Source organism: Sphingomonas qomolangmaensis, from assembly GCF_024496245.1.
In the GTDB taxonomy this organism is placed as follows: domain Bacteria; phylum Pseudomonadota; class Alphaproteobacteria; order Sphingomonadales; family Sphingomonadaceae; genus Sphingomonas; species Sphingomonas qomolangmaensis.
The window spans coordinates 2646586-2871985 of record NZ_CP101740.1 but is presented as its reverse complement, the minus strand read 5'-3'; the positions used below and the strand labels follow the sequence as shown (position 1 = coordinate 2871985).

General features: G+C 67.1%; 214 protein-coding genes, 3 tRNA genes and 1 other RNA gene (2 of these 218 running past the window's edge). 88 read left to right on the top strand and 130 right to left on the bottom strand.

All coding sequences use genetic code 11. The annotated features are described in order from the left end of the window. From NMP03_RS13725 to NMP03_RS13710, 4 genes are all read right to left on the bottom strand, one after another. On the bottom strand, positions 1-1208 hold the 5' portion of the coding sequence (locus tag NMP03_RS13725) for an AAA family ATPase (RefSeq protein WP_256506022.1). Its footprint begins 79 nt before the window's first position; only the first 1208 of its 1287 coding nucleotides appear in the window; it begins with the start codon at positions 1206-1208; its stop codon lies beyond the left edge, outside the window. Between the two features lie 209 nt (positions 1209-1417). Continuing rightward, complete coding sequence (locus NMP03_RS13720) at positions 1418-1645, bottom strand: hypothetical protein (RefSeq protein WP_256506021.1); 228 nt, start codon at positions 1643-1645, stop codon at positions 1418-1420. Then, positions 1632-1889 carry a hypothetical protein gene (locus NMP03_RS13715; protein WP_256506020.1) on the bottom strand — a complete coding sequence of 86 codons (258 nt, stop codon included), beginning with the start codon at positions 1887-1889 and terminating at the stop codon, positions 1632-1634. The genes NMP03_RS13720 and NMP03_RS13715 overlap by 14 nt, the downstream gene beginning before the upstream one ends. Before the next feature lie 121 nt (positions 1890-2010). Further along, positions 2011-2109 (bottom strand): hypothetical protein, encoded by a 99-nt coding sequence (locus NMP03_RS13710; protein ID WP_256508134.1) that lies wholly within the window; start codon positions 2107-2109, stop codon positions 2011-2013. A 192-nt stretch (positions 2110-2301) separates the two neighbouring features. Here NMP03_RS13710 and NMP03_RS13705 point away from each other — a divergent pair, with 192 nt between their 5' ends. Both NMP03_RS13705 and NMP03_RS13700 read left to right on the top strand, forming a co-directional pair. Next, positions 2302-2961, top strand: coding sequence for a hypothetical protein (locus NMP03_RS13705; protein ID WP_256506019.1), 660 nt, complete (start codon positions 2302-2304; stop codon positions 2959-2961). Next, positions 2945-4099 carry a tyrosine-type recombinase/integrase gene (locus tag NMP03_RS13700; RefSeq protein ID WP_256506018.1) on the top strand — a complete coding sequence of 385 codons (1155 nt, stop codon included), beginning with the start codon at positions 2945-2947 and terminating at the stop codon, positions 4097-4099. The genes NMP03_RS13705 and NMP03_RS13700 overlap by 17 nt, the downstream gene beginning before the upstream one ends. A gap of 862 nt (positions 4100-4961) precedes the next feature. On the opposite strand, the gene NMP03_RS13695 is transcribed toward NMP03_RS13700, so the two are convergent. The 3 genes from NMP03_RS13695 to NMP03_RS13685 form a co-directional block, all read right to left on the bottom strand. Continuing rightward, positions 4962-5633, bottom strand: a complete 672-nt coding sequence (locus NMP03_RS13695) for an SOS response-associated peptidase (RefSeq protein ID WP_256506017.1) — start codon at positions 5631-5633, stop codon at positions 4962-4964. 137 nt (positions 5634-5770) lie between these two features. Beyond that, the gene (locus NMP03_RS13690; protein WP_256506015.1) at positions 5771-6319 is read right to left on the bottom strand and encodes a hypothetical protein; all 549 of its coding nucleotides are present in this window, start codon (positions 6317-6319) and stop codon (positions 5771-5773) included. 303 nt (positions 6320-6622) lie between these two features. Next, a tRNA-Leu gene (locus tag NMP03_RS13685) sits at positions 6623-6708 on the bottom strand. A 130-nt stretch (positions 6709-6838) separates the two neighbouring features. Here NMP03_RS13685 and NMP03_RS13680 point away from each other — a divergent pair. Beyond that, the gene (locus NMP03_RS13680) at positions 6839-8227 is read left to right on the top strand and encodes an MATE family efflux transporter (RefSeq protein ID WP_406697821.1); all 1389 of its coding nucleotides are present in this window, start codon (positions 6839-6841) and stop codon (positions 8225-8227) included. Here the strand turns inward: NMP03_RS13680 and NMP03_RS13675 are convergent. Beyond that, complete coding sequence (locus NMP03_RS13675) at positions 8199-8978, bottom strand: MJ0042-type zinc finger domain-containing protein (RefSeq protein WP_256506014.1); 780 nt, start codon at positions 8976-8978, stop codon at positions 8199-8201. The genes NMP03_RS13680 and NMP03_RS13675 overlap by 29 nt on opposite strands. 187 nt (positions 8979-9165) lie before the next feature. On the opposite strand from NMP03_RS13675, the gene ftsE reads away from it, so the two are divergent. Genes ftsE through NMP03_RS13655 form a run of 4 tightly spaced genes read left to right on the top strand, consistent with a single transcriptional unit; the run spans position 9166 to position 12024 of the window. Then, positions 9166-9885: a cell division ATP-binding protein FtsE gene (gene ftsE / locus NMP03_RS13670; protein WP_256506013.1), complete on the top strand. Its 720-nt coding sequence runs from the start codon at positions 9166-9168 to the stop codon at positions 9883-9885. Further along, a complete protein-coding gene (locus NMP03_RS13665; protein WP_256506012.1) occupies positions 9882-10766 on the top strand; it encodes a cell division protein FtsX in 885 nt (294 codons plus the stop codon). The genes ftsE and NMP03_RS13665 overlap by 4 nt, the downstream gene beginning before the upstream one ends. After that, a complete protein-coding gene (locus NMP03_RS13660; RefSeq protein WP_256506011.1) occupies positions 10763-11299 on the top strand; it encodes a YdcF family protein in 537 nt (178 codons plus the stop codon). The genes NMP03_RS13665 and NMP03_RS13660 overlap by 4 nt, the downstream gene beginning before the upstream one ends. Beyond that, a complete protein-coding gene (locus NMP03_RS13655) occupies positions 11296-12024 on the top strand; it encodes a lysophospholipid acyltransferase family protein (RefSeq protein WP_256506010.1) in 729 nt (242 codons plus the stop codon). Before NMP03_RS13660 ends, NMP03_RS13655 begins: the two co-directional genes overlap by 4 nt. Before the next feature lie 236 nt (positions 12025-12260). Here NMP03_RS13655 and NMP03_RS13650 read toward each other — a convergent pair whose 3' ends face one another. The 4 genes from NMP03_RS13650 to hisC form a co-directional block, all read right to left on the bottom strand. After that, positions 12261-12884, bottom strand: coding sequence for a transglycosylase domain-containing protein (locus NMP03_RS13650; protein WP_256506008.1), 624 nt, complete (start codon positions 12882-12884; stop codon positions 12261-12263). A gap of 376 nt (positions 12885-13260) precedes the next feature. Beyond that, complete coding sequence (locus NMP03_RS13645; RefSeq protein ID WP_256506007.1) at positions 13261-15027, bottom strand: tetratricopeptide repeat protein; 1767 nt, start codon at positions 15025-15027, stop codon at positions 13261-13263. Between the two features lie 115 nt (positions 15028-15142). Continuing rightward, positions 15143-16051, bottom strand: coding sequence for a prephenate/arogenate dehydrogenase family protein (locus tag NMP03_RS13640; RefSeq protein ID WP_256506006.1), 909 nt, complete (start codon positions 16049-16051; stop codon positions 15143-15145). Further along, on the bottom strand, positions 16051-17145 hold the full coding sequence (gene hisC, locus NMP03_RS13635; protein ID WP_256506004.1) for a histidinol-phosphate transaminase: 1095 nt from the start codon (positions 17143-17145) through the stop codon (positions 16051-16053). Before hisC ends, NMP03_RS13640 begins: the two co-directional genes overlap by 1 nt. Positions 17146-17235: 90 nt before the next feature. Between hisC and metX the strand changes: the two genes are divergently transcribed. Next, positions 17236-18357 carry a homoserine O-acetyltransferase MetX gene (gene metX, locus NMP03_RS13630; protein WP_256506003.1) on the top strand — a complete coding sequence of 374 codons (1122 nt, stop codon included), beginning with the start codon at positions 17236-17238 and terminating at the stop codon, positions 18355-18357. A gap of 50 nt (positions 18358-18407) precedes the next feature. Further along, a complete protein-coding gene (metW, locus tag NMP03_RS13625) occupies positions 18408-19040 on the top strand; it encodes a methionine biosynthesis protein MetW (protein WP_256506002.1) in 633 nt (210 codons plus the stop codon). A gap of 137 nt (positions 19041-19177) precedes the next feature. Here the strand turns inward: metW and ssb are convergent, their stop codons facing one another. Beyond that, complete coding sequence (gene ssb, locus NMP03_RS13620) at positions 19178-19732, bottom strand: single-stranded DNA-binding protein (RefSeq protein WP_256506000.1); 555 nt, start codon at positions 19730-19732, stop codon at positions 19178-19180. Positions 19733-19796: 64 nt separating this feature from the next. Here ssb and NMP03_RS13615 point away from each other — a divergent pair, with 64 nt between their 5' ends. Next, the gene (locus NMP03_RS13615; RefSeq protein WP_256505999.1) at positions 19797-19973 is read left to right on the top strand and encodes a DUF4169 family protein; all 177 of its coding nucleotides are present in this window, start codon (positions 19797-19799) and stop codon (positions 19971-19973) included. 16 nt (positions 19974-19989) lie between these two features. On the opposite strand, the gene NMP03_RS13610 is transcribed toward NMP03_RS13615, so the two are convergent. After that, positions 19990-20307, bottom strand: a complete 318-nt coding sequence (locus tag NMP03_RS13610; protein WP_256505997.1) for a 2Fe-2S iron-sulfur cluster-binding protein — start codon at positions 20305-20307, stop codon at positions 19990-19992. A 66-nt stretch (positions 20308-20373) separates the two neighbouring features. Here NMP03_RS13610 and NMP03_RS13605 point away from each other — a divergent pair, with 66 nt between their 5' ends. Continuing rightward, positions 20374-21000, top strand: coding sequence for a DNA-3-methyladenine glycosylase family protein (locus tag NMP03_RS13605; protein WP_256505996.1), 627 nt, complete (start codon positions 20374-20376; stop codon positions 20998-21000). 172 nt (positions 21001-21172) lie between these two features. Here NMP03_RS13605 and NMP03_RS13600 read toward each other — a convergent pair whose 3' ends face one another. The 3 genes from NMP03_RS13600 to NMP03_RS13590 all read right to left on the bottom strand — a co-directional run bounded on the left by NMP03_RS13600 (position 21173) and on the right by NMP03_RS13590 (position 23703). Beyond that, complete coding sequence (locus NMP03_RS13600) at positions 21173-22522, bottom strand: DUF5935 domain-containing protein (protein WP_256505995.1); 1350 nt, start codon at positions 22520-22522, stop codon at positions 21173-21175. Between the two features lie 92 nt (positions 22523-22614). Further along, positions 22615-23583, bottom strand: a complete 969-nt coding sequence (gene corA, locus NMP03_RS13595) for a magnesium/cobalt transporter CorA (protein ID WP_256505993.1) — start codon at positions 23581-23583, stop codon at positions 22615-22617. A gap of 44 nt (positions 23584-23627) precedes the next feature. Then, positions 23628-23703 (bottom strand) — tRNA-Thr (locus NMP03_RS13590). 183 nt (positions 23704-23886) lie between these two features. Between NMP03_RS13590 and NMP03_RS13585 the strand changes: the two genes are divergently transcribed. Beyond that, positions 23887-25179, top strand: coding sequence for a PAS domain-containing protein (locus NMP03_RS13585; protein WP_406698466.1), 1293 nt, complete (start codon positions 23887-23889; stop codon positions 25177-25179). A gap of 75 nt (positions 25180-25254) precedes the next feature. Next, on the top strand, positions 25255-29880 hold the full coding sequence (locus NMP03_RS13580; RefSeq protein ID WP_256505991.1) for an NAD-glutamate dehydrogenase: 4626 nt from the start codon (positions 25255-25257) through the stop codon (positions 29878-29880). Between the two features lie 40 nt (positions 29881-29920). On the opposite strand, the gene NMP03_RS13575 is transcribed toward NMP03_RS13580, so the two are convergent. Both NMP03_RS13575 and NMP03_RS13570 read right to left on the bottom strand, forming a co-directional pair. After that, positions 29921-30604 (bottom strand): Fe2+-dependent dioxygenase, encoded by a 684-nt coding sequence (locus tag NMP03_RS13575; protein ID WP_256505990.1) that lies wholly within the window; start codon positions 30602-30604, stop codon positions 29921-29923. A gap of 165 nt (positions 30605-30769) precedes the next feature. After that, a complete protein-coding gene (locus NMP03_RS13570) occupies positions 30770-33112 on the bottom strand; it encodes a TonB-dependent receptor (RefSeq protein ID WP_256505989.1) in 2343 nt (780 codons plus the stop codon). 182 nt (positions 33113-33294) lie between these two features. Between NMP03_RS13570 and NMP03_RS13565 the strand changes: the two genes are divergently transcribed. Beyond that, positions 33295-34818, top strand: a complete 1524-nt coding sequence (locus NMP03_RS13565; protein ID WP_256505988.1) for a fumarate hydratase — start codon at positions 33295-33297, stop codon at positions 34816-34818. A gap of 177 nt (positions 34819-34995) precedes the next feature. Further along, positions 34996-36183 carry an MBL fold metallo-hydrolase gene (locus NMP03_RS13560; RefSeq protein WP_256505987.1) on the top strand — a complete coding sequence of 396 codons (1188 nt, stop codon included), beginning with the start codon at positions 34996-34998 and terminating at the stop codon, positions 36181-36183. Positions 36184-36341: 158 nt separating this feature from the next. Here NMP03_RS13560 and NMP03_RS13555 read toward each other — a convergent pair whose 3' ends face one another. From NMP03_RS13555 to NMP03_RS13545, 3 genes are all read right to left on the bottom strand, one after another. Beyond that, entirely contained in the window at positions 36342-37667 is a 1326-nt protein-coding gene (locus NMP03_RS13555) for an amidohydrolase (RefSeq protein ID WP_256505986.1), read from the bottom strand. 245 nt (positions 37668-37912) lie between these two features. Then, positions 37913-38236: a type II toxin-antitoxin system PemK/MazF family toxin gene (locus NMP03_RS13550; RefSeq protein ID WP_256505985.1), complete on the bottom strand. Its 324-nt coding sequence runs from the start codon at positions 38234-38236 to the stop codon at positions 37913-37915. Continuing rightward, positions 38233-38433, bottom strand: coding sequence for an antitoxin MazE family protein (locus NMP03_RS13545; RefSeq protein ID WP_256505984.1), 201 nt, complete (start codon positions 38431-38433; stop codon positions 38233-38235). Before NMP03_RS13545 ends, NMP03_RS13550 begins: the two co-directional genes overlap by 4 nt. A 411-nt stretch (positions 38434-38844) precedes the next feature. Here NMP03_RS13545 and uvrB point away from each other — a divergent pair, with 411 nt between their 5' ends. Together uvrB and NMP03_RS13535 are read left to right on the top strand one after the other, a co-directional pair. Next, entirely contained in the window at positions 38845-41046 is a 2202-nt protein-coding gene (gene uvrB / locus NMP03_RS13540; protein ID WP_256505983.1) for an excinuclease ABC subunit UvrB, read from the top strand. A gap of 80 nt (positions 41047-41126) precedes the next feature. After that, positions 41127-42611 carry a GAF domain-containing protein gene (locus NMP03_RS13535; RefSeq protein ID WP_256505982.1) on the top strand — a complete coding sequence of 495 codons (1485 nt, stop codon included), beginning with the start codon at positions 41127-41129 and terminating at the stop codon, positions 42609-42611. A gap of 4 nt (positions 42612-42615) precedes the next feature. Here NMP03_RS13535 and metK read toward each other — a convergent pair whose 3' ends face one another. From metK to NMP03_RS13520, 3 genes are all read right to left on the bottom strand, one after another. After that, positions 42616-43824 carry a methionine adenosyltransferase gene (gene metK / locus NMP03_RS13530; RefSeq protein ID WP_256505981.1) on the bottom strand — a complete coding sequence of 403 codons (1209 nt, stop codon included), beginning with the start codon at positions 43822-43824 and terminating at the stop codon, positions 42616-42618. 71 nt (positions 43825-43895) lie between these two features. After that, positions 43896-45467: an apolipoprotein N-acyltransferase gene (gene lnt / locus NMP03_RS13525; protein ID WP_256508132.1), complete on the bottom strand. Its 1572-nt coding sequence runs from the start codon at positions 45465-45467 to the stop codon at positions 43896-43898. A gap of 150 nt (positions 45468-45617) precedes the next feature. After that, positions 45618-47678: a S9 family peptidase gene (locus NMP03_RS13520; protein ID WP_256505980.1), complete on the bottom strand. Its 2061-nt coding sequence runs from the start codon at positions 47676-47678 to the stop codon at positions 45618-45620. A 131-nt stretch (positions 47679-47809) separates the two neighbouring features. Here NMP03_RS13520 and NMP03_RS13515 point away from each other — a divergent pair, with 131 nt between their 5' ends. Both NMP03_RS13515 and NMP03_RS13510 read left to right on the top strand, forming a co-directional pair. Next, positions 47810-48199: an endonuclease domain-containing protein gene (locus NMP03_RS13515; RefSeq protein ID WP_319937599.1), complete on the top strand. Its 390-nt coding sequence runs from the start codon at positions 47810-47812 to the stop codon at positions 48197-48199. A gap of 43 nt (positions 48200-48242) precedes the next feature. Continuing rightward, complete coding sequence (locus NMP03_RS13510; protein ID WP_256505979.1) at positions 48243-50039, top strand: aminopeptidase P family protein; 1797 nt, start codon at positions 48243-48245, stop codon at positions 50037-50039. A gap of 1 nt (position 50040) precedes the next feature. On the opposite strand, the gene NMP03_RS13505 is transcribed toward NMP03_RS13510, so the two are convergent. Continuing rightward, complete coding sequence (locus NMP03_RS13505; RefSeq protein WP_256505978.1) at positions 50041-50175, bottom strand: hypothetical protein; 135 nt, start codon at positions 50173-50175, stop codon at positions 50041-50043. Between the two features lie 91 nt (positions 50176-50266). Between NMP03_RS13505 and NMP03_RS13500 the strand changes: the two genes are divergently transcribed. Next, a tRNA-Thr gene (locus NMP03_RS13500) sits at positions 50267-50341 on the top strand. 478 nt (positions 50342-50819) lie between these two features. Here NMP03_RS13500 and NMP03_RS13495 read toward each other — a convergent pair. Next, positions 50820-52157 (bottom strand): right-handed parallel beta-helix repeat-containing protein, encoded by a 1338-nt coding sequence (locus tag NMP03_RS13495; RefSeq protein ID WP_256505976.1) that lies wholly within the window; start codon positions 52155-52157, stop codon positions 50820-50822. A 258-nt stretch (positions 52158-52415) separates the two neighbouring features. Further along, on the bottom strand, positions 52416-53780 hold the full coding sequence (locus NMP03_RS13490) for a sugar transferase (RefSeq protein ID WP_256505975.1): 1365 nt from the start codon (positions 53778-53780) through the stop codon (positions 52416-52418). A 269-nt stretch (positions 53781-54049) separates the two neighbouring features. Here NMP03_RS13490 and rfbC point away from each other — a divergent pair, with 269 nt between their 5' ends. Genes rfbC through rfbA form a run of 4 tightly spaced genes read left to right on the top strand, consistent with a single transcriptional unit; the run spans position 54050 to position 57434 of the window. After that, positions 54050-54622 carry a dTDP-4-dehydrorhamnose 3,5-epimerase gene (gene rfbC / locus NMP03_RS13485; RefSeq protein ID WP_256505974.1) on the top strand — a complete coding sequence of 191 codons (573 nt, stop codon included), beginning with the start codon at positions 54050-54052 and terminating at the stop codon, positions 54620-54622. Positions 54623-54634: 12 nt separating this feature from the next. Next, positions 54635-55690: a dTDP-glucose 4,6-dehydratase gene (gene rfbB / locus NMP03_RS13480; protein ID WP_256505973.1), complete on the top strand. Its 1056-nt coding sequence runs from the start codon at positions 54635-54637 to the stop codon at positions 55688-55690. Next, a complete protein-coding gene (rfbD, locus tag NMP03_RS13475; protein WP_256505972.1) occupies positions 55687-56574 on the top strand; it encodes a dTDP-4-dehydrorhamnose reductase in 888 nt (295 codons plus the stop codon). Before rfbB ends, rfbD begins: the two co-directional genes overlap by 4 nt. Then, positions 56571-57434, top strand: coding sequence for a glucose-1-phosphate thymidylyltransferase RfbA (gene rfbA, locus NMP03_RS13470; protein WP_256505971.1), 864 nt, complete (start codon positions 56571-56573; stop codon positions 57432-57434). The genes rfbD and rfbA overlap by 4 nt, the downstream gene beginning before the upstream one ends. On the opposite strand, the gene NMP03_RS13465 is transcribed toward rfbA, so the two are convergent. The 3 genes from NMP03_RS13465 to gmd are packed head-to-tail and all read right to left on the bottom strand — an operon-like array spanning position 57431 to position 60438. Beyond that, positions 57431-58519, bottom strand: a complete 1089-nt coding sequence (locus tag NMP03_RS13465; protein ID WP_256505970.1) for a glycosyltransferase family 4 protein — start codon at positions 58517-58519, stop codon at positions 57431-57433. The genes rfbA and NMP03_RS13465 overlap by 4 nt on opposite strands. A 39-nt stretch (positions 58520-58558) precedes the next feature. Further along, a complete protein-coding gene (locus NMP03_RS13460) occupies positions 58559-59389 on the bottom strand; it encodes a GDP-mannose 4,6-dehydratase (protein WP_256505969.1) in 831 nt (276 codons plus the stop codon). Positions 59390-59400: 11 nt separating this feature from the next. Next, positions 59401-60438: a GDP-mannose 4,6-dehydratase gene (gene gmd / locus NMP03_RS13455; RefSeq protein WP_256505968.1), complete on the bottom strand. Its 1038-nt coding sequence runs from the start codon at positions 60436-60438 to the stop codon at positions 59401-59403. A 350-nt stretch (positions 60439-60788) separates the two neighbouring features. Here gmd and NMP03_RS13450 point away from each other — a divergent pair, with 350 nt between their 5' ends. Continuing rightward, positions 60789-62015, top strand: coding sequence for an O-antigen ligase family protein (locus NMP03_RS13450; protein WP_256505967.1), 1227 nt, complete (start codon positions 60789-60791; stop codon positions 62013-62015). A gap of 73 nt (positions 62016-62088) precedes the next feature. On the opposite strand, the gene NMP03_RS13445 is transcribed toward NMP03_RS13450, so the two are convergent. From NMP03_RS13445 to NMP03_RS13430, 4 genes are all read right to left on the bottom strand, one after another. Then, on the bottom strand, positions 62089-63195 hold the full coding sequence (locus tag NMP03_RS13445; protein WP_256505966.1) for a DUF1972 domain-containing protein: 1107 nt from the start codon (positions 63193-63195) through the stop codon (positions 62089-62091). Positions 63196-63289: 94 nt separating this feature from the next. After that, positions 63290-64621, bottom strand: a complete 1332-nt coding sequence (locus NMP03_RS13440) for a hypothetical protein (protein WP_256505965.1) — start codon at positions 64619-64621, stop codon at positions 63290-63292. A 115-nt stretch (positions 64622-64736) separates the two neighbouring features. After that, on the bottom strand, positions 64737-65960 hold the full coding sequence (locus NMP03_RS13435) for a hypothetical protein (RefSeq protein ID WP_256505964.1): 1224 nt from the start codon (positions 65958-65960) through the stop codon (positions 64737-64739). After that, positions 65950-67245, bottom strand: coding sequence for an O-antigen ligase family protein (locus tag NMP03_RS13430; protein WP_256505963.1), 1296 nt, complete (start codon positions 67243-67245; stop codon positions 65950-65952). Before NMP03_RS13430 ends, NMP03_RS13435 begins: the two co-directional genes overlap by 11 nt. A 326-nt stretch (positions 67246-67571) precedes the next feature. On the opposite strand from NMP03_RS13430, the gene NMP03_RS13425 reads away from it, so the two are divergent. From NMP03_RS13425 to NMP03_RS13415, 3 genes are read left to right on the top strand one after another with little or no spacing between them, the layout of a single operon-like run. After that, positions 67572-68327, top strand: coding sequence for a polysaccharide biosynthesis/export family protein (locus NMP03_RS13425; protein WP_256505962.1), 756 nt, complete (start codon positions 67572-67574; stop codon positions 68325-68327). A gap of 11 nt (positions 68328-68338) precedes the next feature. Then, entirely contained in the window at positions 68339-70513 is a 2175-nt protein-coding gene (locus NMP03_RS13420) for a GumC family protein (RefSeq protein ID WP_256505961.1), read from the top strand. A 40-nt stretch (positions 70514-70553) separates the two neighbouring features. Then, positions 70554-71837 carry a glycosyltransferase family 4 protein gene (locus tag NMP03_RS13415; protein ID WP_256505959.1) on the top strand — a complete coding sequence of 428 codons (1284 nt, stop codon included), beginning with the start codon at positions 70554-70556 and terminating at the stop codon, positions 71835-71837. Positions 71838-72014: 177 nt separating this feature from the next. Here the strand turns inward: NMP03_RS13415 and NMP03_RS13410 are convergent, their stop codons facing one another. The 9 genes from NMP03_RS13410 to NMP03_RS13370 all read right to left on the bottom strand — a co-directional run bounded on the left by NMP03_RS13410 (position 72015) and on the right by NMP03_RS13370 (position 81547). Beyond that, entirely contained in the window at positions 72015-72875 is an 861-nt protein-coding gene (locus tag NMP03_RS13410; RefSeq protein ID WP_256505958.1) for an FkbM family methyltransferase, read from the bottom strand. Positions 72876-72939: 64 nt separating this feature from the next. Continuing rightward, positions 72940-74016 (bottom strand): glycosyltransferase family 2 protein, encoded by a 1077-nt coding sequence (locus NMP03_RS13405; protein WP_256505957.1) that lies wholly within the window; start codon positions 74014-74016, stop codon positions 72940-72942. Further along, a complete protein-coding gene (locus tag NMP03_RS13400) occupies positions 74013-75308 on the bottom strand; it encodes a lipopolysaccharide biosynthesis protein (RefSeq protein WP_256505956.1) in 1296 nt (431 codons plus the stop codon). Before NMP03_RS13400 ends, NMP03_RS13405 begins: the two co-directional genes overlap by 4 nt. Before the next feature lie 79 nt (positions 75309-75387). After that, a complete protein-coding gene (locus NMP03_RS13395) occupies positions 75388-76419 on the bottom strand; it encodes a GDP-mannose 4,6-dehydratase (RefSeq protein ID WP_256505955.1) in 1032 nt (343 codons plus the stop codon). Beyond that, positions 76416-77351: an NAD-dependent epimerase/dehydratase family protein gene (locus tag NMP03_RS13390; protein WP_256505954.1), complete on the bottom strand. Its 936-nt coding sequence runs from the start codon at positions 77349-77351 to the stop codon at positions 76416-76418. Before NMP03_RS13390 ends, NMP03_RS13395 begins: the two co-directional genes overlap by 4 nt. 12 nt (positions 77352-77363) lie before the next feature. Further along, the gene (gene rfbH, locus NMP03_RS13385; protein WP_256505953.1) at positions 77364-78692 is read right to left on the bottom strand and encodes a lipopolysaccharide biosynthesis protein RfbH; all 1329 of its coding nucleotides are present in this window, start codon (positions 78690-78692) and stop codon (positions 77364-77366) included. A gap of 13 nt (positions 78693-78705) precedes the next feature. Beyond that, positions 78706-79803 (bottom strand): CDP-glucose 4,6-dehydratase, encoded by a 1098-nt coding sequence (rfbG, locus tag NMP03_RS13380; RefSeq protein ID WP_256505952.1) that lies wholly within the window; start codon positions 79801-79803, stop codon positions 78706-78708. Continuing rightward, positions 79788-80558, bottom strand: a complete 771-nt coding sequence (gene rfbF / locus NMP03_RS13375) for a glucose-1-phosphate cytidylyltransferase (protein WP_256505951.1) — start codon at positions 80556-80558, stop codon at positions 79788-79790. The genes rfbG and rfbF overlap by 16 nt, the downstream gene beginning before the upstream one ends. Beyond that, entirely contained in the window at positions 80555-81547 is a 993-nt protein-coding gene (locus NMP03_RS13370) for an FAD-binding oxidoreductase (protein ID WP_256505950.1), read from the bottom strand. Before NMP03_RS13370 ends, rfbF begins: the two co-directional genes overlap by 4 nt. A 370-nt stretch (positions 81548-81917) precedes the next feature. Between NMP03_RS13370 and NMP03_RS13365 the strand changes: the two genes are divergently transcribed. Continuing rightward, positions 81918-82595, top strand: coding sequence for an extensin family protein (locus NMP03_RS13365; protein ID WP_256505949.1), 678 nt, complete (start codon positions 81918-81920; stop codon positions 82593-82595). A gap of 10 nt (positions 82596-82605) precedes the next feature. Here NMP03_RS13365 and NMP03_RS13360 read toward each other — a convergent pair whose 3' ends face one another. Beyond that, positions 82606-82950 carry a hypothetical protein gene (locus NMP03_RS13360; RefSeq protein WP_256505948.1) on the bottom strand — a complete coding sequence of 115 codons (345 nt, stop codon included), beginning with the start codon at positions 82948-82950 and terminating at the stop codon, positions 82606-82608. 80 nt (positions 82951-83030) lie between these two features. Between NMP03_RS13360 and NMP03_RS13355 the strand changes: the two genes are divergently transcribed. Together NMP03_RS13355 and NMP03_RS13350 are read left to right on the top strand one after the other, a co-directional pair. Further along, positions 83031-83423: a hypothetical protein gene (locus NMP03_RS13355; RefSeq protein ID WP_256505947.1), complete on the top strand. Its 393-nt coding sequence runs from the start codon at positions 83031-83033 to the stop codon at positions 83421-83423. Between the two features lie 119 nt (positions 83424-83542). Next, complete coding sequence (locus NMP03_RS13350; protein WP_256505946.1) at positions 83543-84817, top strand: PepSY-associated TM helix domain-containing protein; 1275 nt, start codon at positions 83543-83545, stop codon at positions 84815-84817. A gap of 125 nt (positions 84818-84942) precedes the next feature. Here NMP03_RS13350 and NMP03_RS13345 read toward each other — a convergent pair whose 3' ends face one another. Further along, positions 84943-85239 (bottom strand): hypothetical protein, encoded by a 297-nt coding sequence (locus NMP03_RS13345; protein WP_256505944.1) that lies wholly within the window; start codon positions 85237-85239, stop codon positions 84943-84945. A gap of 26 nt (positions 85240-85265) precedes the next feature. After that, positions 85266-88166, bottom strand: a complete 2901-nt coding sequence (locus NMP03_RS13340; protein ID WP_256505943.1) for a M16 family metallopeptidase — start codon at positions 88164-88166, stop codon at positions 85266-85268. Between the two features lie 160 nt (positions 88167-88326). Between NMP03_RS13340 and NMP03_RS13335 the strand changes: the two genes are divergently transcribed. Next, positions 88327-89931, top strand: a complete 1605-nt coding sequence (locus tag NMP03_RS13335; RefSeq protein ID WP_256505940.1) for a M20/M25/M40 family metallo-hydrolase — start codon at positions 88327-88329, stop codon at positions 89929-89931. 167 nt (positions 89932-90098) lie between these two features. Here the strand turns inward: NMP03_RS13335 and topA are convergent, their stop codons facing one another. The 3 genes from topA to plsY form a co-directional block, all read right to left on the bottom strand. Beyond that, entirely contained in the window at positions 90099-92714 is a 2616-nt protein-coding gene (gene topA, locus NMP03_RS13330) for a type I DNA topoisomerase (RefSeq protein ID WP_256505938.1), read from the bottom strand. Between the two features lie 96 nt (positions 92715-92810). Next, positions 92811-93908 carry a DNA-processing protein DprA gene (gene dprA / locus NMP03_RS13325; RefSeq protein WP_256505936.1) on the bottom strand — a complete coding sequence of 366 codons (1098 nt, stop codon included), beginning with the start codon at positions 93906-93908 and terminating at the stop codon, positions 92811-92813. Further along, entirely contained in the window at positions 93901-94509 is a 609-nt protein-coding gene (plsY, locus tag NMP03_RS13320) for a glycerol-3-phosphate 1-O-acyltransferase PlsY (protein ID WP_256505935.1), read from the bottom strand. The genes dprA and plsY overlap by 8 nt, the downstream gene beginning before the upstream one ends. 117 nt (positions 94510-94626) lie before the next feature. Here plsY and murI point away from each other — a divergent pair, with 117 nt between their 5' ends. Continuing rightward, positions 94627-95424 carry a glutamate racemase gene (gene murI / locus NMP03_RS13315; protein WP_256508130.1) on the top strand — a complete coding sequence of 266 codons (798 nt, stop codon included), beginning with the start codon at positions 94627-94629 and terminating at the stop codon, positions 95422-95424. Here the strand turns inward: murI and NMP03_RS13310 are convergent. Then, positions 95421-95594, bottom strand: a complete 174-nt coding sequence (locus NMP03_RS13310) for a hypothetical protein (protein ID WP_256505934.1) — start codon at positions 95592-95594, stop codon at positions 95421-95423. The genes murI and NMP03_RS13310 overlap by 4 nt on opposite strands. Positions 95595-95817: 223 nt before the next feature. Here NMP03_RS13310 and hemA point away from each other — a divergent pair, with 223 nt between their 5' ends. Next, positions 95818-97056, top strand: coding sequence for a 5-aminolevulinate synthase (hemA, locus tag NMP03_RS13305; protein ID WP_406697797.1), 1239 nt, complete (start codon positions 95818-95820; stop codon positions 97054-97056). Between the two features lie 78 nt (positions 97057-97134). Next, positions 97135-98967, top strand: a complete 1833-nt coding sequence (locus tag NMP03_RS13300; RefSeq protein WP_256505932.1) for a PDZ domain-containing protein — start codon at positions 97135-97137, stop codon at positions 98965-98967. 2 nt (positions 98968-98969) lie between these two features. On the opposite strand, the gene NMP03_RS13295 is transcribed toward NMP03_RS13300, so the two are convergent. The 3 genes from NMP03_RS13295 to NMP03_RS13285 all read right to left on the bottom strand — a co-directional run bounded on the left by NMP03_RS13295 (position 98970) and on the right by NMP03_RS13285 (position 101425). Next, on the bottom strand, positions 98970-99623 hold the full coding sequence (locus NMP03_RS13295) for a class I SAM-dependent methyltransferase (RefSeq protein ID WP_256505931.1): 654 nt from the start codon (positions 99621-99623) through the stop codon (positions 98970-98972). Beyond that, positions 99620-100855 carry a DUF3419 family protein gene (locus NMP03_RS13290; RefSeq protein WP_256505930.1) on the bottom strand — a complete coding sequence of 412 codons (1236 nt, stop codon included), beginning with the start codon at positions 100853-100855 and terminating at the stop codon, positions 99620-99622. Before NMP03_RS13290 ends, NMP03_RS13295 begins: the two co-directional genes overlap by 4 nt. Before the next feature lie 93 nt (positions 100856-100948). Then, positions 100949-101425 (bottom strand): hypothetical protein, encoded by a 477-nt coding sequence (locus NMP03_RS13285; RefSeq protein WP_256505929.1) that lies wholly within the window; start codon positions 101423-101425, stop codon positions 100949-100951. Between the two features lie 86 nt (positions 101426-101511). Between NMP03_RS13285 and rpiB the strand changes: the two genes are divergently transcribed. Further along, complete coding sequence (gene rpiB, locus NMP03_RS13280; protein WP_256505928.1) at positions 101512-101958, top strand: ribose 5-phosphate isomerase B; 447 nt, start codon at positions 101512-101514, stop codon at positions 101956-101958. A 130-nt stretch (positions 101959-102088) separates the two neighbouring features. Here the strand turns inward: rpiB and NMP03_RS13275 are convergent, their stop codons facing one another. Continuing rightward, the gene (locus NMP03_RS13275) at positions 102089-102556 is read right to left on the bottom strand and encodes a DUF3429 domain-containing protein (RefSeq protein ID WP_256505927.1); all 468 of its coding nucleotides are present in this window, start codon (positions 102554-102556) and stop codon (positions 102089-102091) included. A gap of 103 nt (positions 102557-102659) precedes the next feature. Here NMP03_RS13275 and glyA point away from each other — a divergent pair, with 103 nt between their 5' ends. The 4 genes from glyA to NMP03_RS13255 all read left to right on the top strand — a co-directional run bounded on the left by glyA (position 102660) and on the right by NMP03_RS13255 (position 105895). After that, positions 102660-103973: a serine hydroxymethyltransferase gene (glyA, locus tag NMP03_RS13270; protein WP_256505926.1), complete on the top strand. Its 1314-nt coding sequence runs from the start codon at positions 102660-102662 to the stop codon at positions 103971-103973. 2 nt (positions 103974-103975) lie between these two features. Next, positions 103976-104140 carry a hypothetical protein gene (locus tag NMP03_RS13265; RefSeq protein ID WP_197054203.1) on the top strand — a complete coding sequence of 55 codons (165 nt, stop codon included), beginning with the start codon at positions 103976-103978 and terminating at the stop codon, positions 104138-104140. Continuing rightward, entirely contained in the window at positions 104141-104602 is a 462-nt protein-coding gene (nrdR, locus tag NMP03_RS13260) for a transcriptional regulator NrdR (RefSeq protein WP_256505925.1), read from the top strand. 210 nt (positions 104603-104812) lie between these two features. Next, entirely contained in the window at positions 104813-105895 is a 1083-nt protein-coding gene (locus tag NMP03_RS13255) for a TrmH family RNA methyltransferase (RefSeq protein ID WP_256505924.1), read from the top strand. Here the strand turns inward: NMP03_RS13255 and NMP03_RS13250 are convergent. Beyond that, on the bottom strand, positions 105864-106196 hold the full coding sequence (locus tag NMP03_RS13250; protein WP_256505923.1) for a chorismate mutase: 333 nt from the start codon (positions 106194-106196) through the stop codon (positions 105864-105866). The two genes, NMP03_RS13255 and NMP03_RS13250, sit on opposite strands and share 32 nt — an antisense overlap. 218 nt (positions 106197-106414) lie before the next feature. Between NMP03_RS13250 and rpsD the strand changes: the two genes are divergently transcribed. From rpsD to clpS, 9 genes are all read left to right on the top strand, one after another. Beyond that, positions 106415-107029, top strand: coding sequence for a 30S ribosomal protein S4 (gene rpsD / locus NMP03_RS13245; RefSeq protein WP_256505922.1), 615 nt, complete (start codon positions 106415-106417; stop codon positions 107027-107029). A 327-nt stretch (positions 107030-107356) separates the two neighbouring features. Beyond that, positions 107357-108982: a M28 family metallopeptidase gene (locus NMP03_RS13240; protein WP_256505921.1), complete on the top strand. Its 1626-nt coding sequence runs from the start codon at positions 107357-107359 to the stop codon at positions 108980-108982. A 174-nt stretch (positions 108983-109156) separates the two neighbouring features. Continuing rightward, positions 109157-110128, top strand: coding sequence for an agmatine deiminase family protein (locus NMP03_RS13235; protein ID WP_256505920.1), 972 nt, complete (start codon positions 109157-109159; stop codon positions 110126-110128). A 111-nt stretch (positions 110129-110239) separates the two neighbouring features. Continuing rightward, positions 110240-111088 (top strand): N-carbamoylputrescine amidase, encoded by an 849-nt coding sequence (gene aguB, locus NMP03_RS13230; protein WP_256505919.1) that lies wholly within the window; start codon positions 110240-110242, stop codon positions 111086-111088. Between the two features lie 133 nt (positions 111089-111221). Beyond that, entirely contained in the window at positions 111222-112220 is a 999-nt protein-coding gene (locus tag NMP03_RS13225; protein WP_256505918.1) for a sensor histidine kinase, read from the top strand. A gap of 77 nt (positions 112221-112297) precedes the next feature. Continuing rightward, positions 112298-112600, top strand: coding sequence for an EthD family reductase (locus NMP03_RS13220; RefSeq protein WP_256505917.1), 303 nt, complete (start codon positions 112298-112300; stop codon positions 112598-112600). Next, positions 112593-113132, top strand: a complete 540-nt coding sequence (locus NMP03_RS13215; RefSeq protein ID WP_256505916.1) for a cytochrome b — start codon at positions 112593-112595, stop codon at positions 113130-113132. The genes NMP03_RS13220 and NMP03_RS13215 overlap by 8 nt, the downstream gene beginning before the upstream one ends. 344 nt (positions 113133-113476) lie before the next feature. Beyond that, a complete protein-coding gene (locus NMP03_RS13210) occupies positions 113477-115555 on the top strand; it encodes a TonB-dependent receptor (protein ID WP_256505915.1) in 2079 nt (692 codons plus the stop codon). Positions 115556-115668: 113 nt separating this feature from the next. After that, entirely contained in the window at positions 115669-116004 is a 336-nt protein-coding gene (clpS, locus tag NMP03_RS13205) for an ATP-dependent Clp protease adapter ClpS (RefSeq protein ID WP_256508128.1), read from the top strand. A 15-nt stretch (positions 116005-116019) separates the two neighbouring features. On the opposite strand, the gene NMP03_RS13200 is transcribed toward clpS, so the two are convergent. After that, positions 116020-116727, bottom strand: coding sequence for a Crp/Fnr family transcriptional regulator (locus tag NMP03_RS13200; protein ID WP_256505914.1), 708 nt, complete (start codon positions 116725-116727; stop codon positions 116020-116022). A gap of 148 nt (positions 116728-116875) precedes the next feature. Between NMP03_RS13200 and murA the strand changes: the two genes are divergently transcribed. Further along, entirely contained in the window at positions 116876-118159 is a 1284-nt protein-coding gene (gene murA, locus NMP03_RS13195) for a UDP-N-acetylglucosamine 1-carboxyvinyltransferase (protein ID WP_256505913.1), read from the top strand. A 4-nt stretch (positions 118160-118163) separates the two neighbouring features. Here murA and NMP03_RS13190 read toward each other — a convergent pair whose 3' ends face one another. Then, on the bottom strand, positions 118164-119432 hold the full coding sequence (locus NMP03_RS13190) for an acyltransferase family protein (RefSeq protein WP_256505912.1): 1269 nt from the start codon (positions 119430-119432) through the stop codon (positions 118164-118166). 99 nt (positions 119433-119531) lie between these two features. Here NMP03_RS13190 and ispG point away from each other — a divergent pair, with 99 nt between their 5' ends. Continuing rightward, a complete protein-coding gene (ispG, locus tag NMP03_RS13185) occupies positions 119532-120656 on the top strand; it encodes a flavodoxin-dependent (E)-4-hydroxy-3-methylbut-2-enyl-diphosphate synthase (protein WP_256505911.1) in 1125 nt (374 codons plus the stop codon). 70 nt (positions 120657-120726) lie between these two features. Here ispG and NMP03_RS13180 read toward each other — a convergent pair whose 3' ends face one another. Continuing rightward, the gene (locus NMP03_RS13180) at positions 120727-122010 is read right to left on the bottom strand and encodes a DUF2254 domain-containing protein (RefSeq protein ID WP_256505910.1); all 1284 of its coding nucleotides are present in this window, start codon (positions 122008-122010) and stop codon (positions 120727-120729) included. Positions 122011-122134: 124 nt separating this feature from the next. On the opposite strand from NMP03_RS13180, the gene NMP03_RS13175 reads away from it, so the two are divergent. Then, complete coding sequence (locus tag NMP03_RS13175) at positions 122135-123037, top strand: DMT family transporter (protein WP_256505909.1); 903 nt, start codon at positions 122135-122137, stop codon at positions 123035-123037. Between the two features lie 70 nt (positions 123038-123107). Here NMP03_RS13175 and ppa read toward each other — a convergent pair whose 3' ends face one another. Together ppa and NMP03_RS13165 are read right to left on the bottom strand one after the other, a co-directional pair. After that, complete coding sequence (gene ppa / locus NMP03_RS13170; RefSeq protein WP_256505908.1) at positions 123108-123689, bottom strand: inorganic diphosphatase; 582 nt, start codon at positions 123687-123689, stop codon at positions 123108-123110. Positions 123690-123800: 111 nt separating this feature from the next. Continuing rightward, a complete protein-coding gene (locus NMP03_RS13165) occupies positions 123801-125708 on the bottom strand; it encodes a M61 family metallopeptidase (protein WP_256505907.1) in 1908 nt (635 codons plus the stop codon). A 334-nt stretch (positions 125709-126042) separates the two neighbouring features. Between NMP03_RS13165 and NMP03_RS13160 the strand changes: the two genes are divergently transcribed. Beyond that, on the top strand, positions 126043-127335 hold the full coding sequence (locus tag NMP03_RS13160) for a methyltransferase family protein (protein WP_256505906.1): 1293 nt from the start codon (positions 126043-126045) through the stop codon (positions 127333-127335). A 132-nt stretch (positions 127336-127467) separates the two neighbouring features. On the opposite strand, the gene NMP03_RS13155 is transcribed toward NMP03_RS13160, so the two are convergent. The 20 genes from NMP03_RS13155 to NMP03_RS13060 form a co-directional block, all read right to left on the bottom strand. Continuing rightward, on the bottom strand, positions 127468-128841 hold the full coding sequence (locus NMP03_RS13155) for a glutamate--cysteine ligase (protein ID WP_256505905.1): 1374 nt from the start codon (positions 128839-128841) through the stop codon (positions 127468-127470). Positions 128842-128998: 157 nt separating this feature from the next. Then, positions 128999-130102, bottom strand: a complete 1104-nt coding sequence (locus NMP03_RS13150) for an OmpA family protein (protein WP_256505904.1) — start codon at positions 130100-130102, stop codon at positions 128999-129001. A 109-nt stretch (positions 130103-130211) separates the two neighbouring features. Beyond that, complete coding sequence (locus tag NMP03_RS13145) at positions 130212-130718, bottom strand: DUF2793 domain-containing protein (RefSeq protein ID WP_256505903.1); 507 nt, start codon at positions 130716-130718, stop codon at positions 130212-130214. Further along, complete coding sequence (locus NMP03_RS13140; RefSeq protein WP_256505902.1) at positions 130715-132835, bottom strand: phage tail protein; 2121 nt, start codon at positions 132833-132835, stop codon at positions 130715-130717. Before NMP03_RS13140 ends, NMP03_RS13145 begins: the two co-directional genes overlap by 4 nt. 72 nt (positions 132836-132907) lie before the next feature. Continuing rightward, positions 132908-133339 carry an NlpC/P60 family protein gene (locus NMP03_RS13135; protein WP_256505901.1) on the bottom strand — a complete coding sequence of 144 codons (432 nt, stop codon included), beginning with the start codon at positions 133337-133339 and terminating at the stop codon, positions 132908-132910. Further along, positions 133336-134136: a DUF2163 domain-containing protein gene (locus NMP03_RS13130; protein WP_256505900.1), complete on the bottom strand. Its 801-nt coding sequence runs from the start codon at positions 134134-134136 to the stop codon at positions 133336-133338. The genes NMP03_RS13135 and NMP03_RS13130 overlap by 4 nt, the downstream gene beginning before the upstream one ends. Next, positions 134133-136406, bottom strand: a complete 2274-nt coding sequence (locus NMP03_RS13125; protein WP_256505899.1) for a DUF2460 domain-containing protein — start codon at positions 136404-136406, stop codon at positions 134133-134135. Before NMP03_RS13125 ends, NMP03_RS13130 begins: the two co-directional genes overlap by 4 nt. A 239-nt stretch (positions 136407-136645) precedes the next feature. Continuing rightward, positions 136646-137212, bottom strand: a complete 567-nt coding sequence (locus tag NMP03_RS13120; RefSeq protein ID WP_256505898.1) for a lysozyme family protein — start codon at positions 137210-137212, stop codon at positions 136646-136648. Further along, a complete protein-coding gene (locus NMP03_RS13115) occupies positions 137205-137348 on the bottom strand; it encodes a phage tail assembly chaperone (protein WP_406697785.1) in 144 nt (47 codons plus the stop codon). Before NMP03_RS13115 ends, NMP03_RS13120 begins: the two co-directional genes overlap by 8 nt. Positions 137349-137470: 122 nt before the next feature. Continuing rightward, positions 137471-137650, bottom strand: coding sequence for a hypothetical protein (locus tag NMP03_RS13110; protein ID WP_256505896.1), 180 nt, complete (start codon positions 137648-137650; stop codon positions 137471-137473). A 119-nt stretch (positions 137651-137769) separates the two neighbouring features. Further along, positions 137770-138177 carry a phage major tail protein, TP901-1 family gene (locus NMP03_RS13105; RefSeq protein WP_256505895.1) on the bottom strand — a complete coding sequence of 136 codons (408 nt, stop codon included), beginning with the start codon at positions 138175-138177 and terminating at the stop codon, positions 137770-137772. A 111-nt stretch (positions 138178-138288) separates the two neighbouring features. Then, the gene (gp17, locus tag NMP03_RS13100) at positions 138289-138681 is read right to left on the bottom strand and encodes a tail completion protein gp17 (protein ID WP_256505894.1); all 393 of its coding nucleotides are present in this window, start codon (positions 138679-138681) and stop codon (positions 138289-138291) included. Then, a complete protein-coding gene (locus NMP03_RS13095) occupies positions 138678-138884 on the bottom strand; it encodes a hypothetical protein (protein WP_256505893.1) in 207 nt (68 codons plus the stop codon). The genes gp17 and NMP03_RS13095 overlap by 4 nt, the downstream gene beginning before the upstream one ends. Then, positions 138881-139441: a head-tail connector protein gene (locus NMP03_RS13090; RefSeq protein ID WP_256505892.1), complete on the bottom strand. Its 561-nt coding sequence runs from the start codon at positions 139439-139441 to the stop codon at positions 138881-138883. The genes NMP03_RS13095 and NMP03_RS13090 overlap by 4 nt, the downstream gene beginning before the upstream one ends. Positions 139442-139506: 65 nt before the next feature. Further along, entirely contained in the window at positions 139507-140526 is a 1020-nt protein-coding gene (locus NMP03_RS13085; protein WP_256505890.1) for a phage major capsid protein, read from the bottom strand. Positions 140527-140703: 177 nt separating this feature from the next. Beyond that, positions 140704-141042, bottom strand: coding sequence for an HK97 family phage prohead protease (locus NMP03_RS13080; RefSeq protein WP_406697781.1), 339 nt, complete (start codon positions 141040-141042; stop codon positions 140704-140706). An 83-nt stretch (positions 141043-141125) separates the two neighbouring features. After that, positions 141126-141419, bottom strand: coding sequence for a DUF6127 family protein (locus NMP03_RS13075; protein ID WP_406698463.1), 294 nt, complete (start codon positions 141417-141419; stop codon positions 141126-141128). A 5-nt stretch (positions 141420-141424) separates the two neighbouring features. Continuing rightward, on the bottom strand, positions 141425-142528 hold the full coding sequence (locus tag NMP03_RS13070; RefSeq protein WP_256505888.1) for a phage portal protein: 1104 nt from the start codon (positions 142526-142528) through the stop codon (positions 141425-141427). A gap of 79 nt (positions 142529-142607) precedes the next feature. Beyond that, positions 142608-143843, bottom strand: a complete 1236-nt coding sequence (locus NMP03_RS13065) for a DNA-packaging protein (RefSeq protein ID WP_256508126.1) — start codon at positions 143841-143843, stop codon at positions 142608-142610. Positions 143844-143947: 104 nt separating this feature from the next. Further along, positions 143948-144478, bottom strand: a complete 531-nt coding sequence (locus NMP03_RS13060) for a hypothetical protein (RefSeq protein WP_256505887.1) — start codon at positions 144476-144478, stop codon at positions 143948-143950. A 325-nt stretch (positions 144479-144803) separates the two neighbouring features. Here NMP03_RS13060 and NMP03_RS13055 point away from each other — a divergent pair, with 325 nt between their 5' ends. Next, a complete protein-coding gene (locus NMP03_RS13055; RefSeq protein WP_256505886.1) occupies positions 144804-145478 on the top strand; it encodes a PDDEXK family nuclease in 675 nt (224 codons plus the stop codon). Here NMP03_RS13055 and NMP03_RS13050 read toward each other — a convergent pair. Continuing rightward, positions 145450-146634, bottom strand: coding sequence for a DNA cytosine methyltransferase (locus tag NMP03_RS13050; RefSeq protein WP_256505885.1), 1185 nt, complete (start codon positions 146632-146634; stop codon positions 145450-145452). The two genes, NMP03_RS13055 and NMP03_RS13050, sit on opposite strands and share 29 nt — an antisense overlap. 190 nt (positions 146635-146824) lie before the next feature. Here NMP03_RS13050 and NMP03_RS13045 point away from each other — a divergent pair, with 190 nt between their 5' ends. Then, complete coding sequence (locus tag NMP03_RS13045; protein ID WP_256505884.1) at positions 146825-147232, top strand: DUF805 domain-containing protein; 408 nt, start codon at positions 146825-146827, stop codon at positions 147230-147232. A 7-nt stretch (positions 147233-147239) separates the two neighbouring features. Here the strand turns inward: NMP03_RS13045 and NMP03_RS13040 are convergent, their stop codons facing one another. The 4 genes from NMP03_RS13040 to NMP03_RS13025 form a co-directional block, all read right to left on the bottom strand. Further along, positions 147240-148253: an aldo/keto reductase gene (locus NMP03_RS13040; protein ID WP_256505883.1), complete on the bottom strand. Its 1014-nt coding sequence runs from the start codon at positions 148251-148253 to the stop codon at positions 147240-147242. A 32-nt stretch (positions 148254-148285) separates the two neighbouring features. Then, positions 148286-149290, bottom strand: coding sequence for a zinc-dependent alcohol dehydrogenase family protein (locus NMP03_RS13035; RefSeq protein WP_256505882.1), 1005 nt, complete (start codon positions 149288-149290; stop codon positions 148286-148288). Positions 149291-149400: 110 nt separating this feature from the next. Further along, a complete protein-coding gene (locus NMP03_RS13030) occupies positions 149401-150210 on the bottom strand; it encodes a hypothetical protein (protein ID WP_256505881.1) in 810 nt (269 codons plus the stop codon). Positions 150211-150313: 103 nt separating this feature from the next. Further along, the gene (locus NMP03_RS13025; RefSeq protein ID WP_256505880.1) at positions 150314-150670 is read right to left on the bottom strand and encodes a DUF1428 domain-containing protein; all 357 of its coding nucleotides are present in this window, start codon (positions 150668-150670) and stop codon (positions 150314-150316) included. 204 nt (positions 150671-150874) lie between these two features. Between NMP03_RS13025 and NMP03_RS13020 the strand changes: the two genes are divergently transcribed. After that, complete coding sequence (locus tag NMP03_RS13020) at positions 150875-151555, top strand: winged helix-turn-helix transcriptional regulator (protein ID WP_256505879.1); 681 nt, start codon at positions 150875-150877, stop codon at positions 151553-151555. A 43-nt stretch (positions 151556-151598) separates the two neighbouring features. Here the strand turns inward: NMP03_RS13020 and NMP03_RS13015 are convergent, their stop codons facing one another. Continuing rightward, on the bottom strand, positions 151599-151976 hold the full coding sequence (locus NMP03_RS13015; RefSeq protein ID WP_256505878.1) for a PaaI family thioesterase: 378 nt from the start codon (positions 151974-151976) through the stop codon (positions 151599-151601). After that, positions 151973-152449, bottom strand: a complete 477-nt coding sequence (locus NMP03_RS13010; RefSeq protein ID WP_256505877.1) for a PaaI family thioesterase — start codon at positions 152447-152449, stop codon at positions 151973-151975. Before NMP03_RS13010 ends, NMP03_RS13015 begins: the two co-directional genes overlap by 4 nt. Positions 152450-152585: 136 nt before the next feature. Between NMP03_RS13010 and NMP03_RS13005 the strand changes: the two genes are divergently transcribed. Further along, positions 152586-153371, top strand: coding sequence for a crotonase/enoyl-CoA hydratase family protein (locus tag NMP03_RS13005; RefSeq protein ID WP_256505876.1), 786 nt, complete (start codon positions 152586-152588; stop codon positions 153369-153371). 20 nt (positions 153372-153391) lie between these two features. Further along, entirely contained in the window at positions 153392-154585 is a 1194-nt protein-coding gene (locus NMP03_RS13000; RefSeq protein ID WP_256505875.1) for an acetyl-CoA C-acyltransferase, read from the top strand. Between the two features lie 113 nt (positions 154586-154698). Here NMP03_RS13000 and NMP03_RS12995 read toward each other — a convergent pair whose 3' ends face one another. The 4 genes from NMP03_RS12995 to NMP03_RS12980 are packed head-to-tail and all read right to left on the bottom strand — an operon-like array spanning position 154699 to position 158707. Continuing rightward, complete coding sequence (locus NMP03_RS12995) at positions 154699-155706, bottom strand: glycosyltransferase family 4 protein (RefSeq protein ID WP_256505874.1); 1008 nt, start codon at positions 155704-155706, stop codon at positions 154699-154701. Then, positions 155703-157259, bottom strand: a complete 1557-nt coding sequence (locus NMP03_RS12990) for an alpha-amylase family glycosyl hydrolase (RefSeq protein ID WP_256505873.1) — start codon at positions 157257-157259, stop codon at positions 155703-155705. Before NMP03_RS12990 ends, NMP03_RS12995 begins: the two co-directional genes overlap by 4 nt. After that, complete coding sequence (locus NMP03_RS12985) at positions 157256-158368, bottom strand: glycoside hydrolase family 130 protein (RefSeq protein ID WP_256505872.1); 1113 nt, start codon at positions 158366-158368, stop codon at positions 157256-157258. Before NMP03_RS12985 ends, NMP03_RS12990 begins: the two co-directional genes overlap by 4 nt. A gap of 60 nt (positions 158369-158428) precedes the next feature. Then, positions 158429-158707 (bottom strand): chorismate mutase, encoded by a 279-nt coding sequence (locus tag NMP03_RS12980; RefSeq protein ID WP_256505871.1) that lies wholly within the window; start codon positions 158705-158707, stop codon positions 158429-158431. Positions 158708-158805: 98 nt separating this feature from the next. Here NMP03_RS12980 and NMP03_RS12975 point away from each other — a divergent pair, with 98 nt between their 5' ends. Together NMP03_RS12975 and NMP03_RS12970 are read left to right on the top strand one after the other, a co-directional pair. Next, a complete protein-coding gene (locus NMP03_RS12975) occupies positions 158806-159819 on the top strand; it encodes a polyprenyl synthetase family protein (protein WP_256505870.1) in 1014 nt (337 codons plus the stop codon). A 577-nt stretch (positions 159820-160396) separates the two neighbouring features. Continuing rightward, positions 160397-160780 (top strand): hypothetical protein, encoded by a 384-nt coding sequence (locus NMP03_RS12970; RefSeq protein WP_256505869.1) that lies wholly within the window; start codon positions 160397-160399, stop codon positions 160778-160780. Between the two features lie 55 nt (positions 160781-160835). On the opposite strand, the gene NMP03_RS12965 is transcribed toward NMP03_RS12970, so the two are convergent. Next, complete coding sequence (locus NMP03_RS12965; protein ID WP_256505868.1) at positions 160836-161027, bottom strand: hypothetical protein; 192 nt, start codon at positions 161025-161027, stop codon at positions 160836-160838. A 96-nt stretch (positions 161028-161123) separates the two neighbouring features. Between NMP03_RS12965 and hrpB the strand changes: the two genes are divergently transcribed. Together hrpB and NMP03_RS12955 are read left to right on the top strand one after the other, a co-directional pair. Beyond that, positions 161124-163652: an ATP-dependent helicase HrpB gene (hrpB, locus tag NMP03_RS12960; protein WP_256505867.1), complete on the top strand. Its 2529-nt coding sequence runs from the start codon at positions 161124-161126 to the stop codon at positions 163650-163652. A gap of 8 nt (positions 163653-163660) precedes the next feature. Then, positions 163661-163942, top strand: a complete 282-nt coding sequence (locus NMP03_RS12955) for an ETC complex I subunit (protein WP_256505866.1) — start codon at positions 163661-163663, stop codon at positions 163940-163942. Here NMP03_RS12955 and NMP03_RS12950 read toward each other — a convergent pair. Next, on the bottom strand, positions 163935-164474 hold the full coding sequence (locus NMP03_RS12950; RefSeq protein ID WP_256505865.1) for an NUDIX hydrolase: 540 nt from the start codon (positions 164472-164474) through the stop codon (positions 163935-163937). The two genes, NMP03_RS12955 and NMP03_RS12950, sit on opposite strands and share 8 nt — an antisense overlap. A gap of 81 nt (positions 164475-164555) precedes the next feature. Between NMP03_RS12950 and mscL the strand changes: the two genes are divergently transcribed. Next, entirely contained in the window at positions 164556-165011 is a 456-nt protein-coding gene (gene mscL / locus NMP03_RS12945) for a large conductance mechanosensitive channel protein MscL (protein ID WP_256505864.1), read from the top strand. 193 nt (positions 165012-165204) lie between these two features. Here the strand turns inward: mscL and NMP03_RS12940 are convergent, their stop codons facing one another. Next, positions 165205-165633 (bottom strand): RrF2 family transcriptional regulator, encoded by a 429-nt coding sequence (locus NMP03_RS12940; RefSeq protein WP_256505863.1) that lies wholly within the window; start codon positions 165631-165633, stop codon positions 165205-165207. An 87-nt stretch (positions 165634-165720) separates the two neighbouring features. Between NMP03_RS12940 and ssrA the strand changes: the two genes are divergently transcribed. Next, positions 165721-166069, top strand: a transfer-messenger RNA (tmRNA) gene (gene ssrA / locus NMP03_RS12935). Positions 166070-166174: 105 nt separating this feature from the next. Here the strand turns inward: ssrA and NMP03_RS12930 are convergent. The 5 genes from NMP03_RS12930 to truB all read right to left on the bottom strand — a co-directional run bounded on the left by NMP03_RS12930 (position 166175) and on the right by truB (position 171571). Continuing rightward, the gene (locus tag NMP03_RS12930; RefSeq protein WP_256505862.1) at positions 166175-166543 is read right to left on the bottom strand and encodes a DUF4440 domain-containing protein; all 369 of its coding nucleotides are present in this window, start codon (positions 166541-166543) and stop codon (positions 166175-166177) included. A 71-nt stretch (positions 166544-166614) separates the two neighbouring features. After that, positions 166615-167628, bottom strand: a complete 1014-nt coding sequence (locus NMP03_RS12925; protein ID WP_256505861.1) for a sensor histidine kinase — start codon at positions 167626-167628, stop codon at positions 166615-166617. Between the two features lie 144 nt (positions 167629-167772). Then, on the bottom strand, positions 167773-170139 hold the full coding sequence (gene pnp, locus NMP03_RS12920; protein ID WP_256505860.1) for a polyribonucleotide nucleotidyltransferase: 2367 nt from the start codon (positions 170137-170139) through the stop codon (positions 167773-167775). Positions 170140-170297: 158 nt separating this feature from the next. After that, positions 170298-170567: a 30S ribosomal protein S15 gene (rpsO, locus tag NMP03_RS12915; RefSeq protein ID WP_033919583.1), complete on the bottom strand. Its 270-nt coding sequence runs from the start codon at positions 170565-170567 to the stop codon at positions 170298-170300. A gap of 14 nt (positions 170568-170581) precedes the next feature. Beyond that, complete coding sequence (gene truB / locus NMP03_RS12910; RefSeq protein WP_256505859.1) at positions 170582-171571, bottom strand: tRNA pseudouridine(55) synthase TruB; 990 nt, start codon at positions 171569-171571, stop codon at positions 170582-170584. Between the two features lie 98 nt (positions 171572-171669). Between truB and NMP03_RS12905 the strand changes: the two genes are divergently transcribed. Then, positions 171670-172005 (top strand): hypothetical protein, encoded by a 336-nt coding sequence (locus NMP03_RS12905; protein ID WP_256505858.1) that lies wholly within the window; start codon positions 171670-171672, stop codon positions 172003-172005. A 19-nt stretch (positions 172006-172024) separates the two neighbouring features. Here NMP03_RS12905 and NMP03_RS12900 read toward each other — a convergent pair whose 3' ends face one another. The 6 genes from NMP03_RS12900 to rimP form a co-directional block, all read right to left on the bottom strand. Continuing rightward, positions 172025-172594 (bottom strand): thymidine kinase, encoded by a 570-nt coding sequence (locus NMP03_RS12900; RefSeq protein WP_256505857.1) that lies wholly within the window; start codon positions 172592-172594, stop codon positions 172025-172027. 25 nt (positions 172595-172619) lie between these two features. Next, on the bottom strand, positions 172620-173048 hold the full coding sequence (rbfA, locus tag NMP03_RS12895; RefSeq protein WP_256505856.1) for a 30S ribosome-binding factor RbfA: 429 nt from the start codon (positions 173046-173048) through the stop codon (positions 172620-172622). A 144-nt stretch (positions 173049-173192) separates the two neighbouring features. Further along, positions 173193-175985 carry a translation initiation factor IF-2 gene (gene infB, locus NMP03_RS12890; RefSeq protein ID WP_256505855.1) on the bottom strand — a complete coding sequence of 931 codons (2793 nt, stop codon included), beginning with the start codon at positions 175983-175985 and terminating at the stop codon, positions 173193-173195. An 8-nt stretch (positions 175986-175993) separates the two neighbouring features. Beyond that, on the bottom strand, positions 175994-176701 hold the full coding sequence (locus NMP03_RS12885) for a DUF448 domain-containing protein (protein ID WP_256505854.1): 708 nt from the start codon (positions 176699-176701) through the stop codon (positions 175994-175996). Between the two features lie 135 nt (positions 176702-176836). Continuing rightward, a complete protein-coding gene (nusA, locus tag NMP03_RS12880) occupies positions 176837-178516 on the bottom strand; it encodes a transcription termination factor NusA (RefSeq protein WP_256505853.1) in 1680 nt (559 codons plus the stop codon). Further along, positions 178516-179094 (bottom strand): ribosome maturation protein RimP, encoded by a 579-nt coding sequence (gene rimP / locus NMP03_RS12875; protein WP_256505852.1) that lies wholly within the window; start codon positions 179092-179094, stop codon positions 178516-178518. Before rimP ends, nusA begins: the two co-directional genes overlap by 1 nt. A 207-nt stretch (positions 179095-179301) precedes the next feature. Here rimP and NMP03_RS12870 point away from each other — a divergent pair, with 207 nt between their 5' ends. Together NMP03_RS12870 and NMP03_RS12865 are read left to right on the top strand one after the other, a co-directional pair. After that, a complete protein-coding gene (locus tag NMP03_RS12870; protein ID WP_256505851.1) occupies positions 179302-180471 on the top strand; it encodes a PQQ-dependent sugar dehydrogenase in 1170 nt (389 codons plus the stop codon). Continuing rightward, a complete protein-coding gene (locus NMP03_RS12865) occupies positions 180468-181652 on the top strand; it encodes a PQQ-dependent sugar dehydrogenase (protein WP_256505849.1) in 1185 nt (394 codons plus the stop codon). Before NMP03_RS12870 ends, NMP03_RS12865 begins: the two co-directional genes overlap by 4 nt. A gap of 11 nt (positions 181653-181663) precedes the next feature. Here NMP03_RS12865 and NMP03_RS12860 read toward each other — a convergent pair whose 3' ends face one another. Next, positions 181664-182086 (bottom strand): Dabb family protein, encoded by a 423-nt coding sequence (locus NMP03_RS12860; protein ID WP_256505847.1) that lies wholly within the window; start codon positions 182084-182086, stop codon positions 181664-181666. Then, a complete protein-coding gene (locus NMP03_RS12855) occupies positions 182083-183285 on the bottom strand; it encodes a Gfo/Idh/MocA family protein (protein WP_256505845.1) in 1203 nt (400 codons plus the stop codon). Before NMP03_RS12855 ends, NMP03_RS12860 begins: the two co-directional genes overlap by 4 nt. A gap of 193 nt (positions 183286-183478) precedes the next feature. Here NMP03_RS12855 and NMP03_RS12850 point away from each other — a divergent pair, with 193 nt between their 5' ends. The 9 genes from NMP03_RS12850 to NMP03_RS12810 all read left to right on the top strand — a co-directional run bounded on the left by NMP03_RS12850 (position 183479) and on the right by NMP03_RS12810 (position 191831). Then, on the top strand, positions 183479-183856 hold the full coding sequence (locus tag NMP03_RS12850) for a c-type cytochrome (protein WP_256505843.1): 378 nt from the start codon (positions 183479-183481) through the stop codon (positions 183854-183856). Positions 183857-183878: 22 nt separating this feature from the next. Beyond that, the gene (locus NMP03_RS12845) at positions 183879-184922 is read left to right on the top strand and encodes a sugar phosphate isomerase/epimerase family protein (protein ID WP_256505842.1); all 1044 of its coding nucleotides are present in this window, start codon (positions 183879-183881) and stop codon (positions 184920-184922) included. A 53-nt stretch (positions 184923-184975) separates the two neighbouring features. Continuing rightward, entirely contained in the window at positions 184976-186307 is a 1332-nt protein-coding gene (locus NMP03_RS12840; protein WP_256505840.1) for an MFS transporter, read from the top strand. Further along, entirely contained in the window at positions 186304-187242 is a 939-nt protein-coding gene (locus tag NMP03_RS12835) for a hydroxypyruvate isomerase family protein (RefSeq protein ID WP_256505835.1), read from the top strand. Before NMP03_RS12840 ends, NMP03_RS12835 begins: the two co-directional genes overlap by 4 nt. Before the next feature lie 11 nt (positions 187243-187253). Next, positions 187254-188084 carry a 3-keto-disaccharide hydrolase gene (locus tag NMP03_RS12830; RefSeq protein ID WP_256505834.1) on the top strand — a complete coding sequence of 277 codons (831 nt, stop codon included), beginning with the start codon at positions 187254-187256 and terminating at the stop codon, positions 188082-188084. Beyond that, positions 188081-188638, top strand: coding sequence for a gluconate 2-dehydrogenase subunit 3 family protein (locus NMP03_RS12825; protein ID WP_256505833.1), 558 nt, complete (start codon positions 188081-188083; stop codon positions 188636-188638). The genes NMP03_RS12830 and NMP03_RS12825 overlap by 4 nt, the downstream gene beginning before the upstream one ends. Next, entirely contained in the window at positions 188635-189471 is an 837-nt protein-coding gene (locus tag NMP03_RS12820) for a sugar phosphate isomerase/epimerase family protein (RefSeq protein ID WP_256505832.1), read from the top strand. Before NMP03_RS12825 ends, NMP03_RS12820 begins: the two co-directional genes overlap by 4 nt. A 22-nt stretch (positions 189472-189493) precedes the next feature. After that, the gene (locus tag NMP03_RS12815; protein ID WP_256505830.1) at positions 189494-191176 is read left to right on the top strand and encodes a GMC family oxidoreductase; all 1683 of its coding nucleotides are present in this window, start codon (positions 189494-189496) and stop codon (positions 191174-191176) included. Between the two features lie 67 nt (positions 191177-191243). Next, positions 191244-191831 carry a DUF6624 domain-containing protein gene (locus NMP03_RS12810; protein WP_256505828.1) on the top strand — a complete coding sequence of 196 codons (588 nt, stop codon included), beginning with the start codon at positions 191244-191246 and terminating at the stop codon, positions 191829-191831. Between the two features lie 15 nt (positions 191832-191846). Here the strand turns inward: NMP03_RS12810 and NMP03_RS12805 are convergent, their stop codons facing one another. Beyond that, complete coding sequence (locus NMP03_RS12805; protein ID WP_256505827.1) at positions 191847-193121, bottom strand: MFS transporter; 1275 nt, start codon at positions 193119-193121, stop codon at positions 191847-191849. 433 nt (positions 193122-193554) lie between these two features. Between NMP03_RS12805 and NMP03_RS12800 the strand changes: the two genes are divergently transcribed. The 5 genes from NMP03_RS12800 (at position 193555) to NMP03_RS12780 (ending at position 198674) form a co-directional block, all read left to right on the top strand. Beyond that, positions 193555-195456 carry a ribonucleoside-diphosphate reductase subunit alpha gene (locus NMP03_RS12800; protein WP_256505826.1) on the top strand — a complete coding sequence of 634 codons (1902 nt, stop codon included), beginning with the start codon at positions 193555-193557 and terminating at the stop codon, positions 195454-195456. A gap of 245 nt (positions 195457-195701) precedes the next feature. Then, the gene (locus NMP03_RS12795) at positions 195702-196343 is read left to right on the top strand and encodes a PepSY-associated TM helix domain-containing protein (RefSeq protein ID WP_256505825.1); all 642 of its coding nucleotides are present in this window, start codon (positions 195702-195704) and stop codon (positions 196341-196343) included. A gap of 11 nt (positions 196344-196354) precedes the next feature. Further along, positions 196355-196861, top strand: a complete 507-nt coding sequence (locus NMP03_RS12790) for a DUF2271 domain-containing protein (RefSeq protein ID WP_256505824.1) — start codon at positions 196355-196357, stop codon at positions 196859-196861. Between the two features lie 32 nt (positions 196862-196893). Further along, positions 196894-197703, top strand: coding sequence for a DUF4198 domain-containing protein (locus tag NMP03_RS12785; protein ID WP_256505823.1), 810 nt, complete (start codon positions 196894-196896; stop codon positions 197701-197703). A gap of 2 nt (positions 197704-197705) precedes the next feature. After that, entirely contained in the window at positions 197706-198674 is a 969-nt protein-coding gene (locus NMP03_RS12780; RefSeq protein ID WP_256505822.1) for an FAD:protein FMN transferase, read from the top strand. 138 nt (positions 198675-198812) lie between these two features. Here the strand turns inward: NMP03_RS12780 and NMP03_RS12775 are convergent, their stop codons facing one another. Together NMP03_RS12775 and NMP03_RS12770 are read right to left on the bottom strand one after the other, a co-directional pair. Beyond that, positions 198813-199625: a ferredoxin--NADP reductase gene (locus tag NMP03_RS12775; protein ID WP_256505821.1), complete on the bottom strand. Its 813-nt coding sequence runs from the start codon at positions 199623-199625 to the stop codon at positions 198813-198815. Between the two features lie 190 nt (positions 199626-199815). Continuing rightward, on the bottom strand, positions 199816-200334 hold the full coding sequence (locus NMP03_RS12770; RefSeq protein WP_256505820.1) for a TetR family transcriptional regulator: 519 nt from the start codon (positions 200332-200334) through the stop codon (positions 199816-199818). Positions 200335-200700: 366 nt separating this feature from the next. Here NMP03_RS12770 and NMP03_RS12765 point away from each other — a divergent pair, with 366 nt between their 5' ends. Then, positions 200701-202455: an asparagine synthetase B family protein gene (locus NMP03_RS12765; protein ID WP_256505819.1), complete on the top strand. Its 1755-nt coding sequence runs from the start codon at positions 200701-200703 to the stop codon at positions 202453-202455. A 195-nt stretch (positions 202456-202650) separates the two neighbouring features. Here NMP03_RS12765 and NMP03_RS12760 read toward each other — a convergent pair whose 3' ends face one another. Then, on the bottom strand, positions 202651-203580 hold the full coding sequence (locus NMP03_RS12760) for a right-handed parallel beta-helix repeat-containing protein (protein ID WP_256505818.1): 930 nt from the start codon (positions 203578-203580) through the stop codon (positions 202651-202653). A gap of 99 nt (positions 203581-203679) precedes the next feature. Here NMP03_RS12760 and NMP03_RS12755 point away from each other — a divergent pair, with 99 nt between their 5' ends. Continuing rightward, positions 203680-204747, top strand: a complete 1068-nt coding sequence (locus tag NMP03_RS12755; protein WP_256505817.1) for a serine hydrolase domain-containing protein — start codon at positions 203680-203682, stop codon at positions 204745-204747. Here the strand turns inward: NMP03_RS12755 and NMP03_RS12750 are convergent. The 3 genes from NMP03_RS12750 to NMP03_RS12740 all read right to left on the bottom strand — a co-directional run bounded on the left by NMP03_RS12750 (position 204744) and on the right by NMP03_RS12740 (position 206321). Continuing rightward, entirely contained in the window at positions 204744-205421 is a 678-nt protein-coding gene (locus tag NMP03_RS12750; protein WP_256505816.1) for a spermine/spermidine synthase domain-containing protein, read from the bottom strand. The two genes, NMP03_RS12755 and NMP03_RS12750, sit on opposite strands and share 4 nt — an antisense overlap. 81 nt (positions 205422-205502) lie before the next feature. Continuing rightward, complete coding sequence (locus tag NMP03_RS12745) at positions 205503-205679, bottom strand: hypothetical protein (protein ID WP_256505815.1); 177 nt, start codon at positions 205677-205679, stop codon at positions 205503-205505. Positions 205680-205694: 15 nt separating this feature from the next. Next, entirely contained in the window at positions 205695-206321 is a 627-nt protein-coding gene (locus tag NMP03_RS12740; RefSeq protein WP_256505814.1) for a LuxR C-terminal-related transcriptional regulator, read from the bottom strand. A gap of 136 nt (positions 206322-206457) precedes the next feature. Between NMP03_RS12740 and NMP03_RS12735 the strand changes: the two genes are divergently transcribed. After that, positions 206458-207687 (top strand): SAM-dependent methyltransferase, encoded by a 1230-nt coding sequence (locus NMP03_RS12735; protein WP_256505813.1) that lies wholly within the window; start codon positions 206458-206460, stop codon positions 207685-207687. Here the strand turns inward: NMP03_RS12735 and NMP03_RS12730 are convergent. Then, positions 207684-208079, bottom strand: coding sequence for a DUF1801 domain-containing protein (locus NMP03_RS12730; protein WP_256505812.1), 396 nt, complete (start codon positions 208077-208079; stop codon positions 207684-207686). The two genes, NMP03_RS12735 and NMP03_RS12730, sit on opposite strands and share 4 nt — an antisense overlap. Positions 208080-208182: 103 nt before the next feature. On the opposite strand from NMP03_RS12730, the gene purE reads away from it, so the two are divergent. Together purE and NMP03_RS12720 are read left to right on the top strand one after the other, a co-directional pair. Beyond that, positions 208183-208668, top strand: coding sequence for a 5-(carboxyamino)imidazole ribonucleotide mutase (purE, locus tag NMP03_RS12725; RefSeq protein WP_256505811.1), 486 nt, complete (start codon positions 208183-208185; stop codon positions 208666-208668). Beyond that, a complete protein-coding gene (locus tag NMP03_RS12720) occupies positions 208665-209744 on the top strand; it encodes a 5-(carboxyamino)imidazole ribonucleotide synthase (RefSeq protein ID WP_256505809.1) in 1080 nt (359 codons plus the stop codon). The genes purE and NMP03_RS12720 overlap by 4 nt, the downstream gene beginning before the upstream one ends. A gap of 10 nt (positions 209745-209754) precedes the next feature. Here NMP03_RS12720 and NMP03_RS12715 read toward each other — a convergent pair whose 3' ends face one another. The 6 genes from NMP03_RS12715 to NMP03_RS12690 form a co-directional block, all read right to left on the bottom strand. Next, positions 209755-210522 carry an exonuclease domain-containing protein gene (locus NMP03_RS12715; protein ID WP_256505808.1) on the bottom strand — a complete coding sequence of 256 codons (768 nt, stop codon included), beginning with the start codon at positions 210520-210522 and terminating at the stop codon, positions 209755-209757. A 55-nt stretch (positions 210523-210577) separates the two neighbouring features. Continuing rightward, positions 210578-213253 (bottom strand): phosphoenolpyruvate carboxylase, encoded by a 2676-nt coding sequence (ppc, locus tag NMP03_RS12710; protein ID WP_256508125.1) that lies wholly within the window; start codon positions 213251-213253, stop codon positions 210578-210580. Between the two features lie 88 nt (positions 213254-213341). Further along, complete coding sequence (gene feoB, locus NMP03_RS12705) at positions 213342-215189, bottom strand: ferrous iron transporter B (RefSeq protein WP_256505806.1); 1848 nt, start codon at positions 215187-215189, stop codon at positions 213342-213344. 29 nt (positions 215190-215218) lie between these two features. Continuing rightward, entirely contained in the window at positions 215219-215458 is a 240-nt protein-coding gene (locus NMP03_RS12700; RefSeq protein ID WP_256505805.1) for a FeoA family protein, read from the bottom strand. Positions 215459-215538: 80 nt separating this feature from the next. After that, positions 215539-216207 (bottom strand): COQ9 family protein, encoded by a 669-nt coding sequence (locus NMP03_RS12695; protein ID WP_256505804.1) that lies wholly within the window; start codon positions 216205-216207, stop codon positions 215539-215541. A gap of 12 nt (positions 216208-216219) precedes the next feature. Then, entirely contained in the window at positions 216220-217089 is an 870-nt protein-coding gene (locus NMP03_RS12690; RefSeq protein WP_256505803.1) for a DMT family transporter, read from the bottom strand. A 138-nt stretch (positions 217090-217227) separates the two neighbouring features. Between NMP03_RS12690 and NMP03_RS12685 the strand changes: the two genes are divergently transcribed. Next, positions 217228-218325 (top strand): alkene reductase, encoded by a 1098-nt coding sequence (locus NMP03_RS12685; protein ID WP_256505802.1) that lies wholly within the window; start codon positions 217228-217230, stop codon positions 218323-218325. Between the two features lie 50 nt (positions 218326-218375). On the opposite strand, the gene NMP03_RS12680 is transcribed toward NMP03_RS12685, so the two are convergent. The 8 genes from NMP03_RS12680 to NMP03_RS12645 all read right to left on the bottom strand — a co-directional run bounded on the left by NMP03_RS12680 (position 218376) and on the right by NMP03_RS12645 (position 224441). Then, positions 218376-218729: a YbaN family protein gene (locus NMP03_RS12680; RefSeq protein WP_256508124.1), complete on the bottom strand. Its 354-nt coding sequence runs from the start codon at positions 218727-218729 to the stop codon at positions 218376-218378. A gap of 58 nt (positions 218730-218787) precedes the next feature. After that, positions 218788-219207, bottom strand: coding sequence for a 6,7-dimethyl-8-ribityllumazine synthase (gene ribH / locus NMP03_RS12675; protein ID WP_256505801.1), 420 nt, complete (start codon positions 219205-219207; stop codon positions 218788-218790). Then, on the bottom strand, positions 219207-220349 hold the full coding sequence (gene ribB / locus NMP03_RS12670; protein ID WP_256505800.1) for a 3,4-dihydroxy-2-butanone-4-phosphate synthase: 1143 nt from the start codon (positions 220347-220349) through the stop codon (positions 219207-219209). The genes ribH and ribB overlap by 1 nt, the downstream gene beginning before the upstream one ends. After that, on the bottom strand, positions 220336-220959 hold the full coding sequence (locus NMP03_RS12665) for a riboflavin synthase (protein WP_256505799.1): 624 nt from the start codon (positions 220957-220959) through the stop codon (positions 220336-220338). The genes ribB and NMP03_RS12665 overlap by 14 nt, the downstream gene beginning before the upstream one ends. A 1-nt stretch (position 220960) precedes the next feature. Further along, complete coding sequence (gene ribD / locus NMP03_RS12660; RefSeq protein ID WP_256508123.1) at positions 220961-221908, bottom strand: bifunctional diaminohydroxyphosphoribosylaminopyrimidine deaminase/5-amino-6-(5-phosphoribosylamino)uracil reductase RibD; 948 nt, start codon at positions 221906-221908, stop codon at positions 220961-220963. A 17-nt stretch (positions 221909-221925) separates the two neighbouring features. Next, positions 221926-222273 (bottom strand): hypothetical protein, encoded by a 348-nt coding sequence (locus NMP03_RS12655; protein ID WP_256505798.1) that lies wholly within the window; start codon positions 222271-222273, stop codon positions 221926-221928. A gap of 61 nt (positions 222274-222334) precedes the next feature. Next, positions 222335-223015: an energy transducer TonB gene (locus tag NMP03_RS12650; RefSeq protein ID WP_256505796.1), complete on the bottom strand. Its 681-nt coding sequence runs from the start codon at positions 223013-223015 to the stop codon at positions 222335-222337. A gap of 79 nt (positions 223016-223094) precedes the next feature. Further along, a complete protein-coding gene (locus NMP03_RS12645) occupies positions 223095-224441 on the bottom strand; it encodes a glutamate--tRNA ligase (protein WP_256505795.1) in 1347 nt (448 codons plus the stop codon). Between the two features lie 116 nt (positions 224442-224557). Between NMP03_RS12645 and NMP03_RS12640 the strand changes: the two genes are divergently transcribed. After that, positions 224558-225400, top strand: partial view of a ribose-phosphate pyrophosphokinase gene (locus NMP03_RS12640; protein WP_256505793.1) — the 5' portion only. Its footprint extends 93 nt past the window's final position; 843 of the gene's 936 nt are visible here — the first part of the coding sequence; it begins with the start codon at positions 224558-224560; the stop codon falls past the right edge of the window.

The following is a 225400-nucleotide window of genomic DNA, read 5'->3' as shown; positions in this document are numbered from 1 at the left end:
GCCCCGCTCCCCTTATATTTATATACAGTGTGTGCGCGGGGCAGTTCGGGTGAACTGTTCGGGGCAGTTCGGGGGCAGTGTTCGGGACCAGTTCGGGGGGGTAGTTCGGGGGGTTCGGCACGCTCCCGAATGACTGTGATTTCGCGCGACTTGCCGGGCACTTTGAAGGTCGCGGTTTCGATCGCATCGAGCTCGAAAAGGCGTTCCATGGCGGCCTTCAACTGGTCCCGTTTGTACCCCTTCGCCTGGGGCATGGCTTCGAATTGGGCGGGCGCGTAGTTCGGCCCCGGCGATGGTCCCACATGCCTGCCGTCACCGCCCTGCAGGCGCTTCCGCAGGCACGCCAGAAACGCCGCATTGGCACCGCTGGCGGCAGCGTTAGCCGCGATCGATGCGCGCTGGTCGATAGGGATCTCGGCATCGGCAACGAAAGCCCAATCCCGCCAGCGGAAGGTGATCGTCTCCCCTCGCTTCGACAGGTTGGCCTTGGGTCTGACTAGCACGCGCGCATCGGGATCGCCGCTGTCTGCGTCGGCGAAGTCCATGAACCACCGCTGTCGGACGTGTGAGCTCCAACCCCGGTTGCCCGAATATTCCGACCCTTCGGCCTTTGCCGGATGGCCTAGCAGCAGAACCGCGGCATCGGTTTCGAGCGCCAGCTGATCGCAGCAGCGCAGGAAGTGGACGACGTCCCGCTTCACAACCTCGTTGCCGCCGAACATGTGGCTGATGTTGTCGAGCACGATCAGCCCGGCCCTGATGCTGACGGCGCGCGCGGCAATCCCGCGATAGAGGGGCGACGGCACCTGTTGGCCGTCGATCATGTCGAACAGCTCATAGTGTTCCGATCCAACCAACGACGACAGCGTGGGCGTGACATTCGCCGGCAGGCCAAGGGCGCGATTGATCGCGCCTTGCCGCTCCTCGAGCGACAGGGCGTCGTCCTCGAACGTGATGTACATGGCGTCGGAGTGCGCGACAGGTAGCCCGAGAAACGGGCTTCCTGTCTGAACGCAGGTGGTGAACTGTTGCCCGAGCAGCGACTTGCCGACGCCGTCAGGGCCGAACAGCGCACCGACGGTGCCGCGCGCTAACCAGCGCTCGCAGGTCCAGCGGCGCGCCGGTGTCGGGCGCGTTGCCCATATGCCGGTATCGATGACCGGCAGGGTCCAGGGTGTCGCGATCGGGGGCGCCAGGGCACGCCGCACGGCGGCGCTGCCCCGGTCCCTCGCAAGGTCGTCGAAGTCGTACCCGCTAGGCCTCATCGGGGGCTGTCCCGGGGACGCGGCAGCAGGCCGCGGATCGAGCGAGGCTCGCTGCCAGCCGCATGGCGCGCCCGAACCCGGCAGGGGTCGAGGCGTCCACTGCTTGCGCCGGTGATCGCATCGCACCCCAGCCGATGTGGAGTGGTGGGCTGTCACCAACGGGCAAGAGAGCGCTCCTGCCGTTCGATCGCCTGGGCAGCGAGGTGGGTCAGCGCTATGCTCGCTTGTACCGCCGCCCGGAGAATTTCAGGGTTCATGCCGCACTCTTCCGAGAGCCCCTCCTCAAGGCAGCGAAGAACACGGTTGGCCTGCTCGATGTGAACGAGCGGTCCATCGCCACCCCGCCCTGCGTTCAGCGACGGATGATCACCGGCGTCCAACTGCACGCTCCTGACGGTCGATCGCTTCGGCAGCGAGGTGAGTAAGGGTCTGGATCGCCTGCGCTGCGGCTCGCAGGATTGAGAGGTTCATGCCGCAGTCTTCGGAGCAGCCTTCTTCAAGTACATAGGCCACTGCGCTGGCTTGCTCGATATATACGAGGGGTTCTTCCCCGTCCCGAATGACGCCGTTGAGGCGGTAGGCTGGCGTTGCGTTGTTGAACGCGTTATGTGCTGGCATATCCATCAGTGATTTCCGATCGCGTTGGTATTGAGCCGGAGCGAGGTTGCCGCCTTGCTTCGGCTCGTTTCGTTTGGGGGAATTCGCGAGACTGACGTTGCCGCCGTCAGAAGCGCGCCGGCCGTACTCAAACCGCCGCCGATCGGAACGCCTGTTCAAGCTCCGATTTGCGGAAAAACAGTTTCCGACCTTTGCGGATGACGGGCAGATGGCCGCCTTCAACCATATGATAGATTTGGCGTTCGGTTAGCCCGATGTACGTCGCCGCGCCGCGCGCTCCTGCGACTAAATCCGTTTGCAACATCTCCGTTTAGCTCCATCTGTTTACGGTTGGGATACAGCGCTATCCCTATCCCTCTATTCCCTTGCACGGCGTCCGTGTCAAGAGATAGAGGTGTGTCTCTATCCGGAGATGTTTGTGGCCGATCTAAAATTATCGTTCAGCCGCCTTGAGGCGGTGCTGATTACGTATTTCAGGATAGACCCCGAGCGAGCCGGCACCTTTCGCGCTCGCATCAAGCAGTTACAGCGCCTGAATTTTCCGAGCGGTGTGAATGTAGGGCGGGGCACCAAGTTCGATTACGAGCTTACCCACTGCCTGAAGCTAATCCTCTCGTTTGAGCTTATGGCTCGCGGGTTGCCAGCAAAATTCGTGACGGACATGATCGAGGCAAGCTGGCCTAGGTTGCAGGTGGGGTTCCAGCTTGTTCCAAATCCGAATTTGGGCGCCGATCGGGACGATATATTTGCGGTGATCAATTCGGACCTGATTGGAGACGGTTACAAACCAGAAGAAAGCATCTGGATTTATGATTTTGACAAGCTGCAAAGCTTTATACTCGAAAGCAAAAGGGATAACGCCGCTCTGGTTTCGATAAACCTTTGCACTGTTCTTAATCGCCTGATGGACCAGCTTTCACTTATTCGTGCAAACAACCTGATGTTGTATTGGGAAATTCGTGCCTGGCAAACTGAGCTTCCAGCTTTGTACGCAGAATCTTGGTTTAACGACTGGATCAAGGTCTCACTTACGGTCTTAAGCAGCTTCGAGAAGAAGGCTGATGACCAGCATCCGTAAGCGCGAGTGGACCACCCCAGCCGGCACCGCGAAGTCGGCCTGGCAGGTCGACTACCGCGACCAAGCCGGCGCCCGGCGATCGAAGCAGTTCGCCCGCAAGAAGGACGCCGAAGCGTGGCTGACCACCGCAGCCTATCAGGTCACCCAGGGCACCCACACGCCAGATTCTCAGTCCATCACGGTCGCCAAGGCCGCTGAGTTCTGGAAGACCCGAGGCGAGCGCGAGGGCCTGGAGCCCTCCACGCTCGCAGCCTACGACCAGCATATACGACTGCACATCGCGCCCCTTTGCGGCGATCGGAAGCTGTCGCAGCTCACTAAGCCAATCGTTGAAGGATACCGCGACCAGCTCGTCGACACCCTCTCCCGGCCGATGGCGTCGCGCGTGCTGCGCTCGCTCACCGCAATCATCTCCGAAGCCCAGCGCCGGGGATATGTCGCTCAGAACGTCGCGCAGGGCGTCCGCGTGGCGCGTGCGAAGCGCGAGCGCGCCAAGGTGGCGATACCGTCCAAGATCGAGCTACGGGCGCTGCTGAAGGCCGCCAGCGAGGCAAGCGAGCCGATGGCGCATCCCCTCGCCCTGGTCGCGATCTTCGGCGGTCTGCGGGCGTCGGAGCTGCGAGGCCTGCCATGGCCGGCGATCGACCTGAAAGGCGCGACGCTGACGGTATCGCAGCGCGCGGATCTGAACGGCACGATCGGCGCCCCCAAGTCGGCAGCTGGCTATCGCACGATCCCCCTGCCCCCTTCGGCCATATCGGCCTTGCGGGCGTGGAAGCTGCAATGCCGCGCGTCAGAGGACGATCTGGTTTTCCCGTCGATCGCCGCGAAGGTCATGTCGAACCGCTACATGACGCTCAACATTCTTGGGCCGGTCCTGAAGGCCGCCGGGCTGGTCGATCCAGCCGGGACGGACGCCAAGGGGCAGGCGATGACGGTCGCGCGCTATGGCCTGCACGACCTGCGCCATGCCGCTGCCTCGCTGTGGATCGAGCAGCGAGTGAGCCCCAAGCGCGTGCAAGGGTGGATGGGGCATAGCTCGATCCAGGTGACGTTCGACACCTACGGGCACCTTTTCGACCAAGCTGAACAGGACGCTTCGGTCGCGAGCGCGATCGAGCGCGACTTGCTACAGTAGGGCCGCTAACTGCCCTCGAACAGTCGCCGCCTATCAGGGGAAATCATGCGCCAAGTCGTAGCTCGGGTCGTTTGCATAACGTTGGCATCAGCCATGCTCACCAGCTGTCAGATGCCCCAGATCAGGATCGAGCCGTGCATGTTTGGCGAACTACTCGCCTTCCATATTCAAGACGCTGACCGTCTGGTCGGATCAAAGACACCGCGCATAAAGCTTATCCAAGTGAGCCCTTATTTCTCAGAGCCTTCCTGGAAGGCGCATATCCCCCCGGAGCTTTCGGAATTGCAGGTGCCCCGATCTCTGATCGTTTATGGTCAAAGGCTCCACGGATGGACCCTCGACGTCCGACCGAAACCACTGAGCAAGTCCGGCAAGTACAGCATCCAAGTCGCGTCCGACGACATGGACGGACAGATCTCACTGGAGCCCGGAACACCGATCGGTGAATGCCCCTCAGGCCTCAAGGCATTTTGAAACGAAGCCCGCCACATGCAACATGGATGCAACACGAACCCTAAAACCTGCAGCAAACCGTGGGGTATAGACGGACTCTGACTCCGTTAATCGAGGTTCGAATCCTCGCGGGGCATCCAACTTGCTGCCTGGTTCAGCGCGAGTTGCGCCGCATCGACGGCTCGGAAAGCTACAAAAGCTACACTACGTACCCCCCGGTTCGCCCTCTTCCCGGGTGAAATCGCGATTCCGGTCGAGCTTTGGCGTGCGGGTGTTCATTGGGGAAGCGTATCAAAGCCACGGCTTGTAGGACAGCGGTAGGTGGTTCACCGAACAGCTGCCGTGGCAGGGTCGGTTAATGTTGCGCACGATCGCCTTAGCAGCGCGAGTGAGCTGTAGGAGGTCCACTCTAAGCCGAATCCCCCCCAAACAGATTTAGCTCACCACGTTCGGACTTTACGTCATCATGCCCCTCCTCCGGAGCTCGCAACACTGACATCAGCTGCGAGGGGTACGGCGCCACCATCTTAAGTGCCTCATCGATCGGCGCCGATAGCCAGCGTGCCTCGTCAGCATCGTGCAGCATCACTGGCATGGCCTTCGGATGGATCGGCCCGACGACACTATTCGGCTCGGTGGTAAGGAACGCGAAGACCGCGCCTCCGTCGGCTGGCCGCCAGATGCCCGCAAACGAAAATATTGGCCGTGATGGCACATCGAACCACCACAGCGGCTTCTTGCCGATCGGACCCGGTCCGTATTCGCTGAAGCTTGTGACCGGCACCAGGCAGCGCCGCTCAGGGTTGGTCAGCGCCGACCGCCAGAACGACGATTGCAGGTTGCGGACGTTCGTCACCTTGCGATCGAGCATTTTGGGCTTGCCCGTGACCGGATCGATACGCTTGCCCGGCACCTTATGGGGGAAGCCCCACTGCATGGCGTCGAGCGCTACCGCAGCGCCTTCGGATCGAACAACATAGGCCCGCCGATCGGGGAAGAGTTCAGGCGGCGGGAGATTGTCAAATTTGACGTCAGCGATAACACCGAAGCGTTTAAGCAGCGCCGCGCGCGAGGCGGTCATTCGGTATCTGTTGCACATTGTGTCAAGATCGCATGCTGGCGCGTATCGCGCCAGCGACATTGGCGGACGCCTCCATGCGACCGTAGCAAACGCAGGTTATCCGTCGCACCGGCTGGGAATAACCGCATCGTGATTCATTAGGAAAGCACGCTGTCGACAATCATCAATGCACCGAAGATCCAACAACCGTAAGAGATGTTCTGGAGACAAATTGACCACCAGGAATACTGAAACTCAACCAGCTTCAATTCTTGATAGGTTGTGATCGCCTCGAATAAGCCTGCGTTTGTCTCGTCATCGAAATTTGCTTGATGTAATGCCAAAACGGATCCGGCACCCTTCATTCTGGCAAAGGCGTCGCCGGACGAACGCGCTACCAGCCAATGCTCTGTCACGGCCCCTGCCCCGGATACCAAAATTCCTAAGACAAACGCCGCAGCAACCCATCTGGCGTGCGTCGTGCTTAGGCCAATCCAGCTCTCGCGGGTTGCCGCCCCACCCATTACCGACAACAACGCAATCAGCGACCCTGCATTAAGCGCTATCGCTCCAAAGCGCAGTTTGTCGGCAATCGCATCTCGCCGCGCTATCAGACGTTCATACGCTTTCCGATCCTCTTCCAGATTATGCTGAGCAAACGCCAATCCAGCCGGATTAAGGTCAGCGATCTTTGGGCGGTCAGTCATACCATGACAATGCGGGCCAGAACCACCGATCGTCAATCAGTTACGCTGCGATCCACGATGCTAAGAGCTAATCACTGGCTCGTCATTAGCGCCGCACAGCAAAACCCAAGACAGTATTGCTTTCCCTAGGTAGACCCGATGGACAAACTCCGAAGGCTTGTCCGCTGCCATAGGCTTCAAGACCACGCCACTGTCCAACGGGCGACGTGAAGGGCCACCCGAAAGCACCCGGCGGGCTGGATAGCTCGCTTCCGCCGCCTGGGCTGGCCGCCCGGCGTCTTGCATCAACGATTTTCAGGAAAGTGGTGCGGTCGAGAAGACTCGAACTTCCACGGGCTTTCGCCCACAACGACCTCAACGTTGCGCGTCTACCATTCCGCCACGACCGCACGTGCATACCACCGGTGCGTCGCACCTGCAGTTGGTAGGCGCAGGCCCCTAGCAGCGCCGGACGGGCTGCGCAACATGCTATCGTGCGGCCTATCGCCGCGGCGGCGCAGCCAGTAGGGAAGCGCGACCATGGCCGCCCCCTCCCCCACCCTGCCGCCCGCCGACTCCGCGGCCGGCGCATCGCGATCGGTGACGCACGAAACCCGGCGGCTGCTGGCGCTGGCGTGGCCGGTGATGCTCACCAGCCTCAACTGGACGATCCTGCACGTCACCGACGTGATCGTCGTCGGGCTGACGGGCACGCAGGAGGTGGCGGCGCTGGGGGCCAGCCGCGCGCTGACCTATATCGGCATCGTCGTGGTGCTCGGCTGGCTTTCGGGGGTGCTGGTGTTCGTCTCGCGCGCCGATGGGGCGGGCGATTTGCCCGAAACCGGGCGGGTGCTGCACGAGGGGCTGGTGCTCGGCCTGGTGCTGGGGCTGGCGAGCGGGGGGATCCTGTTCGCCTTCGCGCATCCGTTGCTGCTGATGGTGGGGGTCGAGCCGGGCATCGCGCCGGCTGGTGCGCGCGTGGTGCAGGTGATGGCGCTCGCCTATCCGTTCCAGCTGCTGAGCATCGCCGCCAGCTTCTTCCTCGAAGGCGTCAGCCGGCCGCGGCGGGTGATGGTGGTGCAACTCTCGGTGCTGCCGCTCAACGCCGTGCTCGCCTGGGCGTGGTCGGGGGGGCATCTGGGGTTTCCCGCCTGGGGCGCGGTGGGGGCGGCGGCGGCGACCGCGACCGCATCGGCCTTCGGCGCGGTGGCGATGCTCTACGCCGCCTGGACGCTGCCGCGCGCGCACGAACGCGGGGTGCGGCGGCTGCGCGACTGGCGGCCCGACGGGATGATCCGGCTGCTGCGCTTCGGGCTGGTGCCCGCGATCGCCTCGGGGCTCGAGCTCGCGGGGTTTTCCATCCTGATCGCGCTGTCGACGCAATTGGGCGAGGCGAGCGCGCACGCCTTCCAGATCGTGTTCTCGGTCCACAACATCACCTTCGGCGTCGCGCTGGGGCTGGGCTCGGCGGCGGGGGTGCGCGTGGGCAATGCGATCGGCGAGGGGCGGCCCGAACAGGCGGCGTGGCGCGCCGGCCTTGCGGCGGGGCTGGCGGCGCTGGCGACCGGGGCGATGGCGCTGGGCATCCTGATCGCCGCGCCGGGGATCGTCGGCGCCTTCCCCGCGATCAACGCGGTCGAGGCGATCGGCGTCGGGATGCTCGTCGCCTGGGCGCCGTTCATCCTGTTCGACGGGGTGCAGGTGGTGTTCGTCTATGCGCTGCGGTCGATGGGCGACCAGGTGGCGGCGGGGCTGAACGGGATCGCCAGCTTCTTCGTCGTCACCGGCGGGCTCGGCTGGTGGCTGGTCCACACCGGCTGGGGATCGCTCGGGCTGGTCTATGCCTCGGGCGCGGGCATGGTCGCCGCGGCGTTGCTCAACGGCGCGCGGCTGTGGTGGGTCAGCGCGCGCTCTCGCCCGCGAAGCTGAGTTCGAGCCGCTTGGAATTGGCGGGCACGTCGAGCTTCCCGCTGCTGAACGCCAGCGCGCCGTTGGGGGCGAGCGTGCGAAGCTCGGGCGTGATCGTCCAGCTATAGACGATGCGCCCCTGCGGATCGCGCAGCTCGGCGCGGATGTCGGGGACGCGCTGCGCCGCCGTGCTGGGGTTGTTGACCTTGCCCGACACGACGAACAATTCGTTGCCGCTCGACAGATAGCGCCGCTCGATCGAGCGATCGACGAAGCGCAGCGGGGTTTCGGTGGTGCCGATCGGCAGCCCGAGCTGGCCGGCGATGCCGGGCGCGCCCGAATAGACGATCGCGCCGATGCCGAGCAGCATCGAGACGCCCGCGACCACCGCGGCGGCGGTCCAGCGGCGCGCGGGGTTGCGGCGCGGCTGGAAGGGCGGCTTGTGCGCGAAGGCATCGTAATGCGGCTTGTCGAGATCGGGATCGACATAGGAATAGATCGGCGCGGCGGCAGCCGGCGCTGCAGTTGCGGGGGCAGCGGCTGGGGGCGCCGCGACCGGTGCCGGCTTCGGCGCGGGAACCGGCGCGGGCGCGGGTTCGGCGGGGGCCTCTGCAACGGGGGCGGGCGCGGGCTTGGGCGCCAGGTTCATCACCGTCGGCGGCTGGAACCAGCTATGCTTGCACTTGGCGCATCGCACCGTCCGCCCGTCGCCGCCGATCGAGCTGTCGGGGACCAGATAGCGGGTGCGGCATTGGGTGCATTCGAGGATCATGTGCGGGCGTCTTCGGACAAGCAAACGACCGGATTGGCCTGGGGCGAATCTAAACATGCAAATGGGTTCGGTGGCAAGAGTCTTGGGGCGCGGCGGCGGGCGCATCGGGCCACCGTCTTGAGCGCATATCGCAGACGTGCGATGGCATTTGCCGGGTGCAACGAAGGACAGGCCGCCGCCGGCACGAATGGCCAATATCGTACAGTTCGAGAATGTTGGCCTGCGCTACGGCACCGGGCCCGAAACGCTGTCCGACGTGTCGTTCACGCTGCAGGCGGGGGCGTTCTATTTCATGACCGGCACGTCGGGCGCGGGGAAGACCTCGCTGCTCAAGCTGCTGTACCTGGCGCAGCGGCCGAGCCGCGGGGTGATCCGGCTGTTCGGCGAGGATGCGGTGACGCTGCCGCGCAGCCGCTTGCCGGGGTTTCGCCGGCGGATCGGCGTGGTGTTCCAGGATTTCCGGCTGGTGCCGCACCTCTCGGCCTTCGACAATATCGCGCTGCCCTTGCGCGTCGCCGGCATGCCCGAGGACGAGATCGACGAACCGGTGCGCGAGATGCTCGCCTGGGTTGGGCTGAAGGACCGCACCGACGCACGCCCGCCGACGCTGTCGGGCGGCGAACAACAGCGGATCGCGATCGCGCGCGCGGTGATCACCCGGCCCGAGATTCTGGTCGCCGACGAGCCGACGGGCAATGTCGACGCCGACATGGCCGAACGGCTGCTGCACCTGTTCGAGAGCCTCAACCGGCTGGGCACGACCGTCGTCGTCGCGACGCATGATTTCCATTTGCTCAACCGCATTCCCAACGCGCACATGATGCAGATCGAGGGCGGGCGACTGCAGGACCCGACCGGATCGCTGCGCAACCCGCCGCGCGGGGCCCTGCCCGAGACTGTGGGTTGAGCCTGCTCGCGCCGCGCAATCCCGATCGACGGCTGCTCGACGACGGGCGGGCGACGCGCGCGATGCGCTGGATCATGGCGATCATGCTGTTCCTGACGGTGCTCGCCGCCGCGCTGGGGCTCGCGACCTGGGCAGCGACGCGCGCGCTCGACAGCGACCTTGCCGGGCGGGTGACGGTGCAGATCGTCGAGGGCGACGCCGGCGCGCGCGACCGCAGCGTCGCGGCGATCGTGCGCGCGCTGCGCGGGCGGGCCGGGGTGCGCGCGGTCGCCGAGGTCGATCGCGCGCGGCTGGCGCAACTACTCGAGCCGTGGCTGGGCGAGGCGGGGCTCGACGCCGACCTGCCGATGCCCGCGATGATCGATGTCGACCTGACCGACCCCGGCGCCGCGCCGGGGATCGAGCGGCTGGTGCGCGGCCTCGCGCCGCAAGCGCGCGTCGATGCGCATGCGCAGTGGCTGGCGCCGGTGCGCGGTTTCATCGCGACGCTGGCGCTGCTGGCGGGCGGGCTGGTGCTGCTGGTGGCGAGCGCGACGACCTTCGTCGTGCTGCTGGCGGCACGATCGGGGCTGGACACGCACCGCGACACGATCGAAGTGCTGCACATGCTCGGCTCCACCGATGTCCAGGTTGCGCGACTGTTCCAGCGCCGGATCGCGATCGACACGCTGCTGGGCGGCGCGATCGGCACATTGCTCGCGCTGGTGTTCCTGGTGTTCCTGGGCAGCCAGATCGACCGCTTGGGCGCCGAGATCGTCGGCGGGGTCACGCTGCGGCCGGGCGACTGGGCGATCCTGGCGCTGTTGCCGCTGGGATTCACGCTGATGGCGACGATCGCCGCACGGGTGACGGTGCTGGCCGCGCTGGGGCGGCGGCTGTGATCCTGCGCGCCTTGTCCTTCCTGGCACTCGCCTATGCCTTGGGCTTCGTCGTGTTCATGCTGGGGCTCGGCCAGCCGCTCGACGACCGGCGCACCGACGCGATCGTCGTCCCGACCGGCGGCGCGGGACGGATCGACCGCGGCCTTGCGCTGATGGAAGACAAGCGCGCCGATCGCATGCTGATCTCGGGCGTCGACCCCAGCGTCCGCCCGATCGAGCTCGCGCTCGAATATCGCGTGCGCCCCGCCTTGTTCGAATGCTGCATCGACCTGGGGCAGGAAGCGATCGACACGCGATCGAACGGCGATGAGACCGCCGATTGGGTGCGCAAGCGCGGCTATAAGAGCGTTCGGCTGGTCACCGCTGACTGGCACATGGCGCGCGCGCGGCTCGAGCTCGACAATGCGCTGGATGGCGCAGTCGAAGTGGTGGGCGATCCGGTGCGCACCAATGCGCGCTTCGCGACCTTGTTCGACGAATATAACAAGCTGCTGATCCGCCGGGTCGCGCTGTGGGTGGGGTTTGCCGGATGATTGCCAGGCTGCGTGCGATCGCGTTCGACGTGTTGTTCTATGCAGGATCGGTGCCGCTGGTGCTGTTCGCCTGCGCCTGTGGCCTCGTGGGGGGCGCCACGATGCGGCGCGGGGTGTTGCTGTGGTTCCAATATCACCGGCTGGTGTCGCGCTACGTGCTCGGCATCGAAACGCGGATCACCGGCGCGCCGCGGCCCGAAGGCCCTGCCCTGTACGTCGCCAAGCACCAGTCCTTCTACGAAACCTTCGAGCTGACGCGAATCCTGGGCGCGCCGGTGGTGGTGATGAAGCGCGAGCTGGGCGACATCCCGTTCTGGGGCTGGATCGCCGAGCGCTATGGCGCGATCATGGTCGATCGCGATGCATCGTCGCAGGCATTGCGCGAGATGATGCGCCAGGCACAGGCGGCGCGCGCGGCGGGCCGCCCGGTGCTGCTGTTCCCCGAGGGCACGCGGATCGAGCCCGGGCAGACGCCGGCGCTGAAATCGGGCTTTGCCGGGCTGTACCGTGCGCTGGGGCTGCCCGCGGTGCCGATCGCGCTCGAGACCGCGAAGGTATGGCCGCGCAAGGGGATGAAGCGCGGCGGCGTGGTCGAATTCCGCTTCGGCGAAGCGCTGCCGCCGGGGATGAAGCGCGAGGCGATCGAGGCGGCGGCGCATGCGGGGATCAACGTGTTCGAGGCGGAGCGGTTGGCGGGGGGTGAGGCTGTTGGCGGGGGTGGGTGATAGCGCCCAGGCTCGGGCATTCCGCCCATCCGCTCGTCGTCCCGAACCCGGCCGTCACGCGCCACCTCGACATTCCAATTTCTCCGTCTCCTTCGCCGATTTTGCGAAGTGCCATTCGGACAGGTTTTGAGAAAACGGAATTGGCAGATTTACGGGCGTCGCCGCTTTCGGGCTCGCGCGACGGATTGTGCTCACCAGACTTTCGTTCTTGGGAAAGAACAGCTTGACGGGTATATTCAGGTGCAACCCTCCAGCCAAACGTCCCTTCCACTTTGGGGATGGCAAGCGCCTGCAAGCAGGCGTTCTATTCGGCGAACCCTGTCGTTCAACTTAGTATCACCGGCTCGCAAATTATATTGACCCGGCGCGATTAGGACGGCGATCAAGCTGAGCCATTCGCGGTTCGTCAAATTTGCTGGCTGTCTTCCGTACATTTGCTCGCTCGCGACGAACATGCCTTGCATCCATCCATGTGGACCTCGTCCGAGTTGCGCTGTGTCAAGAAAGAGTGCCAAAATCTGCCGCTTCGAAAGTCGTTGCTCCAATCCCATCGCATATGTTGTCTGCCGCAGCTTGCCGATGCCCGGCTTGAAGTGATGGAATGCAAGTCGCTTGGCGAGAGATTGCGTCAGCGTCGTCAGACCGGCACCGCTTGTTTGAATGTCTAAGCCGTTATGATGCCAGAACGTCGGATCTTCCACGCGGAGTAACTGCTCCAGTTTGGTGGGCGTTAAATCGTCGGGGCCACGTTTGGCGGCGATAAGAGCATCAGCCCGAATCTTTAATTCGGTTGCGTCGCGCAATGCATCATAATAGCCAATACCCGCATATACGATGGCTGCAAGGAGAAGGGTCGACATTATGGCAGCGAGTGCCTTCAAAGCAAAGCGTGACCCGTGCCCGTCTACTAGACTATTTTTCATCCCGGCCTCATGACCCTCTTATTAGAGCAGTATCTCAAAAGAAGCAGAGGGCAACAATCAAACTCAGATTTCCCGAAACTCGATTTCTTTTGAGAAAGCCGCCAAAATGGTCAGTCTCGGCTATCGCCATCGGCCTTTCCGAAAGCGTCCCGTTCGCCTTCCACCAAAACCGGTAGCACGAGACGGCCCGGTGGACCCCGGACCAACTCCGGGGTGACGAACTGGGAGTAGCGGCGGCTAGCCACTCTCGACGGAATTTCGACGAGTCGGCTTCTGCGCATTGCGGACAGCCCGCCGGAGTGACGGCAACCGCCTACCCCCCGGCCCCCGCCCCCGCTTTCGGAAGCAACGCGGCGGCGGCGGGCTTTTCGGGGGTTTCGAAGGGGCCCTTGGCGACCGGCAGCAGCGTCCGGCGCGCTTCGGCGGCGAGGTCGCGCGCGACCAGCTCCTCGCCGAGCTTGAGCCTTGGGCCGGGCGCGGCGGGGGCGGACTGCACGATCTTGTACAGCCCCTCGACCGCGACATCGGGGGCTTGTTCGCCGGCGGTGGCGAAGCTTTCGTGATAGGCGATCAGCGGCAGGCTGCTCTCGGGATCCTGCCGGTTGGCCTTGACGATGAAGCTCCTCGCCTCCTCGAGCCGCTGCCGGCGTTCGGCTTGGGGCGCGCGTGCGGCGAGCTGGGTCAGCGCGGTGCCTTTCCAGACCAGCGCGCGGGTTTCGGTCGGTGCCTGGGCGATCACGCGGTCGGCGGCGCCGAGACAGGCTTCGGGATTGCCGGTGCGGCATTCGGCTTCGGCCAAGAGCAATTGGTGTTCGATCAGGTCGGGGAATTGCCGCGCATTGGCGCGCAGCCGGTCGAGCCAGGCCGTGCGTCGGGCAAGTGCCCTCTCGCGGTCGGGGCCAGCGTCGGGCACCTCGATCCGCGCGCCGAGCTCGAGCCGGCCGCGGATCAGGCCCGCCTCGGCCCGGGTCAGGCGGCGGACGGTCGGCGGCGGCGCCCGCTCGGCGGGGAAGGTCATCCGCTCGGCCTGCAGCTTGCGTCCGCGGTAATTCGTCACCGCGCTCTGAAGCGCGGCGGGATCGCCCAGCGCGCGCGCGGCGCTTTGCAGGTCGGCACCGCGCGCCAAGGCGTCGAGATACTCGCGCAGCCGCGGCTTCCACTCGTCGGAGAAATAGAGGAGGTGGCTCAGCCGCCACGCATGGTAGGGCGTCCAAGCGCGCCCCTTGCCCGAAAGATAGCGGCCGTCGAGGATGTGCGACACCGGATAGCCGCCGAAATGCTCCATGACCTGGAAGAAGCCGGTCGGCAGCTGGCCATATTCGACGAAGTCGTCGCCCGCGGCCATCGTCGCGAACATCTCGCCGAACCCTTGCAGAAACCAGCGCGGATACGCCGCCGGCGAATAGGTCATCAGGTAGTTTTGCGCGAAGCCCGCATAGAGACGCGATTCGGCCGACTGGCAGAAGGCGAGCTCGTTCACCGGCATTTGCATATAGGCGTCGTTGGCATCCACTTCGCCCAGCTCGCCGCGCGGGGCCACGACGATCTGCGTCACCGGCGGAAAGCCGCCGTCGCCACCGTCGCAATTGCGGTTCGTCGGACGGCCGACCGACGGGCGAAGCACCAAATTCACGCCGTCCTGCGTGGTGGCGAGCACCGACCCTTCGTCGCGCGGATCATAATAGATCGTCTTTGCGAACGCGCGCGGGAACGGGCCATATTGCCAGCGCAGATCGGTCAATCGAAGCTGCTCGAAGGTCCCCACATCGCCGATCATCGTCACCGCGACCTTGATCGTCTCGTCGGGTTCATCCACTTTCCCGGTCAGCGCCGACAACAGGAAGTGCAGCTTCTCGAGATTGTGCGCGGTACGAATCAGATCCTTTTCATCGCCCTGGCTGAACACGACGACGTGCGGGGTCTCCGCCATTCGCCAGTCGCTCATCTCGACCTTCGCGTCGCGGATCTTGGTGCCGGTGACGGTGATGGTCGTCTCGCCATTCTTCACCGGCGCGGTCAGCTGGGCGTGCGCGGGGAGGCTGAGGGCGGCGCCGACAACGACAAGCAACCATCGCATCATTTTCGAAGCTCCCCATCGCGCCAAAGCATTCAGAGCAACATCAAGCGCCTGATCGGACTCAAAATCAAGTCACGCCGAAGCAACGCCGGCACCGGCGACCGAGCGGGCCTCCTGCCTATTCGTGCGAGCGGCCGAAATCGGGGGCGGCGTCGTCCTGGCCTTCCTCGACGATCGAGCGGCGGACCGCGCGGGTGCGTTCGAAAAGCTCGAACAATTCATCGCCCTTGCCCCAGCGGATCGCGCGCTGGAGCGCCGACAGGTCCTCGGAAAAGCGCTGGAGCATGTCGAGCACCGCCTCGCGGTTCGACAGGAACACGTCGCGCCACATCGTCGGGTCCGACGCGGCGATGCGGGTGAAGTCGCGGAAGCCGCCCGCCGAATATTTGATCACCTCCGACCGGGTGACTTCTTCGAGGTCCGAAGCGGTGCCGACGATCGTATAGGCGATCAGATGCGGCAGATGGCTGGTGACCGCGAGGACGCGATCATGGTGTTCGGGGGCCATCGTCTCGATCTCGGCGCCCAAATTGCGCCAGAACGAAGCTACCCGCTCGATCGCGACCGGATCGGTGCCCTCGGGCGGGGTGAGGATGCACCAGCGGTGGTTGAAGAGGGTGGCGAAGCCCGCCTCGGGGCCGCTCTGCTCGGTGCCCGCCACCGGGTGGGCGGGGACGATCGTCGTGCCGGGCAGCGCCGCCTGGAGCGCCTCGACCACGCTGGCCTTGCACGATCCGACATCGGTGACGATCGCGTCGGCGGGCAGGTCGGCGGCGAGCTCGGCGGCGACCGCGCCCATCGCGCCGACGGGGACGCACAGCACCACCAGGTCCGCATCGATCACCGACGCGCCCGCGGTGTCGGTCACGTCGTCGCACAGCTCGATCGCGCGCGCGGTGTCGCGCACCGAGGGATCGGCATCATAGCCGGTCAGCCGCACCGTGGGCATCCGCGCGCGCACCGCGCGGGTGACCGACGACCCGATCAGCCCGAGCCCGATGACGGTAACGCGCGCGAAGGGCAGCATCAGCCCGCGACGATCTCGCGCAGCGCCGCGGCGACGCCCTGCGTCTCCTGCGCGGTGCCAATCGAGATTCGCAGCGCGTTGGGCAGCCCCTGCCCCGGCAGCCAGCGCACGATGTACCCGCGGTCCATCAAGCCGTGATAGGCCTGCTCGGCGGTCACCTGGCCTTCGAACAGCACCAGCACGAAGTTCGCCTTCGACGGCACCGCGCGCAGCCCGGCATTGCCGAGCTTTTCGATCTCGCCCGCGAACCACTCGCGCCACTGCGCATTATGCGCGCGGCTGGCATCGACGAAATCGGTCGCGGCGAGCGCGGCGATCGCGGCGGCCTGGCCGGCGGTGGTGACGTTGAAGGGCGCGCGGATGCGGTGCATCGCGTCGATGATCTCGGCCGAGGCATAGCCCCAGCCGATGCGTTCGGCGGCAAGCCCGAAGATCTTGCTGAAGGTGCGCGTCACCAGCACGTTGGGCTTGGTCTTGGCGAGTTCGAGCCCGTGATCGTCGTCTTCGGCGTCGATATATTCGGCATAGGCCTGATCGATCACCAGCAGCACCCATTTGGGCAGGCCAGCATGCAGCCGCGCGATTTCCTCGCGGGCGATGAACGTGCCGGTGGGGTTGTTGGGGTTGGCGACGAACACGATGCGCGTCTTGTCGGTGACCGCGGCGAGGATCGCGTCGACATCGGTCGCATAGTCGCGATCGGGGGCGATCACCGGCAACGCGCCCACGCGCCGCGTCGCGATCTCGTACACCGCGAAACCGTAGCGCACGAAGATCACTTCATCGCCCGGCCCGGCGAAGGCACCGGCGGCCAGGTGGAGCACTTCGTCCGAGCCGGTGCCGTAGATGACCCGCGCGGGGTCGAGGTCGCACGACGCGGCGATCGCTTCGCGCAGCTCGGCGGCGCCGGCATCGGGATAGCGCTCGAGGCTGCCATGCGCGGCGTCGAACGCGGCGCGCGCCTGGGGGGCGGTGCCGAGCGGGTTCTCGTTCGACGAAAGCTTGGCGACGACGCGGCCGTCGTCGGTCTTGGATCGGCCCGGGACATAGGGGGCGATGTCCATGATCCATGGCTTGGGGATAGGTGCGGTCATGCAAAAGGCGATGGCCGAGGCGCAGGCGAATGGCAAGCTGGCCCTCGCGCCGGCTTGATCGACTGAGCGCCCGGCCCTACCGCGCTGCGGATGGAATCGGCCCTCGATCAGCGCTTTGGCCTCAACCGCCGCGTCACCCTGCCGGGGCCGCTCAAGCTCGACGGCGGGGTGCTGCTGTCGCCGCTCGACATCGGCTACGAGACCTATGGCACGCTCGCCGCCGATGGCGGCAACGCGATCCTGGTGTGCCATGCGCTGACCGGCGACCAGCATGTCGCGGGCGACCATCCGGTGACGGGCAAGCCCGGCTGGTGGACGCGGATGATCGGGCCGGGCAAGCCGATCGACCCAGCGCGGCATTTCGTGATCTGCGCGAATGTACTGGGCAGCTGCATGGGATCGTCGGGGCCGGCGACGATCAACCCCGCGACGGACAAGCCGTGGGGGATGAGCTTCCCGGTCATCACCATCCGCGACATGGTGCGGGCGCAGGCGATGCTGCTCGACCATCTGGGGGTCGCGCGGCTGCAGGCGGTGGTCGGCGGATCGATGGGCGGGATGCAGGTGCTGTCGTGGGCGGCGACCTATCCCGAGCGCGTCGAGGCCGCGGTCGTCCTCGCCTCGACCGCGCGGCATTCGGCGCAGAATATCGCGTTCCACGAAGTCGGGCGGCAGGCGATCATGGCCGATCCGGCGTGGCGCGGCGGCGAGTATTATGGCGCGACGCCGCCCGCCGCGGGCCTCGCGGTCGCGCGGATGGCGGCGCACATCACCTATCTGTCCGAAGCCGGGCTGACCGAGAAATTCGGCCGCCGGCTGCAGGCGCGCGAGGCCAAGTCGTTCGGCTTCGACGCCGACTTCCAGGTCGAGAGCTATCTGCGCCACCAGGGGCTGACCTTCAGCGACCGGTTCGACGCCAACGCCTATCTCTACATCACCCGCGCGCTCGATTATTTCGACCTGGCCGAGGAACATGGCGGGGTGCTCGCCAACGCGTTTCGCGACAGCAAGGCGCGGTTCTGCATCGTCAGCTTCGACACCGACTGGCTGTATCCGACGCGCGACAGCCGCGCGATCGTCCATGCGCTGAATGCTGCGGGCGCGCGCGCAAGCTTCGTCGAACTATCGTCGCCGTTCGGGCATGACGCGTTCCTGCTCGAGAGCCCCGAGCTGAACCGGGTGATCGACGGGTTCTTGCGGGCGGGGCAATGACTTCCCCCCTCCCGCTTGCGGGAGGGGCCGGGGGTGGGCATGGCTAAACGATGCATGCTGTCTCCCCACCCCTAACCCCTCCCGCAAGCGGGAGGGGGACTTTAAGGTCCGATCTCGCGGTCATCGCGCGCAATGTCGCGCCGGGCACGCGGGTGCTCGATGTCGGCTGCGGCGACGGGGCGCTGATGGCGGCGCTGCGCGATAGCGCGGGCGTCGATGCGCGCGGGCTCGAGCTCGATCCGACCAATGTCGCCGCCGCAATGGAGCGTGGGCTGTCGGTGGTGCAGGGCGATGCCGATATCGATTTGGCCGACTATCCCGACAACAGCTTCGACTATGCGATCCTCAGCCAGACGCTGCAGACGACGCGGCATCCCGATCGCGTGCTCGAGCATCTGCTGCGGATCGGCGGGCGGGCGTTCGTGTCGTTCCCCAATTTCGCGCATTGGCGGGTGCGCGCGTCGTTGCTGTGGGGCGGGCGGATGCCGGTGACGCAGCTGCTGCCGGTCGCATGGTACGCCACGCCCAACATCCACCACGTCACGATCGACGATTTCCGGTCGTTCGTGCGCGAGCGCGACATCGCAGTCGAGGGGAGCTGGTTCCTGTCGAAGGGCCGCCCGACGAGCGCGAGCGCCGCGAACTTCCGCGCCGAGCACGCGGTGTTCTTGCTGCGGCGGTGATGACTCCCCTCCCTGGAAGGGAGGGGTCGGGGGTGGGTGGAGTGCTCGCGATACGGTGCCCGGGGCGATTGCCGAGGCCGTAGCTTCAGGCCCCTACCCACCCCCGGCCCCTCCCTTTCAGGGAGGGGGGCAAAGCGTCAGAACGGCACGTCGTCGTCCAGGTCGTCGGGGAAGCCGCCGAAGTCGTTGTTCGACTTGGCAGGCGGGCTCGAGCGACCACCGCCGCCGCCGCCGCCGCCGCGCGACGACTGGCCGGCGAACTCGTCACCGCCGCCGCCCCAGTCGCCGCCGCCGCGGCTGCCACCGCCCGCACCGCCACCGCCGCCGGCACCACCGCCTTGCGGCCCGTCGAGCATCGTCAGCACGCTGTTGAAGCCCTGCAGCACGATCTCGGTCGAATATTTGTCCTGGCCCTGCGCGTCCTGCCATTTGCGCGTCTGCAGCGCGCCTTCGATATACACTTTCGATCCCTTGCGCAGGAAACGCTCGGCGACGTTGGCCAGCCCTTCGTTGAAGATCGCGACCGAATGCCATTCGGTCTTCTCCTTGCGCTCGCCGGTATTCTTGTCCTTCCAGCTCTCCGACGTGGCGATGCGCAGGTTCACCACCTTGCCGCCGTTCGAGAAGGATTTGGATTCGGGATCGCGGCCCAGATTGCCGACGATGATTACCTTGTTGACGCTGCCGGCCATGATTCGCTCCGAAAGGTGGGGGCGCCCGATAGGCGGGCGCGCATAGCAGCGCTATAGCAAAGCGATGGCGCAAGTCACCAATCTCAACCGCTTCCGCAAGGCGCGCGACAAGATCGCGCGCGCCGCCGAAGCCGACGCCAATCGCGCGCGGTTCGGGCGCACCAAGGCGCAAAAGGCCGCCGAAACCGCCGACGCGGCGCGCCTGGCCACCGCGCTCGACGGGGCCAAGCGCGACGAATGAACGGCGTCCGGGGGCTTCAGTCCTCGGCGGCGATCCGCACGCGCATCCCGTCGAGCGCCTGGGTGAATTGCAGCTGGCACGACAGCCGCGATTGCGCGTCGCGCTCGAGCGAGCTGTCGAGCAGGTCGTTCTCGTCGGGGCCGATCGGCGGGAGTTTGTCGACAAATTCCGGGTCGACATGGACGTGGCAGGTGGCGCACGAACAGCAACCGCCGCACAAGGCCAGCAGCTCGTCGAAGCCGTTGTCGCGAATGACCTCCATCACCGAAAGGCCCACCTCGCCCATGACTTCGCGCTCTTCTCCACTCCGGGTCACGACGATCAGCTTGGGCATCGGGGTCTCCTGTACGATTCGCACCGTCCATGCCGCGCCGACGTGCGCTCCGCAAGGTGACCTTGGGTGGGCCTGAGCGGCGAGCGGCTGCGCGCCGACCTCGATTCGCTCGCGGCGATCGAACCCGCGTTCGCTGCGGCGATCGCGCGCGCGGGCTATCCCGCGCCGCGCATCCGCGAACCGGGGCACGAGACGCTGCTGCGCACGATCGTCGGCCAGCAGGTGAGCACCAAGGCGGCCGATTCGGTGTGGAAGAAGATCGAGGCGACGCTGGGGGGCGATGCCGGCGACACCGCCGCCTGGGCCGCGGCGAGCGACGAGATGCTGCGCGGTGCGGGTCTCTCGCGCCAGAAGATGGGCTATTCACGCAGCCTGTGCGCGCTGGTGGCGAGCGGCGAACTCGATCTGGCGAACCTGCCGGCGGACGACGAGGCGGCGATCGCGCAGCTGGTGAAGGTGAAGGGGATCGGGCGCTGGTCGGCCGAAATCTACCTGCTGTTCGCCGAGGGGCGGCCCGACATCTGGCCCGCGGGCGACCTGGCGGTGCAGATCGAGGTCGGGCGGATATTGGGGATGGAAGCCCGGCCGAGCGAGCCGGTGACGCGCGAGGTGGCCGAGGCGTGGCGCCCGTATCGTGGGGCGGCGGCGATCTTCGCGTGGCACCATTATGGCAGCGACATGGTGGTGATTTGAATTAACGCCCCTCCCTGCAAGGGAGGGGTTGGGGGTGGGTGTGGTCCGGGGGATACTGTCGTCCCCGAGAGATTAGGCTGGCCGTAGTCGAGCACTCGACCCACCCCCGACCCCTCCCTTGCAGGGAGGGGGGAATTGCGGCCCAACCCTCTCCCGCTTGCGGGAGAGGGCTTTAGGAAGAAGTCGCGGGCTTCGCGCGCCAGCCGACGCTGGCCGCCGCCTTGCGCTGCCTTGCCGCGTAGCTGTCGAGCGCGATCTGCAGGCCGAACCACATGTAGAAGAATGACTGGAACGCGAGGCTAAGGAACAGCGAGCCGACCAGATAGATCACATGCGCCGCCTGCAGCGCCGCCGCGAGCTGCCAGATCCAGCGATCTTCGGGGAGCGCCTTGGCGTAGCGCCAGCGCAGCATCTCCATCCGCACCAGGCCGATGAGGTTCAGCAGCGCCCACAGGATGAAGCCCGGCCAGCCGAGCTCGCCGAGCACCTCGAAATAGCTCGAATGCCAGGCGCGCCCGGCATCGACGGTCTTGAGCACTTCGACCGGCGCGTCGGCGCCGGCTTCGGTGGGGACGCGGGTGTCGACCATCAGCCGGTTCTGGCGATACGCGCCGAAGCCGCCGCCGCTGGGGTTCTCCTTCACGAATTCCCAGGTCCAGGCCCACACCATTACCCGGGTATTGGCCGACTGGTCTTCCTCATAGCCCTGGATCGTGTCCATCCGCTTGGTGAAGCTGTCGGGCAGCAGCGGCACCGCCGCCGCGCCCGCCGCCGCGAGCAGCCCCAGATACAAAATGCGCCGCTTGCTGTCGCGCAGCAGCAGCACCGCGAGCACCGCGATGCAGACGAGGCCGGTGCGCGCCTCGGTGCCGATCGGGATCAGCAGGCAGGCGAAGATCAGCGCCCAGCCAAAGGCCTTCACCATCCGATCCTGCGCGAAGATCGTCTGGTATTTCATCGTCCACAGGATCAGCGGGATCATCGCGATCGCCACCGCGCTGATCGTGCTGCCTTCGTACAGCCCGGCATTGTTGGTGACGCCAAGGTTGAGCACGCCATAGCCGCCGCCCGACCCCAGGGTCTTGATCCCGCCGGTGATGATGATCGATCCGGCACCCAGGATCATGAAGATCAGCAGCGCCTCCATCCGCAACTTGGTGCGCAAGGTCAGCGGCAGGAAGATCGCGAACACCAGCGTCTTCCACACCCAATCCCACTTCTCGGCGGCATCGAGCGGGAAGTCCGAATCCTTGAGCGTCCACCCTGCCCAACCGAGCAGCAACGTCATCAACACCTGTCGCACGCTGAAGCGCGTGCCGTCCTTGGGATCGACCGCGATCCAGGCGAGCAACGCTGCGGCGAAGAAGATCAGCGAGATCGGGACGCTCGACAGCAAATGATAGGACAGCCGCTGCGGCGAGACGAGGTCGATATAGACATAGCCGAGCACGATGATGAACGGCCGCTTCAGCCCGAAGCCGAGCAACAGCGCGAGAAACCCGACAAAGGCGAGATCGCGCATCGCTCAGGCGATCGGAAGGGGGACGGCGCGGCGCATCGCGGCGACGCTAGCGCGGCAGGCGTTGAGGGGGCGTTAAGCCTGTTGCCGCGAGTTCACAGCCAGCGCACGCGCTTGAAGCGGACATACAGCGCGGTGCAGATCACCGCGATCACCCCGAGCACGACGAAATAGCCGTGGCGCGTCTTGAGCTCGGGCATGTATTCGAAGTTCATGCCGTAGATGCCCGCGATCGCGGTCGGCACCGCCAGGATCGCCGCCCAAGCGGCGAGCTGGCGGGTGATCGCGCCGGTGCGCTGCTGTTCGAGCAGGTTGCTGAATTCGAACACCGAGTTCAGCACTTCGCGCAGCCCGTCGACCATCGTCGCGACGCGTCGGATATGATCGAGCACGTCGCTGAAATAGGGCCGCGTCTCGGCATCGATGCACGGCAGATCGAGCCGTACCAGCTTGCCCGCGACTTCGCTCATCGGCCCGAGCACGCGCTGGAAGCGGATCAGTTCGCGGCGCAGCGCGAAGATGCGGTTGATCTCGTGGCGCTCGAGGAAATGATCGACGGTGCGCTGTTCCATCGCCAGCACCTCGTCCTCAACCGATTCGACCACCGGCAGATAGCCGTCGACGATGAAGTCGAGCACCGCGTGCAGCACATAGTCGACGCCGTGCATCAACAACGTCGGCGAGGCTTCGAGCTGGTCGCGCAGCGCGCTGTGCGCACGTGCCGAACCGTGGCGGACGGTGATGATGTGGCTGTGGCCGACGAAGATCGCGGTCTCGCCATAGGCGATATCGCCGTCGATCAGGCTGGCGGTGCGCGCGACGACGAACAGCTGGTCCTCGTAGATATCGACCTTGGGAAGCTGATCGGCCTTGATCGCATCCTCGACTGCCAGCGGATGCAGGCCGTAGCGATCCTGCAGGATGCGAAGCTCGTCATCGGTCGGGTCGGCGATGCCGATCCAGACGAATTCGGATTTTTCGCGCGGGCTGTCGATCTTTTCCTCGATCGATACCTCGCGGATGCGCTTGCCGTCGCGATAGAGATAGGCAGCAACGACGGTCATGGCGGGGTATCCCGGCTGGCGGACAATGCGCCGTCTGGATGGGATGGTGCCGCCTACAGGACTCGAACCTGTGACCCCCGCATTACGAATGCGATGCTCTACCAACTGAGCTAAGGCGGCGCGATGGCCAAGGCCGTCGTGTTGGCGGCGCTTAGCAGTCGCGGTTATGGCTGACAAGCGTTGCCAAAGCGTTGCCGCCGATCGCGCAGCGATCGCGCAGGCGGCTTTACGCATCGTTTACCACGCATGCTGCACAAGCAGCGCAACCGGCATTGCGAACGGGCCGCGTGGGGATACGACGACATGGACATGGCGCATAGCGGAGCGGGCCGGATCGAGGGCGATGGCGTCACCGAATCGGCAACCGATGGCGGCAGCGACCGGCCACCTGAGATCGGCACCGATGAGCGGCGGATGCATGTGCGCGCCTATAATCACTGGGTCTCGCTGCTCGACGGGCGCGCCTATCCCTCGATCGAGGATCTCGATCCCGCGAACATCGCCGATTTCGGCCCCAACAGCGTGCTGCTCGATTTCTCGATGGGGATCGAGGATCCGGCGATCCAGTATCTGGGCCGCGCGCTGCGCGACGAGACGCTGGTCGATTCGTCGATCACGCATATCAGCCAGGTACCCAGCCGATCGCTGCTGTCGCGGCTGACCGACCATTATCTGCAGATCATCGCCAACCGCGCGCCGATCGGCTTCGAGGCCGAGTTCGTCGGCCAGCGCGGGTACAACACGCTGTATCGCGGCATCCTGATGCCCTTCTCGTCCGACGACGACACGATCGATTTCATCTATGGCGTGATCAACTGGAAGGAACTGGTCGACGCCGAGACGCAGGAGCAGTTGAACGCCGAGCTCGACGCCGCGCGCCGCGAGACGCCGCGTGCGCCCGCCTCCGCCCCCGCCTGGGCCGATGGACCGAGCGGCGGGTTCGAGCCGGCGGCGCAGGAGCCGCCGGCCAAGCATGACGACCCCGATCTCGACGGCGATCTCGACGCCGACGCAGAGCTCAGCGACTATCTGGCGCATGCGCGCGCCTGCGCCGAGGAATTGCGGGTATCGAGCAATCGATCGCGCGCGGCGCTGTATCGCACGCTCAACCACGCCTATGCCTTTGCCGCGGCCGCCGACAAGGACCCCGAGGGCTATGCCGACCTGCTCGAGGATTGGGGACTGAAGCCGCAGGCGCGCGCGCCGATGACGCCGGTGATCAAGCTCGTGCTCGGCATGGAATATGACAAGACGCGGCTGACCGAATTCGCCTGCGTGCTGATGCATGCGCGGCGCAACGATGTCGCACCCGCCGACTTCGCTGCGTTCCTCGCGGGAGCGGCGGGGGGCATCAAGGGACTGGTCGCCGCCGAACGCGCGGCGCGGCGGCCGGCGGCCAAGCCCGACACGCTCGACAAGGCAGCCGCCACGCTGCGGACGCGTGCGCCGATCGCGCAGGTGGCGATCGCCGCGGGTGACGACGAGTTCGTGCTGCTGCTCGCACGCGCGGGCAGCGACGGGATGCTCGACGTCGTCGCGCGGATCGACGATTCGGCTGGGCTTACGCAAAAGGCGATCCGCAGCACCGGCGGCTGATTTCCGGCCCTGCCGAGCAGGTCGGGGCTGCCACAACGCTTGAGTGGCGCGGAAACGGGGCGCATACGCAGGCCCATGTTGAAGCAAGCAAGCAAATCGCTGACCAAGGCGATCGACGCGCGACTGTTCGAACACGCGCTCCCAGGAGAACTCGAAGGCTTCGGCGCTGCCGACCGCGCCGATGCGGTGCGCTTCGTCGTCGAGACCGCGAGCGAGCGGCCGCCCGGCACCCCGACGATCGCGATCGAGACCTTCAACCGCGGCGAGCTTCGCCGAATGCGGCTGGCGATCGTCAACGACGACATGCCCTTCCTGGTCGATTCGATCGCCGCGACGATCGCCGCGCACGACATTCCGATCGAGCGGATCATCCACCCCGTGCTGCCGGTCGTCCGCACCGAGGACGGCACGCTCGACAAGATCGACGCAGCGGGCGCGCGCGAATCGATGATCTATATCGAGACCGACCGGATCGACGCCAAGCCGCGCCGCGAACTGATGGCCGAGCTCGAGCGCAACCTGCGCCATGTCCGCCAGGCGGTGAACGACTGGCCCGCGCTGCAGGCGGCGATCGCCGCCGATGCCGACCAGACCGCCGACGACGAAGGCGCGGCGCTGTTGCGCTGGTTCCTGTCGGGCAAGATGACGCTGCTTGGGCACGAGACCTGGTATCGCGACGGCCGCGCGACCACGCCGCTAGGCATCGCTTCGCAGCAGTTCGACGTCCCGTTGCTGGCGCAGGCTTCGCGGCTGCTGGCGATCGAATGGTTCGAGCGCGGCGGCGCGGCGCCCTTGTTGCTCAAGTCGAACTGCATCGCGACGGTGCATCGCCGCGTGCCGCTCGACCTGGTGCTGCTGCCGGTGCGCGAGGCCGACCAGGTGGTCGGCCTGTCGATCCATGCGGGGCTGTGGACCAGCGCCGCGCTGCATGCGAGCGCCAACGAGGTGCCGCGGCTGCGTACGAACCTGCGCAGCCTGGTCGACCGGTTCGGCTTCGATCCGCGCGGGCATACCGGCAAGGCGATGGAGCATGCGCTCACCGCGCTGCCGCACGACCTGACCACCGCCTTCCCCGTCGAGGCGCTCGAGCAGCTCACGCTCACCTCGATGTCGGTCGCCGATCGCCCGCGCCCCAAGCTGGTGCTGGTCAGAAGCACGCTTGGTCGCCACCTGTTCGGCTTCGTCTGGCTGCCGCGCGACGAGCTGTCGACTGCCCGGCGCACCGCGATCGGCACGATGCTGACCGATGCCGCGAACGCCAGCCTCCTCAACTGGACGATCAGCGTGGACGATGGCGAGATCGCGCTGATCCGCTACACGCTCGATTTGCGCGGCGACGGGCGGATGCCCGATGTCGCGGCGCTCGATGCGCGGCTGGTGCGGATGATGCGCGGCTGGAACGCCGCAGTCGAAGCGGCGCTGACCGAAGTGGCGCCGACGCGCGCGACCCGGCTGGCGCTGCGCTACGCCGCTACCTTCCCGGCAAATTACCGCAACATGACGACCGCCGAGCAGGCGGCCCAGGACGTGCTGCGGCTGGCCGAGCTTGCCGACCACGACGCCCGGCAGGTGCGGATCATCGCCGACGAGCAACTCGACGACAATGTCTTCCGCATCAAGATCTATCGCACCGGCGGCGCGCTACCGCTGTCCGATGCGGTGCCGGTGCTCGAGAATTTCGGCTTCCGCGTGATCGAGGAAGTGCCGACCGACCTGATCGACGACAGCTCGCCGGTGATCCACGACTTCCTGGTCCAGATCCCGCGCGCGCCCGATGCCGAGCGCAATCTCGATGCCCCGGTGGTCGAGGCGGCGATCCGCGCGGTGCTCGAGAACCGCGCCGAGAACGACTGTTTCAACCGGCTGATCGTCGAGAGCGGAATGGCGCCGCAATCGGTGGTGCTGCTGCGCGCCTGGTTCCGCTATCTGCGCCAGACCGGGCTGCCTTATGGCCTGGCGACCGTCGTCGACGCGCTGCACCGCGCGCCCAAGGTGACGCGCGCGCTGATCGCGCGCTTCGCCGCGGCGCACGACCCGTCTGCGCGCAAGGGTGCCGACGCCGCGATCGAGAAGGCGACCGCGGCGATCGACGCGGGGCTCGACCAGGTATCGGCGATCGACGACGATCGTATCCTGCGCACCTATCGCGGCGTGGTGATGGCGACGCTTCGCACCAACGCCTGGGCGCCCGCCGCCAACGAGGCGCTGGCGTTCAAGCTCGACAGCGCGCTGGTGCCCGGGCTGCCGCAACCGCTGCCGTGGCGCGAGATCTTCGTCTACAGCCCGCGCGTCGAGGGCATCCATCTGCGCGCGGGCCCGGTCGCGCGCGGTGGGCTTCGCTGGTCCGACCGGCGCGACGATTTCCGCACCGAAGTGCTGGGACTGATGAAGGCGCAGCGCGTCAAGAACGCGGTGATCGTGCCGACCGGCGCCAAGGGCGGCTTCTATCCCAAGCAACTGCCGTCGCCCGCGAACCGCGACGCCTGGCTGGCCGAGGGCACCGAAAGCTATCGCATCTTCATCCGTTCGCTGCTGTCGATCACCGACAATATCGTCGAGGGCGCGGTAGTGCATCCAGAGGGCGTCGTCATCCATGACGGCGAAGACCCCTATTTCGTCGTCGCCGCCGACAAGGGCACCGCGACCTTCAGCGACGTCGCCAACGCGCTGGCGCAGGAGCGCGGCTTCTGGCTGGGCGACGCCTTCGCCAGCGGCGGGTCGAAGGGCTATGACCACAAGGCGATGGGGATCACCGCCAAGGGCGCGTGGGTTTCGGTCCAGCGGCACTTCGCCGAGATGGGCGTCGACGTGCAGGCCGATCCGATCAGCGTCGTCGGCTGTGGCGACATGTCGGGCGACGTATTCGGCAACGGCATGTTGCTGTCGAAGACGATCCGGCTGCAGGCGGCGTTCGACCATCGCCACATCTTCCTCGACCCCGCCCCCGATGCCGCGGCATCGTGGGACGAGCGCGCGCGGCTGTTCGCGCTGCCGCGGTCGAGCTGGGCCGATTACGATCCCAAGCTGATCTCGAAGGGCGGCGGGGTGTTCGCGCGCTCGGAAAAGAGCATCAAGCTGTCGAAGCAGGTGCGCGAGATGCTGGGCGTCGAGGACGAGGCGCTCGATCCGACGACGCTTATCCAGGCGATCCTCAAGGCGCCCGCCGACCTGATCTGGTTCGGCGGCATCGGCACTTATGTGAAGGCGGCGCACGAGAGCCACACCGATGTCGGCGATCCCGCCAACGACCGGACCCGCGTCAATGCCGAGCAGCTGCGCGCGCGGGCGATCGGCGAAGGCGCCAATCTGGGCGTCACCCAGGCGGCGCGGATCGCGTTTTCGGCCAAGGGCGGGCGGATCAACACCGACTTCATCGACAATTCGGCGGGCGTCGATTGTTCGGACAACGAGGTCAACATCAAGATCGCGCTCAACCGCGAAGTGACCGAAGGCCGGCTCAAGCTCGCCAAGCGCGACGATCTGCTGGTGTCGATGACCGACGAGGTCGCGCATTTGGTGCTCGAGGACAACCGCCTGCAGACGCTGGCGCTGTCGTTCATGGAAGCCGACGGCCCGGTGACGGTGCCGAGCTATTTGCGGCTGATCGAGATCCTCGAGGCATCGGGCAAGCTCGACCGCGTGGTAGAGGGCCTTGGCAGCAACGAAGACCTGTTGCGCGTCGCCCAGGAAGGGCGCGGGCTCACGCGGCCCGAGCTCGCGGTGCTGCTCGCCACCGCCAAGCTGGCGCTACAGGAAGCGATCGAGCAATCTGCGCTCGCGACCGATGCAGCGACCGAGCCCGATCTGGTCGCCGCCTTCCCGTCGCAGATGCGCCGCAAGTTCGCGACTGCGATCCGCGAGCATCGGCTGCGCGGCGAGATCGTCGCGACCAAATTGGCCAACCGCATCGTCAACCGGCTGGGCGTGCTCCACCCTTTCGAGCTCGCCGAGGAAGAGGGCGCGGCGATGGCCGACATCGCCGCGACCTTCGTCGCCGCCGAACAGCTGTTCGGGCTGCCGGGGCTATGGGCCGAGATCGAGACCGCCGCGATGCCCGAGGCGGCGCGGCTCGCGCTGCTCGAGGAGGTCGCCGTGGCGGTGCGATCGCAGATGGCCGATCTGCTGCGCACTGCGCCGAGCGGCACCAGCCCCGCCGATCTGGTCGCGCGGCTGAAGCCCGGCATCGCCGATCTCGACAAGAAGACGCGCGAATTGCTGCTCGACGAGGCGAGTGCGCAGAGCAGCCGGATCGCCGGTCGGCTCGAGGGCGTCGGCGCACCCAAGCCGCTGGTGCGCAAGGTGGTGCGGATCTTCGAGATGGACGGTGCGGTCGGTCTGGCCGACCTGAGCGCACGCCTCGGGATCGAGGAAGCGGTGCTGACGCGCGCCTTCACCCATTTGGGGCGCGCGCTGGGGCTCGATTGGGCGCAGGCCAATGCCGCGCGCGTCAGCTCGGGCGATCCGTGGGAGCGGCTGCTGATCGCGGGGCTGGCGCGCGATTTCCAGCAATTGCGGCTCGATTTCATCGGCCGATCGGGCGGTGCCGATCCGCAGGCGGCGGTCGATCGCTGGCTGCGCGCGAACAAGCCGCGGGTCGAGCAATTCGCCGCGCTGGTGCAGCGCGCGCGGCGCGCGCCGGCGCCGAGCGCGGCGATGCTGGCGCAGATCGCTGGTCAGGCCAGGGTGCTGCTTGGGCGGTAAGGCTCAAAAGCCCTCTCCCTATGGGGAGAGGGCTTGGTGGTCACACCTCGGACCAGCGTCGCAGCAGGTTGTGGTACACCCCGGTCAGCTCGATCACCGAACGGTCGCCCTGCCCAAGCTGGCCGCCGAGCCGCTGGACCGACTGGTCGAGATCGAACAACAGCCGCCGCGCGGCGTCGTCGCGCACCATCGATTGCAGCCAGAAGAACGACGCCACGCGCACTCCGCGCGTGACCGGCTCGACGCGGTGGAGCGACGATGCCGGGTAGAGCACCATATGCCCCGCGGGCAGCTTGACGCGTTGTTCGCCGAAGCGATCTTCGATGACCAGCTCGCCGCCATCATACTCAGCGGGATCGGCGAGGAAGAGCGTCGCCGACAGGTCCGAGCGGATGCGAAAGTCGCTGCCGCGCTGGATCCGGATCGCATTGTCGATATGCGCGCCGAACGCCTGCCCGCCGGCATAGCGGTTGAACAAGGGCGGGAAGACCTTTGCCGGCAGCGCGGCGGCGATGAACAGCGGCGAACGCCCCAGCGCATCGAGCACCAGCCCTCCGGCCTCGCGGGCTGCGGCGCTGCCCTCGGCCAGTTGCTCGTTGCGCTTGGCGAGCGCCGATTGGGGGCCCGAGGTGGCGTTGCCGTCGATCCAGTCGCCGGAGTCGATCAGGCTGCGCAGCCGTGCGACCCCGGCGGCGTCGAACAGGTCGGGGATCGCGATCAGCATGGGAATCCTTTGGTGCTTGTGGTCCGAAACATAACCGTTCGTCCTGAGTAGGGGCTGAGCGAAGGCGAAGACCCGTATCGAAGGACTTTGCCCCGAGCGGGCGGGTGCTTCGATACGCCGCTTCGACAAGCTCAGCGGCTACTCAGCACGAACGGTACACATGTCTCAAAAACTGTAGAACACGCTCAGCACCGCCGACCGCGCATCGCCCGGCGTCGCCCAGCCATTGTTGCGGATGCCGGTATAATAACGCTCGTTCGTCAGGTTCTGGATGTTGACCTGCGCGGTCAGCCCGCCGGCAAAGGCATAGGACAGGAAGGCGCGGTGGGTGAGGAAATCCTCGCCCTCGAGCTGGATCGGCGCGGCGAGCGACGACTGGTTGAGCGCGAAGCTGCCCTGATAGGTCAGGCCGTAGCCGAGCTGCAGCCCGAACGGCAGCGTATAGGTGGTGAACAGGCTGCCCGAATGATCGGGGGTCTGGATCAGGACGTTGCCCGCCTGCGGATCGGGCAGACCGGCCGAATTGCCGCAATTGGCCGCCCCCGGATTGGCGAGGCAGAAGTCCGACACGCTCTGCAGGATTTCGCCCTTCAGATAGGTGTAGTTGGCGAAGATGCTCCAGGCGGGGGTGATGTTGCCCGACGCACCCAGCGCGATGCCGTCGACGCGCGAGCGGCCGTCGAGCACCTGTACCGAAGGCGCGACCGGATCGTTGGTCGCGACGCGGAAATTGGTACGCTCGTTGCGGAACACCGCCGCGGTCAGCTGGAGCCGGCGTCCGAACAAATCAGCCTTGGCGCCGATCTCGTAGCTTTCGCCGGTTTCGGGAGCGACATCGCAGGCGGTGGTGCAGCCCAGCCGCACCGTCGCCGAACTCGGCGTCTTCGAATTGCCATAGCTTGCATAGAAGCTGGCATTGGGCACCGGCTTGAAGACGACACCGCCGCGATAACTGAACAGGTTTTCGTCGCTGAGCTGGTCGGTGCCGCGAGTGATCGCGCCACCGGTTGCCGGCGTCGCATAGGTGTCGGCGCGGAACACCGCGTCCATCTGCTCCCAGCGGACCCCGGCATTCACCTCGAACATCTCGCCGATCTCGAGCGTGTCGAAGGCGTAGACCGCGGTCGATCGGCTATCGCCCTGCGAGCGGCCGGTGACGATCCGGTTGATCGGGCCGGTATAGTCGGTGCTCGGATCGCCGATCGCGATCGGCGGCAGCGCGGGGTTGGGCAATGCGCCGCCCGGATTGCGCAGCAGATTGGCGGTCACCAGCACATAATCTTCCTGCGCATAGGACGCGCCGACCACCAGGGTGTTGCGCAGCCGGCCCGCGGTGCCCGAGACCAGCGTCAGGTCGGTCTGGTTGTAGAGCAGGTCGTTCAGCTGATCGCGCACCAGTCCGCGCGGACCGCTGGGATAATACAAGCCCGGGGTGTTCTGACCGGCGGGGCATGCGACGCCGAGCGGGGTAAGGCCGGTCGACAGGCAGAAGGTCCCCTGCGGCGCGCTGGTGACGGTGGGTTGCGACACCCGTTGGTAACGCGTCAGGTTGCGCACCGTCAGCGCGTCGCTCAGTTGGTGAGTGAAGGTGGCGGTCAGCCGATCGACTTCGCTCCGCTGCGAATCGAGATTGGCGATGCCGAAATAGTCCGCATCGTCGATCCCCTCAGGCACCCCGCCCGCGGCGGCATAATAGGGGCTGCCGAAGATCGGGACGTTGTCGTCCTGCTGGTGGACATAGGCGAGCGTCAGGCTGGTCGGCCCGTCGATGCCGATCGTGATCGACGGTGCGACGCCCCAGCGCTCGAACTGTTCGACGTCGCGGCCGGGCACGTCGTTGCGATGGACCATCGCGTTGAGCCGCACCGCGACCAGATCGTTGACGCGGACATTGCTGTCGACCGAGGCGCGATAATATTGGTCGGTGCCGATCCCCGCCGACATGATCGTCAGGTCGCGTGCCTGCGGCACCTTCGACACCAGGTTGATCGTCCCGCCGACCGATCCCGATCCGTTGAAGACGGTATTGGCGCCGTTATACACTTCGATCTGCTGCAGGTTGAACGGATCGGTGCGGCTATATTGCGCGGTGTCGCGCACGCCGTCCTGGGTGATGTCGTTGTTCGCCGAATAGCCGCGCAGGTTGATGCTGTCGCCATAGCCGCCGCCGCCTTCGCCCGCGCCGAAGGTGATGCCGGGAACGGTCTGCAACGCATCGCGCAGCGTCAGCAGGTTCTGCTTGCGCAGCGTCTGGTCGCTGATGACGGTGATCGTCTGCGGGGTATCGAGCAACGGCGCGGTCGCCTTGGGGCTTTCGAGCGTGTCCTTTTCATGGAGGCCGGTCACGACGATGTCGTCGCGCTGCGGGTCATCGCGACGTTCCTGCCGCGTTTGCGGGCGATCGTCGGTGACGGGGTCGGCAGCATAAGCAGGACCGGAAACCAGCGCGCCGACACACGAAAGCGCGAGAAAGGCGGGCAATGCCGCGCCCGAGGAAGATGAAACCAAGACCGAAACCCCTTGTCGTTTCGGCGATGGTTATTGCGAGTCATTCTTACTGTCAATGCAAATGCGAATAGGTCGCAACGTTGTCGCGGTGGTTCGACGAATGTTTTCGATCGACGGCTTGGCGCACCGGCGCGGGCCTCGTATCGAGCGCGCAACCCAATCGAAGCACGGACCCCTGCCCCATGACCGTCACCATCCGCAGCGCCGACCTGATCGAAAGCGTCGCCGACGCGCTGCAGTTCATCAGCTACTATCATCCGATGGATTACATCCGCGCGCTGGGCGAGGCCTATGCCGCCGAGCAGTCGCCCGCCGCCAAGGACGCGATCGCGCAGATCCTCACCAATTCGCGGATGTGTGCCGAGGGGCATCGGCCGATCTGCCAGGATACCGGCATCGTCAATGTCTTCGTCAAATGGGGCATGGACTGCCGGCTCGACGACACCACGCGCAGCTTGCAGGAGGTCGTCGATCAGGGCGTGCGCCGCGCCTATCTCCACCCCGAAAACCGGCTGCGCGCGTCGATTCTCGCCGATCCCGCCTTCACCCGGCGCAATACCAAGGACAACACGCCGAGCGTCCTGCATGTCGAGATGGTGCCGGGGGCCAGCGTCTCGATCGACGTCGCGGCCAAGGGCGGCGGGTCGGAGAACAAGTCGAAGTTCAAGATGATGAACCCGTCGGATTCGATTGTGGACTGGGTGCTCGAGATGATCCCGCAAATGGGCGCCGGCTGGTGCCCGCCGGGGATGCTGGGCATCGGCATCGGCGGCACCGCCGAACGCGCGGTGCTGCTGGCGAAGCAGTCGCTGATGGAGCCGATCGACATGGGCCAGCTCAAGGCACGCGGCCCGCAAAATGACATCGAGGCGCTGCGGATCGAGCTCTTCGACAAGGTCAACGCGCTGGGGATCGGCGCGCAGGGGCTGGGCGGACTCTCGACGATCCTCGACGTCAAGATCTATGACTTTCCCTGCCACGCGGCGGGCAAGCCGGTGGCGATGATCCCCAATTGCGCCGCCACCCGCCACGCGCATTTCATGCTCGACGGATCGGGGCCGGCGTATCTCGAAGCGCCCAAGCTCGACCAATGGCCTGACGTCAACTGGACCCCCGACAAGGCGGCGATCCGCGTCGACCTCGACACGCTGACGCCCGACGTCGTGCGGGGGTGGAAGCATGGCGACCGGCTGCTGCTAAACGGCAAGATGCTCACCGGGCGCGACGCCGCGCACAAGCGGATCAAGGACATGCTCGACGCGGGCGAGCCGCTGCCGGTCGATTTCCGGGGCCGCGTGATCTATTATGTCGGGCCGGTCGATCCGGTGGGCGAGGAAGTGGTCGGCCCCGCCGGCCCCACCACCGCGACGCGGATGGACAAGTTCACGCGGATGATGCTCGATCAGGGGTTGCTCGCGATGGTCGGCAAGGCCGAGCGCGGGGTCGATACGACGCAGGCGATCGCCGAGGCCAAGTCGGCCTACCTGATGGCAGTGGGCGGCGCGGCGTATCTGGTGGCGCGCGCGATCAAGGGATCGAAGGTGGTGGGCTTCGCCGATCTCGGCATGGAGGCGATCTACGAGTTCGAGGTGCAGGACTTCCCGGTGACGGTGGCGGTCGATAGCGCGGGGCAGAATGTCCATCACCTCGCGCCCTTGGTGTGGCGCGAGAAGATCGCGCGCGAAGGGTTGCTGGCGGGGGTTTGAACGCGGGTCTGCCTCGGACCGTTGCGCGTCACCCCGGACTTGTTCCGGGGTCCACGGCGCCCCATGCAGCGGCAGCTTTGTGGCCCGGTGGCCCCCGGAACGAGTCCGGGGTGACGAACCGAAGCTTGTCGCCTTGCGGCACCTTTGGCGTTGCCGTCGGTTGAGGTTCGACCTTTCATGGCGGCAAGGTTGGTGATGGCGTTGGGTATGCGGTTGCTGCGGTGGGCGGGCGTGCTGCTTTTGTGGGCGGTGGTCGCGGCGTGCCTTGCGGTGACGATCGTGCCGCGGTTCCTCGATCGGGTTTATTATCGCGGCGAGCCGACCGGGCATTTCGACGGCGCGCGCTTCTTCAATCCCGATGGCGAGACCGCCGCACCGCCGGGCGGGGGCAACCGCGCCAGCTTCCTGATGAAGCGGATCACCGGCGAGGGCGATGCGGCATGGCCGAGCAGGGTGCCGGTGCGGCTGGCCAAGCCGGCGGCGCGCGTCGAGGGGCAGGCGATGGTCGCCACCTGGGTCGGCCATGCGACGGTGCTGGTGCAGACGCAGGGGCTCAACATCCTGACCGACCCGATCTGGAGCGACACCGCGGGCCCGCTGGGCTTCGGGCCGCGCCGGGTGACGGTGCCGGGGATCGCCTTCGACGACCTGCCCAAGATCGACCTCGTGCTGGTGAGCCACAATCATTACGACCATCTCGACCAGGCGACACTGAAGCGCTTGTGGCGGCGCGATCGGCCGGTGATCGTCACCAGTCTGGGCAACGACAGCGTCATCGGCCAGGTCGGGGTGCCCGCGCGGCGGCTCGACTGGGGGCAGCGGACCGTGCTGCGGCCCGGCATCGAGGTCGCGGTGACGCGCAACCATCATTGGGGCAGCCGCTGGTTCACCGACCGCAACCGCGCCTTGTGGTCGAGCTTCGTCGTCACCCTGCCCGGCGGCAATCTGTTCTTCGCCGGCGATACCGGCTTTGGCGACGGGCAATGGCCGCGCGAGGCGGCGGCGCTGGGGCCGGTGCGTTTCGCGATTCTGCCGATCGGCGCGTTCCGCTTCCAGCCGGGGCAAATGGGCACCGATAGCCATGTCGGCCCGCCCGACGCGATCCGGGTGTTCGACCGGCTGGGCCAGCCCTTCGCGCTGCCGATCCATTGGGGCACGTTCAAGCTGTCGAGCGAGGCGCGCGACACCCCGCCGCGCATGCTGGCGGCGCTCGCCCGCTGCAGCGGGATCGACCCCGCGCGGTTCGCCCCGGTCGCGGTGGGCAGCGCGGTAACCGTGCCCGCGCTGGGGGCGGCGCCCCGCCGGCTCGACGAGGCGCGGCTGGCGCGATGTGCGACCACGGCGGAAGTGACGGCGCTCCCGTAACCGCCGCAGCCGGGAGACTTAAAGTCTGGCTCTCCCTCAACCGTTCATGCTGAGCTTGTCGAAGCATTGTCCTGTTGTCCGCAAGCGATGCGTCCGCGGCACGAAGGACGGTGCTTCGACAGGCTCAGCACGAACGGATCAAGGGTAGACATTGCCCGTCAGCCGCCCGGCTTCATCAGGTCGAGCACCGCGGCGGTCATCGCGATCGTGCCGGTGACGATCGCGGGTTCGGGTTCGACCTTGAATTCGGGGCTGTGGTGCGAGCCGATCTTGGGACCGCCCGCCCTGGCCGCGTCGAGCGCCGCCTGTGGGGTGCCGCCGACCGCGAAATAATAGCCCTTCACCCCGCTGTCGGGCTGGACGAAATAGGCGAAATCCTCGGCGCCCATGCCCTTCTGCTCGAACGGCTCGACATTCGCCTGCCCCAGCGCCTGGACCATGACCGCGTTGAGCCGCTCGGCGAGCGCCGAATCGTTGATCGTCGTCGGCGTGCCCTCGATCACCTTGACCACCGGCATCTTGTCCGCCGCCATGCCGTTGAGCTCGCCCACCCCGCGCGCGACGCGGCGGATGCCGTCGAGCAGGCGCTTGCGCTCCTCCTCGCTATTGGCGCGCACCGTCACCTGGAGCTTGGCTTCGTCGGAGATGATGTTGTGCTTGAGCCCGGCGTTGAACGCGCCGACGGTGATGACGCCGGGGGTGAGCGGCATCCGCTCGCGGCTGATCAGCCCCTGGAGCGCGATCACGAGCTGCGACGCCATGTAGATCGGGTCCTTGCCCTGGTGCGGGCTGGCGCCGTGCGCGCCGATGCCGGGGACGGTGATGTCGACCGAATCGGACGAGGAATATTGGATGCCGGTCGATGCCGTCACCTTGCCCGAGCCCAGTTCGGCGCCGACGTGGAGTGCGAGCGCATACTCGGGCTTGGGGAAGCGCGTGTAGAGCCCGTCGGCGACCATCGCGCGCGCGCCACCGACGCGTTCCTCGGCGGGCTGGACGACGAACACGATCGTGCCCTGCCAGCGATCCTTCATCGCCGCGAGCCGCCGCGCGGTGCCGACCATCGAGGTGATATGGGTGTCGTGGCCGCAGGCGTGCATCACCGGCGCCTCGACCCCGTCGACCCCGACCTGGCGCACCTTCGATGCGTTCGCCAGCCCCGATTTCTCCTCGACCGGCAGACCGTCCATATCGGCGCGGATCATCACCACCGGGCCGGCGCCGTTCTTCATGACGCCGACCACGCCGGTGCCGCCGACCTTCTCGGTCACGACGATGCCGGGGATCGCGCGCAATTCCTGCGCCATGCGGGCGGAGGTCTTGACCTCCTTGAACGACAATTCGGGGTTGCGGTGGAACCAGTCGAACAGGCTGGCGAGCTGCTTGTCGTAATCGGCCTTCACCGCGGGGGCGTAATCGGGCTCGGCAAGCGCAGGCGTGGCGGCGAGCGCGAGAAAGGCGGTGGCGGCGAGCAGATGACGCATGTGGATTCCCCCGGGTGATTGTGGGTCGAGACTAGCGCGCGATGGCGGTGTGTCGAGGGGCGGCGATTCGGCGAGTCGCGGGGGCGGTGCGGACTCGGAAGGCTACAAAAGCTACACTACGTCCCCCGTGGATTGCCCCTCTCCGCGGTGTTGGAGCGGGGTGCCGGTTGGGGGTGGGGGGAGCATAGTCATGGGGGGAGTTTATCGAAGTGGGGGGTTGTAGGACAGCAGGGTTGTGGAGCTGATCAGGCGATAGCGAAGAAGACCGCCAGCGCCCGCGTCACCGCCAGCATGGCCTCGGCATCGAGGCGACCGATCGGCGCGCCGATCTTGCCGCGCTTCACCGACATTGCCTTGTCCACCATTACCTGCGACCGTTTCCTTAACCCGTTGCCCGGCGTCGGATCGATAGTCGTGCGGATCAGGGGGGCATCGACCAGCGTTCCCGACACCAGCAATACCGTGACGGTGCCGGTCTGGTCGAACTGGTCGGACTGGATGATCAGCGCGGGGCGCGGCTTGCCGAAATCCCCGGGCAAAGCGATCGTCACCAGGTCGCCGCGTTTCAAACCTCGCCCTCGGGGTCCAGATCAACCAGCGCCGCATCGATGAAGGCGTCGAGATCGTGATCCGCCGCATCGGCTGCCGCGACCACTCGCGCCTGGCGCTGGCATTCCTCGGCGAACCCCGGACGCCGGGTATCGGGAACCCATATCTGGATCGGCCGTAGCCCTGCGGCACGCAAAGCGTCGCGACGCTTTTGCACTCGTTCGCTGACGGGTGTCGGCAACAGCGTTTCTCCGACCATAAACGTTACATGTAACTTACATGATGCACGTGACTGTTGCAATATCGGCTCATATTGCGTCGATCGGGCTTCGGCTTGAGGTGTAGCCTCATGAATAAGTTCAGCCGCTGCCCTGTGGAGTGTCGCTCATGACACCAACATAGATTGCGCCGTTGTAGCGGTTCGACAGGATATAGACGCAGGGCGTGCGCTCAATCATCGGCGGCATTATCTGCCGCGCGGCAGACCCCGGAACAAGTCCGGGGTGACGCGGAAGTCCTGCTATCCAGCGGTCGGTATGGGCATCGCAAGCATCGCTCGACGCAGCAGCGCAACGCCCCCCGCCCCTCCATTGTCCTCGCCCGCCATCGCCCTCATATACCGGAACATATGGCGATCCAGATCCGTACCAATTTGGCCGAACCCGATACCGGGCAGAGCTTCGTCCCCCATCGTCCCGCGCGCCCGCCCAAGGCCGAGGGGGGGCGGCCCTTCAAGCTGGTGAGCGAATACGAACCGGCGGGCGACCAGCCCGCGGCGATCGCCGAATTGGTCGCGGCCAATCGCGCGAACGAGCGCGACCAGGTGCTGCTGGGGGTCACGGGTTCGGGCAAGACCTTCACCATGGCCAAGATGATCGAGGAATTGCAGCGCCCCGCGCTGATCCTGGCGCCCAACAAGATCCTGGCCGCGCAGCTTTATGGCGAGTTCAAGTCGTTCTTCCCCGAGAACGCGGTCGAATATTTCGTCAGCTATTACGACTATTACCAGCCCGAGGCCTATGTGCCGCGGTCGGACACCTATATCGAGAAGGAAAGCTCGACCAACGAGGCGATCGACCGGATGCGCCATTCGGCGACGCGGTCGCTGCTCGAGCGCGACGACGTGCTGATCGTCGCGTCGGTGTCGTGCATCTATGGCATCGGATCGGTCGAGACCTATTCGGCGATGATCTTCGACCTGAAGAAGGGCCAGGTGGTCGACCAGCGCGAGATCATCCGCAAGCTGGTGGCGCTGCAGTACAAGCGCAACGACGCGGCGTTCGCGCGCGGGGCGTTTCGCGTGCGCGGCGACAGCCTCGAGGTCTTCCCGTCGCATTATGACGACACCGCGTGGCGGATCAGCTTCTTCGGCGACGATATCGAGGAGATCGTCGAGTTCGATCCGCTGACCGGGGCGAAGGTGGCGAGCCTCAATTCGATCCGGATCTATGCCAACAGCCATTATGTGACGCCGGGGCCGACGCTGAAACAGGCGACCTTCGCGATCAAGCACGAGCTGGAGGAGCGGCTGAAGGAACTGCACGCCGAGGGGCGGCTGCTCGAGGCGCAGCGGCTCGAGCAGCGGACGCATTTTGATCTCGAGATGATCGCCGCGACCGGCTCGTGCGCGGGGATCGAGAATTATTCGCGCTTCCTGACCGGGCGGATGCCCGGCGAGCCGCCGCCCACCTTGTTCGAGTATCTGCCCGAGAATGCGTTGCTGTTCGTCGACGAGAGCCACCAGACGATCGGCCAGATCAACGCGATGGCGCGCGGCGATCACCGGCGCAAGATCACGCTCGCCGAATATGGTTTCCGCCTGCCCAGCTGCATCGACAACCGCCCGCTGCGCTTCAACGAATGGGATGCGATGCGGCCGCAGACGGTCTGCGTCTCCGCGACTCCCGGTGGGTGGGAGATGGAGCAGACCGGCGGCGTCTTCGTCGAGCAGGTCATCCGCCCCACCGGGCTGATCGACCCGCCGGTCGAGATCAAGCCGGTCGAGGAGCAGGTGCAGGACCTGATCGTCGAGGCCAGGAAGACGACCAAGGCGGGATACCGCACGCTGGTGACGGTGCTGACCAAGCGGATGGCCGAGGACCTGACCGAATATATGCACGAGGCGGGGCTCAAGGTCCGCTACATGCATTCGGACGTCGAGACGCTCGAGCGGATCGAGCTGATCCGCGACCTGCGGCTGGGGGTGTACGACGTGCTGGTAGGGATCAACCTGCTGCGCGAGGGATTGGACATCCCCGAATGCGGCTTGGTGGCGATCCTCGATGCCGACAAGGAAGGGTTCCTGCGCTCGGAGACGTCGCTGATCCAGACGATCGGGCGCGCGGCGCGAAACGTCGACGGGCGGGTGATCCTCTATGCCGACCGGATCACCGGCAGTATGGAGCGCGCGCTCAACGAAACCGATCGGCGGCGCGAGAAACAGGTGATCTACAACACCGCGCACGGCATCACCCCGACGACGATCAAGCGCAACATCGGCGACATCATCGCGCATGTCGCATCGAAGGACGGCGTGCTGATCGAGATCGACGCGGACCGCCCGCACATGGTGGGGCATAATCTGCGCGCCTATATCGAGGATCTCGAAAAGCAGATGCGCAAGGCGGCGTCGGACCTCGAGTTCGAGACCGCGGGCCGGCTGCGCGACGAGATCCGCAGCCTCGAGGCCGAGGAGCTGGGGCTGCCCGACCACCAGAAGAAGGCGCCGGTGATGGGCCGATCGAACGAGGGCAAGCCGGGCACGCGCAAGACGCGCTACGGGAAGCAGGCGAAGACGAAGGCGGGGTTGCCGGGCCAGGGGCGGCGTTGAAATTCGCCTATTCCATTGCGGTGCGGTAAGAACCGATCGGATCGCCGCTACGGCGGTCGGGTTTTTGATTGGGGGACGTCTTGCACGGCACCGCGCCTTTTGTCGATGAAGCGATCCGTCAGGCGACGATCGCCGCGCATGACCTGCATCGCTTCGACGGCGACGAGCGGTTCGATGCGATCACCGCCTTCGCCGCGGCGCTGCTCGGCGCGCCGGTGGCGCTGGTGACCTTGCTCGATGCCGAGCGCCAGCGGCATCTGAGCCGGGTGGGCACCGATGTCGCCGAACTGCCGCGATCGGCGTCCTTCTGTTCGCATGCGATCGAATCGCCGGGGATCATGATCGTGCGCGACGCGACGCTCGATCCGCGCTTTGCCGACAATCCGGTGGTGACCGGCGACCTGCATGTCCGCTTCTATGCCGGCGCGCCGTTGCTGAGCGCCGAGGGGTTTCCGCTGGGGGCGCTGTGCGTGCTCGACACCCAGCCGCGCGACGGGCTGACGCCGCTCCAGACGCAGGGGCTGACGACCCTGGCCGCGAGCGTCGCGGCGATCCTGCACGCGCGGCGCGAGAACAAGGCGCTGCGCGACAGCGAGATGCGGCTGCGCTCGCTCGCCGATGCGCTGCCGCACCTGGTATGGGCATCGAACCCCGATGGCGTGCCGCTGTGGATCAACCAGCGCTGGGTCGAGGCGACCGGGGTCGCGATCGGGCTCGACAGCGCCGAAGCCTTTCTGCGCGTCATCCACCCCGACGATCACGCGCTCATCACCGAACGATGGCGCACCGCCAAGGCGAGCGGCGAGGCGTTCGAATGCGAGCTGCGGATCCTCAACCCCGCGGGCGAGCCACGCTGGGCGATGATCCGGTCGGTACCGTTCCGCGACGATCGCGGCGAGGTGACGCACTGGTTCGGCACCGCGACCGATACGCATGGCTATCGGCTGGCGATCGAGGAGCGCGAGCTGATCTCGAACGAATTGAGCCACCGGATCAAGAACATCTTCGCGGTGGTGTCGGGGCTGATCCATGCCGCGTCGCGCGGGGCCGACGATGCCGCGGCGTTGCCGACCAGCCTGATCGACCGGGTCGCGGCGCTGGGGCGCGCGCATGATTTCGTTCGACCGCGCGCCGCCGATGGCAGCGGCAAGCCGGTGACGCTGCATGGGCTATTGGGGACATTGTTCGACCCGTATCGCGCGGGCGAGGTATCGCGGGTGCGCGTGGCGGGCGCCAATCCGCAGATCGACGATCGCGCAACCACGCCGCTGTCGCTGCTCTACCATGAGCTGGCCACTAACGCCGCCAAATATGGCGCGCTGTCGGGCAATGACGGCTGGGTGACGCTCGACTGCATCGCCGGCGACGATGGCGGGTTCGAATTGCTGTGGCGCGAACAGGGCGGGCCGGAAATCCATCCGGGCGATCGCCCCGCGGGATTCGGATCGAAGCTGATCGAGAGCAGCGCGATCCGCCAGCTGGGGGGCACGCTCGAGCGGACCTGGCACGAGGGCGGGCTGGCGGTGCGGCTGGTGCTGCCCGCGGGGGCGCTGGCGCCGGCCTAAACGCTTAGGCCAGTTGCGCCTTCAGCGCGTCGATCAGGTCGGTGCGCTCCCAGCTGAAGAAATCGCCCTCGGCCTTGCGACCGAAATGGCCATAGGCCGCGGTCTTGCGATAAATCGGCTTGTTGAGCCCCAGATGGGTGCGGATGCCGCGCGGGGTGAGGCCGCCAAGCGCCTCGATCCGGCCGATCGCCGCTTCGAGCACGTCGTCTTCGACGGTGCCGGTGCCGTGGGTGTCGACATAGAGCGACAGCGGCTTGGCGACGCCGATCGCATACGCCAGCTGGATCGTGCAACGCTGCGCGAGGCCCGCGGCGACGATGTTCTTGGCAAGATAGCGCGTGATGTAGGCCGCCGAGCGATCGACCTTGGTCGGATCCTTGCCGCTGAACGCGCCGCCGCCATGCGGGCTGGCACCGCCATAGGTATCGACGATGATCTTGCGGCCGGTGAGGCCGGCGTCGCCGTCGGGGCCGCCGATCTCGAAGCTGCCGGTGGGGTTGATGTGGTAGACGGTCTCGTCCGACAGCAATTCGGCGGGGATCACCTCGGCGATCACCGACTTCACATAGGCATGGAGCTCGGCTTCCTTGGCGCCGGTGTCGTAGCCCGGCGCATGCTGGGTCGAGACGACGATCGCGGTGCAGGCGACGGGGGTGCTGCCCTCGTAGCGCAACGTCACCTGGCTCTTGGCGTCGGGCTCGAGGAAGGGCGCCTTCTTCGAATGGCGGTCGGCGGCCATCTGCTCGAGGATCTTGTGGCTGTAATACAGCGTCGCGGGCATCAGATCGGGGGTGTCGTTGGCGGCATAGCCGAACATGATCCCCTGGTCGCCCGCGCCTTCGTCCTTGTTGCCGCTGGCATCGACGCCCTGCGCGATATGCGCCGACTGGGCGTGCAGGTTGTTCTCGAAGCGAAGCGTCTCCCAGTGGAAGCCTGCCTGCTCGTAGCCGATTTCACGGACGGTGTTGCGCACCGTCTGCTCGATCTCCTCGAGCGCGCCATCGGCCCATTGCCCGTCCTCATACACGCCCTTGCAGCGAATCTCGCCCGCCAGCACGACCAGCTGGGTGGTCGTCAACGTCTCGCACGCGATCCGTGCCTCGGGATCCTTCGAAAGGAACAGATCGACGATCGCGTCCGAAATCTGGTCGGCGACCTTGTCGGGATGGCCTTCGGAAACCGATTCGGAAGTGAAGAGATAATTGGCGCGCATGGGGTTCCTCGATCGTCTGACCGGCCCAAAGGGCCGAACTTCAAGATATAAAGCTATCGTTATATGACTCCTTATCGCTCCCGCCGCCGGATGGCAATCGCGAGCAGCAGCAGCAGCGCGGCCACCAGCAGGGCCATCGCGTTGCCGGCGCGCGCAAAGAGCGTCGGCGGCAGCGGGCGCGGCAGCGGGACTTCGGCGGCGCCAGCGGTCTGGTGCGGGACGCTGGCGAGCAGCCGGCCCTGCGCGTCGATCACCGCCGAGATGCCGGTGGGGGTCGAACGCAGGATCGGCAGCCCCTCCTCGACCGCGCGCATCCGCGCCTGCGCCAGATGCTGTGGCGGCCCCCATCGCCCAAACCACGAATCGTTCGAGGGGTTGAACAGGATGTCGGGGCGGTTGGCACGATCGACGACTTGGCCCGAGAAAATGATCTCGTAGCAGATCTGCATGCCGACATTGCCGAAGCCCGGCACCGCCAGGCTGCGCGGCCCCGGCCCCGGCAGATAATCGATCTCGCCCTGCACCAGCCGCGCGATGCCGAGCGGTGCGAGCAGATCGCGTAGCGGCAGATATTCGCCGTACGGCACCAGATGCGCCTTGTCGTAGCGCTTGGGGCCGAGCGACCCGTCGGGGCCGACCGCGTAGATGCTGTTGCCGATATTGGCGAGCTCGCCGCGAGGATCGAATTCGAGCGCGGTCGAGCCGACCAGCGCCATGTCGCGCGGGCCGAGCACCGAGGCGATCGCGGCGCGGGTGTCGGCGGGTTGCCCCTTCCAATACCAGTCGCGCGGATAGCCGTCCTCGAGGAAATAATTCACCGCGCCCTCGGGCCAGACGACCAGCCGCGGATAGGATTGTGGCTGGCCCGATTGCGCGATCATCGCGGCGAGCAGCTTGGGCTCGAAATCGCCGTCGCCCATCCGCTCCTGGCCGATATTGGGCTGGACGACGCGGACGCGCGGCGCGGCGGGGCCGTCGGGCGCGGGGGGCGGCTCCTGCCACGCGACCAATGCGGCGATAGCGAGCGCCGCGACCGTCGCGGCGGGCATCCGCCAGCGGCGATGCGCGACCAACAGCAGCGCGCCCGAGAGCACGACGGTGACCCCCGACAGCGCATAGGTGCCGATCAGCGCGGCGATCTGCGCGATGCCGAGCAAGGGCAGCCACACGACGCCGATCGGGTTCCAGGCATAGCCGGTGAACATCGTCGCGCGCAGCCATTCGGTGGCGATCCACGCCGCGCCGAACACCAGCACATAGCTGCCCCCCGGCGGGGTCGCGGCATCGCCCACCGCGCGCGGCGATGCCAGCCGCCAGGCAAGTCCCGCCGCCATCATCGGATAGATGGCAAGGTACAGCGCGAGCACGACGACCGCGATATAGCCGAGCTGCGGCGGCATCTTGTCCTGGAAATCGAAGGCGTGCTGGATCCAGTTGCCGTTGACGGTGAAATGCCCCAGCCCGAACATCCAGCCGCGCCACAGTGCCGCGCGGATCGTGCGCGCCTCGTGGACCAGCCAGAGCAGGATCGCGAGGCCGATCAGCGTCAGCGGGAAGAGGTCGAGCGGCGCGAAGCCCGTCGCGACGATCGCGCCGGTGACGAGGAGGGTGAGGCCGGGGTAGCGGGTGAAGATCCGCTTCATGCTGGCGGCTGCCCCCGGTTCATTCGCCACCCCGGACTTGATCCGGGGTCCAGGCACGGCATCATCCACAAGCGAAACCCCGGTGGCGAAGCGATCGCATGGATGCCGGATCAAGACCGGCATGACGAAGGATAGCGGACGATCGTTGCGTCACGCCGTCTTCTCCGCCCCCAACTGCCACAGCACGAAGGCATTCTCCTCCGCCGCTTCGCGCAGGCTCTCCCAGCGGCCCGATTTGCCGCCATGGCCCGCGCCCATGTTGGTCTTGAGCACCAGCACATTCTCGTCGGTCTTGGTCGCGCGCAGTTTCGCGGCGAATTTGGCGGGCTCCCAATAGGTCACGCGCGGGTCGTTGAGGCCGCCGCCGATCCACATCGGCGGATAGGCTTGGGGGCGGATATTGTCATAGGGCGAATAGCTGCGGATCAGCTCGAACGCCGCCTTGTCCTCGATCGGATTGCCCCATTCGGGCCATTCGCCGGGGGTGAGCGGCAGGCTGGCGTCGAGCATAGTGTTGAGCACGTCGACGAAAGGCACGTCGGCGACGACCACGCCCCACAGATCGGGGTCCGAATTGGCGACCGCGCCCATCAGCTCACCGCCCGCCGAACGCCCGGCGATCGCGATGTTGCCGGGCGCGGTGAAGCCCAGCTCGATCAATCCCTTCGCGACATCGACGAAGTCGTTGAAGGTGTTGGCGCGCTTTTCGAGCTTGCCGTCGAGATACCATTGCTGGCCAAGGTCATCACCGCCGCGGATATGCGCGATCGCGAAGGCGACGCCGCGATCGAGGAACGACATCCGGCTGGTCGAGAAGCCCGGCGGCACGGCGTAGCCATAGGCGCCATAGGCATAGAGATAGAGCTTGCCGCTGCCGTCGCGCGGGAAACCGGCGGGATAGACGATCGAGCACGGCACCTGCGTGCCGTCGCGCGCGGTGATCTTGACCCGTTCGGTGGCGTATTTCGCCGGGTCGTAGCCGCTCGGGATCTCCTGGACCTTCAGCGTGGTCAGGCTGCCGCTGGCGACGTCATAGTCATACACCGTCCCCGGGGTGACCATCGATTCATAGCCCAGGCGAAGCACCTGCACGTCATATTCGGGATTGTCGCCGACGCCCGCGACATAGCTTGCCTCGGGAAAGGGTATCCGCGTCGGCGCGCTGCCGTCGTAGCGGTGGATTTCGATCACATCGAGCCCGTCCTCGCGCCCCTCGACGACGAAGAAGCCGGCGAAACATTCGACCCGGGTCATGTAGAAGTCGCGGCTCGGCGCGATCCGTTCGGTCCATTCGGCGGGTGCCTCGAGCGTGGCGGTGACCAGCCGGAAATTGGGATAGGTATCGTTGGTGTGGATGAACAACATGCCGTCATGCTCGTCGACATCATATTCGCGGCCGACCTGGCGCGGCGCGACCAGCAGCAAAGGCGCGGTGGGGTCGGTGGCGGGGAGCAGATAGACTTCGCTGGTCACATGATCGCCGGTGGCGATGACGATGAAACGCCGCGACTGGGTTTCGCCGACGCCGACGCGGAAGCCCTCATCGGCTTCGTGGAACAGCATCGTATCCTCGGCCTCGCCCAGCCGGTGGAGCATCACCCGATCGGTGCGCCATTGGTCGTTCGCCGGGGTGTAGAGGAAGGCCGATGAGTCGGCGGTCCAGATGAGCTCGCCGAGCGTCCCCTCGATCACATCGGGCAAATGCTCGCCGGTGGTGAGATCCTGCACCCGCGCTACGAAGCGTTCGGAGCCATTATCGTCGATCGCATAAGCCATCAGCCGCGCATCGGGGCTGATCGAGAGCGCGCCGAGACGGAAATATTCCTTGCCCGCCGCCAGCGCGGGTTCGTCGAGGAAGAGGTGCGGTTCGCCGCCCGCAACGGGCTTGCGCCACCAGCGCCGATATTCGCCGCCTTCCTCGTGATCGGTCCAATAGAGCCAGTCGCCGTCCTTCTGCGGCACGGTCGATTCGTCTTCCTTGATGCGCGCGCGCATCTCGGCGAACAGCGTGTCGGCGAGCGGCTTGAGCGGCGCCATCACCGCGTCGTGATAGGCGTTCTCGGCGTCGAGATAGGCGAGCACGTCCTTGTCGGTGACGTTCGGATAGCCGGGATCCTTCAGCCAGGCGAAGCCGTCGTCGATGGTGTGGCCGTGCGCGGTGAAGCTGTGCGGGCGCTGCGGGGCGATGGGCGGCGTGGGGAGATCGGTCATGCAAGCGGCCATAGCGCGGGCGGGGGCAATGTCGAAAGGGGCTTCTCCCCTCCCTGCAAGGGAGGGGCCGGGGGTGGGTAGGCGCGCAAGGCGCGCCGTTCTACGCTGGCAAAATGCGACGTGTCCCCAGAATGATGACCGGCCGCGCAAGGGCGCTGCGCCGTGAAGCGACCGAAGCCGAGCGCATATTGTGGCGGCTGTTGTCGCCGTATCGCCCTCGTTTCACCCGACAGCTGGTGATTGGCGGCTACATCATCGACCTTGCGTGTCGCGAAGCGCGCCTGGCGGTCGAGCTCGATGGCGCACAGCATCAGGACAGCGAAGGGTATGACAAAGCACGAACCGCCTGGCTCGAAGCCGAAGGGTGGCGCGTCGTGCGGCTGTGGAACAATGACGTACTGACCAATCCCGAAGGCGCCGCGGCGTTGGTCCTGTCGGTCGCCGCCGAGTGCCTCGGCGGCACCCACCCCCAACCCCTCCCTTCCAGGGAGGGGAGGACCAGGCGCAGGCGTTTCGAATAGCGGCGCTTGTCCGGCCCGGGCTCGATCTGGCAAAAGAAGTCCCATGTCCAGCCATACCGACCGCCTTGCCGCGCTGCGTGCGCAACTTGCCACCGATGCGCTCGACGGGTTCGTCGTGCCGCTCACCGACGAGCATCTGTCCGAATATGTCGGGGCCTATGCGCAGCGGCTCGCCTGGCTGACGGGGTTCGAGGGGTCGGCGGGGACCGCAGTCGTGCTGCCGGAGGCGGCGGCGATCTTTACCGATGGGCGCTATACGCTCCAGGTGCGCGAGCAGGTTTCGGGCGACGATTGGCACTATGTGCCGGTGCCGCAGGAGAGCGTCGCGGGCTGGCTCGCCGAGCATGCGAGCGACGGCGCGCGGATCGGCTATGATCCGTGGCTGCACACCAGCGCCTGGGTGGCCGAGGCGGGCAAGGCGCTGGCGGCGCGCGGGGCGGTGCTGGTGGCGGTCGAGGCCAATCCGATCGACCGGGTGTGGGCCGAGCAGCCGACGCCGTCCGACGCCAAGCTCGCGCCCTATGCCGATGCGCTGGCGGGGCGCTCCTCGGCCGACAAGCGCGGCGAGATCGCGGCTTGGCTCGAGGTGCGCGGGACCGATGCGGTGGTGCTCTCGGCGCTCGATTCGATCGCGTGGACCTTCAACATCCGCGGCGGCGATGTCGACAATACCCCGGTCGCGCTGGCCTATGCGATCGTTCATGCCGATGCGACCGCCGACCTGTTCGTCGCGTCGGACAAGCTGACCGACGACGTGCGCCGCCACCTCGGCAATGCGGTGCGGCTGCACGAGCGCAGCGATTTTGCCGGCGCGCTGACGGGGTTCGCGGGCAAGCGCGTGGTTGCCGATCCGGCGGGGTCGGTCGCGGCGATCTTCGACGCGCTCGAGGCGGGCGGCGCGAGGGTGGTGGCAATGCGCGACCCGGTACTGCTCGCCAAGGCGTGCAAGAACCCAGCGGAAGTCGCAGGCCATGAGGCGGCGCAGCTGCGCGATGCCGGTGCGATGGTGCGCTTCCTGCGCTGGATCGAGGCCGAGGCACCCAAGGGGGGCCAGACCGAATTGTCGGCGGCGGCGAAGCTGCGCGAATGCCGCGAAGCCACCGGCAAGCTGATGGACCTGTCGTTCAACAGCATTTCGGCGACTGGCGCGCATGGCGCGATCCCGCATTATCACGTCACCGAAGAATCGAACGCGCCGATTCTGCCGGGGCAGCTGTACCTGATCGATTCGGGCGGCCAATATCTCGACGGGACCACCGACATCACCCGTGTCGTGCCGGTGGGTGCGCCGACGCCCGAGATGCGCGACCGCTTCACCCGCGTGCTGCGCGGGCATATCGCGATCGCCACCGCGATCTTCCCCGAAGGCACCGTCGGCGGCCAGCTCGATTCGTTCGCGCGGCGGCCTTTATGGGAAGCAGGGCTCGATTTCTCGCACGGCACCGGCCACGGCGTCGGCGCGTATCTGGCGGTGCATGAAGGGCCGCAGCGGATCGCCGCGCCCAATTATCCCGGCGGCGGGCCAGCCGAGCCGTTGCTTGCCGGAATGCTGCTGTCGAACGAGCCGGGCTATTACAAGGCCGGCGAATACGGCATCCGAATCGAGAATCTGATCCTGACCGAGCCGCGCGAGGTGCCCGGTGCCGATCGCGCGATGCTGGGGTTCCGCACGCTCACCTTCGTGCCGATCGAGCGCGAGCTGATCGAACCTGCGTTGCTGTCGCCGCAGGAGCGCGAATGGATCGACGGCTATCATGCCGAGGTGCTGGCCAAGGTCGGCCCGACACTCGAAGGCGAGGACCGCGCGTGGTTGACAGCGAAATGCGCGCCCTTGGGGTGAATTAGTCGGTAGGCTCGCGCGGTGGGGCGGACGGCACAGCGGCGGGCGCTTCGCCGCGTGCCTGCGCCTTGCGCCGCCGCAGATTGTCGCGCAGCGCCTGCGCCAGCCGCGCCTTCTTCTCGTCGTCGGTACCCATGGGCGTTGCTGTACGCCGGGCACGCCGCGCTTGACAATGACCCGCTCGCCTGCACATAGGCCCCTCCCCGCCCGCAAGGCCGCGGGGAATGGCTGCTGTAGCTCAGTGGTAGAGCGCGTCATTGGTAATGACGAGGTCGGGAGTTCAATCCTCCCCAGCAGCACCAGGTTCTATGACATTGACCCTTTAGAGGTTCGCTACTGCCACTTTAGCGAACCTCTGGGGCCAGCGTACGAACCGCGCCCCCTCATTCGACTTCCGGTTTCAATAGATAGCGATCCTCGCAAGTGCTTTGCGGCGCATCCAGCCGAGCGCGTCATGCCTGGGGCACCCGTCCCGCTCGAGCATATTCTCTAGCCTCGTTCCGTGAATTCCACTTCGGGCGCAGAGCTCTGCGAGCGTGATGGGGTCACGGCGATCCGCCGCAGCCGGCTCCGCGATATCATCCTCCCGATTGCCGTTGATCGCTCGTCGTCATGCGCCGGCCGCCACCGTCGGGCGGGTAAGCGGCGAAAGTTTTTGCTCGACCGATCGCGACTCAAAAGCTGTTCGGCCTGACGAAATCGCTGATGCCCATCAGGGCGTAGAGCGGGTCGGCGACAGGGCGCGTCGCGCCTTGGCCGGGAATCCCCGCCGCAAGATGCTCAACCGCGCGCGACGCTTGCAGGGCTACGCGGCGAGAACGGCGCCTGCTGCCGCCGGATCGCTTGCGGCGCGTTGACGTAGCTGACGGCTCGATTTCCGGCGCTGTTCCCCCAATCGTACAGCCGCTGGCGTGGATCCTGCGCGAAGATGTCGGCGCCGCGGCTTTCCGTCGACGACCTGCGAGAGAAGACATTGCCCGGTCCGATGGCGATGTCCCGGGCGATGCGCGGCGTGGCGCCCGGCCCGCAGGCGATACCCGACGCCAGATAGCTCACGCCGTCGTCGATACCGTAATCATCGATCCGGCAGTTTCGAATCGCCACTTTCTGCGAGCCGCCGACATCGATGCCGTTATGCCGCGAGCGAAGGATATGTACCCCATCCACCACCACGTCGCTTGAATCGATGATGTGGACCGCGCCTCGCCCAGCCAGCTTGCCCGGTTCGCGAAGGGGGTGCGAGCCGCTGGCGTCTTCCCACGCACGTCCGCCCGAAATGCGCCCGCGATAGCTTTGCCAGATCTCCAGATCGGCCGCCCGGTTGTTCCAGCTCACCACGTTTTCGAATGCGACATCGGTTACGCCAAAGGCGGTGCAGCCCTCCTGGTTGCACCCGGTCGCGCGGGAACCACGAAAGACGATACGCTGGCCGCGCAACCGGGGATTGAATTTGCCCGCGAGCATCTGACCCACGAGATCCTGTCCTTGCCATTCGCCCGCGGCGGCAAAGCCCTGGCCCGGGGCGTTGACGACCCGGCCGGCGCCGAAAACAACATCGTTGGACGCCAAGGTCGTGCAACCGCCGGGACCACCGGTTCGGTCGTTCAAGTGACCGCCCGCCGGCTGCTCGTTCTCGAAATCGATCGCATCGCCGAAGATCACCTGATCGCAGAAATTCGCGCGCAGCCCACCGCCATAGATTTCGAAACTGGCGCCGAAGCCGGCCGGGCCGGGATCGAGCGGGCGCGGCCGCGGATAGATGCCGATCTGGCGCAAGACGATGTTGTCGAAGCGGACGATTTTCACCGACTGGACATGCGCGCCAAAGCCGCAGCCCGAAAAGTGCAGCCCGTCAAGGACAACCGTTTCGCCGCTCAGCAGCCCGATCGCCGCATTATAGTTCCACCCTGCCCGCTGAACGAACCGAAAGCGCGTGAAGGCGATCGCACCGAAATGCAGGCCGGTGAAGCGCCCGCCGGTCTGGCTCGCGGGCAGTATCGTCGCCCCCGCGCCATCGAAGGTAACCCCATCAGCCCCGCTGACGTCTACCTCGCCGATGCGGATCGAAAGCCCGTCGAACGAAAGCGTGCAGGGCGCACGGGCTATTGCCTCGCGCACCGCCGCCTGGACCGCGACCGTCTCGTCCTCGCGGCTGCCGGTGACCCCGAAGCTGCGCACCGAGAGCAGGGCGCCGCCCTGCGATGGTCGCAAGATGCTCGACGCGCTCGATCGCGGAATGAGCAACAGGCCTGAAAGAACCCCGAGCGTGGCCCTTCTGCTAAGGCCGACGCTAGACCCGGCGCCGGCGACGGCTGCGGGGGAAATTCTGATTACCATAGGTGTAGGGTTGTCCGGGCTCAGCCGTCGCGTGGCGGGTCAAAAGGCGTTGGGATGGATCAACACCCGGAAGGTCATCGCGATGATCTTCAAATCGCGCCAGATCGACCAACTCTCGAGATATTCGAGATCGGCGCGCAACCGATTTTCGAGATCGGCCTCGACCAGCGTAGCGCCGCGATACCCGCGCACCTGTGCCAGCCCGGTAAGACCGGGCTTGGCGGCGTGACGGTGCCAATATCGCCGGTCGACTTCCCAGAAAAGCTTGTCGGCGGCACGCGACCCCAACGCATGCGGCCTCGGCCCGACGATGCTCATGTCGCCCGCCAGCACGTTGAGGATCTGCGGCAGTTCGTCGATGCTCGTGCGGCGCAGGAAGCGCCCGACCTTGGTGATGCGATCGTCGTCGCGGCCGGTCGAACGATCCCCCGCGCCGTCGCAACCCTCGATCCGCATGCTGCGGAATTTCATCATCCGGAATATCTGGTTGCTTCGGCCGATGCGGTTCTGGGTGAACAGCACCGGACCCGGACTGTCGCGCTTGATCAGGATCGCGACGATGACGAAGAAGGGCGCGAGCGCGAGCAGCGCGATGCTCGCAAAGACGATATCGAAGGCGCGCTTCACGGTGCGATCGACCAGCCCGAGCGGGCCGGTGGCGATGATCAGCGTCGGCGTGTCGCCATAGCGCGCCATGCCCAGCGGGGCGAGCGCATCGAGTTCGGGGACGAATATCTCCCCCTGGATGTTGGCGCCCTTCAGCGCATGCGCCCACGCGATACGGCGATCGGGATCGCAGGCGACGATGACACGATCGGCATGCGCAAGCGACGTCGCAAGGCGATCATACATCATGGGATCATGGCTTTCGGGATCGAACGTCCCGTCGGTGGCCATGATGATCGAAAAGGAACCGGTGGGAACCGGAGCGTCGCCATCGCGCAGCAACACCACGCTGAACGGGTTGCCGCCAATGATCTGCTGCAGATGCCGGGCGAAAAGATAGCGACCGATCGCGAGCGTCGAAACCGCGAACACCGATCCGATCGATACCACGAGGCGTGGGAACGTGTCGGTCGTCTTCAAGGTGAACGCTGCAAAGATCGCCGCGCTGAGCGCCAGCAGGAATGCGGTGAGCCCCTTGGCGATCGCGCGGAAGGGATCCTGGACGTTCGACGCGGCATAGGCATGGCCGTTGATCGCGGCGAGCACATAGATCGGCAGCATGACGCTGAGTACCGATGTCCAGTTCGAGGCGATCAGGAAAAGATCGCGCAGCCAGGCCGCCAGCAAGAAGCTCAAGACGATGCAAAGAATATCGAGCGTCAGCAGGCTCACGACCATGCGCATCCGCAGCGTCGTCGCCCGCGGCCGCCACAATTTGCGCAATGGGCTGGATGACATGACCGGTGCACCGTGCGGACGTTGGATAGTCAACTGATCCACTTTCAAATCCATTGCCCCCGATAGGCAATCTTTCCGAGGCTGTCGCCACCCGTTAGCCCAATTTAGCGACCGAGCGAAACAAAGTTGTGCACCGCACTCCCCGACGCGAGTGTTTCGCGCGACCGGTGGCGGGACCGCGTCGATACCAACGCTGCAACGGGCAGAGGGCCCCGATAGCCGGCGGTTGCGGTTGCCTGTTCAGCGGGCTTTGCCTATCAACCCCAGCCATGACCGATAACCCCGTGCAACTGATCCGCCCCCGCCGTCATGGCGATACGCGCGGCTGGTTCACCGAGGTCTATAATGTCGAGACATTCGCCGCGATCGGCATCGATTGTACCTTCGTGCAGGACAATCATTCGCTGTCGGCACCCGCCTTCACCTTGCGGGGTCTGCATTTTCAGACCCCGCCGCACGGGCAGGACAAGCTGGTACGCTGTATTCGCGGGCGAATCTTCGACGTGGCGGTCGATCTTCGCGCCGAATCGCCGACCTATGGTAAATGGGTCGGTACCGAATTGTCCGCCGACAACGGGCACCAGCTGTTCGTGCCGGTCGGCTTTGCGCACGCGTTCCTGACGCTGGAAGCCGACTGCGAGGTCTCGTACAAATGTTCGGACCTCTACGCGCCCGATTGCGACGGCGGCGTGCGGTGGGACGATGCGACGATCGCGATCGGCTGGCCGCTGCCCGCGGGTACGCAACCCGAATTATCGGCCAAGGACGCCGCGCTGCCGCCGCTGTCGGCGTTCAATTCGCCATTCACCTATGATGGCCGTCCGCTTCTCGACCTCGAATAGGGCCCACCCCCAATGCGCATCTTCGTCACCGGCGGCGCCGGCTTCATCGGCTCGGCACTGGTCCGGCACCTGATCGAGAACACCGGCCACGAAGTTCTGAACTTCGATTCGCTGACCTATGCCGGCACGCTTTCGACGATCCAGAGCGTCGCCGACAGCGATCGCTACCGTTTCGTCCAGGGCGACATCTGCGACGCGCAGGCGGTCCGCGCCGCGATCGCCCAGTTCAAGCCCGACGTGATCACGCATCTCGCCGCAGAGAGCCATGTCGATCGCTCGATCGACGGCCCCGGCGCCTTCGTCCAGACCAACATCGTCGGCACCTTCACGATGCTGTCCGAAGCGCGCGCCTATTGGCTGGGGCTCGACGGTGACGCGAAGGCCCGCTTCCGCTTCCATCACATCTCGACCGACGAAGTCTATGGCTCGCTCGGCGACGAGGGACTGTTCACCGAAGCTACGCCCTATGATCCGCGCTCGCCCTATTCGGCGTCGAAGGCGGGATCCGACCATTTGGTCAGCGCCTGGGGGCATACCTATGGCCTGCCGGTGCTGATCACGAACTGTTCGAACAATTACGGGCCGTATCACTTTCCCGAAAAGCTGATCCCGCTGATGATCGTCAAGGCGCTGGCGGGTGAAACGCTGCCGATCTACGGCAAGGGCGACCAGATCCGCGACTGGCTGTACGTCGAGGATCACGTCCGCGCGCTGCAGGCGGTGTTCGAGCGCGGCGTGATCGGGCGTACCTACAATGTCGGCGGCCATAACGAGAAGCGCAATTTGGAGGTCGTCGAGACGATCTGCGCGATCCTCGACCGGTTGCGGCCGCGCGCCGACGGCACCTCCTATGCAGCGCAGATCGGCTATGTCGCCGACCGCCCAGGGCACGACAAGCGCTACGCGATCGACGCCGGCCGCATCCAGGACGAGCTCGGCTGGACACCCGCCGAGACGTTCGAAAGCGGGATCGAAAAGACCGTCGCCTGGTATCTTGCCAACGAATCCTGGTGGCGCCCGATCGTCGAGCGGCACCAGGCCGACCAGCGCCGCGGCCTGCCCGCATGAAGCGCGCCCTGGTCACCGGCGGCAACGGCCAGCTCGGCACCGAATTGCAGCGCCATCGCTGGCCCGAAGGCTGGGCGGTGACCGCGGTCGATATCGACGAGCTCGACCTGCGCGATCCCGCGGCGATCGCCGCGATGGTCGCATCGCAGCCCTGGGCCGCAGTGATCGCCGCCGGCGCCTATACCGCGGTCGACAAGGCGGAGAACGATAGCGTGACCGCCTGGGCGGTCAACGCGATGGCGCCCGCCGCACTCGCCGCCGCCTGCGCGACAGCCGGTATCCCGATCGTCCAGGTATCGACCGACTATGTCTTCGACGGCGCGCGCGACGGCGCCTGGGAAGTCGACGATCCGGTCGCCCCGCTCGGCGTCTATGGCGCATCGAAGCTCGGCGGCGAACTTGCGGTGCGGACCAGCGGCGCGCGCCATGCGATCGTGCGGACCGCCTGGGTCGTCAGCGCGCATGGCAGCAATTTCGTTAAGACGATGCTGCGCGTCGGCGCGACCACCTCGCCGCTGCGCGTCGTCGACGATCAGCGCGGCAGCCCGACCTCGGCGGCCGATCTGGCGGCGGCGCTGGCGATGATCGCGGTACGGCTGGCCGAGGACCCTGCCGCGCCGACGGGAACCTATCATTTCAGCAACGCCGGCGCGGTGACCTGGGCCGGGTTCGCGCGCGAGATCTTCGCCCAGAGCGCGGCGCGCGGCGGCCCGAGCGCCGAGGTGATCGGCATTACGACCCGCGACTATCCGACGCCTGCGACCCGGCCCGCCAATTCACTGCTCAGCCACCGCGCCATCATCCGCGATTATGGCATCCACCCGGCGCCATGGCAGGCGGCGCTCGCCCCCATCCTCGACGAACTGATCGGAACACCAAAGTGAAGGGCATCATCCTGGCCGGCGGCACCGGTACGCGGCTTCACCCCGCCACGCTCGCGGTCAACAAGCAGTTGTTGCCCGTCTACGACAAGCCGATGATCTATTACCCGCTGTCGGTGCTGATGCTCGCGGGCATCCGCGACATCCTGATCATCTCGTCCCCCGAATTCATCGGCAATTACGAGAAGCTGTTCGGCGACGGCAGCGCGTTCGGCCTGACGATATCCTATGCCGAGCAGCCGAGCCCCGACGGGCTGGCGCAGGCGTTCACGATCGGCCGCGACTTCATCGGCGACGACAATGTCGCGCTGATCCTGGGCGACAACATCTTCTTCGGCGCGCACCTCACCGACCTGCTCGCCAGCGCGGTCGCGCGCACCGAAGGTGCGACGGTGTTCAGCTACCGCGTCGAGGATCCCGAGCGCTACGGCGTGGTCGAATTCGGCGACGGGGGCAAGGCGGTGAGCCTGGAAGAGAAACCCAGCACACCCAAATCGAACTTTGCGGTCACCGGCCTGTATTTCTACGACAACAAGGTCGTCGATTACGCCGCCAAGCTGAAGCCTTCGGCGCGCGGCGAACTCGAGATCACCGATCTCAACCGCCTCTATTTGGAAGCGGGCGACCTGTATGTCGAGCAGATGGGCCGCGGCTATGCCTGGCTCGACACCGGCACGCACGACAGCCTGTTGGAGGCGAGCGAGTTCGTCCGCACGATCCAGCATCGCCAGGGCATCCAGGTCGCCTGCCTCGAGGAGATCGCCTACGAGCAGGGGTTCATCACCCGCGACCAGGCCCAAGCGCGCGGGCGGCTGTTCAGCAAGACGGCCTATGGCCGCGCGATCCTGGCCGCTATCGCCTAGCGCGTCGCCCGCCCGGTGATGCCCGCGACCAGTTCGTCGGCCGCGTTGTCCCAGGCGTAGAGCGCCGCCTTTGCCGCGCGGGTCTCGAAGCTTGGCGGCGCGACCGGATCGTCGCCGAAATGCGCGGCGATCCTGTTGCCCAGCCACTGCGTGGCGTCGGCCTCGGCGGGATCGAAGAAGGTGGCGCCGCCCTCCCCGACTTCCTGCATCGACGTGCGACGCGACGCGATTACCGGCAGCCCGAAGAGGATCGCGTCGAGCAGCGGCAGGCCAAACCCTTCGGCGACGCTTGGGTACAGGAACAACGCCGCGCGGCGGTAAATCGTGATCAGATCGGCGTCCGAGACCCCGGTCAGCTCCATGATGCGCGGATCGTCGTGAGTATCGATCGCGATCCCGGGCTCGCGCCGACCGACGATGACCAGCTTGACGTCGTCGGGCGCCCCGGCCCGGAACGCGTCGATCGCCATCTGGATGTTCTTGCGTGGCTCGATCCGTCCGACCGCGAGGATATAGCGCGTCCCCGCGGGCAACGCGGCGGGTTGGTTGCCGACATCCCCGGCGAAATAGACGTCCTTGGGAAAGGACGCGCCGATATGCAGGACCGAAATCGTCTTGCCGCGGGTCCAGGGATAGACCGACCGGATCTCTGATTTCGAATATTCGCTGATCGTGAACAGGTGCTTTGCCAGCAAGGCCGACATGCCGAACAGCGCCCAGCATTGCGCGACGAACTTGGGCGGAAAGAAGCGCGAGTGCGTCTGTGGCAGGATGTCGTGGATCATCACCGTCGCGTTGCGCATCAGCGGCGACTGCACGAAATTGAACACCATCGTGTCGAGCCGATCGGCACGGCTCGCGCTGGGCAGCGTGTGCATCAAATAGCGCACCACATTGTGCCGGACCGTCGGGCGGAACTGCAGATTGGGCAAGGTGAAATCGAGTTCGGCGTGGGGCCGTTCGCCATATACCAGTACCTGATGCCTGGGATGCCGCCGCGCGACCGCGTCGATCAGCCGCAGCATCAGCGTCTTGGTGCCCTGGTCGCGCCCGTCGAGGACGTGCGCGTCGAAACCGATCTTCATAAGCTAAACCCTGTTCGCATAAGCACGCCCGCGACGATGTCAGGCGGGCTCGAGCATCCAAGCCAATGTGTCGTGCATCGTCGGCACCTGCCATTGCGGCAGCGCCGCGCGCAGCCGGGCGGGGTTGCCGGCCAGCAGCGCGACGTCGTTCGCGCGCACGAAGGCCGGGTTCACCCGCACCTCGATCGCATGGCCGGTGATTGCCTGGCACATCGCGATGATGTCGCGGATCGAATGCACCGCGCCGGTGCAGACATTATACACGCCGCCGGTTCGCTGCTCGATCAGCCCGACATAGGCCTGCACCACCGCGCGCACGTCGCCGAAATCGCGCGCGACATCGAGGTTGCCGAGTTCGATCACCGCATCGCGGCGCCGGAAGTGCGCGACGATCTTGGCGATCAGATAGCGTTCGTCCTGCCCCCGCCCGGTATAGTTGAACGGCCGCACCGTGACGATCGGGAACCGATCGGCCCACAGCCTGGCGCCGATCTCCATCGCCAGCTTGCTCGCGGCATAATGGTTGGCGGGCGCACACGGCGCGTCCTCGGTCAGATAGCCCGAGGCGGCGTTGCCATAGATGGTGGCGCTGCTCGCCAGCAGCACCGGTACGCCCGGCGCGGTCCTGGCGAGCGCATCGAGCAGATGGAAGGTGCCGATCTGGTTGATCGCGTAGAATCCGACGACATCGTCCGAGTGGACGAACGCGCTCGCCGCCAGGTGGATGACCGCATCGGGGCGCGCGGCATCGACCGCCGCCTCGACCGCGGCGCGATCGGTGACGTCGGCGGCGAACGCCGAGGGTTCGTGACCCGCGGCGACCAGGGCATCGGCCAGATAGCGGCCGGTGAACCCCTGTCCGCCGGTCACCAGCACCCGCATCAGAACGACGTGCCGTTGATGTTGCGCCGAAGATCGGCCTCGACCATCAGCCGGCACAATTCCTCGAGCGAGGTCGTCGCTTCCCATCCGAGCAGCCGCTTGGCCTTGCTGGCGTCGCCGATCAGCAATTCGACCTCGGCCGGGCGGTAGAATTTGGGATTGATCCGCACCAGCGTCCGGCCGCTCTTGGGATCGACCCCGATCTCGTCCTCGGCGGTGCCCGACCATTCGATGTCGATATCGATGCCGCGGAACGCCATCGAGACGAAGTCGCGCACGGTTTCGGTGCGGTTGGTGGCGAGGACGAAGGTGTCGGGCTCGTCATGCTGCAGGATGCGGTACATCCCCTCGGTATAATCGCGGGCGAAGCCCCAATCGCGCTTGGCGTCGAGATTGCCGAGCTCGAGCACATCGGCCTTGCCGACATGGATCTTGGCGACGGTGTCGGTGATCTTGCGCGTGACGAACTCGCGACCGCGCAAGGGGGATTCGTGGTTGAACAGGATGCCGCTCGCGCCGAAGATGCCGAAGCTCTCGCGGAAGTTCACCGTCATCCAATGCGCATAGAGCTTGGCGACGCCATAGGGGCTGCGCGGGTAGAAGGGGGTGTCCTCGGTCTGCGGGATCGCCTGGACCTTGCCGAACATCTCCGACGTCGATGCCTGGTAGAAGCGGATCGCGGGGTTCACCGTGCGGATCGATTCGAGCATGTGCGCCGCGCCCAGCCCGGTGATGTGCCCGGTGGTGAGCGGCTGATCGAACGACACCCCGACGAAGCTCTGCGCCGCCAGGTTATACACTTCGGTTGCGCCCGAGCTGTCGAGCAGGCGGATGCCCGATCCCATGTCGGTAAGGTCGAATTCGACGAGGTGGAGATTGGGGTGGTCGAGCAGCCCCAATTCCTCGATCCGCCAGAAATTGACCGAGCTCGTCCGACGATAGGTGCCGTAGACGGTGTAGCCCTTTTCAAGCAGCTGCTCGCTCAGATAGGCACCATCCTGCCCGCTGATACCCGTGATTAAGGCAATTTTCGACATTGAGTCTCCAGGGTGCGGTTCGGGGCGTGGCAGCGCAGCGCTTGCGACGCCGAAGTGGATCGGATGACGGTGGTGGTCGTTATCCCAAAGCCGTACCGCTGCAAAGGCCCCCTGCCACGCTTCACGCGGGTGGCGCTCGCATGATTGCGCCAAGCCGGTCGTTGAGCTACGCAGCGGCGCATTGGGCCTTGGTGGTCGACAGCTCGTATCATGCTTACCGGAGCCTATAGATCATGGCCACTACACCGGGGCCTCGTTCGGTAAGCCGGCGCGGGTCATCATCCGCAGGTATCGCTCGGCGTCACCCGCCGACGGCAATCCCCCGGCAGTCAGGGCTCGGACCGGCCGTCGTGCGGCTGTTGTTCATCGCGGTGATCGTCGGTCTGGTCAGCAACGGACTCAGCATCGAAATCGGTGGTTTCCCGGTGACGATAGAGCGGGCCATAGGGTTGACGCTGATCGCGTTGATGTCGATCTCGATCGCGTCCGATCATTCGAAGTACGCCGGCAAGGATCTGATCCTGCTGCTATTGGCGTGGAACGCCATATTGTTCGTGTCGGCAGTGCTAACCGCCTCGCCCGGCGCCCATATGGCAGCGCTCGCGATCAGTCTGGTCCCGACCGCGGCGTTCTGGTTGATCGTGCGGTACCAGCTACCCCATGCCACGATCGCCAGAGTGGTGCAGAATGTTCTGTGGTTCAGTGGCATCGCGGGCCTGATCGGGCTGATCGTCGGGCGCGTTGCCGGCTACGAGATATCGCTGTGGTACGACGACATGGGTCGAATGCGGTTGTTCATCAGCGAGCCCAATCTACTGGGCTCGGCGATGGGGTTCTTGATCCTGGTATCGATGGCGCGTGCCAAGTTCACGCTATCCTGGATCATACCGATTGCCCTGTCGGTTTTCGTCCTGCTCGCAGCGAATTCGCGGGTACCGGTTTTGGCATTCGGCATCTGTGCGGTTCTGTTCAGTATACTCCGTTCGATCGCCACGCGACGCGGCGTAAACCAGTCGCTGCTTTTGCCGCTCTGGGCGGGCGTGGCACTGTTGACGGTCATCCTGGTCTTCTCGACGCAGGTCCAGGATTTCTACGACACCTCGCTTCGCCGCGAAGACACCTATTCGGTGCGCGCCTTTCTCATAGATGTTGCGCTCGAGCGGTTTCGGGAAAAGCCGGTTCTCGGGGCCGGCCCCGGTGACTTCGGACTGCAGAATTTCAACATCATGAAACAGTTCGGCGCCACCGACCGCAATACGCTGTGGGTGCCGAACATGTTCATATCCGTCCTGCATGATTCGGGTATCGCCGGGATCATTGTCTATACGGTCTTCCTGGTCGCGCTTACGGTTACGGGGCTGCGCCGGATATTCCGCGGATCGGTTGCACATTGTGCGTATGTCTCGGCGTTTCTGTTCATCGTCATCTGTTCGCAGGCGACGACGGTCCATCTGAGCATCATCTTCGGCGTGGCAGCGGGGCTGGTAGGCCTGCGGTTCGAGCCGCAGCGGCGCCTGATCGACGCCCGTCCGCGGGCCGATGCGTCTACAAGGTCAGTGCCCCGCCCGGTCGCATAGCACCGCGGGCGCCAGACGGTACCCGGTTGACGACGAGAAGAGCCGCGACACCGTTGCCCCGGCCTTGTCCGCCCTACACCTTTGGCAGCAGCGCCGTCAGTGCATCCTCGTACGCGCGCAGGATCGCCGGCCAGGTGAACGCTTCGGCATGGCGGATGCGGGCACCCGCGCGCGCCTGTTCCAGCCGGGCGTCGTCGACCAGCAGCCGCTCGATCGCCGCCGCACAACCATCTTCGTCGGCGAAATAGAGCTGGTCGGCGCCCGCGGTCCAGCGGTTGAAACGGTTGTCGTGCGCGATGACCGCGTTGCCGCAGCCCAGCGCCTCGCACAGCGACGGGTTGGTCCCCCCCACGGTGTGGCCGTGCAGATAGGCGCGCGCGTGGAATCGCAGCGCCTGGACGATGGTGGGGTCGAAGATCGCGCCGGGGAACATCACCTCGTCGCTCGCCGCCGCGCGGCACGCTTCGTGGAAGGCGTTGTCGGCCTGGTATTTTCCGAGCACGACCAGCGTGCAGTCGCGGCGGCGGCGTGAGAAGGCGCGGATGACCTCGAGGATCGAATTTTCGGGGACCGATCGCGCGATCTTGACCATGTATTTGCCCGGGGTGAGCCCCATTGCGGTCACCGGCGCGGTCGATGCACCGGTCACCAGATCGGCGCCGTAGGGGATCATCGCGATAGTGCGCCGGAGGGTGCGCGGCCGCAGATGCTTTTCCATCTCGGGATGGTCGGCGATCGGCAGGTTGCTGAGGTTGGCGCCCGCCAATTCGTTGACGAAGAACCAGGCCTTGGCGGGCAGCGACCATTTCTCGCGCAGCCACTCGATCCCGTCCATGTTCATCGCGACCTTGCGCCCATACAGCCGCTGGACGAGATTGAAGATCGCGGTGTTGTAGCCCAGCACCAGGTCGACGCCGGGCGAGCGGACCACGTGGCGGACGGTTTTCCAGTCGAACTCCATCGTCCCCGGCGTGCCCTTGAGCCGGGGGACGAAATGGACGCGCTCGACGCCGCGCCAATGATCGACCAGCCCGTCCTCGCCCTCGTCGTCCTGGCAATAGACCGTCACCTTCCAGCCGCGCTCGACCATGTACGGCGCCAGATGGCCGGCGAAATATTCATAGCCGCTATGCGCGGCGGGCACACCGCGGGTGCCCATGATGTTCAGATGCCTGGTCACGTCGTGCTTTCGTGCTGAATCGATGGAGGCGCCGATGCGCGACGCCCGCGGCAGCGCCGCCGCCGGGCCGCGCTGCCGCCGGTTGCTCGGCTGATTATTCGGCGGCGGCCAGCGCCAGCGGCGCGTCGCCCGGGAAGATGGCGAGCGTCCGTGCGAATACCGATGTCAGCGGAATGCGCGCCGGCGTGTCGGCGGCACGGCGCGGCACCGCGGTGTCGATATGATAGCCGATCGTCTGGTGGATGCCGTTTTCGATCGAGACCAGCGAAATCTCGTCGGCGATGTCGAAGGTTCGACCGTCGGCGGTCACCTCGGCAAGCCCTTCGGGTGGACCGAAATAGCAGATCTGGCAGAACAGCGAGCGGCCGCGATCCTCGATCGAGAAGAACGGCTTGCCCGCGCAGGCGAAGGCCGCCAGCTTGGCAGCCGCCGCGGTCGCGCTAGCGGCGTCGGGGAATTCGAGCAGGAAATCGCGCGACATCCGCGGGTTCACCGCGAAATCGCCGACCCCCATCCGGTGCAGCGTCGCGACATGATCGTTGAATCGATACTGATATTTGGTCCGCCCATTGGCGGTCTGGCTAAGCCCGGTGGTGATCAGCACCCGCGTGTCCGCCAGCGCCAACACGTCGCGCAGGATGCCATCGTAAATTCGATAGATGAACAGCATCGGATCGACCCCCTCGCGGCCAGCGGTGCTGTACCAGTCGGGATTGCGGTTTTCGCCCTGGTACACCCCCGCCTCGAACAGATGATGATGCTGGATATGCGCACCCGCGTTGAGGAACAGCGAGGCGTAGCGGGTACCGTGCTTGGCGCGCAGCTTTAGGAACACATCGGCGAGGAACCGGTCGAGGAACGCGGCCTTGGCCCATTTATATTTGCGCACCTTCGCCAGGCAGGCGGCATAGGCGCCCCACGATGTCGGGCGCGCGAAGCGCAGCACGAACGGCATCAGCTTGGGGCCCAGGCTTGCCAACGAAGCGCCGCCGGTGGCGTTGCCGTTCACCGCCATGCCGACCAGCCCCGACAGCGTCTTCAGGCCTTCGTCGCCGGTGACCGGGGTCGCGGTCCAAGGATCCGGCACGAAGAAATCGGCCTGTGCGCACCGATTGGCGCCATTGATCGGCGATATCGCACCCACCGACACGCCGCGCGCTTCGAGCGCTTCCCATACCTGCTCGTGCGTGGTGCCGACGATATCACCGAGGCGGAATACGCCATGCTCGGCATAGCTCATGCCGGTGTAGACCGTGGGCCACTGAATCCACGGCTCCAACAGCCGGTAATCCTCCTCGGCGACGGTCTCTGTGAGCTCGTATTTGGCGAGCAGTTCGGCGAAGTGCGGCAACTCGCCCTTGGCCACATAGGATTTGACGAACTCGAAATTTATCTCGTTCATCTCGAGCGAAACGACATTTGGCATGCTGGAGTACCCCGACCGAATTCTGGCGCCGGGGTCCGCCGAAGCGGATACCCCCTTTTCAACGAGAATAGCCCTCTGCCCTAAAGAGCGCAACGCATCTGCTGCCAGACCGGCGCTAGCGTGTCGCTGGCACCACGCGAATGTCGTCGATCCAGGGCTCGTCGCTCAAGAAACCGACATTGGCCGCCGAGCTGATGATCAGCCACTGGCCGCGGCACGCGCGATCGATCGCGAAGTCCATCGCCATCGGCGTGGGTGCCGTTGCCGGCGGAAAGCGGCTGCTTTCGACGAGACCCTGGTCGCCACTCGCGCAAGCCACCGACACCGTCGGCGGCGAGAGCAAACCCGGACCGACCGCACCGACGCGTGCGGTCAGCCGATACCGGCCGGGCGCCAGCGCCAGGAGCTGCCTTGCGACCTCCTTCCCCTGGTTGCCCGTCAGCGTGAGCGCAACCGCGCCGGTGGCGCCGGGCCGCGTCTCGCGCACGCCGGCGCGATCCGATTCGTCGGCGAGCGCCCAGTCGAACGGCGGCATCCCGCGCCCCTGCTCGAACCCGCCGTCGTTGACGAGCAGCGCTTGCGAGCGCTGCCCGGTCACCTGCAGGAACAGCCCGCGCGCGCCGGCGGCGTCGCCCAGGATCGCGGCCCTCTGATAGATCGTTACCAACCGTGCGCGATCGATATCCGATCGCGGATCGAGCCGAAGCCCACGCGCGATCAGCATCAGCGATTCGGGGGAATCGGTGGTGGCGACAAAGCGCCCGAGGAAATCGGACCACCATTCGGGACGCCGTACGAAGGTCGCAGCCAGCGAACGCGCGATGACCGGATCGCTCGCCGCCTGCGCAAGCACCGGCAACAACGTCTCGCGCGTGTCGCGCGAGGTCTGCATCGCGCGGTGATAGTGCACCAACGCGCCCGGGATGTCGCCTGCCTGGACCCGATCCTCGATCAACCACATCTGCGTCGGCACGTCGCGACGCGAAAGGCCCTCGCCCAGCGCGATGATCCGGCGCGCGGCGCCCAGATCGCCCTGCAGCAGGGTGGCGAGCGCCAGGTTGCGCGCTGCGGCAGCACTAACCGGCGACCGCTCTAGCACCTCGTTGCTGAGCGCTACTGCCGCAGCGGCGTCGCTCGGCGACGGTTCGTTGAGGACCAATCGACCGGCGACGCCATTCCGCGCGCTGTCGGTCGGCCACCAGGCGAGCGCCGCGGCAGGGCTACCGCTTGCCAGCACCATCGACGCGGTGAACGACGAGACGAACCACAAGGCCGCGAGTGTGACCAGGACGACGGGCGCGAGGAAGGCAAGGCTCGCCCGCGGGGTGCTATCGGCCATGCGCGCTGCTCCCGTGTTCGAACTTCGCGCTGCCGCCGCGCCGTGCGCCGCGCCGCGCCTCGGGCGCACGTGGCGGCACCGCCAGCCAGCAGCAGCCGATCGCGAAGATCATCGACATGATTCCAGTCCGCAGCGGATAATCGACCAGGCTCTGCCCCAGCAGCACGACGACGATCAACAACGCCGCGCGGTCGAGCGATACCCGCCGCGCGGGCTCGCTCCGAAACACCGCCAGCGCGCGATACGCTACCCATAGCAGCAGTAAAGCAACCGGAACGAGCGCCGCCACGCCCCCCGCCATGAAGGTTTCGAGCAGGTCATTGTGCGCGCGGTTGAAATAGGTCGAATGCAGGAAGGACTCGGGCTCGTAGCCGCGAAACACCGGATCGAACGCGCCATAGCCGATACCGAAGGGAAAGAAGTCGCGGCAGATCTGCAACATCACCGGCAGATTACGGAATCGCGCGTCGTTGGCGAAATCGGTGAGGCTGGTCAGTCGTTCGACCGACAACGCCCGCCCGTTGGCGATCGCCGCAACCGCCCCCAGGACCAATACGATCAAAACCGCTGCGACGATCCGCCATGGAATCGGCGCGCCCTTCTTGCGATCGAGCAGCAACCCCAGCGAAGCGATCAATACAACGATCCCCAGGACGATGCCCTGCCGTGACCCGGTCAGCAGCATCAGCAGGGAAACGATCAGCGCGACACCGGCGAACACCGCCCAGGCCAGTCGACCGCTGCCGAAGCGCGCGCGCGCCAAGATCGCGGTCACCGGCAGCAGCAGCGCCAACAAGACCGCGCCGTGGTTGCGATTGGCGAGCAGGCCGGTCACCACGCCTTCATCGCTCTGTCCCGACAAATCGGCTGGTCCGGCGCCGCCCATCGTCTGGAATACCCCGAAGATCACGCTGGCGACGCCGACGCCGATGACGATCCACGCCGCGCGCCAGCGATCGGCTTCGCGCATGCCCGCGAACGCGACGATCACCGCAATTGCCGGCAGCAGCGCGAGCAGGCTGTTGATCGTCAGATCAGGCGTGAGCGACATCGGCCGCGCGACGCCGGGGGCCAATCCCACGATCCCGGCGTAGCGATCATGCCCCGGGAGTGCCGACCACCAATCGGCGGGAAGCGGCACCAGCTGGGCCAGCATGGTAGCCGCGAATAACGCCAGCAACAGCAGGAGCGGCCGTAACCCTTTCCAATCGCTGGCGCCCGGCAATACCAGCATCAACCCGATGCCCAGCACGAGCGCGGGACGCAGCACGAGGAGCGACACCATCGTTGGCCGGTAAGACCCGCCGGTAAAGGCACAGATCGCCGCCAGAACCGCCAGGACCAACAGTCGCTGGCCTGATGGATCGCGAAGCAAGGATCCGAACGCTGGCGTGCGGGATGCGGATACAGGGGTACTGGGCATATTGCGCGAGGACTTAGAAGTGCGGTCGCGACATGTCCAGCAAAGGAGATTATCGAGTGGTAAGAAGCCGCTGACGCCCGCCGCAGCGCGGCAATACCCCACCGCAAGCGGCTTGCAAGCGATACGCTCTAACCATATAGCGAAATCGATCGCGACCACTGGTCGTCTTGAGGATTGTTACGAGTATCATGAGAATTTCCAGCTCGCGTGCTCGCCATGCGGCCGCGACCCATCGCGCGGCTGCGATCGCTTGCGCGCTCGGCGCGCTCGGCGCGTTGCAGGCATGCTCGTCGGGCCCGCAACCCGTCGCCGAGGTGGGGTCGGCGGCGTACGCACTGATGCCCGCCGCGGGCCAGGATCCCAATGCCCGGCGCGACTATCAGATCGGGCCGCTCGACGTGCTCACGATATCGGTTTTCCAAGAGGAAGACCTGTCGCTCGAAGAGGTGCCCGTCGACGCGAGCGGGAGCATCATCTTCCCGTTGATCGGCCAGATCACCGTTGCGGGCCTGAGCAGCGCCGAGGTTTCGAAGCTGATCGCAGAGAAGCTGGGCGAGCGCTTCCTGGTGAACCCCCAGGTGTCGGTCTTGATCAAGACATCGGTGTCGCAAAAGGTGACCGTTGATGGCGAGGTCAAGGAGGCCGGAGTGTATCCTCTGCAGGGCGATACATCGCTGTTGCAGGCTGTCGCCATGGCAAAGGGGGTAAGCGCGGTCGCCAAGGTTGAACAAGTGGTGGTATTCCGGACCATCGGGAACACGCGCTACGCCGCCATGTTCGATCTGGGCGCGATCCAGAGCGGCAGTGCGGCGGACCCCCAGATTCGGGCCGACGACATCGTCATCGTCGGGACATCGGGACGCAAGGTCTTCATGCGGAACTTGTTGGCGATCGCGCCGACGTTGACCACCGGCTTCGTCGCCATCCAGCAAATCGCGCGTTAATTGAGAATCTCATGAACCTGAACGCAACGCTCGATCACGAGCGCGACGACGACATCCTCTATCAGGAGGAAAGCCAGGCCGGGGCGTTCGATTTCGATCTGCGCCGCATCTGGGGAGCGATCTACCGCAACCGGTGGATCACGCTTGGCGCGATCGCGGTCTGCTTGATCATCAGCATCGTCTATCTCATCCTCGCCACCCCGATTTATCAAGCTGGCGCGTCGGTCAAGATCGAAGAGCAAACGTCGCGGATCCTCAAAACCGACGAAAGCGAGGCCTCGGTCAATCCGATCGACAGCGAGCGCTTCTTGCAGACGCAGCTCGACATCATTCGTAGCCGTTCGGTCGCGCTTGCGGTTGCGCGCTCGGAAAATCTATTCGGCAATGCGCAGTTCCTTCGGTCGATGGATGCCGAGGGCGAACTGAAGCCCTCCGAAGTGCTGACCCCGCGACAGGCCGAAGAAGAGCGTATTCTGGAGATCCTTCAGGAGAGCATGACGGTCAGCCTGCCAGTCGATTCGCGGATTGCGACGATTGGTTTTCGCAGCCCCGATCCAAAGCTTGCCGCACAGCTCGCCAACAGCTTTGCCGAGAACTACATCAAGACCGATCTCCAGCGGCGGTACGACACCAGTGCCTATGCCCGCCAGTTTATCACCCAGCAGCTCGCCGACGCCAAGCAGCAACTCGAACAATCCGAGCGCGCGGCGCTGGCCTATTCCAGCCGCGAGCGATTGATCGATGCGAGCAACGGCACCACCACGGCTGACGGTGAGTCATCCTCGCCGCGTTCGTTGACGGTATCGCGTCTCGTCGCAGTCAACTCGGCCTATGCCGACGCCACCGCAAAGCGCACCCAAGCCGAGGAAAAATGGCGCCAGGCGCAGGGTGACCGGATCATGGCGCTGCCCGAAGTGCTCAGCAACATGGCCATCCAGGACCTGTTGCAGAAGCGCGCGGTGATCGAGGCCGATTACCAAAATCAGCGGCAGGTGCGTAAGGAAGACTATCCCAGCGTCCTGCAGGCCAAGGCACAGATCGCCGAGTTCGATCGCCAGATCGCGGCGCTTGCCGGCAATATCCGGGCATCGATCCGCTCGCAATACGAAGAGGCGCTCAAGCAGGAGCAGGCGTTCCAAAGCCAGATATCGGGGCTTGAACAGGCTACCTTGGGCGAGCAGCAGCGCAATGTTCAGCTGTCGATCCTGCGCCGCGCCACCGATACCAGCCGATCGCTTTACGACACGCTGTTGCAGCGGTTCCGCGAGCTGAATGCCCAAGCCGGGGTGCAACCGAACAACATCCAGCTGATCGACCGGGCGCAAATTCCAACCGACCCGGTGTCGCCAAAGCCGGTCATCACCATCCTGATCGGCCTGCTCGCGGGTATTGTAAGCGGCGTCGCGGCAGTGTTCCTGTCGGAGCATCTGAACGACACGGTGCGGTCGGGCGAGGAAGTCAGTCGCCGCATCGATCTGGCATTCCTGGGGTCGGTGCCAGAGGTGAAGGGCGAGGTGCGCGACGAATTGCGCGACCTTAAATCGACGATATCGGAGGCCTATAGCAGCATCCGCGCCTCGCTGTTGATGTCGTCTCGAACCGGCCTGCCGCGCACCCTGGCATTCACCAGCGTGCAGGCAGGCGAGGGCAAGACGACCTCGAGTTTTGCCGTCGTCACGGGGCTGGGCAGGGTCGGCAAGCGGGTGGTCGCGATCGACTGCGACCTTCGGCGGCCCGCGCTGCACAAGGCTTTCTCGGTCGAAAACCGGCAAGGCATGAGCGAATATCTCTCGGGTCAGGTCGCGCTCGAAGACGTGCTGCATGCCACCGACACGAAGAACGTCTCAGTGGTCACCTGTGGTGCGATCCCGCCCAATCCGACCGAATTGCTGTCGGGACCGGCCTTCGCCGAAATGCTCGCGACGCTGCGGTCGCAGTTCGATGTCGTCGTCGTCGACGCTCCACCGATCCTCGGGCTCGCCGATGCGCCGATCATCGGCGCGCATGTCGAGGGAATGGTGCTGATCATGGAATCGGGCCGGAACTATCGCGGCGGTCTTCGCGCCTCGGTGGCGCGGCTTCGCAAGGGGGGCGGCCGCCTCGTCGGTGCGGTGCTGACCAAGCAGAACCTGCGTAACCTGGGATATACCTACAACCAGGATTACGAGTATAAATACGGGCACTGATGATGGCCCGGCGGACGCATGCCTATCGCGGTCGACCGGGATGACGGTATCCCCGGCGGATGCGTCGCTCCGGTCGATCCATATCGATGTCACCGAGACATTGGCCACCGGCAAATGGACGGGCATCGAGCGGGTGGTTCGCAAGCTGGTGGCGGCGCTGGGTGCGCTGGAAGCCGAAGGCGGGCCGCAGATCCATCCGGTCGCAAGCATCGAGGGCAGGTTTTATCGGCTGAATGCCGAAGGACTTGCCCGGCTGGGGGCGCAGCGGTCGGCGGCTGGTACGGGGTCGGCGGGAGCGTTGGTGCAGTTCGTCGGCAAGCTGCTGACGATCGTGCCACCGGTCTATGTCGTGCTGCAAGCGAAGCAGAAGCAGCGCAAGTTCGAGCCGTTGTTGCGTCCCTTCCTCGAGGTCGCGCCGGCGAGCTTCGGGCCGCACGACGCCATCCTGCTGCTAGATTCCTATTGGGCAGGCGTCTCTTCGATCGCAGCCGCCGCGAGCGCACGCCGCGACGGGGCCATCGTCGTCAGCGCGCTCTACGACATCATTCCGATAACCCATCCGAAATCGATGCCGTCGCTGATGACGTTGGTCTTTCCACGGCACCTCAACCGGGCGCTGGCGATCAGCGATGGCGTCGTGGCGATATCGCGCCAGAGCGCACGCGAGCTTCGCACCTATCTCGGTGCCAGATTGCCCAAGCTACCGATCCACTGGTTCCACCTGGGCAACGACAATGCTCCCGGCCCTGCGCGAACGCATCGCGCCGGGGGACCGTTTCGCTACGCGATCGTCGGCACGATCGAACCGCGCAAGGGGCATGACCGGGTACTCGATGCGTTCGAGCGTCGGTGGGCGACGGGATCGCCGAGCAAATTGACGATCATCGGCAAATTGGGATGGGCGTCGCCCGACATGAAGGCGCGGCTCGACAACCACCCCGAACGCGGGGCTCGCCTGGCAATCGTCCATGACGCCAGCGACAGCGACCTTGCGACGATCCTGGGATCGACCGATGCGGTGATCCTGGCCTCACAGGTAGAGGGATTCGGCCTGCCGATCATCGAGGCGTTCGCGCGCGATATCCCGGTCATCGCTTCGGACATCCCGATCTTTCGCGAGGTCGGCGGCGACGCGATCGCCTATTTCGACGTTGGCGACGCCTCTGCGCTACCCGCGGCGATCGCGGCGTTCGAGGCCGACCCCGACATTTGGCGCGCGCGCGCCGCAGCGTTCACCTGGCCCGACTGGAACACCGCAGCCGGCGAGGTGCTGACGGCTATCCGCGCGATAGCTGATGGCGAACCGAACCCCGGCAACGCCTGAAGCGTGCCGTGTCGCTGACCGCCACCGGTCGGTATGATCTCCAACCCGGTGGCGGTCGCAATGGCTTCTGGAACAAGCGTAACTTCGCCGCGGTAGAGCGGTATCGCCGCAGAACGTTCGCATGCACGCCCCCCACTTCGTGGCGGCTATCGAGCGACCGACGAACGCCGCGCTCCGTTAGGTGATGCCGACCGCCAACGGTCCTTTCGAAAACACCAACACCTCTTCGCCGACGCCGCCGTCGTAAAGCTGCTTCAGCGTTGCCAAGACGGCCGGCCCGCTGACGGTCTTGTGCTGGGACGGCACGAAGAGGTGGTCGAATGCGGTGCCGATCGCATCATAGAATTGCTCGACCGAAGCGCCGGCGACGTTTTCCAGATGATGCGGCAGGAATTCGATGAACAAGGTCTGCGCGTCGGCCAGCACCTTGGGCATACCCCTCAGCGCAAAATATTCCGAACCCTCGATATCCATCACAATCGACGCGAAGCGCGGTTCGAGAATATCGTCCAGACGGACCATGTCTACCGAGATCAGGTCGGGCTTGTCGTAATAGTATCGCGGATCGGCGACCAGGGGCTTACGCTTCGATCCTCCGGTATTGTTCTTGCTGGCGACGAACTCGATCACCCCCTTCTTCTCGCCCGCGGCGATTTGGACCAGGGTGACGTTATCGGCCTTATTGAGGTGGATATTTGCCGACAGGAACCGGAAGGTCTCGGGGTTCGCTTCGATTACCGTGACGTCCTTGAAGCGCCGGGCAACCGGCACCGCAAGCGTTCCGACATGGCCGCCCACGAACAGGACCGACGAACCGGCGGGAACGACCGCGCAAATCCGCTCGACCTCTTCGTGCCCCCAGCTTTGCCCGCGTCGCAAGATGCGTGAGATCTCGAGATCGCTGGTGGGGATGGCAAAAGTACCGTTCGGCGTCTCGAAAATATTGCCGCTCTGGTGCCTGCTGGGCAAAAGCCGAGCCAAGCGCCGGCGTGCGCTGTTCTTACGAAGTCGCAGCACGTCGATCAGTCGATTGGCCATGAGAATTCCTTTTGGCTGGAATGCGATTTTATGATGGATAGGCGTCAGCTTGGCGGCAGGCGGGTCAACGCCCGATGCGCGCCCGCTCCCGTTGCAACTTGACCCGTCGCACGGTTGGGCGGAGACGGGTTTTGTAGACTTCGTAGATTGCGTGGGTCAACCAGCCCGGCGCGAGGATCCACGGCAGCAACTTGGTCCAGTACACCGGCGACCGCCATAGGCTGGCGGTGAGCAGACGCGACGCTCTTGCCAGGCTTGCGCGCGATTCCCCGCGCAGCTTCGCGTGACGGAATTGATGATAGTTGTGGCGCGCCGCGAGCTGGTCGCGAATATCGGCAACGACCGGGCTATGCTCGCCGAAGAGCGCCACGGTCACCGATCGATACCCGATCAGGTCGATCTCGAGCCTGCGAACCCATCCATCGCCCAGGAACGAGTCGTTGCCACTGCGCCAACCGACGCACGCATGGTGGACAAATCCCCAAGACGGAGCTTTTTGCAACATCCGCCCGATCACGAGGACATGCACGTACGCGTTGAGATACTGCAGTTGCTCACCCGTCGCGCACACCGAATTCCACAAGTCCCGGCGGATCACCTGGCCCGATAGATAGCCATAATAGATGCCGAACTCCCGGAAAATGGTCTCGGCGCCACGAACCAGCCGGTCATCGGTCCATCGAAACGGGGGGAGGTGCTGCGGAATGCGTTGCTGCAGCGCCCCGTCGTACGGAACCATGTTCACCGAGAAACCCGCAGCTTCCGGCCATTGCAGCGTGGCGTCCAACACGCGCAACAGCGCGCCTTCCTCGATCTTGTCGTCGCTTCCCATCATCCAGCAAAAGACACCGCCCGCAGCCTCCGCCACCGCGAGGTAGTTACGATCCGCGCCCAGATTTTGCGGGTGCTGGATAAACACGATCGAAGGCAAGATCGATCGATAGTGCTCTACCACTTGGGCAATATGGTCGGTGGACGCATTGTCGCTAATCACCACCTCGACGCTGTCACGCGACCATGGCGCCTCGAGCGCGCCAATCTGCGCTGCAATGCTATCGAGCAGGAAGGGCAGTTCGGCGGCCCGGTTATACGTCGGGATGCAGATCGACAACGCGAACCGGGAGGTTGTACCGTCTGTCATGTCGCCTCTTGATGTAGCTGTTGGCGAAAGCGGTGCATGTACCATGGGAGCGCCCAGCCGGTGGTTAAAAGAAAAGCGCACGTCATCCCCACCATCAGGCCGGACACGCCATAGCTCTTGGCCCCCCAATAGCCGAGCGCGACGCTCATAAGCGCTTGCGGTGCCGCAATGAAAGACAAGATGTGGGCCTTACTGGCGCTCACGACCAACATCGCAAAGGTGTCGGACCAAACCCGCACGATCCAATATACCACAAAGAACGCGATCAGCGTGGCGGGAAGGGCGAGATCGGCGGACGGCGCCAATATGTCGGCGATGTAATGCCTCGTGACCAGCAGCATCGCACCCATCAGAAATATGGCCGACGCACCGATGGAGAAGCACACCAGAATGACGCGGTTAATGCCACTAAGATCGCGGCGGTGCACCATTTCAGCGCTTACCGGCCAATACGCACCGATGACGCTGTTGACTATCGTGAAAGCGAGTACGAATATTTTGGAGAACACCGCATAAACCGCGACCTCGTCGGCCGATACGGTTTGCGATAATATAATGAAATCGACGTTGTTAACGAGCGCGGCCAGCGCATAGAGGATCAAGAACTTTCGTGCTTCGGGAAAAAGGAGCGATAGGACTTCCCGGTTGACCCCCAGGCCCGCTATCTCTCCGGTCTCCCACAGCTTCACCAGCTTGCGAGCCAGGAAATACATCGGGATCAGCCAACCAGGAAGAAAATAGCAGAAAAGCGCCCACACCAGCTTGTTCTCGCCGAACCACGGGGCAAAGATCAACAGGCCCAGCACGCCCAGCACGCTCGCGCTGGCGGTCATTGCATGGGCTAGATACCCGCGGTGTTCGGCGAACGCCACCCGCATGGCGACCGCGCTGACCCCTGCCCCGGTCGCAACGACGGCAAAAGCGAAGAACGCCAACACCGCCTCGCGATGGCCAACGGTATCATATCTTCCGACCAACGCCGGCCCTGCCCATGCCGCGACCGCAAGCCAGAGCAACGACAGCGCCACCATCGCTGCCAGAAGAACCAGGCAAACGGTCCAGATCGCCGTACCGACCGGCTTGTCGGCAACGCGTTGACCCGAAATGTAGTTTTGAAGCGCGGGGCCGAAGCCCAGATCAGCCAGCATGAACCAGGCCAGCAATCCGCTGATGACGGCGAAGGCGCCATAACCGTCGACCCCTAGCAACCCTGTGAGGATACGGATCGCGCCGATTTGCGCGACAGCCGCGACGATCCGACCGACCCAGCCTGCGCCAGCGGTCATCATCACGGGTCCCCATTTAGAACCGAGCAGACCGCGTGACGCCTCCCGCACGCGAGCAGGGATCAGATCGCTCGTTCGCATGGAATCAGATTTTCGAGACGGTCTGCTCGGCCCAAGCGACCGCGGCGGCGATGCCTTCGCGCGTGCCTACCTGCGGCTGCCAGTCGAGCAACCGCTTCGCCTTTGCCAGATCGGCGACGAAGATGCGCTGGTCGCTATAGCGCGCCGGCAGCTTTTCATAGGCGAGCGGCATGCCGATGCATTCTTCGAGCAGCCCGAACAGTTCGAGCAGCGACAGGCTGTTGTCCATCCCACCGCCGACGTTGAACACCTGCCCCGCCGCCTTGTCGATATGCCTGACCGCGGCGAAATACAGCCGCTCCATATCCTTGGCTTCGAGCACGTCGCGCACCTGCTTGCCGTTTCCGGCGATCGTGAACGGCGCGTTGAGCAGCCCGTGCTTGGTCTTCACCGCCTGCGCACAGAACCACGCGATCCAGCCCTGATCGAAGGTGCCGAACTGGCGAAGCCCGTACATCGACGAATGACGGAAGACGACGGTGCGCAGGCCGTACACCCGTGCAAAATCCTGCATATACTGGTCGGCGGCGCCCTTCGAACAACCATAAGGCGACTGGAAATCGAGCGGCGTATCCTCGCCAAGGCCCTGCGGCCGCGCCGGATCGACATAGCGCGTGTCAGTTTCCTGGTAATCCACCCATTCGAGGTCGCCATAGACCTTGTTCGACGAGCTGTAGACGATCGTCGCTTCGGGGGCGTGGGCGCGCACTGCCTCGAGCAGGTTGAGCGTGCCGAACGCGTTGGTCTCGAAATCCAGCCGCGGATTGGCGATCGAGGTCGTCATCGCGACTTGCCCCGCCACATGGAACACCGCGTCGGGGCGGACATCCTCGATCGTGCGCATCACGTCGTTGGGGTTGCGGATGTCGCCATGGACGTGCTGGAAATGACCCTGCTGCCGCAACCAGCCAAGATTGTCGGCCGAGCCCAGCCGCGACAGATTGTCGAACAGCGTGAGGTCGAACCCCTGCTTGAGCGCCGCCGCCGAAAGGTTGCTGCCGAGAAATCCGCATCCGCCGGTGATGAGTAGCTTCAAGACGATTCACCTTCACGTTGCAGTCGTTCCAACTCCCACCGCGCGGTGGCAGCCATGCCTTCGGCAAGCGACGTCGTCGCCCTCCATCGCAGCACCTTGGCGATACGCGCCGGGTCGCCCACGACTCGCATGCTCTCCGCGGGTCGATAGGCCTTGGCGCCCCAGCGGAACACCCCTTCGTTCCCGCCGACCGCCTGGGCAGCCGCGGTCAATAGTGCGCGCAGGCTGAGCCCCTCGCCCGAACATATGTTCAATATCTCGCCGCGTGGAAAGGTCGCGGCAGTCGCAACGTCGATGCAAGCCGCAGCGACGTCGGCGACGTACAGATAGTCGCGCTCTTGCGCGCCGGGCGACAGGTCGAGCATTTCTCCGGCCAGGCTCGCGCGCATCGCCGCGGCGACGATCTTGTGCGTGCCCTCGAGCGGACCGTACATGCTGAAGGGTCGCAGTACCGTGCAATCGGCGCCGGTGCGGCGCGCGAAGTCCTGCACCGCGAGCGTTCCCGCAGCCTTGGTGACACCATAGATTCCCGTCGGCGAAAGCACCCGGTCTTCGGCCAGCAGACCGTCCTGCGTGCCATATTCGTACGAGGTGCCGACATGCACCAGCCGGACCCCGCGCGACGCCGCAGCTTCGGCAAGCCGCATCGTTGCCGCGACGTTGGTTTCGAGCGCGGTATAGAAGTCCGATTGGCGATAATCGACGCCATATGCGGCGCAGTGGATGATCGCGGTGCACCCAGCCAGCGCGGCATCGAGCGTCGCTGAGTCATCCAAGTCGAGCCACGCGGTCTGCGCTTGCGGCGCGAGCGCGTCGAGGCGCGAACGGTCCGAAGACCGCCGCATCCCGGCGCGCACCGCCCTGCCGCGCTGGATCGCCTCGGCAACGACGTGTGCGCCGAGGAAGCCCGAGGCGCCGGTGACGAGGAGCATCGTCGCCGAACCTTAGAAGTTCATGCCGAAGAATTCTTCGATCTTCTCGCCGACGAAATCGAAATGTTCGGCGCCGAGCCCCGGGTACAGGCCGAGCCAGAAGGTGTCGCTCATCACCTTGTCGGTGTTGGTGAGATCGCCGACGACGCGATGCTCGACCCCCGCGAACATCGGCTGGCGGATGAGATTGCCAGCGAACACCAGGCGGGTTCCAATCTTGTGTCCGTCGAGGAACTTCAGCAGATCGACGCGATTCACGCCGCACCCGTCGCGCAGCGTCACCGGGAAACCGAACCAGGAAGGGTCCGAATTCGGCGTCGCCTCGGGCAGGATCATCACCTCTTCCAACGCCGCGAAACGCTGGGTCAACAAATCGAAGTTGCGACGCCGCGCGGCGATGAAGCCCTCGGCGCGTTCGAGCTGCGCCACGCCGCACGCCGCCTGCATATCGGTGATCTTCAGATTATAGCCGACATGCGAATAGACATATTTGTGGTCATAGCCCGGCGGCAGCGTCCCGAACTTCTGCGAGAAGCGCATGCCGCACGTGTTGTCGCAGCCCGGCGCGCAATAGCAGTCGCGGCCCCAGTCGCGGAACGATTCGATGATCGGCTTGAGCTCGTTCGACCGCGTGAAGACCACCCCGCCCTCACCCATCGTGATGTGATGCGCGGGGTAGAAGCTGAGCGTGGCGACGTCGCCGAAGGTGCCGACCAGCTGCCCGTTATAGGTGGCACCCAACGCGTCGCAGCAATCCTCGACCAGCCACAGATTGTGCTCGTCGCAAATCCGCCGGACTTCGCCCAGGTCGAAGGGGTTGCCCAGCGTGTGTGCGATCATGATCGCCTTGGTCTTGGGGGTGATCGCCGCCTCGATCCGGCTGGCATCGATATTGTAGGTGGGGATATCGACATCGACGAAAACCGGGATCAGCCCATATTGGACGCTCGGATTGACCGTGGTCGGAAAGCCGGCAGCGACGGTGATCACTTCGTCGCCGCGCTTGAGCGCACGACTGCCGAGCTTGGACGAGGTCAGCGCCGCCAGCGCGAGCAGGTTCGCCGACGACCCCGACGTGGTGGTCAGAACGTGCGGCACCCCCAGGAACGCGCCCAGCTTGGCTTCGAATTCGGTATTGAACCGCCCGGTGGTCAGCCAGCCGTCGAGCGATGCCTCGACCATCAATTCGAGCTCGCGCGAGCCGATCACCTTGCCCGCGGGCGGGATGACGGTTTCGCCGGGCACGAATGCCTTGGGAGCATATTGCTGGGCGGCGAACTTGCGGACGAGCTCGCCGATCTGTGCGCGCAGGTCTTCGGTGGTTTCGATAGTGGTAGCCATGATCCCTATACCCTTATTTCTGGGCCGCGACGGCGGCAGCCCTGTAGGTCTTGATTTCGCCAAGGCTTGCGCCCCGCATGTCGTTTCCGGCCAGCCAGCTACGGTGCCAGGCGACGATCCGCTCTAGCGTATGCTCGACCGACCATACCGGGCGCCACCCCAGCCGGTTGCGCGCCTTCGACGTATCCAGCTTCAGATACCGCGCCTCGTGCGGATGTTCGCCATCATCGTGCTGCCAGCTCGCGCCCGCGCCCCAAGCCGCCTGCAACGTGCCGATGACCTCGGCGACGGTCTGCGCATCGTCGCCGCCGGGGCCGAAATTCCAGCCTTCGGCGAATTCGGCGCCGCCGCGCCATAGCGCCTGCGCCAGGACAAGATATCCTGATAGCGGCTCGAGCACATGCTGCCAGGGCCGTATTGCATTGGGGTTGCGGACCTGCAGGACCTCACCCTTGGCGAACGCCGCCATCGCATCGGGCACGATCCGGTCGGCGGCCCAATCGCCGCCGCCGATGACGTTGCCCGCCCGCGCCGAGGCCAGAGCGACCTGGCCGCCAGGTGCAAAGAAGCTCGCGCGATAGGCGCTGGTCACCAGTTCGGCGCAGCCCTTGCTGTTGCTGTAGGGGTCGTGCCCCCCCATCGGTTCGTTCTCGCGATAGCCCCAGTCCCATTCCTGGTTCTCGTAGCATTTGTCGGTGGTCACGCTGACGACCGCGCGCAGCGCGGGCATCGCACGCGCCGCCTCGAGCACCTTGGCGGTGCCCATCACGTTGGTCTCGTACGTCCCCAGGGGATCGCGATAAGACAGCCGCACCAGCGGCTGCGCTGCCATGTGGATCACGATTTCGGGATCGGCCTCGGCCATCGCCGAGCGCAGGCTTTCCAAATCGCGAATGTCGCCGATCACCGATCTCATGCCGTCGGCGACCCGCGCGGCATCGAACAAGCTGACCTCGCCGACAGGGGTGAGCGCGTAGCCGGTGACGACCGCGCCCATGTCCTGCAGCCAAAGCGAAAGCCAACTGCCCTTGAAGCCGGTATGCCCGGTCATGAATACCCGGCGCCCGCACCAAAAGGTGGGATCGACCAGGCCCATTACCAGGTCTTCCACGGCGCCACGCCGCGCTCCCACAGATTTTCAAGATGGACCTTGTCGCGCAGCGTATCCATCGGCTGCCAGAAGCCGCGATGCTCGAACGCCATCAGTTCGCCATCCGCCGACAGGCGATGCAGTGGTTCCTGCTCCCAGACCGACGAATCGTCATCGATATAGTCGAGCACCTTGGGGCTCAGCACGAAGAAGCCGCCGTTGATCAGCCCGCCATCGCCATCGGGCTTCTCTTCGAAGCTGGTGATCTTGGCGCCTTCCATCCGCAGTGCGCCGAAGCGGCCCGGCGGCGCGGTCGCGGTCAGCGTTGCCGCCTTGCCGTGCGAGCGGTGGAAGGCAAGCGACGCCGCCACGTCGATGTCGCCGACGCCGTCGCCATAGGTGAAGAAGAATTCGGATTCGTCCCTCACATAGTTCGCGACCCGACGCAGGCGGCCCCCGGTCATCGATGTCTCGCCGGTATCGACCAGCGTGATCCGCCACGGCTCGGCGCGACGCTCATGTACGTCGATCGTGTTGTCGCGCATGTCGATCGTGACGTCCGACGTGTGCAGCGCGTAGTTGGAGAAATACTCCTTGATCACATACCCTTTATACCCGCAGCAGATCACGAAATCATTCACTCCGTGCGACGCGTAGATCTTCAGGATATGCCACAGGATCGGGCGCCCGCCGATTTCGATCATCGGTTTGGGGCGCATCGACGTCTCTTCGCTGAACCGGGTACCCAAACCACCCGCCAAGATCACTGCTTTCATGACTGATCCAAATCCCCCGATTCCACAAATGCGTCATAATGAAAGTTGTGATCCTGCAGCCCATAGTCGCGCAGCACGGCCTGTGCGCCGAGGATCATTGCCTGCGAACCGCAGGCGTAGACCGTCGCACTCGACAGGTCCGGCCCGCCGGCGGCCAGCACGTTCTGGACATGCCCGCGCGCACCGACCCAATCGGGATCGGCACCCGAAAGTACGCGCGTAAAGGCAACGCCGGTTGGCAGATCGACCGGCTCCCAATAGAAATCCTGCGCGGTTCGATTGCCCCAATAGACTTCGACCGAAGGCGGCATCGAATCTGCCGAAGCGACGAGGTCCTCGATCAGCGCCTTCACCGGCGCCAAGCCGGTACCCGTCGCGAGGAAGATCAGCCGCTCGGCCGCGTCGTCGCGGCGGTAGAAGGTGCCGAGCGGCCCCTCGATCCGGAGCAGGTCGTTGGGCTTGGCCTGGCTGAACCAATAGCCGCTGAGGACGCCATTGGCAAAGGCGCGGATATGCAGCTCGAGCAACCCGTCTTCGCGCGGTGCCGAAGCCAGCGAATAGGAGCGCCGAACGCCGTTCCAGATCACATCGATGAACTGGCCGGCGACATAGGCGAAGTCGGTTCGCGGCGGCAGCCGCAACAGCACGCGCACGACATCGGGTGCCAGCAGGTCGATGCTCGAAATGCGCGCTGGCAGGGTGCGGATCGCCAGATGCGATATCCGGGCCAGATCGTCCGATCCGATCGCCATGTCGCTGGTTGCGGTTCTGCAGCATGTCAGTCCGAAGCCAGCCGCGACATCGTCGGCCGACAGCGCGATTTCGGGGCGCAGAAGCTCGCTCTCGCCGACGATGATCGAGGTCTTGCAGACGCCGCAATTACCGTTCCGGCAGCTGTATTCGAGCGCCAGCGATTGCGAGAGCGCGGCGTTGAGGATGGACTGACCGGGCTCGGCGCCGAACTCCTTCCCACTGCGCAAACGGATCACGAACGACACGAGTTTCCTCTGCCGCGATCGTCCACCGATCCCGCGACCTTCCGAACGTCGCGGTAAGGCAGAGAGGCCGCGCAAAGCAGCGGCGTGCAACCTAAACTCAGCTTCCTCACGATCATGTAGGCCTCGTCTAGAATGGCTTCGCTACCCTTTGGTCGATCGACCCGGCAACCATGGTGCGCCGGCGGCATATGCGGTCCGCAGTTAACCCACAAGGGCCTATTGGTCCGTAGCCACGCCGCACCGCACAATAGGCACAGCGAGCCGCATCGTCGTCAATATTTAGCGCCAATCAGGCGTGTATGCGCGCTCGCCAATCCAACAATTAGCATTCGGTTAACCACACAGGCGTAGCTTGGGCGACATGCGTATTCGTTCCCTGCTTTTCGCTGCGACGCTCCCCGCCTTGCTGGCCGGTTGCGTCTTCGATGGCGGGGGCGATCGCGCCGATCGTCGCAGCGCGCCGCCGCGCGCGCGTGCCAGTGCGGCGGCGGTATTGCCCGCGCTGCCGAGCGCCGAGGCGCTGCAGTGCCAAGCCGATCTCAATCGCGACCGCGTCGAATATCGCACCTTGCCCAACCAGGACTTCGGCGGCGGGTGCATGGTGATCGGCGCGGTGCAGCTGCTCGATATCGGGGTGCCGGTGGCGGGGCTCAAATCGATGCGCTGCCCGCTGGCGCGCAATTTCTCGAACTGGGTGCGCTATGCGGTCGCGCCCGCGGCGCGGCAGATCCTCGACAGCGACGTGGTGCGGATCGAAAGCTATGGTACCTTCGCCTGCCGCCCGATCGCAGGGAGCGCGCGCTTGTCCGAACATGGCCGCGCCAATGCGGTCGACGTCGCGGTGTTCGTGCTCGCCGACGGGCGGCGAGTGAGCGTGCTGGGCGGCTGGGAGGCGGGCGACGACCGCGAACAGGAGTTCCTGCGCACGATCCACCAATCGGCGTGCAAGCGCTTCACCACGGTGCTCGGCCCCGACTATAATGCCGCGCACGCGAACCACTTCCACTTCGACATGGCGGGGCGCAGCTTCTGTCGGTGAGCGCGGCGGCCTAGGGCTTCGCGTCGGTCAGCCGCGCAAGCCAGGCCTGCGCCTGTTTGGGTTCGCCCACCGCCTGCGACGCGACCGGGCCGCGCGAGGCGAGGAATTGGCGGTGCAGGTCGAACGGCTCGAGGCCGAGTTGGTCGCGTGCCGACTCGATCGCGTCGGCGAGGTCGGTGAGATCCTCGACCACCGGCGCCACCGCGGCGCGGGCGTGGCGGTCGCTTTGATGGTCGAACAAGCCCCATTTGCCCGCCGCGGTGGTGCGCAGCGCCGCGATCAACGCCGCGGTATATTCCGATTCGAGCTCCTGTCGGCGCGCGTCGAGACGCGCCAGTCGATCTGCCTTTGCCATGGCGATGCCGTAGAGCGCGCGCACGACCCCAGCAATCGGCCACCGGTGACAAACCCCGCGCGCGGCGCTAGTTCACCCGCGTGTTCCACCTCCGCCGCCTCGTTTCGCGCCACCGGGCGCTTGCCGCGCTGCTGCTGGCGGCGGTGCTGACGATGAAGTTGCTGGTGCCCGCCGGCTACATGACCAGCGTATCGGGCACGACGATCACCGTCGCGGTGTGCAACGGCAGCGGGCCAATGACGATCACGATCCCTATGGAACAGGGGCATGACGACGCCGATCGCGGCGACGATGCGATGCCTTGCGCCTTGGCCGGGGTGCCCGGCGCGATGCTGGCGGCGACCGATCCGGTGCTGCTGCTGGGCGCGATCCTGTTCGTACTGGCGGTTGGGCTATCGCGAAGCCCGATCGTGCTGGCGCGCCCCGCGCCGCATCTGCGGCCGCCCTTGCGCGGTCCCCCCGCCCCCACCTGAACCAGCAAAGCGCCGCCGGCCCGCCCGGTGGCATCCGACCCGCGCGCGACACGCGCGCCGCTGTTGCAGGTGAATTTCCATGGCTATTCGTTGCTGCGTGCCGATGAGTGGAGGCGCGCGTGGTCGCCTCTGATCGAAGCGCCTCGCTGTACCGGTCGGTGTGGCGCTGGCATTTCTATGCCGGGCTGCTGGTGCTGCCCTTTCTCGGCTGGCTGGCGATCACCGGCGGGCTGTATCTGTACAAGGCCGAGATCGAGCGGCTGGTCTATGCCGATTGGGTCGCGATCGGGCCGGGGGCACCGCTGCCGGCGGGGGTTTTGGTACGGCGTGTGACCGCGCAGACCGGGGCTAGCGTGACGCAGATCGCCCGCCCCGCCGCGCCGGGCGAAAGCTGGCGGATGACGGTGCTGCAGGATGGCGAGCGCCGCACCGCCTTCGTCGATCCGAGGAGCGGGCGGGTGCCGGGCACCACCAGCGCTGGCGGCATCATGGCGACGGTCCGGTCGCTGCACAGCCTGGCGATCACCGGGCCGATCGGCAACGCGCTGATCGAGATCGTCGCGGGGTGGACGATCCTGCTGGTGGCGACCGGCGTGTATCTGTGGTGGCCGCGCGGGCACAGCCCCGGGCTGGCGCTGCGCGGTACCCCCAAGCGGCGGCTGTTCTGGCGCGACCTCCATGCCTCGACCGGGATCGTCGCGGGCACGCTGATCCTGTTCCTCGCGCTCACCGGCATGCCGTGGAGCGGGGTGTGGGGACAGGCGCTGGGGCGGATCGTCGCGGCGCAGGACATTGGCCGCCCGCAGGCGCCGGTGCCGAGCGAGCATCATGCGCTGCCCTGGTCGCTCGACCATGCGGCGGTGCCGGCGTCGAGCGGCAGCGGCGATGTCGGGGTCGATCGGGTGCTGGCGATCGCCGCGCGGCGCGGGATCGGCGCGCCCTGGACGCTCTCGCTGCCAGCCGCGCCGGGCGCGCCCTATCTGGTGTCGCCGGTCGCGCGGCAGGCGGGCGACGCGCGCGCGCTCTATGTCGATGCCGGTACCGGCCATGTGCTGCAGGACGCGCGCTATGCGCGGTTCGGCGCGGGGGCGCGGGCGATCGAATGGGGGATCGCGGCGCATGAGGGACGGCAATATGGCGAGCCCAACCGGCTGGTGATGCTGGGCGGCTGCATCGCGATCCTGCTGCTGGTGATCAGCGCGCCGGTGATGTGGTGGAAGCGACGGCCGTCGCGCGGCCTGGGGGCCCCGCCGGCGCCGGCGAACCGTGCACGCGGGCTGGTGGGGCTGATGCTCGCGGCGGGGATCGTGTTTCCGCTGACCGGGCTGACGATGCTGGTTGCGCTGGCGGGCCAGCGGGTGGTGCGCGGGAGGGTGAGAAACTCCTCTCCCTGAAGGCGAGGGGTTGGGGTGGGTTTGGTCCAGGCAACACGGCTGCCCAGCCTGCCGACGTGACCGTATCGCGAGCACCCGACCCACTCCCCCGGCCCCTCCCTTTCAGGGAGGGGGGAGGCGTTGGTTCAGGCGCGCTTGCCGATCAGCGGGAAGCTGCCGAAGGCGCCGGCGGTGACCTTGCCGTTGAGTTCCTCGCCCTCGACCGTCGCTTCGCAGTCGAGCGTCATCGGCATCGGCACGGTGATGTCCATCTTCCACGTCAGCGTGTCGCCATCGACCGCGCCGGTGACGTCCGACGTGCCCATGCCGCCGGCGAAATTGCCGGTGAAGCTGTCACCCGCCGAGGTCACCAGCAAGGTCGCCTTCTGGTCGCCCATCGGCGACTTGACCACCACGTCCCAGTTTCCGTCCACATTCGCCATGTCGTCTCTCCAAGCCGGTTCGAAAGTCACTGGGCCGCGACGGGTGCGCCCGTCGGTGCCGCCGATATCACCTCGACAGGCAGGCCGAGACTGTCAAGCTGGCTGCGCACCTTGCTTGCGTCACCGACGACCACCCAGACGAACCCCTTGGGGTCGATCGTCGCGCGTGCCGCAGCGTCAAGCTGGGCTGCCGTCAGCGCGCGATATTTTTGCGCGATGCCGTCATAATAATCGTCGGGACGGCCAAAGAGGTCGTTGCCTTCCATCGCGCTGAGCACCTTGCCGCTGGTTTCGAAATTGCCCGCGAGCTCGCGCGTCTCGCCGTCGATCGTGCGGCGGAACTCGACATCGGTGACCCCTTGCGTCGACAGGAAGCCCGCCACCTGCTCGCGCAGCGACGCGAGCGCGGGGCCAGTCTTGTCGGCCTGGACCGGGGCGTTGATGACGTAGGGCACCGCGCCTTCGAAGCGCGAATAGCCGCCGCGCGCGCCATAGGACCAGCCCTTGGCCTCGCGCAGGTCCATGTTGATCCGGCTGAGAAAGCCCGAACCGAGCACTTCGTTGGCGGTGAGCACCGGCAGCAATTCAGCCTTGGGGTCGAGATCGGTCAGCTGGCCGCCGGCGATGATCGACTGCGGCGAATCGGGGCGATCGACCAGCACGATCCGCTCGCCGCCCGCCAAAGGCTTGCTTTCGATCGCCTTGGTGCCCGCCGGCCCCTGCGCGCGCCAGTCGCCGAGTGCGGCTTCGAACGCCGCCTGGACTTCGGCGAGCCGGCGATCGCTGACGACGAAGATCTTGGCCTTGTCGGGACGGATCCAGGCGCGGTGGAAGGCGACCAGATCGTCGCGCGTTGCCGCCTTGACCGTGCTCAGATCGCCACTGCCCGCCGCGAGCTTGCGATACGACGAACCCTCGGCATACAGCAGCGGCGGCAGCGTGCGCGCCGCGATCGCGCCGGGATCGTTGAGCTCGGCGGCGATCTGCGCCATCCGCTGGCCACGCACCCGCTCGATCTCGCTCGCGCCGAAGGCGGGGTTGCGCACGACATCGCCGAGCAACGCCACCGCCGCGGCCAGGTTGGGGCTGGGCACGAACAGGCTGAGCCCGCTGCGATCGGCGTCGTTGCCCGAACCGATCCGGGCGCCCAGCCGCTCCTGCGCCTCGGCCAGCGCGATCGAATCGAGCGTGGTGGTGCCTTCGTCGACGACCGCCATCGTGAAGCCCGCGATCCCCAGCTTGGCGGCGGGGTCGGCGACGATGCCGGCGTCGAAGCTGATGCTCGCCTGCGTCGTCGGCGCCGCGGCCTGGCGCGCGTAGACCAATTCGATCCCGTTCGAGAGCCGCGTGCGCTCGACCTTGGGGAAGCGGATGTCGCGCACTTCGCCGATCGCGGGCAGCGCGCCGCGGTCGATCTTCGCGGGGCCCTGCGCCGCCGCGGGGGTGGGAGCGGCTTCGGCGCGCGCGGCGGTGGTCGCCTGCGCCGCCGCGGCGACCTTGGCGCCGCCGGCGGTCGCGGGGGTCGCTTCCTGATAGGCCTCGCGCTTGCCGGGCTCGATCTTGAGCGCATAGACCGGGCGCGACAGCCACTTGTTGGCCGATGCCTTCACCGCGGCCGGGGTTGCCGCCGCCAGCCGCGCGAGCTGCTTCTTGAAATACAGCGGATCGTCGGCGAACAGCGCGCCCGAGGCGAGCGTGCCCGCCTTGCCGCCGCCGCCGCCGACCGCCTCGAGCCCGGCGAGCCGGCCAGCGATCGCAGTGGTGGCGACGCGCTGGACCTCATCGGCGGTGGGGCCGGTGCGCAGGAAATCGGCGATCACCGCATCGAGCCGTGCTTCGGCCTGCGCGACGTCGACCCCGGGGCGGACGTCCATCTGGACGCCGAAGAAGCCGACCTGCGTCAACGCCTGGCTGAACGCCGCGACGCCGACCGCCAGCCGCTCCTTGCGGACCAGGATATTGTCGAGCCGCGAGCTCGACAGGCCGCCGAGCACGCGCGCGGCGACGTCGAGGTTCGCGGTTTCGGGATCGCGAAGGCCCGGCACCGCCCACAGGCGATAGATTCGCGTGGTGGCGACGCGATCCTGCATCGTCTCGCGCACCGGCGCAGGCAAGGTCGGGACGGGCGCGGGCGGCGCGACGCTTTCGGGGCCGCGCGGGATCGCGCCGAAATATTTCGCCATCAGCCGCTTGGCGGTGGGGACGTCGATATCGCCCGCCAGCGCGACGATTGCGTTGTTGGGGCCGTAGTAGCTGCGGAACCAGGTCTTCACATCCTCGAGGCTGGCGGCCTGGAGATCGGCCATCGAGCCGATCGTCGAGTGGTGATAGGGATGCCCCGCCGGGAACAGCCCCTCGGTCAGCTTGTAGCGGAACAGGCCGTAGGGCTGGTTGTCGCCCTGGCGCTTTTCGTTCTGGACGACGCCGCGCTGGTTATCGAGATTTTCCTGCGTCACCGCGCCGAGCAGATAGCCCATGCGATCGCTTTCGAGGAACAGCACGCGCTCGAGCCCGGCGGTCGGGACGGTCTCGAAATAATTGGTGCGATCCGAATTGGTGGTGCCGTTGAGATCGGTCGCGCCCAGCGTGCGCAGCGGTTCGAAATAATCGCCGGGGGCGTTTTCCGATCCATTGAACATCAGATGCTCGAACAGATGCGCGAAGCCGGTCTTGCCCTTGGGCTCGTGCTTCGAGCCGACGTCGTACCACACCGACACGCCGACCACCGGCGCCTTGCGATCGGTGTGGACCAGCACGCGAAGTCCGTTGGGGAGGGTGAATTCCTCATACGGAATATCGACCCGCGCGATCAGCTCGGAAACCGGCGCGGGCGCCGGCGCGGTGGTCTGCGCGGCAGTCTGGGCGAGCGCCGAGGTGGCGAGCGCGGTGAGGGCGACACTGGCAAGAACGCGGGAGACGAGGCGCATAAGCGGGCTTTCCGAATGGTTTCAGGCGTTACGATAAGGATCGGCGCGCGCGGAGCAAGCCCCGTCCGGGGGCGGTAGGCGCCCCAGGCCGGTGCGGCGGTCTTGCGGCCAACCACGCTTGCGCTAGACCCTGCGCATTCTGTTCGGAGATCGGCCTTCCATGCGCACCCTGACTTTCGCCGCCATCTTGATGCTTTCCACCGCGGTCCACGCGCAGACCGGGCCGGCGCCGGCGATCACCCCCGAGGGGGTGCGCGCGCATGTCGAGTTCCTGGCCGACGACCTGCTCGAAGGGCGCGACGCGGGCACGCGCGGGCACGAGATCGCCGCGCGCTATGTCGCGACGCAGTTCCAAGCGCTGGGGCTCAAGCCCGCCAATGGCGACAGCTGGTACCAGCAGGTGCCGCTCGAGATGCGCGCGCTGGGCGAGCCCGCGACCTCGTTCGTGACGATCGGCGGCACGCGCTACGCCAACGGGACGCAGGCGATCGTCCGCGCCAACGCGCCGGGGGCGCAAAAGGCCAGCGGCGAGGCGGTGTTCGTCGGCTATGGCATCGCCAGCCCCGAGAACCGGATCGACGATTATGCCGGGCTCGACGTGGCGGGAAAGACCGTGGTGATGCTGTACGGCGCGCCCAAGACGCTGCCGAGCGACGTCCGCGCGGCGCTGGGGCAGGACAAGGGCAAGGCAGCCAAGGCGCGCGGTGCGGCGGCGGTGATCACGCTGTTCGACAGCGAGATGGTCAAGCAATATCCCTGGGAGGTGGTGGTCGCCGAGGCCGGCGGCCCCGCCACCCGGCTGGCCGAGCCGAGCGACAAGCCGCAGGAACTCACCCCGGTATCGGCGCTGCTGAGCCCGGTCGCCGCCGAGGCACTCTTCGCCGGCGCGCCGAACAGCTACAAGCAAATACTCGCCGCCGCCGACAAGGGCCGGGCGCTCAAGGGCTTCGCGCTCAAGCCCGCGGTGGCGATCGAGGGGACGAGCAGCACGAATGCCTTCACCAGCCCCAATGTCGTCGGGGTGATCCCCGGATCCGATCCGGCGCTGGCGGGCGAAGTCGTGCTGCTGATGGCGCATCTCGACCACAACGGCACGCGCCCCGACGCCAAGGGCGAGGACAAGATCTTCAACGGCGCGATGGACAATGCCGCGGGCACCGCATCGATGATCGAGGTCGCCCGCGCCTTCGCCGCATCGGGCAGCAAGCCCAAGCGCACGGTAATGTTCGCCGCGGTCACCGCCGAGGAGGACGGGCTGCTCGGGTCGCAATATCTCGCCAAGCATCCGGTGGGCGCGGGCAAGGTGGTGTCGGTGGTCAATCTCGACATGCCGATCCTGCTGTACGACTTCACCGACGTCGTCGCCTTCGGGGCCGAACATTCAACGATGGGGCCGCTGGTCGCCGCGGCGGCGGCGAAGGACGGGGTGAAATTATCGCCCGATCCGATGCCCGAGGAGAATCTGTTCACCCGATCGGACCATTTCAGCTTCGTCCAGCAGGGGGTCCCGTCGGTGTTCCTGGTGACCGGCCACGCCAATGGCGGGGCCGAGGCGTTCAAGACCTTCCTGGCGACGCATTACCACAAGCCGAGCGACGATCTGAAGCTGCCGTTCAACTGGGCGGCGGGGGCGAAGTTCGCGCGGGTGAACTACAATATCGCGCGCGACCTGGCCGACGCGGCACAGGCCCCGCGCTGGTATGCCGACAGCCCGTTCGGGAAGCAGTTTGCGGCGGACGCGCCAAAGGCGGTGCGGGCGAAGTGATCTCCCCCTCCCGTTCGTCCTGAGTAGCCGCTGAGCTTGTCGAAGCGGCGTATCGAAGGACCGGCCCGCTTGGGGCAAAGTCCTTCGATACGGGTCTTCGCCTTCGCTCAGCCCCTACTCAGGACGAACGGGGTGGGGTGCGACTGCCCTACCCTACCGCGACCGGGTCAGTCCGCTTTCGCCGCCGCCGGCTTCTTCGCAGGAGCCTTCTTGGCCGCAGCCTTCTTGGCAGGCGCCTTCTTCGCCGCAGCCTTCTTTACCGGCGCCGCTTCCTTCGCCGCCGCAGCCTTGGCCGGCGCCTTCTTCTTCACCGCCGCCTTCTTCTTGCCCTTGGGCGGCCCGAGCGCGGCGCGCGCGTCGATCAGCGCGGTGGCTTCCTCAAGCGTCAGCGCGTCCTTGTCGGCAGTCTTGGGCAGCGTCGCGTTGGTGGTGCCGTCGGTGACATAGGGGCCGTAGCGACCCTCCATCAGCTTGATCTCGCCGCCGCTGGTGGGATGTTCGCCCAGCACCTTGAGCGGCGCCTCTGCACCGCGCGCCGCGCGACCGCCGCCCGCCGCGGCCTCGGCCAGCTTCACCACCGCGGCGTTCATCCCCGTCTCGAACACGTCGGCGGTCGTCGTCAGCCGGCCATATTTGCCGTTATGCGCGAGATAGGGGCCGTAGCGGCCGATCGAGGCGGTGATCGGCTCGCCGGTTTCGGGGTGGATGCCGATCGTGCGCGGCAGGCTCAGCAGCTTGACCGCCCAGTCGAAGTCGAGATCGATGTCCTTGGGGATCGACGCGCGCGCCGCCTCCTTGCCCTCGCCCATCTGGATATACGGCCCGAACCTTCCTGAGCGGCGGACGATGTCCTCGCCGGTGTCGGGATGCTTGCCCAGCGTCTCGGGACCGGTGTCGTCGCCGTCACCGCCGCCGGGCTGCGCGAAGCGGCGGGTATATTTGCAATCGGGATAGTTCGAGCACGCCACGAACGCGCCGAACTTGCCGCCGCGCAGCGCCAGCTGCCCTTCGCCGCAATTGGGGCATAGCCGCGGGTCGCTGCCATCGGCCTTGGGCGGGAACAGATAGGATTCGAGGAACTTGTCGAGCTCGGCGGTGACCTCGCTCGGCTTGAACTCCATCACCTCGGTCGTGCGCGGCTTGAAATCGCGCCAAAAGGCGTCGAGCACGGTCTGCCATTCGGCACGCCCGCCCGAGACGTCGTCGAGCTCTTCCTCGAGACCGGCGGTGAAATCGTAATTCACATATTTCTGGAAGAAGCGCTCGAGGAAGGCGGTGAGCAGCCGCCCGCTCTCTTCGGCGAAGAAGCGGTTCTTTTCGACGCGCACATAGGCGCGGTCTTTGATGACCTGGATGATCGAGGCATAGGTCGAGGGGCGGCCAATGCCGAGCTCTTCCATCCGCTTGACCAGCGAGGCTTCGGAAAAGCGCGGCGGCGGCTGGGTGAAATGCTGTTCGGCGGTGACGCCGTGCTTGGCCGGCGCATCGCCCGAGCGCAGCAGCGGCAGGCGGCGCGAATCCTCGTCCTCGCTGTCATCGCGGCCTTCCTCGTACAGCGCGAGATAGCCGGGAAAGAGCACCACCTGCCCGGTCGCGCGCAGCGCCACCGAGCCGGTGCCGTCCTCGAGCTCGACCGCGGTGCGTTCCATCCGCGCCGACGCCATCTGACTGGCCAGCGCGCGCTTCCAGATCAGGTCGTACAGCCGGCCATGATCGCCCGATCCGGCGCGATCCTTGGTGAAATCGGTCGGGCGGATCGCCTCATGCGCTTCCTGCGCGTTCTTGGCCTTGGCAACATACTGCCGCGGCTTTTCGGGGATGTAGCCGCCGTCATAGCGGTTCACGATTGCCTTGCGCGCATCATCGATCGCGCTGTGATCCATCTGGACGCCGTCGGTCCGCATATAGGTGATCGCGCCGTCTTCGTAGAGCGCCTGCGCGATCCGCATCGTGTGGCTCGCCGAAAAGCCGAGTTTCCGCGCGGCTTCCTGCTGCAAGGTCGAGGTGGTGAAGGGCGGCGGCGGGTTGCGCGTCGCGGGCTTGGTCTCGACGTTCGCAACGCTGAAGCGCCCGGCCTCGACCGCCGCCTTGGCGCGCATCGCGGTGCCTTGTTCGCCGATCGTCAGCCGATCGATCTTCTTGCCCTCGAACTTGGCCAGCCGCGCGGTGAAGCGCGTCGAATCATGCTCGAATTCGGCGGCGACCGACCAATATTCCTGCGGATCGAACCCCTCGATCTCGCGCTCGCGCTCGACGATCAGCCGCAGCGCGACCGACTGGACCCGCCCCGCCGACTTGGCGCCGGGCAGCTTGCGCCACAGCACCGGCGACAGCGTGAAGCCGACGAGATAATCGAGCGCGCGGCGCGCCCGATAGGCATCGATCAGATCGGTATCGAGCTGGCGCGGTGCCTTCATCGCGGTGAGCACTGCCGCCTTGGTGATCGCGTTGAAGGTGACGCGCTCGACCTCCTTGGGCAATGCCTTCTTCTTGGCGAGCACTTCCTGGACGTGCCAGCTGATCGCCTCGCCCTCGCGATCGGGATCGGTCGCTAGGATCAGGCGGTCGGCCTGCTTGGCGAGGTCGGTGATCGCCTTCAGCTGCTTGGCCTTGTCGGCGTAGTTTTCCCACTCCATCGCAAAGCCGTCATCGGGGTTCACCGATCCGTCCTTGGGGGGCAGATCGCGGACATGGCCGTAGCTCGCGAGGACGCGATAGTCGCTGCCGAGATATTTCTCGATGGTCTTCGCCTTGGCGGGCGATTCTACGATGACGAGTTGCATAGGGTCTTGTCTGGCCTTGTTTCGCGTACACGCGCGAGGATGGAGAGGCGCACACGCCGCCGTCAAGCCGCGAACTGCCCTGCCGCCGGCGACGGCTCAGGCCATCAGGCTCACCCGGCCGCCGGCGTGGCGCTCGAGCCGGCCCGCCAGTTCGAGTTCGAGCAGCACGGTCTGCACCACCGCGGGCGCCCCGCCCGATTGGCGGATGAGCTCGTCGACCGCCACCGGCACCGGCCCGAGCAGCGCGGTGATCGTGCGGCGTTCGGCATCGCTCGCGTCGGCGGGCGGCGGCCCCTGCCACCCCTTGCCGGGCGAACGCAGCACGCGCGGGTCGATCGGGCGGACCGCCTCGAGGATGTCGTCGGCCGACTGGACCAGCGTTGCGCCCTCGCGGATCAGCAGGTTGCACCCCTGCGCGCGAGGATCGAGAGGGCTGCCGGGCACCGCCATCACCTCGCGCCCCGCCTCGGCCGCGAGCCGCGCGGTGATCAGCGAGCCCGATCGTGGTGCCGCCTCGACCACCACGGTGCCGATCGCGCACCCCGCGATGATCCGGTTGCGCGAGGGGAAGAAGCGCGCGAGCGGCTCGGTGCCCGGCGGTTGTTCGGCGATCAGCAGGCCTTGACTGCCCACCCGCGCCTGGAGCTCGGCATTTTCGGGCGGAAAGGCGATGTCGATGCCGCTGGCGATCACTCCGACCGTGCCGCTTTCGATTGCGCCGTGATGCGCCGCGGTGTCGATCCCGCGCGCGAGCCCCGAAATGACGGTCACCCCCGCCTCGCCCAGCGCGTGCGCGAGCTGGCGCGCGAAGCGGCACGCCGCCGCCGAGGCGTTGCGTGCGCCGACCATCGCGATGCAGTTGCGCGCGAGCAGCGCCAGGTCGCCGCGGACGATCAGCGCGGGCGGCGCGGTCTCGGTCGCCGCGAGCAGCGCGGGGTAATCGGCATCGCCGATCAGGCAATAGCGTGCGCCTAGCCGCTCGACGCGCGCGATCTCGTCGCGCACCGCGCGTTCGTCGGCGATCCGCGGCGCCCCGCCACCGCGCTCGGCCAGCATCGGCAGCGCGTCGAGCGCGGCGCTGGCGCTGCCGAAGCGCGCGAGCAGCTGCGCGAAGCTGACCGGACCGATGCGCGGCGAGCGGATCAGGCGCAGATGCGCGAAGCGCTCGGCACCCGGTCCGGCGGAGTCAGCCATGCTTGCTCGCGCCGATCCGCGGCTCGGTCCCCGCGATCAGCCGTTCGATATTGGCGCGGTGCTTCCACAGCACGATCAGCGCGAGCGCCAGGAACAGCATCACCAGATCGAACCGCCCCATCGCCGCGGCCCCCACCGGCGCGCTGAACGCCGCGGCGATCCCCGCCACCGACGATATCCGCAGCAAGGCGAGCAGCCCGAGCCACACGATCGCGTAGATCAGCGCCGACGGCCAGTGGAGCACCAGCACGATCCCCATCAGCGTCGCGACGCCCTTGCCGCCGCGAAAGCCGAGCCAGACCGGATAGCAATGACCGATGAAGGCGCCCGCCGCGGCGAGCATTTCGTTGCCCGGCGCAAACGCCTCGACCAGCAGGATCGCCACCGCGCCCTTGAGCGCATCGAGCAGCAGCGTCGCCGCGGCGAGCCCCTTGCGCCCGGTGCGCAGCACGTTGGTGGCGCCGATATTGCCCGACCCGATCGTCCGCAAATCGCCCGCGCCGCCGAGCCGCGTCAGCAGCACACCGAAAGGGATACTGCCAAGCAGATAGCCGATCACCAACGCAGCGGCCGGCGCGACCCACAATATTTCGGTTTGCACGCCTCACCCCTTGTCGATGCGGCAAGATTAGGCGGGTTATCACCGTTCCGCAATGATTTCGGATAAGCCGCCGCGCCACGTTGGCAAGCGCGGGGCACGCGCCTAAGCGCGCTGATGATGACCGACACGCGCCCGATCCTGTTCTTCGATTCGGGGGTCGGCGGGCTTTCGGTGCTCGCGCCGACGCGCGCGCTGCTGCCGCAGGCATCCTATGTCTATGTCGCCGATTCGGCGGGCTATCCCTATGGCACCCGCAGCGAGGCCGAGATCGCGGCGCGGGTGCCCGCGTTGCTGGGAAGGCTGGCCGAGCGCTATCGCCCGCGGCTGATCGTGATCGCGTGCAACACTGCATCGACGATCGCGCTGGCGGCGGTGCGCGCCGCGCTCGACCTGCCCGTGGTGGGCACGGTGCCCGCGATCCGGCCCGCCGCGGCGCTGAGCGTCACGCGCTGCATCGGGGTGCTGGGAACGCAGGCGACGGTGCGCCAGCCCTATGTCGACGATCTGGCAACGCGCTTCGCCGCCGATTGCACGGTGATCCGCCACGGCTCGGCCGAGCTGGTGGCGCTGGCCGAGGCCGAATTACGCGGGATGCGCCAGCCCGATTCGGCGTATCGCGCGGTGCTGGCGGGGCTGTACGACCAAACGGGGGGCGAGCGGATCGACGTGATCGTCAACGCCTGCACGCATTTCCCGCTGGTCGCCGATCGGCTGGGCGCGGTCGCGCCGGGGCCGGTGCGCTTTGTCGATGGCGGCGAGGGGATTGCGCGGCGGGTGGCGTATCTGACGCAGGGGCAGGCCTGGCCCCAGTCGCCGGTGCCGGGGGTCGCGGTGTTCACGCGGATCGATTCCGATACCGCGGCGCTCGCCCCCGCGCTGCTGGCGCGCGGGCTGGAGCGGATCGAATCGCTTTAGGCGCAGATCGTCTCGGCAGGGGCGACCATCGCCGACTGGATACATTCGCGATAGCGCTCCGCCATTTCGAGATGCACCCGGCGCGCGGCGACATCGCTGCAGGCCATGGCGCGCGCACGCTCTTCGGTTTCGCGGCGGGCGAAGTAGGCGGTGTCGCTTCGGCTGGTCATCGCAAGAAGCTCCTCGAAGGCTGGCAGGACGAATGCCGCTGCTGCGCGCCGGCCCCCCGAGTCGGGTGCGCGGCGCGATGGATATTCTCTATCACGATGATCGAGTGCGAAACTTGATGTAGAGCAGTGCCCGCAGGCTGCGGGGTTGGGACATCGCCTGGGCCTTGGCCGGTAGCGGGCTTTCGACTGGAAATCGGTGCGATCAGTCGCTAGGTAGCGGCACATGATACGAGAGGCCAAGCCCGCGATCGATTATTCGCGCGTGTTCGCACAGGCGATCGATCGCCTGCATGCCGAAGGGCGCTATCGCGTCTTCATCGACATCCTGCGCAACAAGGGCGCGTTCCCCAACGCGCGCTGCTTCGCCGGCCACAACGGCCCCAAGCCGATCACCGTCTGGTGCTCGAACGACTATCTCGCGATGGGACAGCACCCCAAGGTGATCGCGGCAATGGAAGAGGCGCTGCACGATGTCGGCGCCGGTTCGGGCGGCACCCGCAACATCGGTGGCAACACGCACTATCACATCGATCTCGAGCATGAGCTGGCCGACCTGCACGGCAAGGAAGCCGCGTTGCTGTTCACCAGCGGCTATGTCTCGAACGAGGCGACGCTGTCGACGATCGCCAAGCTGCTGCCCGGCTGCATCATCTTTTCGGACGAGCTCAACCACGCATCGATGATCGCGGGCATCCGCAATTCGGGCTGCGAAAAGCGCGTCTTCCGCCACAACGACCTGCAGCACCTCGAAGAATTGCTCGCCGCCGAGGACGAGGGCGTCCCCAAGCTGATCGCGTTCGAGAGCGTCTATTCGATGGATGGCGACATCGCGCCGATCCATGCGATCTGCGACCTGGCCGACAAGTATAACGCGCTGACCTATCTCGACGAGGTCCATGCGGTCGGCATGTACGGGACGCGCGGCGGCGGCATTTCGGAGCGCGACGAGTGCGCGAACCGGCTGACGATCGTCGAGGGAACGCTCGGCAAGGCGTTCGGCGTCATGGGCGGCTATATCGCCACCGATCGCACGATCGTCGACGTGATCCGCAGCTATGCGCCGGGGTTCATCTTCACGACCAGCCTGTCGCCGGTGCTGGTGGCGGGCGCGCTCGCGAGCGTTCGGCACCTCAAGGGATCGTGCGAGGAACGCGACGGCCAGCAGGCCGCCGCCGCGCGGCTCAAGGCGATGTTCGATGCGGCCGGGCTGCCGGTGATGGATTCGACCACGCATATCGTGCCGTTGATGGTGGGCGATCCGGTGAAGGCCAAGAAGATCAGCGACATCCTGCTCGCCGAATACGGCGTGTACGTCCAGCCGATCAATTACCCCACCGTCCCGCGCGGCACCGAGCGGCTGCGCTTCACCCCCGGCCCCGCACACGACGAAGCGATGATGCGCGACCTGACCGCGGCCTTGTGCGAAATCTGGGGCCGGCTCGAACTGCGCCTCGCCGCCTGAGCGCTCGGCCGGCGGCCACTTGGCAGCCGGTTATCGCACTGTTAATCCTGCGCAACTGGTGGTTGCGGGGGCAAGGCCGTGGAAGATGTCGGAGCATCGGGGCGTGCACGCCGGCCAAGTCGGCTGCCGCGCGTATCGCGCCGCTTTCGTCCGCTCGTATCGATCCTGTGGTGGGCCTGGCTCGGCGTCGCGCTGACCGCGATGTTGGGTGGCAGCTGGCTCGGCTGGGTCAATGCGCGTGACGTCGCGCCGGCGTTTTCGCGGGCGGGGCTGAGCTTCACGCAGGAAGACGCGGGCGTAGAGGTCAGCGCGATGACCCCCGAAGCGCGGCGCGCGGGCCCGACCTGGCCCGCGATCATCGTCGCGATCGAGGGCAAGTCGATGGCGGGCGCCGATGCGCGAAGCGTCGCGCGCGCGCTCGATGGCCCGGCGGGCACGGTGCGGCTGACGGTCGACGACGATGTCGTGGCACCGATGACGATCGCGCTCGAACGCGGTGCCGCGGTGCAGCGGCGCGCGGTGGGCAGCGAATCGCCCTTCGTGCTGTTCCTGCTCGAAACCGCGATCGGGCTGGTCGCGGTGATCGCGATGACCGTCTGCGCGGTGCTGTTGTTCCGGCGGCGGCGCGACGAGACGGTGGCGCTGCTGCTGTCGCTGGCGTTCCTCACCGCGACCGCGCTGATTTCGGGGTCGGAGGTGTGGCGCGCGCTGGGGCTACCCGACCCCGACTTTGCGCTGGCGATGATCTTCCTCGGGCTGATGATGGTGGTGATCCCCGCCTTTCCCGATGGCGAGCTGCAGTCGCGCTGGGGGGCGTGGATCGCCTATGCCGCCGCGCCGCTGACGCTGGTGCTGCTGCTCGAGCCGCTCGGCGCCGAACTGTCGGTGCTGATCTCGCTGCTGATCGTCTTCGCGCTCGCGGTCGTGCCCTATCGCCGCTTCCGCCGCGCGCCGCGCGGGATCGAGCGCCAGCAGCTCAAATGGGCGGCGTTCGGCTTCACCGGCGCGGTGGTCCTGCTGCTGCTCGCCACCTTCGCCACGATCGCGCTCGAGTTCAACACGCTGCCGGCGTCGTGGGAGTTCGGCGCCTTCCTGATCAGCCAGAGCCTGCTGGTGCTGGCGTTCGTCGCGCTGGCGATCGGGCCGACGATCTCGATCCTGCGGATCAGCCTGTGGGACGCCGATGCCGCGATCGGCAAGTCGGCGGGCGCGGGCGCGGTCACCGTCGCGCTGGGGGGAATCTGGACCGCCTCGACGATCCTGACCAACGACGTGACCGCGGCGCTGCTGGGCGGCGAGAACAAGGCGCTGGCGGCGGGCGCGAGCGCGGTGATCGCCGCGAGCGTGCTCGGCCCGGCGCAGCGCCGCGTCTCCGAGTGGATCGACCGGCGGTTCAGCGCGCCGGTGCTGGCGCTGCGCGCGCTGCCCGACGAACTGCGCCGCTGGCAGGACAGCGACACCCCAGCCGATATCGGCCGGCGGGTGATCGCGGTCGTCGCCGAGGAAGTCGGCGCGGCGCATGTCGCGATGCTGTTGTGGCAGGGCGACGGGTTCGAGCCGGTGGCGAGCCGCGGCGTGACCGAGGCGCAGATCGATGCGTGGGTGGGGCATCGCGTCGGCGACGATGGCGACGTCAACGCGATCGCGCCCGGCGACGCTTTGTTCGCGCTGCGGATCGAGCTGACCGATGGCGAGCTGCCGATCGGGCTGTTGCTGATCGGCGGCCGCCCCGAAGGCGCGGGGCTGGCCAAGGACGTCCGCGCCGCGCTCGACGATCTGCGCGCGCCGGTCGCGGCGGCGCTGCGCCGCGCCTATCGCGCCGAGGTTCGCGATACGACGCTGCTGGAGCAGGTGCGCGGGCTCGACGATCGGCTGGCGCGGCTCGAACTCGGCGCGATCAGGGCCGCCTGACTCTAAGGCCGCCGGACCTCGGCCGCCCAGGCATAGCCGCGATAGAGCGGGGTGAAGCGCGCGCTACCGCCCGCGGCTTGCGCCGCGACCTCGACGAAGCGCGCGAGGTCGCCGCGCGGGGTCACGTCGAACTTGCGCAGCCAGGCGAACAGCCCGGTGCGGAACGGGCGCGGCAGCCGCTCTTGCTGGCCGAAATCGACGATGTGCAATTGCCCGCCCGGCGCGAGCGCGGCGGCGGCGGCGGCGATCGCGCCCTGCCAATCGGGGATCATCGACAGCGTGTAGCTCATGAACACGCGGTCGAACGCGGGCACGCCGAACAGCGCGGCGGGGGCGAAATCGGTGGCGTCGCCCTGCGCCAGCGTGATCCGGTGCGCGAGGCCCGCCTTGGCGACATTGGCGCGCGCGGTTTCGAGCATCGCCTGCGAAATGTCGAAGCCATAGCAATGCGCCTGCGGCCAGCGGCGCGCCGCGACGATCAGATTGCGCCCGGTGCCGCAGCCGACCTCGAGTACCGTCCCCTGCGGCGGCGGCGAAAGGTGGCGGATCAGCCGATCGCGTCCGAGCAGATAATATTTGCGCGTCAGGTCATAGAAATGCCGCTGAGTGGCATAGATCGAATCCATCCGCCCGGCATGGCCCTGCGTCTCGCTCATCCCTTGAACACGTACAGGTGGACGCCGCCATAAATCGCCGACCGGTCGCGGCGGGTGTAATCGAGCGATTCCTCGGCGCGATACTCCCAGCGATCGAGGATCGCGTCGGGCACGCGGCCCGGCAGCAGCGTCGGCGCGGCGGCGGTGCGGAACAGCACGCGCGCGCCGGGGCGGGCGGTGCGGGTGATGCCGGTCCACAGCCGGGTCAGCACCTCGTCGGTCATCCAATCCTGCGCGTCGAGCAGGATGTAGCGATCGAGCGACGCATCGGGCATCGATTCGAGATAGTCGCACATATTGGCGTGGCGCACCTCGACGCGATCGACGCGATCGACCACCGCCTGGTAATTGGCGGGCTTGAGATAGGGCGGCAGCGACGCCGCCGGCCCCTCGCCATAGCCACGCCCGAACGCCTGCCAGGCGAAATAATTGTCGGCGAGCGCGAAGTCGCAGGCCAGCTTTTCGAGCCGCTGCTTGAGCACCGCCGAAATCCCCTCGGGATCGTCGCCCGCCAGCGCGACATATTGCGCCGGGGGGATGCCGAGGCCGAACAGCGAGGCGGGCTGGTCGGTGAGCCAGCGGACGAACTTCTTGTCGAACACCGGCGCCAGCTTGGTCTCGAAAATCTGGCGCTGCTCCTCGATCGTCTTGGCCTGGAGGATGATCCGCGGATCGATGCCATAGAGCTTGGCGACCAGATGTGCCGCGCCGATGAAGCCGCCGAGCAGCCCGCGCTTGTAAAAGCCCTTCGAGAAACCCGAGATGCGGCGCTTGCCGATCAGCCCGCGCCCTTCCCAATAGCGCCGGCTGGTCTCGTCGAGATGCGGCGCGACGTAGTTACGATAGGCGTCGATATTGTCGGGGCGGTTCGCCTCGCCGAAGAAACGGTGGAAGGCGGCGTGATCGGGCAGATGCCGCGCCGCGGCGAGCTTCAATTTGCCGAGCGCGATGTGCGCGGTGTTGAGGTCGACCGCGGTGATCGCCGCGGGGTTCGCGGTCAGATAGCTCAGCACGTTGCAACCGCCCGAGGCGATCGTCACGACATGGCAATCGGGCGTGATCGCCAGCGCCTCGAGATCGACTTCGGGGTCTTCCCAGATCTGCGCATAGACCAGCCCGCGAAACGCGAAGGAAAAGGCGCGTTCGAGCAGCCCCTGCTTCGACAGATGCTCGTGACGATGCACCGCATCGCGGACCGCGCGGTTCTTGGGGGCTTTAGCGAGCGAGGCCATGGGCTATCCTTCAAGGAAGCGCGCGAACGGGTTCGCGCATCCGCCGCCGATACTGGCGCTGTGTGACGCTTCGATGTCAACTCCCTCGCCGCATCAATCGCGGCAATAGCCCTCGGCGTCCTTCACCGTCAGGCAGTCGGTCTTGCCGTCGAGATATTTAAGGCCCGTCGCGGCGCCGTCGGTGGCGCGCAGCAATTGCGGGCCGTCGGGGCGGGTGAAGGCGATGCCGTCGTCGGTCGCGGTACCGTCGAAGCTGCCGCTGTCGTCGAGCGTATATTGCATCGTCAGCCGATAGTGGCCGGGCAGGTCGTCCCTGGCGATGTCGAGGTTCAGTCCCTCGACCCCGCGCCATTGCCCGACCCAGCCATCGGCGGTGGCGATCGCCGCGGCCGAGGGTTCCTCCGCGGGCGCCGCATTGCCATCGCCCTCGCCGCCGGGCAGTTCGACGATATCGCCATCGAGCCCCGCCGCATTCTCCGCCGCAAGCACTTCGTTCTCGACCGCACTGGTGCCGCCGCCGCAGGCCGCCAGCGTCAGCAACGCGATGATGGCGATCGGGGCATGGCGCATGCGATATCTCCTGTCGGGTGGTGGCGCTCGAGGCCCGTCGAAGCTAGATACGCGAAGGCTTCCAGTCCAGATGCGAGAACCCGCCCGTGCCACGCCCCATCGTCATTGCCTCGGACCATGCTGCCATCGAATTGAAGGCGGCGCTGGTAGCGTGGCTGCGCGAGCAGGGCCACGCGGTCGACGATCTGGGGCCGCATGACCGCGCGAGCGTCGACTATCCCGATTATGGCTATCGGCTGGCGCAGGCGGTGGCGGACGGCGACGCGGTCGGCATTGCCTTGTGCGGATCGGGGATCGGCATCTCGATCGCGGTGAACCGCCACCCCGGCTGCCGCGCCGCCCTGGTCAACGAACCGCTGTCAGCAGCGCTGGCGCGCGAACATAACGACGCCAACGTGATCGCGCTCGGCGCGCGGCTGGTGGGGGTCGAGATGGCCAAGGCCTGCGTCGGGGCGTTCCTGGCGACGCCGTTCGGCGGCGAACGCCATGCGCGGCGGGTGGCCAAGCTGGGCGCGCCGCTGCTGGGAGACTGATCCGCCCGACCATTGTTTCTTCCGTTCGCCCTGAGCTTGTCGAAGGGCGGCCCGAGCTCGCCAATGTCGCGCACGTAGAAAGTGCGGGCCGAGGCTTCGACAAGCTCAGCCCGAACGGTTGGGGAAAAGCCTAGCTCAATACCCCGATCGCCAGCGTCAGCCCGCCCAGCCCCAGCGACAGCGGCACGCGCAGCGTCATCCACCACGGCGGCGCCACCCCCTCGGCCACCAACCGGCGATCGACCGCCAGGCTCGCGATGATCCCCAGCCCCAGCAGCATCAGCGACGGCGCGGGCCACGTCATCCCGACCGCCCAGGGAATCGCGCTCGCCAGCGCTACCAGCGAGGGGAGCACGCTCACCCCGAACACCCACGCGCGCGCGACGGGCGAAGCGGCGGCTAGCCCCCACCACAAGCCGCCCAGGAAGCTGAAGATGATCGCGGCATAGGCGAACGCCAGCGCCTGCGCCGAAAACGCCCATTCGGGCTCGCCCGACAGGATCGCACCGAGCGCGGCGACTTGCGGCAGCAGCCCGGCGAAACCGAGCAACCGGGCGTTGGCGGGGATGGCGGCGAAGCGGGGCGCAGACGGTTGCATATGCCCTTAATGGTGGGTGGCGTTCGGCTTCGCCAGCATCTAAGGACACGGTCGACCGGTGCGCCGCTCCAGATGCGGGCGCCCATCCGAAAGGTACCGCCGCATGAGCACCAATCCGCAAACCCTGCACGACGTCCAGCCCGACGGCTTCTTCACTCGCGCGCTGGCATCGAGCGATCCCGAAATCTTCGCAGGGATCGCGCACGAACTCGACCGCGAGCGCCACCAGATCGAGCTGATCGCGAGCGAGAACATCGTCTCCAAGGCGGTGCTCGAGGCGCAGGGGTCGGTGTTCACCAACAAATATGCCGAGGGCTATCCCGGCAAGCGCTATTACCAGGGCTGTGCGCCGTCGGACGAGGTCGAAACGCTGGCGATCGAGCGCGCCAAGGCGCTGTTCGGCTGCGGCTTCGCCAACGTCCAGCCGCATTCGGGGGCGCAGGCCAATGGCGCGGTGATGCTCGCGCTGACCAAGCCCGGCGACACGATCCTGGGCATGAGCCTCGACGCCGGTGGCCATCTGACGCACGGCGCCAAGGCGGCGCAGTCGGGCAAATGGTTCAACGCGATCCAGTACGGCGTTCGCCGCGACGATCACCTGATCGACTTCGACCAGGTCGAGGCGCTGGCCAAGGAGCATCGCCCCAAGCTGATCATCGCGGGCGGCTCGGCCTATCCGCGCCAGATCGACTTCGCCAAGTTCCGCGCGATCGCCGATGAAGTCGGCGCGTATTTCATGGTCGACATGGCGCATTTCGCCGGCATCGTCGCGGCGGGCCACCACCCCTCGCCCTTCGCCCACGCGCATGTCGTCACCACGACGACGCACAAGACGCTGCGCGGGCCGCGCGGCGGCATGATCATGAGCAACGACGAGGCGCTGGCCAAGAAGTTCAACTCGGCGGTGTTCCCGGGGCTCCAGGGCGGTCCGCTGATGCACGTGATCGCCGCCAAGGCAGTGGCGTTCGGCGAGGCGCTTCGCCCCGAATATAAGAGCTACATCGCCGCGGTGGTCGAGAACGCCAAGGTGCTCGCGGCGACGCTCAAGGAGCGCGGATCGGACCTCGTCTCGGGCGGCACCGACACGCATCTCGCGCTGGTCGACCTCACCCCGCTCAAGGTGACAGGCAAGGACGCCGACGAGGCGCTCGAGCGGTCGGCGATTACCTGCAACAAGAACGGCGTGCCCTTCGATCCGCTGCCGCCGATGAAGACCAGCGGCATCCGCGTCGGCAGCCCCGCGGGCACCACGCGCGGCTTTGGCACCGCCGAGTTCCGCGAGATCGGCAACATGATCGCCGACGTGCTCGACGCGCTGGCGGCGAACGGCGAACATGGGGACCCTTCGGTCGAGGCCGACGTTCGGCTTCGTGTGCGCGCATTGTGCGAGCGCTTCCCGATCTACCCGGAGCTTTGAACATGAACCAGAACGACACCGGCATCGACAAGACGCTCGGCAAGAGCATGGCGAAATGGGGCGCTTTGGGCGCGGTCATCGCGATCCCGGTGCCGTTCATCGGCCCGATCATCGGCGCTGCCGCCGGCGCGGGCTACGCCTATTACAAAGGCAAGAAGCGGGTCTGAATGCGCTGTCCTTTCTGCGCCCATGAAGACAGCCAGGTAAAGGACAGCCGCCCGAGCGAGGACGGCGGCGCGATCCGCCGTCGTCGGCAATGCTCGGCCTGCGGCGCGCGCTTCACGACCTTCGAGCGGATCCAGCTGCGCGAGCTGACGGTGCTGAAAAGCGAGGACCGCCGCGAACCCTTCGACCGCGAGAAGCTGATCCGCTCGGTCTCGATCGCCTGCCGCAAACGCCCGATCGCCGCGCCGCAGATCGAGCAGCTGGTATCGGGCATCCAGCGCCAGCTCGAAACCTCGGGCGAGACCGAGGTGGGGACGCGGCGGATCGGCGAGATGGTGATGGAGGGGCTCAAGGGCCTCGATTCGGTGGCGTATATCCGCTTCGCGAGCGTGTATAAGGATTTCCGCGAGGCACGCGATTTCGAGGAATTCGCCGGCAGCGTGACCGAGGTTGCGCGCGGGTGATGCCTGATTCCGTTCGTGCTGAGTAGCCGCTGAGCTTGTCGAAGCGGCGTATCGAAGCGCCCGCCCGCTTGGGGCGATGTCCTTCGATACGGGCCTTCACCTGCGCTCAGCCCCTACTCAGGACGAACGGGAATATGGTTGCATTCATGCTTTCCACCCCGCGCTTCCCGAATTAGCACCCCACCCAATCCGCGCATCGAAGGACCGCGAGTGGCATTCCACACCTATATCCTGCGCTGCTCCGACGGGCATTATTATGTCGGCCACACCGATAACCTTGAACGGCGGATCGCGCAGCATCAGGCGGGCGAGATCCCCGGCTACACCCAGACCCGGCTGCCGGTGGCGTTCCTGTGGTCGGCCGATTTCCCTTCGCGCGCCGAGGCGTTGCAAGTCGAGTTGCAGCTCAAGGGCTGGGGTCGGCCGAAGAAGGAGGCGTTGATCCGCGGCGATTGGCAGGCGGTGCAGGCGCTCGCGAGGAAGTCCTTCGATACGGGTCTTCGACAAGCTCAGCCCCTACTCAGGACGAACGGAGAAGAGGAGGCGCGGGAGGCTGAACCCGCCCCCGCCCCTGCCCCTGCCCCGCCCCCCGTCCTCGTCCTCGTCCGCCCGCAGCTCGGCGAGAACATCGGCAAGGCGGCGCGCGCGATGCTCAATTTCGGGCTTACCGAGCTGCGGCTGGTCGCGCCGCGCGACGGCTGGCCCAATCCCAGCGCCGGCCCGGCCGCCAGCGGTGCCGATCGCGTGCTCGCCGACGCGACGGTCTATAACAGCGTCGCCGATGCGGTCGCCGATTGCGCGCATGTCTTCGCCACCACGGTGCGGCGACGCGGGGTCGTCAAGCCGGTGATGAGCCCCGAGCAGGCGGCGGTGGCGATCCATGGCGATTCCTCGCGCGCGGCGATACTCTTCGGCCCCGAACGCTCAGGCCTCGACAGCGATGACGTCGCGATCGCTCGGACGATCATCACCGTGCCGATCAACCCCGAATTCGCCTCGCTCAACCTGGCGCAGGCGGTGATGGTGGTCGCTTACGAGTGGTCGAAGCATGTCGCGCTGGCGCAGCCCTCGCGCGTCGAGCCCGATCCGCCCGCGTTGCAGGCCGATCTCGACGGGATGATCGGCCAATGGGACACGATGCTCGAGGAAGCGGGCTATTTCTTCCCGCCCGATCGCACCCCGGTGACCAAGCGGATGATGCGCACGCTGCTCACAAAGCCCAATTGGAGCGCGCAGGAAGTGCGGACGGTGCGCGGGATGCTTACCGCGCTGGCGAAGCCGCAGAAGCGCTAAGGTTGGCGTCGAATGCCTCGAGCTCATAGGCGATCGAGGCTTCGACCAGCCGCTCCCACAGATCGCCGACCACCGCCTCGGGCACCCCGGCGGCGCGCGCATGCGCTTGCGCATTGGCGATCACCTGCGCCTTGCGCGCTTCGTCGCGGACCTGGCCGCGCTCGGGCTTGATACGCGCGGCGGCGTCCATGTAGCCGAAGCGCGTGGCGAGCAGCGCGACCAGTTGCGCGTCGAGCGCGTCGACGCCGGCGCGCACCTGGGCCATGCTGGTGCAGTCGGCGGGGGGAAGAATATCTGCCATGGCCGCCGCTTTCGCGCAGGCAGCGCAACCTGTCCAGCTTGACTCGCGGCGCCCTCGCGGCTAACCGCCGGCGCTTCGCAATCGACCCCGCACCCCGGTGAAGCGGTGGTCCTGCCGATCCCAATGACTTCATGGTCAGGCCGATCCCAGCAGCGCGACGACCGGGATCGCATGGCATTCGGCCGTGCGGTCATACGCCATTGCAAGAAGGACTTATTATGTCGAAGCGCAACAGCGCCAAGTACAAGCTCGATCGGCGGATGGGCGAGAATATTTGGGGTCGTCCCAAATCGCCCGTCAACAAGCGCGAATATGGCCCCGGCCAGCACGGCCAGCGCCGCAAGGGCAAGGTGTCGGACTTCGGCATCCAGCTGCGCGCCAAGCAGAAGCTCAAGGGCTATTACGGCGAAGTCACCGAGAAGCAATTCCACTCGACCTATGTCGAGGCGGCACGCCTGAAGGGCGATACCAGCCAGAAGCTGATCGGCCTGCTCGAGCAGCGGCTCGACATGGTGGTGTATCGCGCCAAGTTCGCCCCGACGATCTTCTCGGCGCGCCAGATCGTGAACCATGGCCACATCCGCGTGAACGGCGTGAAGTGCAACATCGCCTCGCGCCGGATCAAGCCGGGCGACGAAATTACGCTTGGCAGCAAGGCGCAGCAGATGGCGCTGATCATGGAAGCGCAGACGCTCGCCGAGCGCGACATCCCCGATTACATCGCGCCCGACGGCAACGCCAAGGTGACCTTCACCCGCGTGCCGACGCTCGACGAGGTACCGTATCCAGTGAAGATGGAACCGAATCTGGTGGTCGAATTCTACTCGCGCTGATGCACGGGATTTAGCACAGCTAAATCCGGCACCACCTCAGCGCGAGCGGCCGGCGGTGCCAAGGCACCGACCGACGGCGCGGCTTTGCCGCGACGCAGTTTCAGGAAAAAGGGCGGTACCGCAAGGTGCCGCCCTTTTTCGTGCGCCCACCCCCCCCGTCACCCCGGGCTCGACCCGGGGTCCATGCAAGGCGCGCGCCGCAAACCAACTGCCGGTGGCACCGGCTGCTCCGGATGCCGGGTCAAGCCCGGCATGACGAAGTGGATAGGTGGACAAGCCCCCCGCTGCGGCTACCATCGCGCACATCCCTCCCTACCGGAGTATCCGATGCGTATTCTTCCTTTCGCCTGCCTCCTCCTCGCCTCGACCGCCGCCGGGGCGCAGACGGTGCCGATCGACACCTTCCGCGATGCGGTAAAGACGCTGTCCTCGGACGAATATGAAGGCCGCGCGCCGGGCACCGCGGGCGAGGAAAAGACGCTCGCCTACCTTGTCGCGCAATTCCAGGCAGCGGGGCTAAAGCCCGGCAATGACGGCAGCTGGTTCCAGGACGTCCCGCTGGTCGAGATCACCGCGCGCAACGTCTCGCCGCTTCGCTTCACCGGCGGCAAGGCGCCGCTGAGCCTCGCCTATGGCCCGCAGATGGTGGTCGGCACCTACCAGGTCACCCCGCGGATCGACCTCAAGGATTCGGACGTCGTCTTCGTCGGCTATGGCGTCAACGCGCCCGAACGCGGGTGGAACGACTATGCCGGGGTCGACGTGAAGGGGAAGACCGTCGTCATCCTGATCAACGATCCCGATTGGGCGAGCGAGGACACGACCGGCGCTTTCGGCGGCCGCGCGATGACCTATTATGGCCGCTGGACCTACAAATATGAGGAAGCCGCGCGCCAGGGTGCCGCCGCCGCGATCATCGTCCACCAGACCGCGCCCGCCGCCTATGGCTGGAACGTCGTCCAGTCGAGCTGGACGGGGGCGCAGCAATTGGCCGACAGCGCCGATGGCGGCGCGAGCGAGAGCAAGGCGATCGGCTGGATCCAGCTCGACCACGCCAAGGCGCTGTTCGCTGGCGCGGGCAAGGATTTCGACCAGCTCGCCGCCGCCGCCGCGCGCAAGGGGTTCAAGCCGGTGCCGCTCACCGGCGTGAAGGCGTCGGTCAGCTTCGACAACCAGGTACGCAAACATGCCTCGAAGAACGTGATCGGCATCCTGCCGGGCACCGCCAAGCCCGACGAGGTCGTGCTCTATACCGGCCATTGGGACCATCTCGGCCGCTGCGAGGCGGCGCCCGATGGCGACGACATCTGCAACGGCGCGATCGACAATGCGACGGGCACCGCCGCGCTGGTCGCGCTCGCCAAGGCCAATGCCGCGGCAGGCGCGACGCCGCGCAGCCAGGTGTTCCTGGCGGTCACCGCCGAGGAATCGGGGCTGCTCGGCAGCGCTTATTATGGCGACAACCCGGTCTATCCGCACGCCAAGACCGTCGGCGGGGTCAACATGGACGCGCTGCAGATGGCTGGCCCAGCGAAGAACGTGACGGTGGTCGGCGCGGGTAAGTCCGAACTCGACGGCTATCTCGCCCGCGCGCTGGCATCGCAGGGCCGCGTCGCCAGCCCCGAGCCGACGCCGGAGAAGGGCTATTATTACCGCTCGGACCATTTCAGCCTCGCCAAGCACGGCGTGCCGATGCTGTATGTCGATGGCGGCAACGACCTGGTCGAAGGCGGCGTCGCGGCGGGCGAAGCCTATGCCGCTGCGTATGAGAAGAACGCCTATCACGGGCCGCAGGACGAGTTCGATCCCAAGTGGCGCTGGGACGGGGTCCAGCGCGACCTCGACCTCTATTACGCCGTCGGCCGCGCGCTGGCGACGAGCGATGCCTGGCCCAACTGGGTAGCGGGCGACGAATTCCGCGCGATCCGCGACAAGAGCCGGGCGGGGGAGTAACTAGCTCCCCTCCCTGAAAGGGAGGGGCTGGGGGTGGGTCGAGTGCTCGCGATACGGTCGGGCCACGCGGTGCCGGCGGCGTATCGCCAGGCCCCTACCCACCCCCGACCCCTCCCTGAAAGGGAGGGGGGAAGGTGCTTCCCTCGCAGCGCTTCCCCCAGTACATCGCGCGCCATGACTCTTCCCCCTCCCCCCGAATGGGCGCAGCATGATGCGGTGTGGATCGGCTTTCCCAGCCACCCCGAAATCTGGGGCCCGCCGCTCGAAGGCGCACGCGCCGAGACCGCGGCCTTTGCCAACGCCATCGCCGCCCAGGGCCGCGGCGAGCGCGTCTTGCTCGTCGCCGCCGACGACGAAGCCGCCGCCGCCGCGCGCCCGCTGATCGACGCGCAGGTCGAGCTGATCGTCGAACCGTTCGGCGACGTCTGGCTGCGCGATACCGCCGCGATCGTCACCGGCGACGGCAGCGCGCGCGACTTCGGCTTCAACGGCTGGGGCGGCAAGTTCCACTTTCCCGGCGACGAGGATGTCGGCGCGCGGCTCGCACAACGCCAGGGCCTGCGCTTCGAGACCCGCGACTGGGTGGTCGAGGGCGGCGCGATCGACGGCGACGGCACCGGGCTGGTCGTGACCACCGAGCAATGCCTGCTCAACCGCAACCGCAACGCCGCGCTGTCGCAACACAGCGCAGAGGCGCGGCTGCACGCCGATCTCGGCTATGACCGCGTGCTGTGGCTGGGCGACGGGCTGGTAAACGACCATACCGACGGCCATGTCGACAATCTGGCGCGCTTCGTCGGGGTCAACCGGCTGGCGATCCCGAGCCCGGAGGAAAACGACCCCAATTGGCTGATCTACCAGGACGCCGTCCGCCGCGCCGAGGCGTTCGGCGTCGAAGTCGTCCGCATCCCCTCGCCCGGCCGGGTGATCGTCGACGACGAGGTGGTGCCCGCAAGCTATATGAACTTCTATATCGGCAATGCGGTGGTCGCGTTGCCGACCTATGGCATGCCCAACGACGAAGCCGCGGTCGCGGCGGTGCAGGCGCTGTTCCCGGATCGCGAGGCGGTGGGGCTGCGCGCCGACCATATCCTGACGGGCGGTGGGAGCTTCCACTGCATCAGCCAGCAATTGCCGAAGCTATAGACATCACGTCAAACCATAAGCGTCACCCCAGCGAAAGCTGGGGTCTTTTTCCACCAGCGCAGCACTTGCGGCATGAGACCCCAGCCTTCGCTGGGGTGACGAGGATTTAGAATGACCACCATCACCGTCGCCGCGATGCAGCTGGCCTTAGGCCCCGACCTCGACGCCAATATCGCCGCGGTCACCGAGCTCGTCCGCGAAGCGCACGGGCGCGGCGCGCAGGTCGTCCTCCCCCCCGAACTATTCGAGGGCGAGTATTTCTGCCGCACCGAGGAGGAGGAATGGTTCGCCACCGCGCGCCCTGTCACCGAGCATCCCGCCGTGCTGGCGATGCAGCGGCTCGCCGACGCGCTCGACCTCTATATCCCCACCAGCTTCTTCGAGGCCGACGGGCCGCATCACTATAACTCGCTGGCGATGATCGGCCCCGATGGCGGCGTGCAGGGGGTCTATCGCAAGAGCCACATCCCCGACGGGCCGGGCTATGAGGAGAAATTCTATTTCCGCCCGGGCAATACCGGCTTCAAGGTGTGGGACGGCCCCGCCGCCCGCCTCGGCGTCGGGGTGTGCTGGGACCAATGGTATCCCGAGGTCGCGCGCGCGATGATGCTGATGGGCGCCGAAATCCTGTTCTACCCCACCGCGATCGGCGCCGAGCCGCACGACGCGACGCTCGACACGCGGCATATGTGGCGGCGCGCGATGCTGGGGCATGCGGTGTCGAATGTCGTCCCCATCGTCGCCTCGAACCGGATCGGGGTCGAGCATGGCCAGGCCTTCTACGGCCACAGCTTCATCTGCGACGAATTCGGCGAGATGCTCGCCGAGTTCGGGGCGGAGGAAACCGGGGTGCTGACCGCGACGCTCGATCTGGCCCGGGTGAAGAAGAACCGCGCCGGCATGGGCTTCTTCCGCGACCGCCGGCCCGATCTGTATCGCCGGCTGGTCGAAGACGTCTAAGGACGCAGCGATAATCGCGGTGTTTTAAACACATATTGATAAGGACTCGCCGCTGCGGCTATCGAGCCCTTAACGATGGCTGAATGTCAATCCGACCTTGCAGTCGCGCAACCCGTTGGCCCGAGGTAAGAGCATGCCCGCCGAACTACCCAAGGCGCATGATTGGCAACCCGAGCATCTGCGGCTGGCGGTCGATGCCGCCGGCGTCGCCTTATGGGCGTGGAACGTCGATACCGACCAGCTGACGATGGACCAGCGCGGCTTCGAGCTGTGGGGCGTGCCGTGGAGCGAACTGGTCACCTTCACCGAGCTGTCGTCGCGGATCCATCCCGCCGACCGCGACCGCGTGCGATCGGCCTTCGCAGCGACGCGCGCGACGCTCGGCGCCTACGAGATCGATTTCCGCATCCTGATCGGCGACGAGGTGCGCTGGATCGCCGCGCGCGGCCAAGGCGAGGATGTCGGCATCGTCGGCCGCACGATGTTCGGCATCTTCCTCGACGTCACCGGGCGCAAGCAGGCCGAAGAGGGACATGAACTGCTAGCCGGCGAGATGAGCCACCGCGTCAAGAACCTGCTCGCGATCGCCAGCGGGCTGACCGCGATTACCTCGCGATCGGCGAACACCACCGCCGAGATGGCGGGCGAACTGACCGGCCGCCTCACCGCGCTCGGGCGCGCGCACGATCTGGTGCGCCCGCTGCCCAATGGTCAGGGCGCTGCGGCGCTGCTGGGCGATCTCGTATCGATCCTGCTCGCGCCCTATGACGATCTGGGCGCCTTCAAGGGCCGAATTCGCGTCGCGGTCGAGCGGCTGGGCGTGAGCGAGAACGCCGCGACCGGGATCGCGATGATCATCCACGAACTCGCGACCAATTCGATGAAATATGGCGCGCTGTCGCAGCAGACCGGGACGCTCGACATCGCCAGCGTGTCCGAGGCCGATCACGTCGTCCTCACCTGGACCGAACGGGGCGGCCCGTCGGTCGAGGCGCCCAGCCAGCCCGAGGGGTTCGGCAGCCAGCTGGTCCGCCGCAGCGTCACCAGCCAGCTCGGCGGGTCGATCGACTATAACTGGTCCGAAGGCGGGCTGATCGTAACATTACGTATCAAGCGCAATCGGCTGACATAGTAGCGTCGGCGCGGCGTTCATCGACACCGTTCGGATCGATCGGTACACTGGCAGCGCGTCCTCAAGGAGTATCGTCGATGCACGTCGTTCTGGTCACCTATCCCAAGCGCGACGGCGCGCGGTTCGACGAAGCCTATTACACCGCGACGCACATGCCGTTGGTGCGCGACGGCTGGGCGCAATACGGCCTGACCGACGCGCAGGCGCTGTACCCCAGCGGCGCGGGTGACAGCGGGTTCACCGCGGTGGCGGTGCTCAGCTTCCGCGACGCCGACGCGCTGCAGGCAGCGCTCGCTTCGCCCGAAGCTCCCGGGATCATGGGCGACGTGCCCAATTTCACCGATATCGAACCCAGCATGCATTTCCTGCAGCATGGGTGACGCCAGGCATCCCGCCGGCCGCTATGGTACGGTCTCGCGCTTCCTCCACTGGAGCATGGCGGCGCTGATCCTGGTCAATCTGCCGCTGGGGCTGCTGAGCGATACGCTAGAGGACGCCGGCTACGAGACCGTCGGGCTGCACAAGTCGATCGGGCTGACGCTGCTGGCGCTGGCGCTCATCCGCATCGGCTGGCGGCTGATGAACCCGCCGCCGCCGCTTCCCGCCAGCGTCTCGCGCCGCGACGCGCGGATCGCGGTGGCGGTGCATGTGCTGCTCTATGCGCTGATGCTGGCATTGCCGCTAACGGGCTATATCTTTTCCTCGGCGGGAAAATATCCGCTCACCTGGTTCGACCTGTTCGGCGTGCCCAAGCTCGCACTGACCCGCGACGATGCGATCGTCGGGCTGTCGCGCGAGGGGCACGAGATCCTCGGCTGGGTGATGATCGCCGCCGCGCTCGGCCACATCGCCGCGGCGCTTCGCCACCATCTGGTGCTGCGCGACGGCGTGCTGCGCCGGATGCTCGGCTGAGCGGGGCGCGGACGGCATTTTTTCGTCACCCCGGACTTGTTCCGGGGTCTGCCGTGCCAAGGATAATGCTGCCGATGAACGAGCGTCCCCCTGCGTCCGCGTGGAATGACCTTGTCGCCAGGTTCCGGTCCTCCATCGATATCTCTAGCGCCCGGCGGTTCGGCGGGCCCCGGAACAAGTCCGGGGTGACGATCGGGGAACGTCCGCTCTCCCCCATAGTCGGTCGTTCCGCTCTTCCAGCGAAAGCGCCGTTAACGAGTTCACGAGTTGGTTCGCGCCAAGACGGTTGACCGCGGCGCGCCGACCATGCACCCGCCGGCGCAAATCCTCGGAGTTCCGGTATCTTGCGCACCCACCTTCCGCTCGCCTTCCTGCTGCTCGCCGGCACCGCCGCTCCTGCGCTGGCGCAAACCGTGCAACCCGTGCCGGCATCGCCGCTGCCCGACATCGTCGTCACCGGGCGCGGGATCGCCGAGGTCGATCCGCGATCCGACGCGATCGCGATCCTCGACCGTGACCGGCTGACCCGCACCGCGAGCAACCGGCTCGAGGATGCGCTGGCCGACATCGCCGGCATCCAGTCGTTCCGCCGCGCCGATTCGCGATCGGCCAACCCCACCAGCCAGGGGATCACGCTGCGCGGCATCGGCGGCAACGCCTCGAGCCGCGCGCTGCTGATCCTCGACGGGGTGCCGCAGGCCGATCCCTTCGCGGGCTGGGTCGCCTTCCCCGCTTATGCGCCTTCGCGGCTCGGCCAGGTCCGCGTCCAGCGCGGCGGCGGCAGCGCGCTGTGGGGATCGGGCGCGCTGTCCGGCGTGATCGAGATGACCAGCGCGACCCCCGACCAATTGTCGCCGCTGACCGCCGATATCTTCTATGGCGAACGCAACGCGATCGACGCCCAGGGCTCGGCGAGCCTGGTGCGCGACAACGGCTTCGCGAGCTTCACCGCGGGCTATGCGCGCGGCGACGGTTTCGTGCCGATCGTCGCGCAGGATCGCGGCGCCGCCGATCGGCCTGCGCCCTATGAACAGTTCAACGCCTCGGCGCGGACGGTGATCGCGATCGCCCCCGACACCGAATTGCAAGCGACAGTGCAGGGCTTCACCGACCGGCGCGAGCGCGGCCAGGCGTTCACCGGGATCGAGAGCGACGGCGCCGATGCCAGCGTCCGGCTGGTCGGGCGCGGGCGCTGGGGCTGGTCGGCGCTCGGCTATGTCCAGACGCGGCGCTTCGCGAGCAGCTTCGCGTCTGTCGCCGCCGATCGCAGCGCCTCGACGCAGACGCTCGACCAGTACAACACCCCCGCCACCGGGCTTGGCGCGCGCTTCGAGATCGCCCCGCCGCTGGGCGATGCAATCGCGGTACGGCTGGGCAGCGACGTCCGCGAAACCTCGGGCGAGACGCGCGAGCTTTATACCTTCGTCAACGCGCTCCCCACCCGCCGCCGCGTCGCGGGCGGCACGACGCGCACGCTGGGCGGCTTCGTCGATCTCAAGGCGACGCTCGGCGACCTGCGGATCGACGCCAATGGGCGGCTCGACGGCTGGTGGATCGAGGATGGCCGGTTGTTCGAGGCGACGCTGGCGACCGGGGCGACGCTGACCGACACGCGCTTCGCCGATCGATCGGGCACCGAGCCGACCGGGCGCTTCGGGCTGGCCTATGCCCTCGCCGCGCCGCTGACGGTGCGCGCGGCGGTGTATCGCGGCTGGCGGCTGCCGACCCCCAACGAGCTGTATCGCCCCTTCCGCGCGGGCGCCGACGCGACCGCCGCCAATGCCGAGCTTGCGCCCGAGACGCTCGAGGGGGTCGAGGCGGGGATCGACTTCGCCTTCGACGACCGCTTCACGCTGGCGGCGACGGTGTTCGCCAACCGGCTGAACGACGCGATCGCCAACGTCACCGTCGCGGCGGGCCCCGGCACCTTCCCCGGGGTCGGCTTCGTCTCGGCGGCGGGCTTCTACCGCCGGCGCGACAATCTCGACTCGATCGAATCGCGCGGGGTCGAGATCGACGGGCGCGCGCGGCTGGGCGCCTTCACGCTGGGGCTGTCCTATGCCTATGCCGACGCGACCGTCACCGCCGGCCCGCTCGCCCCCGCGCTCGACGGGCTTCGCCCCGCGCAAGTGCCCGCGCACCAGGCGGCGGGAACGATCGGCTGGGCGAAGAACGGCTTTGTCGCCTCGACCGCGCTGCGCTATGTCAGCGAACAATTCGAGGACGACCAGAACAGCCGGTCGCTGGGCGACGCGCTGACGCTCGATGCGGTGGTTGCGGTGCCCGTCGCGCGGGGGCTGGCGATCGAGGGACGCGCCGAAAATCTGTTCGATGCGCGGGTCGAAACCGGGTTCAGCGGCACCGCGCTCGAACGCGCGCGCCCGCGCCAATTGTGGATCGGCGTCCGCGCCGCGCTCGATTGAGCGCGGGGCTGCGCGCGAAACCGCGCACCCACCCCATCGGCACCCTTGCCCTCATGCCCCCAAATGCCATATTTCAGGACGTGATGTTGACCCTGACCAATCCGCCGATGCTGATGGCCGAAGACGGCGACGAGCGCGACAATGATGGCGGTCGCGACTCGCTGGGCGTCGCGACGCGGACGCGGACCAAGACCAAGCAGCCAACCCCCTATCGTGTGCTGATGCTCAACGACGATTACACCCCGATGGAATTCGTCGTGCTGTGCCTCCAGCGTTTCTTCCGCATGAGCATGGAAGAGGCGACGCAGGTGATGCTTCACGTCCACCAGAAGGGCGTCGGGGTGTGCGGGGTGTTCACCTACGAGGTCGCAGAGACCAAGGTGAGCCAGGTCATGGACCTTGCGCGCCAGAACCAGCACCCGCTGCAATGCACGCTCGAAAAGGCCTGAGCGCCTAAACCCGCCTCAACGCCCCTTGGGCAGCCAGGCGAGGTCAAGCCCCCGGTGGCGATCGACATAATTCGACGCCGCGGTCAGCGCGATTTCGTCGCGGATCGTCACCCTGCCGCCAGTGCGCGCGATCATCCCCTCTTCCTCGAGCTGGCGCAGCATCCGGTTGACGTGGACCGCGGTCAGCCCGGTCGCGTCGCCGATCTCCTCCTGCGTCAGCCCAAGCGCGAAGCTGTCGCCGATCTCGCGGTCGGCGGCACGCAGCCGGTTGCGCAGCTCGAGCAGCAGCGACCCGACCCGCGCCTTGGCCGAGGTCCGCCCCAGCGCCGCCAGCCGGTCGGTCAGCGCGATGCGTTCGATCTGGCCATAGACCAGGATCATCGCCGCCAGCCGCGGATGCGTCTCTACCAGTTCGCTTAAGCCCGATTTTTCGAACGGGCAGACGACGCATTCGGACAGCGCACAGATCGTCTCGGGGGCTTCCTCGTACAGGATCGACGACAGCCCCAGCATGTCGCCGGGGAAGTGAAACCGCAGGATCTGCCGCGCGCCGTCGCCCAGGATGACATAGGTCATCATGCAGCCCTTGCGCAGCACGAACAATTCGTTCCCCGAATCGCTCGACCGACGCAGCACCGAGCCGCGCTTGAGCGTGCGGTTGCGCTCCTCGAGCCGCGCCAGCGCGTCGATCTCGTTCTGGGTGAGCGCGATATGGGCGCTCAACACATCGGCGAAACAACTTCCATCCACGCGGTGCTTCTCCTTCGTCGTGCCAGCCCCGCAAGCTTGTCCCGGATTGCGGCGATCTTGTCGATCGATGGTCCACGAATGCGAAGCTTGCGCCGCGGTTCGGGTGCGATAGAAGCCCCGCATGGATCGTATCATCATTCGCGGCGGCAACCGCCTGCAAGGCCGCATCGCCATTTCGGGCGCCAAGAACGCCGCCCTCACGCTCATGCCCTGCGCCTTGCTCACCGACGAGCCGCTGACGCTGCGCAACCTGCCGCGGCTCGCTGATGTCGACGGGTTCGGCCATCTGCTCAACCAGCTCGGCGTCTCGACGATGGTCGAGGGCGCGCACCCCACCGATTTCGGGCGGGTGATGACGATGCGCGCGCAGCGCCTCACCTCGACCGTCGCGCCCTATGACATCGTCCGCAAGATGCGCGCGTCGATCCTGGTGCTCGGGCCGCTGCTAGCGCGCGCGGGCGAGGCGACGGTGTCGCTGCCCGGCGGCTGCGCGATCGGCAACCGCCCAATCGACCTGCATCTCAAGGCGCTCGAGGCGCTGGGCGCCGAGATCGAGCTCGCGGCGGGCTATGTGAAGGCGACCGCACCGGGGGGGCGTCTTCCTGGTGGCCGCGTCAGCTTCCCGATCGTGTCGGTCGGCGCGACCGAGAACGCGCTGATGGCCGCGGTGCTCGCCAAGGGCACCAGCGTGATCGAGAACGCCGCGCGCGAGCCCGAGATCGTCGATTTGTGCAATTGCCTGCTGGCGATGGGTGCATCGATCACCGGCATCGGCAGCGAGACGCTGACGATCGAGGGTCGCGACCGGCTGCACGGCGCGACCTACCGCGTGATGCCCGACCGGATCGAGGCGGGCAGCTATGCCTGCGCCGCGGCGATCACCGGCGGCGCGGTCGAGCTGGTCGGCGCGAGCGCGACCGACATGCGCGCGACGATCGCGGCATTGGTCGAGGCGGGGGTCACCGTCGAGGAACGCCGCGATTCGCTGTTCATCGAAGCCGCGGGCGGGCTCAAGCCGCTGACGCTGTCGACCGCGCCCTTCCCCGGCTTCGCCACCGACATGCAGGCGCAGTTCATGGCGATGCTGACCCAGGCCGAGGGCGCGAGCCTGCTGACCGAGACGATCTTCGAAAACCGCTACATGCACGTTCCCGAGCTCGCGCGGATGGGCGCCGACATCCAGGTGACCGGGCGTTCGGCGGTGGTACGCGGACGCACCCCGCTGATCGGCGCGCCGGTGATGGCGACCGACCTTCGCGCCTCGATGAGCCTGATCATCGCCGGCCTCGCCGCCGAGGGCGAGACCCAGGTCAGCCGGATCTACCATCTCGACCGCGGCTATGAGCGGCTCGAGGAAAAGCTCCAGGGCGTCGGCGCCGACATCGAACGCCTGGGCGACGGCTGACCCCTTATTCCTCCCCCGCAGGGGGAGGGGGACCATGCGAAGCATGGTGGAGGGGGCGGGCCCCAAGCGGCATTGCTCGCCGAAAGCCCCCTCCACCGCTACGCGGTCCCCCTCCCCCTGCGGGGGAGGAATTTGCGAGCCCCACCAACGGCCGCAACCAGCGCACCCGCCGTCCGACCAGATAGAACACCATGCACACCGCCGCGGTGCCGCCGAGCAGGATCGCGAACTCGGCCCATGGCCCCAGCCCCCAGCCCAGCGTCTCCCACGCGATCACCACGATCGCGACATGGTGGACGAGGTAGAAGGGGAACACCGCCTCGCCCAGCGTGCGGCGCCAGCGATGGTCGCGGTTCCAGTGGCGATCGGCGAGGTGGAACAGCGCCAGCGTCATCGCCCAGCCCATCGCCACCCGCGCGAAGCGATCGGCCATCATCACCAGATGCGGCGGCACCGTCTCGCCCTGGTAGCGAAGCTCGGTCGCGACCACGACAATGCCCGCCAGCCCGGCGATCGCCAGTGCGGGCTTCCCCAACCGATCTACCCCAGCCCATAGCTGCGGCTGCGCCGCCAGCGTGAAGCCGAACAGGAAGCTGGGGAAATAGGTCGCGTGCCCCGGCCAGTCGCTGAACAGCCCCTGCTGCTCGGGCACGGTGAACAACAAGGCCAGCCGCACCGCGCCCATCGCCGCGATCGGCGCCCACAATAATCGCCTGCCTTGGAGCAGCCAGCCGACTGCGCCCCCGCCAGGCATCCGCCCGCTCGCGACCAGCGCCGCCGCGATCATCGTGTACGCCCAGAGGTACACGACGAACCACAGATGCTCCCAGCTCGGAAAACTCTCGCCCCAGAACATCCCCGCGCGCCAGTAATCGCGCGTCCAGAAGCGCCAATAGCTTCCCGGATAGCCATGATCGACGATCTGGATCCACATCTCGATCGGCACCAGCACGACCATGCCGAACGCCAGCGGCACCAGCAGCCGCAGGTTGCGCGAGCGCACGAAGCCGCGCGCGCTTGCCGATCGCAGCAACAACATCCGCGAGGCATAGCCCGATACCGCGAACAGCAACGCCAGCCGCCAGGGGGTGAGCAGCGCCATCGGCGGAATCAGCGCGGGATAGCTGCGCTGGGTATCGATCACCCAGCTCCAGGGTGCGAAGACCATGCCGATATGATAGAGGATCAGCAGCGCGAACGCGGCGATGCGCAGCCAGTCGAGGCCGTAGTGGCGCTGCCCTGCCCGGTTGTCGATCCCGGCAATCGCCTCCATCTGCACTGGCCTGGCCTCGATACCCGGCGCGCGCTTTCGTGCGGCGCCCGTCGCCGCTATAGATGCCCCCAGGTAACCGAACCGTTAGCGAGATTTCTCATGTCGATCAGACCATGGCGCGACATCACCCGCCGCCGCAGCCGGCAGATCATGGTCGGCAACGTCCCCGTCGGCGGCGACGCGCCGGTGACCGTGCAGACGATGACCAACGCGCCCACCAGCGACCCTGCCGCGACGATCGCGCAGATCCGCCGCTGCGAGGATGCCGGCGTCGACATCATCCGCGTGTCGTGCCCCGATGTCGAAAGCACCGCGGCATTGGGCCAGATCGTCCGCGCCGCGCGCGTGCCGATCGTCGCCGACATCCATTTCCACTATAAGCGCGCGCTCGAAGCCGCCGACGCGGGCGCTGCCTGCCTGCGGATCAACCCCGGCAATATCGGATCGCCCGCGCGAGTCGCCGAAGTCGTGCGCGCTGCCAAGGCCAATGGCTGCGCGATCCGCATCGGCGTCAATGGCGGCTCGCTCGAGCGCCACCTGCTCGAAAAATATGGCGAGCCCTGCCCCGAGGCGCTGGTCGAATCGGCGCTCGACCATATCAAGCTGTTGCAGGACCACGACTTCCACGAATTCAAGGTCGCGGTGAAGGCGTCGGACCTGTTCCTGGCGGTCGCCGCCTATCAGCAGCTTGCCGAAGTCGTCGATTGCCCGCTGCACCTGGGCATCACCGAGGCGGGCGGGTTCGTCGGGGGCACCGTCAAATCGGCGATCGGGATGGGCAGCCTGCTGTGGTACGGCATCGGCGACACGATCCGCGTCTCGCTCTCGGCCGAGCCCGAGGAGGAAGTCCGCGTGGGCTTCGAGATCCTCAAGGCATTGGGCATCCGCAACCGCGGCGTCCGCGTCGTCTCGTGCCCGTCCTGCTCGCGCCAGGGCTTCGACGTGATCCGCACCGTCCAGAAGCTCGAGGAGCGCCTCCAGCACATCCGCACTCCGATGAGCCTCTCGGTGCTCGGCTGCGTCGTCAACGGCCCCGGCGAAGCGCGCGAAACCGACATCGGCATCACCGGCGGCGGCAACGGCAAGCACATGGTGTATCTGTCGGGGGTCACCGACCACCACGTCCAGGACGAAGGCATGGTCGACCACATCGTTCGGCTGGTCGAAGCCAAGGCGGCCGAGCTCGAGGCGAGCGAAGCGGCGAAGGCGGTGGTCGCGGCGTAAGGCCACCCTCCCCCCGTCACCCCGGACTTGTTCCGGGGTCCACCGTGCAGCCTGGCAGCGCCGCCCCGCTTTAGCAGTCGCTCACCCAGCCCGCCCCAGCCCACCGCGCCCGCTGCGCCAGCGCGGCGCGGTCATGCGCAGCGGTCATCGCCTCGGCACCGCGCCGCGACGCCCGCGCCGACTGTTCGCACGCCGCCGCGCCAAACAGCGCCGGCGCACTCCCCGCCAGCGCCTCGAGCGCGAACTGGAGGCGAAGCTGCACCTCGACCAATGCCGCGCCATCGCGCGCGATCGGGTTGAAGAACGCATCGAACAAGTCGGCAACCTCGAGGTTCGGCCCGTGCAGCCTGGCGAAGCGATCGTCTGCGGGCTTCGCGCACGCTTCGCCATAGGCCAGCAAGGTGCGCAGCCCCGCGCCGATCACCTCGATCGCGGTCCCCGGGTCGTTCACCGCGGGCGACAGCGCGCGCGAGGCGATTTCGGACAGCACGATCAAGCCGAAGCGCGGATCCTGATCATATTCGCGATGCCGGCCGATCGAGAAACAGGCGGCGATGGCGGCGCGCGCCGTATCGTCGGGGCGCCCCTCGATCTGCGCGATCGCGCGCTCGGCATGAACATAGGCGCCGGGCAGCGCGACGATATGGATCGTCAGGTCATGGTCGTCGGCAAGCTTCGCCAATTTCTCCATGTCGATATGCTGGATATGCCCCGTCGATTCCGCGGCAAGCGGCAGCGCGGATGCGGGTATCGCGACCGCAGGCCGCGCCCCCAGCCGGTGCGAGCGGCCCCATTCGCAAATCGGCGGGGTCGCCGCGGCCTCGACGCGGTCGATCGTGTCGCCGACGCGACCGAATTTGCCGAGCTGCTCGATCCAGCGCAGCAATGCGGTGGTGATGACGAGGATGACCACCAATGTCGCGAAGAACAGGACGATCCGGCCGGTGTCCGAATACAGCCCCGCCGCCAGCCCGATGATGCCGACGATGCTGAACAGGAAGCTGCCGATGAAGGTGGCCAGCGTGTTCTGCGCCACCGAATCGCTCAGCAGCAGCTTGGTCGAGTGCGGCGTGACGTTGGAGGTGGCGGACGAATATGCCGACACCATGATCGACAGCGAAAAGGTCGTCACCGCCAGCATGCTCGACGCCAGGATGTTGAGGATGCCGCCCACCGAATCGGCCGCCAGCTTGATCTGCAGATCGGCCTCGATATAGGGCCCGACGACGCCCGCCAGCAGCGCGGTGGCGATCGCGGCAAGGCTGAACAGGCTGGCGCGTACCCAGATCTTGCGGCTCCATTTGCGCAACAGCCAGCTGCCGCGGCTGACCACCGATGTCGACGAGAAATCCAAATTGCCCTCCGCTTGCGTCGCCCAAGCCCTCTCTGGCAGATGTTCGGCCGCCTGACGCGCAGGTTTTGCGCAGCACCCCGCTCGCCCGCTGGCGCCGCCCCCGCACCCCGGCTAAGCCGCCCGCATGTCGCGCCCGACCCCCGCCATCGCCGCCTTCCTCGTCGCGTGCCTCGGCGTCGCGACCTATTCGGTGATGGACGTCATCATGAAGGGGCTGGTGCTCGGCATCGGCGTCTATTCGGCGGTGGCATGGCGCAACCTTGCCGGCGCGGTGATCGCCGGGACGGCTTGGGGGCTGTCGCGGCCGACGATGCCCGGGCGCGCGGCGCTGCGGCTGCACGCCTGGCGCGGGGTGGTCGTCACCTTCATGTCGCTATTGTTCTTCTATTCGATCGGCGTGCTGCCGATCGCCGAGGCGATCGCGCTGTCGTTCATCGCGCCGCTGATCGCGTTGTACCTGGCGGCGCTGCTGCTCGGCGAGACGATCGGCCGCGCGGCGATCGTGTCGTCGGTGATCGCGCTGGCCGGGGTGGCGGTGATCCTCGCCGGACGGCTGTCGGGCAGCTACGACCCTGAAGCCTTGTTGGGGGTGGGCGCGGTGCTGCTGTCGGCGGTGCTGTTCGCCTACAACCTCATCCTCGCGCGCAAGCAGGCGCTCATCGCGCGCCCGCTAGAGATCGGCTTCTTCCAGACGCTGACGGTGCTCACCGTGCTCGCGCTCGTGGCGCCCTGGCTGCTCGATGCCCCGCGCGCGACCGACTGGCCCGCGATCCTCGGCGCGGGTGTGCTCGCGGTGCTGTCGCTGATCGCGATGGGCTGGGCCTATGCGCGCGCCGAGGCGCAGTTGCTCATCCCGGTCGAATATACCGCCTTCGTCTGGGCGGCGATCTGCGGCTGGCTGTTCTTCGGCGAAGCGGTGACCTGGACCACGCTCGCCGGCACGCTGCTGATCGTCGCGGGCTGCATCCTGGCGGCCCGCGCGCGCCCGCCGATCGCCGAACCCGTCGTCGAAAGCGCGATCGCCTGAGGCTCCAAATGACGAACCCCGCCGGCGCGTGTGCGCCGACGGGGTTTGTCGCTACCACAAGCGGGTTGGCTCAGCCTTCGCGGCCGGCCACGTCGTGGTTCATCGGCTCCTGGCCCTGCGCCTTGGCGGCTTCGTAGCGCTCGATCGCCTCGACGGTGATTCGCTTGGCCTCCTCGGCATCGCCCCACACCCCGACGCGGACCCACTTCTTCTTTTCCAGGTCTTTGTAGTGGGTGAAGAAATGCTCGATCTGCTCGAACACGATCTCGGGCATGTCGGCGCGTTCGTTGACGTTCGAATAATAAGGGAAGGTCGAATCGACCGGCACGCAGACCAGCTTCTCGTCGCCGCCGGCCTCGTCCTCTAGGTTCAGCACCGCAATCGGCCGCGCGCGCACGACGCAGCCGGGGATGAAGGGCGAGCGCGCGATCACCAGCGCATCGAGCGGATCGCCATCGGGGCTCAGCGTATGCGGAACGAAGCCGTAATTCGCCGGATAGCGCATCGGCGTGTGCAGGATGCGGTCGACGAACAGCGCGCCGCTGGCCTTGTCGAACTCATATTTCACCGGCTCGCCGCCGGTGGGAACCTCGATGATGACGTTCAGGTCGTCCGGTGGGTTCTTGCCGACCGGCACCATATCGATGCGCATGCATTGCTTCCTTGTTCAGTATCTCGGTTTTTCACCGGCGTGCGCCCAACCCCGCCTGCCCGTTCCCATGCTGCGACACGGGCGCGGTGGCAAGAGCGACGATGGTCGCGGTCAGCGCGCCGCCAGCAGCCGATCGAGCCCGGCTTCGCCGCTGGCGATCTTTTCGAGCCGCGGATAGCGATGGCCACCGCGATAATCGAGCACCGCCTCGCGGAAGCCTTCGCCGTCTTTCAGCGTCAGCTTGATCGGTGCCTTGCCGCCCTTGTTCGCGGTAACCGCCGCCTTCAGCCGCGCGGGCGTGTAGGCCGCGCCGTTGACCGCGACGATCTCGGTATCGACATCGATGTCGGCACCGAACGCCATCCCGTCCCACTTCACCCCCGAAACCTTGCCTTCCTTGCCGATCGCCATGCCGAGCGAATAGGTGAGGTCGAGCGTCCCGCCGGCTTCCTGCGTCTTGAGATAGGCGGTGGGCTCCTCGGTATAGACGAGGCGATAGCCATTGGCCTCGAACCCGCCCAAGGGCGCGCGCTCGCCGAGTTCGGTCAGCCGCGTGTTGAGGAAGCTCGCCCAGTCATAGGGCTGCACCCCGTTCAGCGTCGTGACCAGTTCCTCGAACGTATAGGGCAGCACCCCCCAGTCGCCGTCGTTCATCCCGAAGAACGCCTTGGCGAAATCGTCCATCGATTTGCGGCCGCCCGACTGTTTGCGCAGCATCGAATCGACCTCGAGCCAGATCAGCAGCCCCTCGTTGTAATAATCCTCGCTGCGCTGCCAGCTCACCCACCCCTTGGGGCGGCGCGCCGAGATGATCGGGTCGTTGACGGTATCGCCCACCGGCCGCCATTCGCGCCCCGGACGGTTGTCGAGCGACGCGCCGATCGACGCCAGCATGTCGAGCGTGTCCTGTTTCGAGACGATCCCCGAACGCGCCTGGAGCATATAGCCCCAGAACTGGGTCTGGCCTTCATACACCCACAATAGCGAATTGCGCATCGGCGTCGCGAAATCGGGGGTGAACAGGTCGGCGCCGCGGCGATATTTGCCGTTCCAGCTATGCACCATCTCGTGCGGCAACAGGTTGCGGCGGCCCGGCCCCTTGTCCCATTCGGTGAAATAGCCCGGCGTCACGCCGTTTTCCGAGCTGCGATGATGCTCGAGCCCGATCCCGCCCATCTTGTCGGTGATCGCCAGCAGGAACTCATAGCGGTCGTAATGCTGCGCGCCGAACAGCTTTACCGCCTGTTCGGCCAGCCGGCGATGCGATGCGATCTGCTCAGGGGTCGCCGCGAGTTCCTCGGGCGTGTCGGCGAAGACGTTGAGGTCGACGCGGTCGGTGAGCTTCCATTCCTGGTAATGCGCGCCCGCGAACACCGGCGAATCCTGCAGCGTCTCGTAGCTGGTCTGCTGGTACGCATAGGTCGAGCCGCTCTTGGTCGAAGGCAGCCCCGATGCCGCCGACCAGCCCGCGGGATATTTCACCGTCGCCTGGATCGGGATCCGCCGGGTGAAATAGCCCGCGGGATACAGGCTCACCGATTCCCATTGCAGGTTCAGCATCGCCGGGGTCATCACGATCCGCCCCTGGTCGGGCTTGGTCGCCGACAGGAATTCGAACTCGGCATCGATCTGCCGCGCGCCCTGCGGCACGTCGATGTGGAAGGCATAGGGGTTCACCAGATCGCGCGTCCAGCGCACCACGCGCCCACCCGCGGTGATCTTGAGCCCCGCAAGCTTCTCGATCTGCCCGCGCGGCGCATGGTTGCCCGGCAGCCACTCTGGCATCAGCAGCGTCATCCGCCCCGCCTCCGCCACCGGGATGGTCTCCTTCACCCGGAAGATCGCGCGCTCGATATCGGTCGCATCGACCACCAGCTTGATGACGCCGGGATAGTCGACGTCGCGCGCGGTGGGCACCGTCTGTTCGATCGGCAGCGGCTGGGGCGCGGTGTTCTGCACCTGCGCCGAGGCGGCGGTGGTGGCGAGCAACAGGGCAGCGAACGCAAGGCTACGGGGCATAGGGACTTTCGGAAATGGGTAACGGACTAAACGCCCAGTAAAGCGCCCCCGTGCCGCAACGTAAAGCCCTTTGATCCTCCCCCGTCAGGGGGAGGTGGCCGCCGCAGGCTGACGGAGGGGGCGGAAAGCGACACGCTCGCAATGGCAGCCCCAACCCATGCCTCCGCGACCCGAACCACCGCGAACCACCAACCGCCCCCCATCCGCCCCCTCCGACGAGCGCCAACGCGCCCGCCACCTCCCCCTGGCGGGGAGGAGCCCCCTCCAGCTTTGGCGCAGGGACCCGCCCGCCCCCTTCACCCGTTGCTTACCATTCCCCCGCTATCCCAGCGCGATGCACCAGGCCGCGACCCTCCCCCCCCGCGCCGCCGCCGACCGGCGCCCGGCCTCGGCGGTGTCGACCGGCACCGGCATCGCCGGGCTGGCCGGCATGGCGCTGTGGCTGGGCTTTGCGCGCTGGCGCGGGTTCGACGGGCCCTATGGCGCATTGGTCAACCTGCTCGCCGGCGGGATCCCGATGATCCTGTGGTCGCTGCTGGTCGACAAGGTCCATCGCAACGCCTCGACCGGGCTCGACTGGGCCAATTCGCGGCCGTGGCGCGAAACCAGCGACACCAGCCTCACCCGCCTCGCCGGGCTGTGGATCACCTTCGCGGGAATCGCGCTGATCTATTTCGTCGGCCGCTTCTACCATAGCGGCATCTACGTCTTCGCGATCGACTGTATCGAGACCGCGGCGCCCTGGCTGTTCCTCGCCTCGATCCCCTATATCTTCTTCACCGATCGGATCGCCACCGAACCGCGCGACGGCACCTGGCATCTCGGCGCCTGGGCGCTCGGGCTCGACGAGCCGATCGACCGCGAAGCGATCTGGAACCATCTGCGGTCGTGGGGGGTCAAGGCGTTCTTCCTCCCCTTCATGCTCGGCGTGCTGCCCGGCGGCTATGGTCAGCTCATCCGCCTCGACCTCGCCCAGGTGCTTGCCGACCCGGTCGCGCTGGCGATGGCGCTCATCACGCTGATGTTCGTCGTCGATGTCGGCTTCGCGACGGTCGGCTATATCCTCACGCTCCGGCCGCTCGACGCGCATATCCGCACCGCCAACCCCTATGCCAGCGGCTGGGTGGCGGCGCTGATCTGCTACCCGCCCTTCATCCTGATGAGCCCCGGCGGCCCGCTCGATTATCACCCGGGCAGCGGCGAATGGACCGGCTGGTTCGCGGGGCATCCGCTGTTGCTGAGCCTCGTCGGCGCAGCGCTCGTCGCGCTCACCCTGGTCTATGCCTGGGCGACGGTCGCGTTCGGGCTGCGCTTTTCCAACCTCACGCACCGCGGGATCATCACCCACGGCCCCTATCGCTGGACGCGCCACCCCGCCTATCTCAGCAAGAATTTGTTCTGGTGGCTGTCGACGATCCCGATCCTCACCACCACCGACAGCCTGGGCGACGCCGCGCGCAACACCATCCTGCTGGGGCTGGTCAGCGGCGTCTATTATTGGCGCGGCAAGACCGAGGAGCGGCACCTCGGCGCCGACCCCGCCTATCGCGCCTATTCGGCCTGGATGGAGCGCAACGCGCCGGTGCCGCGCTTCCTCGCCTTCGTGCGGGGGAAACAGGCCTCCTAAATCCTCCCCACGCAGTGGGGAGGGGGACCGCCAAAGGCGGTGGAGGGGAACGCGGCAAACGCACCGCTCGCGCCATGCCCATCCACCGCTCCGCGGTCCCCCTCCCCATCTTCGATGGGGAGGAAAGAAGGGTCAGAACCGGTTCTCGCTGTAGATCGCACACGCATCGCCATCCCAGGCGGTGTTGTACCGATCGAGCAGGTGCTGCGCCGGCACCTTGCCGCTGCGAACGATCTCGCGAAGCGGGTCGAGATACCCCGTCTCGTCGTCCCCCGCGCCATTGCCGCGCGCGCGCGCCGCCAGCCCCGCATGCGCGATGTCGAGCACCCGCCCGGCAATGTCGCGCAACCGCCCGCCCCCCGGCAGCGGCGCATCGAGCGCGAGCTTGGGCACCGCATTGCGCAGCGCCTCGCGGTCGTCCATCGACCAGCCCTTGACCAGGTCCCACGCCGCATCGAGCGCACCTTGGTCGTACAGCAACCCCACCCACAAGGCGGGCAGCGCGCAGATCCGCCCCCACGGCCCGCCATCGGCGCCGCGCATCTCGAGGAAGGTCTTGAGCCGCACTTCGGGAAAGGCGGTCGACAGATGATCGGCCCAGTCGTCGATCGTCGGCTTCTCGCCCGGCAGCACCGACAATTCACCGCGCAAGAAATCGCGGAAGCTCAAGCCAGCTGCGTCGATATAGCTGCCGTTGCGATAGACGAAGTACATCGGCACATCGAGCGCATAGTCGGTGTAGCGCTCGTAGCCGAAGCCATCCTCGAACACGAAGGGCAGCATGCCGGTGCGATGCGGGTCGGTGTCCGACCAGATATGGCTGCGGTACGACAGCATGCCGTTGGGCACGCCCTCGGTCAGCGGCGAATTGGCGAACAACGCGGTCGCCAGCGGCTGCAGCGCTAGCCCGACGCGGAATTTCTGCACCATGTCGGCTTCGGTCGCGTAATCCAGGTTCACCTGGATCGTGCAGGTGCGCAGCATCATGTCGAGCCCCATGCTGCCGACGCGCGGCATATGGTTGAGCATGATCTTGTAGCGCCCCTTGGGCATGACCGGCAGGTCGGCGCGCGTCTTGTCGGGCCACATGCCGAGCCCGAGGAAGCCCAGGCCGAGCTTGTCGCCGACCGCCTTCACCTGCTGCAGGTGCCGGCCGGTCTCGGCGCAGGTCTGGTGGAGATTCTCCAGCGGCGCGCCCGATAGCTCGAGCTGGCCCGCGGGCTCGAGGCTGACCGTCCCGTCGGGGCCGGCCAGCGCGATCACCACGCCCTTTTCCTCGACCGGGGTCCAGCCGAATTCGGTCAGTGCCATCAACAGGTCGCGGATGCCGCCGGGCTCGTCATAGCTGGGGGCGCGGCAATCGGCGGTGCGATACACGAATTTCTCGTGCTCGGTGCCGATGCGCCAACGCGCGGCGGGCTTCTCGCCGCCGGCAAAATAGTCGACCAGCTGCGAACGGTGTTCGATCAGCGGTGATTGGGTGACCGATACCGTCTTCGTGCTCATCGCCGCGCATTACGACGCCCGCGCGGCGAGCGCTAGGGGTGACGAAAGCCCGCGCAGGCAGCGGCTTCGCGGGCTCCGAACAAAAAAAGGGAAGGCCGGTTGCCCGACCTCCCCGATTTTCTGGTCGCTTCCCTGGAAACTCCAGGGAAACTGGCAATTACATGCCGGCGCCAGGACCGTACGTGACTTCCACGCGACGGTTCTGCAGCTCGCGCACACCATCGGCGGTGTCGACGCGGGGCTGTGCTTCACCGAATGCTTCGGTCGAGATCGCGGTATCTGCGATACCACGGCCCGACAGGTACGAACGGACCGCATCAGCGCGACGCTGCGACAGACCGACGTTGTACGAAGCGGCACCCGACTTATCGGCGTGACCGGCAAGCATGACCTGCGCGTTACCGCAGCTCTGATAGGCCGACACGGCGTTGTCGAGGATGCTCGACGCTTCCGGCGTGATGTCCGAGCGATCCCACTCGAAGAACACGATGTACGGCCCAGGGGTGCAGACCTGCTCGACCGGCGCTTCAGGCGGCGGCGGGGGAGGAGGCGGCGGGGGCGGCGGGGGAGGCGGCGGCGGCGGCGGGGTAGGCTCGCCGAAGTTGAAGATCAGACCGCCCAGGATGCTGTGCGAACGGAACCGCGTATCGAGCGAAGCGCCCGTGTTTGCGATCACGTTGACGTTGTCTGCGTTGAAGAAACGATACTTCAGCGAGACGTCGACATTTTCGCTCAGCGGAGCGCGGACGCCCGCCAGTGCCTGCCATGCGAACACGGTGTCGCTGTCGTCCAGCAGATTGACGGTACCGATACCGTAATCTTCGAACTTCACGCGTGCCACACCGGCACCACCGCCGACGAAGCCCTGGATGCCGTCGTCGGGACCGAAGTCCAGAAGGCCGTTGACCATGAAGCTAAGCGCCGATGCGCGACCGTTTGCGCCGGCACCTTCGTAGTTGCCAGCAGGAAGGCCTGCGAGCGCGACCGAAGTCTGATGCGCGTCGGCATTCGCACGGCGATAGCCGACTTCGGTTTCGAGGCGGAACGCCCCGAAGTCATAACCCACCAGTGCGTCAACGTCCCAGCCATAGGCCGAATCGGTGGTCAGCACGTTGGTGTCAGTGTCGGCGAGGTCGAACTCGAAGTCCTCGACGATCATTGCACCGCCCTCTACGCCCACATACCACGCACCATCGCGGGCCAGGACGGGAGTGCTCAGTGCGGTGGACGCAAGCGCCACTGCTACGGCAATCTTCCGCATAAAAAATCCCCTTTCTCGGTTGTCACTACGGACAGCGCAAACTCCCTATACTCGGGTTGGTTTCAGGGCAAGCGAAACAAAAGCTCGACTGTTGCTGGAACGACACAGTTTAAGCCGTTGCGATCAAACCATGAGCGCGCAGCGCCGCCAGCACGTTGTCCACCGCAACCCGGGCTTGCAGGTCGATCGTTTCGCCACCGGCGGGCCCATCGATCGCGGGTTCGCGCGGCCCCACCACCTGTTGCCCATCGATCCGCAAGGCAGCACCAGTCACCTCGCCGACCACCCAGATGCCGCCACAATAAACCACCTCGCTGGCGTCGGCGATCGACCATGCGCGCATCCCCTCGCGCGGCGCCGCGCAGCGCCATCCATTGGCCGTCCAGCCGGCGAGCGACCCGTCGTTCCCCGCCCATGCCCCGCTCGCGCCCGACCCCACGATCCAGCATTCGCCCGGCACGGGATCGACCGGCGGCACCAGCGTACCGACCGCCACCACCGCCGCCGCGACGATCATATCGAGCAGCACCAGCGCCTCGTTATGCGTGATCTCCTTTTGCGCCTGCCCCGCATGGAGCAACGGCAAGCCCAGCCGGTCGGTCGAATCGTCGGTCATCGCATATCTCCTTGGCTGATTTCGCTGGGGCTGGAGGCGCCGATGGTTCCCACCTGCGCGATCCTGGCGCGCCACCCCTCTGCTGGCGCCACGACCACCGCCTCGGGAGCGCTCGTCGCGAGCTCGGCACCGGCCACGCGCACGACATAGCGCTCGGCCTCCTCGGCGAGCGGCGCATCGACCCCGTCGATCCAGCGCCACCCCGCCCGGCTCCGCCGCGTCCAGCGCAGCGCGACGCCGCCGCCGTTCGCTCGCGCCCGCAGATGCACCGGCGCGGGGGGCACCACCGACGCCCCCGTCACCGGCACGACGAGCTCGACCGGGGCTGCATCAGCGATCCCCACTGCGCCCACCCGGATCGTCCCGCCGATCGCCGACAGCGGCAGGTCGATCGTCACCACGCTCTCGGGCGCCAGCAGCGCGAACCGCTCACCCGGCGCGTGCCCCGCGATCGCCCCCTCGGTTCCCAGCCGCCCGCGCCACAGCCGCGACAGCCGCCAGCGCCGCGCGCTTTCCTGCACCGCCGCACCGAACTGGATCAATTCGTCCCCCACCAGCGCCAGATTGGCCCCGCGATCGAGCGCCCCGCGATCGGCATGCCGCAACAGCATCTCGCCATGCGCCAGCTCGACCAGGATCGACTGCGCGCGATCCTCGATCGTCGCGCGCGCCGGCCGCGGCGCGTCCACTATCGTACCGATCACCCCCGGCGCGCGAGTCGTCCCCGCCACCGTCCATTCGCCCGCCGGATTCGCCAGCATCAGCGTCGCCGATCGCCACCCGGCCCCGATGCCGCCCGCGACGATCGTCACCCGCGGCTGCGCCAGCAGCGCGCCGTCGCCCGGCGGCAGCTCGGCGGCGACCAGCACCGTCGCGCCATGCACCCGGTCGGGTGCCGCGACGACCGCGCCCGACGACGCCGAAGCACGCGCGCTCGCTACCACGATCGGCGCCAGCTCGAGCATCACGCCATTGCCCTCGAGCGCCCATTCGGCGACCCGCCACAACCCGTCCTCGCCCGCGACCCGCACGCGGTCGCCCGGCGCGATGTCGAGCGCGTCCCATCCCAGCGCCACCCGCCGCCGCCCGCGCTCCGAATCGGCGCGCGCCAGCATCGCCGCCGCGACCTGCTTGGCGGTCGCGGCGTCGAGCACCGCGGGCAATTCCAGATGCAGCTCGCGCGTTCCCGCCCCCGGCCGCGACGCGCGCTGCAACCCCGCCTGATAGTCGCGCGCCGCGTCGTAATGGCCGATCGTCAGCACCCGCGGCGCCTGGTCGGCGGCGGCGATCGACCGCGCCGCGCGCGCACCGCCCACCCCGTCGTCCGCCACGTCGCGCGCCGCCCCGACGCCGCCGCGCATCGCGATACCGTCGCCGACCGGCGCGAACCACGCCCCCGTCGCCCCGGCCAGCGTCTCGAGCACCGCGCGCGTCGACCCGCCATGCGCCGAAAACCCGTCCAGCACCGGCACCAGCGCCTCGCTGCCCACCTCGCCAAGCGCCCCCGCCACCGCCCCCACGGTAACCGGCCCGACATCGGCCTCGACCTCGAAGGTCAGCGACGGAATCCGGTTGCCGAAATCGGCGAGCTGCAACTGCTCGAACACCGCATAGGCATGACCGCGCCACGCCGGACACTGCGCCGCCCCCACCGCGCCGGCGATCAGCGGATCGACCGGCTGGTCGGAATCGCCCAGGTGCAGCCGGAACCCGGTCGCCGCCTTGAAGTCCCCCGCCGCCCCGCGCAGCAATTTGCCATCGGCCCAGATCCGCTTCACCCCCAGCAGCGCCCGAGCCGACAACAGCACCGCGAACGACGCGGCATAGCTATATTGCACGCTACCCGGCCGCCCCTTGCCGCCCCCCTCGCTGGTGCGCGTCTCGATCAGCTCGGTCGACCAGATTACGCTGCCCGCCACCCGGATCGTCCCGAACAATCGCGGCACCTGCGCGCCATAGGAGGAGGTCTGCACCGCCAGCTCGCTGAGCCTTGGCCCCTCGCGCCGCCCCGGCCGCAGCAACACCCCATCGATCGACCGCCCCACCAGCGCCCCGATCGCACCCCCCACCGGCCCGCCGAGCAACCCGCCCACCGTCGTCAGCACCAACGTAGCCATAATATCCCCCCATTCCCTCTCCCGCGAGCGGGAGAGGGTTGCGCAGACTTGGGTCGCGTCCTTCACGCGGCCCTAGTCGGAGCTGGGTGAGGGTGCAGCGACCGCACTCGCGGTCGCCCCACCCCACCGAAACACCCCCACCACCGGCCAGGCCACCGCCCCCGGCCGCTCGACCACCCGCCGCAAATGCGCATCGGCATGCACCAGCCCCGCGCCGGTCCACACCCCCAGATGCAATTGCCCCGGCCCGCTACGCACCAGCACCACATCGCCCGCCGCCATGCGCTCGACCCGCACCAGCCCCGCGCGGGCGATCAGCATCGCCACCCGATCGGCATCCCCCGTCCGCATCGCATAGCCCTGCGGCACCGTGACCTGCGCCCCAGCCCGCGCCAACGCCGCCGCCACCACCCCCACGCAATCGAGCCCCATCGCCGGATCACGCCCGTGCAACCGGAACCGCGCCCCCACCAATGCGCGCGCCGCCGCCGCGACCGCGCTCATGCCCCCGGATACCGCGTCAGCAAATCGACCCCCGGCAGGAACGGCTCGCCCTGGAAATTCGCCGCGTTGCCGAACCGCCCGGCACAGGTCTCCAACCTTTTGTCGCACCCCTCGATCAACTCGACCAGATCGCCCGCCGCCACCGCCAGCCGCGGCGCGTGGCGAAGCGTCACCACCGCGCCCGCGGCGGTATCGATCGCATCCTCCAGCCCGCAATTCTCGCCGCCGAACCAGCGCAGCAGCCCGCTCCCCAGCCCCTCGCCCGCAGCATCCAGCGTCACCGCATTGCCCGCGCTCGCCACCACCCGCGCAAAGCTGCGCCGCCCCGCCATCGCCACCCGACATCTCTTGTCGCCCAGCTCGGCGCGGCATTCGGGCGAGGTCACCTCGCACACCGGCCGCTCGAGCGCCGCGCTCGCTCCGCGCAATTCGGCGCTGAAGCTGCCATCGCCGGTCTCGATCGCGCCGATCATCCCCTCGCCCAGCGCCACCCGTCGCGACGGATCGGTCCAATCGACCGCGAACAGCGCCACCCGCGCGCCGTCCCATCGCCCGGCAAGCAAATCGACCTCGCCGATCGCCGCATGGTTCAGCACGCCGGCCACCTCCATGCTATCGACATCGAGCCCGTCGCTCCGCCGGATCGCCGAAGGCACGATCCCCGGCGCGGCGCGATGCACCAGCCCCTCGACCAGCAGGTCGCGATCATGCGAGGTCAGCCCGATCGCCACCCCGTCGCGCCGCTCGACCCGCCAGCAAAAGGCGATCGTGGTGCAGCTTTCCTGCAGCCAGCTCATTCGCGGATCTCGACCAGCGGCACCGACGGCGCCTCGCCCGCCAGGAACGTCGCACGATTGACGCGCAGCACATCCTCTGCAAACCGCACGGCCACGTCGAAGGCGAAATCGGCCACCACCGCGATCCCCGCCGCCGGCGCGGCATCGAGCGTCACATAGCCCCCCGGCTCGACGCTGAAGCCCTGCGTCGCCACCCCGCCGACGCGCAGCACCACGCTGCCCGCCACCGGCCGCGTGATCCGCCGGACATTCTCGCCGTAGTGCTTGACCAACGCAAAGCGCACCGTCTGCCCGTCGCCAGTCCCGATCCGCTCGCCTGTCGCCCCGGCATCGAACGGATCGCGCAGCCGAAACCCCCGCGCTGCCCCCATTCGCGCGCGGAAGAACGCCAGCAACGCGGCAATATCCTCCTCCGATCGCACCCCCGGCCCGACGTCATAGCGGGTGCGCGGCTGCGCCCAACCGACATTGCGCTGCTCATGCCCGCCGGCACTCGTCATCACCATCGTCGAAAGCTCGGGCGCGACCTCGCATTGCGCCCCCAGCGCCAGCGGAAACAGCACGTCGTCGAACGGCGTCATCGCGTCCTCCCCTTGCCCGAAATGCAGATATCCGTCGCGCAGCACCTGCGGCAGCGCCCACACAAAGGTCTCGGCCACCCCGCGCGCCTTGGCGACGTCGGCGGCGGCGTCGATCGCGTGCCATTGCCGCGCTTCCTCGGGCCGCAGCACGAAGCCGCTCAGATAATGTTGCTCGGCCACCGGATAGCCAAGCCGCGCCTGCGCCAGTGCCACCCCGCGCGCACTTGCCCCCGCATTGCCAGTCGCCGCCCAGTCATAATCCTCGAGCTGCAGCACATCGAACGCCGGCCTGGCCCAGCCGACCGGCAGGTTCGCGCGCTTGGCCTCGGGCGCCTGTGCGTCGAGCACCGTCGGTAGATACGCCAACAGCAAGGTCTCGGCATCGGGTGCCACCGCCTTCACCGCCGCGCACAATGCCGCGGTCGACGCGGCGAGCATCGCCCCCGCTCGATCAAGCAACGCCAACTGCCCGACATCGAGCGGCGCGCGCAGATCCTCGATCACCGCCGCCTCGCCCAGCGCCGCCCTTGCAGCATCGTCATACAAGCACGGTCGCCGCTCGCCGGGGGTCACCCACCACCACGGCTCGCCCACCTGGAACCGCACCGGCATCCCCGCCGCGACCGCGATCCCCACGAATGCCTGCGCTACCTGCTGCAAATACCCCATCGCCCCAGCATTGGCGGGCGACAGCAAGGTCGACGGCGGCACCCATCCGGTCAGCGCCGGCGCGCCGGTGAAATCACGCTGCTTCCAGTCGTTCCAGCAATGCGCGTCGAACAATTCATAGCTCAGCGACCAGATGATTTCATACCCAAGCGCGTGCGCGCGCGCGGCAAAGTCGCGATGCCAGGCCAGCGTCGGCGCATTGAGCACCCCGCCGCCCAAGCTGACATACAGCCCCGCCCCTGCGGGCTCGAGCCGGAAATAATGGCTCATCCCGACATAATGGATCACCGGCCCGCGATAGCCCAGCTGCAGCATGTTGCGCAGCAATCGCGCCGGGGTCAGGTTATAGCTGTCGTCATAGCCCCCCGCGATCCGCAGGTCGTGCGCTGGCACCACGCAATCGCCGATCGCCAGCACGCTGCCCGATCCCTCGCACGCGATGCCCGACACTTCGGCCCAGCCCTCGCTCGCCGCGATGAACCCCTCGTCGCCCTCGACGAACCCGGGTGGCACCAGCGACACGAACATCCGGTCGACATCGCCCGCGAACACCGGATCGGCATCGTCGGGCAGCCGATAACCACCGACAACATTACCGAAATCGATCGTGACCATCGCATCTTCCGGCGACCCGACCGCATAATTCCACAACCGCACATACCAGGCGCGCGCCACGCCCGCGGCATCGCGCCCCTCGATCGTCAGCGTCGGGCCGTTGACCGCATCGAGCGCGACGACGCCCCCCGACCGCCAGCGAAACCGCAACCGGCACCGCCGATAATCGCGGTCGGTCTCGTATCGCAGCAGCGGATGATCATGCGTGTCTTCGCTCTCCCAGATCAGCCCCGCCAGATCGCCGCGCCGATAGAATACGCAATCGACGCGCAGCGCATCGGCCGCGGTCGTGACCACGCTCGCCATCATCGGCCGCGGAAAATTGACGCTCCAATAGCGCGGATCGAAGCGCGAAACCGTCCCCCCCGCCTGCACCCCCCGCGCAGCCGCCAGCCAATGTCCCATGATGTATCCTTCTTCTTCCCCGCCCCTTCTTCCTCCCCTCCCTGGTCAAGGGAGGGGCCGGGGGTGGGTCGGCCAGTTGCCAGCCCCCAGGCCACCCAAGCAGCCCCTCCTTGCCCCCTTGGCTTTCAGGGGTCGGCGGCGGGTAGCTGCTCGCGCGACGGAAAGGGTGCGTGGCGCGTTCGTCGTGCCCCCCGGACCCGACCCACCCCCAACCCCTCCCTTTCAGGGAGGGGAGCACGTCACTCCACGCCCCCCAGCGCCGCTTTCACCGCGCGCGCCACCTGCCGCCCCGATCGCGCCAGCGCGGCGGGTGCCTCGCCCGCCCCGGCATGCACCGCAATCGACACCCGAACCTCGCGCACGCCCCCCGGCGCGCCGGTCTCGACCCGCCCGCTCGCCGTCGGCACGAACCATTCCGGCCCGCGCTCGCCAACGACATAGGCCCGCCCAGGGCTCACCGGCCCGCCGGTCGCGCGCCCCGGCGCACCCGAAATCAGCCCCGCCAGCGCTCCCACCAGCCCGCCGATCCCACCTCCGCCCCCGCCCAGCGCCGCGCCGATCCCGCCGCGCACCGCGCTCGCCGCGATCTGGTCGAGCACCCCCAGCGCCACCTTGCCCAGGTCGTCGAACCCCAATTTGCCCGATCGCACCGCGCGCAGCAGCACCGTCTCGATCGCCCGCCCCGCGCGATCGACCCCCGCCTCGAACGGACCCTCCAGGCTGCCACGCATCTCGGCCACGTCGCGCGCGAACCCTTGCGTATCGGCGCGCACCCGCACCACCAGCCGCTCGATTTCCTCATCCATCAGGAAAAGCCTCCATCAACCGCATCAGCGTCCCACGATCCGCCGCCGCCACCTCGTCGCCGGTGAGCGCGGAAACCAGCGCCGCCAATTCGGCAGGCGTCGCGTCCCAAAACGCACCGGGCGTCCACCCGAACACCACCCCAGCCATCCCCGCCAACCGCGCAGCACACCCGCCAAAATCCTCCCCCGCAGGGGGAGGGGGACCATCCACAGGATGGTGGAGGGGGCTCGCCCCAAACGATCCGCTACCGTGGGCCATCACCGCCCCGCCAATATCTGCCCAACCAGCACCCGAAGCACCGGCGTAGCCGCCGCCAGCCCCCCAGCCGCCACCCCCTCGGCGAAATCCACCCGCGCCATCGGTGCCGGCTCGCCCTCCGCCGCCACCAACGCCGCAAAGGAAGGCCGCAACACCAGCACCTCCCCCGCCACGCGCAACGCAACCTCGCCCCGCGCCGGGTTGGCCCCCGACCGCCAAAGCCCCTCCCCTTCAGGGGAGGGGTTGGGGTGGGGCCTGTCCGCAAGCACCCCGACCTCGTCCGGCCCGAACCCCGCCATCACGCGCTCACCACCGGCCCGGAACTCTCCAGGCTCAGCGTGTAGCTCCGCTCGCCATTCACATCCCCGGCATAGTCGAGCCGCGTCACCAGGAACCGACCGGTCATCGTCTCGCCGCTCTCGAAGCTCAGCCGATACTGGTCGATCACCCCCGCCAGCGCATTGCCCTTCACCCGCACCTCGGCCGCCGACCCGGTAAAGATCCCCGCCGCCGACACGCTCACCGATCGCACCCCCGCGCCCGAGAGCAATTCGCGCCACCCGCCCGAATCTTTCGACGTGATCGCCACCGCCTCGCCATTGATCGACAATTGCGTGGTCCGAAGCCCCGCGACGGTCGCAAACCCCACCGGCACCGCCCCGTCCCCCACCTTCAGCAGGAACGCACTACCCCTCTCCGCCGCCATATCCCGTCTCCCAAAGAATCTTCTGCCCCCCCCTCCCTGAAAGGGAGGGGCAGGGGGTGGGTCGAGTGCTCGCGCAACCGCAGCGAAGCGGCACCACACAAGCCATCTCCCTCACCCCCGCAACATCCGCACCCGCGCCTCGACCACCGCCACCCAATCACCCCCGCGCACCCGCACCACCCGAGTCCGCACCGGCACCAGGCTCGCCACCCGCCAGCCCTCGCCCAGCTCGCGCGGCATCGCCGCCAGCGCCGCCCCCGCCGCCTCGGCGAGCCCACGCAGCCGCCCCGGCACCTCGCCGCCGTCGTGCAGCTCGATCGCCACTCGCGCCTCGATGCCGGGCTGGTCCTTGGTGCTCCAGTCGGCGACGACGCTCTCGGTCACCAGCGCATAGGGCATCGCCGATCGCACCGGCGGCGCGGCGAACACCGCGGTCAGCCGCGACCGCAGCGGCGCATGATCGTTCAGCGCCGCCACCAGCGCGCCATGCAGCACCGCGCTCATCGCAATCCCCCCGCTACCCAGCGCAAGGCCGGGTCGGTTGCCGCCCGCATCAGCCCGCCGCGCGCCTCGATCACCACGCCCTCGTCTTCCAAGGTCACCGCGCCGTCGGGCATCGCCTCTTGCAGCAGCACCGCCACCGCATCGGCCACCACCCGCGCCCGCGCCGCGCCCAGCCGCTGCGCCACCGCCAGCGCCCGATTCACGCCGGCACTCGCACGTCGTGCAACCGAATCCGCCGCCACGGCCGCCACAACGCCGCGACCGCCGCCGGCGGCACGCCGTCCTCCTCGCGCGCGCCGAAGCGATGCGCCGCCAGCCGGACGATCCCGCCCGCAATCCCCGGCGGCAGCGCGCTCCAGTCGTCGGCAAGCCCCGCGGCCAGCGTCACCACCATCCGCGCGGCATTGGTGGTTCGCACCCGCACCCATCCGTCGCCAGCCGCATCGATGTCGATCGCATAGCGCTCGACCGGCAGCATCGCGCCATCGGCATCGGCAACCCCCGTCACCGCGCGCACCGGCGTCGCGCGCAGCCGCTGCCAAGTCCCGTCGCCGCGCATCGCCTCGGTCACCGCGCGCGCGATCAGCACCTGGCCGGTGAACAATTCGGCGAGCGCAAAGCCCTCGTCGATCAGCCGCCCCAGCAGCGCATCCTCGGCATCGCTGTCCGATCGCAGCAGCGCCCGCACCTGCGCCACCGCCGCCGCACGATCGCCCTCGCCCAGCGCAAAGCCCCCCGGCCCGCCCGTCCCCGTCGTCATGCCCATCCTCCCCAGCAGATCGGTCGCGCAAACGCCGCCCGGGTCCCCCCGGGCGGCGCCCGCGATCAGGCGGCGGCGAAGCGCAGCAGCTTGATCGCTTCCGAATTGCTCACCGCGCCGCCGACCCGCTTGGTGGTGTAGAAATGGACGAAGGGCTTGTTGCTGTACGGATCGCGCAGCACCGCGGTTTCGCTGCGCTCGGCGATCAGATAGCCCGCGCGGAAATTGCCGAAGGCGATCGACAGGCTGTTCGCGGCGATGTCGGGCATGTCCTCGGCCTCGACCACCGGATAGCCGAGCAGGCTGTCGGGCTGCCCGCTCGCCAGCCCCGGCGTCCACAGGAACGCGCCGTCGGTCGTCTTGAACTTGCGGATCCGCGCCATCGTGCTGGCGTTCATCACCCAGCTCGCCCCCTGCCGGTACGGCGAACGCAGCGCATGGACCAGGTCGATCAGCCGCTCGCCCGGATTGGCACCGAAATCGCCCGCCGCGCCGCTCGCCAGATGCTGGATCGTCCCGAACGCCCGCGTCGCATCGCCCGCTGCCGAGGTCGCCGCGGTCAGGAAGCCGCGCGGCTTGTCGACCCCGTCGCCGTTCACAAACGCGCTGCCTTCGGCCTTGGCGAACTCCATCGCGATCTCGCCCGCCAGCCACGCCTCGACGTCGAAGCCCGCATCGTCGAGCATCGTCTGGCTCGCCGCCGGGTTGGCGAACAATTCGCCCATCGCCGGCGCGATCTCGTGGAACACCGGCGTCGCGGTCTCGCCGCGCGCGGTGGTCTCGCTCGCCCAGCCCGATGGCGTGCCGCCGCTCGTCACCAGCTTGCGATAGCCGTTCGATCCCACCTGGACGACGTTGGCGATCGCGCGGATCGGGCTCGCCGCCTTGAGCACCCGATCGATCATCGCGTCGAGCTCGCGCGGCACCGCATAGCCGCCCTCGGCCACCGTCACCCCGGTAAACGCCTTCATCTCCAGCCCGCCCGCGCCGCTGCGCAGGAACCCGGCAAACGCCGCACTCGCCGCCGGCGCCTGCGCCCCGCTCAGCATCGGCCGCGCGGTCGCCATCATCTCCAAATCGCTCATGTGCATTCCTTCCCTCGCCCAAAAGAAAAAGGGCGCGCCACCCGGCACGCCCTTCGAAAAACCCATCAAAAAAGCGCCGTCACCCCAGCGAAAGCTGGGGTCTCGCCGTTGTGGACCCGAACCTCACCGCCAGACCCCAGCCTCCGCTGGGGTGACGGATGCCACGCGGCCCACGCTTCAGCGTTCCACCACCCGCGCCAATCGCTGCATCGGTTGCGCGACCAAACTCACCTCGACCAGCTCGACCGCCAGCAATTCGCGATACACCCCCTGCCGCACCGCCCGCGCGCGATAGCCGAACGACAGCCCCGTCAGCGCACCCGCCGCCACCAGCCCCGCCGCCCGCGCATCCTCGAATACCCCCGCAACCCGCAACCCGCGCGCATCCTCCGCCATCGCCTCGATCCGCCCGACGATCGTGCCATGCTCCCACAGCAACGGCACCGCCCCCGCCCCCGCCCCGGCAAAAGCCCCCCGCCGAACCACATCCCCCCCGCGATCCGGACAATCGAACACCGCCGCATACCCAGCAAAACGCCCAGCCTCCCTCTCCCCTTCAGGGGAGAGGGGCAGTGCGGCAACGCTGCCATCCCCAACCCTCACTTCACCCACCCGCCAAACCCCAGTCGCACCGCCAACCCCACCAGCAGCACCGCGCACGCCATCCGCGCGATCCACCCGATCAACGCCTTCACCGCCGACCGCTTCGCATCGCGCCATGCCGCCAGCAGCTCGCGAAGCTCCGCCATGTCCTTCGCCGCCCCCGCATCGCTCAGCCCCAGCCGGTCGAGCGCGCGCGCCGCCGCCACCTCGCCCGCTTCCTCGGCGATCCCGCGCAGCGTCGCCACCGACGCGCCTTCGTCCTGTGCCTGCCGCAACAGCTCGGCCAGCATCGCGCTCATCGCCCCACCCCCAGCATCTCGCGTTTCTCCTCGTCGGTCAGGAAGTCCGCCGCGCTCACCCGCGCCCACAGCGCCGAGCGGTCCTCGCTCAGCGCTGGCACCTGATCGAGATCGACCGTCAGCGTTCCACCCGCGAACCAGGGCCGCAGATCCTCGGCGATCGCGCCCAGGATCTTGCCCGCCAGCGGCAGCACCGCCTGCCGCCACAGCGCGCGATTGGCCTCGCGATAATTGGCGTAGGCATTGTCGCCGGGCAGCCCCAGCAGCATCGGCGGCACGCCAAAGGCCAGCGCGATCTCGCGCGCCGCCGCCGCCTTCAGGCTCACGAAATCCATGTCGGCGGGCGTCATGCTCATCGCCTGCCAGGTCAGCCCCCCTTCCAGCAGCATCGGCCGGCCGGCATTGCTCGCCCCCTGGAACCCCGCGAGCATCTCGGCCTTCAGCCGCTCGAACTGGTCGGGGCTCAGCACCGCGCCGTCGCGGCTGTCGTGCACCAGCGCCCCCGATGGCCGCGCGGCATTGTCGAGCAGCGCCTTGTTCCAGCGCGTCGCGGCGTTGTGGATCGCCACCGCGCCCGCCGCCGCGCCCATGCACCCCAGCCCATAATGATCGTCGAGCGGGTGGAAGCCGCGCACATGCACCACCCCCGGCCGCCCGGCGCCATCCTCGCCCAGCCGCACCGATCGCTCGCCGACGCGATAGCGATAGGCCACCGGCCAGCCGAGCGCATCGGCCTCGATCGTCACCCGCTCGGGGCGCAGCGCGAACAACTCGATCACCCGCCCCTGCGGATCGCAGATCACCTGCGCGAAGCAATTGCCGTGCAGCAGCAACTGCGCCGCCAGCGTCTCCAATAACGGCTGCCCCGACGATCGCTCGCCCACCAGCGCGCCCAGCGCGGGGTCCGACGCCGCCACCGGCGCGCTTCCCACCGCCTCGGCGACCAGCCGTGCCGCGCGCTGCGCCACCGGATTGGCGCAATAGCCCTCGCGCACCTGCGCCTCATAGCCGCTCGGCCATTCCCCCAACCGAAGCGGATGCGCACCCGCCAACACCGGACGCGATTCCTCGCGCCCGGCCTTCCTGCCGAACCATTTCATGTGACTCTCCGTTCGATCGTCGCTCAGTCGAGCGACAGCGCGCGCCTATCGGGCACGCCTGCCCCCGCGCCCCCGCAACTCACACCACCCGCACCGCCGCCGCCGCGCGCGGCTCGACCATCAGCGCGTTCAGCGCCCACACGCACGCATCGGCGCGGTCGGGCGATCGGCCCGGCCCCTCATAGCCGCCGCCCACCGACAGCCCGCACAATTCGTCCTCGAGCGCCGCCAGCCCGCCGACATGGAACACCCGGCCGCTTTCATACAAGGCCGCCACCGGCTCGGCGCGCGCCACCTTGCCCTTCGACGCGCGCACCAGCCGCACCGGCAGCAGCGCATGCGCCGCCTTGAGCACGTCGCGCACCATGTCGCCGCCCATATTCGCCTCGGCCACCACCAGGTCGCCGCGATGCCGTTCGTAGCACCCCACCACCGCGCGCGCCCAGCCCTGCGGCGAGCACCCCGCGACGCTCGCATCCTCGATCACATAGCCGAGCCCGTCGGTCCCCAGCCCCGCCGCGACGATCCCGCAGGCATCGCCCCCCGCGCTCGCCGGCGGATCGACCCCCACCACCACGCGCACCAGGTCGGGCGCGGCGCGCACCCGGCAGCGCTCGATCAGCGCGCGGGTCCACAGCGCCCCCACCACATCGTCGAGCAACTCGCCGTCGAGCTCCTGCCGCCCCAGCCGCGAGCCGCCATATTCGGCGATCATCGCGCCGACGAAAATCTTGGGCAAATGCGGATTGTCGCGCGTCCGCCCGCGCGTCTCGACCAGATCGGGCATCGCCAGCAGGCGCCGCATCAGCTTCGTCGGGCGCGGCGTGGTGGTCACCAGGATTCGCGGGTGCTCGCTCGCGCGCATCCCCATCGCCAGATTGTCCCACGCCGCCTCGCCGCCCGCGCCCCATTTGCCCAGTTCGTCGCACCACGCCACGTCATGCTCGGGGCCGCGCAGTTTCTCGGGCGACGCCGCCGAAAACACCTGCGCCAGCGCCCCCGATCCGAACTCGACCTGCCGCAGCGTCGGTCGCCACGTCACCGTCTCGCCCTCGCGCGCGACGCGCGTCAGCCCGCTGAGCCCCGTGATCATCACCTGCACCACTTCGTCGAAGGTCGCGCCCACCAGCGCGATCCGCCCGTGCGGATGGTGCCGCGCGAACTCGCTCACCCATTCGGCCCCCGCGCGCGTCTTGCCAAAGCCCCGCCCCGCGCGGATCATCCACACCCGCCAGTCGCCCGGCGGCGCCAGTTGCCCCGCATGCGCCCACATCCACCAGCGCTGGTTGATCTCGGCCTGCTGCGCCTGCGTCATCTCGCAGAGCAGCCGCTCGCGCACCGGCGCGGCGAGCCGCACCAGCCGGACGATCTCGGGATCGAGCCCCCCGATCACGTCCTCTTCACTCACGTCCCGCTCGATCACGTGACCGCCTTGATGCGCCGGTCGAGCGAATCGAGCTTGCGCTTAAGCACTGCGTTGGTTTCCTCGCGCGTCGCACGATGCGCCCTCCCGCCGATATGCCGCAAGCCTTTGTGCCCGTCGGCATGGCGGGTCAGCAGGAACAGCATCAGCCGGATCTCGTCGGCGGTCAGCGGTTGTGCCGGCGCTTCGTCTATCGGCTCGGCGGTTTCGTCGAACGATAAAGGTCCCTCGCGCGTCAGCCGTTCGGCGGCGGCCAATGCATTCTCGAGCAGCACCTCCTCCAGCCGCACGGCCCCCATCTGCATCGCCTCGCTCCAGGCTGCCGCGAACCCCGCGTCGCGCCCCCGCAGCGCGTACGCGCCGTTCTTGGTCATGCCGATGCTGCGTGCCGATTGTTGAACGTTGCAGCTCGTCGCCAGCGCATTTAGGAACCGCCGTCGCTTGGTCTCGGTCCAAGCAGAAGCGCGCACCCTGGTCACCTTCAGCGGGCAGTTGTTGCCGCTGGTGATCCGTTGTTCGGCCATCATCCCCCCGCCCCAAATGAAACGGGCCGGAAAGCATCCCTGCCCCGGCCCGACTCGCAATTCTTCAGCGTTCCTGTTATGTACCCGAACAGCGTGACGCTGTCAAGCGGAAAGTTCCTATTTGGTTCGCATGTGTGGAGCCGGTGGCACGAACGCAGCGAACGTTGCCCTTCCTTTCGCGGGGCGGTTATGAGCGTGCAAACTGGACACGCGGCTGCGTCCGTGGGTCATGATTCTCGGTAGCATAAAGGACCACGGCTCTTAGGTATTGCCAGCCGACAAGCGTTGGGCGATTTCGTGAGAAATGTGGAAGGTTGAGGAGTAAGGTGTGGCCGGTGGCATTGCGCAAGACGACGCTCGTGAAAATAGGCTCATTGATCTCTTTAATCTACATCAGGCTACTGATCGGACGCGGCACGGTGTGGACGCAACCTTAAAAATGGGCGGAGTTGAGTATGAGTTTGAGCTAAAATCGGTCACAACCGCAAAGGGCGGTGTAAGCACCGTTCGCGATCTCGGCCCTAGCCACATTGCAAAATGGCGTGACAAGCACTGGATTATTGCATTTTTCCAAGAGAGCAGGCTGTTGTACTGCCGCTATGGATCACCTGACGCAATGCGTCCTTGGATCACTGAAAAGTGGACTTACATCAAAGCCGATTTCCAAATGGCTAAGCACGTGCCTGCTCACATTGATTTGGAAACGATGTATGAAATACTTGGCAAGAAAGAAATCTACACAAAGGGGGATGCCCGCAAGCTACACAAAAACCAGATGAGCGCAGCGGAGTATATAGATGCTCAAGATTTGGACGAGGGCTACAGCCCAAACAAGATGCTAGAAATTTTCCGGGATCGCGCTCGCTACATCATCGAACGGGGGTCAACGCTAAACAACCCTCATATTCCGGCAAGATATCTGGATACTTGGCCAAAGATCAGCGGCAACCATGCCGCCAATCTCCGAATGCACCTTAAAGCTTGGCGGGACACAAAGCCTTAGCGACGGCGTTAGCCAGATTGTATGCCATAGGGGGGGCGACGGAGTTCCCGATAAGGCCCAGCGCAAAGTAGACTGGCCGCTGCACAGGCCAATCGCCAGGAAAGCCCTGGAGAACCAAGCAATCCGGCAGCGAAAGCCGAAAATCCCCGTTCTTTGCAACGTATCCGCTTGCCGCCGCCCGATCGACCGCAACACCGTTTGGCCAAACACCCAACTTATTCCAGAGCTTCAACGCAGAAACAGAGCTTAACACGCTGGTCGTGTGTCGCGGTCCGGTAAGCCCGCTACGCAACGTCGGCGATAAAGCGTCTACACCCGTTTCAGGTAATCCTAAAGCTTCGCGCACCCCCATTGTCTTTGGCAAATTATGACCAGAGCCCTTTGACTGGTCGTGGCGATGGGTAGGCGCAGGTATCTCGAACCGCGCCGCTTCTTCCTTGTCAGCAAACCCGACGAACAAAACGCGCCTACGGGTTTGAGGCACGCCGTAGTCGGCAGCATTTAGAATGAACTGCCGTATGACATATTGCCGCTCGAGTGGCTCAATTATAGTGCTTTTGACGTATTCTTCGAATCGTTTGGTTGCAAGACCGCTGACGTTCTCGCAAACGAACACGCGAGGGCGAATAGCCTTCACTGCGCGGACAAATTCGGGAATCATGTCGCGCACGTCCAGTGCGCCGTTCTGCCGCCCAGCATTACTGAATGGCTGGCAGGGCGGCCCCCCGTGCAGCACGTCAACTTTGCCGCGATATTTGCCCCACTCCACGCGGCGCACATCTCCACTGTCTCCGCCGTACACGGTCCAGTCAGGATGCGCTGCCCGTAACACTGCAGCGGCTCCTTCCATGATCTCATAGCTGGCGACATGGCCGAAACCTGCACGATCAAAGCCGATATCCATCCCGCCACCACCGCTAAAAAGCGACAACGCAGACAAGCCGTTAGCATGAAGCCTTGGCATGAGGTCGAGTGGATCAAGGCGGGGGCTGTAGATCGGGTGCTTGCTGGCGGTACACTCACCAGCGATTGCTTGTCGCTTGGCCTGTTGTGAAGCGATCGTGGTTGCGCGAAACGTCGCGCGCTCGTTCTCTGTGAGATCCCAGCCTTGATACCACGCCGTTTCCGTACCGCGAGCTGTCCCTTGCCTATACATCCGCGCTACTCCCTCGAGCGCGCGCCGTGGGACGCTGCGCAGCGCGCGAGAATCCCTCATTCGGCCGGTCGATGTCAACGGCCAATCGGTCAATTTAGCGTCGTCCCCCAACCGGCCAGCAACCGCAATGCCTTGCACCTCGCAACACCCCCGCCCTATCGTTACCCTCGAAAATTACCGAGGAACCCCAATGCATTGGATGCTGTTGCCGCTGCGCCGCTACGCCGACTTCAAGGGTCGCTCGCGCCGCCGCGAATATTGGATGTTCGTGCTGCTGGTCGTGCTCGTCGTCGCCGTCGCGGGGCTGGCGATGATCGCGACCGCCGGCAGCTTCGCCTCGGAGCGCGAAATGCAGACGCGGTTCACCATCTGGGCGGGGTTCGCGCTGCTGCCGCTGATCGTTCCGCTGATCGCGGTCACGGTCCGCCGCCTCCACGACCTGGGCCTCAGCGGCTGGTGGCTGCTCGCCTTCTTCGTCGCCGGCGCGATCCCGATGATCGACACGCTGGCGGCGCTCGCGCAGATCATCGTCATGGCGCTCCCCGGCCGCAAGGCCGACAACCGCTTCGGCCCCAATCCCAAGGCCACGCCCGCCTAAGCCGCGCTCATACCCCGCCGGGCAACGGTGCCGCCGGGTTCACGAAGCCCTGCGCGCGCAACTCGGCCCACACCTCGGCCGGCACGCGCTCCTCCAGCGCCGCGCGATCCTCGGCGATCCGGCTCGGCCGGCTCGCCCCCGGGATCACCGCCGCCACCGCCGGATTGGCGAGCGCGAACTGGATCCCCAGCGCCTTCATGCTCGCGTCATGCCGGTCGGCGATCGCCTTGATCGCCGCTACCTTCGCCAGGATCTCGGGCGAAGCGGGCGCATATTCGAAGTTCGGCCCGCCCACCAAGGCGCCCGAGCTGTACGGCCCGCCGACGACGATCCCCAGGCCGCGCTCGGCGACCATCGGCATCAGCCGCTCGAGCGCCTTGTCATGGTCGAGCAGCGTGTAGCGCCCCGCCAGCAGAAACCCGTCGGGGCGCGGTTCGTCGAGGCCCAGCAGCAATTCGATCGCCTCGACGCGGTTCACCCCCAGGCCCCAGCCTTTGATGACGCCTTCGTCGCGCAGCCGGTCAAGCGCGCGGAACGCACCGGTGCGCGCCTCCTCGAACTTGCCGATCCATTGGTCGCCATAGAAATCCTGCGCCACGTCGTGCACCCAGGCGATGTCGATATGGTCGGTCTTGAGCCGCTTCAGGCTGTCCTCGATCGATCGCAGCGTGGCGTCTGCCGAATAGTCGTTCACCACCCGGTTGGCGCGGCCATGTTCGAACAGCCCGCCTTTCTCGCCCTGGTCGCGCGCGCTGACGTCCTCGACCTCGTCGAGGATGACGCGCCCCACCTTGGTGCTGATGACATATTCGCCGCGCGGCTTGCCCGTCAGCGCCTCGCCCATCCGGATTTCGGCAAGGCCAGCGCCATAGAAGGGCGCGTTGTCGAAATAGCGGATGCCGTCGTCCCACGCCGCCTGCACCGTCGCCAGCGCCTCGTCCTCGGGGATATCGCGGAACATGTTGCCGAGCGGCGCCGCGCCGAAGCCGAGCTTGCCCGGCAGGATGTCCTTGATCGCCATGATGTCGTTCCTCTCGATATCGTCCGCGCGGCCTACCAGGCCACCCCGATCTTGCCGAAATGCCCCGCGCTCATCTCATAGGCGAAGGCTTCGCCCAGCTGCTCGATGCCGAAGCGGCGGTCGATCACCGGCTTGATTCCCGTCGCCTCGAGCGCGCGGACGAAGTCCTGCTGCTCGCGCCGGCTGCCGACGATCAGCCCCTGCAGCCGCGCCTGCTTCGACATCAGCGCCGCGGTCGGCACCTCGCCCGCGCCGCCGGTCAGCACCCCGATCAGCGAGATATGCCCGCCGACGCGCACCGCCTCGATCGACTGCGCGAGCGTGCCCGGCCCGCCGACCTCGACGACATGGTCGACCCCGCCGCCGCTCCATTCGGCCACCTGGGCACCCCAATCGGCCTGCTCGCGATAGTTCAGCGTGAAATCGGCGCCCAATGCCTTGGCGCGCTCGAGCTTCTCGTTCGACGACGAGGTGATCGCCACCCGCGCGCGCATCGCCTTGGCGATCTGCAGCGCCCAGATCGAAACCCCGCCGGTGCCGAGCAGCAGCACGGTATCGCCCGCCTTCAGCTTGCCGTCGACCACCAAAGCGCGCCAGGCGGTCAGCCCCGCCGTCGTGATCGTCGCCGCCTCGACCGCGTCATAGCCGCGAGGGCTTTGGGTGAAGGCGGTCGCGGGCAGCACCACGACATCCTGCGCGAAGCCGTCGATCCCGTCGCCCGGCGTCCGGCGGAAATCGCCGATCGTCGGGGTGCCGTCCTGCCAGTCGGGGAAGAAGCACGACACCACATGATCGCCGACCGCGAACTCGCGCACGCCTTCGCCGACCGCCTCGACCACGCCCGCGCCATCGGCGAGCGGGATGCGCCCGTCGTCGCTCGGCATCTTGCCCAGCACCACGCCCAGGTCGTGGAAGTTCAGCGAACTCCCCTGCACCGCCACCCGGATCTGGCCCGGTCCCGGCTGCCCCGGATCGGCGCGATCCTCCAGCTTCAGATTCTCCAACCCCGCCGGGGCGCGTACCGTCATTGCTCGCATGGGCTTACTCCTTTTGCCCGCTACAACGCCGCAGCCGCCAAAGTATCCAGCAAACTCGCCTATCATCGCGCCAAGCATTGCTTATCCGCGCCGGGTTGAAGCCGCGCCGGCTACCCCCCACGCCCCCCGCGCACGGTATAGTCGATCCGAATGCTCACCCACGCCCCGACAACTTCGCGCCCGCCTACCCGCGGCGGCCGCACGCGGAACTGCCACGCCGCCTGCCGCACCGCCCCCGCCAGTCGCGATCCGCGCGGCGAATCGGCGAGCTCGCGGCAATCCTCGACGCGATAGCCCGGCGCGGTCCGGCACGCGATCAGCCCCCAGCCCTCCTGCTGCCGCGCGGGCATGTAGGTCGACAATTGCGCGTTGGTCGGCCGGGTATGCCATTCGGCGGCATAGAGCGGCTCGCCATTGGGCCCGCTTCCCGCGGCCAGCGCGCTGTCGCCCGGTCGCGCGCCGCCACCCCCGCCGGCAGTCAGCGACGGCGTCCCCGCCGGCGCCTCGGCCACGCGCGTCTCGCCCTTGGGCAGCGCGCTGCGGGTATATTGCTCGCGCGTCAGCCAGATCACGTTCGAGGGTAGCTTCACCTCGGGCGGCGGCGCGGGCGGGGTCGGCGGCGGCTCGTCGCGCGGCACCACCGGCTCGGGCGGCTGCACGCTCGCGACCTCGCCCGCGCTCGCATCGTCGCTATCCTCGCTTTCGGTCGGGGTCGTCGGCGCATCCTCGACCCCCTCGGCCACGTCGAAGGTCGTCAGCGACGATGTCGGCACCAGCTCGGGGGCGAAGCGCGGTGCCAGCGCCAGGAACAGCAGCACCAGCAGCGCCTCGGCCGCCAGCGCCAGCAGCAGCGGCGGCCCGCGCCGGCGCAGCGCCTCGCGCCACCGCGTCGCCAGGGAAGGATCGGTCGTCGAACGCATCGCGGAACCCAAGGATCATGCCGCGAAGGACGGCGTCACCGCATCCTATAGGCGATTTCGCGCCCCGCGATAGCGCCCCGACCGGCCCCCTCACCGCGCAGCCTCAGCGCCCGTGGGTGAACACCGGCTCGAACCCGCCCCACATCATCCGCATCCCGTCGAACGGCATCTCGCCATCGGGCTTCATCCGCTCGTCTTCGATCATCTTCTGCGCCGCGGCGTCGCAGGTCGCCTTGTCGGGCCAGACCAGCCACGAAAACACCACCGTCTCGCCGGGTTCGGCCTTCACCGCCATCTTGAAGTCGGTGACCTTGCCGTCGGGTATGTCGACCCCCCACGCCTCGACCAGTTCGGTCGCGCCATATTCGATGAACAGCGGACAGGCCTTGGCCGCCATCGCGACATAGGCGTCCTTCTTGTCGATCGGCACGGGAATCAGGAAACCCTGGATATAGCTCATGACGTCGCTCCTCTCTCGTTGATGTCAGGTGGCTCGGGGGTGTCAGGCAAAGGGCCCGGTGCCCGCCGACAGGCTGCACGAAAGGATCGCCAGGATCGTGGTCAGGAACGACAATGCGCCAAGCGCGATCGGACGACGGTGCAACATCGGCAACCTCCCGGGATGATTTGCGTTGCATGCCCGCAGCGGTTATGAAAAGCAACCATGAAGTTATCTAAAGTTACCGAAGTCCCCGAAATTGCGACGAAGCGCTGGTATGACGATGCGTGCGGCACCGCGCTCGCGCTCGAACTGGTCGGCGAACGCTGGTCGCTGCTTATCGTGCGCGAACTGATGTTCGGCGCGCGTCGCTTCAGCGAGCTGCGCGCCGGGCTGCCGGGGATCAGCGCCAACATCCTCACCCAACGGCTTACCGGCCTCGTCGCCGCGCGGATCGTCCAGCGCGAACAGCTCCCGCCGCCCGCCAATGCGCAAGTCTATGGCCTCACCCCCTGGGGCTATGAAGCCGAGCGCGCGATCCAGGCGCTCGGCCGCTGGGCGGCGCGCTCGCCCGATCATGATCCCACGCTGCCGCTATCGGCGGCCTCGATCATGCTGTCGTTCCGGACGATGTATGGCGGCGGCTTCACCGGTCGTATCGGCTTCGCCTTCGGCCCCGACCGCTTCGTCGCCGACGTGACCCCCGATGCGATCCCGATCGTCCGCGACGATCCCGCGCGCGCCGCCGCGGTCTTCACCACCGATCCGATGACGCTCGCCGGAATCGTCTATGGCGCGCGCCCGATCGCCGATGCCGAAGCCGCAGGCGCGCTCACCCTCACCGGCGACCGCGCCCTCGCCGAAGCATTTGTCGGCTGTTTCACCTTGCCACCCAAGGCAGGCTGAACGCCGCCGTTCGTCGAGCGAAGTCGAGAAACCGCGCCCGCCGTTACCGCACCAGCAAATACAGCATCCGCGCCGCGGCGATCGGCTTGTCGCGCGAATCCTGCCACGCCACCGCCTCGACATTGGCGATCCGCGTCCCCAGCCGCGTGACCGTGCCCGCCGCGCGCGTCGGCTTCTCGCGTCCGCCGCGCATGAAATCGACCGTCACATTGATCGGCTTCACCCGCGCGGCATCCGCGCCCAGCGCTTCGGTCAGCGCGACAATCGCCGCCATTTCGAGCAATCCGCCCAGCGCCCCGCCATGGACGAACCCCGGCCGCCCCAGCACCTCGGGGGTGAAGGGCATCACCAGTTCGGTCGGCGCGCCGGCATCGCGCTCGGCGACGATCCCCAGCAATTGCGCATAAGGCGGCAGCGTCACTTCGCCACCCCGGTGGCCATGCCCACGCCGGTAGACATGCCCACCTCGGTAAACATGAACGTCCCCGCCACATGCGCCAGCGGATCGTCGGGGTCGCCGTCATGCGCCTGCCCGCGCACGAAGGCGATGCTGCGCGTCAGCCGATAGCATTCGCCGCGCCCGATCACCGTCCGCCCCGGCGTCGCGGGCCGCAGATAGTCGATCCGCAGGTCGAGCGTCGCCTGCGGCACGAACTGCCCGCGCTTCAGCCAGATCGCGACGCTGGTCGCCATGTCCATCAGCGTCAGGATCGGTCCCGACGCGATCACCCCGGTCGCGACATCGCCGATCAGCCGTTCGTCATAGGGCAGGGTCAGCTCGGCCCAATCGTCGCCATGCGCCTGGTATCCTATCCCCACCACCGCGCCATGCCCGCCGGTCCGCGCCTCGAAAAAGCGTGCAGGATCGAAGCGAAAGGTCGGTTGGGTGCGCATCCCCGCCCCATAGCGCGCGATATGCGCAGCGCCAACCGCCGCGATTGCGCGCCTTTTGGCATACCCTCGATCCGAAAGCCCCTCGCGCAACCTCGTTTATGCCGTCATACACCCGTACCAAAAGATGGAGGCGAGGATGAGCGACCAGCGCGTAACCACCACGATCGAAGCTGGGATCGCCGATGTCCGGCTGTCGCGGCCCGAAAAGATGAACGCGCTCGACCCGCAGATGTTCGCCGCGATCGCCGGCACCATCCTGCGGCTGGGCGAGACGCCGGGGCTGCGCTGCATCGTCCTGTCGGGCGAAGGCCGCGCCTTTTGCGCCGGGCTCGACATGGCCAGCATGGCGAGCGGCGGCTCGGGCGCCACGCTCGAGGGGCGCACCCATGGCGATGCCAATCTGTACCAGCACGTCGCTTGGGGCTGGCGCAACCTGCCCGTCCCCGTCATCGCCGCGGTCCACGGCATCGCCTTCGGCGGCGGATTCCAGATCATGGGCGGCGCCGACATCCGCATCTGCGCGCCTGCCACCCGGCTGTCGATCATGGAGCTCAAATGGGGGATCGTCCCCGACATGGCGGGGTTCGCGCTGTGGCGGACGATCGTCCGCGACGACGTGCTGCGCGAGCTTGCCTATACCGCGCGCGAATTCGACGCCGCCGAAGCGCTCGCGCACGGCTTCGTCACCCGCCTAGCCGACGATCCGCACGCCGCCGCGATGGACCTCGCGCAGCAGATCGCCGGTCGCCACCCCCAGGCGGTGCGCGCCGCCAAGCGCCTCGCCAACCTCGCCGCCGACGCCGATTCCGCAGCCATCCTGCAGGCCGAAAGCGACGAACAAGCGCGGCTGATGCGTACCCCCAACCAGCTCGAGGCGGTGCGCGCCAACATCGAACGGCGCAGCCCCGTCTTCGCCGACTGACCCTGACAAAAGGATACCCCATGCGCGAAGCCGTTATCGTCTCGACCGCGCGCACCGGCATCGGCAAGGCCGGGCGCGGCTATTTCAACGCCACCGAAGCGCCGGTGCTCGGCGGCCATGTCATGCGCGCCGCGATCGAGCGCGCCGGGATCGACCCCGCGCGGATCGACGATGTCTTCTTCGGCGCGGGCAACCAATGGGGGACGCAGGGCGCGAACCTGGCACGCATGTGCCTGTTCGCCGCCGGCCTGCCGCAGAGCATTCCCGCCTTCTCGCTCGATCGCAAATGCGGCTCGGGGCTCACCGCAGTCGCGCTCGCCGCGCGTTCGATCATCGCCGGCGACCTCGACGTCGCGCTGGCGGGCGGCATGGAATCGATCAGCCTGACGATGAAGGACGCGCCGCGTTACCCCAACCGCTCGGTGCTCGATCGGGTGCCGCACGCCTATATGCCGATGATCGAAACCGCCGAGATCGTCGCCGATCGCTACGGCATCAGCCGCGAGCGCCAAGACGCCTATGCCGCGCAAAGCCAGCAGCGCGCCGCCGCCGGCCTCGCCAGCGGCGCGTTCGATGCCGAGATCGCACCGATCACCGTCGAAAAGGCGCTGATCGACAAACAGGGCGTCCAGACCGGCACCGAACCGGTCACCGTCATCCAGGACGAAGGCATCCGCGCGGGCACCACCGCCGAAGGGCTCGCCGCGCTCAAGCCTGTCTGGAAGGGCGGCGAGGTTGTTGCCGAAGGGCGCTTCGTCACCGCGGGCAATGCCAGCCAGCTTTCCGACGGTGCCGCCGCGCAGATCGTGATGGACCGCGCCACCGCACAGGCCGAAAACCTCCCCATCCTCGGCATCTATCGCGGCTTCCAGGTCGCGGGCTGTGCGCCCGAAGAAATGGGAATCGGCCCGGTCTTCGCGATCCCCAAATTGCTCGACCGCGCCGGGCTCAGTGTCGCCGATATCGGCCTGTGGGAGCTCAACGAAGCCTTTGCCAGCCAATGCCTTTATTGCCGCGACGCGCTCGGCATCGATCCCGAACGCTACAACGTCAACGGCGGCGCGATCGCGATCGGCCACCCCTTCGGCATGACCGGCAGCCGCATGGTCGGCCACGCGCTGATCGAAGGCCGCCGCCGCGGCGTGCGCTATGTCGTGGTATCGATGTGCACCGCCGGCGGCATGGGCGCGGCAGGGCTGTTCGAGATCGTCTGACCCCTCGTCATTCCCGCGAAAGCGGGAACCCAGAGCCTCGTGCGCCGGCTGTGGATCCCCGCCCCCGCGGAATGACGAAGAGGCAATCGATGGATCAGCGTAACCTCATCCCGCTAACCCCCCAGAATATCCCGGTACAGCGCCTCGTATTTCGCCGCCATCGCCTCGACCGAAAACCGCGCCTCGACACTGCGCCGGCACGCCGCCCGATCGATCTCGCCCACCCGCTCGACCGCCGCGATCGCTTCGTCGAGGCTGTCGACCAGAAACCCGTTCACCCCATGCTCGATCAGTTCGGCCATGCTCCCGCGCCGCATTGCGATCACCGGGGTGCCGCACGCCATCGCCTCGATCACCGACAGCCCGAACGGCTCGTCGAAATTGATGAGGTGGAGCAGCGCGCGCGCATGCCCCAGCGCCGCGATCCGCTCCGCGCCCCCCACCGCGCCCGGATGGCGGATGCGCTCGCTCAAGCACGGCACCACCTCGCGCTCGTAATAGCCCTGGTCCTGCACGATCCCGTACATCGCCAGCTCGCGCCCCGTCGCCTGCGCCACCGCAATCGCCTCGGCCGCGCCCTTGTCGGGGTGCATCCGCCCGAAGAACAACAGGTCGTCGCTGCCGTCGGCGTCGAAGCTGAAGTCGCCCAGCGGAATCCCGTGATGGATCGTCGCCGCGTATTGCAGCGAAGGATGCCGGTCGGCATCGCTGATCGCGACGAAATGCACGCGGTCCTCGTACGGCTTGTACATCGGCAGGATACGGTCGCTCGAAAAGCCGTGGATCGTCGTCACCATCGGCGTGTCGACCAGATTGGCGAAAGCGTGCGCGGGGAAATCGGCCTGGTTGTGGATCAGGTCGAACTCGCCCGCGCGCTCGAACACATGCGCCAGATGGGCATGTTCCCACACCTTCGCGTCGATCGCGGGGTCTTCGCTATAGGCGGCGGGCACCACCCCCGCGAGCGTCGCGGCGGTGATCGAATCCTGCGTCGCGAACAGGGTGACGTCGATCCCGCGCGCCACCAAAGCCTCGGTCAGCAGGCTCGTCACCAGCTCCCACGGCCCGTAGTGGCGCGGCGGGGTGCGCCACGCGATCGGCGCGATCATCGCGATCTTCATGCCAGGATCAGTCCTTCATTGGGGCCGAGCAATCGCGGATCGGCATCGCCCTCGGCACTCGAAAGCACCACCGACAGCGCCGCCGCCCACTCGGGCAGCGCGAACGGGGCGTAAGCGGTGCCAAGGTTCAGCACCACCAGCACGCGCGCATCGCCCAGCCGCCGCTCATAGGCGAGCACCTCGCCGACACTCGCCACCGCCGCCCACTCGCCCAGCGCCAGCGCCGGCGTCGCACGCCGCAGCGCCAGCAGGTCGCGATACAGCCGCCACATCGACCCCGCTTCCTCGCGCTCCACGCCCATGTTGCGCGTGGGCCAATCGGCATGCAGCGGCAACCACGGCTCGCCGCTGGTAAAGCCGCCGTTCGCGCTGTCGTCCCACGCCATCGGCGTCCGCACCGGATCGCGCCCCAGCCCCTTGCCCGGCTCGCGCAACTCGCGCGGGTCCTGCACCCGTTCCGCCGGAATCGCGACGTCGGCCATCCCGATCTCGTCGCCATAATAGATTGTCGGCGTGCCGCGCAGCGTCAGCAGCAACATCGCCGCCACCCGCGCCTGCTCAGCGCCAAAGCGCGTCGCCGCGCGCGGCCGATCATGATTGCCCAGCACCCAATTGGGCCAGCCGCCTTCCGGCAGAGCGCGCTCATACCCCTCGATCAGCGCAAGCAAACTCGGCGCATGCCACTCCGCCCCAATCAGCTGGAAGTTCAGCGGCAGATGCACGCCGCCATAATAATCCATCAACCGCTCGACCGGCAGATAAATCTCCCCCACCAGGAGCCGCTCGCCCGCCGCATCGGCGATCGCCCGCATCTCGCGCGCGATATCGTGTACTTCGGGCTGGTCGGTCGAATGCGTCTGATGCACCCGGTCCATCTCGGCCATCCCGCCATGCCAATCGGGGTTCACCGGATTGTCGAGGAAATCGGCATGCTTGATCATGTGCCACAACACATCGATCCTGAACCCGTCGATCCCGCGATCGAACCAGAAGCGCAAGACGTCCAACATCGCCGCGCGAAGCTCGGGGCTGCGCCAGTTGAGATCGGGCTGCTGCGCCAGAAACGCATGCGCATAATATTGCCCGGTCGCGGCGTCCCATTCCCAGGCCGGCCCGCCGAAATCGCTGATCCAGTTGTTGGGCGGCCCGCCATCGGCTGCGGCGTCGCGCCAAATATACCAATCGCGCTTGGGATCATCGCGCGACGACCGGCTCGCGGTGAACCAGGGATGCTGGTCCGAAGAATGATTGGGCACGTAATCTAGCAGCACCTTCAGCCCGCGCGCATGCGCCTCGGCCACCAGCCGGTCCATCTCGGCCAGCGTCCCGAAGCGCGGATCGATGTCGCAATAGTCCGCCACGTCATAGCCGAAATCGGCCATCGGCGAGGGAAACACCGGCGAAATCCACAGCGCATCGATCCCCAGCGCCACCAGATCGTCGAGCCGCGCGGTGATCCCCGCCAGGTCGCCGATCCCGTCGCCGTTCGAATCCTGAAACGATCGCGGATAGACTTGGTACAGCACCGCGCTCTGCCACCAGGGCGCGCTCACCCGACCCCCCCCTTGCCCACCCGCGTAATCCGGCACGCCAGATCGGCCTCGCCCGATGCGACGATCCAGTCATCCCCGCCATCGACCATGCCGGTAGAGAACACCACCGGGCTCGGCAGATACATCTGGTGCGCCAGATGCGCGGTCAGCGCGGCATTCGCCTCGATCAGCGGCACCCGGTCCTCGACGCCCAATATCCGCGTCGGATCGTCGCGGTCGAACAGCGCCCAAAACGTCCGATACACCCCCACCGACGCCTGCTGCTCGACCCCATGATACAACGTCAGCCACCCGGCATCGGTCAGCACCGGCGGCGTCCCCCCGCCCACCTTGAGCGCCGAGGTCGATCCGGCGCGCGCACGGATCCCCGGTGCCTCGATCGGCTTCCAGTGCAGCGCGTCGGGCGATTGCGCGAAGTTGATCGACGGCCCGCCCGCCCATTCGCTTGTCCCCGGATAGGCGAAATAACATTCGCCCAGCGGCCGCGTCAGCGCCAGGAACCGCCCGCCGACCAGCCCCTCGAACAACAGCATGTCCTTGTTCTGGTGATCGAGCACCATCCCCTCGCATCGCCAGTCGAGCGCATTGTCGGAAGTGTAGAGCGCGGTCGAATGCCGCTCGGCCGACACCGCACACACCGTCATATACCAGCGCGTCCCGATCCGGCTGATCCGCGCATCCTCGATGCCATAATCCTGCCAGCTCGCCTGCGGTTCGATCGCGCGGTCATAATGCACCGCCACCACCCGGTCGCCTGTCGGATCGAGCTCGACCGGCAACAGCCACGACAGCGACGTCAGCCCCAGCAGCCGGTTGCGCCGCCCCTTCAATTCGAACTGGCGCGGATCGGCCATGTCGATGGCGTCGACCGCGAAGCGATCGAGCACATAACCCTTCGCCGTCCAGCGGATCGTCCGCGCATGGCCATCGACCACCGGCTGCACCAGCGCCTCGGCCACGCGCACCATCAACAGCAAATTGCCGCTTTCCAGCCGCGTGAAGCCGGGATTGAACGCCCCCAGCACGAAGGTCGGTGCGTCGAGCGAACGCCGAAGCGGCGAGCGCGTCAGGTCGACATCGTCGGGGGTGAAGATCAGATGGTCGGTCATGGTGTCACCGGCTTTCGGCTCCGGTACCGCGGCTGTCCAGCTTCAACCCGCCAAGCAGCTTCAGCCCTGCAGCCGCTCGTGATGCCGGATCACCTCGTCGATGATGAAGCGCAGGAATTTCTCGCTGAATTCGGGATCGAGATCAGCGTCCTTGGCCAGCCCGCGCAGCCGCGCGATCTGCGCTTCCTCGCGCCCCGGATCGGCGGGCGGCAACCCGGCCTGCGCTTTGTACTCGCCCACCGCCTGCGTCACCTTGAAGCGCTCGGCGAGCAGGCACACCAGCGCCATGTCGATATTGTCGATGCTCTGGCGATACCGCCCAAGCTTGTCATCTGCCATGGTCGGCCCCTCTTCCGGTCGCAAAACCCCTAGGCCGCCGTAGCGCATTTGCGCAAGCAGGTTGCGTTTGCCGCCCCGAACGCCCAAGTCGCCGGGTGATGACTGCAACCGTGCATCGCCTCGCCGGCCGCCCCGCCCCGTCGCTCGATCCAATGATCGGCATCACCGCGCATGACATGAACCGCGTCAACGCGGTCATCATCGATCGCATGCAATCGGATATCCCGCTGATCCCCGAGCTTGCCGGGCATCTGATCGCCGGCGGCGGCAAACGGCTGCGGCCAATGCTGACGCTCGCGAGCGCCGCGGTGCTCGATTATGCCGGCACCCGGCATCACCGCCTCGCCGCCGCGGTCGAGTTCATCCACACCGCGACCCTGCTCCACGACGATGTCGTCGATGGCTCGGACCTGCGCCGCGGCCGCCGCACCGCCAACGTCATCTGGGGTAACCCGGCGAGCGTCCTGGTCGGCGATTTCCTCTTCAGCCGCTCGTTCGAGCTGATGGTCGAAGATGGCAGCCTCAAGGTCCTCAAGATCCTCTCGAACGCATCGGCGGTGATCGCCGAGGGCGAGGTCAACCAGCTCACCGCCGCGCGCCGGATCGAAATCGGCGAGGAACGCTATCTCGAGATCATCGGCGCCAAGACTGCCGCCTTGTTCGCCGCCGCCTGCCGGATCGCCGCGGTCGTCGCCGAACGCCCCGAGCGCGAGGAAATGGCGCTCGACGCCTATGGCCGCAATCTCGGCATCGCCTTCCAGCTCGTCGACGACGCGATCGATTATGTCTCCGACGCAGGCACGATGGGCAAGGACGCCGGCGACGATTTCCGCGAGGGCAAGATGACGCTCCCGGTCATCCTCGCGCATGCCCGCGGCGACACCGAAACGCGCAAATTCTGGAAGGACGCGGTCGAGGGGCGTCGCAACGGCGATGCCGAATTCGAACGCGCGATCGAACTCGTCCGCGAAACCCGCGCGGTCGACGACACCCTCGCCCGCGCCCGCCACTACGGCCAGCGCGCGGTTGACGCCCTCGGCATGTTCCCCGCCAGCTCGGCAAAGGACGCGATGGTAGAAGCCGTCGAATTCGCGGTCGCCCGAGCCTACTAACGACCCCAAAATCCTCCCCCGCCAGGGGGAGGTGGCAGCCCGAAGGGCTGACGGAGGGGGCGGAAACGCGCGCGCCGTGGGGAGTCCTCCCCCTCCACCGCTGCGCGGTCCCCCTCCCCCTTGCGGGGGAGGATAAGAGCAGCGCCCCCACGCCAACCCCACCACATACCCCCGCCAACCCGGCAAAAGCCGCAATGGTCCAAACCCCCAAAGACGCAATCACCCGCACCTACCACCGACCCCAAAAATCCTCCCCTGCCAGGGGGAGGTGGCAGCCCGAAGGGCTGACGGAGGGGGCGGAAACGCGCGCGCCGTGGGGGAGTCCTCCCCTCCACCGCTGCGCGGTCCCCTCCCCCTGGCGGGGGAGGATAGGGGCAGCAACCCGCCGCACCACACGCTCGCATTACCGCACGCGGCTCCCGCCGATCCCCCGCTACCCGCCGGTAGTCGCGGCGAAACCCGTCCACCCTTCACCAGCCTGAACGGCGCGTAGCCGCGCGTTCATGCAACCTGCGCTATCCTTGTTTGGTTAGGAAATTCGGCCGGCACGACCGGTCAGCCCGCCAGGAGAAGATGTATGCGTACTCCCATGCTTTTTGCCGCCCTCGCCGCGATGGTGATGCCCGCCTTTGCGGTTACCGCAGCCCCCGCCGCTGCTGCCGCCGTGTCGCTCGACGACGACGATCGACGCAGCTGGCGCGGCCGCAACGACGACCGGCGCGACTATCGCCGCGATCGCAAGGAAGATCGCCGCGACTTCCGCCGCGACCGCAAGGACGATCGTCGTGACTTCCGCCAGGATCGCAAGGGCGACCGCCGCGATCTTCGCCGCGGCAACGTCAATCGCCGCCAGTTCCTCAACGAGCGTCGTGACGATCGCAGCGACTTCCGCGGCGAGCGCCGGGGGGATCGGCGCGACTATCGCGTCGAGCGGCGCGAGGACCGGCGCGACCGCGACTAAGCGCGCTCGATCGCCGGCATGAAGGGGCGGGCCGCAAGGCTCGCCCCTTTTCGCATCATTCCTCGTCTTCGACGCCCAGCACGTCCTCTTCGTCGCCGTTCTGTTGCTGGTCGACCGCTTCGGCGAGCAGGTCGAGCTGCTCGAAGGTCGCGGTCATCTCGATCGTGTCGCCGTCTTCGTCCTCGATCATCAGCAGATACCCGTCGCCGGTCGGGCTGATCGCGAAGCTTGCCAGTGCCTTTGCCATGTTCGTCTCCATTCGCAGGGGGGATGCTCGCTCCATACGCACGACGCCATACGCACGAATTGTGCCTTGGCTCCCACGCGGGTAGCGAGATTCGCAATGAGCGCCCTGCCGATCCTTGCCGTACTGCCCGAATTGCTCGCCGCGTTGCGCGCCAGCAGCAACGCGGTGGTCGTCGCGCCGCCTGGCGCGGGCAAGACCACCGCGATCGCCCCAGCGCTATTAGACCAGCCCTGGTGCGGCGGCGAAGTGCTGCTGCTCTCGCCGCGCCGCCTCGCCGCGCGCGCCGCTGCCGAGCGGATGGCGGTCCTCGCGGGCGAGCCGGTGGGCCGCACCTTCGGCTATGCGACGCGGATGGACAGCAAGCGATCGGGCGCGACGCGGGTCACCGTCCTCACCGAAGGTATCTTCGTCAATCGCATCCAGGCCGATCCCGAGCTTGCCGGCGTGTCGGCGGTGCTGTTCGACGAAGTCCATGAACGCAGCCTCGACAGCGATTTCGGGCTGGCGCTCGCGCTCGATGCACAGGCGGCGCTTCGCCCCGATCTTCGCATCCTCGCGATGTCGGCGACGCTCGACGGCGCGCGCTTTGGCACGTTGCTTGGGGATTCGCCGGTGGTCGAAAGCGAAGGCCGCGGCTACCCGCTCGACATCGTCCATCTCGGTCGCCGCGCCGAGGGACGGATCGAGGATTCGATGGCCCCAGCGATCCGCCAGGCGTTGCGGGAAGCAGAAGGAGGGTTGCTCGCCTTCCTGCCCGGCGTTGCCGAGATCGAGCGCACCGCCGATCGCCTCGGCGATCTTGGCCCCGGCTTCGTCCTCCACCGCCTCCACGGCAGCCTCGATCCCGCCGCCCAGCGCGCCGCGATCGCCGCCGATCCGCAGGGGCGTCGCAAGGTGGTGCTCGCCACCTCGATCGCCGAAACCTCGCTGACGCTAGACGGCATCCGAATCGTCGTCGATTCAGGGCTCGCGCGCCGCCCGCGCTACGATCGCGCCGCCGGCATGACCCGGCTGGTGACCGAACGCGCCAGCCAGGCCTCGGCGGCGCAGCGCGCGGGCCGTGCGGGGCGGCAGGCGCCCGGCATCGCCTATCGCCTGTGGGAAGCCGCCGCCACCGCCGGCCTGCCGCGCTTCGATCCCCCCGAAATTCTCGAGGCTGATCTGTCGGCGCTGACGCTCGATTGCGCGCTGTGGGGCGTCAACGATCCGCGCAGGTTGCGCTGGCTCGATCCGCCCCCCGCCGCCGCGATCGACGAGGCGCATGCCCGGCTCCGCGTCCTCGAAGCAATAGACGAAGATCGCCGCCCGACCGCGCACGGCAAGGCGATCGCCGCGCTGCCGCTGCCGCCGCGCCTCGGCCACATGCTGGTGCGCGCGGGCGAAATCGGCCTGGCGCGTGTCGCCGCCGAGGTCGCGGTGCTGCTGGGCGAACGCGGCCTAGGCGGCACCGACCCCGATCTCGAACTGCGCATGCGCCGCTGGCGAACCGAACGCGGCCCCCGCGCCGAATCGGGCCGCAAACTAGCCGAACGCTGGGCACGACTTCTTCCCCCTCTCCCCTCCGGGGAGAGGGCCGGGGAGAGGGGCAGTAAGGACATGCCGCGTTCAGCCCCGCCCCCGACCTCACTACGCTCGGCCACCCTCTCCCCGATGGGGAGGGGAGAAGAAGTGTGCATCGCCCTCGCCTTCCCCGATCGAATCGCCCGCCGCCGCGACCCAACTGGCGCACGCTGGGCCTCGGTCGGCGGCCGCGGTTTCCAGCTCGACCCCACCTCCTCGCTCAGCGGTGCCGAATGGCTCGCGGTCGCCGAGACCCAGGGCATGGCCTCGGGCGCGCGCATCCTTTCCGCCGCCGCAATCGACCTCGCCACGCTCGAGGCGCTGTTCGGCGATCGAATCGAAACCCGCCGCAGCGTCCGCTTCATGCCCGACACCGGCGGAATCGAGGCGCTGCGCGAACGCCGCCTCGGCGCGATCCGCCTGTCGAGCGGCCCCGACACCGCCGCCACCGCGCCCGAGATCGAAGCCGCGTTGCTCGAAGGCGTCCGCACCCACGGCCTCGCGCTACTCCCCTTCAGCGACGCCGCCACCGCCTTTCGCGCGCGCGCAGCCTTCGCCGGCCACCCGCTCGACGACACCACGTTGCTGGCCGACCTCGACCAATGGCTCCCCCCGCTGCTGTCGGGCAAACGCCGCCTCGATTCGATCGACCCCGGCGCCCTCACCCAGGGGCTCCAGCACCAACTTCCCTGGGACGCCCAGCAAACCGTCGAGCGCCTAGCCCCGCCGCGCTTCGACAGCCCCGCGGGCTCGTCCCACGCGATCGACTATGCCGCCGAAGCCGGCCCGCTGGTCGAACTTCGCCCCCAGGCGCTGTTCGGCCTAGCCGAGCACCCCACGATCGGCCGCGACCGCGTGCCGCTGGTGCTCAGCCTCACCTCGCCCGCCGGCCGGCCGATCCAGACCACGCGCGACCTGCCGGGTTTTTGGGCGGGCAGCTGGGCCGATGTCGCGCGCGAGATGCGCGGCCGCTACCCGCGCCACCCCTGGCCCGACGACCCCGCCGCCGCCGCGCCGACGCTGCGGACGAAAAATGCGGATGCACGCCGCGCCGGTTCGCGATAAGGAGCCCCATGCCCAACGCCCGTATCTATCAGCGCCCCAAGAATGCGATGTCCTCGGGCCGCGCCAACACCGACCGCTGGATGCTCGAATTCGAGCAGGCCGAGCCCAAGCGCCCCGATCCGCTCACCGGCTGGGCGGGTTCGGGCGACGTCCGCGACCAGGTGAAGCTCGGCTTCCCGACGCTCGAGGCCGCCACCGCTTATGCCGCGCGCGAAGGCATCGCCTTCCACGTCGTCCCCGCGCCGGCGCGCAAACTGAAACTCCAGGCCTACGCCGACAACTTCAAATAACCCCGCCGAGCAGCGCCGGCGCCAGCAGCATCAGCATCTTGACGTCGATCGCGCATCCCTCGGCGCGCTTGGCCGCGACGAACGCCGCGACCTCGCCAAGCGCCACGCGGTGCACCGTGATGTCCTCGCCCGGTACCCCGCCGCCCTCGCTCACCCGCACCAGGTCGCGCGCGCGCACCAAGGTGAAGCTCTCCGACACCATCCCCGGCGACGAGAAATATTCGCCCAGCGACTCGATCGAGCCTGCGCGATACCCCGTTTCCTCCTCGAGTTCGCGCGCCGCCGCGACCCCCATATCCTCGCCCTCGGTCTCGTCGCCGATCAGCCCCGCGGGCAGTTCGATGCACCGCCGCCCCAGCGCCACGCGATATTGCTCGACCAGCAGCACGTGGCTCCCATCGATCGCGACGATCACCGCCGCACGGATGCCGCGCGCGCGCGCGACATATTCCCACCGCCCCTTGCGCTTGGCGGTAATGAAGCGGCCCTCCCACATCGTCTCAATGGGGGCGTCGTGGTCGAAATGGTCCATCGGCGTTCCTTTCGCCCGCTCGCCTAGCGCGCGCCGCCGCGCTATGAAATGGCCAAGGCAAGGCGACGCGGGGAAAACGACATGCTGGGCGAATTCAAGACCTTCATCGCGCGGGGCAACGTGCTCGATCTCGCGGTCGGGGTGATCATCGGCGCGGCGTTCGGCACGATCACCAAATCGCTCACCGACGACGTCATCATGCCGATCATCGGCGCGATCTTCGGCGGGTTCGATTTCACCAGCTATTTCGTCCGGCTGGGGCCGGTGCCCGCGGGCTATGCCGGCTCGCTCAACGATTATGCCGCGCTCAAGGCCGCGGGCGTCCCGCTGTTCGGCTATGGCGCGTTCGCGACGGTGGTGCTCAACTTCGTCATCCTCGCCTTCATCGTCTTCCTGCTGGTGCGCAGCGTCAACCGGATGCTCGCACGCATGGAAAGGGAAAAGGTCGAAGGCACCGCGCCCCCCGCCGCCGACCCCGCCGACATCGTCCTGCTGCGCGAGATCCGCGACGAACTGAAGAACCGGGCGCCCCTCTGACCCCCTCCCGCCTGCGCGAGAGGAGCACCCCTTTACCCTCTCCCGCCTGCGGGAGAGGCAGCGAGACTTGGGGTCGCCCTTGCGGCCGCTAGTCGCAGCGGTGAGGATTTTTCGGGCGGGCGCAACAGCAGAAGCAGAAGAGCCCTCACCCAACCCTCTCCCGCGCGCGGGAGAGGGCTAAGAAGAAGCCCCCCTAAGCCGCCAGCGCTTCCGCCTGCGTATCCGCCAAGCTCGTCCCGTCCAGGATCCGCGCGGTCTCGTCGCGCACCCGCGCCATCGCGATGCGGATCGCGCAGCTCGCCTCGTCGCTGCAATCGGCGCACGGGCGATACGCGGTGCGGCTGACGCACGGCACCAGCGCCAGCGGCCCCTCGATCACCCGGATGATCTCGCCCAGCGAAATCAGATGCGGCAGCCGCGCCATGCGATAGCCGCCCGCCTTGCCGCGCGTCGACACGATGAACCCCGCCTCGCGCAGATCGGCGAGGATCAGCTCGAGGAACTTGCGCGGCACATTCGCTTGCGCGGCGATACGATTCATCGGTGTCGGCGCACCCGCAATCGGCTGGCCGGCAAGGAAGATCATCGCGCGAAGGGCGTATCGGGAACGCTGCGTCAACATGATCGGTCGTCTCTTGGCATCGCTTTGTGGCGTTGGAAAGGCGTCGATGCCATTTTGTCACTGAACCGCAGCTTAGCTCTCGCCCGGTATCTTCCCTTTATCGCGCGATCGCCTATATCGGACGGGCCGGGTTCGCCCGGCTATAGCGATAAAATGTTGCGTGTCATAGACGCAGCGGACCCGGGGGCAGTACCCGGCGGCTCCACCAAAACCGGTTGCCCTTTCAGGGCGCGACCGGTCCTGACGGGGCCGAACTAGGATCGACGTGTGTTGAACGACGCAGCTTTCGCTCGGCATGGGTCCACCGCAACGGCCCATAACATAAATGCCAACGATAACGAGGCATTCGCGATTGCTGCCTAACTGATACCCTCACGGGTGGACGTTAAGTAGGCCAAAAGCGCGGTTGGACGCACCGGGCAACAGAAGCGTTACGGCGGTACGGGGAGCACCGAGCAACAGAAGCTCCCCACCCGATTTCAGCTTCACACATGTCAAAATCGCCCCGAACGCAGGTTCGAGGCGATCGAGCGTAACTGGCTTACGCCTCGCCGGTAGCCACCAATGGCGGCGTCTGCTGGTGCTGCACCACCCGCCACAACTCATGCTCGATCCGCCGATAGGTCGAGGTGCAATGCGCGGTGTAGGGCTCCTCACCCTCGCGCTCGGCCTCCACGCCATAGGCGACGACGATCAGCCCCTCCTGCGGCCGCGCGATCTGCTGGTCGCTGAAAGCTATCTTGGCCCAGCGCGGCGTGGCGGCCACCGCCTCGATCGCCTGCGCGCCGCTCATCACGAAGGGCGGGGTCGGCAGCACCATCAGGCATTCACCGTCGATCGCCTCGCGATAATGCTCGGCATCGCCGGTCCACAGGCTTTCCTCGAAACGCCAGACCCGATCGTCTTCCATATTAGCACTCCTGTTGATTCAGGCGCTCAGCGGTCGAACCAGGGCGATCGTTCCCCCAAACAGCCCCGGACTTAAGCCGGTATCAGCAACCGCGCCGTAGCGCCGGTACCGCGCACCAGCTCGAAGCTGCCGTCGAGCTGCCCCGCCAGCGTCCGCGCGATCCGCAGTCCCAGGCTGTCGCTCGCGTCGATGTCGAACCCTTCGGGCAGGCCGTGGCCATCGTCGCGAATCTCGATCCGCACCTGCGAACCGCCGTCGCGCGACAGCTCGACATCGATCACCCCGTGGTCGCGGCCGGCAAAGCCGTGCTCGATCGCGTTCGCCATCGCCTCCGCGACGATCAGCGCCAGCGGGATCGCGGCATCGGCCGACAGCAACGCGTCGTCATCGACGATCACGTTGCAGCTGATGCCCGGGCGACCGCTCGCCTCGATCACGTCGTTGCACAGCGGCTCTAGGAAATCGCGCATCCGCCGCGCGCTGCCGCCGGCGTCGTATAATTGCCGGCTGATCCGTCCGATCAACCCCAGCCGCCGCGCCGCCTCGTCGAGCGCCGCGCGCGCATCCTCGTCGCGCACTTGGCGCTTCTGCAGTGAGATCAGCCCCGCCGCCACCTGCAGGTTGTTCGACACGCGATGCTGGAGCTCGTGGAACAGCAATTGCCGCGTCTCGGCGAGCGTGCGGCTCAGCTCGCGCTCATGCGCCAGCTTGCGGTTGGCGCGCTGCATCCAATGGATGATCGCGACATCGGTGGTGACCACCGCGGTATAGAACGCCATCGCGACGATCCCGCTCCAGCCCAGATCGAAGCTGTTGCGATCGCCGATGAAGCAATACCAGGCGAGCAGCCCGCACGCGACCCCGGCGAACACGCCCATCCGCGACCCGAACAGCGCCGAGGCGAGGATCACCGCGGGGAAGAAGGTGACGAAGGGAAAGCCCGGCGGCAGCACCGGATCGGCGATCAGCCGCAGCACGAAGGCGACCGCGATCAGCAGAGTCGTCGATGCTACCGCCAGCAACGGCTGGTCGGGCAAGAGCGGCAACCGCTCGATCAGGTGCGTTTTCGCACCCCCTTTGTTCACTTGTGTACGCAACGCTGCCGTAACAACATCAATATGCCGCCATGTCTTTGATCTCGAGCAAGTTTGCCCATCGGCAAACGGCGTTGCCATGAAAAAAGGGAGCCGCAAGCGGCTCCCTTTGTCCTTCGTCGTTGATCGCGCGGATCAGTTTTCGGTGATGAACGAAGGCAGGCCGATATCGCCGCCATCGTCCTTCGGACCGTCGTTGCGTGGGCCACGGCCTTCGCCGCCGCCGGCCCCGCGATCGCGCCGCGGACCGCGGCTGTCGTCGCGACCGCCACGCTCGCCGCCGCCACGCTCACCGCCGCCACCGCCAGGACCACGACCGCCACGGCCGCCGTCACCGTCGCGCCGCGGGCCGCGCGGACCACGATCGCCGCCTTCACGCGGCTCGCGCGCCGGGCGGGTGTCTTCCAGCTCGGCACCGGTTTCCTGGTCGACGACGCGCATCGACAGGCGAACCTTGCCGCGCGGATCGACTTCAAGAACCTTGACCTTCACGGCCTGGCCTTCGGTCAGCACGTCGGCCACCTTCTCGACCCGCTCGTTGCGGATTTCCGAAACATGGACCAGCCCGTCCTTGCCGCCCATGAAGTTCACGAATGCCCCGAAATCGACCAGGTTGACGACCTTGCCGTCATAGACCTTGCCGACTTCGGCTTCCTCAGTGATCCCGCGAATCCACGCCATCGCGGCCTCGATCTGCGCCACGTCGGACGACGACACCTTGATCAGGCCCTCGTCGTCGATGTCGACCTTGGCGCCGGTGGTGGCGACGATCTCGCGGATCACCTTGCCGCCGGTGCCGATCACTTCACGGATCTTGGCCTTGTCGATCTGCATCGTCTCGATCCGCGGCGCGTGCGCCGACAGCTCGGTACGCGTCGAATCGAGCGCCTTGGCCATTTCGCCCAGGATGTGCGCGCGGCCTTCCTTGGCCTGTGCCAGTGCCTGCTTCATGATCTCTTCGGTGATGCCGGCGATCTTGATGTCCATCTGCATCGTCGTGATGCCCTCGGACGTGCCCGCGACCTTGAAGTCCATGTCGCCCAGATGATCCTCGTCACCCAGGATGTCGCTGATGACCGCGAAATCCTTGCCTTCCAGGATCAGCCCCATCGCGATGCCCGAAACCGGGCGCTTCAGCGGCACGCCAGCATCCATCATCGACAGCGAACCGCCGCAGACCGTCGCCATCGACGACGAACCGTTCGACTCGGTGATATCCGACAATACGCGGATCGTGTACGGGAACTCGTCCTTGCTCGGCAGCACCGGGTGCAGCGCGCGCCAGGCGAGCTTGCCATGGCCGACTTCGCGGCGGCCCGGCGCACCGAAGCGACCGACTTCACCGACCGAATAGGGCGGGAAGTTATAGTGCAGCATGAAGTTCGAATAGCTCAGGCCGTCCAGGCCGTCGATCATCTGCTCGGCGTCCTTGGTGCCCAGCGTCGTGGTGCAGATCGCCTGCGTCTCGCCGCGGGTGAAAAGCGCCGAACCGTGCGCGCGCGGCAGGAAATGCACCATCGCCTCGATCGGACGGATCTGCGTCGTGGTGCGACCGTCGATGCGGGTGCCGTCCTTCAGGATGGCGCCGCGGACGATCTCGGCCTCGAGCTTCTTCATCAGCTTGCCCGCGGCCATCTGGTCCTGCGGGGCTGCATCGGCGAACGCCGCCTTGCCCTTGGCGCGCGCTTCGTTGAGCATGTTCGAACGCTTGGACTTGTCGGTCACCTTGTAGGCAGCCGCGATATCCTTGCCGATCAGCTTCTTCAGCTTGTCCTTGGCCTTCGAAAGATCGGCCTGCTCGGCCATTTCCCAAGGATCCTTGGCGGCCTGCTCGGCCAGGTCGATCACCGCGTTCACCGCCTGGCGGCACGCCTTGTGCGCGAACTGCACCGCGCCCAGCATGATCTCTTCCGACAGCTCCTTGGCTTCGGATTCGACCATCATCACCGCGTTGCCGGTGGCGGCGACGACCAGGTCGAGATCGCCGTCGCGTGCCTGTGCGGTGGTGGGGTTCAGCACATATTCGCCGTCGACATAGCCGACGCGCGCCGCGCCGATCGGGCCCATGAAGGGCACGCCCGAAATCGTCAGCGCAGCCGATGCCGCGACCATCGCCAGGATGTCGGGCTCGTTCGCGCCGTCATACGACAGCACCTGGCAGATCACGTTGATCTCGTTGTAAAACCCTTCTGGGAACAACGGGCGGATCGGACGGTCGATCAGGCGGCTGGTCAGCGTTTCCTTTTCGGTCGCGCCGCGCTCACGCTTGAAGAAGCCGCCGGGGATGCGGCCGGCAGCCGAGAATTTTTCCTGGTAATGGACGGTCAGCGGGAAGAAATCCTGGCCTTCCTTCACCGACTTGGCGGCGGTGACGGCGCACAGCACCACGGTCTCGCCGAGCGTCGCCATCACGGCGCCATCGGCCTGCCGCGCAACGCGGCCGGTTTCGAGCGTCAGGGTCTGTCCGCCCCACTCGATTTCCACTTTCTTCATGTCGAACATTGATTTTCCTTCATCCGGCCGCCCGATGCAGCCGGGGCCTGTGTGCGGGCCGATGGTGGCCCGGCTTGGCTCCACCGCCTGAGCGATGGAACGCAGGGCCAAAACCGAATTGCTCCGGCCCCGATAGCAAAACGGCCCCCGCGAGGGGGCCGTTGAGATTATTTGCGAAGACCCAGCTTGCCGATCAGCGACTGGTACCGCTCGACATCCTTCTTCTTCAGATAGTCGAGCAAGGTGCGGCGCTTGTTGACCATCATCAACAACCCACGCCGCGAGTGGTTGTCTTTGGCGTGCGTCTTGAAATGGTCGGTCAGCGTGACGATCCGGTCGGTCAAGATTGCGACCTGGACCTCGGGGCTGCCGGTGTCGCCGCTCGCGCGGCCATGTTCCTTGATGAGCGCATCCTTGCGCTCGGGCGTGATCGACATCGTGATCCTTTCGATTAGAGGTTGAAGCCGCGAACGACACGAGCCTCTCGGCCCGAAACCTCGACCAGCGCTACCGGCACATCGGCCAGCATCGCAAAGTATTGGCCATCGTCAACGGCGATCCCGACCAACACCCGCCCCTGTCGGAGCGCACCTGCCTGGTCGGGGGAGAGGGGTAGAGCCGGGATGTCGTCCAGCCCCGCCCTCAATGGCAGGATGATGTCTTCAAGCGCGCGGGCATTAGCCATTTCGGCCAATTTGTCCAGCGAAATCGCGGTATCGAGCCCGAACGGGCCCGCCCGCGTCCGCCGCAACATCGTCACATGCCCGACGGTGCCGAGCGCGATCGCGATGTCGCGCGCCAGGCTGCGGATATAGGTCCCCTTCGACACATGCGCGGCAAGCGTAACCTCCCCAATCTCCTCCCCCGCCAGGGGGAGGTGGCTGCCGAAGGCAGACGGAGGGGGCGGACTCGCGAACACCTGCGCATCCTCCCCCTCCGTCGCGCCGTCGGCGCGCCACCTCCCCGTGGCAGGGGAAAAACGCAGGTCGTGCACCGTCACCGATCGCGTCGCGAGCACCACCTCCCCGCCCGCCCGCGCCAGGTCGTAAGCGCGCTCGCCCCCCACCTTCAGCGCCGAATAGGCCGGCGGCACCTGCTCGATCGGCCCGGTGAAGCGCCCCAGCACCGCCTCGACCGCCGCCATGGTCGGCCGCACGTCGCTTGTAGCGACCGCCTTGCCTTCCAGGTCGAGCGTATCGGTCTGCACCCCGAACCCGATCGTGAAGTCGTACTCCTTGCTCGCATCGAGCATCCGCCCCGCAAGCTTGGTCGCCTCGCCCACCGCGATCGGCAGCACGCCGGTCGCCAGCGGGTCGAGCGTACCGCCATGCCCCACCTTGGCCTTGGCATATCCCCCGCTGCGCAGCGCGCGCTTGACCGCGCTCACCCCCTGCGTCGATCCGAGCCCCAGCGGTTTGTCGAGAATGATCCAGCCATGCATCGCCGCGGCTTAGCCGCTGCCACCACGAAACCCCAGCCCGTTCAGCCTTCCGAAAGCCGCGCCGCGCGAGCATCGCGCCGACATGCAGGGAGGGCGATATGGCGTGGGTAGCGACATGGCTGGCACTGGCGGCGGGTAGCCAGATCTGGGACGGCGGTCGTACCGCCTTCGAGCTGCCGACCACCCCGATCGCGATCCGCCCCGCCGACGGCACCCGCGACATCACCGAATCGATCCGCGACGGCCGCCGGTCGGGCCAGCTGGACCGCCGCGAGGCGCGATCGCTACGGCGCGACGTACGGATCATCGGCGCGCTCGGGGATCGCTTCGATCAGGACGGCCTGTCGCCCTCCGAAGCGCAGGAACTGGCGGTCCGCACCGAAGCGCTCCGCGGCCTGGCCGGCGCCAAACGGCTCAGCGGCGGCAAGCCCTGACGGCCCGTAGGTCGGCAGCCTATCCCGCCATTGCCTCGCAAAAATGCCGCCGGCACAGCGCGACATAGCGGTCATTCCCGCCGATCTCGGTCTGCCGCCCCTCGCGCACCGCCTTACCCTCGCCGTCGATCCGCAAATTCATCGTCGCCTTGCGCCCGCACGCGCACACCGATTTGAGCTCGATCAATGCATCGGCGATCGCCAGCAACCGCGCCGATCCGGGAAACAGCTCGCCCTGGAAATCGGTCCGCAGCCCATAGGCCAACACCGGCACCCCCGCATCGTCGGCCAGCCGCGCCAATTGATCGACCTGCATCGGCGTCAGGAACTGCGCCTCGTCGACCAGCACGCAATCGACCGCGCCGCGCGCGCCGACACAGGCGAACAGATCGGTCGCCGCATCGAACGGCGTCGCCGCCGCTGCTAGCCCGATCCGCGACGCGATCCGGCCCTCGCCCACCCGGTCGTCGATCGCCGCGGTGAAGAGCATCGTCGAAAGCCCGCGCTCGCGATAATTGAAATCGGCCTGCAACAGCGTGGTCGATTTGCCCGCGTTCATGCTGGCAAAATAGAAATAGAGCTTGGCCATTCAGGCTACCACCAGACCGCGGCGATCAGCTCGCCGGACCCGGATCGCCGTCCTCGCCATCCTCGCCGGCGTCGCCCAGATCGCGCGCGACATTGGGCGCGCGCAGCAAGGTGTCGATCCGGCTGCCTTCGTCGAAGCTCTCATCCGAGATGAACTTGATCTTGGCGGCGTATTTCAACCGGGTGCGGTTCGCCACTTCGCGCTGGAAGAACGCGGTATTGGTCCGCAGCGCCTTGAGCACCGCTTCCTCGTCCTTGCCCAGCAGCGGCTTCACGAACACCGTCGCATGCCGCATGTCGGGCGACATCCGCACTTCGGTGACCGACACCATATGCTTGGCGAGCGTCTCGTCGTGCACGTCGCCGCGCATCAGGATGTCCGACAGGATATGTCGCACCTGCTCGCCGACGCGAAGCAGCCGGACGTTGCGGGTTTCGGTGGTTTCGTTGGGCATCTAGCTCCCTCTCCCGCGCGCGGGAGAGGGTTGGGGTGAGGGCCTTGCGGCCCACCGGACGAACCGGTCACGGTTCAAGCCTTCCCTCACCCTCCCGCCGCGCCGCGGCTGCTTCCCTCTCCCGCCAGCGGGAGAGGGACTGTATTACAGCGTGCGTTCGCGCATCTCGACTTCGAAGGTCTCGAGATAGTCGCCCGCCTTGATGTCGACGAAGTTCTGCGTGAACGTCACGCCACACTCGAGCCCTGCGCGGACCTCGGCGACATCGTCCTTGAACCGCCGCAGCGATGCGATCTCGCCCTGGTAGATGATGACGTCGTCGCGGGTGATACGTGCCTTGAGCGCCTTCCGGATGACGCCCTCGGTGACGAGCAGACCCGCCGCCTTGCCGTGCTTGCCGGCCGAGAAGACGTCGCGGATTTCCGCACGGCCAACGACCGTTTCAAACGCTTCGGGGCCGAGCTCGCCCGCCATGCCGGCGCGGATCTCGTCGGTCAGGTCATAGATGACGTCGTAATATTTGAACGCCACCTTGCTCCGCTCGGCGATCTCACGCGCCTTGGCGTTCGGCCGCACGTTGAAGCCGATGATCGGCGCCCCCGATGCCGCCGCCAGCGTCACGTCGCTCTCGGTGATGCCGCCAACCCCCGAATGCAGCACCCGCGCACGGATGTCTGCGGTCGAGATCTTGTTGATCGACGCCACGATCGCCTCGACCGAACCCTGGGTGTCGGCCTTGACCACCAGCGGATATTCGATCGCCTGCTTTTCCTTGAGCGCCGAGAACATCGTCTCGAGGCTTGCAGGTGCCGTCGTCGTCCGCTTGTTTTGGATGACGCTGGCGCGATACGCCGCGACTTCGCGCGCGCGTGCCTCGGTCTCGACCACCTGCAGCGGATCGCCCGCCATCGGCACGCCCGAAAGCCCCAGCACCTCGACCGGAACCGATGGCCCGGCTTCCTTCACCTGGCGCCCCTTGTCGTCGATCAGCGCGCGCACCTTGCCGCTTTCGGCACCGCACACGAAGATGTCGCCGACACGCAGCGTACCGCGGCTGACCAGCACCGTCGCGACCGGACCGCGGCCCTTGTCGAGCTTGGCCTCGATCACCGTGCCTTCGGCCGACCGATCGGGGTTGGCGCGCAGTTCGAGCAATTCGGCCTGCAGCTGGATCTTCTCGATCAGATCGTCGAGCCCGAGCTTCTTGAGCGCCGACACTTCGACGTCCTGCGTCTCGCCGCCCATTTCCTCGACCTGGATGTCGTGCTCGAGCAGCCGCTCGCGCACCTTCTGGGCATTGGCGTCGTGCTTGTCGATCTTGTTGATCGCCACGATCATCGGCACGCCAGCGGCCTTGGTGTGGCTGATCGCCTCGATCGTCTGCGGCATCAGCCCGTCGTCGGCGGCGACCACCAGGATCACGATGTCGGTCACGTTGGCGCCGCGCTGGCGCATCTCGGTGAACGCTTCATGCCCCGGCGTGTCGAGGAAGGTAATCTTCGACTTGTCCTTCTGCGTCACCTGATAGGCGCCGATATGCTGGGTGATGCCACCGGCTTCGCCCGCCACCACATCGGTGCCGCGCAACGCATCGAGCAACGACGTCTTGCCGTGATCGACATGCCCCATGATCGTCACCACCGGCGGACGCGGCAGCAGCGATTCGACCGCATCGTCGACGGTGTCGGTCTGGATGTCGATGTCGCTGTCGGACACGCGGACGATATTGTGGCCGAATTCGGTCACCATCAGTTCGGCAGTATCCTGGTCGATCGTCTGGGTGACCGTTACCGGCATGCCCATCTTGAACAGCGACTTCACCAGGTCGGCGCCCTTTTCGGCCATCCGGTTGGCGAGTTCCTGCACCGTGATCGTCTCGGGCACCTTGACGTCGCGGACCTGCTTGATCTGCGGCTCGCGCGGGCCGCCCGATCCGCGGCGTTCCTTTTCGCGTGCGCGCTTGAGCGCGGCGAGCGACCGCGCACGCGCGCCGCCGTCGTCGGACAGCGCACGGTTGACGGTGAGCTTGCCCGATTGGCGACGATCGTCCCCCTGGCGACCGCGCGCAGGACGCGCGGCGGGCTGGTCGGGACGCTTGGCACCCGGCGCGCTGGGTGCACCACCGGCGCGCTGCGCACCGGCATCGCCCGTGGCCGTCGTGGCTTCGGGTTCGGCAGCAACCGGCTCGGGCTTGGGCTGCGGGCGCGGGATTTCAGGACGCGGCACCGGGGTGAAGCGGCGCGGCGCGGGACGGCTCGGGTCGAGCCCGAAACCGATCGGCGCAGGCGCGGGAGCGGGCGTCGGCGCTGCCACCGGTGCGGGCGCGGCGGCGACGGGCGCCTCGGCCTTTGCCGGTTCGGCCTTCGCGGGTTCGGCCTTTGCAGGCTCGGCAGCCGCTACCGGCGCGGGTGCGGCAACCGGCTCGGGCGCAACGACGGGTGGTGCTGCGACCGGCGCGGGCGGCGGTGCCACCGGCTCGGGCGCGGCGGGCGCTGCGGCGGGCTTTGCCGCTTCGCGCTGCTTTTCCTCGGCGCGCTGGCGCTCGGCTTCGGCGGCCTCACGCGCGATCCGCTCGTCGCGGCGACGCGCATCTTCCTGCGCTGCCATGCGGGCTTCGTCGGCTTCGCGCAGCAGCTTGGCCTGCATCTCCTGGCGCGACAGCAAGGTGCTGGGCGGTGCCTGGCGCTGCGGCGCGGCGGGCGCAGGCGCCGGACGCACGGGCTCGGCGACAGGGGCCGGCGTCGCCGCGACCTCTGCCTGCTGGGGCTGTTCCTCGCCCGGACGGCCGATGACGCGGCGGCGCTTCACCTCGACCACCACGGTATTCGAGCGGCCATGGCTAAAGCTCTGCTTCACCTGACCGGTCTCGACCGTGCGCTTGAGGCCCAGCGGCGCGCGCGCGCCCAATTTCGGCTTTTCGTTGTCCGTGTCGCTCATCCGGTTACTCAAGGTCCTTCATTCGTGCCGGCGGGTCCGCGCGCATCGTCTGCCGAGGCAGCCGATGCGCCCTGCGAGCCGGTTTCGCAAGGCAAGGGGGCGGGGTCTGGTCCGATAAAATGCAGCCAGCGTGTCAGCGCTTCGCTAACCCGCTTGGCCGCCTTGGGATCGGTCACCGCGGCATGTACCACATTTTCGCGGCCAAGCGCCAACGACAATATGGTGCGGTCGATCGGCAATGTCATCCCCTTGAGATCGCTGCCTTCGCGGTCGCTGCCCACACGCCAGGCCTGGGCCAGCTTGCGGCTGCCATCCTCGCTCGCATCGGCGGCATGGAGCAGCACGCGCAGCTTGCCCGAACGCGCGGCTTCACCGATCCGGTCACCGCCGACGATCAGGAAACCCGCCTTGGATTCGAGCCCCAGCCGGTCGAGCGCATTGCGCCGCAGCTGGTCCTCGATCCGCTGCGGCAGATCGGCGGCGATCGTGAAATCGCCGGTCTTGTACGCACGCGCCAGCCCGCCGCGCAGCTTGCCTTTGGCAAGCGCGGCTTCGAGTTCGACGCGGGTCACCCCGATCCACCCGCCACGCCCGGGGGCTTTAGCGCGCACATCGGGATGCACCTGGTTGTCGGGGCCGAGCACCAGCCGCACGAGCCCCTCGCGCGGCGCCTCCTCGCGCGAAAGCACGCAGGTGCGGATCGGGTCGGCGGTCATGCGGCCACCCCCGACGACACGCGCGCAACCGGGTCCCCCTCCCGCTCGCGGGAGGGGTTAGGGGTGGGCATTTTCAAAACCCGACCCCTCCCGCAAGCGGGAGGGGGGAGAGAACAGGTTAGGCCTTCCGCCCGATCATTGCCCGGATTCCGCAACAGCGTCCTCCCCGGCAGCATCGGTTTCGGGCGCATCGGCTTCGGCCACATCGGCCTCGCCCGCATCGCTCTCGGCCGCGGCAGGTGCCTCGTCCTCGAACCAATGCGCGCGCGCGGCCATGATGATCTCGTTGCCCTGCTCGTCGCTCAGCGAATAATCGGCCAGGATGCCGCCCTTGGGCTCGGGGCGCTTGGGCGCGTCGTCGTTCCGGCGGCGCGGTTCGGCGCGCTTCTTCTCGACCAGCTCGTCGGTCGCCAGGTCGGCGAGGTCATCGAGCGTCTTGATCCCCGCCTTGCCCAGCGTCACCAGCATCGCCTCGGTGAGATACGGCATCGTCGTCAGATCGTCCTCGACCCCCATCGAACGCCGCAGTTCGCGGTTCGATTCCTCACGGCGATCGAGCGCTTCCTGCGCGCGGTTCTGGAGCTCGCCTGCCAGATCCTCGTCGAAGCCCTCGATCGTCGCCAGCTCGGCGATCTCGACATAGGCGACTTCCTCGAGCTCGCCAAAGCCTTCGGCGACCAGCAGCTGCGCCAGCGTCTCGTCGACGTCGAGCTCCTTCTCGAACATCGCCGAACGCTCGACGAATTCCTTCTGCCGCTTCTCGCTGGCATCGGCTTCGGTGAGGATGTCGATCGCCTTGCCCGTCAGCTGGCTCGCCAGCCGGACGTTCTGGCCGCGACGGCCGATCGCCAGCGAAAGCTGGTCGTCGGGCACCACCACTTCGATCCGGTCGTCTTCCTCGTCGATCACCACGCGCGCGACATTGGCGGGCTGCAGCGCATTGACGACGAAGGTCGCGATGTCGGGCGACCAGGGGATGATGTCGATCTTCTCGCCCTGCATTTCCTGCACGACCGCCTGGACGCGGCTGCCCTTCATGCCGACGCACGCGCCGACCGGGTCGATCCCCGAATCATGGCTGATCACGCCGATCTTGGCGCGGCTGCCCGGATCGCGCGCGGCCGCCTTGATCTCGATGATGCCGTCATAGATTTCGGGCACTTCCTGCGCGAACAGCTTCTTCATGAAGTCGGGATGCGCACGGCTGAGGAAAATCTGCGGCCCGCGATTCTCGCGGCGCACGCTGAAGATCAGGCTGCGAATGCGGTCGTTGACCCGCACCACCTCGCGCGGGATCTGCTGGTCGCGGCGGATGACGCCCTCGGCGCGGCCCAGGTCGACCACGACATGGCCGAACTCGACGCGCTTGACGACGCCGGTGATGATCTCGCCGACGCGATCCTTGAATTCCTCGTGCTGGCGCTCGCGCTCGGCGTCGCGGACCTTCTGGAAGATGATCTGCTTCGATGCCTGCGCCTGGATGCGGCCGAATTCGATCGGCGGCAGCGGATCGACGATATAATCGCCGACGACCGCGCCCTTTTGCAGCTTCTCGGCCTGCGCCACATCGACCTGCTTGAAGAAATCGTCGACCGCCTCGACGACTTCGACGACGCGCCACAAGCGCAAATCACCGGTCACCGGATCGAGCTTGGCGCGGATGTCGTTCTCGGCGCCATAGCGGTTCTTGGCGGCGCGCTGGATCGCGTCCTCCATCGCCTCGATGACGATCGCCTTGTCGATCAGCTTTTCCTTGGCGACCGAATCGGCGATCGCGATCAGCTCGGCGCGGTTGGCGGTAACGGCGGTGGCCATCAGTCCTGTTCCTCTGCTTCGGTTTCGTCGACGCCTTCGCTCGGCGCTTCGATGATTTCGTCGGCCCCGGCCAGCGACAATGGCTGGGTGGCGGCGATCAACTTGTCGGTCAGCAGCAGCTTCGCCTCGGCGACCTGCGCGAACCCGATCGTCATTTCCTTGTGCTTGCGCACGTCGATCGTGATCTGGTCGCCGTCGATGCCCGCAAGGATGCCCGTCAGCTGCTTGCGATTGTCGACCGGCTCGACCAAGTGGATCCGCGCCTCATGCCCCGCCCAATCGCCGAAATCGGCGAGCCGGGTCAGCGGGCGATCGATCCCCGGCGACGATACCTCCAGCCGATACGCCTCGACGATCGGGTCGCGCCCCTGCGCTTCGAGCGCGTCGAGCACGTCCGAAATCCGCCGCGACAGCGCCGCGCAATCGTCGATCGTCAGCTGGCGGGTGTCGGGGCGCTCGGCCATCACCTGCAGCGTCGGGTCCGAGGTGCCGCCGAACATCTTGACGCGCACCAGCGCCAGCCCGAGCGCGGTCGCTTCGGGTTCGATCAGCGCAGCCAGGGCGGCGATATCGGCCATGCGGTCTTTCATTGTACAGGCAAGCAGCCTGGGTTTTGCGCAAACGGTCTGGGCGCCGGAGCCTTTCGGTCCCGACCTCGTCAATGTCACCAATGTCGAGCAGGCCTTCCATATACGCGCCGATTCCAGGATCGGCAAGCGTCTCTGGCGGAACCGCGTCGCTTGGTGCAGGTTGAAGTTCGAAACGTAACGTCTTCGGGAGACACCATGTCCACGCGCACCATTCTATTTACCACTATCGCCTCGGCTTCGCTGCTGGCTTGCAGCGCCGCCGATCAGGGCAACGCGACCGTTCCCGCCAATGCCGCGACCGCAGCCGCCAGCCCCGCCGGTGCCGCGCAGGCCGGCCTTCCCTTCGCTATTACCCCGGTTGCCGCGTTCGACGCGCCCTGGGCGATGACCTTCCTACCCGATGGCCGGATGCTGGTGACGCAAAAGGCGGGCCAGCTGATGCTCGTTTCGGCCGACGGCAAGACCAAGACGCCGCTCACGGGCATCCCCGCGGTCGACAGCGAAGGCCAGGGCGGCTTGATGGACGTCGTGCTGCATCCGCAATTCGCGCAAAACCGGATGGTCTATTTCAGCTTCTCCGAAGCCGGCCCCGGCGGCAAGGGCGTCGCGCTGGCGCGCGGCGTGCTGCAGGATGGCGACAAGCCCGCGCTGCAGGACGTGTCGGTGATCTTCCGCGCCTCGCCCTATGTCGAGGGTGACGGCCATTATTCGGGCCGGATCGCCTTCGCGCCCGACGGCCAGCACCTGTTCTTCACCAATGGCGAGCGCCAGAAGTTCGATCCGGCGCAGGATCCCAAGGCGACGCTCGGCAAGGTGCTTCGCCTGACCCTCGACGGCAAGCCGGCGGGTGACCCCGCGCTCACCGCCAAGGGCTTCAACCCCGCGGTGTGGTCCTATGGCCATCGCAACCTGCTCGGCATCGCCTTCGATGGCGCGGGCAATTTGTGGGAGCAGGAAATGGGGCCGATGGGCGGCGACGAGATCAACCTGATCCAGGCGGGCAAGAATTATGGCTATCCGATCGTCTCCGACGGCGATCATTATGACGGCCGCGACATCCCCAACCACGACACCCGCCCCGAGTTCGAAAAGTACAAGGTCAACTGGACCCCGGTGATCGCGCCGGCTGGCCTGATCGCCTATTCGGGCGCGATGTTCCCCGAATGGCAGGGCGACCTGTTCGTCGGCGGCCTGGCGTCCGAAGCGCTGGTGCGAATCGACGTCAACGGCACCCAAGCCACCAAGGGCGACCAATGGGGCATGAACGCGCGAATCCGCGAGGTCGAGCAAGGCCCCGACGGCGCGCTCTACGTGCTCGAGGATGGCGAGGGTGGTCGCCTGCTCAAGCTGACCAAGCCCGCATGACCCCGCGCGCCCGTCTCGCCGCGCTCTGCGCTCCGCTGGCGTTGCTGGCGGGGTGCGATGGCGGCGGGACGGGCGCGGTCACGCCCACCCCGACACCGACGCCCGCGCCCACTCCCGCCCCGACTCCGACCCCCACGCCCACCCCGGCGCCGCCCACCACGACGGTGTGCAGCGCCCCGGTCGCCAGCTTCGATTCGCCCTGGGCGATGACCTTCCTTCCCGATGGCCGGCTGCTCGTCACCGAACGCGGCGGCACCTTGCGCATCGTCACCCAGGCGGGCGAGAAGTCGCAGCCGATCGCAGGCGTTCCGGTCGCCGCCGCCGCAGGCCAAGGCGGGCTCCTCGACGTCGTCCTCCACCCCCAATTCGCCAGCAATCGGCTGGTCTATCTCAGCTTCGCCGAAGCGGGCAGCGGCGGCAAAGGCCTCGCGGTTGCGCGCGGCACCTTGTCGGCCGACGCGTTGCGGATCGACGATCTCGCTATTCTCTGGCGCCAGGCGCCCAAGGTCGCGGGTGACGGCCATTTCGGTGGCCGCATCGCGTTTGCCGCCGACGGGCGGATGTTCGTCACCGCGGGCGAGCGCCAACAGGGTACCCCCGCGCAGGACCGATCGCAGACGCTCGGCGTCGTCGTCCGCCTCACCGACACCGGCGGCGTGCCGACCGACAACCCCTTTGTCGGCCAGGCGGGCTTCCGCCCCGAGATCTGGAGCTTCGGCCACCGCAACCCTTATGGCCTCGTCTTCGACGCCTCGGGCCGATTGTTGGAGCATGAGCACGGCCCCGAGGGCGGCGACGAACTCAACGTCATCGAACGTGGCGGCAATTATGGCTGGCCGCGCGCCTCGAACGGCAGCGACTATGGCGGCGGCGACATCCCCGATCACCGCCCCGGCGACGGCTATGTCGGCCCCGCGGCATTCTGGACCCCGGTGATCGCGCCCGCCGGCATGATCATCTATTCGGGCACGCTGTTCAGCGGCTGGCAGGGCCAGGCGCTGATCGGCGGGCTGGTGCAGCAGGGGCTGGTGCGCGTCGCGCTGACCGGCGCCACCGCGAGCGAGGTCCAGCGCATCCCGCTCGGCCGCCGCATCCGCGAGGTCGAACAAGGCCCCGACGGCGCGATCTGGGTGCTCGAAGACGGTGCCGGGGGCCGGCTGCTGAAGCTGACCCCCGGCTGAAATACCCGCGTTTAGTTCGCGGTCACCGGCACGGTATCGTACACCTGCACCCGGTCCCACAGCGCCGCATTCTCCTCGACGAACTCCACATGGATTGGGTCGTCCTGATACGAATCCTGATCGGCTTTGCTGTCGAAGAACAGCGTCCAGGACACCGAATACGAACTGTCGATCACCTCGCGCCGCGTAGGGGCGGGTTCGCCGATCTGATAGCTGCGGATCGTCTTCACCGCCGACAGCTTTTCCAGCGCGGCGATCAATTTGGCGCGATCGGCGGCGCTGTCGGTATTCTTGAGCCAGAAGAAGACGTGATGCACGAACCGCCCCTCGCGCGGCGTCTGCGCACGCGCGGGCGAAGCTACCAGCAGCGACGACAGCACGATCCCGGCAATTGCCCAACCCAGCTTCGATCGGCCCGATTTCGACGCGTTCATGCAGCTTCTCCCTTGGTGTTCCGCCGCGCGGCCAGGACATCGGCAAGCCGCGTCCATTTGGCGTCGCCCGCGCTGTTTTCGATCATCGCCTCGACGAAGGTCATCGTGCGCAGCCCGTCGTCGATCCCCGGAAACCAGTCGGCGGTGCCGATCGCGGGCACCGCCGTGCCCGCCTTCACCGTCTTGGCAAAGCTGCGATACAGGTTCGCGAACGCCTCGATATAGCCCTCGGGGTGCCCCGATGGCGTCCGCAGCCGCGCGGTGGTGAGCGCATCGAGCCCCGGTCCCGCTGCCCGCACGATCTCGGCGGGGCGGTCGAGCCAGCGCAGCGTCAGCGTATTGGGCTCCTGCTGCGACCAGTCGAGCCCGCCCTTCTCGCCATGCACCCGCAGCCGCAACCCATTCTCGTCGCCCGCGGCGACCTGGCTCGCCTTGAGCGTGCCGCGCGCGCCGCCTTCAAAGCGCAGCAGCGCCGAGACATCGTCGTCGAGCCGCCGCCCGGGAACATGGATCGTCAGGTCGGCGCTCAATTCCTCGACGCTCAGGCCCGAGACATGCTCGGCGAGCTGGAAGGCATGCGTGCCGATGTCGCCCAGGCAGCCGCCGAGCCCCGCACGCGCCGGATCGGTGCGCCATTCGGCCTGCTTGTTGCCGCCCGCATCGATCGGCTGACTCAGCCACCCTTGCGAATATTCGACCTGCACCAGCCGGATCGCGCCCAGATCGCCGCGCGCGACGCGCACCCGCGCCTCCTCGACCAGGGGATAGCCGCTATAGGTGAAGGCCAGCCCGTACAGCCGGCCCGACCGTTCGACAGCCTCGGCGATCGCCAGCGCCTCGTCGAGGTTCAGCGCCATCGGCTTTTCAGACATCACGTCGAACCCGGCGTCGAGCGCGGCGATCGCCATCGGCGCGTGCAGGTGGTTGGGCGTGACGATCGCCAACGCCTGCATCCGCTCCTCCGCCGGCAACGCCGCCTCGCCCGCCAGCAGCGCCTCGAGCGAGCCATAAGCGCGCGCGGGCTCTATCCCGAGCGCGGCAGCGCTGCGCGCATTGCGCTCGCCATCGCTGCTGAACGCGCCGCAAACCAGCGCGCATTCGCCGTCGAGCGCAGCCGCCATCCGATGCACCGCACCGATGAACGCGCCCTCGCCGCCGCCAACCATCCCGTATCGCAGCCTCGATGCCGATGCCGTCATTCGCAACCTCTCCCATATTCGCGGGCTCGCCGATCGCCATGCCGCGAGCCCATTGCCGTAGCGACGCTATTAAGCGTTCAGTCAGGCACGATGCCGTTACTGCATTCGAATGCAAGCCCTTGCGATGGCTTGCGCATGCTGCGTTGAACCGGTTACAGGCCGGCAACCGATCATAATAAGACCGGAGAGGTTCATGAAATTATTGTTTACGGCGATGCTGGTTCCAGCCGCCCTGTCGATTGCCGCCACGCCCGCCGCGGCGCAAAATGCCGATGCCGGCGCGCAGGTCTTCAACACCTGCCGTGCGTGTCACACGCTCAACAAGGGCGGCCGCAACGGTGCCGGCCCCAATCTGCACGGGCTGTTCGGGCGCCAGGCGGCCGCCGCGACCGGCTTCAGCTACAGTCCTGCGCTCAAGGCATCGAAGATCCGCTGGGACGACAAGACGCTCAGCGAATATCTCGTAGCGCCCACCAAGCGGGTTCCGGGGACGCGGATGATGGTCAAAGTTCCCGACGCTGCCAAGCGCGCCGCGTTGATCGCCTATCTGAAGCGCGAAACCAGCAAATAATTGAGTTCAGGAGATTTTGGCGATGAAGGGACCAGCGGTTTTCCTTGCGCAGTTCATGGGTGACAGCGCACCGTTCGACACACTTGGCACGGCTGCGCGCTGGATGGCCGATGCCGGCTATGTCGGGGTGCAGATTCCGACCTGGGACAGCCGCTGCATCGATCTCGCCAAGGCCGCCGAAAGCCAGGATTATTGCGACGAGCTGGCGGGCACCTGCCGCGAGGCTGGCGTCGAGATCACCGAGCTGTCGACGCATCTACAGGGTCAGCTGGTCGCGGTGCATCCCGCCTATGACGTCGCCTTTGACGCCTTTGCGCCGCCGGAACTCCATGGCAAGCCGGTCGAGCGCCAAGCCTGGGCGGTCGAGCAGGTCAAGCTCGCCGCGCGCGCCAGCCGCAGGCTGGGGCTGAACGCCGCCGCCACCTTCTCGGGCGCGCTCGCCTGGCCCTATCTCTACCCTTGGCCACCGCGCCCCGCCGGGCTGGTCGAGGAGGCTTTTGCCGAACTCGCCAAGCGCTGGCGCCCGATCCTCGATGTGTACGAGGAGGAGGGGATCGACCTCGCCTATGAAATCCACCCGGGCGAAGACCTGCACGACGGCGTCACCTTCGAACGCTTCCTGGCGGGCGTCGACAACCACCCGCGCGCCAACATCCTTTACGACCCCAGCCATTATGTGCTGCAATCACTCGACTATCTGCAGTTCATCGATTTCTACCACGAGCGAATCCGGATGTTCCACGTCAAGGACGCCGAGCTCAATCCCAATGGTCGCTCGGGGGTCTATGGCGGCTTCCAGGACTGGGTCGATCGCCCCGGCCGCTTCCGCTCGCTCGGCGACGGGCAGGTCGATTTCGGCGGGATCTTCTCGAAGCTCACGCAATATGGCTATGCCGGCTGGGCGGTGCTCGAATGGGAATGCTGCCTCAAGCATCCCGAGGACGGTGCCCGCGAAGGCGCGCCCTTCATCGAGGCGCATATGATCCGCAAGGCCGAGGGCGCGTTCGACGATTTCGCCGGCGGCGGCGACCCTGCGCTCAATCGTGCGATGTTGGGCTTGACCTGAGCCGCGGCGCCGCTCAGCTTGTAAGACAATAACAATAATCAGGGGGTGGGTGCGTGAGTAGCAAAGCGAGCGCCGCAATGCCGGGCGTCCAGGGCGTCAACAAGAGCCGGCTGTTCTGGCTGGGGGTGCTGGCGCTGTTCACCGCGGCGTCGAGCCTCGGCATCCGCGGCGCGATCGCCAGCGGGCTCAAGGCCGAATGGATCGATCCGATCGCGCCGTTGCAGGCGGGCGAACTGCTCGCCGCCGCGCTCGGCGCGGCGTTCCTGAGCTTCGCGATCACGGTGTTCGTCGCCTCCACCCTCCTTGACCAGATCGGGATGAAGCGCTGCCTGCTCGGCGCGGGGCTTTGCTTCGTCCTCGGCCCGCTCGCGATCGTGTTCGCGGGCGATCTCGCCACGGGCATGAACATCTATCATTTCGTGTGGTTCGGCATGCTGGTCAGCGGGATCGGCTGGGGGCTCACCGAAGCCGCGATCAACCCGCTCACCGCGCAGCTCTATCCCGAGGACACGACGCACCGATTGAACGTGCTCCACGCCTGGTTCCCCGGCGGCATCATCGTCGGCGGGCTCGCGGGCTTCTTCCTCGCCGATACGCTGCCCTGGCAGGGGATCATGGCGCTGGTACTGATCCCCGCGATCGCGACGATCGTGATCGCCGCCACCACCACCTTCCCGCCGGCGCTGCGCGAGGAAACCGGCGTCGGCTTCGGCGAGATGCTGGGCGAGGTGTTCCGCCGCCCCAGCTTCTTCATCTGGTTCGGCGCGATGTTCCTGACCGCCGCATCCGAGCTCGCGCCCGGCCAGTGGATCGACGTCGCGCTCAGCAACCGCGTTGGCATGCGCGGCATCCTGCTGCTGGTCTATGTCAACGCGCTGATGTTCGTCTTCCGCCACTTCGCCGGCCGGCTCGCGAACAAGATCTCGAACCCCGGCCTGTTGTGGGTGTCGAGCCTGCTCGCCGCGGTCGGGCTGTTCATGCTCAGCCAGGCGCAGTCGCCGATCGCGGCGATCATCGCCTCGACGGTCTGGGGCTTGGGCGTCTGCGTGATGTGGCCGACGATGCTCGCCTCGGTCGCCGAGCGCTATCCGCGCGGCGGATCCTGGGCGATGGGGCTGGTTGGATCGGCGGGCGCGATGGCGAGCTTCTTCGTGCTGCCGCAGCTCGGCGCGATGTTCGATGAGGCCAAGATCGAGTTCGCCGGCGGCCCCGCCGCCTTCGCCTCGCTCACCGGCGCGGCCAAGCTCGCGGTCGAGGATGCCGCCGCGTCGCTGTCGTTCCAGCGGCTGGCGATCCTGCCGCTGATCCTGCTCGCGGTGTTCGGCGTCATTTGGCTGCGCGAACGCGGCAAGTCGCGCGCGCAGCTGGCGGGCGAGGCTGCATGAAGCTGTCGCGCCGATCGGTGCTGGCGGCGGGCGCGATCGGCGCGGCGGGCGCCGGCGCTGCCGCCGTCGGCAGCGGCATCGGTGGTGGCAGCGGTATCCGCGGGGGCCAGAACCGCGCGACCTTCTCGCTGAAATACGCGCCGCATGAAGGCAGCTTCAAAAGCCGCGGCAACCGGCTCGAACAGATCGCCTATGCCGCCGACCAAGGCTTCACCGCCTGGGAAGACAATGAAGCCGCCGGCCGCAGCGTCGCCGACCAGAATGCGATGGCGCGCGCGCTTCGGCAGCGCGGGATGACGATGGGGGTGTTCGTCGCCAGCATGCCGCGCTGGGCCGATTTCCGCCCGGTGCTCGGCGGCAACGACGATGCCGATCGCGATCGCTTCCTTGCCGACATCCGCGCGTCGGTCGACGTCGCCAAGCGGCTCGATGCCCGGCATGCGACGATCGTCACCGGCTTCGTCGATCGCAGGCTGCCGATCGAACTACAGACCGCGCGCGTGATCGACGTGCTCCGCCGCGCCGCCGACCTCTATGCGCCGCACAACATCACCATGGTGATGGAGCCGCTCAACACGCTGGTGAATCATCCCGGCGTCTTCATGACGACGATCCCGCAGGGCTTCGCGGTTGCACGCGCGATAAATAGCCCGGCGATCAAGGTGCTCGCCGACCTGTATCACGAGCAGATTCAGGCGGGGAACCTCATCAATACGCTGGGCGCCTGCTGGAACGAGATCGGCTATATCCAGTTCGGCGATAATCCGGGGCGCAACGAGCCCGGATCGGGCGAGATCAACTACCAGAACGTGGTGCGCTGGCTGCGCGCCAAGCGCTTCGGCGGGGTGATCGGGATGGAACATGGCAATTCGGTCGAGGGCCGCGCGGGCGAGGACCGGCTGGTCGCCGCCTATCGCGCGATCGACGCTGCATGAGGGGAAGAAGCGTGAAACGGACCATCTTGACGATCGGCGCGCTGGCGTCGCTTGGGGGCATCGGCGTGGCGCAGGACAAGGCGCCGGAAAAGCCCGGCTTTCGCGACACCCCGATGCTGCCCGGTGGCCAGTGGCACGTCCATGATTCGGAACGCCCCGCGCCCACCGTCGTGACCCCCGCCCCCACCGCGGGTGCGGCGCCTTCGGACGCGATCGTCCTATTCGACGGGTCCTCGCTCGATGCCTGGACCGCGCAAGGCACGCCGTGGAAGGTCGAGGGCGGCATTTTCACCGTCCCCGCGCGCGTCGGCGGCAAGGACAGTTCGCTCAGCACCAAGCAGAGCTTCGGCGACGTCCAGCTCCATCTCGAATTCCGCAGCCCGACCCCGCCGACCAAGAGCTCGCAGGACCGCGGCAACAGCGGCATCTGGTTCATGCAGCGCTACGAGATCCAGATCCTCGACGGCTATCAGAACCCCACTTATGCCGACGGCACCGTCGGCGCGATCTATGCCTGGAAGCCGCCGCTGGTGAACGCCTCGCGCAAGCCCGGCGAATGGCAGAGCTACGACGTGGTGTTCGAACGCCCGCGCTTCGGCGACGGCGGCAAGCTGCTGCGCCCCGCCTACATCACCGCCTTCCTCAACGGCGTGCTGGTCCAGCATCGCCAGCCCTGGCTCGGCACCACCGTCTGGCGCCAGGTCGGCAAATACGAAGCGCATGGCGATGCCGCGCCGATCCAGCTGCAGGACCATGATTCGCCCGTTTCTTTCCGCAACATCTGGGTGCGCCCGCTGCCCGAGGCAGCACTCAGCCATGACTTTCAAGGAGCCGTGAAATGATCGACCGCAGAAATGCGCTCGCCGGAATGGCGGCGATGTTCGGTACCGCGCTGTTCGCCCCGATCGCGCGCGCCGCGGCGGGGCAAGTGGTGCCGATCAGCGATGGTGCGGCGACGACGGCGGTCTTCACCGCCGAACAGCGCGCGCTGATGACCGCGCTCAGCGAACGCATCATGCCGACCACCGACACCCCCGGCGCGATCGCCGCCGAGGTGCCGCAGTTCATCGAAAAGCTGCTCGCCGACTGGGCGTTGCCCGAGGATCGCGTGCCGATCGTCGCCGGGCTCGACGCGATCGATGCGCGCAGCCGCAGCGATTACAAGCTCGCGGGATCGAAGGCGAGCGCGGCGCAGCACGACGCGCTGCTGACGCTGGCGATGAACGACCAGCTGCCCGGCGGAAAGGATTTCTTCGAGAAGTTCCGCCAGCTCGTCGTCACCGGCTATTTCACCTCCGAAATCGGCATCATGCAGGAACGCGAATATCTGCCGGTGCCCGGCCGCTATGACGGCGCGCACCGCTACACCAATGGCACAAAGGTCTTTTCGGCATGAACCTGAACCGCCGCCAGATCCTCGGCACCGGCGCCGCGCTCACCGCGCTCGCCGCCGCCGGCCCCGCCTTCGCGCAGCGCCGCGCCCGACCGATCGGCCTGCAGCTCTACACCGTGCGCGAATTGTTCGGCCCCGATCCGATGGGCACGCTCGAGAAGATCGCCAGGATCGGCTATCGCGAGGTCGAATTCGGCGGCGGCGGCTATGACAAGATGGACCATACCGCGCTTCGCCGGACGATGGACCGGTTGGGGCTCAGCGCACCCTCGATCCACGTGCCCTATGAAATGCTGCTCGCCGATTTCGACGGCGCGGTGAAGATGGCCAAAACGCTCGGTGCCGACACCATCATCCTGCCTTACATGACCGAGCCCAATCGCACGCTCCCGGTCTTCACCAAGGCGATCGCCGATTTCAGCCGCTTCGCCGAACGGCTCAAGAAGCAGGGGCTCGATTTCGCTTATCACAACCATGACTTCGAATTCACGCTCAAGCCCGAAGGGCGCAGCCTGTACGAGCGGCTGATCGCCGATACCGATCCGGCGCTGGTGAAGATCGAGCTCGACTTGTTCTGGACGATCGCCGCGGGGGTCGATCCCAAGGCGCTGATCCGCAGCATGCCCGGCCGCATCTATGCCTATCATGTCAAGGATCGCACCGCCGACGGCAAGATGACCAGCGTTGGCAAGGGCACGATCGACTTCGCCGACATCTTCACGCTCAACGCCGTCGCCGGCGTGCGGCATTTCTATGTCGAGAACGACCAGTCGCCCGCGCCCTATCTGCCCGACATCACCACCAGCTTCCAGACGCTCAGCCGCCTGCGCGCCTGACCCTGTATTCGAGGATTTCCACATGCAAGCGACCGACAAGTTCGACGCGATCGTCATCGGCTCCGGGGTGAGCGGCGGTTGGGCGGCGAAGGAACTGACCGAAAAGGGACTTCGCGTCCTGATGCTCGACCGCGGCGTCATGGTCGAGCACGGCGAGGACTATGATTACGACGGCAAGCCGGCCTTCGAAATCCCCGCGCGCGACGCGATGCCCGCCAAGCTGATCCAGAGCGACTATTTCATCGCCAAGCACGGCTATGTCGCGCCGAGCACGCAGAAATATTACAATAACGACCGGCTGAACCCCTATGCCTATGACGAGGGGGACAAATTCTACTGGATCCGCCCCGGTGCGGTCGGCGGCAAGTCGCTGATCTGGGGGCGCTGGAGCTTCCGCTGGAGCCCCGAGGATTTCGAGGCCAACAAGCGCGAGAATGTCGCGATCGACTGGCCGATCCGCTATGACGACGTCGCGCCCTGGTACGACTATGTCGAGAAATATATCGGCGTCTCGGGCTCGCGCGAGAATCTGCCCCAGCTGGCCGACAGCGTGTTCCAGCCGCCGATGCAGATGAACGTCGCCGAGAAATGGCTCAAGCAGCGGCTCGAGACGACGTCGCCGGGGCGCAAGCTCATCAACACCCGGCTGTCGAACATGACCGAGGACAAGCCCGAGCAGGGCCGCACCAAATGCCAGTATCGCAACCAATGCGGTCGCGGCTGCTCGTTCGGCGCCTATTTCTCGACCCAGGCGGTCACGCTGCCCGCGGCGCGCGCGACCGGCCGGTTGACGCTTCGCGCCAATGCGATGGTCACCAACCTCGAATATGACGCCACGCGAAAGCGCGTCACCGGGGTTCGCGTGGTCGACACCCAGACCAACCAGGCCGAGATCATCCCCGCCGGCCTCGTTTTCATGTGCGCTTCGGCGATGGCATCGACGCAGATCATGCTGAACACCCGCGCTGCTGGTTCGACCAAGAGCGTGTTCGACACCAGCGGCACGCTCGGCCGCTATGTGATGGATCACATCTTCCGCGTCGGTGTTAGCGGCAAGATCCCCGGCATGACCGAGTTCATCGAATATGGCCGTCGCCCCGGCGGCGTCTATATCCCGCGCTTCCGCAACGTCGGCGGCCAAGAGGGCGTCGGCTTCAAGCGCGGCTATGGCTATCAGGGGAGCGCGCAGCGCAGCCCGATGTATCCGGTCGGTTTCGGCGAATCGATGAAGCAGGGGATGCGCGGCTATGCGCCGTGGAGCTTCGGCATGACCGCGTTCGGCGAATGCCTGCCCTATGAGGACAACCGCATCAGCCTGCACCCCGACAAGGTCGACCGCTTCGGCATGCCGCTGGTGCGCTTCGACGTCACCTTCCGCGACAATGAAATGAAGATGATGACCGACGCGCGCGAACAGGGCGAAGAGATGCTGCGCAAGGCGGGCCTCACCGACGTCCATAGCTGGCGCGGCGAGCATGTGCCGGGCGATGCGATCCACGAAATGGGCGGCGCGCGGATGGGCGCCGATCCGCGCCAGTCGGTGGTCAACAAATGGGGCCAGGCGCACGACGCCGCGAACCTGTTCATCACCGACGGCGCGGTGATGACCTCGGTATCGTGCGTTAACCCCTCGCTCACCTTCATGGCACTCACCGCCCGCGCGGTGGACCATGCGGTAAAGCTGAAGAAAGCCGGCACGATCTGACATGCCACCCCTCGCGAGAGCGAGGGGGCGGTTGGATGACGGTCAAACCGGGAAGTGGCCCGCGCGTATGGACCAGTCTTTGGCATCCCGGCTGATCGCCCTTGCCGCCCATGATCGGGCGACAAGGACGCGGCTGGCGAGCGATGGCAGCCTGTTCGACGGCTATCATCCCGAGATGCAGGCCGTGCACGAATCCAATGCGCAGGCGCTGGAAACCATCATCGACGCGATCGGCTGGCCCATAGCGGATCGGGTGGGCGAAAGCGGGGCCGAAGCCGCGTGGCTGATCGCCCAGCATGCCATCGGCCTGCCGCCTTTTCAGCGCCGCTGCCTCGGGTTGCTCGAAGCGGCGGTCGCGCAAGGACAGGCGCCGGCTTGGCAAATGGCGATGATGTTCGACCGCGTCTGCGTCTTCGAAGGACGCGCTCAGCGCTACGGCTCGCAATTCGATTGGGACGACGATGGGCAGTTCAGCCCCTTGCCGATCGACGATCCCGATGGCGTCGACCGACGGCGAGCCGAAGTCGGGCTGGAGCCGTTATCGGCCGCGATCGCGAACCATCGGGCGCAGACGGAGGCCGGGGCCAAACCCGCCGATCTGGCCAGCCGCCGGAAGCGAATGGAGGAATGGGCGCAGCGCGTCGGATGGCGGTGAGGTGAATCAGCGCTTTTAGGCGCGCGGCAGCCGCCGCTCGACCACCAGCACCCCGACCGCCGCGGCGAACAGGCATGCCGCCAGGAACAGCATCGGCGCCAGGTCGCTGCCGGTCTCGTCGCGGATACGCGGCACCACCGTCTGCGCGACGAAGCCGCCCAGATTTCCCACCGAATTGATGATCGCCAGCCCCGCCGCGGCGCTTGCGCCGGTCAGGAAACGTGGCGGCAGCGTCCAGAATACCGGTTGGCCCGAGAAGATCGCGGGCGCGGCGATGCACAGCAAGGCGAACTTGGCGACCGCGCCGGGCACCACGACGCTGCCGATCAGGCAAATCCCGCCGAGGATTGCGGGCACCACGATATGCCAGCGCTGGTCGGCATAGCGCGCGGCGTGGCGCGGCACCGCCCACAGCGCGAGCCCCACCAGCACCCAGGGGATGACGTTGAGGAACCCGTTGACGGTATTCGACACCCCGAACCCCTGGACGATCGTCGGCAGCCAGTAGCTCAGGCCATAGGCCGCCAGCGGAAAGCCGACATAGGCGGCGCTCAGCATCAGCACGCGGGGGTCGAGCAGCGCGCGCAGCGGGTTGCCATGCGCCTCGCGCCCGCCGGCGATCCGCTCGGCCTCTAGCACCTCGGCGAGCCAGGTCTTCTGCGCCGGGGTCAGCCAGCGCGCCTCGTCCGGCCCGCTCGGCAGATAGCGCAGCACCACCGGCACCAGCAGCAGCGCGGGCGCGCCGGTCGCCAGGAACACCCATTGCCAGCCGCGCAGGCCCCCCAGCCCGTCGAGGTCGAGCAGCAGCCCGCCCAGCGCCGCGCCCACCGCATTGGCGACCGCGCTCGCCAGCATGAACAGCCCGATCGCGCGCGCGCGATGCGCCTGCGGGAACCACAGGGTCAGCGCATAGAGCACGCCGGGAAAGAACCCCGCCTCGGCCACCCCCAGCAGGAAGCGCAGGATGTAGAACATCGTCGGGCTCTGGGTGAAGCCCAGCAGCAGCGTGACGATCCCCCAGCTGGCCATGATCCGCGCGAACCAACGCCGCGCACCGACGCGCTCCAGGATCAGGTTGCTCGGCACCTCGAACAGGCAATAGCCGACGAAGAACAACCCCGCGCCCAGCCCATAGGCGGCTTCGCTGATGCCGAGGTCGCCGACCATCTGCAGCTTGGCATAGGACACGTTCTGGCGGTCGATATAGGCGACCATGTACAGCAGCCCGAGCAGCGGGATCAGCCGCCACGTCACGCGGCGCACCGTGCTGCGTCCAAGCTCGTCCATCATCGCTCCCCCGTCGTACCGCCCGCCACCGTCCGGGAAATGCCCGCCCCGTGCAAGCGCGGGCGATTCCTCCCCATGAATCTTTTTGCCCCGCGCGCGTCGCCCTATTGCTTTTGGGGAACGCCAGCTTGGTCCACGCGTCGCGGTCGATCGGCGGCCATCGGGGCACCCGGATATTCGACGAACCGCGCCGCGGTGCCGATTTACCGGCTTGTGCCTCGCCCGATTTGAGCACAATCTATAGTGGTAGCAACGGGGATACGGCCCAAGCGATGGTATCCGACGCACGATAGACCGATATCGTGGCACGGCTCGCTTCCGCTCTCCGGCGCAACATGATCACTTTTTGTTCTCGCGCAGCCGCGCTGGATGATAGCATCGGTATCCGCCCGCGAATCGAGGGGTGCATGCCGCACGAACGAGGGACGGGCCAGTCATGGATTTCAGGGACGATCAGCACGTGAGCGATACCGCGACCGACACCATCAGCGAAACCGCCGACGCCCCCAAGGCGCGCACCTCGCACACGATCGACAAGCAGCTCTATGCTGTCGAGGTCGATCATTCGCGCGACGCGCTGCTGACCGATTTCGGCAAGGAAACGCTCAAGGATCGCTATCTGCTGCCGGGTGAGAGCTACCAGGACCTCTTCGTGCGTGTCGCTTCGGCCTACGCCGACGACGCCGAACACGCGCAGCGGCTCTACGATTATATCTCGAAGCTGTGGTTCATGCCCGCAACGCCGGTACTGTCGAACGGCGGCACCGGGCGCGGGCTGCCGATCAGCTGCTACCTCAATTCGGTCCCTGACAGCCTAGAGGGCATCGTCCAGACCTGGAACGAGAATGTCTGGCTCGCCTCGCGCGGTGGCGGCATCGGCACCTATTGGGGCAATGTCCGCGGCATCGGCGAGCCGGTTGGACTCAACGGCAAGACCAGCGGCATCATCCCGTTCGTGCGCGTGATGGATTCGCTGACGCTGGCGATCAGCCAGGGCTCGCTTCGCCGTGGTTCGGCTGCCTGCTATCTCGACGTCTCGCATCCCGAAATCGAGGAATTCCTCGAAATCCGCAAACCCAGCGGCGACTTCAACCGCAAGGCGCTCAACCTGCACCACGGCGTGCTGATCCCCGACGCCTTCATGGAAGCCGTCCGCGCGGGCGACGAATGGCAGCTCAAGAGCCCCAAGGACGGCAGCGTCCGCGCGACGGTCGACGCCCGCTCGCTGTTCCAGAAGCTGGTCGAGACTCGCCTCGCGACCGGCGAGCCCTATATCGTCTTCAGCGATCACGTGAATTCGACGATGCCCAAGCATCATCGCGACCTGGGGCTCAAGGTTTCGACCTCGAACCTTTGCAGCGAGATCACGCTGCCCACCGGGCGCGATCACCTCGGCAACGACCGCACCGCGGTGTGCTGCCTCTCGTCGCTCAACATCGAAACCTGGGACGAGTGGAACGGCGACAAGCGCTTCATCGAGGACGTGATGCGCTTCCTCGACAATGTGCTGCAGGACTATATCGACCGCGCCGAGCCCGGCATGGAGCGCGCCGCCTATTCGGCGATGCGCGAGCGTTCGGTCGGCCTTGGCGTCATGGGCTTCCATTCGTTCCTGCAGGCACGCTGCCTGCCGTTCGAGGGCGCGATGGCCAAGTCGTGGAACCTGCGTATCTTCCGTCACGTCTCGACGCAGGTGAACGAAGCCTCGATGCAGCTCGCGATCGAGCGCGGCCCCTGCCCCGACGCCGCCGACATGGGCGTGATGGAGCGGTTCAGCTGCAAGATGGCGATCGCGCCGACCGCGTCGATCAGCATCATCTGCGGCGGCACCAGCGCGTGCATCGAGCCGATCCCGGGCAATATCTATACCCACAAGACGCTCTCGGGCAGCTTCGTGGTACGCAACCCGCATCTCGAAAAATTGCTGTCGACCAAGTCGAAGAATTCGGACGCGATCTGGAATTCGATCCTCGAAAAGGGCGGCAGCGTCCAGCATCTCGATTTCCTGAACCAGGACGAGAAGGACGCGTTCAAGACCAGCTTCGAGATCGACCAGCGCTGGCTGCTCGAGCTCGCGGGCGATCGCACCCCCTATATCGACCAGGCGCAGTCGCTGAACCTGTTCATTCCCGCCGATGTCGAGAAGTGGGATTTGCTGATGCTCCACTTCCGCGCGTGGGAATTGGGGATCAAGTCGCTCTATTATCTCCGCTCGAAGTCGATGCAGCGCGCAGGCTTTGCGGGCAGCGGCGGGGTCGAGGCCGACAACACGATCGACAAGCCGACCTTCGATCTGGGCGAATCGACCGATTATGACGAGTGCCTAGCCTGCCAGTGAGGCAATCGCACCGAGCATGAGGAAAACCCCGGCGTCTCGCCCGAGACGCCGGGGTTTTCTCTTTGCGCCGCTACCCCCCGCACCACCGCCCGCCCGCGATGTTGACAAACCCGCCCCGGCATCGCACTAGATGCGAATTGTTTGCATTAGCGGGTTAGAGGTTCAATGCCGCACGGGGGCTTCTCGATCACCGACCATTGCCTGCGCGGTTGCGCGCAAGCGCCGATGCGCGACGCCTGACCCGAATGCATCAACTAACCACGATTCCGGCGCGTCCGCGCAAGCCAGCGCGCAAGGCGTTCTGGCTGAAACAGGCCTATCTCTGGCATTGGATCAGCTCGGCGGTCAGCCTGGTCGGGCTGCTGCTGTTCGCGATTACCGGCATCACGCTCAACCATGCCGGCGAGATCGAATCGTCGCCCAGGGTCAGCACCGCCGCCGCGACCTTGCCCGCGCCTTTGCTCGCGCAGCTCTCCTCGACCGACCAGACCGCGCGGCCGATCCCCAGCCCCGTCGCGCGCTGGATCGAGGAGGAGATCGGCCTCGCCCCCAGCGCCAACGCCGAATGGAGCGACGGCGAGGTCTATGTCGCGCTGCCGCGCCCCGGCGGCGACGGCTGGGTGGCGATCGACAAGACGACCGGCGCGATCACCGCCGAAGTCACCGATCGCGGCTGGGTGTCGTGGCTCAACGACCTCCACAAGGGCCGCAACACCGGCGGCGCGTGGAAATGGTTCCTCGACATCTTCTCGGGCGCCTGCGTCGTCTTCGCACTCACCGGCTTCGTGCTGCTCCAGATCCACGCCAAGAAACGCCCCAGCACCTGGCCGCTGGTCGTACTCGGCCTCGCCATCCCCGCGATTCTCGCGCTTTTCTTCATCCATTGAGGACAACAATCATGCAGGTCCGCCACCAATTGCTGCTCACCGGCCTGCCGATGCTCGCGGTCGCCACCCCCGCGATCGCGCAGACCGCACAGGTCCAGCTCACGCTGCCGCGGCTCAAGGTCGCCGAGTATAACCGCCCCTATGTCGCGATCTGGCTCGAAAAGCCCGGCATGCCCGCGCGCACGCTGCAGATCTGGTATGATTTCGACATGGCCAAGAACGAGGGCACCAAGTGGCTGGGCGATGTCCGCAGCTGGTGGCGCGCCTCGGGCCGGACGATGCGCTTTCCCGCCGATGGCGTGACCGGCGCGACGCGCGCACCAGGCAAGCACATGGTCCGCGTGCCCACCGGCCAGCTGGCCCCCGGCCAATATGTGCTGGCGATCGAGGCGGCGCGCGAGGTCGGCGGGCGCGAGGTCGTCCGCGTTCCCTTCAGCTGGCCGCCCAAGCCCGGCCAGACCTTTGCCGCATCGGGCACATCCGAACTGGGCGCGGTCGCGCTCGCCTTCACGCGCTGAACCTTACCGCGCCAATCAGGGGAAACATCGCCATGCTTCGCACCGCAATCGCCGTCACCGCGCTCGCGCTCGCCGCGGTTCCCGCCACGCTCCAGGCGCATCGCCTGTGGATGATGCCCTCGACCACGGTCATCTCGAGCGCCGATGGCTGGGTGACCTTCGACGCCGCCGCCTCGAACGACGTGTTCCACGCCGATCACCAGCCGCTGCGCGTCGAACCCGCCGCCTTCGCCCCCGATGGCAGCGAGGCCAAGATCGAGAATTTCGCCACCGGGCGCTTCCGCAGCACCTTCGACCTCCACTTGACCCAGCCGGGCACCTGGAAGGTGGCGATGCTGAGCGACGGCGTCGGCGGCAGCTACCAGCTGGCCGGTGAAGAGAAGCGGCTGCCGCGCGGGACCACCGCCGACAAGCTGCCGGGCATCATCCCGGCGGGTGCGACCGATGTGAAGCTGATGCAGATCGAGGGGCGCAACGAGGTGTTCGTCACCTCGGGCGCGCCGACCGACGCCGTGCTTCGCCCGACCGGCAAGGGGCTCGAGCTGGTCGCCGAAACGCATCCCAACGATGTGGTGACCGGCGAGGATGCGGTGTTCGGCTTCACCGTCGACGGCAAGCCAGCCGCTGGGCTAGAAGTGCTCGTCGTGCGCGGCGGCAAGCGCTATCGCGACACGGTCGACGAACAGACGCTGAAAGCCGACGCCGCGGGCAAGGTCCGCGTGTCGTTCGCCGAGCCCGGCATGTACTGGCTCAACGCCAGCGCGAGCGGCCAGAGCGCCACGATCCCCAATGCCGCGCGCCGGATGAGCTACACCACCACGCTGGAAGTGCTCGGCGCCTGACGATGCACGTCGCGCTGCCCGCGCTCGTCGCGCCCGAGGCATTCGCCCGGCGCGACGCGGCGGCGCGGATCGCGCGGTTCGGCGGCGAGGCGATGGGGACGAGCTGGTCGGCGCTGGTCGTGGCGCCGCCGCCGGGGCTTGAAGCCGAATTGTGGCGCACGATCGATGCGGTGATCGCCTCGATGAGCCAGTGGCGGCCCGACTCGGCGCTGTCGGCGTTCAACCGCGCGCCGATCGGCGAATGGTGGGCGCTGCCCGCCGATCTCGCCGAGGTGCTGGCTACCGCAGTCGCAATCGGGGGAGCAAGCGATGGCGCGTTCGACCCGGCCTGCGGCGCGCTCGCCGATCTCTGGGGCTTCGGCCCGCCGGGACCGCGTACCAGTGTTCCCTCCCCGCGCGAGGTCACCGATGCGCTGGCGCGGAGCGGCACACGGCATCTCGAGCTCGATGCGCGCCGCGCGCGCCGCCACGCCCGAATCGCGCTCGACCTGTCGGGGATCGCCAAGGGCCATGCGGTCGATCGGCTCGCCGCGACCTGCCGCGCCGCGGGGGCGCAAGACTTCCTCGTGGAAATCGGCGGGGAATATGCCGGCGGCGGTATCCGCCCCGACGGCCAACCCTGGTGGGTCGCGGTCGAAGCCCCGCCGGGGCTGGCCGCCAATCTGCGTATCGGCCTGCACGACCTCGCGGTGGCCACGTCAGGCGATTATCGCCGTTTCGTCGCACAAGATGGCCACCGCTTTGGCCACAGCATCGACCCGCGCACCGGCTGGCCGATCGACAACGGCATCGTCTCGGCGACGGTGGTCGCTGCCGATTGTATGTCCGCCGATGGCTGGGCGACCGCGTTGACGGTGCTGGGGGGCGACGCCGCGATGGCGACCGCCGAGCGCAACGGCGTGGCGGCGCAACTGCGCGCGGGCGATGGCCGCGAATGGATCACCCCCGCGCTGGCGGCGATGCTGTCCTGACCCACCCACCGTTCGTGCTGAGTAGCTGCTGAGCCCGTCGAAGTAGCGTATCGAAGCACCGCCGCTTGGGGCACATCCTTCGATACGGGTCTTCGCCTGCGCTCGGCCCCTACTCAGGACGAACGGGAGTTGGTCAACTCACCCCACGAACGCCCGCTCGATCACGAAGTCCGCCGGCCGCGCGTTCGAGCCTTCCTCGAACCCCGCCTCCTCGAGCAGCTTGGCGAAATCGGCGATCATCGCGGTACTGCCGCACATCATCACCCGATCGGTTGCGCGATCGAATGCCGGCGGCCCCTCGATCGACGCGGCGAACAGCGTGCCGTCCTCGATCAGCCCCTGGATCCGCTTGCTCGTGTGGAACGGCTCGCGCGTCACCGTCGGGATATAGTGGAACTGCGTCTGCGCCTGTTCGCCGACCAGGGGATCGTCGGCCAGCTTGCCCGACAATTCCTCGTGAAACGCAAGATCGCTCACGCGGCGCACCGAATGCACCAGCACGATCTGTTCGAACCGCTCATAGGTGTCGGGATCGCGCAGCAGGCTGAGGAACGGCGCCAACCCGGTGCCGGTCGACAGCAGGAACAGCCGCTTGCCCGGGGTCAGCGCGTCGGTGACCAGCGTGCCGGTCGGCTTGCGCCCCATGTACAGTTCATCGCCCGCGACGACATTCTGCAACCGCGACGTCAGCGGGCCGTCCTCGACCTTGATCGACAGGAACTCGATCTCGTCATGATAGGCGGCGCTCGAAATCGAATAGGCGCGCATCAGCGGCTTGTCGTCGCCCTGCAGCCCCAGCATCACGAACTCGCCCGAACGGAAGCGGAAGCTGGACGGGCGATCGACCGCCAGGCTGAACAGATGCTCGTTCCAGTGGCGCACCCATTTCACCTCGACGGTGTCGAAGGCGGCGTGCGGCGGCTGGGTCAGCTTCGGGCGGGGGGCGTGCAAGGGACAGTCTCCGGTAGCGCCAGGCGGCGCGGCTTGTCGGCGGTCGTTACCGACCCGCGGCGAATCGATCAACGCCGACGCGTACAGCGTGTGATGATGGCGGGGGCATAGCGCGGGCACGCGTGTGAGTCGCGCCAGCTAATCTATGGCGCAGCCAAGCAGCCGTTGAGGCCGCGGCTCGATCGCCCGGTCAGTGTGCGGGGGTTTCGAGCCCGGTGACGATCATCTCGGCATAGGTGCGGCCGATCTGTTCGGCGCTCGCCTCGCTCTGGTCGGGGCGGTACCAGCGATGCGTCCACCCTAGCACGCCGAGCACGCCATAGGCGACGATGTCCGAGGGGCCGACATTGCGGAAGCTGCCATCGGCATAGCCTTCCTCGATGATCGCGATCACCATGTCGGTGGTCTTGCGGTTCACCCGGCGCATGTCCTTCGACCATTGCGCGCGCTGGTGCCCGGCATCGCTCATATTCTCGCGGATGAAGATGTAGAATAGCGGATAATGCTCGCCATAGGATGCCATCAGCAGCATCACGAGGTCGCGGAGCTTGGCGCGCGGCGCGAGCGCGCTCTGCTCGATCTGCTGCGCGATTTCGTAGTTGCGATCGACCGCGGCGCGCACGACGTCGTCGAACAGCGCTTCCTTCGACGATACGTAATAATAGAGCGAGGCGCGATCGACTCCCATTTCGTCGGCGACCGCGGTCATGCTCGCGCGATCATATCCCATCCGATGAAAGACGCGTATCGCCGCCTGCCCTATTTCCTCGCGCTTCGCCTTGTAACCGGCGCTCGACTCCTCGCTTGCCGCCAATCTGCGCCGACCGATTCCGCTATATGCTCTCATCGGACGCGCACCCCCATGCCACAGATATCTAGGACAATATTCAAGGCTCTTCTTGGAGAAGGGTCAAGATAATCGATTACGTGATTAATGTCTATTTGCGCCAATTTGGCGGGATGGCGCGCAATGTTTCGAATCGATGACGGTCGATCGACGTCGATTGCAACGGTCAGGCACGCCACCGCTCGGCTGGGCTATCGAACGTTAAGCCTTGTGCGATAGGCACGCGCGATGGCCGGCCTGTACCTCACCCGCAACGCGCAACGCGCCGCCGCCGAGACCAGGCTCGATGCCGCGCGCGCGCAATATGCGCGGCACGGTTTCGGTACGCCGACCGCGCTGGCGGTGCCCGGCTGGGATATCCTCCATTTCGACTACATCGTCGGCGGCCCGACGACGCTGCAGGTCGAGAACGACGACTTCATAGCGGTTGCGGGTACGCTCACCTTCGATTCGGCGATCGGCGCGCAAGCGCTCAAGCGTCTACTCGCGAGCTTCGGCGATTCGCCCGATTGGCAGCGAATCGGTGGCCAGTTCACCGCAGTGGTCCGCAAAAACGGCCGCAGCTTCGTCTTCGGCGACTGGTTCGCCGCGCACCAGCTGCATCACGATACCGAACGCAGCTTCTTTTCGACCTCGCTGCTTGCCGCCGCGCGCTCGATGCCCAGGCTGCGCTTCGATCCTCAGGGCGTCTATGAATTCGCATTCAACGTCGTGCCGATCGGCGACGACACGGTGTTCGAAGGGCTCAAGACGCTCGGCCCGCGCGAGATGGTCGAGCTGACGCGCGAGGGCACCCGCACCCACCCGCTCGAAAAGCGCCTGCCCGATACCGCCAGCGACCTGCCATTGCCCGACCGCATCGCGTCGCACCGCCAGCGGCTTGCCGACGTGGTCACCGCGCACGCCGAACCCTTTGGCGATCGTATCTTCTGCCCGCTGTCGGGCGGGCTCGATTCGCGGCTGCTGCTCGCAGCGCTGCGCGAGGCGGGCCATTCGCCGCACGTCTATGTCTATGGCGACCGCGACGAGGACGACGTCGTCTTCGCGCAAGCGATCGGCGGCGCGATGGGGTTCGCGGTCGAATGGGTCGACAAGGACGGCGCGGTATCGGTGACCCCCGACGGTTTCGCCGAGCAGGTCGCGCGCAACTTCGACCAGTTCGACGCGCTGCCGACCTTCGGCAACATCTTCGACAATGGCGGCGCGGCCTGGGCGCGCGACAAGCGGCATGCCGGCGGCGCGCTGGCGGCGTCGGGGGGATGCGGCGAAATCTGGCGCGACTTCTTCTTCCTCGCCGATCGGCCCGCCTCGGCGCGCACCGTCGCGCGCACCTTCTTCGCGCGCTTCGACGCACGCGACGCGACGGCGTTGTTCGATCCGCGCGCCTTCATGGGGGCGATCGAGCGCAAGATCGCCGAAGCGCTCGGCGTTTCCAACCCCACCGCCTTGCTGTCGCGCCAATGGGTCGAACAGGCCTATCCGCGGGTGCGTTGCCGATCGTTGTTCGGGCGCGAGATCAGCCTCGAATCGCGCTACGGCGCGTACATGATGCCGTTCCTCGACCACCAATCGGTCGCCGAGGCGATGGCGCTGCCGATGGCGATGAAGCAGGCGGGGCGGTTCGAGGCGCAACTGCTCGCCGCGATCGATCCCGCGCTCGCCGCGCAGCCCTCGGCCTATGGCCACAGCTTCGCCGAGCCCCCCGGCGCGCGCCATCGCTTCGATGAATGGTCGTCGCGCATCCGCCCCACCTGGATGCGCCAGCACAGCTATGCGCTGCAACGCCGGCTGCGGCCGATGGGCGACGAGCATGGCGGGCTGCTGACCCCCGATTATATGGCGCGCGTGATCGACCTCGACTTCCCCGCGATGCGCGCGTTTTTTCGGGTCGACCGGGTAGCCGACACCGCGGTGTGGCGAAGGATCGCCGCGCTGGAATATCTGGCGGCGGCGTTGGGGGTCGAGGCGCCGGCAGCTTCATAGCAACCGCATCGTCACCCCGGCCTTGGGCCGGGGTCCACCGATCCGCGTGCCCAGGCCGTCGTTGGGCGCGGCGTGCTGGTGTGCTCACCCTGGACGGCAGCTTTCGTTGGACGGTGGCCCCCGGCACAAGGCCGGGGTGACGGTTAGCTTTTGTCGGATAACGGTTGTGGCTTTTGGGAGGTCGGCGCTTAGCCTTTACTGCCGCGCATATTCGGTCATCCGCCCGCTCAGCACATTCCCGCGCAGCACCACCTTGTCGCCCGACCAGTTCCGCACCAGCACCGTATCGTTCCGGAACCCCGGCACCGTCGATGCGCGGTTGTTTTCCACCACCAACCCCGTCGACGCATTCTCCGCCCCCTCGGGCGCGACGGTGATCATCGTCGTCCAATTGTCCTTGCCGTTCCCTTGGACGAAGCTGTTGTCGGCGATCCGCCCGGTCGCGCCGTTCGACAGGTCGATCATGTAGTTGGTCGCCTGCCCCTTGCTGTCGTCGAAGCTGTTGTCGACGATCTCGACCCGCGGCGCGCGGTTCTTCACATAATGGCCGCCGGTACCCTGTTCGAAGCGCGAGCGCGTTACCTTCAGCGCGCCATACTCACCGATATACAGCGCATGCGCGCCCGAACCGTCGGGATGCTTGCCCAGCCGCGCGAAGGTCGATTTGTCGATGCTGATCGTCGATCGGGGATCGCTCGCCGAGAGGATGCCGCACTGGCCGTCGACGAACATCGAATTGACGACCTCGAGGTCGCCCTTCTCAATCCGGATTCCCGCGCCATTGCCGTCGTCGACGAAGGTGCGGGTGAAGACGATGCCATCGACCTTGCTGCCGCGTCCGCGCAGCACGAAGGTCGCCTTGTCCTCGCAGATCGCCGAATCGAACACCACGCTGCCCGGCGTCGTCGCGACGAAGCTGATCCGCCCCGCCTCCTGCACCGCGCAGTCGCGATAGCGCCCCGGCGCGATCCGGATCGTGCCCGTCCCGTCGCCGATCGCCTGCACCGCATCGTACAGGCTGCCGAAGCTCCGGCCCTGTTCGACCACGGTGAACGGCCCATCGCCCTGTGGAAAGGCGGGCGCGGCGAGCATGGTGGTGGCGGCTAGGAATGCGAGAATGCGCATCGTCGACCCTTTCGTAAAAGCGGATGCGCAGGACCTGCCACGCGCGAAAAGCCTCGGCCATGCCTTACCTCTCGGGCGTTTCGAACCATATCGGGATTCATGTCATTGCGTATCGCCCTGCTCTCGCTGCCGCTGGTAGCCTGTTCGCCCGCCCCTTCGGCCCCCGCCGAGCAGGAGGCCCCCGCCACCACCGCTGCGGCGCCGTCGCCGCGCACCACCGGGCTCGACCCGGCATTGCTGGCGCAGACCGTCGCCGCCGCGCAGCGGCTGCCGCGGATCCGGTCGCTGCTGGTGCTGCGCGATGGCGAGACGCTCGCCGAGCATCGCTTCAACGGCGGCCCGCCGCTCGATCGCGCGGTGAACATCAAATCGGCGTCGAAGACGATCCTGTCGGCGCTTGCCGGGATCGCGATCGACAAGGGGGTGCTCGAAGGCGCCGACCAGCCGATCCTGCCGCTGCTGCGCGCCGATGCCCCCGCCAACCCCGATCCGCGGCTGGCGCAAGTGACGGTCGATCACCTGCTGTCGATGCGCGCGGGGCTCGATCGCACCTCGGGGCCCAATTACGGCGCCTGGGTCGCGAGCCCCAATTGGGTCCGCTACGCGCTCGGGCGCCGCTTCGTCGACGAACCCGGCGGCGGCATGCTGTATTCGACCGGCAGCTCGCATCTGCTATCGGCGGCGCTCACCCGCGCTTCGGGCCGGAGCACGCACCAGCTCGCGACGCAATGGCTCGGCGAGCCGCTCGGCATCAGCATCCCGCAATGGCCCCGCGACGCGCAAGGGGTGTATTTCGGCGGCAACGACATGCTGCTCAGCCCGCGCGCATTGGCGCGCTTCGGCGAGATGTACCGCAATGGCGGCCGCGTCGGCACGGCGCAGGTGGTGCCCGCCGCCTGGATCGACGCCAGCTGGCAGCCGCGCGCCACCTCGCCCTGGAGCGGCAACGGCTATGGCTATGGCTGGTTCGTCGAGGAGGTGCGCGGCCATCCGGTGCGCTTCGCCTGGGGCTATGGCGGGCAGATGCTGTACGTGCTGCCCAGCCTCGGCCTCACCGTGGTGATGACCTCGGATCCGTCCCCGCAGCCGCGCGACGACCATGTCGATTCGCTCCACGGCCTGCTCGCCGAGGGGATCATCCCCGCGGCGATCCGCGGCGCGGGCTAGGCCTCGGGCCGCCGCGCGAACCAGATGACGTGGCGCGCGCCCTTGCCGTTGCTGCGCGCGCGCACGACGACTTCGTCGACCGCCAGATCGCCCTCGCGCAGCCGCCGCGCGAACGGCGCATCGGGCGCTGCCGACCACACCGCCAGCACCCCGCCAGGCTTCAGCGCGCGCCGCGCCGCCGCGATCCCGCGCGACGAATACAGTCGGTCGTTGCCCAGCCGGGTAAGCCCGTCGGGGCCGTTGTCGACATCGAGCAGGATCGCGTCATATTCGGCACGCGCCTTGTCGATCGACACCGCGACATCCTCGACCACCACCGACACGCGCGCGTCGTCGAGGCAGCCGGCGGTCAGCATGGCCATCGGCCCCTTCGCCCATTCGACGATTTCGGGCACCAGCTCGGCGACGACCAGCTCGGCATCGCCCGGCAGCACCGCGAGCGCCGATCGCAACGTGAACCCCATGCCATAGCCGCCGATCAGGATGCGCAGCGGTCTGCGCTCCGCCAGCCGCTCGCAGGTCATCGTCGCCAGCGCCTCTTCCGACCCGCTCATCCGGCTGTTCATCAGCTCGTTGCGCTGCAGGACGATCATGAAATCGTCGCCGCGCCGGAACAGCTTGAGTTCTTCGCCGTCGGGCACCTGCGCGGTGCCGATCAATTCGCGGGGGATCAAATCGGGGTGGCTTCCACTATTGCAGGCAGGATCGCTTGGGGGCCGCATAAGCGAAAAGCCCGCGACGCGACAAGCCGCGCGTCACGGCTTGGGCAGTGGTCGCCATTTGCCCTTGGTACGGCTGGTCAGATGGAAAAGGTCGCACCGATCGCAGCGATAGGGCAGCAACGGCAACCCGATCGCCAGCGCGTGATCGGCAGCCTCGCGCGCCGAGCCGAACCGCCTCTTGCGGGCGCAGACGCTGGCCTTCGTCCGCACCGGCCGACCCTGTGGCTAAAGCCCCGCCTCGACCGCGACGCGCACCATTTCGGCGGTGCGGTGGATGCCCAGCCGCTCCATCACGATCGCGCGGTGCATCTTCACCGTCTTTTCCGACAGCCCAAGGATTCCGGCGATCTGCTTGTTGAGCAGCCCCTTGGCGACCATTTCGAGCACCTGCCGCTGGCGTTCGGACAAGGCCTTCACGGTTTCGGCGGCCTTGATCCGGCGGCTGTTCGACGGCCCGGTCGCCCCTTCGGGAATCTCAACCTGCGAGCCGAGGAAGTACAAAAGCTCGTCGGTCTCGTCATAGATCGGCGCGACCAGCACCGCGTTGCGGAACGGCGTGCCATCGGCCTTGTAGTTCAGGATCTCGACCAGCGTCGGGCGATGCTCGCGCACCCCGTTGCGGATTTCGTCGCTCAGCCAGGGTTCGGTCCCCGGTCCCGACAGAAAACGGCAATTGCGCCCCACCACCTGGTCGCGCGGATAGCCGGTGAGGTGGCAGAACGCATCGTTGCACGCGACGATCGGATTGTCGGGCAACCGCGGGTTGCTGATCACCGACGCGATCGGGCTGTTCTCGATCATGCCTTCGAAACTGGCTTCGAGACGCGGGAAGTTCGGAGATACCGTTGCCATTATAGCCAACATAGTGCGTCGCAACGGTTCGATCCAGCCCAAGCAGCGTACCGAAGCTTCATTTCGGCGATATTGCACCACGTGACTGCCATGTGTCTGCGTTTGCATCGTCGTTATAATCGGTTAGCAGACCGAAATGGCCCTGATCGACCGCTTCCTGACGCGTGCCATCCAGCGTGGCGAGCTGACCGTAACCTTTCCCGGCGGCCGAACCGCCACCTACGGCACCCCCGATCCGGCGATGAAATCGGTGGCGATCCGCTTCACCGATGGCCGTGCGCTCCGCCAGCTGCTCGCCGATCCGTCACTGGGCTCGGCCGAAGCCTTCATGGACGGGCGGTTGCTGGTCGAACAGGGCGACATCCGCGATTTCCTCGCGATCGCCACCGCCAACAATCGCTGGGAGCAAGGGCGAGGCGCGCTAGACGCCAGCGCGTTCCGCCGCCAGTTCGACAATGTCCGCTTCCGGATCGATCGGGTGAACATGGCGCGGCGATCGAAGCGCAATGTCGCGCACCATTACGATCTCAGCGACCGGCTGTACGACCTGTTCCTCGATGCCGACCGGCAATATAGCTGTGCCTATTATACCGATCCCTCGAACTCGCTCGAACAGGCGCAGGACGACAAGAAGGCGCATATCGCCGCCAAGCTCGCGATCGAGCCCGGGATGCGCGTGCTCGACATCGGGTGCGGCTGGGGCGGCATGGCGCTGTACCTCCACGCCAAGACGGGGGCCGAGGTGCTCGGCATCACCCTGTCCGAGGAGCAGCTCAAGGTCGCGCGCCGCCGCGCCGAGCAAGCCGGCGTAGCGGCGAAGGTGAAGTTCGAGCTGATCGACTATCGCGACGTCACCGGCCAGTTCGACCGGATCGTCTCGGTCGGCATGTTCGAACATGTCGGCCCCGCGCATTACCGGACCTTCATGCGCAAATGCCGCGAATTGGTCACCCCCACCGGGGTGATGCTGCTCCACACGATCGGCCGCGCGGGCGGCCCCGGCGTCACCGACGCCTTCACCGCCAAATATATCTTCCCCGGCGGCTATATCCCCGCGCTGTCCGAGATCGTCCGCGCCAACGAAGGGCTGCGGATGTTCGTCACCGATGTCGAGGTGCTGCGCCGCCATTACGGCTACACGCTGGCGCAGTGGTATGACCGGGTCGTCGCCGCCAAGGACGCGATCGTCGAAATGTACGACGAGCGTTTCTACCGCATGTGGACCTATTATCTCGCCGGCAGCCAGGTGAGCTTCGACCATGGCGGCTTGGTCAACTACCAGCTCCAGTTTGCGCGCGACCGCGATGTCCTGCCGCTCACCCGCGATTACATCGGCGAGCGCGAACAGGCGCTGCGCGCGCGCTAATCGGGCCAGCGCGCCGCCGTCGCCGCGAGCGACGCGCGCAGCAGCGCATCGAGCACCGCCCGATCGAGGTCGTCCAACCGCTTCACATAGATGCACGCCTTGCCCGATCGGTGCCGGCCGAGCCGCGCCAGCAACGGCTCGCGCTCGGGAAAATCCTCGGCGAGGTAGAGCACCGTCTCGGTCTTGCGCGGTGCGAAGCCGATCCGGCAGCTTTCGCCCTCGCGCCCGCTGTCATAGCGATAGCGATACCGCCCGAAACCGATGATCGACCCGCTGAGCACCGCGGCTGGCTCGCCCGACGCCTGCGTCATCGCCGCGCACAGCGCCAGCGCGTCGGCACGCCGCCCTGGATCGGCCACCGCCGCAATCACCGCCTCGACCGCCGCGTCCATCCCCGCTCTCCCCTGCCCCGCGATACACGCAGCATCTCATGCCATTGCCCCGCCTCCAACCCCTCGCTAGGAACCTACGCTTCCCTGAACCGGTGGATCGAATATGGCGCAGGCACCCCTTGTCGGGATCATCATGGGCAGCACCTCGGACTGGGAGACGATGCGCGCCGCCGCTGACATGCTCGACACGCTCGGCGTGCCCTATGAAACGCGCGTCGTGTCGGCGCACCGTACGCCGCAGCGGCTGCACGATTATGCCGAAAGCGCCGCGAGCCGCGGGCTGAAGGTCGTCGTCGCGGGCGCGGGCGGCGCGGCGCATCTGCCCGGCATGGTCGCGGCGATGACGCATCTCCCGGTGCTCGGCGTGCCCGTCCAGTCGAAGGCGTTAAGCGGCATGGATAGCCTGCTCTCGATCGTCCAGATGCCCGCGGGCGTCCCCGTCGGCACGCTCGCGATCGGCGCGGCGGGCGCCACCAATGCCGGGCTGATGGCCGCATCGATCCTCGCGCTCGAGGACAGCGCGTTGCGCGACCGCCTCATCGCCTGGCGCACCCAGCAGACCGATCGTGTTCCCGAGGTACCAGCATGAACGACACCCCCGCCGCCCTGCCCCCCGGCTCGACGATCGGTATTCTCGGCAGCGGCCAGCTCGGGCGGATGCTTGCGATCGCGGCGGCGCAGCTCGGCTATCGCTGCCATATCTACGCCCCCGTCACCGGCCCCGCCAACGACGTCGCCGCCGCCTTCACCCGCGGCGCCTATGACGATGCCGCCGCGCTCGGCGCGTTCGCGAGCGTCGTCGACGTCGTCACCTATGAATTCGAGAATGTTGCTGCCGATGCGCTAGCCGACCTCGCCGATCGCGTCGCGGTGCGTCCATCGATCGCGGCGCTGGTGACCGCGCAGGATCGGGTCGCCGAAAAGCGCTTCGTCGAGCAGCTCGGCGGTCGCCCCGCGCCCTGGGCGGCGGTCGCCGATCGCGACGCGCTCGATGCCGCGATCGCGCAGGTCGGCACGCCGGCTGTGCTCAAGACCACGCGCTTCGGCTATGACGGCAAGGGCCAGGCGCGGATCGCCACCCCCGAAGATGCCGATGCCGCTTGGGAAGCGATCGGCGGCGGCCCGGCGGTGCTCGAGGCGTTCGTCGATTTCGCGCATGAATTCTCGATCGTGCTGGTGCGCGGCCTAAGCGGTGACACCACCAGCTACGCCCCGCCGCACAATGTCCACAATGACGGCATTCTGGCTACCTCGACGCTCCCCGCCCCGCCCGAAGTCGCCGCGCAATGGACCGAGGCTGCAGCGCTCGCAGGCCGCATCGCCGAAGCGCTCGATCATGTCGGCGTGCTCGCGATCGAATTCTTCGTCGGTGCCGACGGCCCGGTATTCAACGAAATGGCACCGCGCGTCCACAATAGCGGCCATTGGACGATCGAGGGCGCCGAAACCTCGCAGTTCGAAAATCATATCCGCGCGATCTGCGGCCTGCCCTTGGGGCCGACGGGCCTTACCGGCACCAGCGTCGAGATGCTGAACCTGATCGGCGAAGACGCAGCAGGAGCCGCGCGCTTCCTGTCGGTCCCCGGCGCGCATGTGCATCTCTATGGCAAGCATGAGAGCCGCCCCGGCCGCAAGATGGGGCATGTCACGCGGGTGATTCGCTAGACCAGCAAGGCTAGATCAGCAGCCAGTCGCTCGCGTCGCGGCGGCCCACCGACCCGCCTTCGCTTCGCCGCGCCAGTTCGGTCTCGGCGGTGAAGCGCACATCCTCGTCGCGGTCGCCCAGGAACTTCTGCAGCGATTCATCCTCGATCTCGGACCATTCCTTGCCGCGATCGGGGCCATAGCGCACCCGCGGCAACAGCCCCGGCACCCGCGACCATTCGAGCAATTGCGCCAGCGAAGATTCATTGAGCATGTCGCGCAGGTGAAACGCGGTGACATAGGCGTCGGGAAAGGCGCGGTGGATCGGCAGCCCGCGCGCATGATCGATCCCCACGGGCTTGCGCCAATAACGCAGCACCTGGTTCGAAAAGCTCGGCGAATCGGGCCATAGCCGCATCGCGCATTTCCAGGTGCAGATCCAATCGGCCGATCGGGTGAGCGGCGGGGTGCAATATTGCTCCTCGAAGCTCGCGCGATGCGCCGCCAGCGCAACCCGACGCGGCCAGGGATCGAGCGCCTGGCGCGCAACGTCGTGCCAATAGGGCGCATCGGCGACCTGTTCGTCGAGGATGTGGTGGATCGCCTGGGTGATTGGCGGGATCGGCCGGCCGGGGTTCACCAGCGTCGATCCACCTTCGCCATACAGCTCCCAGCGGCCATCGGCGCCGAGCGCGACGTCCTGCCAGCCGATCTCGCACACCGCATGCGCGGGCGGCGCGTTGCCGGTGGTCTCTAGGTCGATGACTCGAATGATCTGCGGCTTGGGGGGCGGGGGCATGAGCGACATGTGGGGGCAAGCCGCCGCGAAGGCCAGCCCCCTTACCCCGGGGTCGCTAGCCGCTGTTGCGCAGCGCGGTCGCGATCGCGTTGATCGACAACAGGATTCCCTCGCCGATCCGCGGATCCTCCTCGCCCGCGCGATAGCGCTTGAGCAGTTCGATCTGCAACAGGTTCAGCGGCTCGATATAAGGCGTGCGCAGCCGGATCGAGGTTTCGAGCGCGGGATGTTTTTCGAGCAGGCGCGTCTGGCGGGTGATCGTCAGCAACCCGTCATGCGTCGCCTGCCAGCCGTCGCGGATCTGCCCGAAGATGCGATTGGCCATCGCCCGATCCTCGACCAGCGCGGCGTAGCGCGCGGCGACCCCCATGTCGGACTTGGCCAGCACCATCTCCATATTCGCCAGCGTCGCGGCGAAGAACGGCCAGCCCGCCGCCATCTCGCGCAGCAGTCCCTTGTCGGGGAACGCCTGCAACGCCGCGCCGACGCCGTACCAGCCGGGCAGCATCACCCGCGCCTGCGACCAGCTGAACACCCAGGGGATCGCACGCAGATCCTCGATCGCGTCGGATTTCTTGCGCGACGCCGGGCGCGACCCGATTTTGAGCCCCGAGATTTCGGCGATCGGCGTCATCTGGCGGAAAAAGCTGCGAAACCCGTCTGTCTCGTACACCAGTCCGCGATACGCCTTGAACGCGGTCGCCGACAATTCGTCCATCGCGGTGCAGAAGCGCTCCGAATCGGCCGCCGCCAGCCGCACGGGTTCCAAGCTGGCGCGCAAAGTCGCCGCGGTCATCGCCTCGAGATTCACCATCGCGCTTGCCCGCGTGCCATATTTTGCCGCGATCACCTCACCCTGTTCGGTAATCCGGATACGGCCCTGCACCGTCCCCGGCGGCTGCGCCTGGATCGCCGCGAAGGCCGAACCACCGCCGCGCCCCACCGCCCCGCCCCGCCCGTGGAACAGCTGGATCGCAACGCCGGCCTTTTCGAACACCGGCGCCAGCGCGGTCGATCCGCGCGACAATTGCCAGGTCGAGGTGAGGTAGCCGCCATCCTTGTTCGAATCCGAATAGCCGATCATCACTTCCTGATGCCCGCGCGCGCGCGCCACCGCGGCGACCTCGGGCAGCGCGAACCAGTCGGCCATGATTGCGGGCGCCGCCTCGAGATCGGCGACGGTTTCGAACAGCGGCACCACCATGATATGCGCCTGCGGCTGCTCACCCGGCACATACAGCCCGGCTTCCTTGAGCATCAGATGGACTTCGAGCAGGTCCGACACCGACTGCGCCATCGAGATCACGTAGTTGCGGATGCATTCGCGCCCATAGGTCGCATGCGCGCGCGCCGCCGCGTGCAGGATCGCCAGCTCGCCGGCGGTCTCTTCCGAATATTGGGCATAGGGGCTGGTGAGCGGGCGCGGGCTTTCGAGCTCGCGGCGCAGCAGCGCGACGCGCGCATCCTCGTCGAGCGCGAGATAATCGGCTTCGACCCCCGCCCCTTTCAGCAATTCGGCGACGACGCGCTCATGCACCGCCGAATTCTGCCGCAGGTCGAGCGTCGCAAGGTGGAAGCCGAACACCTCGACCGCGCGGATCAGCCGTCCCAGCGCCCCGCCCGATGCCAGCGTGCCCGATCCATTCGCCGCCAACGCGCGTGCTATCGACGCCAGGTCGTCGCGCAACTCCTGTGGCGTATGATAAGCCTCGCCAGTCAGCGGGCCCGGCAAGGGCGGACGCTTGCCCACCAGTTTCTGGTGCGTGGCGGCCAGCCGCGCGTAGATCCCCGACAGCGCCCTGCGATACGGTTCGTCGGCGCGGCTCAGCGCATGGTCGCCGCTCGCTTCGGCCAGCCGCCCGACCGCGCCATTGACGTGCGAAATCTCGGTCGAGATCGACAGCTCGGCACCGAGCGCGTTCACCGCATCGAGATAATGGCCGATCGCGGTCTCCGCCGCGCGCTGCATCGCGTGCTCGAGCGACTCGGCAGTGACATAGGGATTGCCGTCGCGATCGCCGCCGATCCAGCTCCCGGGCTTGAGGAAGCTCGGGCATCGCTCGCCCAGCGCCCGGTCCCAGCGCGCGTACAAGGCGGGCAGCGTCGGCAGGAACACGTCGCGCAGATAGGCGAGCGCGGTCTCGACCTCGTCGGTGACGTACAGCCGCTCGCGGCGCAGCACGCGCGTCTGCCACAGCAAGGCGATCTGGCGCAGGATCGCCTCGTCGACCTGGTCGCCATCCTCGGTCTCGTCGATCCCGCGATCCTTGAGCGCCATCAGGTCGGCGATCCGGTTGCGGTGATCGATCATCGATTTGCGCCGCACTTCGGTGGGGTGCGCGGTCAGCACCGGCGCGATCAGCGCGTTCTGCATCAACGCCATCACCTGCGCGCGATCGATCCCATCCTCGGCGAGTCGAGTCAGCGTGTGCGCGACATCGGCACCCTCGTCGGTGGTGATCCCCTGCCGGTCCTCGGCAAGGTTCGCCAGCATCGAAAACAGCATGAATCCGCGCACGAAATCGAGCGTCTCGTCGAGCGTCAGCCGGTCGAGTCCCTGGTCGATTGCGTCGGCCCCCGCGACCCCGCGATGGCGGTCGACCGATGTCGATCGGATATATTCGGTGCGCTTGAACAATTCCTCGCCGCCATAGGCGCGGATGACATCGCCGAGCAGGCGACCGAGGAATCGGATGTCGGGATTGTTGGTGATCGAAGGGAGGCTGGCCATGGGTTCTTGCTGCATTGCGACAGCGAAGAGGTCAACCGCCATGATGTTGCTCGATTGGAGCCCCTAACATCACAATCATGCGTGCAGGCTACAACCCCAGTGCGCGCGCACTCCAATAGGTGATCCCTGCCGCGATATAGGCAAGCGCAAACAGATAGCCGAGCATGAACATCGGCCATTTCCAGCCATTGGTCTCGCGCCGCGTCACCGCGATCGTCGAGATGCACTGCGGTGCGAAGACGAACCACGCGAGGAAGGCGAGCGCGGTCGGCAGGCTCCAGCGCGCCTGCAATTGCTCGCGGATCGTCGCCTGCCCGCTTTCGCCTTCCGAATCCTCGACGGCATAGACAGTGCCGATCGCCGCGACCGCGACCTCGCGCGCCGCCATCGCCGGGATCAGCGCCAGCGCGATATCGTGGTTGAAGCCGATCGGCGCGACCACGACCTCGATCCCGCTCGCGATCCGCCCGGCGACCGAATATTCGACCTGGCTCTGGCCGGCGGGCGCCTGCGGAAAGGTCAGCAGCGCCCACAGCGCGACCGTCGTCACCAGGATGATCGTGCCCGCGCGCTTCAGGAATGCCTCGGCGCGCTGCCACAGCCCGATCGCGAAATCGCGCGGCTGCGGCATCTGGTAGCGCGGCATTTCGAGCATGAAGCCCGACGAAGCCCCCTTGGCCACCGTGCGGCGCAGCACCAATGCCACCACGAACGCGCCGACGATCCCCAGGATATACAGCGCGAACAGCACCAGCCCCTGCAGCCCGATCCCCGGCCCCACCGCGCGATCGGGAATGAACGCGCCGATGATGATCGTATAGACCGGCAGCCGCGCCGAGCAGGTCATCAGCGGCGCGATCAGGATCGTCGTCAGCCGGTCCTTCTCGTCGTCGATCGTTCGCGTCGCCATGATGCCCGGGATCGCGCAGGCGAAGCTCGACAGCAACGGAATGAACGCCCGCCCCGACAGCCCGACGCTCGCCATCAGCCGGTCCATCAGGAACGCCGCGCGTACCATATAGCCCGACGCTTCGAGCAGCAGGATGAAGGCGAACAGGATCAGGATCTGCGGCAGGAACACCACCACCGCGCCGACGCCCGCGATCACCCCGTCGACGATCAGCGACTGCGCGAACCCGTCGGGCATTACCCCCGCCACTGCATCGCCGAGCGCCGCCATGCCGCCCTCGATCCACCCGATCGGCGCTTCGGACCAGGCGAACACCGCCTGGAACATCGTGAACAGCAGCGCCAGCAGGATCGCACTGCCCCACACCGGGTGCAGCACGACATGATCGATCCGATGCGTCCAGCGGCGCACGCTGGTTTCGCTCACCGTCGCGGCGCGCGCGATGTCGCGCGCCTCGCGCTGGAGCGTGTGGAGTTCGGGAACCGCGGCGGGCGCCGACGCCAGCGGCGCGGCGCGCAGCAGATCGGCGAGCGCCTCGCGCAACGCGTCGAGCCCGCGCCGCCGCACCGCGACGGTGGCGATCACCGGCAGGTCGAGTGCCTTGGCGAGCGCCTGCGGATCGAGCACCAGCCCGTCGCGCTCGGCGAGATCGACCATGTTGAGCGCCAGCACGATGGGCAGCCCGAGCGTCTTGAGCTGGAGCACGAAGCGCAGATGATTGTCGAGATTGCTGGCGTCGACCACGACCACCAGCGCATCGGGGCGGCGCTCGCCCGCCAGCGCGCCGGTGACGACGTCGCGCGTCACGCGCTCGTCGGGGCTTGCGGGATCGAGGCTGTAGGTGCCGGGCAGGTCGAGCAGCTCGACCGGCCGGCCATCGGCCAGCGCCAGCCGCCCCGAATGCCGCTCGACGGTGACGCCGGGATAATTGCCGACCTTCTGCCGCGCCCCGGTGAGCGCATTGAACAACGCGCTCTTCCCGGCATTGGGATTGCCGACCAGCGCGACCAGCGGAGCTTGGTTCATAACCGGGGAAAAGCCTTGGTCAGGCTGCCTCAACCTGCGGGAACGACATGGATCGCCTGCGCGACGTGGCGGCGAAGCGCCACCGTCATCCGCCCGATCCGGCACGCCAGCGGCCCGCCGCCGATCGTCGCGCGATGCACCATCTCGACCGACACACCCTCATCGAGCCCCAGTTCGCGCAACCGCTTCGCCTCGGGCGCGGCAAGCCGCGTCCAGTCGACCGATTCGACCACGGCACGAAAAGCGTGCGGCAGCTGGGCGAGACTCATGACGGGCGAAAGCATTGCGAGGCGTTATCAATAACCCGGAGGAAACGCCAGCGCTTTATCACTGACGCCGGCTCTCCCCCTCACACCACCGGATACCGCAACCGCCCGACGAACCGCGTCAGGCTCAACCGATGCGTCTTGGGCGTCAGCAGCTTCGCCTTGGCCTTTTCGAAGCGCATGATCCCGTCGATCCGGCGGCCGAGGAAGGCGCGCGTCTCGACATGCCCCTCGCTGTCGTCGTTCAGGAACACGCTGATCGTCGCGGCATAGACCCCACCCAGGATCGCGCGCTTGGTATAATGGTTGTAATCGGTCGCGGTATCGCCCGCCAATCGCCACATCAGGTCGGTCGACCGCCAGCCGAGCCGCGCTGCGCGACCAACATTCTGCGGCATCGCCAGGATCGCCACCGCGCGGCGAAGCGCCTCGCGATCGGGCGCCAGCGCATCGAGCCGCGCCTCGACCAAGGCCGCGATCCGCTGGCGGATCTTTATCGCCGCCAGCCGGTCGGCGGGCACCGCCTCGAGCATCCTGCGGTCGATCTGCGCGAACCAGGCATCGATCATGTCGACCGCGCCTTCGCGAAACGCCAGCCGCGCGATATCGGGATCGACGCCGATCTGCGCCGCGGTCGCGTCGACCGCGGCCTGCGTCCATCCGTCGAACGCGGCATTGGGGGCGATACGCGCGGCAAGCGCGGCGCGGATTTCCTCGAGCGTTGCGTCTTCGGGCAGATCGGCCACGGGCATTCTCCTATCGGCTCATGATCTAGGGCCGACGCCTTCGCCGGGCAACGGGTCTTGCGCCACCGGCTTTGGGGCACCGCGCCGCACCAGCACCAGCGCTGCCCCCACCAGCACCGCGCCGACCAGGTCGAGCGCGCCCAGCCGCTCGTCGAACATCACCCAGCCGATCGTCGCCGACACCACCGGCTGGATCAGCAACGCCAGCCCCACCACCAACGGTGAGAGGTGCCCCAGCGCATAAATCATCAGCCCCTGGCCGAACACCTGGCTCACCAGCGCGAGCAGGATCAGCGGCGTCCACTCGCTCGGCAGGATCTGTTCGCCCAGAGCCACCGCAAAGAGCAGCAGCGGCGCGATCGACGCGACCGACGACAGCGCCAGTGCCGACACCGGCAGCATCGTCGTGCGCGCGCGCGCCATCAGGATGAAATAGATCGCGTAGAGCACGCCCGCGAGCAGGCAGAACAAGTCGCCCGCCAGGTTGCGCGGCGACAATTCGGCCGATCGCCCCAGCAACAATGCCGCGCCGAGCCCGGCGAGCAGCAGCGCCACCGTCTGCATGCGCGTCGGCCACATCCGCGCGATCAGGAAGCCGTAGATCGGATAGATGAAGGTCGCCGAATTGCCGAACAAGGTCGAATTGGCGAGCGTCGTTCGCATGATCCCGAAATGCCAGCTCGCCAGATCGGCGGCGAAGGCGATGCCGGAAAACAGCAGCAATCCCCAAAGCCCGCGCGCCGAAGCGATCGGCCGCTCCTTCAGCGCGAAGGCGGCGACCAGCAGGATCGGCACCGCCAACGCGATCCGCCAGAAGGCAGCAGCGACCGGCCCGGTATCGGCCATCCGCACGAACAATGGCCCAAAGGCCAGCGCGATATTCGCCACGATTACCGCGACGATCGGCCCGATCCCGGCAGCCGGGCTTGGGGGAAGCGAAGTTTTGATTGGGGGGCTGGCGGGATGCATAGCGCCCCCTAGCGCCCCATCTGCGTTCCGTCTTGAAACTTTCCAAAGGAGCCCCGCATGGCTGGCCTATTCGATCCGATTACCCTTGGCGCGGTCAACGCCCCCAATCGCGTGCTGATGGCACCGCTGACGCGCGGCCGCGCGACGCAGGAGAGCGTGCCGACGCCGATGATGGGCGAATATTATGCGCAGCGCGCCTCGGCTGGGCTCATCATCAGCGAAGCCACCGGCATCAGCCGCGAAGGGCTCGGCTGGGCCTATGCCCCGGGGCTCTGGACCGATACGCAGGTCGAAGGCTGGAAGCCGGTGCTCGAAAAGGTCCACAAGGCGGGCGGTCGGATCGTTGCGCAGCTCTGGCACATGGGCCGGCTGGTCCACCCCGATTTCCTCGGCGGCGAAGCGCCGTTGTCGTCCTCGGCAACCCAGGCGCCCGGATCGGTGCGCACCTATTTGTCGAGCGGTGAGAAGCGCAACTACGGCATGGCGCGCGCCGCGACGCTCGACGACATCAAGCGCGTGCTCGACGATTACGCCCGCGCGACGCAGAACGCGCTCGACGCCGGCTTCGACGGGGTCCAGCTCCACGCCGCCAATGGCTATCTGATCGACCAGTTCCTGCGCGACAACAGCAACCATCGCGAAGACGAATATGGCGGCAGCCCCGAAAACCGCGCGCGGCTGCTGCGCGAGGCGATCGACCGGATCGTCGACGTCGCGGGCGGCGATCGCACTTCGGTGCGCTTCTCGCCCAATGGCGACACCCAGGGCGTGGTCGACAGCAACCCCGAGGCGGTGTTCGTGCCGATCGCGCGATATCTGTCGGGCAAGAAGCTGGCGTTCGTCGAACTGCGCGAACCCGGCCCCGACGGCACCTTCGGTTCGACCGAGCAGCCGCCGATCTCGCCCGCCTTCCGTAAGGCCTATGATGGCGTGCTGGTGCTGAACCAGGATTTCGACGGCGCCCGCGCGCGCGAGGTCGTCGAATCGGGTGCAGCCGACGCGGTCGCCTTCGGTCGCCCGTTCCTCGCCAATCCCGACCTGCCCGCGCGGCTCGAACAGGACGCGCCATTGAACAAGGACGACATGCCGACCTGGTACTCGCGCGGCCCCGAGGGCTATACCGACTATCCCGAGCTGCAGACCGAAGCCGCGTAACCCCTTCGCTGCCCCTTTCCCCTCCCCTCCCTGAAAAGGGAGGGGAACCTTCAAGCGTCGGGCCGGCTCCAGATCCATGCCCCGCTCGCCAGCGCGATCGTCATCGGCGCCACGCTCCACGGCCACGGCAGAAACACCAGCCCCAGTACGCTGCTGCCGCTCAGCCCGATCGTCGCAGCCCATTTTCCCTTGCGCGAGATTGCGCCGCTGCGCCGCCACGCATGGATCGGCGGCCCCAGATGCGGATGGTCGAGCAGCCACGCCTCGAACCGCGGGCTGCCGCGCGTGAAGCAGAACGCCGCCAGGATCACGAACGGCACCGTCGGCACCAACGGCAGGAAGACGCCAATGAACCCCAGTCCCAGCGCGATAAATCCCGCGACGAAGTATAGATAGCGGATCACGATGCGCCCGCGCACGCACGCCGGCGCCGATCCCCGTCCACGCCGGGCGCGGGCTGGCTCAGCCGAAGCGTTCCTTCAGCGCCAGCATCGCCAGCGCCGCCTTCGCCGCTTCGCCGCCCTTGTCCTTCTGCGCGGGATCGGCGCGCACCAGCGCCTGCGCTTCGTTCTCCACCGTCAGGATGCCGTTGCCGATCGCCAGGCCATCCATCGCCAGCGCCATCAGTCCGCGCGCGCTTTCGCCCGCGACGATCTCGAAATGATAGGTCTCGCCGCGAATCACGACGCCCAAGCCAACGAACGCATCGTACAGCCCGCTCTGGTCGGCCAGCGCCAACGCGCCGGGGATCTCGAGCGCGCCGGGCACGGTCACCGTCTCGTGCGTGTGGCCCGCCGCCTCGATCGCCGCGCGCGCACCTTTCAGCAGCATGTCGTTCAGCTGCGCGTAGAAGCGCGCCTCGACGATCAGGACCTTGGCCATCAAATTTCTCCGTTCACGTCGATTGCCCGCTCGCCGACGATCGACAGGCCATAGCCGTCGAGCCCGACCAAGGTGTGGTGGGTGTTGGTAAGCAGCACCATGTCGCGCACCCCCAATTCGGTGAGGATCGTCGCGCCGACGCCATAGTCGCGCAGTTCGTCCATGTCCTTGGGCGCGAGCGTGCCGGTGCGCGCCTGCAACGCCATCGTATAGGCGTCGAGCCGGGTGGGATTGATCACCACGACGACGCCCGCGCCCTCTTCGCCGATGATTTCCATCGATCGCTGGAGCAATTTGCCGCGCGGCCCCGCCTCGCCGAAGATGTCGCCGAACGGGGTGAGCGCGTGCATCCGCACCAAGACCGGCTTGGCCGGATCGATCCGCCCCTTCACCAGCGCGACCTGCTCGGTGCCCGCCGCCTTGTTCCAGAAGGTCATCACCGTCCAGTCGCCGCCCCAGGCGCTGGCGAACCGCGCCTCTGCGCGCTTTTCGACCAGATGGTCGTAGCGGCGGCGATAGGCGATCAGGTCGCGGATCGTGCCGATCTTGAGGTTGTGGAACTGCGCGAAGGTGACGAGGTCGTCCATCCGCGCCATTTCGCCATCGTCCTTCATGATCTCGCAGATCACGCCCGATGGATTGAGCCCGGCCAGCCGCGCGACGTCGACCGCGGCCTCGGTATGGCCCGCGCGCACCAGCACGCCGCCGTCGCGCGCGACCAGCGGGAAGACATGTCCCGGCGTCACGATCTCGTCGCGCCCCTTCGACGCGTCGACCGCGACCGCGATCGTCCGCGCGCGATCGGCCGCCGAAATGCCGGTGGTCACACCGTCGCGTGCCTCGATCGACACGGTGAAGGCGGTTTCGTGGCGCGTGCCGTTGTTGCGCGCCATCAGGTCGAGCCCCAGTTGCTCGGTCCGCTCCTTGGTCATCGCCAGGCAGATCAGCCCGCGGCCATAGCGCGCCATGAAGTTGATCGCGTCGGGGGTCGCCATCTGCGCGGGGATCACCAGATCGCCCTCGTTCTCGCGATCCTCGTCGTCGACCAGGATGAACATCCGCCCGTTGCGCGCCTCGTCGATGATCTCTTCGGGGGTCGACAGGAATGCGTGGCGCAGATGCGCGATTTCAGGCCTTGCCACGTACTTGCTCCATGCGCTGCAGATAGCGGGCGAGGACGTCGATCTCCAGATTGACCGACTGCCCTTCGCAAAGATCGGCGAAGGTCGTCACCCCCCAGGTATGCGGGATGATGTTGAGCCCGAAGCGGACGCCGTCCACCACATCCTCGACCGAATTGACCGTCAGCGACACGCCGTCGACGGTGATCGATCCCTTGGCGGCGACATAGGGCGCGATTTCGGCGCCGGCGTGGATCGTCACGCGGTGCGATCCGCCCTCGGGCACCACCGCCACGACTTCGCCGAGGCCATCGACATGGCCGGTGACGATATGCCCGCCCAATTCATCGCCCAGCCGCAGCGCGCGCTCGAGGTTCAGCCGGCGCCCCGCCTGCCACATCGCGGCGGCGGTACGCGACACCGTCTCGCCCGACACGTCGAACGCGAGCCATCCGGCTCCCGATGAGTCCTGGCCCTTGTCGACGACGGTCAGGCACACGCCCGAACACGCGACCGACGCGCCCATGTCGATCGCGGCGGTGTCATAGGCGGTGGCAACTCGCACCCGCCGGTCGCCGCGATCGGCGACGTCCTCGATCCGCCCGACGTCGGTGATGATTCCGGTGAACATATCAGCTCCTCGCGCGCTCGTAGACTTCGAGCCGGTCGCTGCCAAGCGGTCGCTGGTCGATCAGGCGCCAGCGGCCGTGCGCCGGATCGACGATGTTCAGGAACAGGTCGCCCACCGCCTGCCGCCCGCCGAGCAGGATCGGCGCACGGTACAGCAACAGCCGATCGACCAGATCGTCGCGCAGGAACGCCGCCGCAGTCTGCGCGCCGCCCTCGACCAACAGATGGTCGACGCCCTCGATCTCGCGGATCGCCGCGGGCCCGCGCACCGCTTCCCAGCCCTCGGGCGCGTCCATCCGCGTCATCAGCAGCCGGCGCGGGCTGCGACCTTCGAGCCCCGCCAGCCGCACGTCGAGCCTGGGCGCATCGGCATCATAGGTCGCGCGCCCGACCAGGATCGCCTCGTGCCGCGCCCGCTCCAAATGGCCGTGCGCGCGCGCCGCCGGCCCGGTGATCCATTTGCTCGCCCCCGAATGCAGCGCGATGCAGCCGTCGAGCGAGGTCGCGAGCTTCAGCGTCACATGCGGCCGCCCCGCCGCGCGCCGCGTGAGAAAGCCCGCCATCGCGCGCCGCGCTTCGTCGGGCATGACGTCGTTGGTCACCGCGATTCCCGCCGCGGCGATCCGCGCATGCCCCTCGCCATCGGTGCGCGGATCGGGATCGCGCAGCGCGGTCACCACGCGCGCGATCCCCGCCGCGACGAGCAGATCGCTGCACGCCGGACCGCGTGCCGATCGATGCGCGCAGGGCTCGAGCGTGGTGTAGAGCGTCGCCCCCGCCGCTGCCGCGCCCGCCTGGTCGAGCGCCATCGCCTCGGCATGCGGCCGCCCGCCCGGCTGGGTCCAGCCGCGCCCGATCACCCGCCCCTGGCGCACGATCACGCAGCCGACATTGGGGTTGGGCGCGCTCAGCCCACGCCCGCGCGCGGCGAGCACCAAAGCCGCCGCCATCCAGCGTTTATCCTGGGTCAGAGTCCCCACCGCTCCATCGCATCGTCGACCTTCTTGAACTCGGCCCGACGCTTTTCAACGCGCGCCTGATAATCGGCGCGCTTCTTGTCGCGGATCACCTTGTCGACCTGCTGCTGCGCGATGATTTCCTCGTCGGTGCGCGACAGCGCCCAGCTGTCGAAGTAGATGATCTCGCGCTTGATCGGCCGATCGAACTTCGAATCCTTCATGAACACCAGCATCAGTGTGGTGGTGATCATGATCGACAGCAGCAGGAACCACAATTCATAGGGCTGCCGGTGCGACAGGAACACGCGCAGGTCGCGCAGCGCCCGCAACGGCGAAAAACGGCGAAGATAGTTCACGCCGCGCAACATAGGGTGGTCGGGCGCGCCAGACCACCCCGGCAAATCGGCCACCGTGCGCTCAGCCGGCCGACAGCACGAACCTGAGCGTCATCGTCTTCCAGCTTTCGACCGGCACCCCGCCGCGAGTCGCGGGCTTGAACCGCCAGCGCGCCAGCGCGTGCCGCCGCGTCGCCTCGAACAATCCGGGCGAGACCGCGCTGACCTGCTCGACCGCCTGCACCCGTCCGTCGATCCCGATCAGCACGCGCACCACGACGCGGCCCTCGCGCTCGGCACGGCGTTCGGCGGCGGGATAATCGGGCTGGAACGCGCCGGCGAAGCGCGGGTCGATCGACGCGCCGACCAGCGCCGGCGGCGTGGGCTCGGCGGCCGCCGCCCCTCCCCCGCTACCCATGCCTGTGCCGCTAGACGGCACCGGCAAGGGCGGCAACGGCGGCAGGATCATCGTGGTGGTCATGTCGGGCGCCGGCATCGGCAGGTCGACCACCGGCTCGGGGGTGAAGGGCAAAGGTGCCGGGCTCGGCTCGACGCGATCGACCCGCGGCTGCTCGATCGGTTCGGGCGGCGGTGTCAGGTCGAGCGGGATATTTTCGGTGATCAGCGGCTTGTCAGGTTGCATGATCGGCGGAACGACGCCGGTCGTCATCAGCAGCGCGACCAGCCCGGCATTGACCGCGATCGCCGCGCCCAGCCCCACCGATTTTCGTTTGCCGCCGCCGTCATAGCGTTGTGCGTACATGGCCTTCTCCTACCCGCCACCACGGCAGGTAGGGATGTTACATCATAACTTCGCAGCAGGAGCGAATCGTTTCGATCGGCTACCCACCCGCCGCCTCCAACCGCCGCACCGCCTCTTGCCTAGCGATCAGCGGCAGCAAATTCGCCATGTCGGGGCCATGCGGCTGGCCGGTCAGCGCGAGCCGAAGCGGCAGGAACAGCGCGCGGCCTTTGCGGCCCGTTGCATCCTTCAGCGCGCCGGTCAGCGCGTGCCACGGATCGCCCGCCCAATCGATTCCGCCCGCCAGCGCCGCCGCCTCGCGCAGATAGCCGCGATCCTCCTCGGCGATCGCGACCGCCTCGATCGGCCCCTCGATCACCCGCCACCAATCGCCCGCATCGGCGACCTTGGTCAAATTGGGCCGAACCGCCTCCCACGCCGGCCGCGCCATGCCTTCGGGCAAGCGTTCGCGCACCGCTTCATAGTCGAGCTGGTGGACGATCTTGGCGTTGAGCCCCGCGAGTTCCTCCTCGTCGAAGTGCGCCGGCGCGCGCCCGAAGCGGCCGAAGTCGAACGCCTCGACCAGCGGCGCGGGATCGACGAACGGCTCGACCGGGTCGCTGGTGCCGATCCGCGCGAGCAGCGCCACGATCGTCTGCGGCTCGATCCCCGCCGCGCGGAAATGCTCGACGCCGAGCGATCCCAGCCGCTTCGACAACTTCCCCTCGGCACCGGTGAGCAGCGCGGCATGCGCGAAGGCGGGCGGCACCGCGCCCAGCGCCTCGAACATCTGCACCTGCGCTGCGGTGTTGGACACATGATCCTCGCCGCGCACCACGTCGGTCACGCGCATGTCGATATCGTCGATGACGCTGGGCAGCAGATACAGCCAGCTGCCATCGGCACGCCGCACCACCGGGTCGCTCATCGTCGCCGGGTCGAAGCGCTGCGCCCCGCGGATCCGATCGTCCCATTCGATTGCCGCGCCATGCTCGAGCCGGAAGCGCCAGTGCGGCGCGATGCCCTGCTCGGCGAACCGGTCGTGGTCGGCCTGGGTCAGCTTGAGCGCCGCGCGATCATAGACCGGCGGCAGCCCGCGCCCCAGCAGCACCTTGCGCCGCAGATCCAGCTCGGCGGGGGTCTCGTAACAGGCATAGAGCCGGCCGCTCGCGCGCAACACGTCGAACCGCGCTTCATACGCCGCCAGATGCGCCGACTGGCGTTCCTCGCCATCTGGCGCCAGCCCCAGCCAGCCCAGGTCGGCGCGGATCGCCTCGACGAAGCGCTCCTCCGATCGCGCGGCATCGGTATCGTCGATCCGCAGCAGGAAGCGCCCGCCCTGCCGCCGCGCCCAAAGCCAGCACAGGATCGCGGTACGCAGATTGCCGACGTGCAGCGCGCCGGTCGGGCTGGGGGCGAAGCGGGTGACGGTGGTTGCGGTCATCATGCGCGCCGTCCTAGTCTGATCGGCGCAGCGATTGAAGCCCGCCCGCCCGCTGCCCTTTCCACCTGCGATCCTTGCGACTAGGACGACGACGATCGGGTGCAAGTGGAGACGATCTGGTGAAGTTACTCGCGGGCAATTCGAACCTTCCGTTGGCCAAGGCGATCGCCGCGTATCTCGAAACCCCGCTGACCGAGGCGATGGTGCGGCGCTTCGCCGACGAGGAAATCTTCGTCGAGATCATGGAGAATGTCCGCGGCGAGGACGTGTTCGTGCTCCAGTCGACGTCGTTCCCGGTCAACGACAACCTCATGGAAATGCTGATCATGATCGACGCGCTCAAGCGCGCATCGGCCAAGCGCATCACCGCGGTCGTCCCCTATTTCGGCTATGCCCGCCAGGACCGGAAGCCGGGGCCGCGCACGCCGATTTCGGCCAAGCTCGTCGCCAACCTCATCACCACCGCGGGTGCCGACCGCGTGCTCTCGGTCGATCTCCATGCGGGGCAGATCCAGGGGTTCTTCGATATCCCCACCGACAATCTCTATGGTGCGCCGGTGATGTCGGCGGATATCAAGACGCGCTTTGGCGACCGCAATCTGATGGTCGTCTCGCCCGACGTCGGCGGCGTGGTGCGCGCGCGCGCGCTCGCCAAGCGGCTCGACAACGCGCCGCTGTCGATCGTCGACAAGCGCCGCGAACGCCCCGGCGAATCCGAGGTCATGAACATCATCGGCGATGTCGAGGGCCGCTTCTGCATCCTGATCGACGACATCGTCGATTCGGCGGGCACGCTTTGCAACGCTGCTGCGGCGCTCAAGGCCGCGGGCGCGGCGGGCGTCGTCGCCTATTGCACCCATGGCGTGCTGTCGGGCGGCGCGGTGGCGCGGGTCGAGAATTCGGCACTCGAAGAGCTCGTCATCACCGATTCGATCGGCAACCACGAAGTGATCCAGGGCGCG

Excerpts from the sequence above, each read along its gene's own strand:
- NMP03_RS13715 (WP_256506020.1), bottom strand. The coding sequence starts at position 1,889 with ATGGATATGCCAGCACATAACGCGTTCAACAACGCAACGCCAGCCTAC.
- NMP03_RS13710 (WP_256508134.1), bottom strand. The coding sequence starts at position 2,109 with ATGGTTGAAGGCGGCCATCTGCCCGTCATCCGCAAAGGTCGGAAACTG.
- NMP03_RS13700 (WP_256506018.1), top strand. The coding sequence starts at position 2,945 with ATGACCAGCATCCGTAAGCGCGAGTGGACCACCCCAGCCGGCACCGCG.
- NMP03_RS13695 (WP_256506017.1), bottom strand. The coding sequence starts at position 5,633 with ATGACCGCCTCGCGCGCGGCGCTGCTTAAACGCTTCGGTGTTATCGCT.
- NMP03_RS13690 (WP_256506015.1), bottom strand. The coding sequence starts at position 6,319 with ATGACTGACCGCCCAAAGATCGCTGACCTTAATCCGGCTGGATTGGCG.
- NMP03_RS13680 (WP_406697821.1), top strand. The coding sequence starts at position 6,839 with ATGGCCGCCCCCTCCCCCACCCTGCCGCCCGCCGACTCCGCGGCCGGC.
- NMP03_RS13675 (WP_256506014.1), bottom strand. The coding sequence starts at position 8,978 with ATGATCCTCGAATGCACCCAATGCCGCACCCGCTATCTGGTCCCCGAC.
- ftsE (WP_256506013.1), top strand. The coding sequence starts at position 9,166 with ATGGCCAATATCGTACAGTTCGAGAATGTTGGCCTGCGCTACGGCACC.
- NMP03_RS13655 (WP_256506010.1), top strand. The coding sequence starts at position 11,296 with ATGATTGCCAGGCTGCGTGCGATCGCGTTCGACGTGTTGTTCTATGCA.
- NMP03_RS13650 (WP_256506008.1), bottom strand. The coding sequence starts at position 12,884 with ATGTCGACCCTTCTCCTTGCAGCCATCGTATATGCGGGTATTGGCTAT.
- NMP03_RS13645 (WP_256506007.1), bottom strand. The coding sequence starts at position 15,027 with ATGATGCGATGGTTGCTTGTCGTTGTCGGCGCCGCCCTCAGCCTCCCC.
- NMP03_RS13640 (WP_256506006.1), bottom strand. The coding sequence starts at position 16,051 with ATGCTGCCCTTCGCGCGCGTTACCGTCATCGGGCTCGGGCTGATCGGG.
- hisC (WP_256506004.1), bottom strand. The coding sequence starts at position 17,145 with ATGACCGCACCTATCCCCAAGCCATGGATCATGGACATCGCCCCCTAT.
- metX (WP_256506003.1), top strand. The coding sequence starts at position 17,236 with ATGGAATCGGCCCTCGATCAGCGCTTTGGCCTCAACCGCCGCGTCACC.
- metW (WP_256506002.1), top strand. The coding sequence starts at position 18,408 with ATGCATGCTGTCTCCCCACCCCTAACCCCTCCCGCAAGCGGGAGGGGG.
- ssb (WP_256506000.1), bottom strand. The coding sequence starts at position 19,732 with ATGGCCGGCAGCGTCAACAAGGTAATCATCGTCGGCAATCTGGGCCGC.
- NMP03_RS13615 (WP_256505999.1), top strand. The coding sequence starts at position 19,797 with ATGGCGCAAGTCACCAATCTCAACCGCTTCCGCAAGGCGCGCGACAAG.
- NMP03_RS13610 (WP_256505997.1), bottom strand. The coding sequence starts at position 20,307 with ATGCCCAAGCTGATCGTCGTGACCCGGAGTGGAGAAGAGCGCGAAGTC.
- NMP03_RS13600 (WP_256505995.1), bottom strand. The coding sequence starts at position 22,522 with ATGCGCGATCTCGCCTTTGTCGGGTTTCTCGCGCTGTTGCTCGGCTTC.
- corA (WP_256505993.1), bottom strand. The coding sequence starts at position 23,583 with ATGACCGTCGTTGCTGCCTATCTCTATCGCGACGGCAAGCGCATCCGC.
- NMP03_RS13585 (WP_406698466.1), top strand. The coding sequence starts at position 23,887 with ATGGACATGGCGCATAGCGGAGCGGGCCGGATCGAGGGCGATGGCGTC.
- NMP03_RS13580 (WP_256505991.1), top strand. The coding sequence starts at position 25,255 with ATGTTGAAGCAAGCAAGCAAATCGCTGACCAAGGCGATCGACGCGCGA.
- NMP03_RS13575 (WP_256505990.1), bottom strand. The coding sequence starts at position 30,604 with ATGCTGATCGCGATCCCCGACCTGTTCGACGCCGCCGGGGTCGCACGG.
- NMP03_RS13565 (WP_256505988.1), top strand. The coding sequence starts at position 33,295 with ATGACCGTCACCATCCGCAGCGCCGACCTGATCGAAAGCGTCGCCGAC.
- NMP03_RS13560 (WP_256505987.1), top strand. The coding sequence starts at position 34,996 with ATGGCGGCAAGGTTGGTGATGGCGTTGGGTATGCGGTTGCTGCGGTGG.
- NMP03_RS13555 (WP_256505986.1), bottom strand. The coding sequence starts at position 37,667 with ATGCGTCATCTGCTCGCCGCCACCGCCTTTCTCGCGCTCGCCGCCACG.
- uvrB (WP_256505983.1), top strand. The coding sequence starts at position 38,845 with ATGGCGATCCAGATCCGTACCAATTTGGCCGAACCCGATACCGGGCAG.
- metK (WP_256505981.1), bottom strand. The coding sequence starts at position 43,824 with ATGCGCGCCAATTATCTCTTCACTTCCGAATCGGTTTCCGAAGGCCAT.
- lnt (WP_256508132.1), bottom strand. The coding sequence starts at position 45,467 with ATGAAGCGGATCTTCACCCGCTACCCCGGCCTCACCCTCCTCGTCACC.
- NMP03_RS13520 (WP_256505980.1), bottom strand. The coding sequence starts at position 47,678 with ATGACCGATCTCCCCACGCCGCCCATCGCCCCGCAGCGCCCGCACAGC.
- NMP03_RS13515 (WP_319937599.1), top strand. The coding sequence starts at position 47,810 with ATGATGACCGGCCGCGCAAGGGCGCTGCGCCGTGAAGCGACCGAAGCC.
- NMP03_RS13510 (WP_256505979.1), top strand. The coding sequence starts at position 48,243 with ATGTCCAGCCATACCGACCGCCTTGCCGCGCTGCGTGCGCAACTTGCC.
- NMP03_RS13505 (WP_256505978.1), bottom strand. The coding sequence starts at position 50,175 with ATGGGTACCGACGACGAGAAGAAGGCGCGGCTGGCGCAGGCGCTGCGC.
- NMP03_RS13490 (WP_256505975.1), bottom strand. The coding sequence starts at position 53,780 with ATGTCATCCAGCCCATTGCGCAAATTGTGGCGGCCGCGGGCGACGACG.
- rfbC (WP_256505974.1), top strand. The coding sequence starts at position 54,050 with ATGACCGATAACCCCGTGCAACTGATCCGCCCCCGCCGTCATGGCGAT.
- rfbB (WP_256505973.1), top strand. The coding sequence starts at position 54,635 with ATGCGCATCTTCGTCACCGGCGGCGCCGGCTTCATCGGCTCGGCACTG.
- rfbD (WP_256505972.1), top strand. The coding sequence starts at position 55,687 with ATGAAGCGCGCCCTGGTCACCGGCGGCAACGGCCAGCTCGGCACCGAA.
- NMP03_RS13465 (WP_256505970.1), bottom strand. The coding sequence starts at position 58,519 with ATGAAGATCGGTTTCGACGCGCACGTCCTCGACGGGCGCGACCAGGGC.
- gmd (WP_256505968.1), bottom strand. The coding sequence starts at position 60,438 with ATGTCGAAAATTGCCTTAATCACGGGTATCAGCGGGCAGGATGGTGCC.
- NMP03_RS13440 (WP_256505965.1), bottom strand. The coding sequence starts at position 64,621 with ATGCCAAATGTCGTTTCGCTCGAGATGAACGAGATAAATTTCGAGTTC.
- NMP03_RS13435 (WP_256505964.1), bottom strand. The coding sequence starts at position 65,960 with ATGGCCGATAGCACCCCGCGGGCGAGCCTTGCCTTCCTCGCGCCCGTC.
- NMP03_RS13430 (WP_256505963.1), bottom strand. The coding sequence starts at position 67,245 with ATGGTGTCGCTCCTCGTGCTGCGTCCCGCGCTCGTGCTGGGCATCGGG.
- NMP03_RS13425 (WP_256505962.1), top strand. The coding sequence starts at position 67,572 with ATGAGAATTTCCAGCTCGCGTGCTCGCCATGCGGCCGCGACCCATCGC.
- NMP03_RS13420 (WP_256505961.1), top strand. The coding sequence starts at position 68,339 with ATGAACCTGAACGCAACGCTCGATCACGAGCGCGACGACGACATCCTC.
- NMP03_RS13415 (WP_256505959.1), top strand. The coding sequence starts at position 70,554 with ATGACGGTATCCCCGGCGGATGCGTCGCTCCGGTCGATCCATATCGAT.
- NMP03_RS13410 (WP_256505958.1), bottom strand. The coding sequence starts at position 72,875 with ATGGCCAATCGACTGATCGACGTGCTGCGACTTCGTAAGAACAGCGCA.
- NMP03_RS13405 (WP_256505957.1), bottom strand. The coding sequence starts at position 74,016 with ATGACAGACGGTACAACCTCCCGGTTCGCGTTGTCGATCTGCATCCCG.
- NMP03_RS13390 (WP_256505954.1), bottom strand. The coding sequence starts at position 77,351 with ATGCTCCTCGTCACCGGCGCCTCGGGCTTCCTCGGCGCACACGTCGTT.
- rfbH (WP_256505953.1), bottom strand. The coding sequence starts at position 78,692 with ATGGCTACCACTATCGAAACCACCGAAGACCTGCGCGCACAGATCGGC.
- rfbF (WP_256505951.1), bottom strand. The coding sequence starts at position 80,558 with ATGAAAGCAGTGATCTTGGCGGGTGGTTTGGGTACCCGGTTCAGCGAA.
- NMP03_RS13365 (WP_256505949.1), top strand. The coding sequence starts at position 81,918 with ATGCGTATTCGTTCCCTGCTTTTCGCTGCGACGCTCCCCGCCTTGCTG.
- NMP03_RS13360 (WP_256505948.1), bottom strand. The coding sequence starts at position 82,950 with ATGGCAAAGGCAGATCGACTGGCGCGTCTCGACGCGCGCCGACAGGAG.
- NMP03_RS13345 (WP_256505944.1), bottom strand. The coding sequence starts at position 85,239 with ATGGCGAATGTGGACGGAAACTGGGACGTGGTGGTCAAGTCGCCGATG.
- NMP03_RS13340 (WP_256505943.1), bottom strand. The coding sequence starts at position 88,166 with ATGCGCCTCGTCTCCCGCGTTCTTGCCAGTGTCGCCCTCACCGCGCTC.
- NMP03_RS13335 (WP_256505940.1), top strand. The coding sequence starts at position 88,327 with ATGCGCACCCTGACTTTCGCCGCCATCTTGATGCTTTCCACCGCGGTC.
- topA (WP_256505938.1), bottom strand. The coding sequence starts at position 92,714 with ATGCAACTCGTCATCGTAGAATCGCCCGCCAAGGCGAAGACCATCGAG.
- dprA (WP_256505936.1), bottom strand. The coding sequence starts at position 93,908 with ATGGCTGACTCCGCCGGACCGGGTGCCGAGCGCTTCGCGCATCTGCGC.
- murI (WP_256508130.1), top strand. The coding sequence starts at position 94,627 with ATGACCGACACGCGCCCGATCCTGTTCTTCGATTCGGGGGTCGGCGGG.
- NMP03_RS13310 (WP_256505934.1), bottom strand. The coding sequence starts at position 95,594 with ATGACCAGCCGAAGCGACACCGCCTACTTCGCCCGCCGCGAAACCGAA.
- hemA (WP_406697797.1), top strand. The coding sequence starts at position 95,818 with ATGATACGAGAGGCCAAGCCCGCGATCGATTATTCGCGCGTGTTCGCA.
- NMP03_RS13295 (WP_256505931.1), bottom strand. The coding sequence starts at position 99,623 with ATGAGCGAGACGCAGGGCCATGCCGGGCGGATGGATTCGATCTATGCC.
- NMP03_RS13290 (WP_256505930.1), bottom strand. The coding sequence starts at position 100,855 with ATGGCCTCGCTCGCTAAAGCCCCCAAGAACCGCGCGGTCCGCGATGCG.
- NMP03_RS13285 (WP_256505929.1), bottom strand. The coding sequence starts at position 101,425 with ATGCGCCATGCCCCGATCGCCATCATCGCGTTGCTGACGCTGGCGGCC.
- NMP03_RS13275 (WP_256505927.1), bottom strand. The coding sequence starts at position 102,556 with ATGCAACCGTCTGCGCCCCGCTTCGCCGCCATCCCCGCCAACGCCCGG.
- glyA (WP_256505926.1), top strand. The coding sequence starts at position 102,660 with ATGAGCACCAATCCGCAAACCCTGCACGACGTCCAGCCCGACGGCTTC.
- NMP03_RS13265 (WP_197054203.1), top strand. The coding sequence starts at position 103,976 with ATGAACCAGAACGACACCGGCATCGACAAGACGCTCGGCAAGAGCATG.
- nrdR (WP_256505925.1), top strand. The coding sequence starts at position 104,141 with ATGCGCTGTCCTTTCTGCGCCCATGAAGACAGCCAGGTAAAGGACAGC.
- NMP03_RS13250 (WP_256505923.1), bottom strand. The coding sequence starts at position 106,196 with ATGGCAGATATTCTTCCCCCCGCCGACTGCACCAGCATGGCCCAGGTG.
- rpsD (WP_256505922.1), top strand. The coding sequence starts at position 106,415 with ATGTCGAAGCGCAACAGCGCCAAGTACAAGCTCGATCGGCGGATGGGC.
- NMP03_RS13240 (WP_256505921.1), top strand. The coding sequence starts at position 107,357 with ATGCGTATTCTTCCTTTCGCCTGCCTCCTCCTCGCCTCGACCGCCGCC.
- NMP03_RS13235 (WP_256505920.1), top strand. The coding sequence starts at position 109,157 with ATGACTCTTCCCCCTCCCCCCGAATGGGCGCAGCATGATGCGGTGTGG.
- aguB (WP_256505919.1), top strand. The coding sequence starts at position 110,240 with ATGACCACCATCACCGTCGCCGCGATGCAGCTGGCCTTAGGCCCCGAC.
- NMP03_RS13225 (WP_256505918.1), top strand. The coding sequence starts at position 111,222 with ATGCCCGCCGAACTACCCAAGGCGCATGATTGGCAACCCGAGCATCTG.
- NMP03_RS13220 (WP_256505917.1), top strand. The coding sequence starts at position 112,298 with ATGCACGTCGTTCTGGTCACCTATCCCAAGCGCGACGGCGCGCGGTTC.
- NMP03_RS13215 (WP_256505916.1), top strand. The coding sequence starts at position 112,593 with ATGGGTGACGCCAGGCATCCCGCCGGCCGCTATGGTACGGTCTCGCGC.
- clpS (WP_256508128.1), top strand. The coding sequence starts at position 115,669 with ATGGCCGAAGACGGCGACGAGCGCGACAATGATGGCGGTCGCGACTCG.
- murA (WP_256505913.1), top strand. The coding sequence starts at position 116,876 with ATGGATCGTATCATCATTCGCGGCGGCAACCGCCTGCAAGGCCGCATC.
- NMP03_RS13190 (WP_256505912.1), bottom strand. The coding sequence starts at position 119,432 with ATGGAGGCGATTGCCGGGATCGACAACCGGGCAGGGCAGCGCCACTAC.
- ispG (WP_256505911.1), top strand. The coding sequence starts at position 119,532 with ATGTCGATCAGACCATGGCGCGACATCACCCGCCGCCGCAGCCGGCAG.
- NMP03_RS13175 (WP_256505909.1), top strand. The coding sequence starts at position 122,135 with ATGTCGCGCCCGACCCCCGCCATCGCCGCCTTCCTCGTCGCGTGCCTC.
- ppa (WP_256505908.1), bottom strand. The coding sequence starts at position 123,689 with ATGCGCATCGATATGGTGCCGGTCGGCAAGAACCCACCGGACGACCTG.
- NMP03_RS13165 (WP_256505907.1), bottom strand. The coding sequence starts at position 125,708 with ATGCCCCGTAGCCTTGCGTTCGCTGCCCTGTTGCTCGCCACCACCGCC.
- NMP03_RS13160 (WP_256505906.1), top strand. The coding sequence starts at position 126,043 with ATGCACCAGGCCGCGACCCTCCCCCCCCGCGCCGCCGCCGACCGGCGC.
- NMP03_RS13155 (WP_256505905.1), bottom strand. The coding sequence starts at position 128,841 with ATGAGCACGAAGACGGTATCGGTCACCCAATCACCGCTGATCGAACAC.
- NMP03_RS13150 (WP_256505904.1), bottom strand. The coding sequence starts at position 130,102 with ATGCGGAAGATTGCCGTAGCAGTGGCGCTTGCGTCCACCGCACTGAGC.
- NMP03_RS13145 (WP_256505903.1), bottom strand. The coding sequence starts at position 130,718 with ATGACCGACGATTCGACCGACCGGCTGGGCTTGCCGTTGCTCCATGCG.
- NMP03_RS13140 (WP_256505902.1), bottom strand. The coding sequence starts at position 132,835 with ATGGCTACGTTGGTGCTGACGACGGTGGGCGGGTTGCTCGGCGGGCCG.
- NMP03_RS13135 (WP_256505901.1), bottom strand. The coding sequence starts at position 133,339 with ATGAGCGCGGTCGCGGCGGCGGCGCGCGCATTGGTGGGGGCGCGGTTC.
- NMP03_RS13130 (WP_256505900.1), bottom strand. The coding sequence starts at position 134,136 with ATGAGCTGGCTGCAGGAAAGCTGCACCACGATCGCCTTTTGCTGGCGG.
- NMP03_RS13125 (WP_256505899.1), bottom strand. The coding sequence starts at position 136,406 with ATGGGACATTGGCTGGCGGCTGCGCGGGGGGTGCAGGCGGGGGGGACG.
- NMP03_RS13120 (WP_256505898.1), bottom strand. The coding sequence starts at position 137,212 with ATGGATGAGGAAATCGAGCGGCTGGTGGTGCGGGTGCGCGCCGATACG.
- NMP03_RS13105 (WP_256505895.1), bottom strand. The coding sequence starts at position 138,177 with ATGGCGGCGGAGAGGGGTAGTGCGTTCCTGCTGAAGGTGGGGGACGGG.
- gp17 (WP_256505894.1), bottom strand. The coding sequence starts at position 138,681 with ATGAGCGCGGTGCTGCATGGCGCGCTGGTGGCGGCGCTGAACGATCAT.
- NMP03_RS13090 (WP_256505892.1), bottom strand. The coding sequence starts at position 139,441 with ATGACGACGGGGACGGGCGGGCCGGGGGGCTTTGCGCTGGGCGAGGGC.
- NMP03_RS13085 (WP_256505890.1), bottom strand. The coding sequence starts at position 140,526 with ATGAGCGATTTGGAGATGATGGCGACCGCGCGGCCGATGCTGAGCGGG.
- NMP03_RS13075 (WP_406698463.1), bottom strand. The coding sequence starts at position 141,419 with ATGCTGGCCGAGCTGTTGCGGCAGGCACAGGACGAAGGCGCGTCGGTG.
- NMP03_RS13070 (WP_256505888.1), bottom strand. The coding sequence starts at position 142,528 with ATGAAATGGTTCGGCAGGAAGGCCGGGCGCGAGGAATCGCGTCCGGTG.
- NMP03_RS13065 (WP_256508126.1), bottom strand. The coding sequence starts at position 143,843 with ATGACGCAGGCGCAGCAGGCCGAGATCAACCAGCGCTGGTGGATGTGG.
- NMP03_RS13060 (WP_256505887.1), bottom strand. The coding sequence starts at position 144,478 with ATGATGGCCGAACAACGGATCACCAGCGGCAACAACTGCCCGCTGAAG.
- NMP03_RS13050 (WP_256505885.1), bottom strand. The coding sequence starts at position 146,634 with ATGTATAGGCAAGGGACAGCTCGCGGTACGGAAACGGCGTGGTATCAA.
- NMP03_RS13045 (WP_256505884.1), top strand. The coding sequence starts at position 146,825 with ATGCATTGGATGCTGTTGCCGCTGCGCCGCTACGCCGACTTCAAGGGT.
- NMP03_RS13040 (WP_256505883.1), bottom strand. The coding sequence starts at position 148,253 with ATGGCGATCAAGGACATCCTGCCGGGCAAGCTCGGCTTCGGCGCGGCG.
- NMP03_RS13035 (WP_256505882.1), bottom strand. The coding sequence starts at position 149,290 with ATGCGAGCAATGACGGTACGCGCCCCGGCGGGGTTGGAGAATCTGAAG.
- NMP03_RS13030 (WP_256505881.1), bottom strand. The coding sequence starts at position 150,210 with ATGCGTTCGACGACCGATCCTTCCCTGGCGACGCGGTGGCGCGAGGCG.
- NMP03_RS13025 (WP_256505880.1), bottom strand. The coding sequence starts at position 150,670 with ATGAGCTATATCCAGGGTTTCCTGATTCCCGTGCCGATCGACAAGAAG.
- NMP03_RS13020 (WP_256505879.1), top strand. The coding sequence starts at position 150,875 with ATGAAGTTATCTAAAGTTACCGAAGTCCCCGAAATTGCGACGAAGCGC.
- NMP03_RS13010 (WP_256505877.1), bottom strand. The coding sequence starts at position 152,449 with ATGCGCACCCAACCGACCTTTCGCTTCGATCCTGCACGCTTTTTCGAG.
- NMP03_RS13005 (WP_256505876.1), top strand. The coding sequence starts at position 152,586 with ATGAGCGACCAGCGCGTAACCACCACGATCGAAGCTGGGATCGCCGAT.
- NMP03_RS13000 (WP_256505875.1), top strand. The coding sequence starts at position 153,392 with ATGCGCGAAGCCGTTATCGTCTCGACCGCGCGCACCGGCATCGGCAAG.
- NMP03_RS12995 (WP_256505874.1), bottom strand. The coding sequence starts at position 155,706 with ATGAAGATCGCGATGATCGCGCCGATCGCGTGGCGCACCCCGCCGCGC.
- NMP03_RS12985 (WP_256505872.1), bottom strand. The coding sequence starts at position 158,368 with ATGACCGACCATCTGATCTTCACCCCCGACGATGTCGACCTGACGCGC.
- NMP03_RS12980 (WP_256505871.1), bottom strand. The coding sequence starts at position 158,707 with ATGGCAGATGACAAGCTTGGGCGGTATCGCCAGAGCATCGACAATATC.
- NMP03_RS12975 (WP_256505870.1), top strand. The coding sequence starts at position 158,806 with ATGACTGCAACCGTGCATCGCCTCGCCGGCCGCCCCGCCCCGTCGCTC.
- NMP03_RS12970 (WP_256505869.1), top strand. The coding sequence starts at position 160,397 with ATGCGTACTCCCATGCTTTTTGCCGCCCTCGCCGCGATGGTGATGCCC.
- NMP03_RS12965 (WP_256505868.1), bottom strand. The coding sequence starts at position 161,027 with ATGGCAAAGGCACTGGCAAGCTTCGCGATCAGCCCGACCGGCGACGGG.
- hrpB (WP_256505867.1), top strand. The coding sequence starts at position 161,124 with ATGAGCGCCCTGCCGATCCTTGCCGTACTGCCCGAATTGCTCGCCGCG.
- NMP03_RS12955 (WP_256505866.1), top strand. The coding sequence starts at position 163,661 with ATGCCCAACGCCCGTATCTATCAGCGCCCCAAGAATGCGATGTCCTCG.
- NMP03_RS12950 (WP_256505865.1), bottom strand. The coding sequence starts at position 164,474 with ATGGACCATTTCGACCACGACGCCCCCATTGAGACGATGTGGGAGGGC.
- mscL (WP_256505864.1), top strand. The coding sequence starts at position 164,556 with ATGCTGGGCGAATTCAAGACCTTCATCGCGCGGGGCAACGTGCTCGAT.
- NMP03_RS12940 (WP_256505863.1), bottom strand. The coding sequence starts at position 165,633 with ATGTTGACGCAGCGTTCCCGATACGCCCTTCGCGCGATGATCTTCCTT.
- NMP03_RS12930 (WP_256505862.1), bottom strand. The coding sequence starts at position 166,543 with ATGGAAGACGATCGGGTCTGGCGTTTCGAGGAAAGCCTGTGGACCGGC.
- pnp (WP_256505860.1), bottom strand. The coding sequence starts at position 170,139 with ATGTTCGACATGAAGAAAGTGGAAATCGAGTGGGGCGGACAGACCCTG.
- rpsO (WP_033919583.1), bottom strand. The coding sequence starts at position 170,567 with ATGTCGATCACGCCCGAGCGCAAGGATGCGCTCATCAAGGAACATGGC.
- truB (WP_256505859.1), bottom strand. The coding sequence starts at position 171,571 with ATGCATGGCTGGATCATTCTCGACAAACCGCTGGGGCTCGGATCGACG.
- NMP03_RS12905 (WP_256505858.1), top strand. The coding sequence starts at position 171,670 with ATGGCGTGGGTAGCGACATGGCTGGCACTGGCGGCGGGTAGCCAGATC.
- NMP03_RS12900 (WP_256505857.1), bottom strand. The coding sequence starts at position 172,594 with ATGGCCAAGCTCTATTTCTATTTTGCCAGCATGAACGCGGGCAAATCG.
- rbfA (WP_256505856.1), bottom strand. The coding sequence starts at position 173,048 with ATGCCCAACGAAACCACCGAAACCCGCAACGTCCGGCTGCTTCGCGTC.
- infB (WP_256505855.1), bottom strand. The coding sequence starts at position 175,985 with ATGAGCGACACGGACAACGAAAAGCCGAAATTGGGCGCGCGCGCGCCG.
- NMP03_RS12885 (WP_256505854.1), bottom strand. The coding sequence starts at position 176,701 with ATGACCGCCGACCCGATCCGCACCTGCGTGCTTTCGCGCGAGGAGGCG.
- nusA (WP_256505853.1), bottom strand. The coding sequence starts at position 178,516 with ATGGCCACCGCCGTTACCGCCAACCGCGCCGAGCTGATCGCGATCGCC.
- rimP (WP_256505852.1), bottom strand. The coding sequence starts at position 179,094 with ATGGCCGATATCGCCGCCCTGGCTGCGCTGATCGAACCCGAAGCGACC.
- NMP03_RS12870 (WP_256505851.1), top strand. The coding sequence starts at position 179,302 with ATGTCCACGCGCACCATTCTATTTACCACTATCGCCTCGGCTTCGCTG.
- NMP03_RS12865 (WP_256505849.1), top strand. The coding sequence starts at position 180,468 with ATGACCCCGCGCGCCCGTCTCGCCGCGCTCTGCGCTCCGCTGGCGTTG.
- NMP03_RS12860 (WP_256505847.1), bottom strand. The coding sequence starts at position 182,086 with ATGAACGCGTCGAAATCGGGCCGATCGAAGCTGGGTTGGGCAATTGCC.
- NMP03_RS12855 (WP_256505845.1), bottom strand. The coding sequence starts at position 183,285 with ATGACGGCATCGGCATCGAGGCTGCGATACGGGATGGTTGGCGGCGGC.
- NMP03_RS12850 (WP_256505843.1), top strand. The coding sequence starts at position 183,479 with ATGAAATTATTGTTTACGGCGATGCTGGTTCCAGCCGCCCTGTCGATT.
- NMP03_RS12845 (WP_256505842.1), top strand. The coding sequence starts at position 183,879 with ATGAAGGGACCAGCGGTTTTCCTTGCGCAGTTCATGGGTGACAGCGCA.
- NMP03_RS12835 (WP_256505835.1), top strand. The coding sequence starts at position 186,304 with ATGAAGCTGTCGCGCCGATCGGTGCTGGCGGCGGGCGCGATCGGCGCG.
- NMP03_RS12825 (WP_256505833.1), top strand. The coding sequence starts at position 188,081 with ATGATCGACCGCAGAAATGCGCTCGCCGGAATGGCGGCGATGTTCGGT.
- NMP03_RS12820 (WP_256505832.1), top strand. The coding sequence starts at position 188,635 with ATGAACCTGAACCGCCGCCAGATCCTCGGCACCGGCGCCGCGCTCACC.
- NMP03_RS12815 (WP_256505830.1), top strand. The coding sequence starts at position 189,494 with ATGCAAGCGACCGACAAGTTCGACGCGATCGTCATCGGCTCCGGGGTG.
- NMP03_RS12810 (WP_256505828.1), top strand. The coding sequence starts at position 191,244 with ATGGACCAGTCTTTGGCATCCCGGCTGATCGCCCTTGCCGCCCATGAT.
- NMP03_RS12805 (WP_256505827.1), bottom strand. The coding sequence starts at position 193,121 with ATGATGGACGAGCTTGGACGCAGCACGGTGCGCCGCGTGACGTGGCGG.
- NMP03_RS12800 (WP_256505826.1), top strand. The coding sequence starts at position 193,555 with ATGGATTTCAGGGACGATCAGCACGTGAGCGATACCGCGACCGACACC.
- NMP03_RS12795 (WP_256505825.1), top strand. The coding sequence starts at position 195,702 with ATGCATCAACTAACCACGATTCCGGCGCGTCCGCGCAAGCCAGCGCGC.
- NMP03_RS12790 (WP_256505824.1), top strand. The coding sequence starts at position 196,355 with ATGCAGGTCCGCCACCAATTGCTGCTCACCGGCCTGCCGATGCTCGCG.
- NMP03_RS12785 (WP_256505823.1), top strand. The coding sequence starts at position 196,894 with ATGCTTCGCACCGCAATCGCCGTCACCGCGCTCGCGCTCGCCGCGGTT.
- NMP03_RS12780 (WP_256505822.1), top strand. The coding sequence starts at position 197,706 with ATGCACGTCGCGCTGCCCGCGCTCGTCGCGCCCGAGGCATTCGCCCGG.
- NMP03_RS12770 (WP_256505820.1), bottom strand. The coding sequence starts at position 200,334 with ATGACCGCGGTCGCCGACGAAATGGGAGTCGATCGCGCCTCGCTCTAT.
- NMP03_RS12765 (WP_256505819.1), top strand. The coding sequence starts at position 200,701 with ATGGCCGGCCTGTACCTCACCCGCAACGCGCAACGCGCCGCCGCCGAG.
- NMP03_RS12760 (WP_256505818.1), bottom strand. The coding sequence starts at position 203,580 with ATGCGCATTCTCGCATTCCTAGCCGCCACCACCATGCTCGCCGCGCCC.
- NMP03_RS12755 (WP_256505817.1), top strand. The coding sequence starts at position 203,680 with ATGTCATTGCGTATCGCCCTGCTCTCGCTGCCGCTGGTAGCCTGTTCG.
- NMP03_RS12740 (WP_256505814.1), bottom strand. The coding sequence starts at position 206,321 with ATGGCAACGGTATCTCCGAACTTCCCGCGTCTCGAAGCCAGTTTCGAA.
- NMP03_RS12735 (WP_256505813.1), top strand. The coding sequence starts at position 206,458 with ATGGCCCTGATCGACCGCTTCCTGACGCGTGCCATCCAGCGTGGCGAG.
- NMP03_RS12730 (WP_256505812.1), bottom strand. The coding sequence starts at position 208,079 with ATGGACGCGGCGGTCGAGGCGGTGATTGCGGCGGTGGCCGATCCAGGG.
- purE (WP_256505811.1), top strand. The coding sequence starts at position 208,183 with ATGGCGCAGGCACCCCTTGTCGGGATCATCATGGGCAGCACCTCGGAC.
- NMP03_RS12720 (WP_256505809.1), top strand. The coding sequence starts at position 208,665 with ATGAACGACACCCCCGCCGCCCTGCCCCCCGGCTCGACGATCGGTATT.
- NMP03_RS12715 (WP_256505808.1), bottom strand. The coding sequence starts at position 210,522 with ATGCCCCCGCCCCCCAAGCCGCAGATCATTCGAGTCATCGACCTAGAG.
- ppc (WP_256508125.1), bottom strand. The coding sequence starts at position 213,253 with ATGGCCAGCCTCCCTTCGATCACCAACAATCCCGACATCCGATTCCTC.
- feoB (WP_256505806.1), bottom strand. The coding sequence starts at position 215,189 with ATGAACCAAGCTCCGCTGGTCGCGCTGGTCGGCAATCCCAATGCCGGG.
- NMP03_RS12700 (WP_256505805.1), bottom strand. The coding sequence starts at position 215,458 with ATGAGTCTCGCCCAGCTGCCGCACGCTTTTCGTGCCGTGGTCGAATCG.
- NMP03_RS12695 (WP_256505804.1), bottom strand. The coding sequence starts at position 216,207 with ATGCCCGTGGCCGATCTGCCCGAAGACGCAACGCTCGAGGAAATCCGC.
- NMP03_RS12685 (WP_256505802.1), top strand. The coding sequence starts at position 217,228 with ATGGCTGGCCTATTCGATCCGATTACCCTTGGCGCGGTCAACGCCCCC.
- ribH (WP_256505801.1), bottom strand. The coding sequence starts at position 219,207 with ATGGCCAAGGTCCTGATCGTCGAGGCGCGCTTCTACGCGCAGCTGAAC.
- NMP03_RS12665 (WP_256505799.1), bottom strand. The coding sequence starts at position 220,959 with ATGTTCACCGGAATCATCACCGACGTCGGGCGGATCGAGGACGTCGCC.
- ribD (WP_256508123.1), bottom strand. The coding sequence starts at position 221,908 with ATGGCGGCGGCTTTGGTGCTCGCCGCGCGCGGGCGTGGGCTGAGCGCG.
- NMP03_RS12650 (WP_256505796.1), bottom strand. The coding sequence starts at position 223,015 with ATGTACGCACAACGCTATGACGGCGGCGGCAAACGAAAATCGGTGGGG.
- NMP03_RS12645 (WP_256505795.1), bottom strand. The coding sequence starts at position 224,441 with ATGATGACCGCAACCACCGTCACCCGCTTCGCCCCCAGCCCGACCGGC.